We start from the raw sequence: 226,253 nt of genomic DNA, 5'->3' as shown, positions 1-226,253 counted from the left end.
GCGGCGCACGGGCCGGCCTTCGGCGAGCTTCATCCGGTCAGCGATCGGCATGGTCTGGTCGTGCCATGGCGCTTCACCATCGTCGCCGTCACCAGCTCCGCCCATTACGGCGGCGCCCTGCTCCGCCGACAACGGCGCCGCCACATCGGGCGACAGCAAGCCGGCAAAGAAGCCGTTCAGCCAGGAGCGCTGCGCATCCGAGAACGGCGCGCTGGCGGGAATGATATCGAGCTTCGGCGGAGGCGTGATCTGGTTCATGCGGACACCTGTGCATCGGCAAGCTTGCGCAGCGTTTCGCCGTCATGGCGGCGCGCAAAGGACAGGAAGGTTTCCTCGGGTGACGAACGATGGGCGATATAGGCCTTGAGCAGCCCCTCGACCGTCTTCGGCGCGTCCTCGGCCTTGAGGTCGTGATAGACCTCCTGCCCGACGTCGGCATCGGGACCGAACCCGCCCCCGGTGAAGAGGTGATAACCCTCGACAGTATCGTCTTCGTTGACCGGCACGCGCGCACCGATCAGTCCGATGTCGCTGATGTAATGCTGCGCGCAGGAATGGTGACAGCCGGTCACGTGGATGTTGACCGGCTTGTCCATGGCGACGCGCGGCTCGCACCAGTCGCCGATCTCGGCGGCGTTGCGCTTGGTATTGGATGCGGCGAAGCGGCAGCCGGCATTGCCGGTGCAGGCGATCAGGCCGGCGCGGATATGCGAAACCTCGACCGCGAGCCCGATTTGCTTGATCGCGGCAATCGCCAGCTCGACATTCTCGTCGCGCACGCCGGATATCAGGAGGTTCTGCCAGACCGTCAGGCGGATCTCGCCGTCGCCGAGATCCCGCGCGACCTTGGCCAGGCCGCGCATCTGGTCGCAGCTGATTTTGCCGAGGGTCAGCGAGACACCGATCCAGTTCAGGCCATCCTGCTTCTGCTTGTGGACGCCGATATGCGCCATACGATCTGACGCGGGCCGCGGCGCGAACGCCTCTTCCGGCACGCGCGTGAATGACGTTTTCAGCCGTTCCTCGACAAGCTTGAGAAAGCCGTCATGGCCCATGGCGTCGAGCACGTATTTCAGCCGGGCCTTGTTGCGGTTGGTGCGGTCGCCATGCTCGATGAACACGCGCACGATGGCGTCAGCGACGGCGGTTGCCTGCTCCGGATTGACGATGATGCCGGAATATTTGGCAAAGTCCTTGTGCCCGGTGATGCCGCCGAGGCCGAGGCGGAACCAGATTCCGGGCTCGACGCCAAACCCGTCCTTCACCTCGTATGCGGTGAAGGCGATGTCGTTGGTCTCCTCCAGCACCGCAATCTTGCCTGCGCCGTCGAAGGCAACGTTGAATTTGCGCGGCAGGCCGTAGAGCGAGCGGTCGTTGAGGATGTGGTAGTGCCACTCGCGGGCAAAGGGCCGCGTGTCGATCAGCTCCTGCGGATCGATGCCGGCGGTCGGCGTTCCCGTCACGTTGCGGATGTTGTCGGCCCCGGAGCCGCGCGAGCACAGGCCGAGATCCTGGATGCCCTCGATCAGCAGAATCGCGTTTTTCGGCGGGATCTCGCGCAGCTGGAGGTTGGCGCGCGTCGTGACGTGGCTGTACTGACCGCAGAGATCGTCGGCAAGATCGGCCAGGCCCGACAGCTGCCAGTGCTTCATGATGCCGTTCGGAATCCGCAGGCGGCACATGTAGGAGTCCTGCGTCGGCGCGACGTAGAAGATGCCGTAATAGCGCCAGCGGAAATTGTCGGCCGGGCTCGGCGGCGCGTTATCGAGCGCCTGCTGGCGCAGCCGCTGATAGGCATCGAAGGGATGCTCGTCGCGCTTGAACTTCTCCTGGTCGGCGAGCTTCTTGCCGGACGCGATGACCTTGTCCTGCGCCTTGACGTGCACGGCGTCCGGACCGGTGGGCTCGGCGTTCGCCTTGCCGGTGCCGCCACCCAAGCCGCGACCGACCTTGCTGATCTGGAGACCGGTCGTGAAGCCTTCGAGATAGCGTTTCTGCTCGTCGGTAAAGTCGACTGAAACCGTTTCGATTTTCATGGTCGGTAGCGAAGCTCCTGCGGCCACCTTGGGTGGGATCGAGGGAATGAGATTCGACCCGCGGAGAACTCGGCTGGCTTCTTAAGCCTGCTTCGCTATCCGACGGTCCAATCAGCTTCGTTGCTGTGGGACTTGGCGCAGCAGGCATCTGTGACAGGCTGGCCGCACTGCAACATACAAGTTGCGTGCCAGCTTCGACGCGATCAAAACTGAAGCTATTTCAAGCCAATATGAGCGCGCCTAGGAAAACCGGGGCCCAGACCTCACACGAAATTCGTGCACGCGGCCGAAAATTTAGCCATCGCTCGCTTTCGCCTCAAAACGATGCAGTAAACATTCGTTGCCTGAGAAAGGTCTTGCATGTCTGAATTTCAGACATATAGTAGTTCCGTCGTCACGAAAAAACACATGAGTGTAGGTATGACGGTCCTCCTCGCTACGCCTCTCGGCGTCGCTTTTCCTGCGACTGCGGTCGCGGCGTGCCTCCACGACGAACTGGCTGAAGCCGTGAAAATTGAAGCCAACCTCAAAGGCCTAACTTTGCCATCGTCGCCCGTCGATCTTGTGAAGGCTCAGGTCTCCATCGATTCCCTCGTCGCCGTTTCAATCCTCTCCGCCGTCGAGCCTATCGTGGGGTTCGAGCTTCCGGACCATTTAGTGCGAACCGGTGGATATGGCTCAATCGAAAGTGCGCTCGGACATTTACTGCCCCGCATCGAAGCGCAATGGAAAAAGAAAAATGGAAGCCAACAATGAAGAAGCCAGATCCGCAGGATGAGACCGACGAGCAGGAGCGTCGGCGCCTCGGCGATAAACTGAGAGAAGCTCGGAAATATTTGGGGCTGAAGCAAGAGGAGGTTGCCGCCTACTTGAAGATACCCCGGACCGCATTGACGGACATTGAGAACGGCCAGCGTCGTGTCGAAGCTATCGAGCTCGCTCGTCTCGCAAGGCTGTATCGGCAACCGATGGGATATTTCACCGGCGAGGAAGACGCTGCCGCCGGCCTTCCAGTTGACGTTGCACATTTGGCGCGGCGCGCGGCCAATCTGTCACAACAGGACCGCGACGAATTGAGCCGGTTCGCTGAGTATCTGAGGGCTCGGTCTCTCGCAGGGAGGCAGTAAGGCATGGCAACCAGCTACGCAGGAGCCGTCCGGGCTGGGACTATGGCTGCCGCTAGGGTGCACCGCCAGCTGGGAATCCAGGAGAAAACCACCCAGTTCGGCGGGAACATTGACGTCTTTGCTGCCATTCACGCCCTGGACCTCCCCTTGCTGATACGCCCTCTCGAGGGGCTTCTCGGAGCTTATCTCAGCCAGCCAGCCCCAGGCGTCCTTGTGACGACAGAACGCCCGATGAGCATCCAACGCTTTACGGCCGCTCATGAGCTAGGGCATTTCGCGTTGGGCCATAACCCAAGTCTCGACGACGAAAGCATGCTCAGACGCATGCCGTTAAAGGGTGGCAGAGACGAAAACTTTCAGGAGGTCGAGGCGAATGCGTTTGCTGTCGCCTTCATGCTACCTCGATGGCTGATCGCTTGGCATTCACAGCGCCAGGGATGGACGGTCGAGGCGTTTCGTCGTCCCAGCACGATTTATCAACTGTCGCTTCGGATGGGAGCCAGCTACGAAGCTACGTGCTGGACTTTGGCCCAAAACCAACTGATCAAGCCTAACCAGGTCCAAGAACTACTTCAAACGCAGCCGCGCGAACTGAAGGTCGGCCTGTTGGAGGGCTACAAACCCCAGGACTATCGGGGCGATGTTTGGCTGTTGACTGAACGCGACGCCGGCACTCGGATCGATGGAAGCCGAAATGATCTGTTTGTTCTTCGGCTCGAGGAGCACAGCGGGGGTGGTTACCTTTGGGACATCGATCAGTTGAAGGTGAGCGGTTTCGCAGTAGTTCGCGACGCGCTTGAGTCCCATAACGATGATGGCGTTGGCGGTCACGTCATTAGGCGGGTGACCGCAGCTCCAACCGACAGCCGTCGCGGTAGGATGTCGCTAGAGGAACGCCGACCTTGGGAAACTGATCAACCACTAGCAACACTGAATGTAGACTTCGACTTTACTGGCCCGGAACAGGAAGGGCTGTCGCGAGCCGAAAGAAGAGTTCTACTTGAGGCGGCATGAGCAAGATTGTGCCGGCTAAAGACCTGCGCTTGATGTTTGGTCCCGCGCGAAACCAGTTGGCGCGCCCAACCTGCCTCGCGTTTGCGGCGAGCGATGCGCACGCTGCAATGAGGTCGGGATGGGCTCCGTTGTCTTGCGAGTACATTTTCTTCCATGCTCAGCGCCGTGCAAGCCGCTTACCGAGTGTTGGTGCCATTCTCTCTAAAATGCTGGAAGCGATCCGCCTTGACGGCCAACCCGAAGAAAGTGGGTGGCCATACTTGAGCGCAACGCCAGCTGACCCGAGATCATGGATGCCGCCTACGGAGGTGGGTGCGTTGTACCGACGAAATGCGACATCCCCCGACCTTACCTTCGACGCTATCGTCGACGAGATCACAAACGACCATCCGGTTATCCTTCTCACTATGTTATCTCGCTCTTTCTTTCGACCGTCCTCGGAGGGCATCGTTCATCCTGAGCCAGCAGAGGCCCCCGAGCCAGAACGTCGTCACGCGGTGATCGGAGTCGGCCACGGTATCGTCGACGGGCATCGCGCTATTTTGGTTCGAAACAGTTGGGGCGCTGGCTGGGGTCAGGATGGCTACGCCTGGTTGACGGAAGGCTTCTTAAAGCCACGGTTGTTTGCCGTTGCGACGTTGACGGAGAATTTGAATGTACCTGCCAATTCCCCAACAGCATGATTGCGCAAGCGCCTGGCGCGAGGCGGTTCGTCAGGTCGACGCTCGATCCGGGCACTCAGCACATAACGTCATAATTGACATCGCCGATCCGCTCGCGAGTACCACGCGACAAGATCCCCGGATCGCCGCGGTTGACGATTTCTTGAATGGTTTTGACAAGTCAGTTGAGACTGTTGCGAACACTATTATGCCCGCCGGACTTTACCGCCGGTACGGCGCACCAGCATTTTTCGAAGTATTTCACCAAAGAGTGCTGCCAAAGGTACAGAGAAACAACCGATGGTCAGGATATTATTTCGAGAGGATGACTCGAGTTCCGAATCCACCTGACGAGCCCATTAATCAGCTCTGGGAGATAGTGGAACGCATCCGCGACGACAACGTGCGGGCGCTCAACAAATTCGAACTAACCGTCTTTGACCCTGCGCGTGACGTTGATGATTCTCCCTACGGCGGACAATGCCTCAGCTATATGAGCTTCAAGCTGTTGCCAGGGGCAACAAAAACACTGGCGCTGACGGCAGTGTATCGCAATCATTTCTATATCGAGAAATTGCTTGGCAACCTGATTGGCCTCGGTCGTTTGATGGAGTTCGTGGCGAAGGAAGGCCGAGTCTCCGTAGGAAATCTAACTGTCGTCTCTACGCACGCTGAGATCGATCAGCCCTGCAAATGCAAGCGCCGAGCCATCAACGGGTTACTGACACGCTTCGATCAGGAATGTTTAGCCTTGGGAGCTACACAGTCACCTTCGAACGGCAACTCCAGCACTGTCGGCTCGACGATAGCTGATAACCCATAAATGGCGTTGATGCCGGCGATGAATTCAGCTTGCCCTCCATAACTCGGATGGCGGACTGTTTCGATCGGTATGTTTAGGCTGTTCAGCGCAATGCTTGCATCGCGTCCAATTGCGACGAGACGCCGCGGCTTGAGCATAGAAATGAGCGTAAGCAGGAGCGGCCAAGTCGTCTCTCGTTCTTGGCGAGTGTGGCAGCGATTGGAGAGCGGGTTCGCCCCTTCGTACGGATGGAAGGGGAATACGTTCCACAACATCGCCGGCTGATTAATTCGCGTTAGGACGGTCCAGATGATCGCCGCAGTACGTTCCGCGACGGGAGGTCCTGACGTTGCCCGATCCAGCGATATTCCACCAAGCATCGCGGCAGCTCGGCCAAGATGCACTTCGTCAGTGAGAGGGATGCCTGTTCGACGACCGCCACGGTATCCCAGGTCGCGGGCAATCCAGAGAGTATCAACACGAACGTCTATAGCCGCTTCAAGGAAGCGTATCAGATTCCTCTTTCGAACCTTCGGCCCGTCACGTCGATCATGAAGCTCACAGCATTCGACGTAAGGGTTGAACACTGAAGGAAGACGCACATCAGCCAAGGTTTCAGCGAATAGCTTGGGTGTGTTCAAGGCAATTTCTCTACCGTAAGCGTGTGGCGGTTCATGTCGATCTTGACGAGGCCACGACGGTGTTCTCTCAAGAATCGGAAAGCAGCATACCCCGTTAGGATGGCTTCTTCCCAGACCCACAATGGCCTGCTCTCGACTTCATAGCCGGAAACAAATTGACGGACGTGCTTCAATAGGTCGAATGGTAAGTCACCGGCAGCCATGCCTTCGAAAAGATTGAGGTTTACTGCTTGCCCAAATATCCAGGTTGTCACTCCTTCCTCGATAAGCATAGCCCGCGCGCTGTCTTGAGCATCATCAATTTTGGGATCGCTTTTTCTTTTGAGCCGGAAGAGCCCTCGAATCACCGGTGACCAGCTCAGGACCGCGACATAGCCGTAGTGGAACACGTCATGGAAGCGGTAGTCATCCGGAGTCATTGCGTTATCGGTTAAGCGATCGCCGATGTTGATGCCATTGCACCGTTGAAAGACGTACGTCTTGCCTCCGACTTCTCGCTCAAATACTTCGACCGACAGTGTGCGGGGTAGCTGTTCTTCCTCCACTGCCTCGGCATCGAGAGCTGTGGGATAGACGCGTTCCTTGGGCCATCGGTCGAAGATTTTTGACAGGTTTTTGATAGCTGCAGCTTCCAGTGTAACGCCTGCCTCGGTCGCCGCCTTGATCAAGGTGCGAGTGATCGGAATAAGGCGGCCGGCCAGCGCGGACTGGTTATCTTTCAGCCGACCAGCCTCTTGGTCAATGATCAGCAATCCAACCTCGCCTGCCAGTTGAAGCAAAGTCTGCTCGAACGTTGAGCTGGGTGAACCGGTCTGGGGCATAATCGGAGGCTGTAATGCCGCAAACGACGCAACCTCCTGGCCGAAGCTTTTCGAGATGATTTCCTGGAGAGTGAGCCCACCCCGGGCCGCGACCGCCGTCAAATACCAAAGGACGTCTCCAAGCTCATCGACCACAGCGGCCGCATAACCGATGTAGGAGGCTCGGTCGCGATGCTTCTTTTTCACTTCGCTGAGAAGGCTACCAGTTTCGCCGAAGAGCCCGAGCAGCGGGAATGTCAGCGACCCAGCGTCGCTCCGCTGGTCCGTCGTCAGGGCTTGTTCCGCGTAATCCATGATGCTGAGAGGAGCAAAGTCGTCCTTCACCGCGTACCCCCGTTTTTGCCCGCGCAAAAGCTGTACTACAACAAGGGAACGACTGCTGGTAGTTAGACGATTTGAGGCCTGCCCGGTGGAGTTCGACCACTCAAACAGAAGCAGTAATAAAGTAGCTGCCCTTGCGGGAGGGTACGCAGTAAACTAAAGCAATATCAAACACTTATATCAGAATAGCCAAGCTGGCGTTACCTCAGTCGATGGAAGGGGCTCGACATATCGAAGGCTGCTCGCAGAGGGTCGGTGACCCGACTCAGGTCTTCCAGCGACCGACCGCGAAGGCCTCAAGGTGCCCGCTGATATCGTCGGGATCGAAGGCCGGGCCGGCGAATGCGCCAAACGGGGCAGGCGCCTCAGTGGGCTGCGGGCGCCCCAGGGCGGCGTCACAGAGCTCTGGCCTGAACACGGCCATGGCCGTCTTGACACCATCCGGCGTCAGCGGCGCCTGCCCCCAGCGCACCATCTGTGCATAGAGCCAGGCGGCCTGGACCGGATCGGGGCGCCCTGCCCCTTCACGCCCGACCAGGAGGTAACGACCGCTTTCGCGGAACGTGCCGTCGGGCGAGATCTTCAGACGCCCATCGAGCGTGCGCTGGACAACTTCGGCATCGACGCCGATCCGCTCCGGCTGCGCCAGGATGCGCGCCGCCTCGGTCCGGTTTTCGGGGTGCTCGATGAACACGGCGGCCTTCTCGGCCGCACGCACCAGCGCCGCGACCACGTCCGGATTTTTGTCCGCCCAGGTCTGTCGCACCGCCAAAACCTTCTCCGCCGCGTGCACGAGAATGTCGGAAACGAAATGCAGGATGTGGCCGACGCCGAGATCGACCGCGATCGAATTCCAGGGTGCGCCGACGCAGAACGCATCGACATGGCCGCTCTTGAGGCTATCGACCATGTAGGGCGGCGGCAGCACGACAAGGCGCACGTCCTCGTCCGGATCGACCCCGGCGGCCGCCATCCAGAATCGCAGCTGGTAATTGTGAGTCGAGAACGGGAAGGTCATGCCGAACGTCAGGGGCTCGGCGCCAGCCTTGCGGCGCTTGGCGACCACCCGCGCGAGGGCTTTCGCCGTCGCCATCGGATCGAAACGGTCGCCGTCGATCGCCTCCGTCAGCGCGGCCAGGAGCGCCGGCGACACAGTGATCGCATTGCCGTTGATGCCGAGATTGAAGGGGGCAACGATCGGCACCTTGACGTGGCCGAGCCCGAGCGAGGATGCGATGGCGACAGGCGCGAGCAGATGCGCGGCGTCGAACAGGCCGATATTGAGCTTGTCGCGGACGTTGGACCAGGACACCTCGCGCACCAGCTCGATGTCGAGGCCTTCGGCGGCGGCAAAGCCCTTGTCGACGGCGACGATCAGGGCGGCGGCATCGACCAGCGGAATGAACCCGATGCGAAGCGGAGCGGTCATTTCAGCATCTCCGACGCGGTGATGATCGACTGGGCGATCTCGCCGATTTTCTTCTTCTCGCGCATGGCTGTGGAGCGCAGCAACACATAGGCCTCGTCCTCGTTGAGGCCCTTGACCCGCATCAGGATGCCCTTGGCCTTTTCGATGATCTTGCGGTCTTCGAGCTGCGACTTGGTGCGCTCCAGCTCCTCCTGGAGTTTGGCGAAGGCATTGAAGCGGGACACGCAGAGATCGAGGATCGGCTTGATGCGCTCCTTCTTCAGACCGTCGACGATGTAAGCGGAGACCCCGGCCTCGACCGAGGCCTGGATCGAGGCGGAATCGCTCTGGTCCACGAACATCGCGATCGGCCGCTTCACGGCGCGGCTGACCTGGAACATCGCCTCGAGCACGTCGCGGCTGGGGTTTTCGAGATCGATCAGGATAATGTCGGGATCGACCGCATAAATGCGGGCCAACAGGCTCTGCATCTCGCTGATATGGACGACCTGCGTGAACCCGGCCTCCCGCAGTCCCTCCTGGAGGATCGCGGCCCGGATCGGGCTCTCGTCGACAATCACGATTTTGGGCGACTGTTCGGCGCTCATAGCTCACTCACGACCCGGCGATTCATCCATAGCATGCCGGAGGGCGATGCAAAGGGTTGTAATTATGGGCAATTGGGACTAGCTCAAGCCTGTCAATCAGGCAGATTTGAATATGGCTCAGACGGCTGCGCCCAAGCTCAGCTTGGTGTCGCTCGGGTGTCGCTGAGACAACGAAAGTAAATTTCGGAGCCGTTAAGCCGAGATTTCGGCTTTCGGATGCGAAGCAAAACTCACGTGGTCAATCGGCGCATTGCCGGTGGTAACCCGGAGCGAACATCGGGGCTTTTGCTCTCACGGAACCTTCGCGCCAATGATCATCTTGTCGAGAAGTGGCACGGTAGCCAGCACCGCCGTTTCGTTGCGGCCGGAGACCGCTAGCCGCACGACATAAGAATTGCCGTCCTTGTCGAGATCGGCGTAATGCGCGATCACCTCGATCGGCTGGTCCTTCAGAGACGGATTGTCGTAGCGGTTGATAATGACCTTGGGGTTGACCGAGGGAAGCGTGGTTATCTTGGCATTCTCGCCGGATGTCATCGTCCAATCCCGATCGCTGGCTGCGACCCATTGGACCAATTCGGTCCGATCCTTGTTGTAGCGGGCTTCGGCATAGATGATTGCATCGGCTTTGCCGAATTGCGTCCCCTTCGGCACAAACATGGACGCGCCATACCTGAGGCTGGCGACATCGTCCCTCACCCATCCATCAGGTGTTTTCACCTGTGGCCTGAATTCTGGACACATTCGCTCTTGGCGATCACAGACATGGAGGATTTTAGCAACTTCAGCCTGAGCCGAAAACATCCCGCCCCAGATGGCGCTTACGAAAACCATGCCGCAGATCAAGCGACGCATGCAGCGCATTCTCCTCACTCGGGTGGGCCTGAGACAACGAGTGTGACCCCCAGTATTCTGAATAGGTTCATGGTCAATTGCCAAGTCGGTTGTATAGGCGCCCAAACCTTGGTGAATGTAGTAGATAAATGGATCCCAGCCGCGAACGTATCAATGAGCCGCACCGGTCGCTCTAAAAGCCTCACGGACCCCTGGGACCGGCGAACCGACAGCTACGCGCCGAAACAGCCAAACTTGCAAGCTCAAGGTTGATTTTCGCCATCAGATCAATTACTTGAAGCGCACATCCCGACAATTCAGCTGCAGGCCCCAGGCGAGCACATGGAACGAGCGCCGCGTATATCATTCACATCTCTCGGATGTCCCAAGGCATTGGTGGATTCCGAGCGCATCATCACGCGCCTGCGCGCGGAAGGCTATGAGCTCGCCCGCAGGCATGACGGGGCCGACATCGTCATCGTCAACACCTGCGGCTTCCTCGACAGCGCCAAGCAGGAATCGCTCTCGGCGATCGGCGAGGCCATGGCCGAGAACGGCAAGGTGATCGTCACCGGCTGCATGGGCGCCGAGCCCGAGCAGATCGAGCAGGCCTATCCCGGCGTGCTCTCGATCACCGGCCCGCAGCAATATGAGAGCGTGCTCGATGCCGTGCATCGTGCGCTGCCGCCCGCCCACAATCCGCATCTCGACCTGGTGCCGCCGCAGGGCATCAAGCTGACGCCACGCCACTATGCTTACTTGAAGATTTCCGAAGGCTGCAACAACCGTTGCACCTTCTGCATCATCCCGAAGCTGCGCGGCGATCTGGTCTCGCGTCCGGCCAATGATGTGCTGCGTGAGGCCGAGCAGCTGGTCAGCGCCGGCGTGAAAGAGCTGCTGGTGATCTCGCAGGACACCTCGGCTTACGGCGTCGATCTGAAATATGCCGAGAGCCCGTGGAAGGATCGCCAGGTCCGCGCCAGATTCCTCGACCTCGCGCGCGAGCTCGGCGAGCTCGGCGCCTGGGTCCGGCTGCAATATGTCTACCCCTACCCCCATGTCGACGAGGTCATCGCGCTGATGACGCAAGGCACGGTGCTGCCCTATCTCGACATCCCGTTCCAGCATGCAAGCCCCGAGGTGCTGAAGGCGATGAAGCGCCCGGCCGCGCAGGACAAGACGCTGGCGCGGATCAAGCGCTGGCGCGAGGAATGTCCCGATCTCGCCTTGCGCTCGACCTTCATCGTCGGCTTCCCCGGCGAGACCGATGCCGATTTCGCCTATCTGCTCGACTGGCTCGATGAAGCCGAGATCGATCGCCTCGGCTGCTTCAAATACGAGCCGGTTGCGGGGGCGACATCGAACGCGATCGGGAATCCCGTGCCGGAAGAGGTCAAGCAGGAGCGCTACAACGCGCTGATGGCGCGCCAGCAGAAGATCTCCGCACGCAGGCTGAAGCGCAAGGTCGGCACGCGGCAGCAGATCATCATCGACGAGGTCGGCCCGACTGTCGCAAAGGGCCGCTCGAAGGCCGACGCGCCGGAGATCGACGGCGCGGTGTATCTGACAAGCCGCCGCCCGTTGCGCGTCGGCGAGATCGTCACCGCGAAGATCGAGCGCGCCGATCAATATGACCTGCACGGCAGCGTCGCGGGGTTCTGACGGCATTGTTGTGCACTGAACGCTTCCACAGCGTCGTGGCCGGGCTTGTCCCGGCCATCCACGCCTTGACGCGCGATGCGAAGAACGTGGATGCCCGGGACAAGCCCGGGCATGACGACCTCTTGTGAATGTGAATGTTCGTATGCGGGTAGTCCCACGCCGCTAGCGTCGTTGCGTCACGCCAGCCATTTCGGCACCCAGCGCTCGGGGCGCGGTGCGCGGGCGAGATCGGCTTTTGCTTCAGACAAAAGCGCCGGCTCGCCGTCGATGGTCGGGCGCACATCGTATTCGAAATTCGGCATGACGCGCCCGTCGGCGTAGAGACCAAAGCTCATCGCGTACCACAGCCCGAGCTTAGGCTGCGCCCGCCACATCCCCTCGCGCAGTTCGCGCAACAGGGATTCGATCGCGGCCGCTTCCTCGAAGGCTTGCTGCCCGCGCGTCAGAATGCGCGCCTGGTATTGCTCGCCGACGATCGCGACCTCGAAGCGGGTCTTGTCCCAGGCATTCTTCCCCTTCGGCAGATGCGCGGCGAGCCGCCAGCCGAGCTCGGCCATCATCCGGTGATTGGCCCAATAGTCTTCGCGCTCCCGGCTCCATTTCTCGACGAAGCCACGGAAGTCCGGGAGGTCCGATGCGCCGTCCTCGCACGGCACCGGCTCACAGGGCGGCCGTCGGGCGAGCCATTGCGCGAGCTCGACCGTCTGAGGCTCGACCTCATCGTGCGGCCGCAGATCGTGCCAGGCCTTGTCGAATTGCTCCGACGTCAGTTTTGCCAGCAGCACGTCGAGGGATGGCGCGAGCAGCTCATAATCGCCCTCCGACCCCAGCCCCACGATCGGAGCATCGTCGCGGTCGAGACCGGCGCCGTACCAGCCGCCGACGGCCGAACCATCAGGCAGGCGCATGAACAACGCGAAGCGGTCGCGCAACGGACTGCCGTCGAAGATCGGGGCCTGATCGGAGAACTGGCCTTGCAGGGAGAAGCAGCCGACGCTGCCCCAGGGGCGCCCGTTCAGCCAGCCGGCAAAATCCAGCAGCAAAGGCGGCGCCTCGATGCCCGGCGGAAACGCGCCGCGAATGCTGTCGAGATCGATAGGATAAATATCGGACAAGGCTGAAAACTGTCTGGTTGGTCCCGTTACACTTGGTCGAGCCGGTCTGGCACCCGGTTCGAAACCAATTTCGTTCCCTCGATCACAAACGCGCCAGCCGCACGATTGTTTCCATCGGAAACGCAACTGATCAGACCGCGATTGATATCCGGCGTCGTCGCGGGGAGCTCTGCCGCAACGCTGTTACGCGCGTCGCCACCGCACACGGCAATGTGACACTATAATGCATTCACGCAGAGGTCACCGACTCGCCCTAACTCTCGCGCGCCTTCAACGCGAGCGAGGAACGAGAATGAGCCGCCTCCCGAACATGCTGCGCACGCAGCGCTTCGACGATTACCGCTTCTACCACCAGAGCACCGTCAACCAAACGCTGCATCTGATCAGCGCCATGATTTTCCTCAGCTGCTATGCGTTGCTGTTCAGGGATCCAGCGCTCGCGGGCATCATTGGCTGGCTCGCGATGCTGACGCGGCAGACCGGGCATTTCTTCTTCGAGCCGAACGGCTATGACGCGGTCAATGACGTCAGCAACAACTACAAGGAAGCGGTCAAGGTCGGCTACAACCAGACCCGCAAGATCATTTTACTCCTCGTCTGGGGCGGCGCGCCGATTGCGCTGTACGCGTATCCGACGCTGTTCGGTCTCTTTGCTCCTCCAACCGTTCGTCTCGACTTCATCCGTCACATCGGCGTGCTCTGGCTCGCGATCGGCATCGGCGGTGGGCTGGCACGCATGGTCCAGCTGTTCGCAACGCGCGGCGTCACGACCGGACTGGTGTGGGCGTTCAAGGTGCTGACCGATCCCTTCCACAACATCGCGCTGTACTGGAAATCGCCGCTCAAGCTGATGCGCGGCGAGCTCATCGACACCGCGATTGCGGATGCTGATTGGGGCGAGGACGACGTCGAAGAGGCCGTGCATCTGACCTGACCGGCACACGCCAGGCGTGTTTTGCAAAACGTCCGCTTGACAAGCGCGGCCATTCGGCTGTACGGACGCGGCCCATGATCAATTTCCGGACCCATCTGCGCCAAGCCATGCGTCGTCGCTCCTGCGACGATGATGGGTTGCGCCATGTCCGACGACGCCGCTGAAGCACTGAATTCAGCCAGTTTTCGAGAAGGCCGCACCCGCAAAGTGCGGCCTTCTTGCATTTTGCGTCCATTTCTCATCCGCCCCCAAATCTTCCCTACCCCAAATCTTCCATGCCCCAAGAGGAGTTCGACATGACCACCGCCACCCATCCGTATGACGCGCTGATGGACATCACCGCACGGCCGAAGGCCGTGTTCGTCCGCGGTGCCGGCTCCTACCTCTGGGACGACAGCCGCAAGCGCTATCTCGATTTCGTGCAGGGCTGGGCCGTGAACTGCCTCGGCCACTCCCCGCCCGCGATCGCCGACGCGCTCACAGCGCAAGCCAAGCGGCTGCTGACGCCGAGCCCGGCCTTCTACAACGAGAGGAGCCTGAAACTGGCGCAGGCGCTCGTCGACAACAGCGCCTTCGACCAGGTGTTTTTTGCCAACTCAGGCGCGGAGGCCAATGAGGGCGCGATCAAGCTCGCGCGCAAATATGGCAGCCTTCACAAAGGCGGCGCGTTCGAGATCATCACTTTCGAGGGCGGCTTTCACGGAAGAACGCTGGCGACGATGTCGGCGTCGGGCAAGAAGGCGTTCGAGCCGCTGTTCGAGCCGAAGGTCGCGGGCTTCAAGAAGGCGAAGCTCAACGACATCGCCTCCGTCGAGACTCTGATCAGCACAACCACCGTCGCGGTGATGCTCGAGCCGATCCAGGGTGAGTCCGGTGTGTGGCCGGCGACCGATCAGTTCCTGCGGGAGTTGCGCGCGCTGACGGAGGCGCACGGCCTGCTGCTCATTTTCGACGAGATCCAGACCGGCATGGGCCGGACCGGAAAGCTCTTCCACTACGAGCACTCAGGCATCGCGCCCGACATCATGACGCTCGGCAAGGGTGTCGGCGGCGGCGTGCCGCTCGCAGCCCTGCTTGCGACCGAACGCGCCTCCTGCTTCGAACACGGCGACCAGGGCGGCACGTTCAACGGCAACCCGGTCATGTGTGCGGCCGGCCTTGCGGTGGTCGATGAGGTCAGCAAGCCGGAGTTTCTGAAAGCGGTGGCGGACACCGGCCTGCTGCTGGAAGCCGAGTTGCAGAAGGTCTCGGCCCGGCATGGCCTCGGCGGCGTGCGCGGCCGCGGCTTGTTGCTGGCGCTCGACCTCAAGCTACCGATCGCGCCCGGCATCGTCGCCCAGGCGTTCCAGGCCGGCGTGCTGCTGAACGCGCCGCAACTCGACACGCTGCGCTTCATGCCGGCGCTGAACGTCACGCGGGCAGAGATCGCCGAGATGATCGATTGTCTCGACGGGATCTTGACCAAGGCCGGCGCGGCCCGACGGGTGGCGTAAACACGGGCGGCGGCTGTTGCGGTCCAAGACGACCGCAACAGCCTACGTCCCGAAATAGCGGACCACGAATGTCATGTCACACAATGGTGGTGATGAGGCAGATCGCGAAACAAGCGAAATCGATCCTTGAGGATCTTGTCGCATTCGCACGCGCTCTGCCGCAATCCGTCGATATCGTGAATTCGAATGGCTCCGCGGGAGCCTGCGATGATCCCTTTCGCGTCGAGGTCGGCGAGCGCCATCGAAACGCTCGGGCGCCTGACACCGAGCGCCGATGCAATCAGACCATGTGTCACCGGCACGACGTCGCTCTCGATACGGTCCTGGGCGAGCAACAGCCACCGGGCCACGCGCTCGCCGATTTCATGCCTTGCATTGCAAAGCGCAATCTGCGCGTTGAGCGCCATCAGCACCTGGACATATCTGAGCATGTGATCTCTGGTCACAGGGCTTTGCCGGAGGATATCGCGAAAGATTTGCGCCTCGATGCGAAGCGCCCTCCCCGGTACGCGCACCACGCTGCGCTGCATCGACTGCACGGCTCCCAGAACCAACGACACGCCCAGAAATCCGAACTTGCCGACGACCGCGACTTCGACCGGACCATCCCTGGCGGTGCGCACAACCCGCGACACCACGCCGGATTCAATGAAATAGGCCGCATCGGGATAGCGCAGCGCGTCATGAACGATCTCGTTTCGCTTCAGCGGAACAAGCGTCAGGTGCGGTCGCAACAATGCGAACTCAGCCTCGGGGAGCGTTGCCAATATCGCGTTCTGAACCGCGACCGGGGTCAAATCGGAGTATCGGCCTGGTCTCGATCGAGCTGAGTGAATCATCTTCTCGCGGCTTGGCGCCACCCCCGATTTGCAATTCGGAAACTAGCGCGCACCGGAGACGTGGCGTTGCGACATAGTAGCGCAGCCGCATGCGATGGTCGATGCTCACACTGCGATCCCCGAATCCGATCGGCGTCAGCCGCTTGCCTGCGTGCTCCGGCCACGGCCGTACCAAGCAGTTCGAACGTTCGCCGCGCTTGCTCGTGTCTGCTCGCCCGATTTGGCCAGGTGGAGAATTCGCTCACGCGTCCGGCTTCGCGCGGCATCCACCAACATGGTGCCTGCCCAGCGATATACGTTGTTCTCCTTGACCTGCTGACGCAGCAACTTCATCCGTTCGGACTGTTCGTCCAGGGGCATGGTCATCGCAAGCTCGATCGCTCCGGCCATTTCTTCGGTGTCGTAGGGATTGACGATCAGCGCTTCCGACATCTCGCGCGAAGCGCCCGTGAAGCTCGAGAGCACCAGTACGCCGGCATTGTCCGCGCGCGCGCTCACAAATTCCTTTGCGACGAGATTCATCCCGTCGTGCAGGCTGCTGACGACGCAAACATCCGCCGCGCGAAACAGCCTGAAGACGTCAACGGGCTCATAGTGCCTTGCAACGAGCCGAATCGGAGGCTGCCGATCGCCGTGACGCGCGTTGATATCCGCCGCCAGCGCTTCCGCTTCGCTTTGAAGCCGAGAATAGGCGCTGAGCTTGCTTCGCGTCGGCGCCGCGACCTGGATGAAAACAAGCCGGTCCCGCCAGGCCGGGTTGCGCGTCAACAGAACGTCGACCGCCCGCATGCGATCGAGTATCCCCTTGGTGTAGTCGAAACGCTCGACGCCGACGATCACCTTCGTTCCCGGCGCAAGGTCGAACTGTGCAAAACATTCCGTCTTGCACTTTTCCCGCTCGGGTACGGTCACCAGAGCGCTCGGAGGCCATTCGATCGAGATCGGATAGGCACGAATTCTGGTCTCGTGGCCGGCCAGACTGACGGCTTGCACCTCACGATCGATCCGGCTTTCGACGAAACGATCGACGCATTCGACGAAATTATTGCAATGGAACTGGGTATGAAATCCGAGAATGGTGCTGCCGAGCATGCCCTCGATGATTTCCGTCTTCCAGGGACAGATACTGAACGTCTCGGCATTGGGCCACGGGATGTGCCAGAACGAGATGATCGTCGCCTTCGGAAGGCGCTCGCGGATCATCTTCGGAGCGAGGGCGAAGTGGTAGTCCTGGACGAGCACGATCGGATCTTCGGTCTGCGCTTCGGCCACGACCGCATCCGCGAAGCGTTGATTGATGTCCCGATAGCTGCGCCAGTCGCCCACCCTGAACGTCGGCCGCACGAACACGATGTGGCACAGCGGCCAGAGCCCCTCGTTGGCGAAGCCGTAATAGTAGCCGTCCTGCTCCTCTTCGGTTAACCAGACGCGACGCAGCTTGTACGTTGGCGCGCTTTCCGGGACTCCGATCCTGTCGTACTGGTCGACCGTCTCGCGATCGGCGCTTCCACTCCCGTGCGCGATCCAGGTGCCGCCGCAAGCGCGCATGATCGGCTCGAGGGCAGACACGAGGCCGCTGGCGGGTCTCTGAACGGAAATGCCCTTGTCGGTCCTGTTATGGATGTACGGCTCCCGATTTGAGACGACCAGCACTTCCGCGCCCGGCAGCACACCGTTGAGCAGGTCTTGAAGCGTCTTCGGGCTCCAGTCCGTCTGGTTCGGCAGCGTAAAGTGTTCGGCCTGGCGTAAAAGATTGTGAATCTCGCGGTCGATCGCCGAGCTTCCCGCAGCCCCTCGTGCATGCGAAGTCCCCTGGCGCACCTCCTCCACGGCGCGCCGAAGCGAATTCATCCAGCTTCGCAGCATGAGGATCGCGAATATGATCGTGCCCACCGTCAGGACGAGCACGACGCCGGAAACCGACGCCAGCAGATAGGAAATCACCTGGCTCGACCGCGCGCTCGCGAAGCTCAGGTCGGTCAGGATCACGAGATAGGAACGCCCCCTGGCGACGATCACGGGGAACGCTGCGACCAGAATTCGTCGCCCGCCGCTCGTGATGTTTGCGAAACTCTCGCTCTCGGACCTGGCGATCTTCTCGCAACTGAAGCTCGCCGGCATCTCCGGCGTCGCCGCGATCAATGTTCCCGCATGATCGCAAAAGCCGACCGCCAGAATCTTCTTGTCGAGCGCAACGCGCTTGAAGAGGTCAGACAGCCCTCCCCAGGACTGGTCCTCGACGTCGCGATCGAGAAAGGGCTGGATCGCGTTGAAGACGAGTCTCGATCGGGCTTCGACGTCGCTGCGCGACCATTGCTCGACGATCCCGCCTGTGAACGGAGAGATGCCGAACGCAACGATCAGAGCGACCGCCAATCCGAAGACTCCGAAGCGAAGGATATCCCTGTACCTAAACGGCATGGCGCTGTCCCTCACCAAGATCGTCGTCCCGCCGGACGCCAGTCGGACGCGCCGTCCCGTCCGAGGGTACCGAAGCGCTGCCCCACCATGTCACAGTTGATGCGCGCATCAGCAGACTATTTCGACCGCGACCGATTTTTGGTCATGATCGCCGCGATGATCAAGCCGAACATCGCCAGTCTCAGGCAGTAGAACGCCGGTTCGAGTTCGTTGGAAATGTGCGTCAATCCGACAGCAGCGCGCGAGACTGCGTCGATGGCAAAGGCGAGAGCGAACAGCAGGAAGAAGCTGTCCGAGGTCTGACGCCAGAACTTCAGAAAGAAGAGCGTCGTCGCGAATGAGGCCATTGCGACGGCGCCGGATAAAACGGCGGACACGTTGCTCATCATCCCTCCGCGTCCCAGATCAGCCCGTAGAGAAGGATCATCATCGCCATCAGTGCGATGAGCAGACGCAACGTCGACAAGTCAATGTCGGGCAGTACGACCTTATCCAGCACGAGGACGACATTGTTCAGTGTCAGACCGACGAAACACAGACCGCTCCAGAGCAGCAGCCTGTACTTTTCCTGCCGATAGGCGCCAAGCAGCATGCCGGCGCAGACCGCCGACGTCGCAGCACATAGACCGAAGATGAAAGGGGACATTGTCACGAACCCTTTCGGAACTTAAAGGCATCGGCAAAGGAGCCGATGCGGCGGGGCTTCGAATGGACGATGTTGGTCACCGGAATGAGGTGATGCGAGTACGCCTCCAGCAATTGACCAACGAGCTCCTGGTCCTCGGACGACACTGCATCGAGGCTGTAGATTCCCTCGACGCAACACATCAACCCGGAAGCACAAAGTCGGTTCAAGGCCTCGGTTGCCTGGGATTCGCTGATGTACAGGCGCTCTGCGAGTCCAGAGACGTTCCAGGAGGATCCGGGGCTGGATCGCAGCAGAAGCAGTGCTTCGATCTGGGCAACGGAATCGATCCGCTTCAGAATGAAGCTGCGCAATTCATCGGAGATATATTCATTGGACATTGCGCTTGCACGGGCCACGGAATTCGACGCCGGGAAACGACCAGCGGGACCACTTCGTCTATCGCCCGCGGCCGCGCCTCTAGCTACCCACGCACCCTTTCGGTCTTTCACCGTTGCACGCGAGACAGACAGACCGGACGACGATGCGACCGCCGACCGCCCGGCGCTCGTGCAGATGCGGGGTCGCTGTCGCACAATCGTTACAATATGCCTGCGGACGACGTACCTCCGCCTTTGACGTCTTTGACATTGTGCCCCCAAGGACTCTCGCGTCACAGTCACCCGTCGCCACCTTCGCGACTGAATCGTGGCAACTCTGGGAAGCTCGCGCAGCATCAAAGAACAAACAATGGCCTCGGGTGGCCAGTCGGTCCGGTAGCGTACCAAGAAACCAGCTATCCCTGAACGATCGTCAAAACCGGAATGCGACGCCGCCGTTCGACATGAGGCGGGCCCGTCGCCGTCACGGCCTGCCGAGCCGGCTCCCGTCTACGGCTTCAAGATCGACGCGCCGGTCGTGTTGCGGCTTTCGAGATCGATATGAGCCTTTGCGGCGTCCTTCAGCGCATAGGCGTGATTGATCGGCACGTGCAGCTTGCCATTGATGACTGCGGAAAACAGCGTGTCGGCGCCTTCCAGCAGCTCCGAACGCTTGCCGACATAGTCGTTGAGCTTCGGCCGGGTCGCAAACAGCGAGCCGTGATTGTTCAGCTCGGCGATCGAGAACGGCGGCACGGGACCTGAGGCGTTACCGAAAGACACGAACATGCCGCGCGGCTTCAGGCAGGACAGCGAGCCCGGGAAAGTCGCCTTGCCGACACCGTCATAGACGACGTCGCAGCCCTCGTTGCGGCTGATTTGTTTGACGCGCGCGACGAAGTCCTCCTCGTTGTAGAGGATGACGTGATCGCAGCCATTGGCTTCCGCAAGCTCGGCCTTGGCGCGCGAGCCGACGGTGCCAATGACATGCGCACCGAGTGCCCGCGCCCACTGGCAGGCCAGCAGGCCGATGCCGCCGGCGGCGGCGTGGATCAGCACGCGATGATGCGGCTCGACCTTGAACGTCTTGTGCAGGAGATACCAGACGGTTAGGCCCTTGAGCATCAGCACGGCGCCCTGCTCGTGGGTGATGTGATCGGGCAGCTTGACCAGCTTCTCCCAGGGGATGTTGCGCTCGCTCGTGTACGCGCCGAGATTGTGGTAATAGGCGACTCGGTCGCCGGGATGGAAATTCGTCACGCCCGGCCCGACGGCCACGACCTCGCCCGAGGCCTCGTTGCCGGCGATGAAGGGCAGCCCCGGCGCCTTGTAGAGGCCGGTGCGGTAGTAGACGTCGATGAAGTTCAGGCCAACCGCATGCTGGCGGATGCGCACCTCGCCGGGGCCGGGCGCCGGGACCTCGACGCTCTCATAGACCAGGGCCTCGGGACCTCCGACCTTGTGCACACGGACGGCTTTGGTCATCACCTGACCTCCTCTTCGCGAGCGCTCAGCGAAAGGCATCGCGCCCGCCTTGTCAACTCGACGCCATCTGGAACGCCTAGACCGACCGCTTCCCGGCCTTCTTGCGGTTGCTCTTCGCCAGCACGTTGAAGAATTCCACCGCCGCCGAGAACGCAATTGCGAAATAGATGTAGCCGCGCGGGATGTGGAATTTGAATCCGTCCGCGACCAGCGCGACACCGATCAGCACCAGGAATGCCAGTGCCAGCATTTTGGTCGTCGGATGTTCGGCGACGAATCGCGCCACCGGCCCGGACGAAATGTACATGATCAGGCAGGCTATCACGACGGCGGCGATCATGATCTCGAGGTCCTGCGCCATGCCGATCGCGGTGATGATCGAGTCCAGCGAGAATACGATGTCGATGACGACGATCTGGGCGATCACCCAGAAGAAAGCGTTGCGGGCTGACTTGCCATCACCCTCCTCATCGCCCACATCGACCGCGGCATGGATCTCGTGCGTCGCCTTGGCGATCAGGAACAGGCCGCCGCCAATCAGGATGAGATCGCGCCAGGAGAAGTCGTAGCCTGCGAGCGAGAACACCGGCGCGGTCAGGCCGATCAGCCAGACCAGCAGGCTGAGCAGGATGATGCGGAAGATCAGCGCCAGTGCGAGCCCGACCTGGCGGGCGCGGCGGGCCTGCTTCTCGGGGACGCGCGAGACGATCACCGACAGGAAGATGACGTTGTCGATGCCGAGCACGATCTCGAGCGATGTCAAGGTGAGCAGCGCGGCCCAGGCCTCGGGGCTGGTCAGAAGGTGCATCATGCAAACGATCTTGCCAGCCGGATCAATGCATCGCTGAAGGCGATCCAGATCGCGATCGCGCAGAGCGCAACGGTCACGCCGGTGCCGACGCGAAAGTCCATCTCAAGCGTGTAGAGCCCGAGAAGCGCCCAGACCGCGATCAGCGACATCGTCAGCCAGCGCAGCCGCACGACACGCACCGGATGCAGCACATGGAACGGGACGAAGGTCAGCACCACCAAGGCTGCGACCAGCAGTGTCGACGACAGCGGCGGCCAGTGCAGCAGGAACAGGTAGAATGCCGCCGCATTCCACAGCGCCGGAAAGCCGCGAAAATGATTGTCGTCCGCTTTCATGCGCAGGTCAGCGAAATAGAGTGCGCTGGTGACGATGATGGCGATCCCGAGCAAGGGCGCCGCCACCGGCAGCAACAGGCCGCTCGCCACGATCGCATAGGCCGGCACGAAGACGTAGGTGACGAAGTCGACCACGAGATCGAGCACGTCGCCCGACCAGTTCGGCTGCACGCTCTTGACGTCGAGCCTACGCGCGATCGGCCCGTCGATGGCATCGATGATCAGGGCGACGCCCAGCCATCCGAACATCGCCGCCCAGTGCTCGCGCACGGCCTCCAGCATCGCCAGCAGTGCGATCGCCGCACCGAAGGCGGTGAAGATGTGCACCGAGAACGCCGCGGCGCGGATCGCGGGCCTGGGTTTGAGGGAATCCTCTTCGCTGTCCATCCGGGTTTTCATGGCTTCTGCTACCAGAATGGGACCGGTTTGCACATCCGCCGTCGCGGCATTGCGCCGCGCAATTCGTCATAAAATCAGGCAAAATAGGTGGGCTTGAATTTGTCGCTGAGCATGTCATGTGTCGTTCCATGACAGATGGATCGGCACCCTTTGACGCAACCGTTATTGGCGGCGGACCGGCAGGTCTTGCGGCGGGAATTGCATTGGCACAGGCCGGCGCGCGGACCGCACTGGTGGCACGGCGCCTGCCCTATGCCGACAACCGTACCACCGCGCTGTTGGGTGCCTCTGTCGGTCTTCTGGAGAGCCTCGACGTCTGGCCGCGCTGCAACGACAAGGCGGCGGCTCTGGAAGTCATGCGCCTGGTCGACGACACCGGCCGGCTGTTCCGCGCCCCGGAGGTCCGGTTCTCCTGCCATGAGATCGCGCTCGAGGCGTTCGGCTACAACATCGACAACCGCTCGCTGATGCTGGCGCTCGAAGCGCGCACGGCCGAGCTGCCCAACCTCGTCCGTTTCGACGACGAGGCCGAAAACGTCGTCATCGAAGCCGACGACGTCGCGATCCGCACGGCCTCAGGACAATTCTTGACCACGCGGCTCGTGGTGGGGGCCGACGGACGGCACTCGCTGTGCCGGGAGGCCGCCGGCATTGCGGTCACGCGCCGCGAGCTGACCCAGACGGCGCTGACCTTCAACGTCAGCCACGTGCGGCCGCACCGGAACGTCTCGACCGAGTTCCACACACCACACGGTCCCTGCGTGTTCGTGCCCCTGCCCGGCAACCGCTCCAGCATCGTCTGGGTCTCAGCCCCCGCGGAGGCCGAACGCCTTCGCGGCCTCAGCGACGAGGAGCTGTCCGCCGCGATCGAGAAACAATCGCATTCCATTCTGGGACGCATGACGGTCGAGCCCGGCCGCAGCCTGTTTCCGCTGGCGATCGAACGGCCAAGATCATTCGGCAGCGACCGCATCGCGCTGGTCGGCGAAGCCGCCCACGTGGTTCCCCCGATCGGCGCCCAGGGGCTCAACCTCGGTCTGAGGGATGCCGCGGATATCGCAAGACTGGCCGGCGAGGCCATTGCCGCCGGACAGGATCCCGGCGCGGACGACATGCTCAAGCGCTACGACCGGGCACGGCGGCCGGACATTTTGAGCCGGACTTTTGCGATCGACATCGCCAATCGCTCGCTGCTCAACGACTTCCTGCCGCTCCAGCCGGTCCGCGCCGTCGGCATGCACCTGCTCGGCGCCATCGGTCCGCTCAGGCGTTTTGCGATGCGCGAGGGGCTGACGCCGACCTGGCGCAGGTAATTTGGCGCAAGTAGCTTTCAAGGAAACGCCAGCCGGCCGGTCTGGAGCAACCACATCACGCTGGTCAGCGTGACCACGGACGCAAACGTCCCGAGCAGCACGGCGACGGAGGCGGGTTCGATCCAGGCATCGTTCTGACGGGCGATCACGAACACATTCAGCGCCGGCGGCAGCGAGGCCATCAGGATCGCCGTGGCAGCCCAGGGCTGCGCAAACGGACCGAACGCCAGCATCAGGCCTAGGGCCACGAGGGGATGAATCAGGAGCTTCACCGCGATCACGCCCGGCACCTCCCAGGGCACGCGATCGAACGGCCGCAGCGCCACGGTCACGCCGAGCACGAACAGCGCGGTCGGAGCGGCCGCGTTCTGGAGAAAGGTGATGGTGCGGTCGAGCGCGACCGGCAGCTCGATATGGAGCGCCGCAATGGCCGCGCCAAAACAGGCCGACATGATCAGCGGGTTAAGCACGATCTGCTTCAGCACGACGCCGAAGGCATGCACGATCGAGGGATGGTCGCGGTCGGACAGCTCGATCAGCAGCGGCACGATCGAGAACAGGAAGATGCTGTCGCAGCAGAAGATCAGCGCGGTCGGCGCCGAGGCCTTCGGCCCGAGCACGGCGAGCGCGAGCCCCGGCCCCATATAGCCGATATTGCCGTAACCGCCTGAGAGGCCCGCGAGCGTCGCCTCACGCAGTGTCAGCCGTCCCAGCACCTTGCCGACGACCAGCGCAAGCGTGAACGCGGCGACCGTCGACAGCGTGGTCGCAACCAGGAATGGCGGGTTGTTCAATTCCGAGAACGGCGTCTTCGACATGATCGCGAACAGCAGCGCCGGCAGCGACACGTAGAGCAGGAAGAAGTTCATCCAGGCGAGGCCTGATTCCGGCAGCGACTTGGTCTTGCCGCAGGCGAAACCGACGAAGATCAAACCAAAATAAGGTAGTGCAAGATTGAGGATATCGACCATTGATGAAGTGTTTTCTGAAGGCTTGGGTGTTATCTACTCCCCAAGCAGGCGTTAATTCCAAATGAGGGCACTAGCATCGGCCACAATCCTGGTCTATCGACGGGGAATGATTAAAGCGCGGACCGCCAAATTCCAGATCGGACAGGTCGTTCGCCACCGGATCTTCTCGTTCCGGGGGGTGATCTTCGACATCGATCCGGAATTCAACAACACCGAAGAGTGGTGGCTGTCGATCCCCGAGGATGTGCGGCCCCACAAGGACCAGCCGTTCTACCACCTGCTCGCGGAGAACGCGGAGTCCGAGTACGTCGCCTATGTCTCCGAGCAGAACCTCCTGCCCGACGAGTCCGGCGAGCCGATCCGCCATTCCCAGGTCGCCGAGATCTTCGTCAAGGACAAGACCGGCGGCTACCGTCCGCGCAATCCCTCGTTGAACTAGATTCTGGTTTCGGCGCGTTTTCTTGACGCGAACCGGGATCCACTTCGCGAGAACGCTCTGAAGTTTCACCGCCGCGAGCCAAGTGGCCAGCAAAAAAGGCGCTCGAACCGAGCGCCTTTTTCGTGTTCGGGCTATAAGCCCGATTACTTCTGACCAGCAGCCGGTGCGCCAGGAGGCGTGCCCTGCTGTTGCTGCTTCTTCTGCAGCTCTTCAGCCTTCTTCTGAAGCTCTTCCTGGAGCTTCTTCTGGGTCTCCTCGAACACCTTCGGATCGGTCGGCGGACCGTCATAGGCCTTCTGGAATTCACCGGCGAGCGGCAGCGGCAGCGTCAGCGGCGCGCCGTTGGCGTTGATCGCCTGCACCACGAGGTTCTGGCCCTTCTTCATGTTGGCGATAAGCTCGGGCGTCGCCTCGTAGTCGGACATGCAGCCGTTCTGGAAGCAGATCACGTACGGGCTCTGCAGCGGCGGATTGTTGTCGACGATGATGCGGGTGCCGTGCACGAGCTGCATGCCGAGCGGCAGCGTCACGCGCAGGATCTTCTTCGGCTCGCCTTCCGGCTCGATGATCACGGCCGCGATGACCGGCTGGCCCGATTCGATGCGGCCGTCCTTGCCGGTGAAGCAGACCTGCTTGGCGTTGGCGTCCTGGCCCTTCAGGCAGAACTTGGTCCAGGGCGCATAGATCAGCTGGATCTGCTGATCTGCCGGCTGACCGCCCGGCGCCGCCGGAGCGCCCGGCTGAGCCGGGGCCTGCTGGGCTTGGGGCGCTGGGGCCGGCGCGGGAGCCTTGGGAGCGGCCTTCGCCTTTGGGGCCTTGGGCGCGCCCGGGGCCGGCGCCTGGGCCTCAGCAGCAAACGGGACGACCAATGCCGTCGCCGTCAACAGGGCGAGAACTCGCCCGCGCGGCCGGACGGACGCGGCCAAATAACGGAAATTCATTGCAGAAAACCCTTTCTGAACGGGAAGCACCCGAACCGCTCCGAGGCGCCGAACCGAACCGCCTTGGGCGCGGCTCTCTCCCCGTCAATTGAGGCAGATAAGTGACGGGCTCGGCGCTCTTGCGCGATCGGGTGCCTTCTTAGCGTGGTCGACGGAAAGATCAATGCCGACAAGCGTCTTTGGCCGCATCCAAGCGGGCGCTCAGTGAAATCCCTGTGATAGGATTCGAGGACCGGCCGGTCCTCGAATCAACGTGTCCGAATGTTCATGTTCCAGCGCCTGGTCGAGGACTCGTGTCTCCGCCTCTGCAGTCTCGCCTTGGTCCTCACGATCTCCGCCCTCACCGTCAGCCCGGCCACCGGCGCGCGGGCCGAGGAAGCGCATGCGATCGCCATGCATGGCAAGCCGGCGTTGCCGGCCGATTTCACCCACATGCCCTATGCCAATCCCGATGCGCCGAAGGGCGGCCGGCTGACCTGGGGCATCCTCGGCACCTTCGACAGCCTCAATCCCTTCATCGTCAGGGGACTGGCCGTGCAGCCGATCCGCGGTTACGTGGTCGAGAGCCTGCTGGCCCGCGGCCAGGACGAGCCGTTCACGCTGTACGGCCTGCTCGCCAAGACCGTCGAGACCAACGACGAGCGGAGCTACGTCACGTTCCGCCTCGATCCGCGCGCCCGCTTTTCCGACGGCAAGCCGGTGCGCGCCGAGGACGTGCTGTTCTCCTGGCAGCTTCTGCGCGACCATGGCCGTCCCAACCTCCGGCAATATTACGCCAAGGTCGCCAAGGCCGAGACGCCGGACCCCCTCACAATCCGCTTCGACCTCACCGGAGCCGACGACCGCGAGCTGCCGTTGATCATCGGCCTGATGCCGATCCTGCCGAAGCACGCCGTCGACGTCGCGACCTTCGAGGAGACGACGCTGACGGGGCCGATCGCCTCGGGTCCCTATCGCGTCACCGCGGTGAAACCGGGCGCCAGCGTGACCCTGACCCGCAATCCCGATTATTGGGGCCGCGACCTCCCGGTCAATCGCGGGCTCTACAATTTCGACGAGATCCGGCTCGACTATTTCCGCGAGGCCAACGGCCAATTCGAAGCCTTCAAGCGCGGCCTCTATGATTTCCGCGTCGAGAACGAGCCGTTGCGCTGGCACGACGGCTACGATTTTCCGGCTGCCAGGAGCGGCGACGTGATCCGCGACACCATCAAGCCCGGCGTGCCGCAGCCCTCGGAATTCCTGGTGTTCAACACCCGCCGCCCGATCTTCGCCGACATCCGGGTGCGCCAGGCACTGACGCTGCTGTTCGATTTCGAGCTGGTCAATCGCAACTATTTCTTCTCGCTGTATTCACGCGTCGCCGGCTATTTTGCCGGCTCCGACCTGTCGGCCTATGCGCGGCCCGCGGATGTGCGCGAGCGCGAGCTATTAAAACCCTTCGTCGCGCAGATTCCGCCCGACATCATGGATGGCAGTTACCGCCTCCCCGTCACCAACGGCTCGGGGCGCGACCGCAACACGCTGCGCGCCGCGCTCAAGCTGTTGTCGGAGGCCGGCTACGATCTCGACGGCACCGTGCTGCGCAACCGCGCGACGAAAGCGCCGTTCACCTTCGAGATGCTGGTGACGACCCGCGACCAGGAGCGAATCGCGCTCGCCTTCCAACGCGACCTCAAACGCGCCGGCATCGAGCCGAGCGTGCGATCGGTGGATCCCGTGCAGTTCGACCAGCGCCGGCTCAGTTACGAGTTCGACATGATCCAGAACCGCTGGGACCAGTCGCTTTCGCCCGGCAACGAGCAATATTTCTACTGGGGCAGCGCGGCTGCAGACAATCCGGGCACCCGCAACTACATGGGCGCCAAGGATCCCGCCGTCGACGCCATGATCAAAGCCCTGCTGGAGGCCCGTGATCATACGGATTTCGTTTCGGCAGTGCGGGCGCTCGACCGCGCCCTGATCGCGGGCTTCTACACAATCCCTCTGTTTAACGTATCGGAGCAATGGATCGCGCGCTGGAATCGGATAGAACGACCATCGACCACCGCGCTGTCCGGCTATCTGCCGGAGACCTGGTGGGCGAAGGGTGAGTCTCAAGCCAGTCCAGCAAAGTGACGCCGTGAACCAGCCAGCAATATCGCCGACGCTCGACACGCTGTTCCAGCGCACGCTGTCCCGGCAGCCGCACGGGCCCGCTCTGCTCGATCCCCTCAACAAGTCCCGCATCACCGGGCACCAACCGCGGCGGCTGACCTACGCCGAGGCCGACACCGCCATCGAAGCGCTGTCGGCGCATTTCGTTGAATCGGGTCTGCCGGCCAATTCGGTGATCGCGATCCAGTTGCCTGCTACGGTCGAGTTCGTGCTGACTGTGCTCGCCGCCCATCGCGCCGGCCTCGTGGTGGCGGTGCTGCCGCTGCTGTGGCGGCAGGCCGAGCTGGCGGCCGCGCTTAACCGCACCGCCGCGCGTGCCATCGTCACCATGAGCAAGGTCGACGGCGTCAGCTATTCCGACCTCGCCATGCACGCGGCTGCGGAAGCCTTCTCGATCCGCCACGTCTTCGGCTTCGGTGCCGATCTGCCCGAAGGCATGGCCTCGCTCGACTCGGTGCTGGAGCGCCCGCCCGGCACCACGCGCACCGTGATCCAGGACGGCCGCAAGGCGGCGATGATTTCGTTCGACGTCACGGCGGAGGGCTTTCGTCCGGTGCCGCGTCCGCATTTCAGCCTGATCGCAGGTGGACTTGCGATGTCGCTGGAGGCCGACGTCAAACAGGGCGCGACCGTGATGGCGGCGTTCGCGCCGATGTCGTTCGCAGGCCTCGCCTCCTCGCTCGCGGTCTGGCTGCTCTGCGGCGGCACGCTGGTGCTGCATCATCCGTTCGAGAGCGAGGTGCTGGAGCAGCAGATCAACGAGCATGAATGCGACGTGCTGATCGCACCGGCCCAGCTCGCGTTGCGCCTCGGCGATTCCGATCTCGCGGCACGGATGCCGAGCTTGCGCAACGTCATCGGCCTCTGGCGCGCGCCGGAACAGGTGGCGGCGAGCGAAGCCTGGATCGCGCCGCATGCCTCGCTCACGGACGTCTATCTGTTCGGCGAGGCCGGGCTGTTCGGCGCCCGGCGCGGCGAGGACGGCATGCCGGTGGCGGTGATGCCCGGGCCGCACGGCGCCCCGCGCGAGCAATCCGGCTCCTCGATCGCTGGCGACATTCTGCTGACACCGAAGGGTACGCTCGGCCTGCGCGGCCCGATGGTGCCGATCGCGGCCTACGCGCCGCCGCAGCCGGTCGGCGAGACGCTGACGGCGCAGCCGCCGCGCGACTATGTCGACACCGGCTATGCCGCGCGGATCGACCGTGCCAGCGGCGCCATCTGCATCACCGCGCCGCCTTCGGGCATCATGGCCGTCGGCGGCTATCGCTTCCTCTCCAACGACCTCCAGGAATGGGCGCGCCGGCTCGGCCAGGGCGCGCTCCTGACGGCCCTGCCCGACCGGCTCTCGGGGCACCGGCTGGCGGGACGGGCCCAGGACAATGCCCGCGCCCGCGAGGCGCTCAGCGAGCTCGGCCTTAACCCCCTGATGGTCGAGGCTTTTCGCGACCGCTCCGGGTCGGTCTAGCCGCAGTTTCGCCGGGAACATTGACGCTGCATTAAGGCGGCCGGACTAGATTGCGCAGCATCGATTGCGTGATCAGAGTTTCCCAATGTCCCAGGCGGGCCCGATCCTGTTTGTGTCCAATGCCGAGCGACCCGCCTTCATTGCGGCGCTGGATGAAGCCCGTCTCTTTCCGGTCGTCGAGAGCGATTGGGCGAGCGCCGCGCGCGCCGTCAGTGAGGTGCAGCCGGCCGCCGTCCTCGTCGCGATGTCCGGCGGGCACGAGCCGCATATGGCCCTGCTCGCGAGGAAGATCGCCGATCAGCCGCTTTATCTGCCGATGGTCGCGCTGGATGCGCAAAGCCCGCTGCCTCACAACGCCCTGCCCTTCGCCACGCGCGGAGGCGCCGCCGAACGCCTGATCGCACGCTTACGCGCCGCGATCCGCGTCCGCACGCTGCACGCCACCGTGCTGCGCCGGCTGCCGGAAGTGAAGGTCGCGGCGCCGGAGAGCGATCCGGTGCGCGATGCCATGGTGCTGCTGATCGGCCGCGGCGCCGCCTATCCCGCGCTCTCGGTTGCCTTGGGCGAACGTACCGGCGTCGTCGGCGCGCTCTCGATCGAGGCCGCCGCAAAACATCTCAACACCCGCGACATCGACGGTGTCGTGCTCTCGGACGGGTTCACCCCGCGCGTCACCGATGCCTTCCTCACGGTGCTCGCGGAGGATACACGTTTCCGCAACCTGCCCGTGGTCGTCACTGCGCACCAGCTCACCCAGAGCTACGACCTGCCCAATCTCGAGCTCATCGCGGGCGAACCCGCCAAGGTCGCCGCCAACGCGCTGCCGCTGATCCGCCAGCGCGCGCTGGAGGCGCAATTGAGCCGCACGCTACGCTCGATCGACGCCGGCGGCTGGCTCGATCCGCGCACCGGCCTGCTCACGGTCGAAGCCTTCGCCCGCGATTTCGCCAAGGCGGTCGAGCAGACGCTCGCCCGCGGCGGCGGTCTGTCGGTGGCGCGCTTCGCTTTCGATCCCGGCAATCCCCGGGCGCAGCTGGACGCCGCGCGGATCCTCAGCCGCCTGATGCGGCAGATGGATTTCGGCGCCGCGCAGAAGGACGGCTCCGTGATCGTCGTGTTCGCCGAGACCGACTTCCGCACCGCTCACATGATCGCCCGCCGCCTGTCAGCCGTGATGCGGCACACCTCGAACGGCAAGCACGAGATGCGCAGCGATCCCGTGGTCTCGGTGGATTCGCTGTCGTCCTCTGATACGGCAAGGTCGTTGCTCGCGCGGCTGTCCGCCGACGCGACGCGAGCGGCGTCGTAACCTCTCGTCCTCGCGCCCCCTATTCGCCGGCCGATTTCGGGCTGACCGCTCGAGCGGGAGCAGCCAGCAGAAACCCGACGGAGTCGTTTAGGAGTTCGTGGGCGCGGTCGACAATGTCATCCAGGGATATGGTCTTGGCGAACATGCGCTGCGCTTCGGCCAGCAGTTGGTCGCGAGTCGGCATGCTGGACAGGCGCAGATCGGCGCGGCGCTGCAACAGAGCGAGCGCGTCCCGGACCGACAATTCGGTCTCGTGGATCGATGCCTTGATCGCAAGCGCGATGTGGTCCGGATTGAAGCGGGCTGCAAGCTGCTCGGCCGCATGCTTCACCACACGTGATCCCAACCGATGCTCATTGCGCAGAACCTGCCTGGGCGGAGCCTTCAGATCCCGGACGATCCCGCACCAGGATAGCGCCACCAACACATAATAGGTGAGATCGATCTCGTACCAGTAGAAGCCCTGCCGAGCGCTGGCCTGATAGGCGTGATGGTTGTTGTGCCACCCCTCACCCATCGTCACCAGCGCGAGCAGCCAATTGTTGCGGGAGTCGTCGCCGGTCACATACCGCTTGCGTCCATGAACATGTGCGAGCGAGTTGATGCAGAACGTGGCGTGATACAGCAGCACGGTGCTCCACATGAATCCGACCACGAGCCCCGACCACCCGGCCAGGAGGAAACACAGGCCCGCGAGCACGACCGCCGGCAACAGCTCCAGCCTGTGCAGCCACATCAACTCGGGATACGACGCCAGATCCGACACTTTCACTAGGTCGGTGGCATCGTGCTGCCGGTAGAATATCCAGCCGAGATGACTGTACACGAAGCCTTTGTGCCGGGGCGAATGCACATCGTGCGGCGTATCGGAGTGAAGATGATGGTGGCGGTGTTTGGCAGCCCACCAGAGCACGCTTTTCTGAGCGCTGCTCTGGGCAAGAAAGGCAAGGATGAACTGGAACACCCGGCTCGTCGCGTAGGCTCGATGCGAGAAGTATCGATGATATCCGCCCGTGATCGCAAACATCCGCAACCAATACAGAGCGGCGCAAAGTGCAACGGCCTGCCACGAGACGCCAGACCAGATCGCCGCGGCACATCCCGCGTGGATCAACACGAACGGCAGGACCTGCGGATACATGACGTCGTCGTGTTCCTGCTCTGATTCCTGGCCTGAACCGATATTGATGGACACGCGTGCGACCTCAGCTGTTTTCAATGGCGCGGGGCCAACCCGCGACCGGTATAAAAAACCCGCGGCCGGTAAACCAGTCGCGGGTCGATGGACACTGTACTCAGTTAACGAATTCGAGACCTGGCCGGTGGGTCGTCAATCGAGCACGCGATCAGCGACGAGGCCAAGGCGATCGACTGAACTCGACGAACCGAACATGGCGGTTGTTCGGTCATTCCGCAAGTGGCCATATGTCGCTGTTTTCGGACCGAAATGCGGCGCACCGTTTTGCGCCGCCCCCGGAATACTACGGGCCCTACGCCGCCTTCTTGCTCTGCGCCAGCTGCGCCAACTGCCGCATGATCTCCGTGGTGCCCGCGAGACGCTCCTCCGGCGTCTCCCAGTCCTGGAGGAACACCACCTTCATGTCGGGCCGTACTTTTGCGGCCTGGCCGTGGCTGCGGATGAACGTCACCAGACGGTCGGGATGGGCGAATGAATTGTCGCGAAAGGTGATGACGGCGCCCTTCGGGCCGGCATCGATCTTTTCGACATTGGCCTGACGGCAGAACGCCTTGATCGCGGCGACCTTGAACAGATAGCGCACCTCGTCCGGCAGCACGCCAAAGCGGTCGCGCATCTCGGCGCCGAAATTCTCGATCTCTTCCTCGCTGTCGAGATCGGCGAGACGCCGATAGAGCGACAGCCGCACCGAGAGATCGCTGACATAGTCCTCCGGAATGAGCACGGGCATGCCGATGGTGATCGTCGGCGACCAGCGGTCGGCGGCGGGCTCGGAGACGCCGGCCTTGAGGTTGACGATCGCCTCCTCCAGCATCGATTGATAGAGCTCGAAGCCAACCTCCTTGATGTGACCGGATTGCTCCTCGCCCAGGAGATTGCCGGCGCCGCGGATGTCGAGGTCGTGGGAGGCGAGCTGGAAGCCCGCCCCCAGCGTCTCCAACGATTGCAGCACGGTGAGCCGGCGCTCGGCCTGCGCCGTGATCTTCTGCTGCGCCGGCAGCGTGAACAGCGCATACGCCCGCAGTTTTGAGCGGCCGACGCGGCCGCGGAGCTGATAGAGCTGGGCGAGACCAAACATGTCGGCGCGGTGCACGATCAGCGTATTGGCGTTGGGAATGTCGAGGCCCGATTCGACAATCGTCGTCGACAGCAGGATGTCGAACTTGCCGTCGTAGAACGCGGTCATGATGTCCTCGATCACGGCGGGCGGCATCTGCCCATGCGCGACCGCGACCTTCATCTCCGGTACGTTCTTGTCTAGGAAATCCTTGACCTCGGCGAGGTCGTCGATGCGCGGCACCACGTAGAACGCCTGACCGCCGCGATAGCGCTCGCGCAACAGCGCCTCGCGGATCATCAGGGGATCATGCGGAGCCACGAAGGTGCGCACCGCCAAACGATCGACCGGCGGCGAAGCGATGATCGAGAGCTCGCGGACGCCGGTGAGCGCCAGCTGCAGCGTGCGCGGGATCGGCGTCGCCGAGAGCGTCAGCACGTGCACCTCGGCGCGCAGCGCCTTCAGCCGCTCCTTGTGGGTGACGCCGAAATGCTGCTCCTCATCGACGATGACGAGACCGAGGTCGCGGAATTTTATGGCCTTGCCGAGTAGCGCATGAGTGCCGACCACGATGTCGACGGAGCCGTCGGTCAATCCTTTCTTGACCAGATTGAGCTCCTTGGTCGCGACCAGGCGCGAGGCCTGGGCCACGTTCACCGGAAAGCCCTTGAAGCGCTCGGTGAAGGTCCTGTAGTGCTGGCGTGCGAGCAGCGTGGTCGGCACCACGACGGCGACCTGCTTGCCCTCGAGCGCAACGGCGAAGGTGGCACGCAACGCTACCTCAGTCTTGCCGAAGCCGACGTCGCCGCAGATCAGGCGATCCATCGGACGGCCCCTTTCGAGGTCCTTCAGGGTCGACTCGATCGCGCCAAGCTGGTCCTCGGTCTCGTCATAGGGGAAACGCGCGCAGAACTCGTCATAGAGCCCCGGCTGCACCGGCAATTTTGGCGCCTCGTGCAGCATACGTTCGGCCGCGATCTTGATCAGCTCGCCCGCAATCTCGCGGATGCGGTTCTTCAGCTTGGCCTTGCGCGTCTGCCAACCGCTTCCGCCGAGTCGATCGAGCTCGACCGTGGTCTGGTCGGAACCGTAGCGCGACAGCAGCTCGATGTTCTCGACCGGCAGGAACAGCTTTGCGTCAGCGGCATAATGCAGCTCGAGGCAGTCATGCGGCGCGCCGGCGACGTCGAGCGTCTGCAAACCAATGAAGCGGCCGATGCCGTGGTCGGCATGGACGACGATGTCGCCGGCGGCGAGGCTTGTCACCTCTGAGATGAAATTGTCGAGCTTGCGGCTGGCCTTGCGCGGCCGCACCAGACGGTCGCCCAAAATATCTTGCTCGCTGATGAGCGCGATCTCGTCGGTCTCGAAACCGCTTTCGAGGCCGAGCACGGCGAGCATGGTCTCGTTGCGCGGGGTTGCATTCACCGTCCGCCAGCTGTTGACGCTGGTGGTGTGGGTCAGCTTGTGGTCGCGCAGCATCGAAATCATGCGGTCGCGCGAGCCTTCGCTCCAGAGCGCGATCACGACCTTCTTGCGGCTCGCATGCAGCGCCATGACGTGGCTGACGACGGACTCGAACACGTTGACAGTGGTGTCGTTGCGCTCCGGCGCAAAATCGCGGCCCTTACGCGCGCCGGCGTCGACGACATCAGTGCCATCGGCGGGCACGGAGAACTGGGTCAGCCGCGCCAGCGGGACATCGCCGAGACGCTTGGCCCACTCGCCTTCGGTCAGATAGAGCCGATCCGGCGGCAAGGGCTTGTAGATGGCGCCGCCGCCCGGATGCTCCATCGCATCGCGGCGGGCCTGGTAATAGTCGACGATCTGCTTGAAGCGCTCGCGCACGGCGTCCTCGGCCTGCGGCTCGATCGCAACGGCGGCACCTTGCAGATAGTCGAACAGAGTGTCCATCCGGTCCTGGAACAGCGGCAGCCAGTGCTCCATGCCGGGATGGCGGCGGCCTTCGCTGACCGCCTCGTAGAGCGCATCGTCGCGCTCGGGCGCGCCGAACTCGGCGACATAGCCCATGCGGAAGCGGCGGATGGTGTCGGTGACGAGCTGGAATTCCGAGACCGGCACCAGATCGAGCGAGCGCATGTCAAGCATCGTGCGCTGGGTCTCGGCGTCGAAAGAGCGGATCGATTCCAGGCTGTCGCCGAAAAAATCGAACCGCACCGGCTGGTCGAGGCCAGCCGGAAACAGGTCCAGAATGCCGCCGCGCACGGCATATTCGCCGGGTTCGCGCACGGTCGAGGAGCGATTGTAGCCATTGTGCTCGAGCCAGGCGACGATGGTGTCCATCGGCACGACGTTGCCGGGCGCGACCGACAACGCCTGTGCGGCGACCAGCTCGCGCGATGGCACTCGCTGCACGACGGCGTTCACGGTGGTCAGCACGATCAGCGGCTTGTCGCTGCCGGTGAGCGAGGCAAGCCGCGCCAGCGTGGTCAGACGTTGCGCCAGAATGCCGCCATGCGGCGAGACGCGGTCATAGGGCTGGCAGTCCCAGGCCGGGAAGGTCAGCACCGGCAGATCAGGTGCGAAGAATTGCAGCGCGCGTTCGAGCTGCTGCATCCGCGCCCCGTCGCGACAGACGACCGCGAGGCTGACGGCCGGTTTCTTCGGCCGCGCGGCGATCGCGCGGGCCAAATCGGAGATAACGAGGCCTTCGGCGCCTTCGGCAACGTTGGCAAGCGTCAGCGCGCGGCCGGGCGTGAGCAGCTCGGCCGGAGATTTCATCCCCTGTTTCATACGTCCCGGTCCGCGATCGGATAGGCCTTGATGCGGGCAAACAGCGCCCCGGTGACATCAGCTGGCAGCACCTTGTCACCGGTGATGGCGGCATAGAGATCGGGATCGTTGACCTCGAGCAGGATCTCGAGCTCGGTCAGCTCTGCGTCGGACAGACTGGCGATCTCGGCATCCGCGAAGCGGCCAAGAATCAGGTCCATCTCGCGCGTGCCGCGGTGCCAGCAGCGGAACAGAAGCCGCTTGCGGCGGTCCTCCAGCCCCTCGCTCGATCGTGTCGTTCCCGTCATGTCTCAAATCCAGTCAAACGCCGAAAGCCCGGACGTGCCGGGCCGCCGTGATATAGCCACTCGAACCTGTCGTGTCAGCCCTCGATTTGGCATGGCGTGATGCCCGCGTGCGGACACGAAAAAAGACGTGGATGCTCAGCATAAAGCCGGGCATGACGAGCCGAAACGATCCTAGATTCGCCTGATGCGCCCCAGCCTGCTCAATCCGCTGTTTGCTCCCGTGACCAGCCTACCCGGCGTCGGTCCGAAGCAGGACAAGCTGTTGCAATATCTGCTCGGCCGCAACGAGACGCCGCGGCTGGTGGACCTGTTGCTGCATTTGCCGAGCCAGGTCATCGACCGCCGCGCCCGGCCGAAGATCCGCGACGCCGTCCAGGGAACCATGGTGACGCTGGAGGTCACCGTCGATCGTCATCGCCCGCCCCCGCCGCGCAATTCGCGCGCGCCCTATCTGGTCTATGCCAGCGACGACACCGGCGACGTCGTGCTGACCTTCTTCCGCGCCAAGCCCGGCTATGTCGAGAAGCTCTTGCCGGTCGGCGAGAAGCGCTACGTCTCCGGCACGCTCCAGATGTATGACGGCATCCCGCAGATCGTGCATCCCGACCGCGTCATCGACGAGGAGGGATTCGCAAAACTCTCCGGCATCGATCCCGTCTATCCGCTCACCGAAGGGCTCGCGATCGGCTCGCTGCGCCGCGCCGTCGCGCAGGCGCTGCAAAAGCTGCCGCCCTTGCCGGAATGGATCAGTCCGGAGGTGCTGCGCCGCTGCCACTTCCCGCCAATCGCGGAGGCTTTCCACCGCGTACACCAGCCGGTCGAGCTCACGGATATCCTGCCCGACCAGCCGTTCTGGTCGCGCCTTGCCTTTGACGAACTGCTGGCCGGACAACTGGCGCTGGCGCTGATCCGCGCACAATTGCGCAGGCCGGCCGGCGTGCGCAATGCCGGCGACGGACACTTGCGCAACAAGATCATCGACGCCCTGCCCTATGCGCTAACGTCTTCCCAGCGTGAAGCCGCGGCTGCGATCGCGGATGATCTGAAGCAGCCCGTGCGCATGCTCCGCCTGCTCCAAGGCGACGTCGGCTCGGGCAAGACCGTGGTGGCGCTGCTGGCCGCCGCCGCTGTCACCGAGGTCGGCAAGCAGGCCGCGCTGATGGCGCCGACCGAGATTCTGGCGCGCCAGCACATCAAGACCATCGCGCCGCTCGCCGAGCGCGCCGGCATGCGGGTCGCGATCCTCACCGGCCGCGAAAAGGGCAAGGAGCGGCGCGAGATCATCACGCAACTCGCCGAGGGCGAGATCGACCTGCTGGTCGGCACCCATGCGCTGATCCAGGACGATGTGATCTTCCATGATCTCGCGCTCGCGGTCGTCGACGAGCAGCACCGTTTTGGCGTCCGCGAGCGCCTCGCGCTGACCTCGAAGGGCGACGCCGTCGACGTGCTGGTGCTGAGCGCCACGCCGATCCCGCGCACGCTGGTGCTGACCTATTTCGGCGATATGGACATCAGCGAATTGCGCGAGAAGCCGGCCGGCCGGCAGCCGATCGAGACCCGCACCATATCGATGCGCCGGCTCGTCGAGGTCACCGATAGCATCGGCCGGGCTTTGGAGTCGGGTAAGCTGGTCTACTGGATCTGCCCGCTGGTCGAGGAATCCGAAGCCGAAGGCACCGAACACCTCACCAACGCGACGAAACGTTTCGAGAGCCTGCAAAAACGTTTCGGCGACCGCGTCGGCCTCGTCCACGGCCAGATGAAGGGCGCCGAGAAAGACCGCGTGATGGGCCAGTTCGCCGCCCACGAGATCGGGCTTCTGGTTGCAACCACCGTGGTCGAGGTCGGCGTCGACGTGCCGGCCGCCACCATCATGGTGATCGAGAATGCCGAGCGCTTCGGCCTCGCACAACTCCATCAGTTGCGCGGCCGGGTCGGGCGCGGCTCGGAAGCATCCACCTGTCTCCTGCTCTACTCGGAACCGCTCGGCGAGATGTCGAAGGCGCGGCTGAAGGTGATCCGCGAGACCACCGACGGTTTTCGCATCGCCGAGGAGGATCTAAAACTGCGCGGCGAAGGCGACGTGCTCGGCGTCCGCCAGAGCGGCCTGCCCGGCTACCGCATCGCGCGCCCGGAGGTGCACGGCCAGCTCATCACCCAGGCCCGCGACGAGGCGCTGCGCATCATGAAGGACGATCCGAAGCTGAAAGGCGAGCGCGGCGAGGCGCTGCGGTGCCTGCTGTATCTCTACGAGCGGGACGAGGCGATCCCGCTGATCGGGGCTGGATAGGATGTACCTGCCACCGCATCGGCTGTCCTCTCCCTCCCCGCAAGCGGGGCGAGGTAAACGAAGAGTGCGCGCGGCTCGAGTCTATCCCTTCTTCTTCGCGCTTCTTTCCGCGAATGCCTTCAGCAACGCCGCATCCACCGCTTCGCCGTTCGCATCGCCGGCCAGATGCTCGAACCATCTGGCAAAGCCTTCGTAGATCTGACTCGCCGGATGATCCGGTCCGAGGAAGCCGGAAATCTCCCGCATCTCCGCGACCCAGCGATAGGCCTTCGGGATCATGTCGGGCAGCGCAACCTCGAGCCGCGCCAGGATCGCGGGCTGGCTCAGTGCGAGCTCGTCGCGCAGCGCATCCGCAGCGCCTGCTCTGGTCGCTGCGACCACCATGGCCGAACCGATCCCGGCGAGGCCCTTGACGATGCCGGCATAGGACATCTTGAGCGCAGACGCCGCGCCGACCGGGCCCTCGACGATGCGGACATCGAGCCCGAGATCTTTCAGCACGGCAACGTCCCCAGCGTGCTCGCCGGACAGATAGAACGCCGGGCTCTTGCCGCCCGGCTGCGGCGGGAAGCCGATGATGCCGCCGTCGACGAAGGGCGCGTGCGCCGAGCCGATGATCTCCGCGATCCGGCGCACGGTGTCGATGTTGACGGCGTTGCAGTCGACCACGACCGGCTTCTTCTCACGCCTGGCGATCAACGCGGCGAGCCGCTCGGCCAGCGCCACCGCCTCGCCCGGAGGCACGATCGAAAGGATGATGTCGGCGCCCGCGATGGCGTCGTCCTCGGCGCCGACCATACCGGCATCGGCTGCCCGCTTCAGCGTCGCTTCGCTGCGTCCTTTCAATGATGTCAGCACGCACGCGCCGTTTTCGCTCAGGCGGCGGGCCACGGCGCTGCCCATGGCGCCGGGTGCGAGGATCGCAATGGTTTTGGACATCGGACGCTCCAGGTCGAATTCCGAACGACGCGCTCGGTTCAACCGGAGAATAGCAGAGGTCCGACGTGCTCGCGTGAACGCGGCCATCCCAAACCGGAATGGCCCTACTCCACCTTCGCAGGCTCGGGCTGGAGCATCGAGGCGTTGGCAATGCGCGCGGCGTTGGCCATGCCGGCGAGTGCAGCGGCCTTCTTCGGGTCGGGTGCCGCGCCCGGCTGCACCACGCCGGCCGACATGATCAGAGTCGCGGCATCCTCGGCGCTAAGCTCGACCTCGATGATCTTGCTCTTGGGCACGTAGAAGAAGAAACCGGTGGTCGGGTTCGGCGAGCACGGCAGAAACACCGAGACATGTTCCTCCTGCCCCGGCAGGCTGCGTGCGACCTCCTCGTTCGGCGATTGCGAGATCAGCACGATCGACCACATACCGGGCGATGGAAACTCGACAAGGCCGACTTTTCGGAAGCTCGAGCCCTTGCCGGAAAACAGCGTTTCGAACACCTGCTTCAGGCCACGATAGATGGCGCGAACGGCCGGGATCCGGCCAAGCAGGGTCTCGCCGACATCGACCAGCGTACGGCCGATCAGGTTGGCTGCGAGGAAGCCGACCAGCGTCAGCGTGAAAAATGCGACAATCAGTCCCCAGCCGGGGACGCCATAGGGCAGATAGGTGTCCGGCCGATAGGCCAGCGGCACGAACGGCCGCACCACGCCATCGACCCACGTAACGAACCACCAGATCAGATAAAGGGTGATCGCGATCGGACCCGTGACGATCAACCCGGTCAGGAAATAGTTGCGGAAACGGCCCATCAGCCCGATGTGCGGTTCCGGGGCGGGATCAAGCGGCGTAGGCGCGTCGTCGCGGGCGGTCATTCGGGTTCCAGATCGGTCGCTTCGGTCAAGCTAGGGTCTTCTAGCAGGTTTTGGAAGACCACCTAGCGTTCCGACCTGATCCCTTCTGCCTATTCCACCGTCACCGACTTGGCGAGATTGCGCGGCTGGTCGACGTCGGTGCCCATCACCACCGCCGTATGATAGGCGAGCAGCTGCACGGGAACGGCATAGACCATCGGGGTGAACGCGGCCGCCATGTCCGGCATGACGATGGTGACGAGCGAATCCACCGTCGCCTCCTCCGCGCCCTTGGCGTCGGTCATCAGGATGATGTTGCCGCCGCGGGCGGCGACCTCCTGCATGTTGGAGACGGTCTTCTCGAACACGCGGTCATAGGGCGCGATGACGACGACCGGCATGGTCTCGTCGATCAGCGCGATCGGGCCGTGCTTGAGCTCGCCGGCGGCGTAGCCCTCGGCGTGAATGTAGGAGATTTCCTTCAGCTTCAGCGCGCCTTCGAGCGCCAGGGGAAAGCTGGTGCCGCGGCCGAGATAGAGCACGTCGCGGGATTTTGCGATCCTGTGCGCGAGCTTTTCAATCTGAAGCTCGGCGGTGAGCGCATCCGCCATCAAACGCGGGATCTCGACCAGGCCGTGAACGAGCTTGGTCTCGTCCTCGTCGGACAATTCGCCGCGGGCCTTTCCTGCGGCGATCGCCAGGTTTGCCAGCACCATGAGCTGGCAGGTGAAGGCTTTGGTCGAGGCGACGCCGATCTCGGGGCCGGCCAGCGTTTGCAGCACGGTCTCGCTTTCGCGCGCAATGGTCGAGGTCGGCACGTTGACGACGGCAATCGTGTGCGCGCCCTCGGCCTTGGCGTAGCGCAATGCGGCCAGCGTATCGGCCGTTTCGCCGGACTGCGAGATGAAGATCGCGAGATCGCCCTTGCGCAACGGCGCTTCGCGATAGCGGAATTCAGAGGCGACATCGACCTCGACCGGCAGCCGCGCGAATCGCTCGAACCAGTATTTCGCAACGATGCCGGCGTAACTCGCGGTGCCGCACGCCGTGATGTTGATGCGCTGGATGTCCTTGAAGTCGAAGGGCAGCTTGACCGGCAGCGAGACGCGCTCGGTCGCCATGTCGACATAGCGCGCCAGCGTGTGGCCGACCACTTCCGGCTGCTCGTGGATCTCCTTCGCCATGAAGTGGCGGTAATTGGCCTTGTCGACCAGCGAGGTCGAAGCCGCGTGCTTGATCTTGTCGCGCTGGACGGCGTGGCCATCCTTGTCGAAGATCGCAGCGCTCTTGTGCGTCAGGACGACCCAGTCGCCGTCTTCGAGATAGCTGATCGTGTCGGTGAACGGGCCGAGCGCGATCGCATCCGAGCCGAGATACATTTCGCCATCGCCATAGCCGATCGCCAGCGGTGGTCCGTTGCGGGCACCGATCATCAGGTCGTCGTCGCCGGCGAAGATGAAGCCGAGCGCGAAAGCGCCACGCAGACGTGCCAGCGTCAGCTTCACCGCCTCCACCGGCTTGTTGCCGCGTGTCAGCAGATCGTCGACGAGATGCAGCACGATCTCGGTGTCGGTCTGGGTATGGAAGACCGTGCCCGTCTTCTCGAGCTCCTCGCGCAGCTCGCGGAAATTCTCGATGATGCCGTTATGGACCACAGCGACGCGCTCGGTCGCGTGCGGATGGGCGTTGTTGACGGTCGGCTTGCCGTGGGTGGCCCAGCGGGTGTGGCCGATGCCGGTGGTGCCCTTCAGGGGCTCGGCTTCCAGCCGCTTCTCCAGATTCTTCAGCTTGCCCTCGGCGCGGCGGCGCTCGAGATGCTTGCCTTCGAGCGTAGCGACGCCTGCGGAGTCGTAACCGCGATATTCAAGACGTTTGAGCGAATCCACCAATTGCTCTGCAACCGGCTCGCGCCCGAGAATGCCGACAATCCCGCACATGCGGATCAATATCCCCCAAATCGTCGAAAAATCGCCTAAACGACGCGCGCGGTTTTTAGCGAAGTTCCTAACGAACCAGTTACTCAATAATTATGACGGATTGCGACAGCGACGCGCGATCGTTCCCCGCGTCGAATTGGCCGGCCTTAAACCGCGCGCATTAACCTGCTGTCAACAAGTTTGACTGACGATTTCCCTGCAAGGGAGTAAAGCCATGAAAGGCTCGTCCGACCGCAGAGGCCTGTCGTCGACGTTCGTGCAAGCACGCGAGACCACAGGCACGCATCTCGCGCATTGGCCGCCGCCCCAGCGCGGCCTCGACCGGGGCAAGGAAAGCAAGCCTGTCCTCGTCACACAGGCGGCCGGCGAACCGGTAAAGCGCGCCAGGTCGCGCGGCTGGCGCCTGACGCGCGCGATGTTCTCGGACGTCGCCGACGACGACTAGGGCCGCTCACGTCTCCGGCTTCTTCTCGACCTTCTTCCCACCCGTCTTCATCTCGCGATAGCGCGCCGCGCCGCCTTCCCTGATGGTCTGCTGGTTGCGCTCCAGCGCCATCGCCTCATCAGGCACGTCGCGGGTGATCACCGAGCCCGAGCCGATATAGGCGCCGTTGCCGATCTTCACCGGCGCGACCAGCGAGGAATTGGTGCCGACAAAGGCGCCCTGGCCGATGATCGTCTTGTGCTTCTTGAAGCCGTCGTAGTTGCAGGTGATGGTCCCGGCGCCGATATTGGAATTGGCGCCGACGGTGGCATCGCCGATGTAGGAGAGATGATTGACCTTGACGCCGGCCTCCAGCGTCGCGGCCTTGGTCTCCACGAAATTGCCGATGCGTGCCCCGTCGCCGAGCGAAGTGCCGGGACGGAGCCGCGCATAGGGGCCGATCGAGACGTTCTTGCCGAGCTTTGTCTCGACGATATGCGAGAAGGAGTGGATCACGGCGCCGTCGGCGATCGACACGCCCGGCCCGATCACCACGAACGGCTCGATCGTCACATCCTTGCCGAACACCGTGTCGGCGGCGAGATGGACGGTCTCCGGCGCGATCAGCGTGACGCCGGCCTCCATTGCAGCCTTGCGCAGCCGCTCCTGCATGACGGCTTCCGCTTCTGCGAGCTGGGCCTTGGTGTTGATGCCGCGCACTTCGTCCTCGCTGGTCTCGATCACCACGGACTCCCATCCCTGCTCGCGGACGATGCCGACCGCGTCCGTCAAATAATACTCGCCCTTGGAATTGGCCTTGCCGATCCTGTCGAGGATCGCCAGCGCCCGCCGTCCGTCGATCGCCATCACGCCGGCATTGCACAGATTGATCTTGCGCTCGTCCGCGCTGGCGTCGGCGTGCTCGCGGATCGCGACCAGGCGTTCGCCCTCGACGATGAAGCGGCCATAGCCGGTGGGGTCGGCGGCGCGAAATCCGAGCGCGGCAAGTGCGGCGCCCTTGGCTAGCGGCGCGCGCAGCCGTGCAAAGGTCTCGGCCGAGATCAGCGGCGTATCGCCAAACGCGATCAGGACATCGTCCACGCCGCGCGCAATCGCCTCCCGCGCCGCCAGCACCGCATGCGCGGTGCCGAGCCGCTGACTTTGCACGAAGGTGAGCGCATCGGGACGGATGCGCTTTGCCTCGTCAGCGACCGCCTGATGATCGGGACCGATCACGACCGCGAGCGCGATGCCGGTTCCGGTTTCCTTGGGGGCGGCGGCGAGAACATGGGCGAGCAGCGTCTGGTGGGCGACGGGATGCAGCACTTTCGGCAGGTGTGAGCGCATGCGCGTGCCTTCGCCGGCGGCGAGCACGATCGTGAGGCTTGAGCGGGCGGTCATCGCAATCCTGTCAAATACGGCCGAATCAATCATCACATCGACGGGCAACGAGCCGTTGTCGCCGGAGCTGCCCGCCTTGCTACCCCCGCAAACACCCGGAATTCAAGTGCGAGTGGGTTTTCCTGTTAATGTTCTCTGATTGATTCGGGGAAGCCAGGCAGGGCTGGGCGCTAAACGTTCATGGCAAAGGATTCCGACCCACTGGCGGACGCCTTCGGCGACAAGGAGGCCGGCGGACTGTTCTCCGGACTTTTGGCCGAGGAAGGCGCGTTCGATCGCCGCATGCTGTGGCGGTTGGGCTCGTGGGGGGCGGCCGCCGTCGGCGCCGTCGTGGTGGCCGTTCTCGCCAACCAGGCCCATCTCGGCTGGCGGCGCGACCAGGTCGCTTCAGCCGATCTCACCCGCCAGTCCGACCGGCTCCAGGTGCTGACCAAGGAAAGCCAGCTCGAAGCCCGCCGCCTCGCCTCCGCCATCGAGACGCTGAACGCCGATCGCGACCGGCTCTATTCGCGCGTCACGGTGCTCGAGCAAGGGCTCGATTCCGTCACCGGCGCCATCGCCAAGCAGAACGCGCCATCTCCCCAAATGTCGGCTTCCCAGGTGTCGGCTCCCCAAGCGTCGGCCGCGAAGCCGCAGGATACGCCCGTCGCTGCCGCGCAGCCCGCGGCCCCGGATGTCGCGCCGGTCACCTCGACGGCAGCCTCGCTGGTCGACAGGCCGCACGCCGGAGCCGGCAAGGAGCCCAGGGACAGTTCGAACAAGGACAATTCGAAAGAAGCCGCGAAGGATCAGTCGAGCCCACCGCCGCAGACTGCGGCTGCGGCCTCGCTCATGCCGCAGTCCCCACCCGCGCCTTCAGCGCTGCCGCTCGTCGCCTCCAAGTCGATCATGGCGCCGCCTGATCCCGCGGCGTCGAAACTGGTTCAACCGGAAGCCACCGAGAAGAAGCCTGAGCTGGCGCCCGTTCCGACCGAAGTCGCCGCAGCGTCAGCTAAGCCGCAGGAGACAACCGAGCCTGAGTCCCCCCCAATCGCAGTCCAGCAGACGCGCTTCGCCATCGACCTCGGCGGCGCGAATTCGATCGACGGCCTGCGCGCGCTCTGGCGCGGCCTGACCAAATCCAATCCCGAGATCGCCACACTCCGGCCGATCATCATGATCAAGGAAGGCAACACCGGCCTCGGCATGCAGCTCCGTCTCGGCGCCGGCCCGCTGATCAACGCCGCCGCCGCCGCAAAGCTCTGCGCCGGTTTGAGCGAAAACGACCGCCATTGCGAGACGACGGTGTTCGACGGCCAGCGCCTGTCGATGCGCGGCGGCTCGGACAAGGGCCAAGCCAAGGGATCGGAGAAGAACTCCGAGAAGACGCAGGACTCGGTGCCGCAGGCCGAAGCGACCCCGGCGCCTGCGCCGACCGCCAAGCCCGACAAGCATCGCCGCAGCTACGCGTCCAAGCGCTCATCAAAGCGCGAGGAGCCTGCACCCGCACCGCAGCCTGCGGCGCCCGCAGCCAAGCCGGAGGCGGCGTCTGCGAGCTCGACGATATCGTCGTTCTTCAGGCGGTAGGAATATCAGGACTCTTGATTGAACCGCCGGAGTGTCGCCGGATTGGATTTATATCCGCGCACTGCGCAACTCAAAGAACTGCCATCAACTGGCTGATCTTGATTGCCGCGCAAATGATCATACCCCAAAGCGCAAAATTGACTTGCAACGCCTCAGCCATTGCCTACCCCGCTCGCCTCCTCGCAGTCGCGCTCTTGAACGACGTGATCTGCTCCATCGAATCAGTGATCACACCCGCGCTTCGAGCCGAATGCTAGGCGACGTCGGAACTCTCGCAAATCCGTATCGCTACGGTTCCGACGTAGTTGTGCAAAAGACGGCAACGGGCCGAGCGACGCTCCCGGTATAAAAATCCCCCGCCCCTGTTGCTCCCTCTCCTCTTCCCGACCATATTGCCGCCATGACAAAAAAGCCGTTCCGCCTCACGCCCTATCAGGTGCAATTTCTCATCGTCGTCGGTTTCGTCACCGTCGGCTGGGCGCTCTATGTGCGCTATTTCGCGGTCGAGTTCTCGCAGGTAGCGCTAGCCTGCGATGCCGGTCTGCAGACCATGATCTGCAAGGCGCGCTCGGTGTCGACGTCGCTGTTCAAGAATTCGGTATTCGGCATCGTTGCGCTGGTGATTGCAACGCTGAACCTGATGCGGCCCTCGATCGTGCTGCTCACGCTCGGCGTGGTCGCAGCCGGCCTCGGCATCGTGCTCTACAACATCGTGCTGGCGGGCCTGGCGATCGGCCTGCTCATCCTTGGCTTTGCTCGGCCCGCGCCCGCCACAGCGTAAGCGCGAACAACAGGTAGATCGCGCAGGTCCACATCGCCTGCCAGTTCTCGCGGCCCTCGTTCAGGATCACGTAGACGGCCGACAGCGCCAGCAATCCGGCGAACACCGCCTCCGCGATCGGCCGCACGCCGATCTGTGGCCGGTTCAGCATCAACAGCGCGAACGGCACCACCGCCATCGTCAGCGAGGCGTAGGGGAAGTCGCGATAGCGCGGATCGAACACGAAACCGAGCGCAGTCTCGGCCGCGATCACCGCCGTCACCGCCAGGGTCAGGCCGAGCACGGCGGAGAGTTTCGACCATTTGCGTCCCTCGCGCGGACCGAGCAGGTCGAGGAAGCTCGGCAGGCTGCGGCCGATCACGATCGCCTGCGCGCAGAAGATCGGCGACAGGATGCCGGCCAGCAGCAGCACGCCCCATTGCAGCCAGCCGCCCCAACCGTAGCTCTCGTAGAGCATCTTCTCGGTGGCGATCCCGAGCAGGATGCCCGCCGACGTCGCGGAGATGCCGACAGCGAGCCAGGCCGAGAAGCGCGGCGTCCAGGGACGGCGGCGCAGCGTGATGCCGGCGACCGCGAACACCAGCACGCTCAGGCCCATGCCGGCGCCCATGTACCATTTCCAGAAGGGGAAATTGCTGATCGGTTCGCCCGGCGGATATTTCAGCTGGCGCCGCACGGAATCGATCAGGCCCCAATAGCCGCCGACGGTGCCTTCGAGCCGGCGCTTCCACGGCTGGTCATAAGCCTCGATCAGATTGACGCGAAACTTCTGCGCCTTCGCGAGCCCCAGGATCTCCGAGACCACGCGTGCCTGGTTGGTGCGTGACGGCAGCGCGCCTTCGCGCATGCGGCCTTCGCTCGGCCAGCCAGTCTCGCCGATCAGGATCTCCTTGCCGGGGAACGCCACCGCCATCCGCTCGCGGATCGCCTCGACATGGGAGGCTGCGAATTTCGCCTTGACCGGGACATCCTCCCAATAAGGCAGGATGTGAATCGTGACGAAGTCGACGGCGTCATAGACATCGCGGTTCTTCAGCCAGTATTCCCAGACGTCGGCATAGGTCACGGGCACGCTGACCTGCGCCTTCACCGAACGGATGATCGCGGTGAGGTCCGACGTCGTCATCTCTCCGCGCAGCAACACCTCGTTGCCGACGACGAGCGAGGAGATGATGGTGGGGAATTCCTTGGTGAGGCGGACCGCGGTCGCCACCTGCGCAAAATTCTTGGCGCGGTTGCTGCCGAGCCAGATGCCCTGGATCACCTTCAGCCCGCCGACCTTGGCCGCAACCGCCGGCACCTGGTCGAGCCCGTTCTCGATCGAATAGGTGCGGACGCAGTCGGTGATCTGCTTGAGCTGGCGCAGATCCTGCTCGAGCTGGTCAGCCTCGACATGGGTCCATTCGTTCAGCGGCGTCTGCTCGCCGCGAAACGGCGCATAGGAGACGCATTGGACCTTGTCATTGGGATCGATGGGCGCGCGCGCGAGCGTGATCGGCGTGGCCAGCCACCACCACACGGCAGCAATCGCACCCAGGGAGACGAGCAGGAGCGCCAGTGGCGTACGAAGAGAAATCGGTTCCGTCCTCCGCGAAGGGCCCGTCGATTACCTGCTCGCACGCCATCTGCCAAGGGGGGACGTAGGCGAGGTGCTCGCTCTCCCCGGCGAATTGGGCTGTGGCCGTTCGACCGGACCCTAGGATCGTGACTTTGCTGGACAAAAATTCAAATACAGGCCATGGGATTCTCCGGGAATTTTCCGCCGCATTGGAGACCCATTTGGACGCCATCACATCGGCGTCCGCGAGGTCCTCCCGCGTGGGCGGACGGCTGAGCAATTGGGGAATTCATGCGGCGACGGGTGTTCGAGTTACGAAATGCGGTCCTGCGGCAGTTCGCGGCCACTTTGGCCGTCTCTTCCCTTGTCCTCCTGGCCGGTCTCGGTAGCACCTCCGCCCAGAGCGGAACGCCCGCCCCCGACCAAGCCAAGCAGCCGGCGGCGCAGGCTACCGACTCCGCTAAGGATGCCAACCAGAACCAGAAGCGGATCGACGAGTTCGCTGAAGCTGCCCGCACCATTAATGGTCCGGCCGGCAACCCTGAATGCGTCTGGCTCGGCCGTCGCGCGGTTCAGTTGATGTACAGGGATGACCTCGATACCGCGTTCCGCCACATCGACCTCTACGACCGCTTCGGCTGCCCCGGCGGCCACATCCAGGCCGCGTTCCGCTGCCTGACCCGCTTCCTTACCCAGATCGACGACAAGGTTCCGAACAGCCTGAATAATCTGACCCAAGCCTGCTGGATCAACCCGGCTGCGCAGCCGCAGCAGACATCCGCGGCCGCCTCGTCTTCGCCCGCACCGACCACCGGAGCCCCACAGCCGCAGTCGACAGCGAGCCCTTCGCCCGCGGCCAGCCCGACGCCGGCACCGCCCAAATAGCCGCAGCCCGGCTTCAGCCTCCGTTCAGGAACGATCGGCGATATCTGCTGTTGGCACTGCCACGCTCCCAAAATGGCCATGCCCTCATAAGGACATGAGGCCATGACTGTTGTGAAACCGCGCGGCAGAGGTATGCTCCATTTGCCGCGGACTCGGTCGGATCTTGGGGTCGGATCCGCAGCCCTGCCAACTCAGCCCCTTTTGGTTTAGCCGCGATGCGCGTTGTCGCCGCCGTTCTGTTGCTCGTGTCCGTGCTCCACGCCGGCCTCTGGGGAGTCTTGCGCGACAAGGAGCCCGCACCGGATTTCAAGGGTCTGCTGCCCAGCCTGTCCTATACGCCGTTCGAACCGGGACACGTCGTCGACAACAACGTCGACCCCGAAAAGATTCGCGCGGACATGAAGAAGCTCTCGACCATCACGCGCGCGATCCGGTCCTACTCCGCGACGGAAGGCAACGAGCTGGTGCCGCCGATCGCCGCCGAGTTCGGCCTCAAGGTCACCGTCGGCGCCTGGATCGACAAGGATCCCGACCGCAACGAGCGCGAGATCAAGGCCGCCATCGAGCTCGCCCGCAAGAACAGCAACGTCAACGGCGTCGTCGTCGGCAACGAGGTGATCTACCGCGGCGAGCAGAAGATCGAAGACCTCATCGAGTTGATCAAGCGGGTGAAGAGCGCGGTCCACGTTCCCGTCACCACCGGCGAGATCTGGAACATCTGGCGCGACAACCCCGACCTTGCCTCCAACGTCGATTTTATCGCTGCCCACGTCCTGCCCTATTGGGAAAATTTCCGCTCGGACCAGGCCGTCGACCAGGCCGTCGACCGCTACAATTTGCTGCGCAATCAGTTCCCGGGCAAGCGCATCGTGATCGCCGAGTTTGGCTGGCCGAGCGCCGGCTATAACTTGCGCAATGCTGACCCCGGTGCGTTCCAGCAGGCGCTCACGCTGCGCAATTTCGTCAGCCGCGCCGGAGCGCTCGGCATGGACTACAACATCGTCGAGGCGATCGATCAGCCCTGGAAGTTCTTCGAAGGCGGTGTCGGTCCTTACTGGGGCATCCTCAACGCCAGCCGCGAGCCGAAATTCGCCTGGACCGGCCCGGTCGAAAACCCTGATTATTGGAAGCTGATGACGATCGCGCTCCTGGTCGGCATTCTGCTGTCGCTGCCGATCCTGCGGCTGGAGCAGCCGACCGCGAAACAGGCCTTCCTGCTCTCAGTCACCGCCAACGGCGTCGGCGCCTGGGCCGCGACCGTGTTCGGCTATTGGAATGGACACTACTTCCTGTTCGGATCAGCTTTCGCGCTGACGCTCGGCATGATCCTCCTTGTTCCTCTTGTTCTGATCGCGATGGCGCGCATCGACGAAGTCGCAGCCGTTGCCCTCGGCCGGCCGCCACGGCGGCTGCTCGCCAAGAGCAAGCCGATCGAGAACGTGCCCGAGAATTATTACCCGAAAGTCTCGATCCACATTCCGGCGTATTCCGAGCCGGTCGAGATGCTGAAGCAGACGCTCGATGCGCTGGCGCGGCTCGACTATCCGAACTACGAATGCGTGGTCATCATCAACAACACGCCGGATCCCGCGTTCTGGCAGCCGATCCAGGACCATTGCCGCGCGCTCGGTGAACGCTTCAAGTTCATCAATGCCGAGAAGGTGAAGGGCTTCAAGGCAGGCGCCCTGCGCATCGCCATGGACCGCACCGCCGTGGATGCCGAGATTATCGGCATCCTCGATGCCGACTATGTCGTCGAACCCGACTGGCTGAAGGACCTCGTGCCGGTCTTCGCCGATCCGAGCGTCGGCCTGGTGCAGGCGCCGCAGGAACACCGCGACGGCGATCTGTCGATCATGCACTACATCATGAACGGCGAATATGCCGGCTTCTTCGACATCGGCATGGTCCAGCGCAACGAGCTCAACGCCGTCATCGTCCACGGCACGATGTGCCTGATCCGCCGCGCCGCGATGGACATGGCCGGCGGCTGGTCGAGCGACACGATCTGCGAAGATTCGGATCTCGGACTTGCGATCCAGGAGCTCGGCTGGACCACCCACTACACCAACCATCGCTACGGCAAGGGGCTGCTGCCCGACACCTACGAGGCCTTCAAGAAGCAACGTCATCGCTGGGCCTATGGTGGCCTCCAGATCGTGAAGAAGCACTGGCGGCAGTTCCTGCCCGGGAGAAGCCGGCTGACCTCGGACCAGAAGCGCGAATACGGCCTGGGCTGGCTGAACTGGCTCGGGGCCGAAAGCCTTGGCGTGGTCGTGGCGCTACTCAACCTCATCTGGGTGCCGATCGTCGCCTTCGCCGACATCGCCATCCCCGACAAGATTCTGACGCTGCCGATCATCGGCGCCTTCATCGTCTCGCTCGCGCATTTCCTGTCGATGTACCGCGCGCGCGTCGCGATCAAACCCGGCCAGATGATGGGCGCCATGATCGCCGCGATGAGCGTGCAGTGGACGGTCTCGCGCGCGGTCGCGCAAGGCCTGATTACGGAGCACATCGCGTTCGCGCGCACCTCCAAGGGCGGCCTGTCCAGGATGTCGATCGAGTTCCAGGCGTTCTGGGAGGCCGTGATCGGCGCTCTGCTCCTGATCGGCGCCGGCGTGCTGATTGCCTCCAACAATTTCAGGCAGATCACCGAGATCTACATCTTCGCCGGCGTCCTGGTGCTGCAGAGCTTGCCGTTCCTGGCCGCGGTCGCGATCGCCATCCTCGAGCTCAGCCGCATCAACTCGTTCCAGTTCTGGCGCGACGGCGCGATCCGCACCGCCGAGCTGATCGGCCTGCGCCCGGTTGCCCTGCCGACGCCTGGTAACGCGCAGCCAGTGCCGAGCGAGGTGCGGCGGGAGGCGAACTGACTTCGACGTGGACGACGGCCACCAATCCAGGTGAAAGTCCCCAGTTAAGCAGCGGAAACAGCGGAAGAATCTCCGCCCGCACTACTATCCGCGGCAGCCACTCGCGCTATTGACCTCCGCGCCCCATCCCCCTACACAGCGCGGGCCGAAAGCATGACCCGGAAACGTTCGGTTTTCCCCGCAACGCCAAGTCATGCTTTTCCAGATGACCGAGACGATGGCGATCGACTTCAAAGCCATCAGCGGCCATGGGAGCGCGTAGCTCAGCCGGTAGAGCACGTGACTTTTAATCACGGGGTCCTGGGTTCGAGCCCCAGCGCGCTCACCAACGGTCCGTGCAAAGCAGCTCAGCATCGAAGACGCCTCCGACAATGTTCCTGCGAGACTGAGACCACATGGGCGAGCGTCCTCACTACACAATCATCATTGACTCGCTTCCGGAGGAAGACGGCGGCGGATTTGTCGCGACCGTGCCTGATCTTCCCGGTTGCATGTCCGATGGCGCCACCGAATCCGAAGCGGTGCAAAACGTGCAGGATGCAATCAGCTGTTGGATCGAGGCTGCCGAGGAAGAGCATCGGCCGATCCCCGTTCCCTCACACTTGCGACGAGCGGCAGCCGGTTAAGTTCCGTCGGCGCGACCATTTCACAGAATGTCATTCATCGATGCAGCCTCACACCCAACCGGCGCGCAAGGTTAGCACGGCCGCAATCCCAAGCGATTTTGCATGAGCTTCTTCAGCTTTCCGGAGCTGAAACTGTCGCCGGCACACTCAGCGGCGCTCCTCCAACCGAAACGGGCCCTGCAGATTTCGACTGCCGAGCCATTCGTTTGCGCATCGCTGCGGACAGTCCGTAACGAGCATGCGCTCTTCGAATCGAAGATGTGACGTCCGAAGTCATTGTACTTTGCAGCGAGTCGATCTTCGCGATCAGCGTCGAAAGCTGCGGCGATATCTTCCTCACGTCGCCCCGTTCGTCCGTGATGCTCTGTCGGAGAGACACGAGAACCGTTGAATCCTGCTGCCGCAGAGCCGTATTCTGCTGCAACGAGGAATTGATCTCCCGCAGCGAGGCGGCCTGCTGTTGCTGGGCCGACTGAATGTCCTTCAAGGCAGCGACAATCGGATCCGGTTTTGGCGCGACAGCTTCCCGTCTCGGAAGCAGCGCGGCCAAACTGCTGATGTTCGGCGACGGAAGATCGAACGGCAATGTATAGATGGCCGCCGCGCCATTGATGGCCAAGGCGCACACCGACAGTGCCAGGACCGATTTCCGGCTGGATTGCTTGCCCGATGCCGGAGCTTCCAGGACTTCGTGTTCGGCTTCGGGTCCGAATGCCGCGGCTGCAAGTGCTGCAGCGTCGAGGTGCTCGGCAAAGCCCAGCGTTTCGGATGTCGTGGTCATACGCATTGACCTCATGAGCGAGCAAAAGGAAGCCGTCGCCGGAACGTCCTCGCGACGCCTCCCTTACGCAGCACCCACTTACAACTGCCTAAAATTGTGAGCTTTTCGGATTAATTCCACGTTAGCGACGTGGCCGCCTGGCATGTCCAGCCACCCCGGCCGACTACGGGGGCCGTGCGATGGAGTGCCATCGCAGGCTTCACGTTCCATGAGCCCCGCCAAAAAGCTGGAAGACAACCCGCCGGAAAGGTGTAGGATTCGACAAAACGGGAGGAACGGCATGTTTGAAATCAACGGTTTCGACACGGCAGGCGTCGTCAGCCTCAAGCGGCTGTCACTCGCCGCCGCCCTCAAAAAAGCCAAGGAGCTGATCGAGGACGGGTGCTGGGACGTTCGGATCGTTGATCCAAATGGCCGGGTCTACACCTCGTTCGAGGAGCAGGCCGCTTAGCCGCCCCGCCTCTGGCGCTCGTTCGAAGCACCCGGGCTTCTGGATAAGGACCTCGCGTGCGATCGCGTTATTGGCTTGCCATGCTGATCGGCTCAACGATCGGGGGATTCGTCCCCGCGTTGTGGGGTGGCGGGATGCTGTCCTACTCCGGTGTCCTGCTCAGCGGCCTCGGCGGAGCCGTCGGATTGTGGATCGCCGACCGAACCAGATAGAACCGGGCAACCGGAAAACATCACCCGCGCTGATTTCCGCTAGCCACCCCGCCCGACATTGGACGAGGCGTTGTTCAGCCACCGCTGCGTTGCATCGTCACTCCACCCGGGGACCGCGAAGCGTGCCCGAGACGTCGCATCCGCTCTCGGACGTTCCACCGCCGGATGGCGCGCGCGCGCATGACGCAGCGTTGCGGCATTCGCAAAGGTACACAGGACAATCAAGAGACTCAGGGCCAAAATCAAAATAGAGCGCATCGGATCAGCTCCCATCGCTGCTAGCTCCATCTGATGCGCCGCTTGTTCCAACGCAATCCGCCCCGGCTTCACAGCTGCGAGATGGACGCGCGAAAGCAACGCTGGCGCGGCGCCATCAGCCGGCCCTCAACTCCCGCGCGTGCACCGTTGCCAATCAGCCCGTTTGGGCGCACGCTCCCTCCAGGCGCGCAAGACGCCGCACGGGAGAGACACATGAAGGAACCGGGCCTGGATGGCCGCCACCGGGACAAGGATGGCGAAATCAGCAAGAAACACGGCAACACCCAGCTCAGTACATTGCGGAAGATTTACGGAAAGGGTTTTGCGGCCGGGTATCCGGATACGACAGAACTCAACGAGGTCTTGCGTCAGTTGAACGAGACGTCGCTGAGCCAGTTGCGTCGCGATCACGGCACAGGCCATTTGGGGCACAAGATCGACCACGCCACGAAGTAACGGACGTCAGTTGAGACTTCCGAAACCGGGCGCTAGGATGGGCCTTTCTACGGAGGCTCATTTGAAACAGGTCATTATCATCACAGCCGTCGCGCTCCTTGCGACGGCTCCCGCCCGAGCCCAGGCGCTGGTCGATCCCACCAAGGTTGCGCCCGAATACCGCGAGGCTGCGGAGAAGCGCCGCGCCGAGCAGATCCGTCAGCGCGAATGCGGCCTGAAGGCGGATCTGGAGAAAGTGCTGCCGCGAGACCGGACCGTCTATCTCAATCATTGCCTGGACGCGATGGCGGCGAAACAATAGCGGTTCGCACCTCGTTGCGGGGGTCGGGCGTGAGATCAGGCCGGCCTTCAGGCTTTCTTCAGATATTCGGCTCACCGTGGCCGCCGATTTCCAATAGTCATTGTCATCGGCGTATGAGCTTCGTCCAGGTCCAGTGCACGCGCTGCAAGACGATGTTTCGCGATCGCGCGGGACGGTTGCAGGACGGCTATTCCAGGCAATGTCCCGGTTGCGAAGTCGTGTTGTTCTTCGCCGAGGACTCGCAGCACCCTTTCATCAAGCGCGCCATGCGAAACGCGCGGAAGGCCCGCAAGGAACAGCACGAAGCCGAGGCGGTCAGGCGCGCCGCCCCGCCGGAACCGCGTGCGGCGCCCCGGTCACGGTCGTCCAGCGGACGGACCCGGGTGCAGGAGCGATCAGAGTAGCGCCGGGCCGGCCGTTCACGTCGCGTCGATCCAGATCCCGGCGTCGGAATGCGTGCGGATGTGGTCGACCAGAAAATCGGAAAACACCCTGATCTTCGCCGGCAGCCGGACGCGGTTCTGGTAGGCCACGTTCATCGTCAGCAGCGGCAGCTCCCAATCCATCAGCACCGGCACCAGCTTGCCGGCCGCGATGTCGCCCTGCACGATGTAAAGCGGCTGGATCAGGATGCCGAGGCCGGCAAGCGCGGCCCCACGGATGACCTGGCCGTCATTGCTGTCGAGCGCCGGCGCGATGCGCACCGTCTGCGCGGCGTTCCCCTTGTGGAGCCGCAGCGAATAGGGATCGTTGGCAAGGTTGTAGATCAGCATGTCATGGCGCGCGAGGTCGGCGGGATGCTCGGGCCGGTCGTGCGTCGCGAGATAGGATGGAGCCGCCGCCAGCACCCGGCGCATCTGCCCGATGCGGCGGATGATGATGTTGGAATCCGGCTCCTGCTCCCTGGTGCGGATCGCGACGTCGATCCCCGCCTCGATGAAATCGGGATAACGGTTGGCGGCAATGATCTGAACATCGAGCTTCGGATAGAGCTTGCGAAACGCCGGCAGCATCGGCGCCATGTAGATCATCGCAAAGGACAGCGAACTGGTGACGCGCAGCGTACCCTTCGGCGATAGCGCGCGATCACTGACGGCATCCTCCGCTTCGGCGAGCTCGTTCAGCAGCGTGCTGCAACGCTGCAGCAGCTCCTGGCCTGCCTCGGTCAACCACTGCCGGCGCGTGTTGCGCTCAATCAGCCGGACCGCGAGCCGCTCCTCCAGCGCGCTGAGGTGCCGGCTCGCCGCCGCGTTCGACATGCGCAGGATCTCGGCGGCCTTGGAGAGGCTGCCGAGCTCGGCCGTCCTGGAAAACACCTCAAGCTGGAGAAGCCGGTCCATTCTTCCTCAAATAGGAAAAGAGACTTACGATTTTTGGCCTTTATTTCCGATTTCTGCAAGGCAAAATGCTCCCAACAAGCAAGATCGCAGGCGAGGAAATCCGGGAAATGTCGGGCCCAATCAAGCACATCGTGATGTGGCGGCTGCGCGCGGAGACCCAGGCGGAGCGCAAGGCGGCCCGGACCAAGGTCAAAACCCTGTTCGAAGGCCTCAAGGGCCGGATCGACGGCCTCACCCATATCGAGGTCGGCGCCGACATCAGCGATGTCGATTATGCCTGCGACGTGGTCCTGGTCTCCGAGTTTACCGACAGCGCGGCCCTGACGGCCTACGCCACTCATCCGGAACATCTGCGGGTGCGGGATGAGCTTGGCGACTTGCGGATCGGGCGTTTCCAGGTCGATTATCCCGCCAAAGAGACCGGCGCATGATCGGTTCGTTCACCTTTGAAAATCTGCACTGCCGCGTCGTCTTCGGCAGCGGGACGCTTGGCGCGGCCAAGGCCGAGGTCGAGCGCCTCGGCGGCAAGCGTGCGCTGGTGCTGACGACGCCGCAGCAGGAAGCGCAAGGTGCGGCCCTCGGCGCCGCGCTCGGATCGCTCTATGCCGGACTCTTCGCCGACGCCACGATGCACACTCCGGTCGAGGTGACAGACAAGGCGCTGGTGGCGATGAAGGCCTGCGATGCCGATTGCGTCGTCGCGCTCGGCGGCGGTTCGACGACAGGGCTCGGCAAGGCGCTGGCCTTGCGCACCGGAATCAACCAGCTCTGCATTCCCACCACCTATGCCGGCTCGGAGATGACCCCGATCCTCGGCCAGACCGAAAACGGCCTGAAGACCACGGTACGCGACACCGCCGTGCTGCCGGAGACCGTGATCTATGACGTCGACCTGACGCTGACGCTTCCGGTTGGCCTGACTGCCACCTCGGGCATCAATGCGATCGCGCATGCGGTGGAGGCGCTTTATGCGCGCGACACCAACCCCGTGACCTCGCTGATGGCGGAAGAAGGCATCCGCGCGCTGGCGCGTGCCCTGCCCGCCATTGCCGCCAAGCCCGATGATCGCGGCGCCCGCAGCGACGCCCTCTACGGCGCCTGGCTGTGCGGCGTGTGCCTCGGCACCGTCGGCATGGCGCTGCATCACAAGCTCTGCCACACGCTCGGAGGCACTTTCGACCTGCCGCATGCAGAGACGCACACCATCGTGCTGCCGCATGCGCTGGCCTACAACGCTCCTGCCGCGCCCGAGGCGGTGACGCGAATTGCGCGCGCGATTGATGCGGCCGATGCGACGCAAGGCCTTTACGGTCTCGCCAAGCGATTGGGCGCCAAGCTCGCACTGCGCGACATCGGCATGCCCGAGAGCGGCATCGACAAGGCGGCCGATCTCGCCGTCACCAACGCCTACTGGAATCCGCGCCCGCTCGAGCGCAATGCCATCCGCGAGCTGATCGCGCGCGCCTGGGCCGGCGAGCCGCCGGTCGCGACCAAAGCGGCGACGTGAGCGACATGCGCCGCACCCTGATCCAATCAGCAACGATCATCAGCATGGACGATCGCATCGGCGATCTCCGTAGCGGTGACGTGCTGGTCGAGAACGGGCGGATCGCCGAGGTGCGTCCCAATATCGACCTCGGCAGCGGCGCGGCTGATGCCGAGATCCTCGACGAAAGCGGCCGCATTGTCATTCCCGGGCTCATCAACGCGCATATGCACACCTGGCAGACGGCGTTGCGCGGGTATGCTGCGAACTGGACGCTGCTGGAATATTTCCGTCGCATGCATGCCGGGCTCGCGACCTTGTTTGCCCCGGATGACATCTACATCGCGACGCTTGTCGGCGCGCTGAACCAGATCAATTGCGGCGCCACCACGCTGGTCGACTGGTGCCACAACAACCCGACGCCCGCGCATACCGACGCGGCCGTGCGCGGCCTGATCGAGAGCGGCATCCGCGTCGCCTTCTTCCACGGATCGCCAAAGCCGGAGCCGAAGCCGGGCGAGCCGCATTTCTCGGAGGTGCCGCATCCCCGCCGCGAGGTCGAGCGGCTGCTGGCCGGCCCCCTCGCCGATCGGAATGGCCTGGTCACGCTGGGGCTCGCCGTTCTCGGTCCGCATTATTCGACACTCGACGTCGCAATGCACGATTTTCACCTGGCGCGCGAGCTTGGCCTGATCGCTTCGATGCATCAGGGCGGCGGGCCGGCGAAGACACAAGGCGGTTGGGAAAAGCTGATCGAGGCCGGCCTCGTCGGTGCCCACGTCAATATCGTCCATGGCAACGATCTGCCCGACGAGCTCCTGCAAAAGCTGATCGATCTCGGCGTCACCTTCTCGGTGACGCCCGAGAACGAGATGATCCAGGGCCACGGGTTTCCGATCACCGGACGGCTCTTGAAGCGCGGCGTCCGCCCCACCATCGGCATCGACCTGGAATCCGTGCTGCCCGGCGATCTCTTCTCGGCGGCACGCGTCGCGCTGTCGATGCAGCGCGCGCTCGACAATGCGGAGATGCGCAAGAGCCAGGGCACGATTCCCGCCACGACCACGATCCCGGCGCGCGAGGCGCTGGCCTGGATCACGACCGAAGGCGCACGCATGCTCGGCCGCGAGAGCCAGATCGGCTCGCTGACGCCGGGGAAACTCGCCGATCTCGTGATCATCAATGCCGACGATCTGAATCTTTTCCCGGTCCACGATCCCGTCGCCACCGTGGTGATGCAGACGAGCCTCGCCAATATCGAGGCTGTGATGATCGGAGGCCGCTGGAAGAAACGAAACGGACAATTGCTGGTCGACGGGCTGGCGCAGAAGAAAGAGCTGCTCGCACAATCCGGCCAGCGGCTGGTGCGGGACATCGAACGACAAGGGCACGCCGCCAGATAGCGGCCAACGGACAACAAGAAATGACTGACACGACCAGACACATCGCTTTCATCGGAATCGGCAAGATGGGCCTGCCGATGTCGCAGCTCGTCGCCAAGGCCGGCTATGCCGTCACCGCCTTCGACCAGAGCGCCGCGCAGCTCAACGAGGCGCGTGAGCACGGCATCAGCGCTGCAAGCTCATCCGCCGACGCCGTCAGCGGCCGGCCCGTGGTCATCACCTCGCTGCCCGACGACGCCGCCTTGCGCGCCGTGATGCTCGGCCCGGCCGGCCTGATCGGCGCGATGGCACCGAAAGCAGTGCTGATCGAGACCAGCACGGTCAGCGCAGAAGCCTCGGCGGAGGTCGATGCGGCCGCACAGGTTCGCGGAATTTCCTATCTGCGGGCGCCCGTCTCCGGCAACGCCAGCATCGTCCACACCGGCGCGCTGAGCTGCTTCGTCTCCGGCCCGAAGGACGCCTTTGAGAGCGCCAAGCCGTTGTTTTCGAGTTTTACCCGCGCACAGACCTATCTCGGAGCCAGCGAGGAAGCCCGCTACGCCAAGCTCGCGGTCAATCTCATGATCGCGGTTTCGGCCGCGATGATGGCCGAGAGCCTGGCGCTGGCGCGCAAGGGCGGCATCGGCTGGCAGGACATTTTGAAGGTGCTGGACGAGAGTGCGGTCGCCTCGCCCATGGTGAAGTACAAGACGGCGCCGTTGCGGACCCGCGACTTCGTCTCGAGCTTCTCCTGCAAGCAGATGGCCAAGGACCTCGACCTCATCCTCGGCGCCGGCCATGCCGTCGGCGTGCCGCTGCAGCTCGCAGCCCAGGTGCGCGAGACCTATGGCTCGCTGATCGCGCAAGGCGATGGCGACACCGACTTCATCGCAACCGTCAAGCATCTCGAACGGCTGTCCGGACTCGACGAGCCCAGACTTGACGAGCCCAGACTTGGCGAGCCCAAACTCTGATCGACGGAGGCAGACTTGCGTAATTTCAGCGAGACCAACATCACCGACGCCGTGCTGGAGCGCATCACAGGCGCAAGCGATCCGCGCATCAAGCAGGTCAGCGAAGCGCTGGTGCGCCACCTCCACGCCTTCGTGCGCGAGATCCGGCCGACCCAGAAGGAATGGGAATACGGCATCGACTTCCTGACCCGGACCGGCCACATGTGCGACGACAAGCGGCAGGAGTTCATCCTGCTGTCGGATACGCTCGGCGTCTCCATGTTGGTCGACGCCATCAACCATCCGGTGCCGGAAGGCGCGACCGAGACCACCGTGCTCGGCCCGTTCTTCGTCCAGGACGCGCCGGAGAAGCAGAACGGCGACGACATTTCAGGCCACATGGAAGGCGATCCCATGATCGTCACCGGCTCGGTCTCGACCGTCGACGGAAGGCCGCTCGCGGGCGCCGTGGTCGACGTCTGGCATTCCGACAATGACGGCTATTACGACGTCCAGCAGCTCGACGAGATCGGCGATCTCGCGATGCGTGCGCGCTTCCACACCGATGCCAACGGCCGCTTCCATTTCTGGTCGATCAAGCCCGCCGCCTATCCGATCCCGCATGACGGTCCGGTCGGCGAGATGCTGGAGGCGCAAGGACGCCACCCCTGGCGGCCCGCGCATGTGCACTTCATGATTTCGGCGCCGGGCTTCGAGCAGCTGGTGACGCATGTGTTCGTCGCCGGGGACAAATATCTCGACAGCGACGTGGTGTTCGGCGTCAAGGACAGCTTGATCCACGACTTCGTACGCTGCCCGGCCGGCCGTGCGCCGGATGGTCGCATGGTGGCTAGTGCCTACTTCCATCTCAACTATGATTTCGGCCTGAAGCAGGCCGCCAGCAGCGTACAGGCCGCGTAAGCCGAACGTCGAATCGACGGACTGACAACGGTCTGCGACGAGGACGAAGACGGGGAGAGACGATGGGACCGCGGGTCAGTAGTGCCGCATTGGCTGAACGCTTCACCGGCGTGATCGGTCCGCGTGCGACCATCGCGCGCGGCGTGCTCGACCAGCATGGCCAGAGCGAGTCCTATTATGGCACCCTGCCCCCGGACATCGTCGTCTATCCGGAGACCACGCAGGAGGTCGTCGAGCTGGTCAGGCTCTGCGCCGGCGCGAACATGCCGATCGTGCCGTTCGGCGCGGGCACCTCGCTCGAGGGCAATGCGTCTGCGGTCGCAGGTGGCGTCTGCTTCGACTTCGCGCGCATGAACAAGGTGCTGACAATCCACGACAGCGACATGAATGTCGTGGTCCAGCCCGGCATCACCCGCAAGCGGCTCAATGCGGAGCTGCGCGGCACCGGGCTGTCCTTTCCGATCGATCCCGGCGCCGACGCCTCGATCGGCGGCATGACGTCCACGCGCGCCTCCGGCACCATGGCGGTGCGCTACGGCACCATGAAGGACAATGTCATGGCGCTGGAGGTGGTGCTCGCCGACGGTCGCGTGATCCGCACCGCCCGTCGCGCCCGCAAATCCGCGGCCGGCTACGATTTGACGCGGCTGTTCGTAGGCGCAGAAGGCACACTCGGCGTGATCACCGAGATCACGCTGAAGCTGCATCCGCTGCCGCAGGCGATCTCGGCGGCGGTGTGCAGCTTCGACACCCTGCATAACGCCGTCGATACCGCGATCGGCATCATCCAGGCGGCGATTCCGGTCGCGCGCGTCGAGCTGCTCGACGATGTCATGATGCGCGGCATCAATGCCTACGCAAAGCTCGGCTATCGCGAGGCGCCGACATTGTTCTTTGAATTCCACGGCTCGGAGAGCGCCGTCGCCGAGCAGGCCGAGCTGGCGCAGGCGATCGCCGCCGAGCACGGTGGCCGCGGCTTCGAATGGGCCAAAGCGCCGGAGGACCGCAGCCGGCTCTGGCACGCCCGCGACAACACGCTCTATGCCGGCCTCGGCTTGCGGCCCGGCGCGCGCGCCGTCATCACCGACGTCTGCGTGCCGATCTCGCGGCTTGCGGAATGCGTGACCGAGACGCGCCGGGATGCCGATGACCACGGCTTCACCGCGCCGATCGTCGGCCATGTCGGTGACGGCAATTTCCACATGCTGATCCTGGTCGATCCCACAAAGCCCGAGGAGATCGACGGTGCCAAGGCGCTCCAGGCCCGCATGGTCGCCCGCGCCATCGCCATGGACGGCACCTGCACCGGCGAGCACGGCATCGGGCTCGGCAAGATCGACTATCTCACTGACGAGCTCGGCGACGCCGTCGACGTGATGCGGTCGATCAAGACCGCGCTCGATCCCGACGGCCTGATGAATCCCGGCAAGATTTTTGCGGGAACGCGGTCATGAACGTCCCCGACGAGACCGCAGCGACGCCGCTGCTCGAGCTGCGCGGCATCAGCAAGGCGTTTCCGGGCGTCAAGGCGCTGGACGACGTGTCCTTTGCGCTCTACGCGAGCGAAGTCCACATGCTGCTCGGCGAGAACGGCGCCGGCAAGTCGAGTCTGATGAAGGTTCTGTGCGGCGCCTACCAGGCCGATTCCGGCGAGTTCTTCTTCAAAGGCGAGAAGGTCACGATTGCGTCCACAACTGACGCGCAAAAACTCGGCATTGCCGTGATCTTCCAGGAATTCTCGCTCGTCCCCTATCTCGACATCGCGCAGAACATCTTCCTCGGCCGCGAGCCGAAGGGCCGCATCCCCGGCACCATCGATCGTCGCAAGCTTCTGGCCGACGCCAAACGCCTGCTCGACATGATCGGCTTCGACATCGACCCATCCGTCATCGTCAATACGCTCGGCGTCGCCCAGCAGCAGATGGTCGAGATCGCGAAGGCCATCAGCCAGAACGCGCGCATCCTGGTCATGGACGAGCCGACCGCCGCGCTCTCCGATCGCGAGACCGAGCTGCTGTTCGCGCTGATCGCACGGCTGAAGGCCGACGGCGTCTCGATCGTCTATATCTCGCATCGCATGGCGGAAGTTTTCGCGCTCGGCGACCGCATCACGGTGCTGCGCGACGGCCGCCGCATCGATGGCGTTCGGCCGGCCGACGTCACGCCCGACCAGCTGGTCCGCATGATGGTCGGCCGCACCGTCGACATGACCTATCCGCGCAACTTCGCCGACAAGCCCGGCGAGCTGCTGCTCGAGGTCAAGGGCCTGACCGCACTGAGCGGAATCGCCGACATCAACATCGAGGTGCGCCGCGGCGAGATCGTCGGCCTCTGCGGCCTGGTCGGGTCCGGCCGCACCGAGGTGGCGCGCGCCATCTTCGGCGCCGATCCGGTTGCCTCGGGCGAGATCGTCTTCGACGGCAAGCCGATCTCCGGCGAGCCCGATGTCGCCGCCCGCCGCGGCATCGCGCTGATCCCGGAGAGCCGCAAGAGCGAGGGGCTCGCGCTGCTGCGTTCGGTCGGCGACAACCTCGTGGTCTCGGCGCTGCGAAAACTGTTTCCGAGCGGACTGTTCGATCCGCGCAGCGGCCAGCGCACCGCCGACGGCCTGATCCGGCAGCTCCGCATCGCGACCCCGAGCGCACGCCAGACAGTCGGTCTGCTGTCCGGCGGCAACCAGCAGAAGGTCGTGATCGGCAAATGGTTAGCTGCCGGCGCAAAACTCTTCATCTTCGACGAACCGACGCGCGGCATCGATGTCGGCGCCAAGTCGGAGATCTTCGCACTGATCGACCGGCTGGTCGCCGAAGGCGCGGCAGCCCTGATGATCTCCTCCGAGCAGGTCGAGATCTGCCATGTCTGCGACCGCGCCTATGTGATGTGCGAGGGCCGCGTCGCCGGGCACCTGACACGCAACGAGCTGACCGAGGAGAACATCGTGCGATTGGGGATGAATCATGCGTGAGGCCGCGGTCGTTTCACAATACAATCCGCTCCAGCGCATTCCCGGCGTCGCCATCGTGCTGGTGGTGCTGATCGTGCTGTTCGGCGCCATTGCGCCCGGCTTCCTCTCCGCGCCCAACCTCTCCAACGTGCTGGTGCAGTCGACCATCCTGACCATGCTGGCGCTGCCGATGACGTTGATCATCATGACGGAGGGTCTCGACCTCTCGATGGGCGCGGTGCTGACGCTGACCTCGCTCTGCGTCGCCATCGTCTCGCTCGCGACCCAATCGATGCTGCTCGGCCTCGGCGCCGGCGTGCTGGTCGGTGCGGCCTTCGGCACCATCAATGGCTGGCTGGTCGCCATTCTCGGGATCCCGCCTTTTGTGGCGACCCTCGGCACCCTCGGCATGGCGCAAGGTCTGTCCCTGATCGTCAGTGACGGCCAGAGCGTGGTCGGCATTCCCCACAGTGTCCGCGATATCTATTCGGCTAATTTGCTGGGCATTCCCGTTCCGATCGTGGTGGCGCTCGTGAGCTACGCCGCCTTCCACGGCCTGCTGTATCACACCCGGTTCGGCAGCTACGTGTTCGCACTCGGCGGCAACCGCGAAGCGCTCCGCTATGCCGGCCTCTCGCCCAACAAGCTCCTGATCGCGGTCTACGCGCTCGGCGGCACCATGGCGGGCATCGCTGGCCTCCTGATGACCGCCCGGATGAATTCGGGGCATCCGACCGCGGGCCTCGGGCTCGAATTCGACGCGATCGCCGCGGTCGCGGTCGGCGGCACCTCGTTCGAGCGCGGCAATGGCTGGCTGCTCGGCACTCTCCTTGGCGTCATCGCCGTCGGCGTGCTGCGCAACGGGCTGAATTTGATCTCGCTGCCGTCCTCGGTGCAGGTCGCGAGCGTCGGAATCCTCGTCATCGTCGCGCTGTTCCTCGACGGCCTGCGGAGCCGGTCATGACCGACATCACCAAGGAAGCCCTGTCGCCGCCACGTTCCTTCCTGTCCCAGGACGCAATCCAGCTGTTCTATCGGCTGCTTGCCGTCTTCCTGATTTGCGCCGTGCTGGCGGTGCTGAACGATTCCTTCCTCAGCCTCGGCAACATCCTCAACGTGCTGCGCCAGGCAAGCCTGACTTTCTTCATCGCGTCTGGCCTGACGTTGGTGGTGCTCACCGCCGGCCTCGATCTCTCGGTCGGCGCCAATGTTGCGCTGTCGGCCTGTGTCGCCGGGACCGTGATCCACACCACGGGGTCGCCGGTGCTCGGCATCCTGACCGGACTTGCCTGCGGCGGCATTGTCGGGCTCCTCAACGGCGTCATGGTGACGGCGCTGCGCATCCCCTCCTTCATCGCAACCTACGGCATGCTCTGGGTGCTGAACGGACTGACCTACTGGTACATGGGGGGCGAGACGCTGCACGGCTTCCCGGTAGGCTTCCGCCAGATCGGCAGCGGCTATCTGTTCGGCCTGCCAATCCCGGTCTATCTGCTGCTGGTGTTCCTTGGCATCGGAACGATGTTTGCCCAGCGCACGATCTGGGGCCAGGAGATCTATGCGATCGGCGCCAATCCGGTCGCGGCCCGCCTCTCCGGCATTCCCGTCACGCGACGCCTGCTGCTGGTCTACGCCGTCTCCGGCACCATGGCGGGGCTCGCCTCGATCATCTTCCTGTCGCGGCTGAATTCGGCGGAAGCCGACATCGGCGAAAGCCTGACCTTGCCGGCGATCGCGGCCGTGCTGATCGGCGGCACCTCGCTATTCGGCGGCGTCGGCACGGTGTTCGGCACCTTCATCGGCGCGCTGATCCTGACGCTGGTGCTGAACGGCATGAACCTGCTCTCGGTCAGCGCCAATTGGCAGCCGCTCGTCACCGGCATCATCGTCATCCTCGCGGTCTGGCTCGACATGAAGACCCGCCGCCGGACGTAATGAGTTCTTGAAGTTCCAACAAACCAAAATGAGGGATGGAGACCACATGAAACAGACACTAGGTTACCTCGCACTGCCGCTGCTGATGGCCGCAGCGTTCGCCACAGAGGTGCGCGCGGACGGTGAAACCATCGCCGTCTTCACCAAGAACCAGACCAACCCGTTCTTCCAGACGGTGCGGGTCGGTGCCGACAACATGGCGAAGACGCTGAACGCCAAGACGCTTCAGTATATTCCGACCAAGCCCGACAGCATCCCCGAGCAGCTCAGCCAGATCGAGGACGTCGTGGTCAAGAAGCCGAGCGCGATCGTCTTTACGCCGGTCGACTACAAGGCGATGGTCCCGGGCGTGGAGAAGATCAACGACGCCAAGATCCCCGTCGTCAACATCACCGATCGCTCCGCCGGCGGAAAATTCCTCTCGTTCATCGGTGCGGACGATTACAGCCTCGGGCTCGATACCGCGCGCTTCCTGCTCAAGACCCTGGGCGGCAAGGGCAACATCGTCATCATCGAGGGCGTCAAGGGCTCGCTGACCAATGTCGATCGCGTCCGCGGCTTCAACGACGCACTGAAGGAGAACCCGGGCGCCAAGCTTTTGGCTTCGCAGCCCGGCAACTATCAGCGGCTCCAGGCGCTCCAGGTGATGGAGAATTTGATGCAGTCGAACTCGCAGATCGACGGCGTGCTCGCCGCCAACGACGCCATGGCGGTCGGCGCGATCGAGGCGCTCGACGGCGCCAACCGCAAGGCCCAGGTGATCGGCATCAACGGCACCAAGGAGGCGATCGACGCCATCAAGTCCGGCAAGCTGCTCGCCAGCGGCGATTACAACGGATTTGCCCAAGGCTGCCTCGGCACCATGATGGCGATCCGGGCCTTGCGCGAGCAGCCCGTCATCGCCGAGATCGTGCTGAAGCCGACGGTCATCACCAAGGACAATTACCAGCCCTTCGACACACCGCTGGAGCAGCGCGTCTGCCCGACCTTCGAACAGGCCAGCAAGCTCGGCACGAAATAACCGCAGCCTGTTTCATCAAGCATCGGGACGGCTGAGATGACAGCCGTCCCCAAAAAAATCCCGGAGACATCATGCTGTTTGCCATCCATGCCATCGACCGCACCGGTGCACTGCCGACACGGCTCGCCAATTACGATGCCCACAAGGCGTTCCTCGGCGACACATCGCGTTTCGGCGTCAAGATCGTGATGTCGGGACCGCTGGTCGCCGACGACGGCGCCACGATGATCGGCAGCCTGTTCCTGATCGAGGCCCCCGGCCGCGCCGAGGTCGAGGCCTTCAATCGCGCCGATCCGTTCGCGGCGGCCGGCATCTGGGAGAAGGTCACGATCACCGGGTTTCTGCGGCGGCAAGGCTAACGGACAAGGCTAAGAGGCAAGGCCGACAGATCCGACGCGCCCGCCGCCGGATGCGAAAAACCCCAGTGCTTGGAGACACTGGGGCGTTTCAACGAAAATGAATTGGTAAGGCAATGACGCCTCTCTAGCAGCTCTCTCGGCGGCCGCTTGTGAACTGGTTCACACACGCCGCGCGAAATGAGCGGACGATTTGTCGCACCCGGCGGCTAACTCCGCCGCGGCTTCCTCGGAAACAGGCGATCGCGGATGTAGCGCGAGGTTGCGGTCAGGCGGATCCCGCGCGGCTTCTGCCAGGCGGCGCGGTCGATCTCGTTCTTGTCGCCGATCGCCAGGCGACCCTTGGCGCTCTTGGCGATGAAGATCGCGTCGCTCATCTTGCGCCCTGAACGCTTGTTCTTGGCCGTCACTTCCTTCCAGAGGCTGATCCGGCCGAGCTTCAGCTTCGGCAGTTCCTCCTTGATCTCACGCCGCAGGCAGTCCTTGTCGGTTTCGCGCGCGCGTTTGCGGCCCCCGGGAAACATCCAGAGACCGTCCGACCGTCGCCTGACCAACAGAACCTTGCCGCGCTTGGCGGCCACCAGCTTGGAAGACTTCGCCATACCTGTCGCAAACCGAGAAAAGAATCTGCAGCCATCGTAACTTGTCTATTTCATTAGACAAGTTCGATGGCCGTTCCGGTCGACCCCGCCCCCCGCAGTTGTCCACACCCTGCGAGGTCCGGCCCATCTCGCAGCGACCGTCAGCGTCAGCGCGTGCCGCGCGATCGAACCTCGTCGGCAGCAGGCGCGGTCGCTGTCGGCTTCTCCGCCTCGCTTCCGATCCACGCCGCCGCCATCTCCCACGCCACCGACAGGATAATCGGCCCGATGAACAGGCCGACGATGCCGTGGGCGAGCGTCCCGCCGATCACGCCGACGAAGATCACGATGGTCGGTGTGTTGAGACCGCGTCCCATCACGAGCGGCTTCAGCATGGTGTCGAGGAAGCCGACGAGCACGAGGAACACGGTGAGCACCAGCGCCGTGGTGACATCCTTGGCGGTCCAGATCCAGATGATCACCGGCAGCAGCACGAGGAAAGCGCCGATCTGCACGATCGACAGCAGCAGCACGATGAAGGCGAGCAGGCCGGCGCTCGGCACGGCTGCGAGCTTGAAGCCGATGCCGGCCAGCAACGCCTGAACGATGGCGACGCCGATCACGCCTTGCGCCACGGCGCGGATGGTGGCGCCGCCGAGCGTGAGAAAGTGCTCGCTCTGCTCCGGCACGATCCGCGACAGGAAACCACGGCCGGCCGCGACCAGCCGGGGCCCGTGCGGAAACAGAAAGCCGGCCACGAATACCGAGACCAGGAACTGGAGCGTGCCGAGGCTGGCATCGCCCGCGAGCGACAACAGCGGTCCCGCCAGCGGCTGCAGATAGGGCGCGACCTCGCGCAGCACCGCGCGGATGTTGCTATAGGCCTGGTCCCAGAGCTCGTAGAGCGTCGGGCCGATCATCGGCCATGACTTGATCGCCTCCGGCGCCGACTGGAGCGCGAGGTCGCCGGTGGCGAGCTGATGCGCCAGTTCTCTCACCCCTTCCACGGCGCTCAGGCCCAGCCACGTCGCCGGCCCGAGGACGATGCCGAGCGTGATCAGGGTGAGGATCGCAGCCGCGGTCTTGGGCCGGCCGCCAAGGATCTTGGCGACCCAGCTGAAGGCCGGATAGAAGGCAACTGCGAGCACGCCGCTCCAGGCCAGGATCGGCACGAACGGCCTGATGATGTAGAGCGTCCACAGGATCAGGAGCGCCAACAGGCCGAGCCGGATCACGAGCTGGATGACGTCCTCGCCCGTCAGGAGCTGACGCAGACTTTTCACAGGCACGGCTTTCCTTGCGGCATCAACGCGGGTCCCGGCACTTGCGCGGGTTAGGGTTATTGCCAGCCGTGAGCCGGGCGTCAAGGCGACCGGGATCGCCCGGTCCATGGGGCGTAGCGCGGCTCCAGGAAAAGCCTGCAATATCTGCGACCTGAGCCGGGTTTGCCTAACGGCGATTAACCGGATTTCGGCGAACCGGTTTACGCCGATGCAAAGGCTCGTACCTACGCTTGCGCCAGGTCTCAAAAACACTTGCGGTGCAATGGCCAACAGCATCTGGACGATCGAAGAATTCACCTGCCCCGGTTGCAGCATGAACTACACCGCGACAAGGGAGGAGCACGCCGAGCCGCATTCAGGCCATTTCAAATGCAGCATCTGCAGCGGCGTGGTGCACAGCTGGTCCGGCAAGCATCACTTCTTCGGCTGGGCGGCCGTGAAGACCAAGCCGCAGGTGTTCGGCCGGCGCTGGGCGGCGGTTGGGTGGTAAGACTTACTCCGGGAGCAAATTGAGCTATTTCGCCAATCGGCCTGACGGACACCGCTGTAAAACTGCCGGGTCGATTTGGCATCATGTCCGCTTTGGCCAAAAGCAGACCTGACGCCTTTGATCACTTCGCTCGCTTCCACGTCACATCGACGACGTCTCCGCCGGGAGGACGAACGGTCAGCGTCAATCGATCTCCCGCAATCGACACAAAGCGCTTCTGATCCGTGCCGTTCCAGTTCGGAAAAGAACTACCTTCGACGTGAATTGTGATGCTGTTATCAGCCTCGCTTATCGAATATGGACCGAAGTAGGTGATGGTGCCGTCGGCAGTTTCCTTGTTTTCCTCTGGGGTACCTTGCCACAAGGCATTGCTGGCATATTTGGCGCGATCTGATCGCATCACAGTGATGATATATCGCCCGCCCGTGTCGAAGAACGCGATGCCCTTTGGGTTCATCCCATAGCGCTCGATTCTGCTGCCATCAGTCTTTTTCTGTTCCCACGAGAGCAGCGTCCAAGTACCGAGGAGTTGATCCTTCATCGACTGTTGCTGGCCAAGTACGCTAAATGTGATCATGGGCAATCCAACTATCGCAATGGCACATGCGGCAAAAATTGTGCGAAACTTCATCGGAGCCCCCGTAACGAAGACTGGCAGCGGTCGCAGTCGAGGATGGTACTACGTTTTGCGGGAAATGTCTGCTTTGGGGCCAATAACGAGTGTCGCCGGACCTATTCACCAGCTCCACTATCATGCTGGACAGATCATGGTCGCCAACGGCTTTGGTCGTGCTTGGCAAGGGTACTAGCTCTCGATTGCAAACACGTAGCCGTTGCCATCCCGTGACAGCGTACCGACGTTCGGCATCAGCCAGTGCGTACCTGAAATCGTGAGCCTGTCAGCGACCGCACGGTCGAAGATTTTCTTCCGAGTATCGGCGGCCATTTGCGGGTCTTGGTCGATAGCCAGCTGCCACTCAGGGTTTGCCGAAATGTGGGGTGAAAAATTGACTACATCGGCGCTGATCAAGAATTGTTTGCTTCCTGAAGTGACCAGATGCGCCACCATTCCGGGGCTGTGGCCGGGCACCTGAACCGCGTGCACTCCCGGCAGAAGTTCTGGCTCGCCCTCAAAGGTCCTGACGTTTTTCCAGGTCGCCACCGTCGCCTGAATGCGCAACGCGAGACCTTTACGTGAAGGTCCCAAGTCGAGCGTCTCGACTCCCGGGCGTGTCCACCATTTCAGTTCCGCGGCGGGCACTACGATTTCGGCATCAGGGAATACCTGCGCATTGGTCTCATTATTCATGAGACCATAGATGTGATCGCCGTGGAGATGGGAAACGAGAATTGTTTTGACGGCCTTTGGATCAAGGCCGGCCGCCGCCATGCTCTCGAATAGCCTGCCGTTTCCCTCACCATAAATCGGATGGCCACCCGTACCCGCGTCGATCAGAACGATTTGGTCACGCAGCTTGAGCGCCATGACAATAAACCGCAGGGGCGCTTGACCGTCGGGGAAGCCGGCACTTCGCAACACGGTTTGAACTCTGTCGACGCCGACATTCTTGACCATACCGTCCCGTAGGGGAACGTCACGCATGCCATCAATTAACGAAAAAATTTCGATATCGCCGACCTTGTAATTGCGGAAAGGCGGAGAGGCTAACTGTTGGGCGTGAGCCGCATCAACAAATGTGATCGAATTCTCGTGTCCTAATGCAGCGTAAGCGCCAACTGCGCCAAGTGTAAGGTCGCGACGCGAGATATCCGCCAAAGCTGAACACTCCCACTGACTGAATTGCCCAGCATATTGACGGCAGGGTGGATCGCGCAAGGTCCGCTTTGGGTCCAAAAGCAGACGTCGCTCGCATCGCCACAACAAGGGAACTGCCCGCCCGGCAAAACACCCGTCCAAAATTCCTGCTGGTGTTGTCAAGCGGTCTCGGTCAAAATATTCCTCTTTACCGAAATTCGGATTTATCGTACAAACGAAACACCCAAGCCCGAGAAAAGGGGCGGATCGCGATCGTCACGAACCGCGGGCCTGGGAGCGATGGACGCGACGGCGTCGAGCGCGATGAGCCATGCAGGGCGGGAAACCGTGAGCAAGGACTCTCGCGCGGACGACACGGCGCCGACAGCGTCTTCGCATGGCTTCGGGCGTGAGCACACGCCAGCGCTCGAAGGCCCAGCGAGGACGTACGCGGACGGCCAAGTCGTGTGGTCCTGACGCCCGGAGTCTGTGCGTCAAGTCCTGTGGTGATGTGCACTGCCCGACCGGGCGCGCGCATCAGCCATCCGCAGGGCGACGGGGGCAATAGTGCATCGCTCCCCGGGGAGAGCGCGAAGTACGCCGTAAACCATCGCGCAGGGAAGGCCGAGCATCGGCTGAGCCTGTGGTCCACCCCGTGTGCATTTTTACGCGCACGGATCGCGGGTGCCGCCGGCGCCCGGCCTTCCCTGCGCCCTTGTTTCGACAGGGGCAAAAGACGACGCAAGACTCGGGCGAAACGTGCCGCGAGAATGCGATATCATGTCTGCCATTCGGTCATCAACGCGCGACTTCTGTTACATCGCGGCACCGGATAAAGTCCCCTTCCCCACAATTGAAGTCGATACCCAATGACCGCACCCTTCGTCCCCCAGATCGCCCTCTACCGCAACTGGCTCGCCGCGCAGCGCGGCCTGACGTTCTCGAATTACGAGGACATGCGGCAATGGTCGGTGCGCGATCTCGACGGCTTCTGGCGCAGCATCTGGGACTATTACGATCTGCAATCGCCGACGCCGTTCGCGGCCGTGATCACCGAGCGCAAGATGCCCGGCGCGGTCTGGTTTCCCGGCGCGCAGGTCAACTACGCGCGGCAAGTGTTCCGGCATGTCGACGCCGCGCATGCCGCCGGCCTGCCCGCGATCGTCAGCGGCGGCGAGGACGGCAAGCTCACCGAAACCAGCTGGCCGGAGTTGAAGCGCAAGGCAGCCGCGCTCGCGCTGCATCTGAAGGACAAGGGCGTGAAACCCGGCGACCGCATCGCGGCCTATCTGCCCAACATCGCCGAGACCATCATCGCGTTTCTGGCGAGCGCCAGCATCGGTGCGGTGTGGAGTGTCTGCGCGCCCGACATGGCCGCGCCCGCCGTGATCGACCGTTTCAAGCAGATCGAGCCGAAGGTGCTGATCGCCTGCGACGCCGTCACCTATGCCGGCCGCCGGCATGACCGCAAAGACGTCGTTGCCGCGCTGCGGCGGTCGCTTCCGAGCGTCGAGCACGTCATCCTGCACAGCGAAGCCGCCGCGCCTGCCGCACCGGACGCCCGGCTCTCCGATATCGTCGCCAGCACGAGCGCCGCGATCGACGCCTTCGAGCCGGCCTGGCTGCCGTTCGATCATCCGCTCTGGATCGTCTATTCGAGCGGCACCACCGGCCTGCCGAAGCCGATCGTGCACGGCCATGGCGGCATCGTCATCGTGGTGCTGGCGCTGCTCGGCTTGCACAACGACATCGGCTGCTCCTATCACCAAAATTCGTTCGGCGAGCGCTATCACTGGTACTCTTCGACCGGCTGGATCATGTGGAACAGCCAGGTCGGCGGCCTGCTCAGCGGCACCACCTGCTGCATTTTCGACGGCAGCCCCGGCGGCACCAAGGACAAGCCGGACTGGACCACGCTGTGGCGCTTCGTGGCGCAATCGAAATCGAGCTTCTTCGGCGCCGGCGCGGCGTTCTTCGCCAACTGCGCCAAGGCCGAGATCGATCTCACCGCCGCCGGCGATCTGTCGCGACTGCGCTGCCTCGGCTCGACCGGCTCGCCGCTCAGCGCCGACACGCAAGCCTGGTTCAGCGACCGTTTCGCAGGCCTGTCGAAAACGAACGGCAGCAAGGCACAGACCGACATCTGGTGGGCGAACATCTCCGGCGGCACCGATTTCGCCGGCGCCTTCATCGGGGGCAACCGAGAACTCCCGCAGACGCCCGGCGCGATGCAGTGCCGCCTGCTCGGTGCTGCAGTCGAAGCCTTCAGCGAACAGGGCCGCGCCGTCATCGACGAGGTCGGCGAGCTCGTCTGCACCGAACCGATGCCGTCGATGCCGCTCTACTTCTGGAACGACCAGGGCAATGCGCGCTATCGCTCCAGCTATTTCGAGACCTATCCGGACAATCTTGACGGCAACGGTCGCGGGCCGGTGTGGCGGCACGGCGACTGGCTCAAGGTCAATCCGGACGGCTCCTGCATCATCTACGGCCGCAGCGATGCGACCATCAACCGCCACGGCCTTCGCATGGGCACGAGCGAGCTCTATTCCGCGATCGAAGCGCTGCCGGAGGTGCTCGATAGCCTCGTCGTCGACCTCGAATATCTCGGCCGCGACAGCTACATGCCGCTGTTCGTGGTGTTGCGCGACGGCGTCGCGTTCGACGGCGCGATGCAGGCCAAGATCAACAAGGCGATCGAGGCCGGCCTCTCCCGCAGATTCCTGCCGAACGAGATCTTCGCCGTTGCCGAGATTCCGCGCACGCTGTCGGGCAAGAAGCAGGAGCTGCCGATCAAGAAGCTGCTGCTGGGCCAGCCCGTTGAGAAAGTCATCAACAAGGAAGCGATGGCCAATCCGGCCTGCCTCGACTGGTATCTCGCCTTCGCGCGCGACTATCTGGCGCGAACCGCGGCCTAAATCAGCCGCCGCCGAAATTGGAGGGATCGAGATTCCGGTTCTCCGACGCCGGGATCGGCGGACGGCCAGGAAATTTGTACCAGCCGGGCGGCACGGGCGCGTCCTCGGCCGGCCGGACCACAACGGGACGCGGCCGGTGGGCGTGACGGGCCGGGGCCGCGGCAGCCGCCGTGCACGCGGACATCAAGAGGATCAAGACCAGGACAGACCGCATCGGTTCACGCTCCAAATGTCCACCCGACCTGTGATGTGGTGCGGAACCCGGGCGGCGACCACGCTTCCAGCGCGTCACTTCCGGTCACATCGGCGGCATCATTTCAGGCTAAGCAGTGCGGCAGATCGGCCCAATTGCGCCATCGGCATTTGCACTCCGTTCACCGATCGCCGCTAGACGGGTCAGGATCCCTTGCAACGAACGGCAGCCATGGCCGACCTCAACACCGTCCTCACCAGGCTCAACGACCGCCTGCTCCGCCTCGAGGGCGAGCTGTTCGTGCTGCGCTCGCTGGCGCGCGCGACACTGACGGCGGGCGACGACCACGGAGCGCGCATGCGCAAGCTGGTCGAGGCGGCAAAGATCGCACTCGATGATGAGGCGAAACGCGAGCTCGACAAGCCGACGCGCAAATATGTCGATGCGGCAACTGCGCTGGTGGAAGAGCTGCTGGTGGAGCCGACGCCGGCGCGACCGCTGTTCACCGTCATCGATGGCGGCAGGCGCGACTGAGCGTCTCAGCGGAGCCGCGTTGCACCGAGTTCGGGGGACTCCGTCTTCAACCGGGTCAGTCCGGCCTCGATGATCGCGATCTCCTCATCGATCTTGCCGATCGGCAGGCTAAAATCAAAGCCGGATTTGCTCTTGAGATCGACCGCGAGCCGCTGTCTGTGCATCATCAGCTCGTCGAGGCCACGGCGGTTCTTCAGCCGCACATAGGCGTCCACGATCTGCTCAATTGCGCTCGGCATGATATCGGCCCCGGCAAAAAAGCCCGCGCGACACGACCGCGCCGGCGGGACATTTTTGGTGTCGCGGTACGCAATACAAATCCGCGACGGATTCGTCGATACGACAAGCTGGTTGAGAACGTGTTACCGTTCGATGATTTGGTGATCGCAGGAATAAAAAAGCCGCTGGCGATCACGCCAGCGGCCAAAGCCGGGTTCGAAAACGGATCCGGAATGAAATTTGGCCAGCCCCGGTGAGCACGTTCTAACGGCACACAGCGGATTCCTTCTGTTAAAAACCAAACACAGGAACCGGTGCATTGATCATTTGCGGCCGACCGTGGCGGCGCGGCAACGCCTAGTCCGTGACGCAGAGATAGGTCCGGGGCAGCCTGCGATAGGCGCTGTAGCGGTAGTACGGCCGGTAGGCATAGCCGCGATAGAGCGCCGGCGGCTCCTCGCCGTAATAAGCGCCGTGGTAGAAATTGTAGACTGGCCCTTCCGCGCAGCGATAGGCGTCCCAGGTCGGGCCGATGAAGGGCGCCACCCCGATCTCGGGCGGGATCACCGGGTACGGCCCGCCAGCGCGGGCCGGACCTGCCGCAATCAGTGTCGCGAGAAGGACAAACCACACACTTCGCATGCGTTCGCTCCGAGCCGACGATGCCGGCATGGAAGCACTGGAGTGGGCGGCTGCGCAATCGCGGAATTCACTGCGGCCTGCCTGCTGCGCATTGTTGATAACCGCCGCAAACGCCGGGCGGGTGGTGACAGGGCGGCCTGACGTGTTATCGGGGGATGACGCAGCTGCGAGACGGATCAGACACTCATGCGCATTACCCTCGTCGGCTCCCGCCATTTCGGCGTGACCACCCTGAACATGCTCCGCGAGCACGGCGTCGCGATCGTGCGGGTCGTGGTCGCCGAGGCGGACGACCGCCTGGCCGCGACCGCCAAGGCCGCCGGCATCGAGGTGGTGGTGCAGGCCAATCCGAAGCTCGTGGTTGCTTCGGAGATCGCCCCCGATACCGACCTGATCATCACCGCGCACAGCCACGCCCGCATCGGCAAGGATGCGCTCGACGCCGCCAAGCTCGGCGGGATCGGCTATCACCCCTCGCTGCTGCCGCGCCATCGCGGCAAGGCGGCGGTGGAATGGACCATCAAGGAAGGCGATCCGATCGCCGGCGGCACGATCTATCATCTCGCCGACCGCATGGATGCCGGCGCCATCGCCGCCCAGGACTGGTGCTTCGTCAAGAAGGGCGAGACCGCCCGCGAACTCTGGGAGCGTGCGCTGGCCCCGCTCGGCCTCAAGCTGCTGGCCGACGTGATCGATTATGCCAAGGTCCACAAGGCATTGCCGTCAAAAGCCCAGGACGAACAATTCGCGACCTCGGCGCCAAGTCTTTCGTGAGTCTCTCTTTCGTGAGTCGCTCCCGACGTTAACGATTAACGTGAAGCTGCATTGATTCTGCTTCGAAAATTGAACCCAGGAACGCAAATAAACCATTGTTTCCACAGGAACAATTTTCGATTTGGCATTGCACCAAATTTCCGTCACATTTCGTCCGAATAAGTGTCAGCATATCAGACAAATTCAAGGACGGAATTCATGCGTTTTGGTCGCATCGCGGCGTTCTGTGCCGCTTCAGTTGTTACCGCCACCCTCGTCGCCCCTGTGGTCGCCCAGACCCCGTATGACGGCAATTGGCAGGTCACCATCGTGACCAAGACCGGCTCCTGCGAGCCGAGCGCAAGCTCCATGCTGACGGTTGCCGACGGCAAGATCAGCGCACCCGGCGCTAACGTTTCCGGCACCATCGGCAGCGGGGGTCTTGTGAAAGTTTCGATCAATGGTGCATATGCCAACGGTCAACTCAGCGGCAACGCCGGATCGGGGAAGTGGAATGGAGCATCTGCAGGCATACCATGCAGCGGGCGGTGGGAAGCATCGCGCCAATAAGCAATTCGGGACTGGCGTCCTCAACCGGCGGCTGCTCATGGCGGCCGCCGTTTTGTTTGTGACAGCTGTTGCCAGCTCCGGGAGCAACGCCCAGTCCGGCCCCTTCGCGCCGCTGGCGGGCAGCTGGAGCGGCGGCGGCACGGTCACCCTCGACGACGGTTCGACTGAGCGGATCCGCTGCCGGGCCAAATACGCTCCGATCGGTCCCACCATGGAGATGTCGCTGACCTGTGCCAGCGACGCCTACAAGTTCAACCTCGGCGCCAACGTCAGGGCGGAAGGCAGCGCCATTACCGGCAGCTGGAGCGAGGCAAGCCGGAACATTAGCGGCTCCCTCCAGGGCCGCGGCGGCGGCGGAAATTTCGAGGTGGTCGCCTCCGCCGCCGGCTTCAACGCCAACATTGCGCTGAGGACGAGCGGCAACAGGCAATCCGTCACGATTCGCGCGGATAGTCAGTTCCGCGGCGCCAACATTTCGATGTCGCGCTAAGACATTACCACGACATGACAATCGATCCGGCGACCTCGCCGGATCGTTTTTTTTCATGTGCTCGGAACGAACGCCGTGACCTCGATCTCGACCTTGGCCCGGTCGTCCACGAGGCCGCCGATATAGAGCAGCGTCGAAGGCGGAAAATTGCGGCCGAGCGTCTCCTTCCAGGCCGCACCAATGCCGGCGCCCGCGGCCTCATATTCGCTGCGGCTGGTCAGATACCAGGTCAGGCGCACGATATGCTCGGGTCCGGCGCCGGCCTCTGCGAGCAGCTTGATAATCCGCTTCAGCGCGGTTGCGACCTGGGCCGCCATGTCGGGCTCGTAATTGCCGGCCTCGTCGCCACCGGTCTGCCCGGCCAGCACGATCCAGCGGCCCGGCCCCTCCGCCACCACGCCATGTGAAAAGCCGCGCGGTTTCTTCCATTCGGCCGGCTGCAAGATACGCATGAGCGGAGAACTCCCCATTTTCTTGTTGATCTGCGCTGCCGTAGCACGCCGCCCTGCATCGCTGCACCCGCAGATTTGGCCGTTGCAAACGGCGGCGATGTCGCCGATACCGGCCTCCCCCTCAGGATTCCTGCTTCCCCCATGAGCACGACACCGTCCAAAACCATGGCCGCCTTCTGGATGGCCGGCTGGCTGTCGTTGATGCTGATCATGGCGGTGGCCGGACGCGAAACCACGCGCGAGCTGAACGTCTTCCAAATTATGGAGGTGCGGTCGCTGGCCGGCTTCGTGCTGCTGTTGCCGATCATCTATCGCGCTGGTGGATTCAAGGTCCTGAAGACGCGACGCCTGCCGCAGCATATCGGCCGCAACTCGGTGCACTATGTCGCGCAGCTCGGCTGGTTCTTCGCGCTGACGCTGATTCCGATCGGCCAGGTGGTCGCGATCGAGTTCACCATGCCGATCTGGACGGCGATCCTGGCGGCCAGCTTCCTGTCCGAGCGCATGACGCCGTGGAAGATCGCCGCCATCGTGCTCGGTCTCGTCGGTGTGATCGTCATCGTCCGGCCCGCCACCGGCGAGGTCAATCCAGGCCAGCTGATCGCGCTCGGGGCCGCGATGGGATTTGGCGTTTCGATGGCGCTGGTCAAATCGCTGACCCGCACCGAAAGCGCGCTCTCGATCCTGTTCTGGATGATCGTGGTGCAATCGGTCGCAGGCTTCGTGCCGACGCTGTTCGTCTGGACCTGGCCGTCGGCCTATGTCTGGGCCTGGATGGGCGTCATCGCTGTTTGCGGCACTTTCTCGCACTATTGCCTCGCCAGCGCGATGCGCTATGCGGACGCCACGATTGTCGTTCCCATGGACTTCCTGCGGGTTCCCCTGACCGCAACTGCCGGCTGGCTGCTCTATTCCGAGCGGCTCGATGCCTGGACCGTGCTGGGCGCGGCCCTGATCCTGTGCGGCAATCTCCTGAATTTGAAGCCTGCAACGCCGGTCCCCGTCCCCGCCCGCGTGCAGTGAACCGGCGCGCGGCCTGACGCGACAAAACAGAGTGGTCGAGCGTGATTTGGATCACGTTGGAAAGGCATTCCATCGTCCACGCTCGGTCACAGAGCAGCGGGTTGGTGAGTTGGCTGAAGGGTTGTTTTGCTAGCGCGAAGCCGGGCGCTTTCGTGTAGGTTCGACGCCAATTTGTTGCTGCCAGCCATTCGATTCTGTTGGGGATTTCAGATGCGCACTCTCGCCCTCCTGGTTTCGTTGATGTGCATGGCGCTGTCGGTCAGCGCCGCAAAGGCCGACCGCCGCGTCGCCTTCGTCGTCGGCAATGGCGCCTACAAGAACGTCGCGCAATTGCCGAACCCGCCGATCGACGCCAAGGCGATGGCCTCGACGTTGCGCAATGTCGGCTTCGAGGTGATCGAAGGATCCAACCTCACCCGCGACCAGATGACGGAGAAGCTGCTGGACTTCGGCCGCAAGGCACAGGGCTCCGATGTCGCAGTGTTCTACTACGCCGGTCACGGCATCGCCGTCGGCGGCAGCAACTATCTCCTGCCCGTCGATGCCGACATCAAATCGGAGATGGACGTCAAGCTGGGGGCCGCCATCAATATCGACCTGACGCTCGACCAGACCATGGGCGACGCCAAGGTGAAGCTGGTGTTCCTCGACGCCTGCCGCGACAATCCCTTTGCCGCCAAGATCAAATCGAACTCGGCGACCCGTAGTGTCAACGTGCAGAGCGGCCTCGCTGAGATGAAGTCCGGCGAAGGCACGCTGATCGCGTTCGCGACCGGCCCGGGCCAGACCGCCCTCGATGGCCAGGAGGGCAACAACAGCCCGTTCACCCGCGCGCTGATCGACAACATCACCAAGCCCGGCGTCGAAATCCAGCAGGCGATGACGTCGGTGCGCGCCCAGGTCAACGAGGAGACCCACAAGGGTCAGCTTCCCTGGGGCCACACCAATCTGATCGGCGCCGTCTATCTCAACCCGGCGCAGCAGAGCCAGCAGGTCGCCAACGCCGCACCAACCGCGTCCAGCAGCGTGCCGGCGCCTGCGGCCAGCAACAGCTCCGACGGTGTCGAGCTCGAATACTGGCGCTCCGTGAAGGAAACCAACAAGCCGGAAGAGCTCAACGCCTACCTCTCCACCTATCCGAACGGCCAGTTTAAGGCGCTGGCGCTGGCACGGCTCGCAGCGATTCAGAACGGTCCGTCGACCACCACCCGCAATCTCAATGCCGGCGTCGATCCCGCGACCTTCACCGACGACGCCAGCCAGCTCACCGAGGACCAGATCGGCCTCGACAAGGGCCAGCGCCGCGACGTGCAGCGCCGTCTCAACGGGCTTGGCTTCGACACCAAAGTGACGGGCGTGTTCAACGACGACACGCGGACGGTGCTCAAGCGCTGGCAGGCCGCCCGCGGCTATCCGTCGACGGGCTTTCTCAACAAGTTCCAGCACAAAGCGCTGCTCGCCGAGATTGTTGCCTCGACATCGACCGCAAGCGACGACGGCCCGAAGCCGGCCCGGCGCGCCAGCGCCCCCGCGAGCAGCGGCGGCGGTGGCGGCCATCGCGGCGGTGGCGATGCCGGCGCTGCCTTCATGGGCGGCGTCGTCGGCGGCATGATGGGCGGCATGTTCCGTCACTGAGGCGCAAGCCTAATCCCCGAACAAAAAAGCCCGGCTAGCCGCCGGGCTTTTTTCGTTGGTCGTCCTCAGTGTGAGGAGCCTACTTCCCCGCAGCCTTCCGCAGCGCCTCGTTGATGCGGTCCTGCCAGCCGGGGCCGCCCGCCTGGAAATGCTCCAGCACGTCCTGGTCGATCCGTAGGGTCACCTGTTCCTTGATCCCCGGCGCCACGTTCTGCTTCGGCGGCGCTACGGCGACCTTGGCGGTCACTTTCTTGAACGCCGCCTCGGCTTCGCTCCGCGCGTCGCCCAATGTCCGCGGCCGCCTCGGTTGATCCGCCATGTCCTAGATTCCTTCAAACAGAGCCGTCGAAAGATACCGCTCCGAGAACGACGGCACTATAGCCAGAATGGTTTTTCCCATGGCTTCCGGCCGTTTGCCGATCTCGATCGCGGCGGCGATCGCGGCGCCGGAGGAGATGCCGCCCGGAATGCCCTCATGCCGGGCCAACGCCCGCGACGTCTCGATTGCCGTCGTCGAGTTGATCTTCACGATCTCGTCGATCACCGAGCGGTCGAGAATGTCGGGCACGAAGCCCGCACCGATACCTTGGATCTTGTGCGGCGAGTGCTGGCCGCCCGACAGGACCGGGCTCTCCTCGGGCTCGACGGCGACCACTCGCAGGGAAGCCTGGCGCGGCTTCAGAACCTGACCGACACCGGTAATGGTGCCGCCGGTGCCGACGCCAGCGACGAAGAAATCGATGTTACCTCCGGTGTCGTTCCAGATCTCCTCCGCCGTGGTGCGGCGGTGCACCTCGGGATTGGCGAGGTTCTTGAACTGCTGCGGCATCACAGAATTCGGCGTCGTCTTCAACAACTCCTCGGCCGCCGCAATCGCGCCCTTCATGCCTTGCGCGGCCGGGGTCAGCACCAGTTCGGCGCCGAGAAAGGCAAGCATCTTGCGCCGCTCGATCGACATGGATTCCGGCATCACCAGCTTCAATCGATAACCGCGCGAGGCAGCGACGAAGGCGAGCGCGATGCCGGTGTTGCCTGAGGTCGGCTCGATCAGCACCGTGTCCGGCTTGATGATGCCCGTCTTCTCCATGGCGATGATCATCGCCGCGCCGATGCGATCCTTCACGCTTGCGGCCGGATTGTAATATTCGAGTTTTGCCAAAATGGTCGCGTTCACGCCGTGCATGCCCGGCAAGCGGCGCAAGCGCACGATCGGCGTATCGCCGAATGCATCGACGATTGAGTCATAGATCCGACCGCGGCCGGGTTGGTGCGCTGCACCCGTCTTTGAGGATGCGTCCATGATGAACTCCCTGTGGCGATAATTTGCCTCTGATCGCAGCTTTTGCGCAGTTGAGAGACAGCCTGCGGCGACACGCAAGCGACAATGCGGCACATGTTAAATACGCTGCATCGCAAAATCGCGTGAGCTGTCATTGTAAGAAAACCAACGCATTTGTGTTGCGACCTCGTCAACTGATTCTGCTTATGATAGACTTCGGTCTCAAAGCAGGGAGGTCACCACGATGTCAGCAGTCGCTGAAGTGTTGCCGACCGTCGCGTCAAGGCGTGATCCGCGTTGCAGCGAGTTGCCCACCTGTCCTGTGTGCGCCGATTCCATGGTCGCCGCCGAAGCCTCGGCCTATGTCTCGGACCACGTGATCAGCTATCTCTGGACCTGCGACACCTGCGGTTATGGCTTCGTGACCAAGCACGCCGTCAAGCAGCGTTTCACGTGCAACTGACCGTGTGCATTTGACCTAGCGCGGGGGGATGTCGCCCCTTGCCCAGCCCTCGCGCGTACGCTGATAGAACTCATCGAACATTCCGTCTGCGATCGCATTCCTGATGCCCTGCATCAGGAACTGGTAATAAGCGATATTGATTTCGGACAGCAGCATCGCCCCCAGCGTCTCGCCCGCCTTGACGAGATGGTGCAGATAGGCGCGCGCATAGTTGCGCGTCGACGGCCATGAGCTCTCTTCGTCGAGCGGGCGCGGGTCGTCGGCGTGGCGCGCGTTACGCAAATTGACCTGGCCGAAACGCGTGAAGGCCACACCGTGGCGGCCATTGCGCGTCGGCATCACGCAATCGAACATGTCGATGCCGCGCTTCACCGCCTCGAGGATGTCGTCGGGCGTGCCGACACCCATCAGATAGCGCGACCGATCGGACGGCAGCGCCGGCGCGGTCTCGCCGATCATGGCCAGCATCACCGCCTGCGGCTCGCCGACGGCCAGTCCCCCAATCGCATAGCCGTGGAAGCCGATCTCGACGAGGCCTCTAGCGCTGGCGTGACGCAGCTGCGGTACGTCGCCGCCCTGCACGATGCCGAACAGCATGTAGCCGTCGGGCGCGTTCTCGAAGGCGCGCTTGCTGCGCTCGGCCCAGCGTAGCGACAGCCGCATCGCGCGGTCGATATCGTCGCGCTCGGCCGGCAGCCGCACGCACTCGTCCATCTGCATCGCGATGTCGGAGCCGAGCAGGCGCTGCACCTGGATCGAGCGTTCCGGCGACAGCTCGACCTTGGCGCCGTCGATATGCGAGCGAAAGGTGACGGCCTGCTCGCTGACTTTGCGCAAATCCGCCAGCGACATCACCTGGAAGCCGCCGGAATCCGTCAACATCGGCCCGTTCCAGCCGGTAAACCGCTGTAAGCCGCCGAGCGCGCTGATGCGCTCCGCGCCCGGACGCAGCATCAGGTGATAGGTGTTGCCGAGCACGATATCGGCGCCGGCGTCGCGCACCTCCCGCCAGTGCATCCCCTTCATGGCGCCGGCCGTGCCGACCGGCATGAAGGCCGGCGTGCGCACCACACCATGCGGCGTGGTCAGGCGGCCGGTCCGCGCCGCACCGTCGGTGGCGAGCAGCTCGAAATGATTGGGAAGACTGGTATCGGGATGATTGTTGTTGGGATTCATGGCGGTGCTTATTGCGTGTCGGGAGGGGCCGATCAACCGTGCAGTTCGCAGATCCTGCGGGGCGGCCGGCGTCCCCGGGCCGGCCACAATTGGGCCGCGCCGCCGACGCTTGTTAAACAAAACGATACCGTATAGTTCTATCAGACCACAGGGGCTTGGATGGATGCCGGCGCGCGGGCGACAATGCCTGCGACGCGCCGTGTAGCGTATGCGGTGATTGACGGCCAATGCCTGCCCCTGTTGTCCCGACGAACCTTGCCCGCAGCCGGCAGGCAGGCCTTCGCCTGCTCGGATTGGCCGCCCTGGCATTGAGCCTCGCGCTCGGCGCCTGCACGTCGCTGCCGCGGACGCCCTATACCGCGGCCGATGCCGCCAGCTCGCGCGTGCTCGATATCGAGGGTCTGCGCCGCTACACCGACGAGCCGGTCACAAAATTCAGCTTCGACAAGGACACCAGCACCGCAAGCAGGAGCTACCTCGCCCTCTCCGGCGGCGGCGCCGATGGTGCCTACGGCGTCGGCGTGCTGAACGGCTGGAGCGCGGCCGGCACCCGCCCCGCCTTCTCGGTCGTCTCGGGCGTGAGCACCGGCGGACTGATCGCGCCGTTCGCGTTCCTCGGCTCGCGATATGACGACACGCTCAGGGAGCTCTATACCAGCGGCATCGCGGAAAGCCTGCTGAGCGACCCCAGCATCATGCGTGTCCTGTTCAGCTCCGGCCTGTTCGGCAATACGCGGCTGCGCGAGCTGGTGGCCCGCTATGTCGGGCCGGAGATCCTGGCGCAGGTCGCCCGCGAAAACGCCAAGGGCCGGCGGCTACTCATCGTCACGACCGATCTCGACACCCAGCGGACGGCGATCTGGGACATGGGCAAGATCGCCGCGGTCGGTACGCCCGAGGCGCTGAAACTGTTTCGCGACGTGATGGCGGCATCCGCTAGCATACCCCTGGTGTTTCCGCCGATCCTGATCGAAGCCGAAGGCCAGGGGCACAAGTTTCAGGAGATGCACGTCGATGGCGGCGTGACAGCTCCGGTGCTCACCTTGCCGGAAGCCCTGCTCTCCCAGGACCGCCTGCCCGGCAATGCGAAGATGGACATCTACATCCTCGTCAACAAGAAGATCGAGCGCAACTTCGAGCTCGTCGCCAACAGCACGATCGATGTCGCCTCACGCAGCCTGTCCTCGATCACCCAGTCGCAGACGCGCTCGATCATCTTCTCGACCTACGATTTCGCCAAACGCAACCATCTCGGCTTCCATCTCTCCTACATTGAACGCGATTATCCGGCGCCGCAGTCCGAAGGCTTCGACACGGCCTATATGCGGGCGCTGTACCAATACGGATACGAGAAAGCGGCAAGTGGCCAGGCCTGGACCTCGCGGATGCCTTGAGACCCGCTGCGGAACGACGATGGACCGAGACCGTTGACGATGCGGCCAATTCAGCCAGATTCGCGATGACGTCCCTGTTGCCGCGCGTTATAGAGCAATGACCATTGTGACGACCGCGCAGGAATCATTGGGCATGGGATTGACTGCGACCAAGGCGAAGACAGCAGCGCCACGGCGCGAGGTGTCGAAATCGCGCGGCGGCCGGCCGACGAAAAGCGCAGCGATCGAGCGCGATCAGCGCCTGATCGAGGTCGCCACCCGCCTGTTCCTCGATCGCGGTTTTGACGCGACCTCGCTCGATGCGGTCGCGGAAGCGGCTCGCGTCAGCAAGCCAACCGTCTATGCCCGCTACGGCGACAAGCGCGGGCTGTTCACGGCGGTGCTGAGGCGCGAGATCGCGCGCTGGCTTGCGCCGTTGTCGGCTGCGGCCGAGACGCAGCTCGGCAGTTCGTCCGACATTTCGGTTGAGCAGCGGCTCGTGGAGATCGGGCGCGAAATGCTCAATTTCACCTGCGGGCCCGACGCCATGGCCTTCAGCCGTATGATGACGTCGCAGGCCATCAACTTTCCCGACATTGCCAAGCTCGGCAAGGAAGAAGGCTGGCTGAAGGCCGTCGCCACGACCGCGCGCTTCTTCGACCATCTGGTGGCGCAAGGCGCGCTTGGCGTCGATGACACCACGATCGCCGCGGAAGTGTTCCTCGACGTCGTCGTCGGCCACACCCACCGCATGGCGACGTTCGGCACGCCGATGGAATTCAAAGCTGCCGAAAAGCGGATGCGTGCGGCGATCAAGCTGTTCCTGGCCGGCGCGCTCGGACCTGCCGATCGGGTCCGGGAAACCAAAGCCCCGCAGCGGCGCCGCCCTTCTCGCTGACATTTCCGTGAGATTGGCCATCTGTCCCCAGCGGACGATGGTCTTCTCGTTGACCAAAATAAAACGATACGGTATGGTTTAGTTATAGCGATACGGACCGCTTTTTTCACCAGCCCCAAAGGGGGTCCGTATCGCTCCGATCGCCGGGACGGGTGCAGCCCGTTTCGACAATCAGCGGCCGGCCATTGCCCGTGGTCGGCCGCGACTTCTTTACGATTATCCGGCACACTCGCCGTGCGAGGGTTTCGAGCATGAAAGCAGCACCACGATACACTTGGCAGTTGCTGGCGGTCGCCCTGTCGGGGCTGCTCATCGCAGCGCCGGCGCACGCAATCGTCTCGGCGGGCAATACACCCACCGCCCTCCACGGCGAGACAGATGGTGACGCCGCGGCGGACCGCCAGGCCGTCAGCCGCGAGATCGAGCGCTTCCGCACCTCGTCGATCTCGATCAGCCAGGCGATGGCGATTGCGGAAGCCCGTCATGCCGGCGCGACCACTGCGGATGTCAGCTTCGACGGCGGCTCGGGCGTACCGGTGTACCGGGTGAAAACCCTGCACAACGACCGGATCTGGAAGCAGACCATCAACGCCGCGACTGGTGAACTGATGGGCGGCGAAGCCGCCCTCCCCCTGGCCGAGTTGGACCTCGAGGATCGCAGCAACCTCGCAGCGCTCGGCACCATCAGGCACCGCCTTGCGGATGCGGTCCGCGTCGCCGAGCGCGCAGCGTCCGGCAAGGCCATCAGCGGCGGGCTGGTGCGCGAGGGCGGCCGGCTCAATTTCGCGATCGTCGTCATCAGCGGCGACGACCTCAAGGAAGTCATCCTCGAGCCACCGGGCGCCCGGGGCAAATAACGCCGGCCACAATCCCGCCGAAAAGCCATTGACGGCCGCAAGACTCTCCCGCATAAGTCGCCGCCATGTTCACGACCACCAAACGCACGACCAAAACCACCGCGGCCTTCGGGGCCCGGGGAGGCGTGCGCTTGTAGTCGTCGACTAAAACGCAATCAGCTCTACCGAAGCCCCGCCCATGATGGTCCGGGGCTTTTTTGTTGTCTTAATCGATCTCAATGGAGGACACAGTGAGTAACGATCCCGTCGTCGCGATTGTCGGCGTCACCGGCGCGGTGGGCGCCGAATTCATCGCCACCATGGACAAGCGCGGCTTTCGCGTCGGTAGGCTCAAGGCGCTCGCCAGCGCCCGCTCGGCCGGCAAGACGGTGTCGTTCCGCGGCAAGGATGTCGTCATTGAGGAATTGACCGAGCGCGCCTTCGAGGGCGTCGACATCGCGCTGTTCTCCGCCGGCGGCAGCATCTCGAAGAAGTACGCGCCGCTCGCGGTCAAGGCCGGCGCTGTCGTCGTCGACAACTCCTCCGCGTTCCGGATGGATCCGAATGTGCCGCTGGTGATCCCCGAGGTCAACGGCAACCGCATCAGGGATCACAAGGGCATCATTGCCAACCCGAATTGCGCGGCGATCACCGCGCTGGTGCCGCTGTGGCCAATCCACCAGAAGAACCGCATCAAGCGCGTCATCATCTCGACTTACCAGGCCGCGAGCGGCGCCGGCGCGGCAGCGATGGAGGAGCTCGTCGAATCCACCCGCGCCAATCTCAACGGGCAGGTCTATACGCCGAAGGTGATGCCTCACCCCTACGCCTTCAACCTTTTCAACCACAACACCGCCGTCGATCCCGAGACCGGCTACAACGATGAAGAGACCAAGGTCATCAAGGAGACCCGCAAGATCTTCGAGGACGAGACCATCGCCATCGGCGTCACCTGCGTCCGCGTCCCGGTGCTGCGCGCCCATTGCGAGGCCATCACCTTCGAATGCGAGAAGGAGATCACCGAGGACCAGGTCCGCGCCATCATGGCGCAGGCCCCTGGCGTGAAGGTCGTCGATGATCGCGTGAAGAACTATTTCCCGATGCCGATCGACGCCTCCGGCCAGGACGACGTCCTGGTCGGCCGCATCCGCAAGGATCTCAGCGATCCCAGTGGGCATTCGATCTCGATGTTCGTGGCGGCCGATCAGTTGCTCAAAGGCGCGGCGCTGAACGCCGTGCAAATCGCGGAGCTGTTGCCACAGCGGGTGATGGCGTAACGGAAGCTGCGTAGGGTGGGTTAGCCCTGCGGACTGCGCAAAGCGCAGACCGCTCGGCGTAACCCACCGCGGTCTCCATCCGCAGAAACAGAAGTGGTGGGTTACGCCTTGTGGCTAACCCACCCTACGGCTCTGTCCGAAACAGCAAGCAGGCGTCGCCGTACGAATAGAACCGGTAGCCCTGCGCGATCGCATGCGCATACGCGCGCTGCATCGTCTCCAGCCCCGAAAACGCCGACACCAGCATGAACAATGTCGACTTCGGCAAATGGAAGTTCGTCATCAGGACATCGACGGCGCGGAAGCGATATCCGGGGGTGATGAAGATCGAGGTCTCTGCCGCGAACGGCTGAACGCTGCCATCCTCAGCTGCCGCGCTCTCCAGCAGCCGCAACGACGTCGTGCCGACGGCGACGATGCGACCGCCATTTTTTCGCGCGACGTTGAGCCGTTCCGCGGTCTCGGCCGGGATCGTGCCCCACTCGGCATGCATCTTGTGACCTTCAGTGTCATCCACCTTGACCGGCAGGAAGGTCCCTGCCCCGACATGCAGCGTGATGCGGTTGATGCCGATTCCGCGCACGCGCAGCGCCTGCTCCAGCGCAGGGGTGAAATGGAGCCCGGCGGTAGGAGCCGCGACGGCGCCTTCATTGGCCGCGAACATGGTCTGGTAGTCGGCGAGGTCCTGCTCATCAGGCGTGCGTTTTGAGGCGATATAGGGCGGTAGCGGCGGGCTGCCGAGATCGGCGATGGCCTGGTCGAGCGCGGGGCCATGGAACGAGAATGACAGCGTCACCTCGCCCTCCTCACCCTTGGCCTCGACCTCGGCATCGAGATGGCCGAGCAGACAGACCTTGCCTTCATTGCCGAAGCGGATGCGGTCGCCGGCGACGAGCTTCTTCGCCGGCTTCACCAGCGCCTGCCAGCGCGAGCCGTCGAGGCGCTTGATCAGGGTGGCCTCGATCTTGGGCTCGGTCTCGCGGCCGATGCGACGGCCCCTCAGTTGCGCCGAGATCACCTTGGTGTCGTTGACGACGAGCTGATCGCCCGGTCTCAGCCATTGCGGCAGATCGGCAATGGTCTGGTCGCGCAGTGCGCCGTTCTCGACGACCAGCATCTTCGCGGAGTCGCGCGGGTGCGCGGGGCGCAACGCGATGCGCTCGGGCGGCAGATCGAAATCGAAGAGGTCGGTGCGCACGTGAGGTACCTTGCCATGCCCCGCAGAAGCGCGAGGCATGGCGGCAGTCGTTACTCCGCGTCAGCGGCCATCCGCGCCTTGACGATCTTGTCCGGATTCTGCACCGGCTCGCCGCGCTTGATCTTGTCGACGTTCTCCATGCCCTCGGTGACCTTGCCCCACACGGTGTACTGGTTGTCGAGGAAGCGGGCGTCGTCGAAGACGATGAAGAACTGGCTGTCAGCGGAGTCGGGGCTCGCCGCACGGGCCATCGAGGTGACGCCGCGCACATGCGGCTCCTTGTTGAACTCGGCCTTCAGCTTCTGACCCGAGCCGCCGGTGCCGGTGCCATGCGGGCAGCCGGTCTGCGCCATGAAGCCGTCGATCACGCGGTGGAATACGATTCCATCGTAGAAGCCTTCACGGACCAGCTCCTTGATGCGGGCGACATGGCCCGGCGCGAGGTCGGGACGCATCTCGATGGTGACGGGGCCCTGGGTGGTCTCGAGGATCAAGGTGTTTTCAGTGGCGCTCATGCTCGTCTCTCTTGCGTTGGGGGTGAAGTCTTGTCAGGTGAAGTTTTGCGGCTACGGAACTCGATCGCGAATGGACGTCCCGCAGCGGCGCCGGCCATTGCATCGGTAAATGGCATTGGCGTGCAGCGTTGCAACGCCTCCATCACCGCGATCCGGTATTGCAGCCGGTCATTGTCGGAGGCCTCCGCGGATTCATAGGTAATCCTCGGATGGCCCAGAATGTTTCCGGACCGGTTAAAGCTCACGACGACGGTGATATCGATGGGGCGAGCCTTGCTGGACGATGGCGGCTTCCAGCAGGTCCGCAGATGCTGGAAGATGTCGTGGATGGTGTTGACCGGCGCATCCTCTGCGGCCGCGGCCGAGACGCCGAACAGCAGCACTGCTGCAGCGAGCAGAAGCCTGTCGCCACGGCGTGCCATGCGTTTCCTTATTTGATGTCGGAGGCGACCTGCACCTTCACCATCTTGTCGGGATCGGTGACGGTGCCGCTCGGCGAGCCGGCCGGCGCCTTCTTCAGCTTGTCGACCACGTCCATGCCCTGCACGACTTCGCCGACCACGGTGTACTGGTTATCGAGGCTGCCGCCGTCGGCGAACATGATGAAGAACTGCGAGTTCGCGGTATCGACGCTGTCGCCGCGACGGGCCATGCCTACGATGCCGCGGGCGAAATGAACCTTGGAGAATTCCTGCTTCAGGTTCGGATATTTCGAGCCGCCGGTGCCGTTGAAGTTCTGGCCGTCGCCGGTCTGGGCCATGAAGCCGTCCATCACGCGGTGGAACGGCACATTGTTGTAGAAGCCCTCGCGCGCGAGCTGCTTGAGGCGCTCGGCGTGATGTGGCGCAAGATCGGTCCTGAGCTTGATGACGATGCGGCCCTTGGTGGTGTCGATGACGAGCGCGTTGGCCTTGTCGAGATTGGCCGGCAGCTGCTGCGCCATTGCCGGAACGGCGCCAATCAGCGCGACGAACATCGTGGCAAGAATTGCGAGACGACGGATCATGGAAACTCCGGATCAGGTGAGATGAAGAAGCGCGCCGTTATCCGGCGAATTTGGCCTTGAGCAGGGATGCGACGAGCGGCGGCACGAAGGTCGAAACATCGCCGCCCATGGCCGCGATCTGACGTACCAGTGTGGCGGCGATCGGGCGAACCATCGGCGAGGCCGGCAGGAACACCGTGTGCACCTCCGGCGCCATGGCCTCGTTCATGCCGGCGAGCCGCATTTCGTAATCGAGGTCGGTGCCGTCTCGCAAACCACGAATCATGATCGTTGCGCCATGCTTGCGGGCGGCGGTCACGGAGAGATCGTCGAAAGTAGCGGCCTCGAGGATGCAGCCCGCCTGGGCCGCCACCGGGCCGCAGACGTCGTAGAGCATCTTGAGCCGCTCTTCAGTCGAGAACAGCGGCTTCTTCCCGGGATGGACGCCGATTGCGACAACCAGCCGGTCGCACAGGGGGACGGCATGCCGGACCACGTCCAGATGGCCGTTGGTGATCGGGTCGAAGGAACCAGGGTAGAAGGCAATGCGCGGCATGGCCTCCTCCTACTCCGCCCGGGCCGGCCCGGCAAGCCGGGCGGGTTCCTTGTCAGTTTCCTGCCGGTTTTTCCGCCGGCCCATGTCGGAAGGTCCCGGATTGTTTCGTCCTCGGGGCGGCCACGAAACAAAGCGAGGCGCGCACGAAACCATTTCCCGTATCGGCGAAGACGTCCGGAAACTGGTCATGGTTACTAATCCACCCAACGAACGACGGGCCGCGCACTGGGCGTAGCGGCCGCATCACAGGGGACCGTCAATGATCAAGGCTCTTTCAGCGATCGCTATTGCTGCGTGTGTTGCTACCGCCCTCACCCTCCTGCCCGGTTTTGCTCCGACCGTCGAAGCGAGCGTGCCGCAGCCGCTCGCCAAGGGCGACCGGCTCGACATCAAGATCATCGGCCCTGACTGCTCGCAGCAGGCCTGGCCGAATTTCGAGGCATCCTGCCTGCGTCGCGCCGGCACCAAAACCGACGTCCGCGTGGCGCGCCTCGTGACCGCCGATCGTACGCCGTAGTCGCCGTGTAAGCTTGGCGTCATCAACGCCGGGACAATCCCAAGATAATCCCGATGGATATTTGCGACGTCCCGTCGCAGACTGGCCTGACGCTCGCGCCCCGCGGAATGGCCCGTCGGGCGCGATCCCATCGGGGGTCGCCTTTGTCCAGTACGCCTGCAATCGCTTCCGGCCATCATCCTGACCCGTTGCCGATTGCCATGACCATGGGCGCCCTGGGGGTGGTCTATGGCGATATCGGCACCAGCCCCCTCTATGCCCTGAAGGAAGCTGCCAAGGCGGTCGCCCAAGGTGCGACGGTGACCCCCGAAGCTGTCCTGGGGGTTGCCTCGCTGATCCTCTGGGCGCTGCTGCTGATCATCTCGTTGAAGTATGCGTTGCTGATCCTGCGCGCGGACAACCGCGGCGAAGGCGGCATCGTCGCGCTGCTGGCGCTGCTGCATGCCCGCCATGCCCAACCCGGGACCTGGCGTGCCCATCTTCTCGTCGTCGGCCTCGTCGGCGCCGCCCTGCTCTATGGCGACGGCGCCATCACACCGGCAATCTCGGTTCTATCAGCCATCGAAGGCCTCAAGGTGGATGCGCCTTCGCTCGCGCCCGTGGTCGTGCCCGTGACCATCGCCATTCTGGTCGGCCTGTTCATGATGCAAAAGCAGGGCACCGGCTTCATCGGCCGCATCTTCGGCCCGGTGATGCTGGCCTGGTTCATCGTGCTGGCCGCGCTCGGCATCCACGGCATCGTCAAGGCGCCGGCCGTGCTGGCGGCGCTGAGCCCGCTCTATGCCTTCGACTTCCTGATCCACCAGGATTTTCACGTCTCCTTTGCGATCCTCGGTGCGGCCTTCCTGGCGGTGACCGGCGGCGAGGCCATGTATGCCGACATGGGGCATTTCGGCCGCTTCCCGATCCGGCTCGCCTGGTTCGCCATCTGCCTGCCCGCGCTGGTGCTGAATTATTTCGGCCAGGCCGCGCTGTTGATCACCGATCCCAGCATGATCGAGAACCCGTTCTTCCAGCTTTGCCCTGATTTCCTGCACTATCCGCTGGTCGCCTTCTCGGCAGTCGCCACCGTGATCGCTTCGCAGGCGATCATCTCCGGCGTGTTCTCGCTGACGCAGCAGTCGATCCAGCTCGGCTTCCTGCCGCGCATGCAGATCCGCCACACCACCAGCGACGCAATCGGCCAGATCTACGTGCCGCTGGTGAACTGGCTGCTCGCCGCTGCAACGCTCGGCGCGGTCCTGAGCTTCGGCACCTCGGATGCGCTGGCCGGCGCTTACGGCATCGCAGTGTCACTCCTGATGGCGATCACCACGCTGCTCGCCGCCCTGGTTGCAATCCAGTGGGGCTATTCGCCGTGGCTCGTGGTGGCCGTGAACGGCTTCTTCTTCGTGATCGACGTGATCTTCTTCTCGGCCAACTCGATCAAGCTGTTCGAAGGCGGCTGGTTTCCGCTGCTGCTCGCCGCCATCGTCGCCTTCCTGATGATGACCTGGCGCAGCGGCGTGAAGCTGGTTGAGGCCGCGCGCGGCAAGCTGCGCCAGCCCGAGGAAGACCTGATCGAGACAGCCGTCAACAAATGCAGCGCGCGCCTGCCCGGCACTGCCGTATTCCTGGCGTCCGCACCGAATGGCGTGCCGCTCGCGCTGACGCAATTCGTCAAGCACAACCACGTGCTGCACGAACGCGTCATTCTCGTCACCGTGCTGATCGAGGAGTTGCCTCACGTTGCCGACCAGGACCGCGCCGAGTTGATCGAGATCATTCCCGGCATCACCCGCGTGATCCTGCATTACGGCTTCATGCAGAATCCGACGATCTATGAGGGACTAACGCTCGCCTGCCGCCAGGGCCAGTTGCCCGGCATCGACCTCTCCGACATCACCTATTATGTCGGCCGCGAGACCATCATCCCGAGCGAGGACATTCCGGGCATGTGGGTCTGGCGCGAAGGCCTGTTCGCCTTCCTCCAGCGCAACGCCGAGCGCTCGGCCGCGTTCTTCGGTGTGCCGACCAAGCAGGTGGTGGAGTTCGGGACGGAGCTGGAGATCTAGACTAGCGCAAATCGGTAGCCCGGATGGAGCGAAGCGCAATCCGGATTTCATAGCCAAGTCAGCACGTCCCGGATTTCGCTTCGCTCGATCCGGGCTACGGGGAGTGACTACACGTCACTCTCCGTTTGACTCCCCATTCTCGCCGTTGCCGCTCTCGGCCTCTTCCGTGATGTGCTCGACCGAGACGACATGTTCGTCCTCCGCGGTATCGAACACGATCACGCCCTGGGTCGAGCGGCCGGCGATGCGGATGCCCTCGACCGGGCAGCGGATCAGCTGGCCCTTGTCGGTGACGAGCATGATCTGGTCGGCGTCCTCCACCGGGAAGGATGCTACGAGGTTGCCGTTGCGGTTGTTGACGCTCATGGCGACGATGCCTTTGCCGCCGCGGCCGGTGGTGCGGTACTCGTAGGACGAGGTCCGCTTGCCGAAGCCGTTGACGGAAACGGTCAGCACCACCTGCTCGGCCGCCGACATCTCGATATAGCGCTCCTGCGAGAGCTGGAAGCTGCCGGACGTCTCCTCGGCCTCGGCATCCACTGCCGGCTCCTCGGCCGCAGCCTCGCCGGCGACCGCGCGGCGCATCTTCAGATAAGCCGAGCGTTCGTCCGAAGACGTCTCGACATGGCGCAGGATCGCCAGCGAGATCACCTTGTCGCCGTCGCCAAGCGCAATGCCGCGCACGCCCATCGAGGTGCGCCCGGTGAACACGCGCACGTCGGTGACGGGGAAACGGATGCACTGGCCGCCCGCACCGGTCAGCAACACGTCGTCACGCTCGGTGCAGATCTGCACGTCGACGATCGCTTCATTGTCGTCGAGCTTCATGGCGATGATGCCGGAGCGGCGGACATCGACGAAGTCGGACAGCTTGTTGCGGCGGACATTGCCGCCGGTGGTGGCGAACATCACGTCGAGGTTGCCCCAGGTCGATTCGTCCTCGGGCAGCGGCATGATGGTGGTGATGCGCTCGCCCTGCTCCAGCGGCAGGATGTTGATCAACGCCTTGCCGCGCGCGTTGGGAGCTGCCATCGGCAGCCGCCAGACCTTCTCCTTGTAGACCTGGCCGCGGGACGAGAAGAACAGCACCGGCGTATGCGTGGAGGCCACGAACAGGCGGCTGACGAAATCCTCGTCGCGGGTCTGCATGCCGGCGCGGCCCTTGCCGCCGCGGCGCTGCGCCCGATAGGCCGACAGCGGCACGCGCTTGACGTAGCCGGCGTGCGAGACGGTGACGACCATGTCCTCGCGCTGGATCAGGTCCTCGTCCTCGACCTCGCCTTCCTGCTCCATGATGACGGTCTTGCGCGGCGTGGCGAACTCCGCCCTCACCTCGGCGAGCTCGGTCTTGACGATGTCCAGGACGCGGGCGCGCGAGCGCAGAATGTCGAGATAGTCGCTGATCTCCACGGCGAGCTTGGAGAGTTCATCGCCGATCTCGTCACGGCCGAGCGCGGTGAGGCGCTGAAGGCGCAGGTCGAGAATGGCCCTCGCCTGTTCCATCGACAGCCGGATCGTGCCGTCCTCGCTGATGCGGTGGCGCGGATCGTCGATCAGCGTCAGCATGTCCTCGACGTCCCGGGCCGGCCAGTCGCGCGACATCAAGGTGTCGCGGGCGGTGGTCGGGTCGGGTGAGGTGCGGATGACGCGGATCATCTCGTCGATATTGGCGACCGCGATCGCCAGACCGACTAGGATATGAGCGCGATCGCGGGCCTTGGCGAGCAGGTACTTGGTGCGCCGTGTGACGACCCGCTCACGGAAGTCGACGAAGATGGCCAGCAGGTCCTTCAGATGCATGATCCGCGGACGGCCACTGTCGAGCGCCACCATGTTGACGCCGAAGCTCGTCTGCAGCGGCGTGAATCTGTACAGCTGGTTCAGCACCACGTCCGGCACGGCGTCGCGTTTCAACTCGATGACGACGCGATAGCCGTCGCGGTCCGATTCATCGCGCAGGTCGCCGATGCCCTCGATCTTCTTTTCCTTGACCAGCTCGGCGATGCGCTCGACCATCGTCGCCTTGTTCACCTGGTAGGGGATCTCGGTGATGATGAGCGCCTCGCGCTCCTTGCGGATGGTCTCGATCGCAACCTTGCCACGCATGACGATCGAGCCGCGGCCGAGGTGATAGGCAGCGCGGATGCCCGCCCGTCCGAGAATGATGCCGCCGGTCGGAAAATCCGGTCCCGGAACGATGTTGGTCAGTTCGTCGATGGTGAGCGCGGGATTGTCGATCAGCGCCACGCAGGCATCGATGACCTCGCCGAGATTGTGCGGCGGAATGTTCGTGGCCATGCCGACCGCGATGCCGCCGGCGCCGTTGACCAGAAGGTTCGGGAACTTGGCCGGAAGGACCGACGGCTCAGTTTCGTTGTTGTCGTAGTTCGGCTGAAAGTCGACGGTGTCCTTGTCGATGTCGGCCAGCAGGGCCAGCGCCGACTTGGTCAGTCGCGCTTCGGTATAACGATAGGCGGCAGGCGGATCGCCGTCGACCGAGCCGAAATTGCCCTGGCCGTCGATCAGCGGCACGCGCATCGAGAAGTCCTGCGCCATGCGGACCATCGCATCGTAAATCGACTGGTCGCCGTGCGGATGATACTTACCGATGACGTCGCCGACCACGCGGGCGGACTTCACGTACTTCTTGTCGGGCGTGTGGCCCTGCTCGTGCATCGAGTACAGGATGCGGCGATGCACCGGCTTCAGACCGTCGCGGGCATCAGGCAACGCACGCGCCACGATCACGCTCATGGCGTAATCGAGGTAGGACTTCTTCATCTCCTCGAAGATGGAGACGGGGCGAATATCCGAGCGCTCCGGCTCGTCGCCGGGCTTCTTGTTGTCGTCGTCGGCCAAAGGGGAATCCGGTGAAATTTTATCTGGGAATCATATAGCGCATCGAGGCCCTGATAACCACCCTTGCAAGCTCTTGGGAAGCGGTTTTTCCGTTTGTTTTTCCAGAGACTTACGCGATTCTCACCGCCGCCCTCGGCGGCCCCGGAATGAACCGCCTCGAAGCATCCGTCACGCCCCGAAAATCACCCGGTGCATGATGCGTCCGGGCACCAGCGTGAACAGCCCCGCCACCACCAACGCGCCAGTGAACAGCAGGATCATGATGCGCCGGTGATCGGTGACGCGATGGGTGTGCGCCCGCCACACCGCGAGCGGCAGCATCACCAGCGTGAAGATCGACAACAGATGGATCGGGCTGAACGGCCCGACCAAGCGGATCTGGTGGATCCAGAACGACGAGGCAGCCACCGTCGTCATCAGCGCCACCCAGATCCAGCCGAGCGTCCGGTGCGGCAGCCTGCCCTTGGGGGCTGCGAACTGGACGAGGCCGAGCACGAACGCCGCCATCGCCGCGAAGGCGTGCAGCGGGATCGCCGGAGCGGCGTCAAGCAGCGGCGCGAGGCTCATGCAGAACTGTCCTCCAAATCGGCGGGAACCGACCATGTGAATAGGATTAACATAAAGTTAATACCATTCACATAGGGCGCTGTCAAAGGCTTGAGGCAGCACATGAGGTCCGCCCGGAAAACCCGAGCTTTGCCCGTAAATTGGTTGGAAGTCCTTCCGCCTTACGCGAGCAGGCAACGTCCAACGCCCGCGCGCGCTCCGTCTCAGAACGGGATGTCGTCGTCCATGTCGTTGCGACCGCCGCCGCCGCCGGCGGCCACGGGACGGCGCGGTGCGCTGCTGACCGGACCCGACGAGCCGAAATCGCCGCCCGGCTCATCGGCGAAGTTACCGCCTCCTCCGCCGCTGCGGCCATCGAGCATCGTCAGCGTCGAGTTGAAGCCCTGGAGCACGACTTCGGTGGAGTACTTCTCGACACCGCTCTGGTCGGTCCATTTGCGGGTTTGGAGCGCGCCCTCGATATAAACCTTGGCGCCCTTCTTCAAGTACTGCTCGACGATCTTGCAGAGCGGTTCGCTGAAGATCACGACCCGATGCCACTCGGTCTTTTCCTTGCGCTCGCCACTATTCTTGTCGCGCCAGGTCTCCGAGGTGGCGATGCTCAAATTTGCGATCGGCCGCCCGTCCTGGGTGCGGCGGATTTCCGGATCCTTGCCGAGATTTCCAACCAGAATGACCTTGTTGACGCTTCCCGCCATCGCCGCTCTCCACTCCAAATCCACTGAATCGATAAAGGCGCGCCCGCGCTGCCGCCTGTTGGGCCGACCCTATACGCTACGAGCGCGGATCGACCCGCCACGCCCTCGGTTATCCCCACATATAGCATCGACCGAACATTTGTTCCAGATTTGTTCCTGTCGAAATTGACGCGAAATGAGCGCACGCCTCTCACTCTGTGCCACTCTTCACGTCGCGATGAATTGGAACCCTGCCGAGTTCCCCAGATCGAGCAAAAGCACTTAACATTCATCAAGTTAGGTGCACACCAATTGACCCGTAACTGTTGCATTCCGGCGACGGACTCTCCCTCCAGATCGCACTACGGTTGCCTCGGAATTGGTTCTTGTGGGCGTCGCGCCTGATTGACCGCTTCGGGGACCTCTGGAGCGGCGAAACTGGGGAGACTGCAATGAAGAAAATTCTGTTCGCTACAATCGGTATCGTTGCGTTGGGCCTGTCTGCACCTGCGAGTGCAGCGGATCTCGCAACACGTCCTTACACCAAGGCGCCGGCGCCGATGGTCGCCACCATCTATGACTGGAGTGGCTTCTACATCGGCATCAATGGCGGTGGCGGATCGAGCCACAAATGCTGGGACAATGTTGTGCTCGGCGGCGGTGCGTTCGTAGGCGGCGAAGGCTGCCACAACGCCACCGGCGGCACGGTCGGTGGCCAGGTCGGCTACCGCTGGCAGTCCGCCAACTGGGTGTTCGGCCTTGAGGGCCAGGGCAACTGGGCCGACTTCTCCGGCGACAATGTCAGCGTTCTCTTTCCGGCCCAGCGCAACCGCACGAAGATCGACGCCTTCGGCTTGATCACGGGTCAGGTCGGCTATGCCTGGAACAACGTGCTGTTCTACGTGAAGGGCGGCGGCGCCGTGGTCGCCGACAAGTACAACATCTACACCGCGCCCGGCTTCGCCGGTGCCGGCACCCTGCTCGCTTCCGCCAAGGACAACCGCTGGGGTGGCACGGTCGGAGCCGGCCTCGAGTTCGGCTTTGCGCCGAACTGGACAGTCGGCGTCGAGTACGACCACATCTTCCTGGGCGGTCGGACCCTCACACTCAACGCGCCGGGCGGGGGGGCATTCCAGAGCGATCACATCAGCCAGAACGTCGACATGGGCCTCGTCCGCCTCAACTATCGCTTTGGCGGCCCGGTGATCGCCAGGTACTAATCAAGTACTAATCAGGCACTGATCCACCTGATATCATTCGAGAATTCGAAGGCCGGCCTCGCGCCGGCCTTTTCATTGCTTGTTCCCTGCGGGAACTATAGGTCAGCGGCAGTTACATTTTGCGCCCGTTGTGACTTTTGGGAGACACAACTTACGGCTTCAATGGTGTACGACGACGTCAGTTGGACCACAGCGTCCGCTGCCCTTCCGACGCACGGAAGGCAACAACAGAAACTGGGACTGGGATTACGTTGAAAATGAAAAAGGTTTTGTTGGCTTCGGCCTGTTTGTTCGCACTCGCCGCTCCGGCTTCGGCCGCCGATCTCGCGGCGCGCCCCTACACCAAGGCTCCGGTCGCTATGGCCTCGGTCTACAACTGGACCGGTTTCTACCTCGGTCTCGTTGGCGGCGGCGCCTGGGAAGATTCGAGCAGCCCCCGGATGCAGGGCGGCTTCGTCGGCGGCACCGCCGGCTACAACTGGCAGACCGGCAACGTCGTGTTCGGCCTCGAGGCCGACGGCGCCTGGGCTGACGTCAACGCTTCGGCCACCGCGCTCGGCATCACCGTGTCCTCCAAGACCGACGCGATGGGCACCGTGCGCGGCCGCATTGGCTACGCCGTCAACCAGATCCTGTTCTACGGCACCGGCGGCTACGCCTGGATCGACAACAAAATCAGCCTCTCCGCGCTCGGCGTGACCGCGTCGGACAGCAAGTGGCACTCGGGCTGGACCGTCGGCGCGGGCGTCGAAGCGTTCATTGCTCCGCAGTGGTCGATCAAGGGCGAGTACCTCTATCGCAGCCTCGGCGGCGAGACTTACTTCAGCGGCGCCCTGCCGACCGGCACGCTCAACTTCCACACCGTGCAGTTCGGCGTGAACTATCACTTCAACGGCCCGATCGTCGCCAAGTACTGAGCGCTGCAGTACTGAGCTTCGCTTCCAACGCTATCGCGTTACGAAAGGCCGGCCTTGCGCCGGCCTTTTTGTTTTCGCGGCCCGTTCCAGCGCCATCCCGCACCCGGTTCCTCCTGCCACATGCCGCCAGCGCGCCAACAATCCGTTGACGATTCGCAAGTCCTACTGGAAATCCGTCTCCGTTCTTCCTACGTTCGCTGACAACCCCATCGGCGCCGATCCCGGTTCCGGGCGAAGCGCGCCTTTTCGTTGGCGCGATCGCGCGCCTTTGGGATTCCTCGAGGGCAACGCGGATGGATGAAGTGATCAAGGCGAAGCGCCAACAGCAGAACGCGGGCTCCAGCCTGCGCGCAATTACGATCCGTGGCGCGCGCGAGCACAATCTCAAGAACATCGACGTCGAGATTCCCCGCGACAAGCTCGTGGTGTTCACCGGCCTGTCCGGCTCCGGCAAATCCTCGCTCGCCTTCGACACCATCTACGCCGAGGGCCAGCGCCGCTATGTCGAGTCGCTCTCGGCCTATGCCCGCCAGTTCCTGGAGATGATGCAGAAGCCGGACGTCGACCAGATCGACGGCCTGTCGCCGGCGATCTCGATCGAGCAAAAGACGACATCGAAGAATCCGCGCTCCACCGTCGGCACCGTGACCGAGATCTACGACTATATGCGCCTGCTCTGGGCGCGCGTCGGCGTGCCCTATTCGCCGGCCACGGGCCTGCCGATCGAAAGCCAGACCGTCTCGCAGATGGTCGACCGCGTGCTGGCGCTGCCCGAGGGCACCCGCCTCTATCTGCTGGCCCCCGTCGTGCGCGGCCGCAAGGGCGAGTACCGGAAAGAGCTCGCCGAATGGCTCAAGAAGGGTTTTCAGCGCGTCAAGATCGACGGCACCTTCCATGAGCTTGCGGAAGCGCCGGCGCTGGACAAGAAATTCCCGCACGACATCGACGTCGTTGTCGACCGCATCGTGGTGCGCGCCGACATCGGCCAGCGGCTCGCCGAAAGCTTCGAGACTGCGCTGAAGCTCGCCGAAGGTCTTGCCGTCATCGAGTACGCCGATGCGCCGGCAGCAGCTGCGCCCGCCGAAGAGAAAAAGAAAACCGCGAAGATCCACGACAAGAGCGGGCCCGAGCGCATGCTGTTCTCGGAAAAATTCGCCTGCCCGGTGTCCGGCTTCACCATCCCCGAGATCGAGCCCAGACTCTTTTCCTTCAACAATCCCTATGGCGCGTGTCCTGCCTGCGGCGGCCTCGGCGTCGAGCAGCATGTCGACGAAGACCTCGTCATCCCCGACAAGGAACTGGCGATCGGCAAGGGCGCGATCGCGCCGTGGGCCAAATCCTCGTCACCCTATTACGTGCAGACGCTGACGGCGCTCGGCAAGCACTACAAATTCACGTTGACCACCAAATGGAAGGATCTGCCGAAGAAGACGCGAGACGCGATCCTCCATGGCTCCGGCGAGGACGAGATCAAGTTCTCTTATGAGGACGGCGTCCGCTCCTACGACACCAAGAAGCCGTTCGAAGGCGTCATCACCAACATCAACCGCCGCTACCGCGAAACGGAAAGCGAGTGGGCGCGCGAAGAGCTGGCAAAATATTTCCACGACGTGCCCTGCGGCGCCTGCAACGGCTTCCGGCTGAAGCCCGAAGCGCTCTGCGTCAAAATCGGCGGCAAGCATATCGGCGAGATCTCCGAGCTGTCCGTGAAGGGCGCCGGCGCGTGGTTCGAGACCGTGCCGGAGGCGCTGAACACGCAACAGAACGAGATTGCGGGGCGCATCCTTAAGGAGATCCGCGAGCGCCTGACCTTCCTGCTCGACGTCGGCCTCAACTATCTGACCCTGTCCCGCTCCTCCGGCACGCTGTCGGGCGGCGAGAGCCAGCGCATCCGGTTGGCCTCGCAGATCGGCTCGGGCCTGACCGGCGTGCTCTACGTACTGGACGAGCCCTCGATCGGCCTGCACCAGCGCGACAATGCGCGCCTGCTCGACACGCTCAAGCGGCTCCGCGACCTCGGCAACACCGTGATCGTGGTCGAGCATGACGAGGACGCCATTCTCCTCGCCGACTACGTCCTCGACATCGGCCCCGGCGCCGGCATGCATGGCGGCAACATCATCGCCGAAGGCACGCCCGCCGAGATCATGCGCAATCCGAAATCGCTCACCGGCAAATATCTCACCGGCGAGCTCGAGGTCGAGGTGCCGGAGCGGCGTCCGCCGAACCACCGCCGCACCATCAAGGTGGTGAATGCGCGTGGCAATAACCTCAAGAACGTCACGGCGGAGATTCCGCTCGGCCTGTTCACCGCCGTCACCGGCGTCTCCGGCGGCGGCAAGTCGACGCTTCTCATCGACACGCTCTACAAGGCCATCGCGCGCAAGCTGAACAATGCCAGCGAAGGCGCAGCGCCGCACGACCGCATCGAGGGCCTCGAGCATATCGACAAGATCATCGACATCGACCAATCGCCGATCGGCCGCACGCCACGCTCGAACCCCGCGACCTACACTGGCGCTTTCACGCCGATCCGCGAATGGTTCGCGGGCCTGCCCGAATCCAAGGCGCGCGGCTACGAACCCGGCCGCTTCTCCTTCAACGTCAAGGGCGGCCGCTGCGAAGCGTGCCAGGGCGATGGCGTCATCAAGATCGAGATGCACTTTTTGCCTGACGTCTACGTCACCTGTGACGTCTGCAAAGGAAAACGCTACAATCGCGAGACGCTGGAGGTCCTGTTCAAGGGCAAGAGCATTGCCGACGTCCTCGACATGACCGTCGAGGAAGCCGCCGAGTTCTTCAAGGCGGTGCCGCGCGTGCGCGAGACCTTCCAGACGCTGCACCGCGTCGGCCTCGACTACATCCATGTCGGCCAGCAGGCCACGACGCTCTCGGGCGGCGAAGCCCAGCGCGTCAAGCTGGCAAAAGAACTGTCAAAGCGCGCCACCGGCCGCACGCTCTACATCCTGGATGAGCCCACGACCGGTCTGCACTTCCACGACGTCAAGAAGCTGCTGGAAGTGCTGCACGAGCTGGTCGCGCAGGGCAACACGGTCGTCGTCATCGAGCACAATCTCGAAGTCATCAAGACCGCCGACTGGGTCATCGATCTCGGTCCCGAAGGCGGCGACGGCGGCGGCGAGATCGTCGCCTGGGGCCCGCCGGAAGACATCGTGAAAGCGCAGCGGAGCTATACGGGCAAGTTTTTGGCGCCAGTGCTGAAGAAGGCGGGGAAGCCGAAGCGAAGGAGCACGAGCGAGGCGGCGGAGTAGCTGCAGGAGGAAGAATCCGCCAACCGTTGATCAAGGGGCGCGCCTGAAAAATGAGCGCGCGCGTCACAGGTAGTTCGATGGCCGCAGATTGGTTTCGCAGGCAATGCTGGTCGGAAGAAGATCAAACGGATTTTTGGCAACGGCTCGCCAAAGCGCGCGATCACAATAGAGCTCAGTACGTCTTCATTCAGGGCCTCACCCTAATGGGGGCAGGTCCGCAGTATCGGATCGATGCAATTTCTCTCTTCGATCATGTGATTGATCGCTACTCGGATTCGCTGAACTTTGTTCAGGCCTTATCCGCAAAGGCGGACTGTCTGTTAGACTCTGGAGATATCGACGCCGCACTGACTTACTACGATCTCGCGATCCAGCAGATGCGCCTGGAGCCGCGTGTCCAGACTTGGGCTTGGCTTGATTTTGCTTGGCTCGTCGCAACGAAAGGACTGTCAAACAGATACGAGACAGCCCTTGGTCTGCTCGACGAATTCGGGAATGAACAACAACTGTTTCCAATTGTTGTATTCCGCCTCTATGGAAGCCGCGCCCTCATTCAAAGTGCCATCGGGCTAACTGACGCCGCCGCGGCCGCGCAGACGGCTCTTAATGCCGCGGACAAAGAGATATCTGGGCTTCGACATCATCCAAAGATTGGCTTGGTCGGCGAGCGATACAGCGATCTATGCACGCGACTGACGACTATTGCACAAGCACGATAAGTGGCTAGAGCTTAGCGACCGGAATGCCCCACTCCCTCGCTATCTTCGATCTCGACGGCACGCTCGTCGACAGCTTCCCCTGGTTCTTGCGCACCATCAACGACGTCGCCGATCGCTTCGGCTTTCGGGGCGTGAGGGATGAGGATGTCGAGGGGCTGCGGCATGCGTCGACGCGTGAGATCCTCAGCCGGCTCGAGGTGCCCGTGTGGAAGCTGCCGGCGATCGCGCGGCATGCGCGGCGGCTGAAGGGGGAAGCGGCGGCGGAGATTTCGCTGTTCGCGGGCGCCGAGGCGATGTTGCGGACGCTGACTGAGGGCGGCGTGCAGCTCGCGCTGGTGACGTCGGACAGCGAAGCCAACGCGCGCGAGAAACTTGGCGACGCCGCCGCCCTGTTCGCGCATTTCGACTGCGCGGCCTCGGTGTTCGGCAAGCCCGCGAAATTCCGCCGTGTCGTCCGCCGCGCCGGGGTGGACCGAAGCCGCGTGATTTCGATCGGCGATGAGGTCCGCGACATTGAGGCGGCGCGGGCTGTTGGCATTGCCTGCGGCGCCGTGTGCTGGGGCTATGCGGCGCCGGCGGCGCTGCGGGCGCGCGGACCCGATCTCGTCTTCGAGCGCATCGACGACATCGCGCCGGCCTTGCTCACCCGCGCCGCGGACGTGCGGGGTCCGACGCCGGCCTAGCTGCCACGCGGCGGCTCGTGTTTCTCCAGCGACAGTGCGACCCGCTCCAGATAGCCGTTCATCCGCCGGGTCTCGGCGACCTGCTGCTCGTAGAGTTCGATCATGCTCGCTCCGGACGATCCGCGCGCCTGCATTCCGTGCCGCCGCGAAAACCAGAACCACAGCGCGATCACACCAGGAACGTCAGCCACGAAACCGCAAGCCCAACCCACTTGTCCATTGCAACAATCTCCCGGCCGCGCGCATGTCTGACCCAATCGATCCCGGAGAACATCTGTCGATCCAGCGTAACTACCGGGTCGATGACGGCCTCCCCTGGTCCGCTCCGCAAGGCGGACTGCTTGCGCAACCCACAACCTCTTGCGTTCCCTGTCGGCAAAACACCCAAACCGTCGGTCAATGGGCGGTCCCAAAAATATTCCACTTTACCGAAATTCGGAAATGGCGTATGTGTCGCCTCACTCCGGCCCAAGGAAGAGGGGCGTATCGCGATCGTCACGAACGCGGGCCGGACGGCGGTGGGCGTGGGTCACATCGGCGCGAAGGGTTTTGCAGGGCGGGCAACCGTGAGCGAGAGTCTACGCGCGCACGACCGGTGTGATCCGCGTACGGCAAAATCGTGTGGTCCTGGCGCCCGGAGCCTGTGCGCCAAGTCTTGCGGTGATGGGTGTCGCCCAACCGGGTGCACACATCAGCCATCCGCAAGGCGACGGGGGCAATAGTGCATCGCTCCCCGGGGAGATCACGACATAAGCCGTCAAACCACTGCGCAGGGAAGGCCGGATGTTTTGGCTTCACCTGTATGCCGCTGTGCAGCCTCTTGTAGCGCAACCTTCGCACAGTGGACCGCGGGTGCCAGCCGGCACCCGGTCTTCCCTGCGCCCTCGGCATTTCTGAGGGCGATGACTGCAGCAAAGCTCGGGCACGATGTGCCGCGAGAGCGTGAAAGCGTGTCCGCGATTTCAAACGTCAATCGAAAGACGAGGCATGTGGCTGCGACTTGTCAGCTGCGCTCGCAATGATGATGGAGACGGCGAGCATCGATGGCTCCCCTCGCCTAATCCGCCAACGTCGCCTCCACGAACCCGCGCGGGTCAGCGCAAAACTCCCGCATCACCCGGTAATGATCGGTCTGCTCCACCGTTGTCGGCTCCAGGCCGTACTTCCCGAGCCGAAGCAGCTGCGCGCTGGGATAGGCCATCAGCAGGGGCGCGTGGGTCGCCATGATGACTTGGCAGATGCGCGACTCCTCCATGCGCCGCAGCAGCTTCAAGAATTCGATCTGGCGCGCCGGCGAAAGCGCCGATTCAGGTTCGTCGAAGATAAAGATGCCCTGGCGCTGGCAGCGCTCTTCGAAGAAGCGCAGGAAGCCCTCACCATGCGAATGCGACAAGAAATCAGGGCCGACCTGACCGGCATCACGTGCGGCCTTGTCGAGATATCTCGCCACCGAGAAAAAACTCTCGGCGCGAAAAAACCAGCCGTTGGTGATCTTCGGCAACCAGCTTGCGCGCAACGCCTTGGAAAGCTGGCCGCCCATCTTTTCCCGCGCTTCGGAGTGGTCGACGGGCATGTAGCCCTTCCCGCCACCGGCATCGTCGTAGCCAGCGAGCGCTGCGATCCCCTCAAGGATCGTCGACTTCCCGGTGCCGTTCTCTCCCACGATGATGGTGATGGCTGCATCGAAGTTGAGCTCGAAATCATCAGGAAAGATGGGCAAACAAAAAGGATAGGCCTCGCGATCGTGAACGTGCGAGGGATCGAGCCAAACCCGCTTCAGATACGGCGCAGGCAGATTAATCGTGCGATTGCCTCTCCGGCTCATTGCCGCCGCCCCGCCCGGTTTGCCTCGATTGATACCAATAGGAACGTAACGGGAACGCGATTGGAGCGCAAGTGGCGCGGACGGGCCGGCACAAGCTCCGGTCGCTCATCAATCCAGCGCCTCCAGCACCAGCTCCATCGTCATCAGCACAGGATTATCGCCGCGGACCAGGCGGCCCTCGGCAATGCCGCCGGTGTAGTCGATCAGGGCGACGTCGAGCGCGGCCTCCAGCGCGCCGGACGCACCAGGCGCGATCGTCCCGGCGGTTATCGCAAGCTCCGTGGCGAACGGCTCGGTCACGCCGCCATGGGTGAAGCGCGCGCCGATGGTCGAGCCAACGCCGCCGTGGATCTTCGCGCGCGTAATGCCGCGATCGCGGCAGAAGGCTTCGAGGCAGAAGGCGAAATCCTGATTGGGCCGCAGCCGCAGCGCGAAGACACGACTGGTCGTGCGCGCCCCACTGCTCGCGGCGCGAACCGGGCCGAACAGCTTGAAATTGGTCTCAGGGTCCGGCTCAGCGGTGAACACCGCGCCATCAATCCCAAAAGCCTCGACCTCGAACGGCTCGGCGACGATGGTCTCGTCCGGCAGCATGTGACCGCCGCTCGTCTTGCCGCCCGCCTCGATCCACAGCCCGTGGCAATGAAAGAACAGCGCGCCGTCGCGCGTGCCGATCGTCATGCTGCCGAGCCTGGTGCGCGTCACGCCCGCCGGCCGATACGTGTCGCTGTAAAACGCGGCATTCTCACCGGTCTTCGACAACGCCGGCATGACATAGCCGAACGGTCCGAGCGCGCCCTGGCCGAAATTCAGCACGCCGCCGGTAAATCCCTCCGCCGCAAAACCGCGGCATGCGGCTTCGAGCAGCGGCAGACCTGCTTCAAGCGTGAACGAAAAGGCGCGCCCTCTCGCCTCCACCCATTGGAGACGTTCGGCGACGGGCGTGCCCGGCTGCTTGATAGTCCGCATGACTCGCGCTCAGCCCGTCTTGATCTTGTCGAGATCGAGCAGGCCGCGTGCCTCGAGCTCATCGCGCACCATGCGCTTCGGCACCTTGCCGTAGCCGGATTTCGGCAGCGCCTCCCAGAAGAAGAACCGCTTCGGCATCTTGTAGCGCGGCACCTTTGGCGAGAGGAATGCCGCCATCTCGGCTTCGCTCACTGGCTTCTCGCCGTCGCGCGCGACGCAGACGGCGACACCGACCTCGCCCCAGGTCGCATCGGGTACGCCGAGCACGGCGACCTCGCCGACCCCTGGATGCGTCAGAATCTTCTCCTCGATCTCGCGCGGATAGATATTGGAGCCGCCGGAGATGTACATGTCGGAGGCACGCCCCGTGATGTAGACAAACCCCTCCTCGTCCATGTGGCCGAGATCGCCGGTGCGGAACCAGCCGTTGCGGAACGCCTTCGCATTGGCCTCGGGATTGTCGTAATAGCCGGCGAGCACCGCGGGCCCGATCACGCAGATCTCGCCGCTCTGGTTGGCCTTGAGCTCGCGGCCCTCGTCATCCTGGATCGAGACCTGCATGCCGGTCCGTTCGAAGCCGCAGGTGCCGATCTTGGCATGCGGCCCGTCCTCGGGATCGTGCAACGCCGCCGGCAGCACGGTGATGTTGCCGGTGACTTCGCCCAGTCCAAAATACTGCACGATGACCTTGCCGAGCTTCTTCAGCGCGGCCTTCTGGTCCTCGCGATACATCGGCGCGCCGGCATAGATGACGTGACGCAGCGAGGAATGATCGTATTCGTCCGCGGCCGGGTGCTCGACCATCATCTTCAAGATCGTCGGCACCGTGAAGAGATTGCAGACCCGATGCGCCGCGATCAGGCGGAACGCCTCGTCGATGTCGAACCTCTCGGTCGGCAGCAGCACCGTGCAAACGCCGCGCGCCGTCTGCACCAGCTGATGCACCCCGGCGCCGTGCGACAACGGCGCCACCACCAACGAGGCATCGTCTTCGGTGACGCCGGGCGTGAGATCGGCGAGATGATTGGTGACGACAAAGCCCATCTGGCCATGCGTCAGCACCGCAGCCTTGGAGCGTCCGGTGGTGCCGGAGGTGAAGAAGAACCAGCAGGGATCGTCATGCTCGACCGCGATGTTCTCGACCACGGTTCCTGCCTGCGACGCGATGGCATCCGCAACCGATTTCTCGCTGAACGACGCCTTGCCGTCGACGCTCCAGGTGAATTCCAGCGCACCACCATTCACGGCCGCAGCGTGCTCGGGAAAATCGACATGGCACAGAAATGCCTTCGCACCGGAGGCCTGCGCGAGATAGGCGACCTCGTCCGGCATCAGACGGAAATTGGTGGGCACCCAGACCGCGCCGAGCCGGAACGCCGCGAACATCGAAAAGAACATCTCGTCGCCATTCTTGGAATGGACGAGGATGCGGTCGCCCTTGGCGATACCGCGCGCCGCGAGTGCCGCGGCCAGCGCCGAGACCTGCGCATCGATCTCGCGCCAGGTCCAGGATTTGTCCCCCCAGACGAAGCCGGGACGCGATCCATGCCGCCGCGCATTCTGGGTCAGCATATAGGCGAGATTCATGACGCGGCGGGACATGCGGAGCGGCTGCATGGGGCTTCCTCTTCGACAGCGGACGGCACGCACGCGCCCCGCTCTTTGCAGCCCATTTATCGCCATCATCGGCGGCGCCGCAAGGCCGCCAGGCACCGCATCATCCATGCGCTATCCATGCGCTCGTTCAAGGAATTTTAAACATGATCGGGGCAACTTCAGGCCGTATCCGCGTACAGAGTGCTGCATCATGGTCAAAGCGTCCGCCATTCTCCTGTTGTCGCTGGCGCTTGCCGGATGCGCGATGGCCCCGCAAGCCAGATTGTCGCCCGATCCTGCATTCAAGCCCGCGCGTTATGCCTGGGATGGCGCCGGCGAGAACCCTAATCAGCCGCGTTCCAATCCCGGCCCCTCGCGGGCAACGCACGTTGCTGCCCAGTCCGAGCGCGACGGCATCGAGGCCGACCAGGACGCCAAGGTCAACCAGTCACTCGTCATCTGCCAGGGCTGCCTCCGCGCAAAACCTCAGCCGGAAGATTCGCGGCTCGCCAAGGCGGCCGATTGAACCGAACTACCCTCGCGCCGGTCTACTGAGATACCGCGCTGACATCGGCCATTCCGGCCTCTCGTCGCGTGCCATCATCCCAGGGACGATCCATGCTCACCCGCCGTAGCCTCATCGCCACCTCCCTCCTCGCCGCCGCCACGCCAGCCTTTGCTCAAGCGCCAGCCCCCAACGATCCCGCGGCCATCCTGACCGCGATCTACACCCGCGCCGCCAAGGGCAAGGGTGACGGTGGCGGCGCCTTCATCATCGAGAACAAGGCGGCCAAGGCAAAATACCTCTCGAAAGCGCTGGTTGCACTGTGGGCCAAGGCGGACGCGCACACGCCCAAAGGCGATGTCGGGCCGGTCGACTTCGATCCCGTCACCAATTCGCAGGAACCGGACGTGAAATCGTTCAAGGTTGACGCGAAGAAGATGGAGGCCGACAAGGCCGTGATCACGGTGACTATCACTGGCCACCGCAACGACCGCAAACCCGCCGACCAGGTTGTGCGTTACGACTTCGTGCGCGAGGCCAACTGGAAGATTGACGACATCAAGGGCTCCTCCGATGGCGAAGCCTGGTCGATCCGAAAGATGCTGGTGGACGCACTGAAGAACTGACCGGAGACTCACTATGAGCGACGTCATCAACAACAAGGCCCATCATCGCTACGAACTCGAAGTCGAAGGCCATCTCGCAACCGAACATTACAGGCTCGACGGCGACGTCATCACGTTCGAACATACCGATGTCCCGAAAGAACTCGGCGGCAAGGGTGTCGGCTCAAAGCTCGTGCAAGGTGCGCTCGAGCAGGTCCGCGCGAGCGGACTCAAGCTGATCCCGCAATGCCCTTTCGTGAAAGCGTGGATCGAGAAAAACCCGGACTATCAGGACCTGGTAAAGGTCTAAGCGCCTTGGCAAGCGCGGGCGCCTAGATCAGGGAATAGGATGGCTTCGGAAGGATATCTCATGGCGGCATCGATACGCGACAACAAGGACAGGAGCCGCTTCGAGCTCGATGTCGGCGACGAGCTTGCGTTCGCCAATTACCGGCTGACGCCGTCGGCTGTCATCATCACCCACACCGAGACGCCGCGCGAGCTGCGCGGCCGCGGCATAGCGTCCGAGCTGATCAAGGGCGCGCTCGACCTGATCCGCCGCGACGGCAACAAGGTGATCGCGGGTTGCGGTTTCGTCGTCGACTATCTCGACAAGCATCCGGAGGATGCCGATCTCGTTGCCTGAACGTAAAAGGGCCCGCGAGAATCGCGGGCCCTTCGCATCGACCGAACTGTCGGTCAGTGCTTGATTTCCGGCGGTAGCTTGCCGCCATTGGCGGCGAGCTTGGACATCACCTGCTTGTGCAGCCAGACGTTCATGCTCGCCGAGTCGTTCATGTCGCCGGTGTAGCCGAGCTCCTTGGCGAGATCCTTGCGCGCGGCAAGGCTCGAATCGACGTCGAGCGCCTTCATGAGGTCGACGATCGAGGTGCGCCATTCGAGCTTCTCGCCCTTTGCGGCGGCCGCCTTGTCGACGATCGCGGCGACATCGACGGTTGCCGCAGGCGCAGTAGCGGATGCAGACGATGGCGCCGATGCCCCCGGTGCGGCTCCGGCCGGCGCACTGCCCGCGGGCGGGGTGCCGGCGGGCGCGGCGGAAGCCGGATGGCTGCCGAAGATCGCGCCCATGATTTTCCCGAAAATGCTCATGTCTGCTCCCCGAAAAGGTTCCGTTGGTAGGGCCTTGAGTGGCAATTATAGACGAAGTTCTTGCGTTGCGCCCGCCGAGTTCTGCGAACCACAAGCAGCATGAGCTTATCTGCGGCAAAATGACGACCGAATGACATCGTTGGGGTTGCACTGCGGCATCGAATTTCACCCAAGCGTGAGGGACAGGACTCGCAATTGGGAGTAGGCTTCGCGCATCAGTTCGCGATTGCCTCCCAGAATTCGCGTCTAGTTGGAATCGCGATCATCCAAGAAGAGCGGCCGCTTGCGCCGTTGCCGGCGCCAGATTCGGCTGCATGGCAAGGGAGCAAGTCGACCATGGCCACACTCTACCGGGGCAATGTCCCCACGATGGGCCAGACCGCAGACGCGGCTGGACCGGTGATCCGAACCATCCAACTCTCCGACCTGCACGACGCGCTCAAGCTCGGCTGGGAGGATTTCAAGGCGGTTCCGAGCCACGCCATCATCCTCTGCGTGATCTATCCGGTACTCGGTCTCGTCATCGCGCGCGTGGCCATGGGCTACTCGGTGCTGCCGCTGCTGTTTCCACTGGCCGCCGGCTTTGCCCTGATCGGCCCGTTCGCAGCGCTCGGCCTCTATGAACTCTCCAGCCGGCGTGAACGCTATGAAGAAGCCAGCGCCTGGGACGCCATGGAGGTGCTGCGCTCACCCTCCTTCGGCGCCATGCTCGGCCTCGGCACATTGCTGCTCGCGCTGTTCGTGACCTGGGTCGCGACCGCGCAAGCGATCTATGTCGCGGCATTCGGCTATGAAGGCGTGAGCGGAATCTCGGATTTCGTGACGCGCGTGCTGACGACCTCACAGGGCTGGTGGCTGATCGTGATCGGCTGCGGTACGGGCTTCCTGTTCGCCCTCGCCGCGCTCTGCATCAGCGCGGTGTCATTCCCGCTGATGCTCGACCGCCATGCCGGCGCGCTGGAGGCAATGGTCACCTCGCTCCGCGTCGTCGCCAAGAACCCGGTGCCGATGGCGGCCTGGGGCCTGATCGTGGCGGTGCTGCTGGCGCTCGGCACGATCCCCGCGTTCCTCGGGCTTGCCGTCGTCATCCCCCTGCTCGGCCACGCCACCTGGCATCTCTACCGCAAGGTCATCGTTTCCGACCCCGGTGCGCGTCCGGTGCCGCCTCCGCCGCCGCGTCCGCGCAAGCCGGCGGCCGATTTCCCCGCCAATCTTTTCCCTTGGCGAAATAAGACGGACGCCTGACAACCTTGCCACAGGCGATCCCGGACCGGGATCGCCTGCTGTCATACGCCTTGCTTTGGCCGCGGTTACAATCGACATTGCCGCCGCCGGTCATGCCACTTCACGGAATCAATTTACTCGAATGATCCCGACGATTTCTCGTCTCGCTCTCGCAGCCCTCGCCCTCTCAGCCTCAATCGTGTCCGTCGAACCTGTGCTGGCCGCGGTTGCTTGCGGCTCGGGTAATTTCGACGCCTGGCTCGCCGACTTCAAAACCGAGGCCGCGGCCAAGGGCATTTCACAACAGGCCATCGCCGCCGGACTTGCCGGCGTCACGCTCGACCAGGGCGTGCTCAACCGCGACCATTCGCAAAAGGTCTTCAACCAGACCTTCGAACAGTTTTCAGGCCGCATGGTGCCACCGCGGATGACGCGCGGCTCGAACATGATGAAACAGTACGGCTCTGTGCTCTCCCGCATCGAGCAGACCTATGGCGTGCCGGGCGAGGTGCTGGTCGCGATCTGGGGTCTCGAGACCGATTTCGGCGTCAACACCGGCAAGTTCGCGACGATCCGCTCGCTGGCGACGCTCGCCTATGACTGCCGGCGTGCCGAGCAGTTTCGCGGCGAGCTGATGGATGCCCTGCGCATCGTCCAGCGCGGCGATCTTGCGCCAGCCGACATGAAGGGCGCTTGGGCGGGCGAGCTCGGCCAGACCCAGTTCATGCCGTCATCCTGGATGAAATACGCCGTCGATTTCGACGGCAACGGCAAGCGCGACCTCATGCACAACGCACCCGACGTGCTCGCGTCCACGGCCAACTATCTCGCCGGCTATGGCTGGCAGAAGGGTAAGGACTGGCAGCCGGGCAGCCCGAACTTCGCGGTGCTCCAGCAATGGAACAAGAGCGAGGTCTATTCCAAGACAGTCGCCTATTTTGCCACCCAGCTTGCACACGCCCCTTAAAGATCCCCTGAGAAACGCGTAGGGCCGATCGCCCGGCGCCGGGCCTCTCGCGAAGCGTTTCCTTACCCATAGTGGCGTGCATTGCCTTGTTCAGGTGCATGCCGCCCCCTCGAAGCCTCCGCCCGAACGAATCTGCAGGCTTTCCCGATCAGATCGGGGGAATTCTACACTCAAATTTTATGAACTTATATTCATAGCTAAGGATCCCAGCTCATGCGAATCATGCATGCCGGACTTGGGTCTACAAGCTGGCCCGACGCCTTGCGATCACGGGAACGCAACTTATTTCCACAACAAATCGAAGCCGCAGATGAGCGGTAAGTCCGTCGTTTCACGGGCGTTTACCCTGATGTAAGGCCCGTTTCGCCCAGTCGCTGGGCACGACTGCCGAGAGGTTAATCGTCTGTTATTGGTGCCATGCGTTCTTCGCTTAGCTGCATCGCAACATCGGAACTTTCGCAGTGCACCACTCTCACCTATATTCATTTCAACGATGACGCTCCGGCAAGGGCTGAATCGAACTACAGGAGACTACCAATGCTGCTCTCGCTCATCCGCATGATCCAGGCTTTCCGGGACTATCAGCGCAATGTTGCCGAGCTGTCCCAGCTCAGCGATCGCGAACTGGCCGACATCGGCCTTGATCGCTCGGACATCCCGCGCGTTGCCGCCGGTCAGTATCAGGGCTGATATCGTTCAGCCCTTCACCGGACCAACCGATAGCGCCCGCTTCGTGCGGGCGTTGTCGCATCCGGTGGCAGAAAACTCGATCTCAGCGATTCCACTGATCGCCGAAAAGCGCTACCTGTCCGCCCCATGACAGGACCCCTATCCAATATCGTACACGTCATCGGCGCTGGCCTTGCTGGTTCCGAAGCAGCCTGGCAGGTGGCGAAATCGGGCGTGCCCGTGGTGCTGCACGAGATGCGGCCGGACCGCATGACCAAGGCGCACCGCACCGGTGGGCTTGCCGAGCTCGTCTGCTCCAATTCGTTCCGCTCGGACGATGCCGCCAACAATGCGGTCGGCCTTTTGCACGCGGAGATGCGCCGCCTCGACTCGCTGATCATGCGCGCGGCCGATGCCAACCAGGTCCCCGCCGGCGGCGCACTCGCGGTCGATCGCGACGGTTTTTCCGCGGCCGTAACCAAGGCGCTGAACGACCATCCGTTGATCAAGATCGTCCGCGGCGAGATCACAGGCCTGCCGCCAGCCGACTGGAGCAATGTCATCGTTGCGACCGGCCCCCTCACCTCCGCACCGCTCGCCGACGCGATCCGTGAGCTGACCGACGAGAACGCCCTGGCCTTCTTCGATGCCATCGCGCCGATCGTGCATCGCGAATCCATCGACATGTCCGTGGCCTGGTTCCAGTCGCGCTATGACAAGGTTGGCCCCGGCGGCAATGGCGCCGACTACATCAACTGCCCGATGACCAAGGAGCAGTATGACGGCTTCGTCGCGGCGCTGATCGCCGGCGAAAAGACCGAGTTCAAGGAGTGGGAAACCAACACGCCCTATTTCGACGGCTGCCTGCCGATCGAGGTGATGGCGGAGCGCGGCCCCGAGACGCTGCGCTACGGCCCGATGAAGCCGGTCGGCCTCACCAATCCGCACGATCCCGCTACGAAAGCCTATGCCATCGTGCAGCTGCGCCAGGACAACAAGCTCGGCACGCTCTACAACATCGTCGGCTTCCAGACGAAATTGAAATACGGCGAGCAGCAGCGCATCTTCCGCACCATTCCGGGCCTGGAGAAGGCCGAGTTCGCCCGCCTCGGCGGCCTGCATCGCAACACCTTCCTGAATTCGCCAAAGCTGCTTGACGGCCAGTTGCGCCTGCGCGCGCAGCCGCGGCTGCGCTTTGCCGGCCAGATGACGGGCTGCGAGGGCTATGTGGAATCCGCCAGCGTCGGCCTGATCGCCGGCCTCTATGCCGCAGCGGACGCGCGCGAGGAGACGCTGGCGAGCCCGCCCGAAACTACCGCGCTCGGATCCCTGCTCGGCCACATCACCGGCGGCCATATCGAGACTATCGAGCCAGGCACGCGATCGTTCCAGCCGATGAACATCAATTTCGGCCTGTTCCCGCCGCTTGCCAGCGCGCCGACGAAGAAGCCCGACGGCACGCGGCTGCGCGGCAACGAAAAGACAGTGGCCAAGAAGCAGGCGATGAGCGCATTGGCCCTCGCCGATCTCGATCGCTGGATCGCCGATCATCTGCGCATTGCCGCCGCCGCGTGAGTCTTCGATGAACCTCCCCAAAGACGACGCCGCGACACTGTCGGCGCGCTGGACCGAGGGCGTGCTGCTCAAGCGCGACGTGTTCTCGACCGTCGAGCGCGGCCGCTTCCGTGGTGACAATGGCGAAGTCGACGCGGTGCTGCGCCGGCTCGACGAAGTCCCGTGGTGGTCATTGCTCTTGGCGCGTCATCTGTTCGCGCGTGAGAAGCATGCTCTCGTGCTCGCAAAGGGCCTCGACGTCGGGCCCGAACTTCTCTGGGCCGGCCGCCGCGCGCTGGTACGCGGCTTCGTCGACGGCGTCGCGCTGCATCTGGCCAAACCGCATGGCGACCTTGCCTATTTCCAATCGGCCAAGGCGGCGCTGCGCCGACTGCGACGCGCCGGCATCTGCCACAACGATCTTGCCAAAGAACAGAACTGGCTGGTCGGTCGCGACGGGCGCGCCTATGTCACCGACTTTCAGCTCGCGGCCTGCTTCGACCGGCGCGGCCGGCTCTATCGCGTCCTCGCCTATGAGGATCTCCGGCATCTGCTCAAGCACAAGCGCTCCTACGCACCGGAAGCGCTGACGCCGCGCGAGCGAAAAATCCTGGCGAAGAAATCGTTCGCCGCGAGCCTGTGGCTCGCCACCGGCAAGAAGGTCTATCGGGCGATCACCCGCGGCCTATTCAACTTCACCGACCGCGAGGGCGGCGGCCGCCGGCTCGTCAACGATGCACCCGTGCTGGCCGAGCTGATCCGCAAGAACCCGGCCGTGCGCGACACCGCCATCGTCGCCTTTGCCGACCGCCGCTCCGGCGTCGGGCTCTATGCCTTCGTCGAAGCCGATCAGGCCGCACTCGAAGGTCAGCTCCACAACGATCTGTCGGCGGCCAAGGGCCCCAAGCCGCCGGAGCACATCCAGATCGTGCACGCGCTGCCGCGCGACGCCGGCGGCAAGCCGCGCACCGAGATCCTGCAATTGGTCGCCATGAACCAGCTCGATCTGATCGAGCCGATGATGAAGAACGAGCAGGACCGTGCGTTCCTCAAGGACATCCTGGAGCGGCGTAAGAACCTGCGCGATCGCTTTAATTTCGAGGCGGACCTGCCGACGAGCTAGTGTAGGCAGTGCCTTGAAGCGTCCACATTGGCGATAGAGAAGCGATTGGAAAGTTCGGGCTTGGCGGGGTCATGGGCACTCGGGGGACGATGATGCATCGTGTGGTTGGCTGGACCATTGCCGGCCTGCTGTTGCTGGCCACCGTACCCGCAATGGCCGAGTCCCCAGCCGAACAGATCTCCGGCTTCCGCCTCAAGCATGGAGAGGTCCGTGTGGTGCGCGATGCCACGCTCGACCGCATCGCCATGGATCAGGCGCGCGCCATGGCGGCGAAGGACGATCTCAGCCACGAGACGCTCGGCCCGTTCAACAGGCGTATCGCACCGGCCGGCGCGGGCCGTGCCGCTGAAAACATCGCCTACGGTTACGACAATTTCGAGAAAACGCTCGGCCAATGGATCGATTCCTCCGGGCACCGCAAGAACCTGCTGCTGCACAATGCTTCGCGCGTCGGGATCGCGAGCGCCAAAAACGCCAGCGGCAAGCGCACCTACTGGGCCATGGAGATCGCCGGCGATTACGAACCAAAGCGGGGCAAACGCCCGAAGGACACGGAGCCGCTGGTCGCCGTGAAGCGCGGGGCCGCGCCCGCAAGCAAGCCCAAGGCCAGTAACTGCCACATCAAGCTGCTCGGCCTCTGCATCTGAGACCACACCAGGCTTGTTCCTCGCTTTCCCGCGGTCTTGCTCGCGGTGTTCGGCGCGTCTAATCCATGCAGCTGGATCGCAGGAGAGAGAGGCGCGCGTGATCGACATCGACCGAATACGCACCGACACGCCGGCCGCACAATGGCTTGCTTATCTCCACAACGCAGGTGCGGCCCTCATGCCGACGGCTGTTGCGGAGGCGATGAAGCAGCATATCGATCTGGAGAGCGAGATCGGCGGATATGCCGCCGCCGACCGAGAGGCCGATCGGCTTGATGCCGTCTACGGCTCGGTGGCGTGTCTGCTGAATGCCGCGCCCGATGAAATCGCCCTCATGGAGAACGCGACCGTTGCCTGGCAGATGGCGTTCTATGCGCTTCCGCTTCGCGCAGGCGACCGGATCCTGACCGCCGAGGCGGAATACGCCGCCAACTATGTCGCCTTTCTTCAGGTCGCCAAGAGAACGGGCGCGATCATCGAAATCGTGCCGAGCGATACTACCGGCGAGCTCGATATCGGTGCGCTCGAGCGCATGATCGATGAGCGGGTAAAGCTGATCGCCATCACCTGGGTTCCGACCAATGGCGGGCTCGTCAATCCCGCAGCGGCCGTCGGCAAGATCGCCCGAGCGCACGGCATCCCCTTCCTGCTCGACGCCTGCCAGGCGGTCGGCCAGATGGAGGTCGACGTCGAAGCGATCGGCTGTGACATGCTGTCGGCGACCGGCCGCAAGTTCCTGCGCGGCCCTCGCGGCACCGGCTTTCTCTACGTCCGCCGGGCGTTGCTGCGTCAGCTCGAACCGCCGATGATCGACCACTTCGCGGCGCCCTGGGTCTCGCGGGACCGCTATCAGCTCCGCGACGATGCGCGCCGTTTCGAGACCTGGGAGAACAATTACGCGGCTCGGCTCGGGCTCGGCGCCGCTATCGACTATGCGCTCGCGATCGGCCTCGGTCCGATCGAACAGCGCTGCCGCCTGCTTGCGGGCCGCCTTCGCAATGGCCTCGGCGCTATCAGCGGCATCAAAATTCGGGACCTCGGCCGGGCGCCGGGCGCAATCGTCAGCTTCACGATGGAGGGGCGTGAGCCGGATACGATCGTCAGCAGCGCAGCGGCGGCCAATATTACCATCGGCACTTCACATCCGTCGAGCACCCGCATCGACGCGGAAGTCCGTGCGCTGCCGGTGGTCGTGCGCGCCTCGCCGCATTACTACAATACGGAAGCCGAGATTGATCGTCTCATCGCCCACCTCGCCGGTTTGGTCCTGCGATAGCGGCAGAGATGCGCTGCTCAGGTGCAGCGCGCACTCAATCCGGATGCGCCGAGCTTGGCCATGACCTCGTCGAGATGCGCGCTGTCACGGGTCTCGATGACCAGTTGCAGGAGCGTCGCCTTGGCCGGCAGGTCGGAGAAGGTCCGCTGGTGCGAGACCTCGATGATGTTGGCGCCGGCCTCGGCCAGCAACGCCGCGACCGCCGCCAATTGGCCGGGCCGGTCCGGAATATCGAGCGAGAGCTGCGTCAAACGCCCCTCGCGGGCGAGTTCGCGCGTCAGCACCGAGGCGATCAGCCTGGTGTCGATGTTGCCGCCGCTCAGGACGAGACCAACCTTCTCGCCGGCGAAGCGCGTGGGATCGGACATGATCGCCGCGAGGCCTGCAGCGCCAGCGCCCTCGACGACGGTCTTCTCGATCGAGATCAGGGTTGCGACCGCACGCTCGAGCTCAGCTTCGTTGACCAGCGCAATATCGTCGACGAGGTGGCGGATGATTTCGGTGGTGATCTTGCCGGGCGACTTCACGGCGATGCCTTCGGCCAGCGTATCGCCGCGCGCGGGCAGAGTGCCGCCATGGATGGCGTTGTACATCGAAGGATAGAGCCAGGCCTCGACGCCGAGGATCCGCAGCGACGGCTTCAGGGATTTTGCCGCAATGGCGATACCGCTGATCAGTCCACCGCCGCCGATCGGGACGACCAGCGTATCGAGTTCCGGCACCGCCTTGAGCATCTCCAGCCCGACCGTGCCCTGCCCGGCGATGACGAGCGGATCGTCGTAGGGATGGAGGAAGATCATGCCGCGGGCTTCGCCGTGGCTGCGCGCAAACGCAGCCGCCTCTTCCAGCGTCGCGCCCGTGACGACGACCTCGGCACCATGATGTCTGGTGTTCTCGACCTTCACCATGGGCGTGCCGACGGGCATGACGATGGTCGCGGGAATACCGAGCCGCTTGGCGTGATAGGCGACGCCTTGCGCGTGGTTTCCCGCCGACATGGCGACGACGCCGCGTGCGCGCTCCTCTGGCGTCAGCGCCGTGAGCCGGTTGAGCGCACCACGCTCCTTGAACGACGAAGTAAACTGGAGGTTCTCGAATTTGAGCCAGAGCTCGCAGCCGCAGATGTTGCTCAGCGTCCGGCTGTAGCCGCAGGGCGTCTCGACGACCGCGCCGCGGATCGTCTCCGCGGCGGCATGAATGTCGGCGGGCGCGACCGGAAAGCCGCTCAGATCAGGGGACACGGTTTGGGACGGGTCAGCCATAGGACAGCATAGAGCATTTGGCCGGCTCGGGCGATAAGCCAACCGCTATTTGGTAAATTCCCGCGATCGTGAAGCCCGCCACAGCGTCCACAGCGTGCGCAACCGCGACACCGGCTGCGGTGCGAAGGGATTGCGCCCCGGCCGCGACAGTCGATTGAGATCGGCCCGCGCCTGGCTCAGCGGCAGGAATGCAGGCCGCGCCGACGGCGGCAGCTGCGCCAGCAGCGAGAAGGCCGTCGCCAGATGCTGCCGCGCCTCACTCATGAGGTGGTCGAGCACGGCATTGAGATTGGGCGTCTCCTTGCCGGCGAACACCTCCTCGATGCCACAGCCATGGCTGGTCAGGAATTGCTGCGGCAGGAACAGCTGCCGGTGGGCCGAATCTCGTGGCAGATTTGCAATCACCTGCGCGATGCCCTGCGCCAGCCCGGCGTGCCGCGCGAGATGCTCGGCCGCATCGGAAACTTCGCCCATGATCCGCGCCGCGAGCCCGAACAAGGCCGAACAGGTCGCGGCCAAATGGCCTTCGAGCGCCGTCATGGTCGGCATCGGATCGTTGTAGAGATCGAACTGGTGCTCGTCGACGAGCAGCGATAGCGGTTCGACCGGCAGCTCGAAAGCACGGATGGCCCGCAGCAGCTCAGCCGCAACCGGATTGCCCTCGACGCTGCCGTGGGCATGGCCGGACAGCATGTCGGTCCACCATTGCAGACGGATTTCGCCGGGTAAGGGCTGACTCACCTGATCGCGGACGCGGACGATCTCGACATTGAAGGCGTAGAGCGCCAGTAGCGCGCGACGCTCGGCAGCGGGCGCGAGCAGCGTCGCGATATAGCGCGGAAAGTCGTGGGCACGCACGAGGTCGGCGCAGAAGGTCACCGAGTCGGGCGGCGTCTCGGCGCGGCTCATGGCACGGCGATCAGTGCGGCTGCGACACGCCGCCGTTCGCCGATCATGATGTTGTAGGTGCGCACGGCGGGGCCGGTCTGCATGGTGTCCAGCACCACCCTCACAGCCTTCAGGGCCTGTCGTAGCGCCGGCGGCGGCAGCCAGACGCCGGTTCCGGTCCCGATCAGGAGCGTGTCAATGCTATTGGCGGCAGCGAAGACCCGATCCAGCGCATAGCGGTCGATCCTGGTGGGATCGGTGACATCCCAAGCCCAGATCGCGTCGGGCAGGCACAGTAGCGAGCCCCGGTGCGACATGCCGGCGAAGGCGAAGCCGCCCTTGCCGTAAGCCTCGATCGGCGCCGAGTGCGGGAAATGGGGAGCGTTGGGATCGCCGGCCATGAGCTTCGTCCGAATGGGCTGACTACCCTCGCAAACTCATGCGAGGGCATGCGGTTCGGATCATGCCTTGTTTTTCTTCGCCGGCGGAGCCCCTTCTCTCGCATCTTCGCGATGCTCGCCGACGCCGAGATAGATCAGGATCGGCGCTGCGATGAAGATCGAGGTATAGGTGCCGACCAGCACCACGCCGAACATCATCACCGCCGTGAAGCTGTGGATGGCGTGACCGCCGAACACCAGCAGCGCCAGCAGCGCCAAGGTCACCGTGAAGTGCGTGATGATCGAGCGCGACAGCGTCGAGTTGATGGACTCGTTCAGCAGCTGCGGCATCGGCATCTTCTTGTAGCGCCGCAGCATTTCACGGATGCGGTCATAGATGACGACGGTGTCGTTGAGCGAATAGCCGAGAATGGTCAGAAGCGCCGCGATGCTGGTCAGGTCGAAGTCGACCTGGCTGATCGACATGAAGCCGATGGTCAGCACGATGTCGTGCACGTTGGCGATCATGGCGCCGAGCGCGAACTGCCATTCGAACCGGAACCAGAGATAGACCAGGATCGAGACGATCGCGAGCATGAGGCCAAGCATGCCGTAGGCCAGCAATTCGCCGGAGACGCGCGGGCCGACCACCTCGACGCGGCGATAGTCGACGGAATCGCCGAGCGCGGTGCGGATCTTCTGCACGGCCTCCTGTTGCGCGGCGTCACCGCCCGGCTGCTCCGCGACGCGGATCAGCACATCGGCCGGCCCGCCAATTTGCTGCAACTGGACTTCGCCGAGGCGCAAACCATCCAGCGTCGTCCTCATCGCACCGATATCGGCGGTACCGGACTTGGCTCGCACTTCGAGCAGCGTGCCGCCGCGGAAGTCGATGCCGAAATTCAGCCCGTGGGTGAAGAACAGCGTGATAGCGACAATCGACAGCGCCGCCGAGATCGGAAAGCTGATGCGGCGGAAGCGCGTGAAGTCGAAATGCGTGTCGTCCGGGACGATCCGCAGCGAGGGCAGAAGACCGAACACCGAGGCGACGGTGAGGACGGCAATCAGGATGCCCAGCCCGATGAGAACATAGTGAGTCACGATCAGGCTCCTAGATCGGCACGCTCTGCGGCCGTTTCCACCGCACCCATCCGGCCACGATCAGCCGGGTCAGCGTGAAGGCGGTGAACACCGTGGTGACGATGCCGATGCCAAGCGTCACGGCGAAGCCGCGCACCGGTCCGGTACCGATGTAGAACAGCACCGCGGCAGCGATGAAAGTGGTGATGTTGGAATCGAGAATGGTCGCCAGCGCCCGCTTGAAACCGGCGTCGATCGCCGAGATCGCGTTGCGGCCGCCGCGCAGCTCTTCGCGGATGCGCTCGTAGATGAGCACGTTGGAGTCGACCGCGATGCCGACGGTGAGGACGATGCCGGCGATGCCGGGCAGCGTCAGTGTGGCATTGAGCAGCGACAACAGGCCGAAGATCATGGCGACGTTGATGGCCACCGCGATGTTGGCGAACACGCCAAACAACCGGTAGGTCAGCAGCATAAACACGATGACCATGATGGAGCCGACATAGGCAGCCAGCTCGCCCTTCTCGATCGAATCCTGACCGAGGCCCGGACCGACGGTGCGCTCTTCGACGACCGTGAGCGGCGCCGGCAGCGCGCCGGCGCGCATCAGGATCGCAAGATCGTTGGCGGACTGGACCGTGAAGCTGCCCGAGATCTGCCCCTGCCCACCCGTGATGGGCTCGCGAATGACAGGTGCCGAGATCACCTCGTTGTCGAGCACGATCGCGAACGGAAGCCCGACATTCTCCTGCGTGGCCTGCGCGAATTTGCGGGCCCCGGTGGAGTTGAAGCGGAAGGAGACGATCGGCTCGTTGGTACGCTGGTCAAATCCGGGTTGCGCATCGGTGAGCTCGGCGCCCGAGACCAGCACCTGTTTCTTGACGACGTAAGGCACCTTCGGCGAGCTCTGGCTCATCAGCAGCTCGGAGTCCGGCGGCACTCCACTGCGCTGCGCCTGGTCCGGCGGCACCGAGGTGTCGACCATGCGGAATTCCATCTTCGCGGTCTTGCCGAGCAGTTGCTTCAGGTGCGTCGGATCCTGAAGACCCGGGACCTGCACCAAAATGCGGTCGTTTCCCTGGCGCTGGATCACCGGCTCGACGGTGCCGAGCTCGTTGACGCGACGCTCGACGATCTGGATCGACTGCTCGATGGTCTTGCGCATGCGCTCGACCATGGCAGGCTCCGATAGTGCCAGCCGGATCAATCCGCCGCCGGCATCGGATATGTCGAGGTCGCGCTGACTGCTGGACCCGAGCAGGCCGCCGATCGGCTGCGCGAGGTCACGCAGCTTGGCGAGTGCCGTCTGGAGATCTGTGTCCTTGACCCGGACCTCGACAGTATCGCCCCGCGTGACAAGGCCGGTATAGCCGATTTTGGCCTCTCGCAACGTGCGGCGGACGTCGTCGCGGACCTGGTCGAGCTTTTCCTTCTTCACGTAATTGGCATCGACCTCGAGCAGCAGATAGGAACCGCCCTGAAGGTCAAGGCCGAGCACGAGCCGGCGCTGTGCCCAGCCGGGCCAGGTCTTCACCTGCGCTTCGGGGAAGAAGTTCGGGACCGCGCAGAGGCACACGATCAGCGCCGTCAGGATAATCCCGAGCGCCTTCCACCGCGTGAAATACAACATATCGACTGGACCTGTCAGATCAGGAGATTTCTAGAGACTCGCGGAAGCGCTCACTTCGCCGCGGCGTCGTCCTTGGCGCTTTCCTTCGCGCTGTCCTTGGCCGGCTCGCCCTTGGCGCGCACGCCGGATACCATCGACCGCATCTGGCGCACGCGCACGCCGTCGGCAATCTCGAACTCGATCTGGTCGTCATCGACGACCTTGGTGACCTTGCCGACCAGGCCGCCCGTGGTCACTACGGTGTCGCCGCGGCGGATGTTCTTCACGAGCTCGGCATGGTCCTTCACCTTCTTCTGCTGCGGGCGCAGAATCAGAAAGTACATGATCACGAAGATCAGGGCGAACGGCAGCAGCGACATCAACATGCTGTTGGTGTCGCCGGCGCCCGCGGCCTGGGCATACGCAGGGGTAATGAACATTCGGACGATCCTCGTGGAAACGGGGGAAAACCGGTCAGGCCCTGAAGGGCGACCGGTTCGGTCAAATTCGCGCGGACTATAGCGGCCACCGCCCCAATTGCAACGCTGCCAGACCGTCGATTTGGCCACCTTGCGGTGGGCCGTCAGGCCCGATAAGGCTGCATTCTCAGGAACTTCGGACATGCCCAAAAAACCAAGCAAAAGCCCGGCCGGCAAAGGCCCCCGTACCCCTGCCACGAAGCCTGCCCAGGTCGCGGCAAAACGCCTCAAGGCGGTCTTAAAGGCGGCTCCCAAGGTAACCCCGGACGTTTCCCAGGAGCGCATCGTCCGCGCGCTGGAAACCATTGCGGCCCACCTCGCCGCTCAGGGCAAGCCGGCCGTCGAGCGCGAGTCGTTCGAACGGGCGGATGCCTATGTCTGGCATCCGGACGGCCGCCTCGCGGCCGTGTCGCGGGTCAGCCGCGTCGAGCTGTTCCTGCTCAAGGGCGTCGACCGGATGCGCGACATCCTGATGGAGAACACCGAGCGCTTCGCCAACGGCCTGCCCGCCAACAATGCTCTGCTCTGGGGCGCGCGCGGCATGGGCAAGTCGTCGCTGGTGAAGGCGGCGCATGCCAGCATCAACGCGGACCGCAAGCCCGCCGACAGACTGAAGCTGATCGAGATCCACCGCGAAGATATCGAGAGCCTGCCGGCGCTGATGGAGCAGCTGCGCGCCTCGTCCTTCCACTTCATCGTGTTCTGCGACGACCTCTCCTTCGACGGAAATGATGCGTCGTACAAATCGCTCAAGGCCGTGCTTGAAGGCGGCATCGAAGGCCGGCCCGAGAACGTCATTCTCTACGCCACCTCCAACCGCCGCCATCTGCTGGCGCGCGAGATGATCGAGAACGAGCGCTCGACCGCGATCAATCCCGGCGAAGCCGTCGAGGAGAAGGTCTCGCTGTCGGATCGCTTCGGCCTCTGGCTCGGCTTCCACCGCTGCAGCCAGGACGAATATCTCGCTATGGTGCGCGGCTATTGCAGCCATTTCGGCGTCAAGGTCGACGACGAGGCGCTGGAGCGCGAAGCGCTGGAATGGTCGACCACGCGCGGCTCGCGATCGGGCCGTGTCGCCTGGCAGTTCGTGCAGGAGCTGGCAGGACGGCTCGGCGTGAAGCTGACGGCGAAGTAGCGAACAGCATCGCCCCGCCAACAACTGTCATTCCCCGCGCAGGCGGGAATCCAGTACGCCGCGGCCTATCGGCTCAATAACGATTGTCTCTGGATACTGGATCGTCCGCCCCAGTGCGCAATTGCGCACAAGGCGGACGATGATAGCGTGAATGTCGCGGGAGTGTACCCGGCTGAGGCGTAGGCCTCACGCCCCGTTCAGGAATTGAAGCGGGTCAACCGGGCTCGATCCCTTACGGATCTCGAAGTGGAGCTGCGGCGACGCCACCTCCCCGGATTGACCCGACTTGGCAATGACCTGGCCGCGCTTGATAGGATCGCCGCGCTTCACCAACAGCTCACTCGCATGGGCATATGCGGTGACGTAGCCGTTGGAGTGCCGAACCAGGACCAAATTGCCATAGCCCTTCAGCTCGTTACCGGAATAGGCAACGACACCGTCCTCTGCCGCCTTGATCGGCGTACCCTCGGGCACCGCCACATTGATGCCGTCGTTGGACTTGCCGTTGGTCTTGGCGCCATAGCTCGTGATCACCTTGCCGCGCACCGGCCAGCGGAACGTTGGCAGCGAGCTGGTGGTCTCTGCCGCTTTCGCTGGCGTCTCGGCCGTCTTGTCTTCGACATTGGTGGTGGCCTGGGCGAGGCGCGCGCTCTGAACCGGCGTGGCGACAGCGGCCATCCTGGTGGCAGGTGCGGGAGCAACGGGCTGCAGCGCAGCCGCCACGGGAGCCGCTGCAACAGGCGCCGGAGCAAACGGCGCCGCGACCGCCGCCGTCCTGGCGCCCGGCACGGTCAGCTTGGTACCGAGCTTGAGTTTTGCCGACGGCGCGAGACCGTTGGCGCGGGCGAGCTCGGCTGCGGAGATATGGTTCTTGCGGGCAATACTGGCGAGGGTGTCGCCGCGATTGACGAAGTGGGTGCTCGGCGGTGCAGCGACGGCGGCAACCGGCTTTGGCGCCATCGCGGGAGCCGCAGCAACAGGAGCCGGGGCAGCAGCCGTTGCGCCGGGATGCGGGATGACCAGCTGCTGGCCGGGCGAGAGCGCGCGCGGCCCCTTATAGCCGTTGGCGGCCATGATCGCCTGCGGGGTCACGTGATAACGCTTGGCGAGCACGTCGAGCGTATCGCTGGTGCCGACGATAATCTTGGTCCCGCCGGCGGGCTGGGCGGCCGCAACCGAACGCGGCGGCACGGTGCCGGTGGTTTCGAGATGCGGCTGAGCCGGCGGCGAGTAGGAGCCGAGTCCGCGACCACCTCCGGAGACGCCCCCGCCGGATGCAACCGGATAGGATTGCGGTGCGGCGACCGCTGGCGGCAAGGGCTGGGACTGATAATAGCCGGGCTGGGTCTGCGGCCGCGAATACTGCGGCAACTCGCGCTGCGGCGGCGGGGCCTGCTGCACCGAGCCGGTCTGCTCAGAGGCGAAGGGATTCGAGAAATTCGACTGGGACAGCCGCGACTGCATGTCGGCACTGCACCCGGCAAAGCTGAACGAGATCAGCGCCAAGACCGCAACCTGCGGCACGCGGCGCGAGTAAAGCAACTCGGCGACAACAGACATGGTTACTCACTCGTACGCAACAGAACTGATCTTTTAAGTAAACACGCGCCGAGTAAATAACGGCTTAACCCTCCCAATAAGATGTTGGACGCGCAGCCAATCCGGAATTCTACAGCTCTCGCGCCACGCCGGGCAGTGCCGGCACGAAACGGACATCGACGAGTTCCTTGCGCTCGATCCCGGCCTCGCTGCGACTGAGACGGGTCAGAGTCTGCACGCCCTGATGCGGGCCCACCGGCGCAATCAGGATACCGCCTACCTCGAGCCGCTCAACCAGGTTCTCCGGAATCTGCTCCACCGCGGCGGTGACGATGATGCGATCGAACGGGCCGATGTTCGGCGGCAAATCGAGGCCGTCGCCGAGCATCACCTCGACATTGTGACAGCCGAGCTTTTCGAGCCTGGCGCGTGCGGCATCTGCAAGCCTGCGATAGCGCTCGACCGTCAGCACCTCGCGCGCCAACCGCGACAGCACGGCGGCCTGGTAGCCGGAGCCGGCGCCGATCTCGAGCACGCGGTGCTGTTTCTGGAGCTGGAGCTGCTCGGTCATGTAGGCGACGACGAAGGGCTGGCTGATGGTCTGCCCGCACGCGATCGGCAGCGCGCTGTCACGGTAGGCGGCGTCGCGGTCGGCCTCCTCGACGAACAGATCGCGCGGCACCTCCTCCATGGTCCGCAGCACCGCCTGATCGCTGATGCCCCGACGCCTCAGCGAGAGCTGAAACATCATCTTTTCCGGCGGGTGCTGATGGGAGGCCATTGCTGTTTGCGTTCGTCTCGAAGGGGTTGGATCGATGGTCTTTCGTCGCAACGGCCCAGGCGAGAATCTTGTTCCGGCTCAGGAACCTATGATAGCCTTCCGGCGCAACACTTGACCACAATCGGCTTGCGACAGATTAAGCTATTTGCAGGTTTCTGTAGGCCAAAGCGTGCATTGCGTCGCCGGGCGTTATCTGCGAACGTTTTCAGGAATGGGCAAGGACCAGGTTATGGCTTCGACAGGGCTTTCGGGCCGCTCTGTATTCCTCGTCGAGGACGAGGTCATGATCCGAATGATGGTCGCGGATATGCTGGAAGAGCTCGGCTACAAGATCGCCGCCGAGGCGGGCGATATCCCGGAGGCCCTGCGGCTCGCCCAGGCGACCAAGTTCGACATCGCCATCCTCGACGTCAACGTCAACGGCAAGGTCATCTCGCCGGTTGCCGATGTGATCAAGGCCAAGGGCTGCCCCTTCATCTTCGCAACCGGCTACGGCTCATCGGGCTTGCCCGAACAATATCGCGACCGGCCCGCGCTGCAGAAGCCGTTTCAGCTCGACGCGCTTGGCAAGACCATCGAAGCCGCACTTCGCGGCGGCTGACGCTATCTCGAGAGGCGTGGCCCGGATTGCGCTTCGCTCCATCCGGGCTACAGACCCTTTGGCTACTTGAGAGTGGCGCTCAGCTCTGCGGAAAACCCTTCATTGGTGCGGTCGAGCCGCAGCGGCGTGACCGAGACATAGCGCGCACGTAGCGCCGCCAGGTCGGTGCCTTCGGCCGGCGTGTCCATCATCGCCGTGCGTTCGAACCCAATCCAGAAATAGGGATTGTTGCGACCGTCCCTGCGCTCGTCGATCCGCAGGAAACCGAGATTGCGCTTGCCTTGCCGCGTGACGCGAATGCCCTGCACGTCCTCCGGCGCACAGGAAGGGAAATTGACGTTAATGACGGTATCCCTTGGGATGCCGGCCCTGATCACCTTGCGCAGGATGTCGGGGCCGAATTTACGCGCGGTGTCCCATAGCGGCCGCTCGCGCGCCTCGACGCTGAATTCCTGCGACAACGCGAATGACGGAATGCCCAGGATGGTGCCTTCGAGCGCGCCGGCGATGGTGCCGGAATAGACTACGTCCTCGGCAACGTTGCGGCCCTTGTTGACGCCGGAGAGCACGACGTCGGGCAGCTTGGCGCCGAGGATATGGCGCGCGCCCATGATGACGCAGTCGGTCGGCGTGCCGCGCACCGCGAAGTGTCGCGGCCCGACTTCGCGAAGGCGCAGGGGATCGTTCAGCGACAGCGAATGCGACACGCCGGACTGGTCGAGCTCGGGCGCTACCACCCAGACGTCGTCGGACAGCGCACGTGCAATCTCCTCCACGACCTTGAGGCCGGGGGCGTGGATGCCGTCGTCATTGGTGCAGAGAATGCGCATGCCTGAGGTCGATTCCTGAGCTGGAGTCAGGCCGTCTTATCCGGCTACGGCCGATCAAGCAAACCGGCTTCGGCGCGGACCTCATCTCTAATCGCTGCTCATTGTCGCAGCGCAGCAATTGATCCCACTTGCCTTAACGGCGGACGCGCCATTGTGGCAGGAAGCGCGCGAGCTTGCCTTCCGCGCGCAGATGCATCGCCGGCACGACTGGGCTGACGAGGGGTGCCTCAATTACGCCGAGCGCCTTCAGCTGCGCAAGGAACGGGGCCGATGCCGGCGTCTCTGGAAAGCGCTCGCGCGCCATCATCACCGCCTTATCAAAATCCTCGACATTGACGCCGGGCTTGGCACGCCGGCTTTGCACGTGCGCATCGTTCCACAGCCGCGCGATGTCGATGTCCAGCACGCCACGCAAGCGCTGGTCGACGGCCTGAATGCCTGCGCCGGTCACCGCCCATTGTCGGCCGACCCAGAAGATGTCGCTGTGCAAGCCCATGGACGTTCGGTTCGCGTTGACGGATGGCCGGCAGGATAGCCGGCCGCCCGATCTTCGCAACCAAACGTTTCTGGGTTTCCGACCGGCAACGCGCCCTAATCGCGCGCGACGACCTTCAGGCCGCCCATATAGGGCTGGAGCACGCTGGGGACCGCGATTGAGCCGTCCTCCTGCTGATAGGTCTCCATGACCGCGATCAGCGCACGACCGACGGCGGTACCGGAGCCGTTCAGCGTGTGCACGAAACGCGGCTTGCCGTCGGGGCCGCGCGAGCGCGCATCCATGCGGCGCGCCTGGAAATCACCGCACACCGAGCAGCTCGAGATCTCGCGGAACATGCCGCCGTCGCCCTGCCCGGGCATCCACACTTCGATGTCATAGGTTTTTTGCGACGAAAAACCCATATCTCCAGCGCAGAGCGTCATCACGCGATAATGCAGGTCGAGCTTCCGCAACACCTGCTCGGCGCAGGACAGCATCCGCTCCAGCTCGTCCTTGCTGGTCTCCGGCGTCGTGATCGAGACCAGCTCGACCTTGGTGAACTGGTGCTGGCGGATCATGCCGCGCGTGTCGCGCCCGGCGGCCCCCGCCTCGGCGCGGAAGCACGGCGTCAGCGCCGTCAAGCGCATCGGCAGCTGCTTCTCATCGAGAATGGATTCGCGTGCGAGGTTGGTGAGCGACACTTCCGCGGTCGGGATCAGGCCGAGGCGCTCGGTCTTCAGCCGCTCATGATCGGGCGAAGCAAGCAACTCGCCTTTGATGGCCCAGAACTGGTCGTCCTCGAACTTCGGCAACTGCCCGGTGCCGAACATCACCTCGTTGCGCACCAAGAGCGGCGGGTTGATTTCGATGTAGCCGTGCTCGGTCGTGTGCAGGTCGAGCATAAACTGACCGATCGCACGTTCGAGCCGCGCCAATCCCTTCTTCAGCACGACGAAGCGCGCGCCGGAGAGTTTTGCCGCCGCCTCGAAATCCATGTAGCCGAGCGCGGTGCCGAGATCGTCATGCAGCTTCGGCGCAAAGCCGTAATTGCGCTTGTTGCCGAACACGTGGTGCTGCACGTTGCCGTGCTCATCGACGCCATCGGGCACTTCATCGAACGGAATGTTCGGGATCGCGGACAGCTCTTTGATCAGTTCGTCGTCAGCAGCTTTCGCAGCGGCTTCGAGCTCCGGCATCGTGGTCTTGAGCTCGGCAACCTCGGCCATCAGCTTGGCCGCGCGCGCCTCGTCCTTTGTCTTCTTGGCGTCGCCAATTTCCTTGGACGCAGCATTGCGCCGCGCCTGCGCCTGCTCCGAGGCCAGGATCGACGCCCGCCGCCTCTCGTCGATCGCGAGCAGCGACGCCGATAACGGCTTCAGGCCCCGTCGTGCGAGGCCTGCGTCAAAGGCTAGCGGATTGTCGCGAATTGATTTGATGTCGTGCATGGCTGATTTCCCGTCATGGCCGGGTTTATCCCGGCCATCCACGTGTCTGCCGCCTTAGATCAAGTCGTGGATGCCCGGGTCAAGCCCGGGCATGACGAATCATGGGCTGAGCAGCGATATGATAGAGCGAAAAGCGCCCTACTCCGCTGGATTGGCGTCCGACGACGCGTCAGTGCCGCTTGCCTGCGATGAGGCTGCCGCTTTCTTCTCCACCATGGCCACCGCGATGATCGAACCCTCATAGAGCGCGAGCAGAGGGATCGCGAGCGAGCACTGGCTGAGGATATCCGGCGGCGTCAGCACGGCCGCGATGATGAAGGCGACCACGATGAAATAGCGTCGCTTGTCACGCAGCATTTTTGCCGTGACGATGCCGATCCGGCCCAGAAGCGTAAGGATCACCGGGAGCTGGAAGGCGATGCCGAAGGCGAAGATCAACGACATCGTCAGCGACAGATATTCGCCGACCTTGGGCAGCAGCTGGATCTGCGCGGTCTCCTCGCCGCCCAACTGCTGCATGCCGAGCGAAAAGCGAACCAGCATCGGCAGCACGACGAAATAGACCAGCATCGATCCCAGGACGAAGAAGAACGGGGTCGCGACCAGGTAGGGCAGGAACGCCTGCTTCTCGTGCTTGTAGAGGCCCGGCGCGACGAACGCATAGATCTGTGTCGCCACGATCGGGAACGAGATGAAGCCTGCACCGAACAGCGCGAGCTTGAGCTGGGTGATGAAATATTCCAGCAGCGCCGTGTAGATGAATTTCGAGTTGTCGGCGCCTGCGACCCATACGAACGGCCAGACCAGCACGTTGTAGATCTGCTTGGCGAAGAAGAAGCAGAAGATGAAGGCCAGGCCGAAGCCGAGCAGCGCCTTGATCAGCCGCGAGCGCAGCTCGATCAAATGGTCCATCAAGGGGGCTTTGCTGGCTTCGATCTCGGCGTCGCTCATGACGCTTTGGCGTCCTTGATCGCCTCGGATGGCGCGGTATCCTGGCTGACCGGTGCAGGCTCGACCTCGCGGGTGATCGCGAGCGGTTCGTTCACCGCCGCCTCGGCTTTCACGAAGGTCTCCGGCGTCGGAGCTTCCGGCGTCGTCGGGATCGTCACAGTTTCAGTTGAAGTCGTCGGCGCCTCACTTGAGGTCGTCGGCGTTTCAGCTACAGCGGTCGTGGACGTCTCGGTCGGCTTGTCGAGTGCGTCAACGCGGAGCGCGTCGCTGACATCCTTCTGAAGCGAGGTCATCAGATTGCCGCCGGTGAAGCCGGAGGCGGCTTCCTTGACCTCGTCAAAACTCTTCTTGAGGTCGGCCATCTCGGCCTCGCGCATGGCCTCCTGAAACTGGCCCTGGAATTCGGCGGCCATCTTGCGGGCCTTGCCCATCCATTGACCGACCATGCGCAGCACGCCCGGCAGCTCTTTCGGGCCGATGGCGACCAGGGCCACGACCCCGATCAGAACCAGTTCACTCCACCCGATGTCGAACATGACGTCTTCCGTTCACGCGAAACCACAATCGGCCCGATCCCTCAAGCGCAGGATCCAGGCCGCTACCCGCGTCTCGCGTGCTTTCTGGCTCAGACGGCCTTGCTGCCGACGTCGGATCGCGCCGCGGTCGGCGCCGCATTGTGCTCGATGGACTTGGACGGCTCGGGCTTGTCGGCGACCTTGTCGTCGTCCTGCATCCCCTTCTTGAAAGCCTTGATGCCCTGCGCCACGTCACCCATCAAATCCGAAATCTTGCCGCGGCCGAACAGCAGCAGGACCACTGCGATCACCAAGATCCAGTGCCAAATGCTAAGCGAACCCATCCTGCAACCCTCCAAACGCGCATGGCCGGGACCCCGGCCGATCTACGACGAAACGTAGGCTTCGCAGGCGTCAAAAACAAGGACCAAGGCAGCGCCAATTCGCTGTTGGCGCTACGTAATCCTGCTAGTGTTAACCGGTCGCAGGGGGCCGGGAAAAGGCCGGAATCTCAGCCTTCTTCGCCGCCCTCGTTACCACCTTCCGGCGGCGTCTCCGGCTCGACGGCAGGCGCCAGCGCCAGATCCAGGTCCTCGCCCGGTTCCAAGGGATCCTCGTCCTCACGCAACGCCGGGTCGTCCGACGGCGTCGGCACGCTGAAGCCGGTCGGCAGACGCGAATCCAATAGGCCCGTGCCCTTCAGCTCCTCCAGCCCCGGCAGATCGCCAAGCTGTTCCAAGGTGAACTGCGACAGGAAGTCCTCAGTGGTTCCGAAGGTCAGCGGACGGCCGGGCGTCTTGCGGCGGCCGCGTGGCTTGATCCAGCCGGTCTCCAGCAGCACGTCGAGAGTTCCTTTGGAGGTGATCACGCCGCGGATCTCCTCGATCTCGGCGCGCGTCACCGGCTGGTGATAGGCGATGATCGCAAGCACCTCGAGCGCGGCCCGCGACAGGCGCCGGGTCTCCGTGCTCTCGCGGGTCATCAGCCAAGCGAGATCGCCCGCGGTGCGGAACGTCCATTTGTTGGCGACCCGCACCAGGTTCACGCCGCGCAAGGCGTAGTCTGCCTGGAGCTGTTCGAGTGCGGCCTTGACATCGACGCCCTCCGGCATGCGCTTGGCCAGCGTCGCGGTATCCAGCGGTTCGTTCGAAGCAAACAGCAGCGCTTCCAGCAGCCGCAATTCTTCGGGACGTGCCTGGGATTCGTTCTCCATCGGCTCGGCCTCTTCTACCCGCACTTCAGCCAGGCTTGCCATGGCAGCTTCTCCTTCTTGCACTTAAGCGACCGGCGCATCGGGCGCGGGAGCTGCGTCCGGAACCGGTTTCGGGCGCCCCTTCCGGAAATAGATGGGCGCAAACGCCTCTTTCTGGTTCAACTCGAGCTGACCTTCACGCACCAGCTCGAGCGCGGCGGCGAAGCTCGAGGCGAACACCGTCGCGCGCTGCGTCGGATCGGCGACGTGACGGACCAGGAAATCATCGAGGACACCCCAGTCGTCCTGTTCGGTGATGCTGCCGACCAGCCGCTCCAGCGTGGCGCGCGCCTCGGCCAGCGACCACACCGTGCGCTTGGCCAGATGCACGCTCGCCAGCACGCGCGACTGGCGCTGCGAGGCATAGGCCGTGAGCAGATCGTACAGCGTCGCCGTGTATTTCGGATGCCTGATCTCGGCGATCTGCTCGGGCTCGCCGCGCGGGAAAATGTCACGCAGCAATTGCTGCCGGTTCATCAGCCGGTTGGCGGCTTCGCGAATGGCTTCCAGACGGCGCAGACGGTTGGCGAGCGCGGTTGCCATTTCCTCGGCGCTCGGACCGTCCGCGCTCGGCGGCTCCGGCAGCAGCAGGCGCGACTTCAGGAAGGCGAGCCAGGCGGCCATGACGAGATAGTCGGCGGCAAGCTCCAGCCGGATCTTTCGCGCGGCCTCGATGAAGTGGAGGTACTGGTCGGCCAGCGCGAGGATCGAGATCTTGGCGAGGTCGACCTTCTGCTGCCGCGCCAGCGCGAGCAACAGATCGAGCGGGCCTTCATAGCCCTCGACGTCAACCACCAACGCCGGCTCGCCCTCGGCGAGCTCTGCGGGCCGGCCGGTTTCAAACGATAGGATTTCTGCGGTCATGCGGATGCCGTCGTTACCCGTGCAATCGATGCGCCCAATTTCGCATTGTCGTTGCTGTGAAGCGTCGTGTCGCAGCCGGCCGCGAACATGGCGCGAATCCGGTCGCCAACGCTTCCCGCCAGCGCGTTCATCATCGGCACGTCATCACTCATTAATAAACCCTGGAACCCGACTGCACTGCGAATCACCTGAGAGATCATTGTCGCAGAAGTCGTCGACGGATGGGCGGGGTCGGCCACGCCATCCACGGGAATGCTGAGGCCAACGAGATTGGCCCCGATAACCCGCGTCGCCGTCACTTCCTCAGCTATTGCCGTAACTTGGGTCGAAATCTCGACGCTACGCCTGAAGCGATTGAAGTCCCATGGGCGCTCGCTGCGGGCAAACTCCCGCTCAGCGGCGGTCAGCTCCGTTCCGGATACGGTAATGAAGGCCCGCCTGCTCATGGGGCCGATTACCCCTGCCCCGGCAGGGGGTCAAGGAAACCGCCGCTAATTCCTCTGGACGAAGCAGGACGGCAGGCCCGCAGACTTCAGGTTGTTGCAAGCCTGCACAGCCTCTTCGGCCGAGCCGTAGGGACCTGCGAAGGCGCGGTAGACGATTCCCTTGCCCTTGTCGGTCAGATCGACTCGTTTGATGACCGGCGAGCGAGAGCCGAGCACGCTGCCATATTTGCTCTGGAGCACCCGGTACGAGGCGTGCGCGCTATCCTCGCTCTGCTGCGAGGAGACCTGCACGACGAAGCCGCCGCTGCTCACGGGCGCAATCTGCGTCGGATTGGTCGCAGCCATGCGCTGCGGCGGCTCGGCGGGCGCGGCTTGGGGCGCCAGCGAGAGCGGCTGGTTGACACTGGCATTGGCCGAGGTTGGCGGTGTTCGCGGCGCGGCGACCGGCTTCGGCGGCGCGACCGGCCTCGCGGGTGACGGCGCGGCGCCTTGCGGCACGGCGCTGTCGGTCTGATCGCCCCTCACCGCCACGGTCTTGATCGAGCGTGGCGCGCTGTTCGGCATCGTCCCGTTGCTTGGAATCGGACTGGCGCTCGGCGGCAGAACGGCGGACGGTGACACGCTCGCAACAGGCGGCGGGTTCGCATTCGGATTCAGCGGCGGAAACACCACACGCGGGCCGGCCGCCTTGGCGTTGACGTCGACGGGTGCCTCCTCGCGCGGCACGATCTTCTCACTGCCGTCACCGCTCATCATGCGGTCCGGCACCTTGGCCGAGGAGTCCGACGGTGCCGGCACGATCTTGGTCGGCGTATTATCGGCCTTGATGATCGGTGGTTCGCCGCTGCGGGGCGAGCCGACATAGGTCTTGTAGGCGAAGGCGGCGCCGGTCCCGACTACGGCGAGTGCAAGGATCGCAGCGACCGTCATCATGCCGCCGCGCGACTTCCTGGGCTCATCGAGGTCGGCCTCGGGATAGTCGCTCTGGAACGCGTAGGGATCGTCCGGATAGGCCGGCTCACGCTGGAAATCCTGCTCGCCCTCCAGCCGGCCGTAGAGCGCGTCATCGTAGCGTGCCGGATCGGGTTGCTCGTAGGGCGCCTCGTAGCCCTGCTCCTGATGAAAGGCCTGCGGCTGATGAACCCGGTCCTGATACGCGTGATCCGGATAGGGCTGCGGCTGATGAAGATCAGGCTCGGGTGCGGTCGGTTGGGCTGAATAGCGATGCAATGGATGAACAGGGTTTACTGAGACGGGATAGTCAGGCTCGGGAGTGGGCGCCGGCTGCACATTGGCGCGCCGCATCCATGAGGGCGGACCGGGCTGAGGCGGCGGCGCCGGCTCGGCATAGTCCTGCTGGTAGTCGTCCTGCGGATAATCGTCTTCGTGATAGCTCTGCGTGGGCGCAGGCGCTGCCGGCGGACGCGGGCTCGGCCGCCCCTGCGCCGCGAAGGGATCGGTCTGCCCGATCAGGCGGGCGAGTTCGGCCAAGGGATCGCTCTCCACCCTCCCATGCTGGTCGGCACCGCGACCATAGTCATCGGAAGCGAAAGGTCTGTCCTGATATCGATCGGCCATCGTGATGATGCGTCCCTTCGGGAAAGCCGCGCGCCCCTCGACCAAGGCGCGGCTTTCGACCCACAAGGCTTTCAACCAAGTCTAAGCGATCCGGCTTCTGCCGGTACCCCCAAAATTCCCCTTAAGTAGTTCGCCCCAAACTACCGCATCTCGTCCGGGGCATGGACGCCGAGGATGGCGAGGCCCGATGCCAGGACAGAGACGACGCCCTGGACCATGGCCAGTCGCGCCTTCGTTAGATCTGCATCATTATTGATAATGAAGCGTAAATAGGGCAAATCGCGCCCCTTCGTCCAAAGTGCGTGAAATTCGCTCGCTAAGTCATAGAGATAGAAGGCAATTCGGTGCGGCTCATGGGCCGCGGCGGCGGCTTCCAGCATCCTCGGATAAATTGCGAGGCGCTTAAGAAGATCGAGCTCAACGGGGTCCGACAGCCGTTCCACCGCCGACTCACCCAGCCACGCGATCCGCCTGTCCGAATCCCCCGGCAGTTCCGGGAACATTTCGGCCCGCGCGTTGCGGAAGATCGAGTGGCCGCGGGCGTGGCCGTACTGAACATAGAACACCGGATTGTCGCGCGACTGTTCCATGACCTTAGCGAGGTCGAAATCCAGCACCGCATCGTTCTTCCGGTAAAGCATCATAAAGCGGACGGCATCCTGGCCGACTTCATCCACCACCTCACGCAAGGTGACGAAGTCCCCGGAACGCTTGGACATTTTCACCGGCTCGCCATTGCGCAGCAGCTTCACGAGCTGGACGATTTTGACGTCGAGCGCGCCCTTGCCGGAGGTGGTCGCCTTCACCGCCGCCTGCATGCGCTTGATGTAGCCGCTATGATCGGCGCCCCAGACGTCGATCATCTCGGCGAAGCCGCGGTCGAACTTGTTCTTGTGATAGGCAATGTCTGAGGCGAAGTAGGTGTAGGAATTGTCCGACTTGATCAGCGGACGATCGACGTCGTCGCCGTAAGCGGTCGCCTTGAAGAGCAGCTGCTCGCGGTCCTCCCAATCCTCGACCGGTGCGCCCTTCGGTGGCGGCAGGCGGCCTTCGTAGATGTCGCCCTTGGCCTTCAGGAAATCGATGGTCTCGGCGACCTTGTTGTTGCCAGTCTCCATCAGCGAGCGTTCCGAGAAGAACACGTCGTGACGGATGTTGAGGGCGGCGAGATCGTCCTTGATCTCGTCCATCATCATCGCGATCGCCTTGGCTCGCACCGTCGGCAGCCACTGCGCCTCGCTCATCGCAAGCAGCTTGTCGCCGTGCTCCTGCGCCAGCGCCGCACCAACAGGCTTCAGATAATCGCCGGGATAGAGGCCTTCCGGAATGGCACCGATGTCCTCGCCGAGCGCCTCGCGATAGCGGAGAAAGGCGGAGCGCGCGAGCACGTCGACCTGAGCGCCGGCATCGTTGATGTAATATTCACGCGTGACATCGTGGCCGCCAAACTGGAGCAGGCTCGCCAGCGCGTCGCCGAACACGGCGCCGCGGCAATGGCCGACATGCATCGGCCCGGTCGGATTGGCCGAGACGTATTCGACATTGACCTTGGAGCCGCCGCGGACGCGGCCGTAATCGGCGCCCTCGCGCAGCACCGTCCGCAGGGCCTCGGCCCAGGCGGCAGGCTTTAGCGTCAAATTGATGAAGCCGGGACCGGCGACGTCGACCTTCTCGATCAGCGCATCGGCGCGGAGCCGTTCGGCGATCTGCTCGGCGAGGTCGCGGGGCTTGGCCTTTGCCTCTTTCCCAAGCACCATGGCGGCGTTGGTCGCCATGTCGCCATGAGTCGGATCGCGCGGCGGCTCGACCACCACACGCGCGAAATCGATGCCCTCGGGCCATTTGGCCTCCGCGGCGAGCGCGCGGCAGACGGCGTGCACGCGTGCGAGCACGTCGGCGAACAAATGCGGTGCTGAGGATGTGTCGGGCATGGCCGCCGCCTAACGCAAATCCGGGGTCGAGTCAAAGAGCCGCTGGTGCTCGGTCAGGGCGAAACGGTCGGTCATTCCGGCAATGAAATTACCGATCCGGCGGGCCCGGTCGCCGTCGTCGTCCGCCTCCGCCCCCACCAGCCATTCCGGCGGCAGGTCGGCCGGCGATGTCAGGTATTTCGCGAACAGGTCGAACAGGATCTGTTCCGCCTCGCCCATCACCCGCATCACCCGCGTGTGGCGGTACATGTGCTGGTAGAGGAAGCGCTTGATGGCAGCCTCCTCCTCGGCGACCACTGCGGGGAACGCGATCAGCGCCCGGCTCTGCTGGCGCACGTCCTGGGCCGATTGCGGCCTGGCGGCGGCAATGTTCTTCTGCGCCTCCGCGAACACCGCACTGATCAGATGCGAGATCAGCTCGCGCACCAGTTCAGCGCCGCGCCTGACGTCTTCGAGGCCAGGATAATGCGCCGAGGTCTCGGCGATGATCTCCGCCGTGAGCGGCATGACCTTGAGATCATCGAGGTGGAACAGCCCGGCGCGCAGGCCGTCATCGATGTCGTGGGCGTCATAGGCGATGTCGTCGGCGATCGCCGCGACCTGCGCCTCCAGCGAGGCGAAGCTCCAGAGCTCGAGGTCGTAGCTCTTGACATAGTCGGCGATGCCGACGGGAACGCCACGCTCGCGATAGCGCCCGACCGGCGCGCCGCTGCGATCGGTCAGCGGGCCGTTGTGCTTGACGATGCCCTCGAGCGACTCCCAGGTCAGGTTCAGCCCGTCGAACTCGGGATAGCGGTGCTCCAGCGAGCCGACGACGCGGAGCGCCTGGGCGTTGTGGTCGAAGCCGCCGAACTCCTTCAGGCAGGCGTCCAGCGCCCGCTCTCCGGCATGGCCGAACGGTGGATGGCCGAGATCGTGGGCGAGCGCCAGCGTTTCCGTAAGGTCCTCGTCCAGCCCGAGCTGCCGGGCCAGCGCGCGGGCGATCTGCGCCACCTCCAGCGAATGGGTCAGGCGGGTGCGGTAATGGTCGCCCTCGTGGAACACGAACACCTGGGTCTTGTACTTCAGGCGGCGGAACGCGGTGGAATGGATCACCCGGTCGCAATCGCGCCGGAACGGGCTGCGGGTCTGGCTCGGCGGCTCGGTGACCAGTCGGCCGCGGCTGCGATCGGGGTCGCAGGCATAGGGCGCGCGGGGGGCTGCCATTCCGACGGACACGACGAATTTAGTCCCTATCCATTTGATTCTGCGTATCCTTGCACTTAACTATGCCGGACGCGGGATACCAGATGAATTGGGCAGGTGAACCTGACAAGTGAACTTGGTATGACCGCGGGACTATCGGAGACGAGCCATGACGACTGACGTGACCATCAGTGACCGCGCCGCACGCCGGATTGGGGAGATCCTCAAGGGCGAAGGCACAGGCGCGATGCTGCGCATCTCGGTCGAGGGCGGCGGCTGCTCCGGCTTCCAGTACAAGTTCGATATCGACCGCGCGCGCGGCGACGACGATCTCGTGATCGAGCAGGAGAACGCAGTGGTGCTGGTCGATTCCGCCTCCCAGCCATTTTTGGCGGGCTCGCAGGTGGATTTCGTCGATGATCTGATCGGCGCCTCGTTCCGCGTCAACAACCCCAACGCGACGGCCTCCTGCGGCTGCGGCACCAGCTTCTCGATCTAGCCCGACTCAAAATCTGCAAAACAACCCCATGCACAGTAGCCGGGACGAGGCTTTTCGGCTTTTGCGAAAATGATTTGACGCGTCGGGCAAAACAGGGGTAAGGTGTGATCATCGCGAGGTCCCCAAGTCGGGGTTCGACCGGACACACCTCGCGGGTTCGATACAGCCCAACGCCGTAGCGGCTCCTGCCGCAGTCGAGCGTCAGGTGTCAGTCGTGACATGATCCCACGCTTGCTCACCGCATCCGATCAGCCAGTTCAACGCGTGGTGTCTTTCTTGCGTCACGCCAGGATCGAGAGCTGCCGGTACCTGCTGCCCTCTCAGACGGGCGTTTCTAACAGCCCAGTGGTATCTGTAGATCAGATCGGCCTGGTCAAGAATGTCAGTGATCGGACGAAGTTTAGCGTCCTCGATAAATTCAGAGGTCGTCCTTTCGGCCATTGTCCCTGCGGCGAATCCCACATCGCAAATCTGACTTGGCTTGCCTAGTTGGGCCACGAAGCCCAATGCCCAAAGCAGAGCCCACGCGGCTTCGTGCCTCCAGGTGAATTGTATCCGGTCGTGCTGCGAGGGGGACTTTTCCAGTACGAAGGCGAGTTCCTTGGGAGTCAGATGGGGCCGGAGTTCATATGATTCCAGAAGTTGTTCAACTAGCTCTTCCCCAAGTCCCTCGCCCTTTGCAGCAACGAAAAGGACGCAAAGAGTGCGCAGCGCGACTTCTTCTTTTGATCGCTTCAGCGCCTCAGCCGTGGTCTCAATAACGGGTAGTGTGGCAAGGATAGGTACGCCCTCGGCTCGAAGGATGCTTTCTGACCTGAGCCTTCTATCAATAGCTTCCGCTGAGATTCCCCCGTTCTCCACCGACAGCCTCCCACTCATCACGCCAATTCCCCCAGCGCTTGTCAAACGCACAATATCACGAGCCATCTTCGGCCGCGACAAGTCCGAGCATGCCCATCGCAGCCTTGCCGTTTGGAGAGCATGCCAGACTGCGGCATCATAGCGCCACGGCGAAGCAATAGTGCCCGTCTTCATCGGCCGTGGCGCGCCAATAGCGGTAGTCAATTATCCAATGCGCATGATCAATCGTCTGCTCAGTTGCCTCGCCCTGCCCCTTGCCATCGCAGCCGTCCCGGCGCCTCCCGCGCACGCTAGTGAGACCTGCCCCTTCATCAGCGCCCAGGAGCTCGCCGGCGCGATGCCGGCGCTCAAATGGTCGCTGATTTCAAATCAGGACGGCCGCGGCTGCATCTACCAGGCCGGGCGCGGCGACACGATGATGCTGACCGTGTTTCGCAATCCGGACAAGGACCGCGCCAGGGAATTGTATGCGACCTTCGTCAAGACGCTTGGTGAGCGCATGCCGCTGAGCGCGATGTCGGAAATCGCCGATGAAGGTCAGCGCGGGACGACCGCCGCGGATGCGCAGCGCCAGGAGGCCTCAGTGCTTGCCCTGTCCGGCGATTACATTGTCCAGATTGGCGTCTATCCGATCGGCCGGCACGCCGACAACGCACTGCTCGGCCCCCTCACCCAGGTCGCGCGCATTGCCATTGGCAATGTGACCAGGACCAGCGAGCGGTTCGGCGATTGCGAATGGCTTAACGCCGCGGATGCCGACGGCTTCCTCGACACGAGCACGCTGCAGGTCCAGCGCACCGGCGCCGGCAGCTGCATGATGTTCGATCGGGAGGCCAACACCATGGTCGTCGCTGTCATCGCGACCTCGCGCGACACCGCCGTCGGCATGATGAAACGCGCAGGTCCCTGCCAACACGTGGCGATCCCCGAACTCGGCCGTGAGGCGTTCGGCGAGCATTCCTGCACCAAGGGCAACGGCAATGCCGTCAACATCTTCGTCTGGAAGAACGGCAAGCAGGCTTCGATCCTGTTCGCGCCGGTCAAGCCGCATCCGGAGTCCGGCTCGGTCGAGCGCCTGAAGGCGGTCGCCGGGCGGGTCTATGGAAAACTGTAGCGGCGCCGCGTTACGCTGGATCGCGTGGACTGTGGTTCAATCCCCCGCAAGCTTCTGTCCGACGGCGTAAAGACTGCAATCTTCGCCGCGCGAATTGATCTTGCATTTCATTAAGGCAGGCTCGCGCGCCTCGAGAGCTGTGCGGCCAAATCCAGTCCCGCAGTGGCCGCCCGTGCTCACCGCGAAGGCTTTGGCATCGTCGGGATTGGCGAGGTAGGCCGCGAATGATTCCTGGCACACGGCGACAGCCCCCGGCGGGATTGGCAGCTGCGCGAACAACGGCGCCTCTATGACAGTCTTGGCTGGAAGACCTAACTTTTCAAGAAACGGGTCGACGGCCGGAAACCAGGTGTCTGCCGGCGCGAGTATCACGGTGTTGTGGCCGTTCGGTTCGAACGGAGGCAGCACGTGCAACTGCGCGGGCGCACCGCCAGCGCTGTAGGCCGCGAACATGCGCCGTGCCAAGTCTGGACCGTAGAATTGATCGTTCTCGGCATAGAGCCAAAGCATGGGGACACGGGCTGTGCGCCCCAATGCGGCGACTGTATCGACCAGATGATCAGGCGAGCAAGGTTGGTTGGGTGCGGAGAAGCTATTCCGACCGCCATCAAAGTTCACTGCGCCAACGACCCCCGGTATGTTCTGTGCGGCGACGCCCATCACCGTGAGCCCCCCAACCGAATGACCGAGCAAGACAATATGCTCAGCGTCGACCCAGGGCTCATTGCGCAGTGAAGCGACCGCCGCAATGATATCGTCGCTGGCAGCGCGCACAGCCGGAAGATAGTCGCAGGCCTGCCGCGCAGACTCGGAGAACCCTCCCCCGGATCGGCCATAGCCACGACGCATGATCGAGACCACGGCATATCCTCGCTGCGCGAAGGCGACGGCCGCCTTGCTGTAGTCGACCGGAGAGCGGTTGAGGATTTCAGTGAAGAATTCTTCGCCGAAGCCGTGAGGCATTCCGTGAGTGATCACGACGAGAGGAAATTTGCCGGGGCGATCAGGATGAATGACGAAGCTTTCCAGCGACACTTTGTTGCCGGAGATCACGACAGGCAACATCATGTGCGCGCTCATTAGCGGCCCGTCGCCCGCGCGGGCAGAGGCTGTGAACAGGATGAGAAGCAGGGCAACAAGGCGCATGGCGCGGCAAGATAACACGGCGCATCCGAATTGCCTGCGTCCGGCCAACTGGTGCCAAACGCATATTCAGGCACGCGGCTAACGCCTACGCGCCCGTCAACTGCCTTTCCTCGTCCGTCCACTCCACCTCGACTGGCATCAACGCCGGCTGGAGCGGCGCGTCTTCCGTCATCACGTGTCCGTCCAGCGCGCGCAGCAACGCTGTGGCCAGCGCCGGTTTGCGTAGCGGCTTGGCCAGAAAGTCGGTCATGCCGACCTCGCGGCAGATCCTGACGTCTTCGGGGAAGGCGTTCGCGGTCAGGGCGATGATCGGCAAGGTTGCGAAGCGTCCACCTTCCGCGCGGATCGCGCGGGTGGCCGCAAGGCCATCCATCTCGGGCATGCGCACGTCCATCAGCACGATGTCATAATCGCCTTCGGAGGTGGCAGCGACGGCCTCGACGCCGTCGGTGACGACCCGCAGCTCGACGTCGAAGGCACCGAGCATCTTGCTCACGACCATGCGGTTGACCGCATCGTCCTCCGCGACCAGTATCTTCAACGGCCGTTCGAGGGTGGCAATGCGGGCCTTGAGGTCGTCGGCTTCGTCGCGGCCTGCATTCTGATCAGACGTTTGCGCCTGGCTCCACGGCAGCACCAGCGTGAAGCGGAAGGTCGACCCCTCGCCCGGTGTCGAGGTGACGCCGATGGTGCCGCCCATCTGCTCGATGATGCGCCGGGAGATCGCAAGCCCAAGGCCAGTGCCGCCGAAGCGACGGCTGATCGAGGCGTCGGCTTGGGCGAAGTCCGAGAACAGCTGCCCGAGCTTCTCGGGCGCGATGCCGATGCCGCTGTCGGTCACGGTCCATTCGACGGTTGCGAGCAGGTCGCGGCGCGCCTGGCAGGTCGCCTTGATCGTCACCTCGCCTTGGTCGGTGAACTTCACGGCGTTGGAGGCGAGGTTGAGCAGCACCTGCCGGATGCGCGCGACATCGCCGCGTAGCGCGGGCGGCAGGTTCGGATCGAGCTCGATCTTGAGGCTGATACCCTTGCTCTTGGCGCTCGCGCGCACGACGGTCGCGACCGTCTCGACCAGGGTTTGCGGCGCAAAATCGATCGCCTCGAACGCGAAGCGGCCGGCCTCGAGCTTGGACAGATCGAGGATGTCGTTGAGGATGCGCTGGAGGTTGTCGCCGGATTCGCGAATCGAGGTGACGGCCTCGTGCTGCTCTGGATCGAGCTTGGTTTCGAGCAGCATGCTGGCGAGCCCAAGCACGCCGTTCATGGGCGTGCGGATCTCGTGGCTCATCACCGCCAAAAAGTCCGACTTCGCGCGGCTCTCGGCCTCGGCCTTTTCCGCGCGCCAGCGCTCGGTGACGTCGCGGCCGAAGCCGCGATAGCCGAGAAACTGGCCATCGCGGTCATGGGCTGGCTTCGCGGTCAGCGACCACAGCCGCGCCTCGCCGCCGGCGACGACCTTGACGTTCATCTCGTGCAGCGGCTCGGCATGCTCCATCAGGCCGACGATATTGTAGGCGGCCGCCTTGTCCTCGGGACAGAGCATGTCGAGCACGTCGGCGAAATGCGATCCCTTCAGCAGTTGAAGCGGCAGCTGCGCGACGTCGGCGAAGCGTTCGGGAACGTCGACCAGATGCCCTTCAGCGTCGGTCTGCCACAGCCAGTCGCTGGCGTTCTCCTGGAAATCCTTCAGCAGCAGCGAAATGATCTCGGTCTGGCGTTCCAGCTCGAGCCGGGCCTTGAGATTGCCCAGGAACAGATTGCCTTGCGAGACGATGTTGCGCGCCATGAAGAACGCGAACAGCAGCAGGAATACCGCCGTCATCAGGTACGGCCCGGTGCCGCACAGCAACAGCGCGCCGGCGCAGGCAACCGTCATGGTGGCGAGATAGACGAGACCTGCGCGCGGGAAGGTCGACAGCGTGAAAGCGCCGCCCGACATCATGCCGACCATCAGGCAGGCCAGGATGAGCTGGCTGGTCGGCTCGAGGCGGCTGAACAAAGCGAGCGGCAGCGTGCCCCAGACCGCGGCGAGGAAAAATGCCTGCCGCAGCATCTGCCGCGCGGCGCGGCGTGACGCTTCCTGCGGCGGGTTCTGATGCGACCGGCGCCACGCACGAACCGCGAGCGAGCCGGTGGCGGCAAGCGTCAGGCCCCAGATCGCGAGGAAGTCGTTCCAGCCTCTACCCCAGAACAGGATCAGCACGATGGCGACGTTGAGCATGGTGACGGCCATCGTCACGGGGATGGCCCGCGTCACCGCGTCGATCTGCCTGGCGCGAATGCGGCGCAGCTCGCGCTCGCTGAGACCGGCGGTCAGGCCATCCTCGATCTCGAAGCCGCCGAGCCAATACAGGAACGCGCCGATCAGGCCGTCACGCGGCTCAGTCTGTGTCGAGGATTTGTCCGGCCATCCCATCCGCGGAACCTTTTCCGTATCAATGGCCTGCGGTCGGCTTAAGCCGGGTTAATTTTGTGGGAGATTTTGCGGCGTCCTTGACGGGCGCGTTTGCAGTTTGTTCTAACCATGGCCCCTGCCTGGAGCTCCCCGACATGCCCATCAGAGTTGCCACCTGGAACGTAAACTCGGTCCGGCAGCGGATTGATCTTCTCCTGACATGGCTCAGGGAGTGCCAGCCGGACATCGTCTGCCTCCAGGAGATCAAATGTGTCGACGAGGCCTTTCCGCGGCTGGAGATCGAGGCGCTGGGCTACAACGTCATCACCCACGGGCAGAAGACGTTCAACGGCGTCGCCCTGCTCTCGAAGCTCAAATTCGACGAGACCACATCGGGGCTCGCCGGCGATGACGAGGACGCCCATGCCCGCTTCCTCGAGGGCGTGGTGACGCTCAAGCGCGGGGTGCTGCGCATCGCCTGCCTCTATCTGCCCAATGGCAATCCCGTCGGGACGGAGAAATATCCCTATAAGCTCAAATGGATGTCGCGACTTCTCGAGTATTCGAAGGAGCGCCTCAAGACCGAAGAGCCGCTGATCCTCGCAGGCGACTTCAACGTCATTCCGCATGCCCGCGACGTCCACAATCCAGCCGCCTGGACCGAGGACGCCCTGTTCAAACCGGAGACACGGGAGAGTTTTCAGTCCCTGCTCGGCCTCGGCCTGACCGATGCCTTGCGGGCCGTCACCGACGAGCCCGGGCTCTACACCTTCTGGGACTACCAGGCCGGGGCCTGGCAGAAGAATCATGGGCTGCGCATCGACCATCTGCTGCTGTCGCCGCAGGCCAGCGACCGGCTCGCCAATGTCGGCATCGACAGCTATGTGCGGGCCTGGGAGAAGCCGTCGGACCACGTGCCGGTGTGGGTGGATCTGGATCTCGAGGCGGCGTGAGAATGGTGGATTACGCCTTCGGCTAATCCACCCTACGCACCGAGGTCCCCCCCTATTCGCGGCGCCCCTGCACCCACTGTTCCAGCATTTGCAGGCACATGGCGCGGTCGTCGTCGGAAGCCTTGGCCAAGGCGCGGTTGTAGTTTTCCTTGATCCAGATCTCGTCGACGCCGGCGCTGTCACGCGCGAGCGTCAGCCACATCAGGCCGCGCGCGGCCTGCCGCGGCAGGCGGTCGCCGTTGAACAGCATCTGTCCGAGCAGCGCCTGGGCCTCGTGCTGGCCCTTCTGGGCGGCCAGACCGAGCCAGCGCGCGCCATAGCGGAAATCCTCGCGCGAGGCGTCCGGCGTCTTCAGATAGAGCCGGGCGAGATCGTATTGCGCATCGGCGTTGCCGAAATAGGACGCCGCATAGGAGAACATCTCCCGCGCCCGATCCGGATCAGGTTTGATCTTCGAGTTCGGAATGCCACTCAGATAGTAGCGGCCAAGCGCAACGAAGGCGTTAGCCACGATCTGCGCCTGCGGCGCCGACGGGCTGTCATCGGCATGCGCGTTGGCGATCCGGGTGAAATATTCGAAGGCGCGCACGTCGTCCTGGGCCACGCCGTCGCCGTTGGCGTACATGCGGCCGAGCTTCCACTGCGCGATCGGGTGACCGCCCTCGGCGGCGTATTGCAGGGCGCTCAGCGAGGTATCCTGGGTCGCCGCCGGCGGCGCGGACTTGCGCACTACGCCCGCAGCACCGGGCAAGGTGGTCACCACCGGGATGGTCGCATCCTTGGGATTGACCGGCGCCCCGTCGAAGGCGAGCGCCGGCGCGGCCAGCGCGGTAGCCCCCAACACAAACGCAACGATGGTACGCCTAGATATCCGCATAACACTGTTTCTCGTGCGCGCCACCCGGATGGGTCACTGCCCCATCGACCGCCGGCCCAACCTGCTGAGCATATTTCCAGAGCGCGCCCGTCGTGTGGTTAGTCGCGCGAGCGCTCCACTTGGTCTTGCGTTGCGCGAGCTCGGCGTCGCTCAATTTTACGTTAAGGATTCCGGCAACGGCGTCGATCTCGATGATGTCGCCGTCCTGCAACAGTGCGATCGGGCCGCCGATGGCGGCCTCAGGCCCGACATGGCCGATGCAGAAGCCGCGGGTGGCGCCGGAGAAGCGGCCGTCGGTGATGAGCGCGATCTTGCCGCCCATGCCCTGCCCGGTCAGCGCCGCAGTGGTCTGAAGCATTTCCCGCATGCCGGGTCCACCCTTGGGGCCCTCGTAGCGGATCACGATGACTTCGCCTTCGCGGTAGGTGCGGTTCTGGACGGCCTCGAAGGCGTCCTCTTCCCGGTCGAAGCAGCGCGCCGGACCGGTGAACCTCAGATTGGACATTCCCGCGACTTTCACGATCGCACCTTCTGGCGCCAAATTGCCCTTCAGACCAACCACACCGCCGGTGACGGTGATGGGCTTGTCTGCCGGGTGCACCACGTCCTGGTGCGGATTCCACTTCACGCTCTTGAGGTTTTCGGCGATCGTTCGACCGGTGACCGTAATGCAGTCGCCGTGGAGAAATCCATTGTCGAGCAGCGTCTTCATCAGAAGCGGTATGCCACCTACTTCAAACATGTCTTTGGCGACATAACGGCCACCCGGCTTCAAATCCGCGACATACGGTGTCTTTTTGAAGATTTCGGCGACGTCGAACAGGTCGAACTTGATGCCGGCCTCATGCGCGATCGCGGGCAAATGCAGTGCAGCATTGGTCGAGCCGCCGGAGGCGGCGACCACGGCGGCCGCATTCTCCAGCGCCTTGCGGGTGACGATGTCGCGCGGCCGGAGATTGGACGCAATCAGGTCCATCACCTTCTCGCCCGCGGTCATGCAGAAGGCGTCACGGATTTCATACGGTGCCGGAGCACCGGCCGAGTAAGGCAGCGCGAGCCCGATGGCTTCCGAGACGGTCGCCATGGTGTTGGCGGTGAACTGTGCGCCGCACGCGCCCGCCGACGGACATGCCACGCGCTCGATCTCGTCGAGATCCTCATCCGACATGGCGCCGACCGAGTGCTTGCCGACGGCCTCGAACATGTCCTGCACGGTGACCTGCTGGCCGCGGAAATTGCCGGGCAGGATTGAGCCGCCGTAAATGAAGATCGAGGGCACGTTGAGGCGGACCATCGCCATCATCATGCCCGGCAGCGACTTGTCGCAGCCGGCGAGCCCGACGAGGGCGTCGTAGGCATGGCCGCGTACGGTCAGCTCGACGGAATCGGCGATGCATTCGCGCGACGGCAGTGACGAGCGCATGCCGTCATGGCCCATGGCGATGCCGTCGGTGACGGTGATGGTGCAGAACTCGCGGGGCGTGCCGCCGGCCGACGCGACGCCCTTCTTCACCGCCTGCGCCTGGCGCATCAGCGAGATGTTGCAGGGCGCGGCCTCGTTCCAGCAGGAGGCGACGCCGACGAAGGGCTGGTGGATCTGCTCGGTGGTCAGACCCATGGCGTAGAAATAGGAGCGATGGGGCGCGCGCGCAGGGCCTTCCGTCACGTGACGGCTCGGCAGCCTCTGCTTGATGTTGGTCTTGGCGTCCATCGCGACCAGTTTCCTTGGTCTAGTTTCCTTGGTCCAGTTTCCTTGGCGAACCCTTGTCAGACCCGGAACATGAGACCCAAGATTTGAATCGACCTTTTCGATCGACCTTGGGGATTTCCCGCCTGCCATGGGCCAGCCCAGCCCTGAAACGTCAGAGCGATTTTATTCATGTTTGGGTGTGGCCAAAAAGCGGCGCCGATGCGAACGGACTGCGATAACCGTTAAATCGCACGTGGATGTTGCCTGGAGAGCACAATCGTGGCTCAGAGGACACGGAGAATGCCTACAGTGTTACCCTCACGGGAGGGGGCATCCCGCAACTGGAGATGTTGTGGCGTACGCGGCGGGCCCAAAGCGAGGGCGATGGCGGGCGGCCCACGACTGAGTCGGCGATGACGCTGCCGCATCACTGCAAGCCTGGCTCGCGATCAGTAACGACGTACGATCGCGCCTCCAGGTCGCGCCGGGATGGGCGAAGTCGTAAAAATGTGTGGCCCGGCGGTGCAAGCGAAATTTCTCTTTTTTAGAACTTTGATGACCCGCCCTGCTTGGCCAGATGAGGTCGACGCATTTGACAGCTATAGGGTACCCCCCTATCTTATGGACATGTCGCACACCATCAAGCACAAGTCGAAGCTCATCGGCCGCGTCCGTCGCATGAAGGGGCAGCTCGAGGCGGTCGAACGCGCGCTCGAGTCGGAGATCGGTTGCGCCGATGTCCTGATGCTGGTGGCTTCGGTGAAAGGCGCGATCAGCGGCCTCACCACCGAACTGCTCGAGGACCACATCCGCCACCATGTCGTGGATCCCGCGCACGAGAAGGATCCGGAGAAGGCCAGGGGCGCGGCCGACCTCATCGACGTCGTCCGAACCTATTTGAAGTGAACGACATGACCGACCTGTCTCATCTGCTCCAACAGAGCAGCGCGCACGCATGGCTGTTCGTGCCAAGCGCGATCCTGCTCGGCGCCCTGCATGGTCTCGAGCCCGGCCATTCCAAGACCATGATGGCCGCCTTCATCATCGCGGTGAGAGGAACGGTGCTTCAGGCCGCGCTGCTCGGTCTGTCGGCGGCCATCTCCCATACCGCGGTGGTCTGGGCGATCGCGCTCGCGGGACTTTATTTCGGCCGGGAATTGTCCGGCGAACGCAGCGAGGCCTACCTGCAACTGGCGTCCGCCGCCATCATCATCGGCGTTGCCGCCTGGATGGTCTGGCGCACGTGGCGAGAGCAGAACCACGAGCACGACCACGACCATCACGACGAACCGCAATCCGTCTCGCTAGCCGGGTCGTCCCTGCTGCTGGAGGTTTTTGAAGACGGCGTGCCGCCGCGCTGGCGGATCCGGAGCGCGAACGGCGCGCTTCCCGCTGCCGGCGACATCAAGGTGACCACGCTTCGCGAAGACGGTTCGGAGCAGACCTTCGCGTTCGCCTCCCGGGACGATTACCTCGAAAGCGTCGAGGAAATTCCCGAGCCGCATGCATTCAAGGCGCGCGTGACCCTGGGCGCCGCCGCCGCAGAGCTCCTCTTCGAAGAGCACGATCACGGCCACATGAATCTCGGCGACGAGGACGATGCGCACGCCCGCGCCCATGCCGCGGACATCCGCAAGCGCTTTGCGGGAGGCAACGTCACCACCGCACAGATCGTCCTGTTCGGCCTCACCGGTGGACTGATCCCCTGCCCCGCCGCGATCACCGTGCTGCTGCTTTGCATTCAGCTGAAGCAGTTCAGCCTTGGCTTCGTCCTGGTGCTGTCCTTCGGCATCGGGCTCGCTATCACGATGGTGTCGGCAGGCGTGCTGGCGGCGCTCAGCCTGCGGCACGTCGAACGACATTGGGGCGGCTTCAGCCGCTACGCTCACCGTGCGCCCTACGTATCGGCGGCCCTGATCGTCTTCGTCGGCCTCTACACCGGCTGGATCGGCCTGCACGAACTGATGTCATGATCCGCAATTGATCTCTCCTGGCTGCAGGATCACGCAATCCGGCGCGGCGCTGCCGCAGCAGGTTGTCTCGCAGCCGCTCACCAGCGCGGCTACTGTCGTCTCAAGCGCGCGCAACTCCGCGATCTTCTTCCTGATCGATGCGAGGTGCTGCTCCGCAAACGCCTTCGTGTCGCTACAGGGCAAGCGCCGATGCACCGATGCGAGGATGTTGCGGGTCTCGTCAATCGAGAAGTCGAGATCGCGGCAATGCCTGATCAGGCGGAGTGCATTGACGTCTTCGCCGCCATAGATGCGCTGGCCGCCCTGGCGCGCCGGCGGCGTGAGCAGGCCGATGCTCTCGTAATAGCGGATGGTCGGGACCGAGACTCCGGCGGCTTTGGCGAGGACACCAATTCTCATGGAAGCTCTCACTTTTCGCTTGAACCTCAAGTGGCCTGAGGGCGTAGCGATCAGGTTCGAGACGCACAAGCATGAGGAGAATCACATGAGCGTTATTGGACCGTCCTGCGGCCTCCCCTCGGAGACGTCGTCGGGATGCGGCTGCGCTGCGAAGATCGAGCAAGGTGGCGGCAAGGCCGCGGGCACCGCCGTGGCGACGGCTATTGTCGCTGCAGCCTGCACGGCGTGCTGCCTGCTTCCCTTCACCTTGCCCGCTGTGGTGCTCGCCAGCGCGGGAAGCCTGATCGCCGTGCTCGACCATGCGCATGGCCAGATAACGAAGCTGTCGATTGCCGTCGTGCTCTGCGCCTGGGGCTGGATCGTGTGGCGGTCGCGAATGACGGGCTTGAAAATCCGATCGACGGTGCTGGCGGCGATGTGCGCGGCGACCGTGCTGACCGCGACGGCCGCATTGTGGCCGGCAATGGAGTCCGTCGTCTTCCACGAGCTCGGCGTGGCCAAGAAGCCGAAGCCGCCGGCCGGCTGATGGACGGGCTCGCGATCTTCGGACTGCTGTCGGTCGGCGCGATGCTGCTGTTCTACGCGCTCGAGCCGCGCGGACCGCATTATGTGCTGGCCTTCGCGGCGGCGTGCGCGCTCAGTGCGATTTACGGCTTTCTCCAGGGCGCCTGGCCGTTCGGATGTGTCGAGACCGTCTGGACCGCGGTCGCGTTGCTACGGTGGCGCACCGCGACACGGTCGCAACGTTAGCCGCGCTGGTCCGCGCCGCGGTCGAAACGCGCGAATACCATACTCGTCAAACCGCCGAGCAGGGTCCAGAACACCAGGCTCGTCACCGTCACGGCGGTGACGAACTGATGCGTCAGTGACGACGGCACGTTGGTCTCGATGTTGGCGAGTTCGGGTGCGCCGATCAGATGCGGCAGGGTCAGCAGGATCACGCCGGCGATCGCCGCCGGCACCGAGCGGCGGAAGACCATCAAGGCAAGCCCTCCGGCCGTCGCCAGCACGGCGGCCAGCCACCAGATCTGCCGCGACAGCAACGGCGCGGCAGGCACGCCGGGCAGCTCGGGCGGCAGGCCGAGGCCGGGCGCAAGCGTGAAGACGGCAAAGCCCGCCAAGCCCCACAGCAGGCCTTCGTGCCAGGAGACGCTGCCGCCGGTGGCACCGCTGCGCACGGCGAAGAAGCCGGCCAGGAGCAGCGCGAAGCCGATCGCGGTCAGGATGTTGGCAGCGGCGGTGTAGGCGTTGCGTTCGAACCCGTCGCGCGGCTCCCACGCCCCGGCGCCATGGTCGTGGTCGCCGGCGCCATGGTCGTGACCGGCATGATCATGGTCTGCGTGATCATGCCCGGCAGCCGTCGGTTGCGCGGTGGCTGGAACGTCATGCTGATGTGCTTCCGCCGCCTTCTCGAAGACTTCCGCCTTCAGGATCAGGGGGACGGTGCCGAACTGCTGGACGACAGTGACGATGAGACCGACGATGAAACCGGCAATGACCGACGCGAAGACGATCGCGCGAAACGTGCTCATGCCACCCCGGCTAGTGGCAGGGGAACGCGTTCGAATGCCGCACGTCGTGGGCAGCGTTGTGGACGACGTCGATATGCGAGAAGCCGACCACCCCGACGACGAACACGCCGAGCATCATCGCCATCAGAGCCTGCGACAGCCGTCCCACGTGCCCGGCGGCAACCGGAAGCGTGACCTGAGCGTTGGCGAGCTGGGCGTTCGTGAGCTGCGACGGGCTCATAGGCTATTCTCCATTGGCGATTTGCGCGTCTTCTAGCAGCTTCCGGGCGATGTCGCGACTGGTAAGATGCAGGCTTGTCCCGGGCAAAATGCCCTTGCGGGCAATCTTGGCGCCGGCGGCGGCTCGAAAGGCGGCTTCAAACCGCCGGAAATAGCCGAGGCAGGCCGCCGGCGACGGCTCTGTGCCGAGCAAGGTTCGGAAGGCGCCCCGGTGCACGGCACAGATCGCGCCATGGCCGGTGACTGAAAACACCAGCGACGCGATGTCGTCGCGCCAATGGGCCTCACTGATCAAGCTGTCGCGCGTCCCGCAAGACTTGCGAGCGCAGACGACTCGGTCAGCATCGCAAAGCAGACTGGGTGAAGGCGAATGCGGTCGGCATGCAGCGGCAGGATCGTGAGCACCATGGACAATCTCCTGGCGACAACCCTACCACGGCTATCGACGAATTCCGCCAGTACGCAATCAGGCCGTCTCCCGCTCCGCGCGCGTCCTGATCGTGGCCCGCTCGCCGGCATCGACGAGCTGGCCGATGCCGGTCCTACCCGCGAGCGCACAGCGGATGATGTTTTCGGCGACTGACCTGCGGAAGCCATGATCCTCGCCGTCGGGACGATGGCGGCAAACCCGGTCCAGCGCCAGCTTCATGTTGATCCGTGTGCGGGTGTCGAAATGCTCGCTGATCATGCGTTCAGCCTCGATGCATTGGTGTCGAGGCGGAAACGTCCGACGGTTGGCAGGGTTCCAAAACGGGATCGCGCAATGATGTGCGGCTTATGTCCGCCCCCGCGGACGTTGGGCCTGGGCCCAGGCAGCAGTCACGTCCTGCGGCGGAATATCGACGCGCTTGATCGGTAGCAATTGCCCGGATGCGGATACGATCGCGGTCTCCTCGCGGCGGCAGCGCGGGCAGACGAAGCGGACCTCGTGTGGCTGCGCCGACCAGCTCGCACGCTTGACATTGGCGGCCATCGGCCAAGCCTCGCAATGCGAGCACGACACCAGAAACCGGCCGGGATCGAGCATACCCATTCATTCGACTCCGCGTCCTGCCTGCTCCTTCCAATGAGTATCCTATGTCATTCGTTCCGGTGGCGGAGCACCGTCAGCGGTTCAGCTCTCGCGGTTCCCCGATCGCTGCCACATCCGCGCCAGCGTTCCATCGCGCATCACCAACGGCATCCCCAGACGGTCGCCGAGATGTGGAGCGCCACGGCGGCATGGACGACATAGGCCAGCGTCTCCTGCGCGAGCTCGCCGGCATGGGCGATCTGCGGGCTGTCGGTCACCAGACGCGGCCCCGCTCAGTGCGCGCCCCTCAGCGTGCAGGAGGTGGTGCAGGTGACCGTATTGCCGTGGTCGCACGACTTGCAGGCGGCAACGCACTGGTTCATGTCGCGCGGATTGTAGGAGCTGTAGCTGCGTATCGGACAAAGCGGGGTCGAGCCCGTGACGTCCTGCTCCTGGTTGCAGGCTGCCGTCATGAGCGCAAACAAGATGACCGCAAACAGACGCATGGCAAACAGACGCATGGGATGTCATCCACCGGACGAGCAATTTTCGTGGGCAATGTTGCATGGCAACCTTGCCCGGGCATTCCCATCGCCGGGAACCGCGCCGCGCGACTCCCGCTTCCCAGCGAGCATGCGTCTCAATTGTTAAGAACGGATTGCGACCGCGCGACGTCTCGCAAACGCAGGGATGCCCCCGGCGTCGTACCTCGCTCCAACTGGAACCCTTAGGCCATGTCAGGCTGCCGCCCTGGTCGCGATCGCCTGCCGCATGTCGACCGCGAGCTGCCGGTACTGCTCCGACAGCTTTAGGTAAAATTCGCGCTTGTTGCTGTCGGTGGCAAGCTTGGTGATCAACTCGCATTCGGCCGTGAGTGTCTCGAACCGCTCCAGCCTGTCCTCAAGTTCTGTCATCGGCGTATCCCCATCAAACGCCTCAAGGACAACAAACCTAATCCCGGAAAATGCGTCACGGCGAACATCGTTATGAGATAGAATCAATTATTCCCGGAGGCGGAGGGCTATTTGCTGTCCATCCGCCACGCGCCGTCCCAATCGGCGGCAGGCGGATTGGCCGCGAACTCTGCGATGCGGGCGAGCAGCGTGCGCGTAGGGCCATCGCCGGGGGCGCTCTCCAGCGCGGCGTTGAACGCGGTGCGTGCGTCGTCGAAGCGGCACGCGCGATACGCGGCAAGGCCTTCGGCATAGTGCGCGCGCAGGCTCTCCCGGGCGGGGGCAAGCGCACCTGCCCGGCCCATCATTTGGAACACGGGCTGCGGCGCACTCTGGCCGGCAACCGCGAGGCGATCGATCTCGCGCAGTTCGAGCCGTGAGCCGATCGCATCCGCCGTTGCCTGCGAGATCAGGATCCGGGTGCCGTAGAGCTTGTTCACGGCTTCCAGACGCGAGGCAAGGTTCACCGCGTCACCCATCACCGTAAAGCTCATCATCAGATCGGAACCGATGCTGCCGGTCAGGACCTCGCCGGTGGCAATGCCGATGCGCAGATCGCAGAGACCCGGCATGGCGCGGATGCCTAGGAGGTCCGGCAGCTGCTTCTGAAGCGCCGGCACCTGGTCGGTCATCTCGATGGCTGCGATACCGGCGAGCAGCGCCGGCTCGTCCTCCTCGATGAAGGGCGGGCCCCAATAGGCCATGATGGCGTCGCCGATATATTTGTCGATGACGCCGCGATTGCTCCTGATCGGGCCGGACATCATCGTGAAATAATGGTTCATCACCTTGACGAGGCCGCGCGGCGTCATGCCCTCGCTCATCGAGGTGAAGCCGCTCATGTCGCAGAACATGATCGTCATCACCCGGCGCTGGCCGTCGATGGCGACCTCCGGCCGGTCGATCAACCCCTGCACCACCTTGGGATCGATGTAGCGGCCAAAGGTCTCGCGGATGCGCTCGTTCTGGCGCAGCTGCTCGATCATGCGATTGAAGGCTGCGGCGAGTTCGCCGATCTCGTCCTGAGTCGTGATGCTGATGGTCTTGTCGAAGCGGCCCGCCTCGACTTCGCGGGTGCCGGCGAGCAACAGCCGCACCGGACGCGTGATGCCGCTACTGACCAGCAGCGCAAAGGCAAAGCCGACCACAGCGGCGAGGATCGTCACGATGCCCGAGATGATGATCGCCTGGCGCTGACGGTCGATCACCTGCGAGGTGCTGAAGTAGACCTGCTTCAACATGTCGGCACGGACTGCGTCGATCTTCTGGTTGAATTGGTCGCGCAGCGTGTCGATCCGCTCCAGCGTGCCGCGGGCCTCCGTCATCTGGCGCGCATCGACCTGCTTGAGGAGCTTTGCATGCTCCTCGTTCAGATCGCGGCGTAGCTCGGCGACGGCGGTTTCCATGCGCGTCTCAATCCGCGCCAGTGCGGCATTGTCCGAGAAGGTCCTTGGATCGTCGATGATCGCGTTGATGAGCGTGCGTGCGCCCTCGGCTTCTTCCTCGATCTTGCGGTCGATTTCCTCGAACTCGCGCAGGCGCGCCGCATAGGCCTCCTCGTCCGAGGGCGACTGCATTTTGGTCATGACCATGCGCCGCAGCGCCAGCGCCCGCTCCAGCGAGCGGATATTGGCGCGCGCCAGATGCCCGTAGGCCGGGATGTAGCGGTCGGTCAGTTCGTCCAGGAGCAGGCCGACCTGCTCGACATCACCATCGACAGGATCGATGTGACGACCATCAGGACGATCAGTCCGAGGGCGATGCCGACGATTTTGCGCCGGATCGTCTGGTTGAACAGCGGCATGGGGAGCGGGGCAAAGGGTGAAGGACGGCTTGATGGAACTCAATACACCGGATTTCGGCCGGGGAACACGCGCAATCTGGCCGCTGGTGGCGCCGCGAGCCGTCCGCAACCGTCGCGCAGCCTTCATTCGTTAACAAAGGTAAGGAGTCTCGCTCTATCCTCCGTTGCACAAGTTCCCGCGTTCCATCCGTATTTTGCCGCATTGTTGCGGGAGCGTGAGGAATGCGAAACAATGCTGCGTCACCGTTCTTCATGTCGATTTGATTCTCGAGCCGCATGTCGTCGCGGACTTTGGTTTGTACTGGTTTCGCAGGGGGGACCACGGAATGAACCAGTGCCTACGCTCGCTCGCGTGTGTCGTTGCCATGGCCGCACTGGCGCTGCTCCCGACGGAGCTGGCGGCGAAGAGCAAATCATCAGCGCCGAAGAAGACCCTCGAGGCCAAAGCCGGAAAGCAGCGGCACGCTGCGGCGGGCAAGCACGGCAAGCATGCCCAGGCCAAGCGCAAGTCGAAGAAGCAGGACGAATCCGCGGACAAGCCGGCCCCGCCGCCATTGACCGGCGACCTCGTCGCGCTGAAGGATGCGATCGACCTTGCGCGCAAGGGCAAGACCGATGACGCGACGGCCGCGCGCGACCGCATTGCCGATCCCGCCGGACAAAAGCTCGCCGACTGGTTCATGCTGCGCCATTCCGAGAGCACCGCGAATTTCAAGCGCTACGCCGCTTTCCTTGCCGCCAATCCGGATTGGCCGAGCGCCGCGCTGCTGCGCCGCCGCGCCGAGGCTCGGCTGTGGCAGGAGAAAAGCGATGCGGCCACCGTGCACGCCTTCACGATGGACCGGCCGACCAGCGCCAAGGGCAATTTCGCGCTCGCCCGCGTGCTGATCGCCGAAGGCGACAGCGACCGGGCCGCGCGTCTCGTCCGCGAGGCCTGGCGCACGGACGAATTGTCCGAGCGCAGCGAGGAGGATTCCTACGAAGCGTTCCACGACCTCTTGACCGCCGAGGATCATCGCGTCCGCATGGACAAGCGCCTGGGCGCCAAGGACTACGCCGGTGCGAGGCGCGCCGCAAAACGTCTCGGCGAGGATGCGCTCGCGATCGTCAAGGCCTGCGCCGCCGTCAACGGCAAGGAGAACAAGGCCACGGACTATCTCGACGAGGTATCGGCTGACGCGCGCCGCGACCTCGGCTACGTGCTGTGCCGCGCGCAATGGCATCTGCAGAAGGACCGCGTCGACGACGCGGCCGAACTGATCCTGGCTGCGGCGCCCGACGCGATGGCGGCCCAGGACACCGATGCGTGGTGGCGCGAGCGCCGCCTGCTGGCGCGAAAACTGCTCGACCAGGGCAAGTTCAAGACCGCCTACGACGTGGTGCGCGCGGCCGCGATGCCGGCAATGGAGGTCTATCGCGTCGACTACCACTTTATGTGCGGCTGGATCGCGCTACGCTATCTCGACGATCCCAGGACCGCGATGATGCACTTTGCCGCGATAGACGAAGGCTCGGCCAATCCGATCGCGCTGTCGCGTGCCAATTACTGGCGCGGCCGCGCAGCAGAAGCCATGGGGGCCACAGCCGACGCACGCATGAGCTACAAGACTGCCGCGCGCTATCCGACCGCGTATTACGGCCAGCTCGCCCGTGCCAAGCTCGGCCTCGACAATGACAATATCGAGTTGCGCGCGCCCTCGCCGGTGCTGGCTTCAGCAGAAGCAGACACCCCGCCCGCGGACGACCGCGTGCGCGCCGCAGACATGCTCTACCGCATCGGCGAGCGCGACGTGGTGCTCTACTACGCTGAGGATTTTGCCAAGGAGAGCGCCGACGTCGCGGCGCTCGAAGCGCTCGGCGAACTCGCCAGCCGGCGCAACGACGCGCGCGTCATGCTCGAAATCGGCAAGTCGGCGCTGGCGCGCGGGCTGGCGCTCGACCACTACGCCTTCCCGACCATCGGCATTCCCGAGCACAAGCAGATCGCGCCGGCGATCGAGACCAGCGTGATCTATTCGGTGGCCCGCACCGAGAGCTCGTTCGACCAACGCGACAAGTCATCTGCCAATGCCGTTGGCCTGATGCAGGTAACACCGGAAGCCGGACGCGACACCGCAAAGCGCTTTGGTGTCACGTATGACTGGGACAGGATGGTCTCCGATCCCGTCTACAACACCCAGATGGGCGCCGCCGAGCTGAGCGCTTTGCTCTCCGAATATCGCGGCAACCAGATCATGACCTTCGCCGGTTACAACGCCGGCCGCGGCCGGGTGCGCGAATGGGTGCAAGCCCACGGCGATCCGCGCGACCCCAAGATCGACCCGGTCGACTGGGTCGAGCGCATCCCGCTCTCGGAGACGCGCAACTATGTCCAGCGCGTGATGGAGAACGTGCTGGTATATCGCGCGCGGTTCGAGGGCAGCGGCGCAGTCGCGGGCAAGAGCGACCAGCGCATGGTGACGCAGGATGCGACCGCCAAGGCAACGCCGGTCGGATTTATGGGATCGGAGTAAGCACCGCTTCGTAGGGTGGATTAGACCGCGGCTGCGCGAGCGCAGTCCGCTGGCGTAATCCACCTCTTCTGTTGCCGCGGATAGAGGCGTTGGTGGGTTACGCTTCGCTAACCCACCAACAAATCCCCGTCTCACTCCACCTTGATGTTCGCGGCCTTGATGATCGGCCACCATTTTGCGATCTCGGCCTTCTGGCGATTGCCGAGCGCTTCCGGCGTGAGCTGATCCTTCGGCGTCATCTCCAGGCCCTGGCTTTCGAGCTGCTTCTTCACAGCGGGATCGTTCAGCGCTTCCACGGCGGCCGCATTGAGTTTGGTGACGATCTCCTTCGGCGTGCCCTTCGGCACCCACAGGCCCGACCACAGCGTCATGTTGAAGCCCTTCAGCCCAGCCTCTTCCGCGGTCGGGATCTCCGGTGCTGACGCCAGGCGCTTGTTGTCGGTGATGGCATAGGCGCGGATCGTGCCGGCGCGGACCTGGTTGATGGAGTTGGAGGTCTGGTCGACGATGATGTCGATCTGGCCGGCGATGAGATCGTTCAGCGCGGGCGCGGTGCCGCGATACGGCACGAATTGCAGCTTGATGCCGGAGACGCTCTCGAAATAGACGCCGGCGATATGGCTGCCGGAGCCGGCACCGGCCGTGCCGGCCGTCGGCGGCGAGGGGCGCGATTTCAGCCATTCCATAAGCTCTTTCAGCGAGGTCGCCGGCACGGCGTTCTTGCTGACCACGATCATCGGGTTGCTCGGCAACAGCACCACGGGTTCGAGATCGGCGACGAGATCGTAATTGAGCTTGTAGACGGCGCCGTTGGCGACATGGGTGCCGAGATGGCCGAACGAGATGGTGTAGCCATCCGGCGGCGAATGCACGGCGCGGCCGACGCCGATCGAGCCGCCGGCACCCGTAACGTTCTCGATCACCACGGCCTGGCCGAGCGAGACGCGCATCCGCTCGGCGAGCACGCGCGCCATCGCATCCGACGGGCCGCCGGCCGCGAAGGGAACGATGATGGTGATGGGATGCGACGGATAATCGTCGGCGCGCGCGGCGCCGGTGAGCGCGAGAATGCCGATCAGCCCGGCCCAGACGGTCTTCTTCATTGTGCTCTCCCGACGCTTCCTCTTTTTCTTCACCTCGCCCGCTTGCGGGGAGAGGTCGAAATTCCCGCGAAGCGCGGGTTTCGGGTGAGGGGGAGCCTCCGCGAGCCCTTCTGCTAGAGGACTCGCGGAGACTCCCCCTCACCCCGACCCTCTCAGCGCGAGCGAAGCTCGTCGCGCCCCCGCAAGCGGGGCGAGGGAGAGCTTCTAGAACTGTGTGTAGTCGATCGGCTTGTGGCGATCGAGCGTGCGGGTGACCGGCGGCAGCGGGTACTTCAGGCCGGTCGCGCAGTTGAACAGCATCACGCGGTCGGTCTTGCTGACGCGGCCGTCGGCGAGGCTGTCCTTGTAGGCGGCATAGGTCGCGGCGCCCTCGGGGCACAGCAGCAGCCCCTCCTCGCGCGCGACTTCGTTCAGCGCCGACGAGATCTTGTCGTCGTCGACCGCGATGGCAAAACCCTTGCTCTCACGCACGGCGCGCAAAATCAGAAAGTCGCCGATCGCCTGCGGCACGCGGATGCCCGATGCGATGGTGTGGGCGTCCTCCCAACGCGTGGCATGCTCGGAACCGGCCTCATAGGCGCGCACCATCGGCGCGCAGCCCGAGGCCTGCACGGCGACCATGCGCGGACGCTTGCTGCCGATGAAGCCGATCTTCTCGAGCTCGTCGAACGCCTTCCACATGCCGATCAGGCCGGTGCCGCCGCCGGTCGGATAGAAGATCACATCGGGTACGTCCCAGTTGAGCTGCTCGGCGAGCTCCAGGCCCATCGTCTTCTTGCCTTCGATGCGGTACGGCTCCTTCAAGGTCGAGGTGTCGAACCAGCCGACTTTTGCCTTGCCCTCGCCGACGATCTTGCCGCAATCGTCGATATAGCCGTTGACGCGGTAGACGGTCGCGCCCTGGAGCTCGATCTCGCTGACGTTCACCTCGGGCGTATCGGCCGGGCAGAAGATCGTGGTCTTGATGCCGCAAGACGTCGCATAGGCCGCGAGCGCAGCACCAGCATTGCCGTTGGTCGGCATCGCCATGTGCTTGATGCCGAGCGCCTTGCCCATCGACACCGCCATCACGAGGCCGCGCGCCTTGAACGAACCGGTCGGCAGCCGTCCCTCGTCCTTGACGATGATCTCGCCGCCGCCGAGTTTTGCGCCGAGCTTCGGCAGCCGGATCAACGGCGTGGTCACTTCACCGAGCGAGACGATGTCCTGGCATTTGCGCACCGGCAGCAGCTCGCGGTAGCGCCACATGTCGGCGGGCCGTTTGCTAAGCGCATCCTTGGTCAGCGCCTTCTTCACGCCGGCGAGGTCGTAGCGCACGAGCAGCGGCTTGCCGGCTTTGGAGAGATTGTGGACCTGGTCGGCGGCGTAATGATCGCCCTCCATCGCGCATTCGAGATGGGTGACGAAGGTCGGGCGTTCGATGGTGAGGTTGTCGTTGTCTTGCATGGGCTCTCTTCTTTCTTGTTCTGTGAGCGATCCTTTGTCATTGCGAGGAGCTCTTGCGACGAAGCAATCCAGACTATCTCCGCCGATGCCTTCTGGATTGCTTCGCTTCGCTCGCAATGACGGCGGCGGTCAGATATTCAACACCCTTCCATAGGCATCGAGCACGGCTTCCTTCATCATCTCCGACAGCGTCGGATGCGGGAACACCGTGTGCATCAGCTCTTCCTCAGTGGTCTCCAAATTCATGGCGACGACATAGCCCTGGATCAGCTCGGTCACCTCCGCACCGACCATGTGGGCGCCGAGCAGCTGGCCGGTCTTCTTGTCGAAGATGACCTTGACCAGGCCTTGGTCCTCACCGAGCGCGATCGCCTTGCCGTTGCCGACGAAGGGGAAGCGGCCGACGCGGATCTCGCGGCCGTTCTCCTTGGCCTTGGCTTCAGTCAGGCCGACGGAAGCCACTTGCGGGTTGCAATAGGTGCAGCCGGGGATCAGAAGCTTGTCCATGGGGTGCGGATGCAGGCCCTTGATCGCTTCGACGCAGACGACGCCCTCATGCTCGGCCTTGTGTGCCAGCATCGGCGGACCGGCGACGTCACCGATGGCGTAGATGCCGGGAATGTTGGTCTTGCCGTAGCCGTCGATCACGATGCAGCCGCGGTCGGTTTTGACGCCGAGCTTCTCCAGTCCGAGATTCTCGATATTGCCGACGACACCGACCGCCGAGATGACGCGCTCGAACTCGGCCGTCTGCTTGGTCTTGCCGTCATCCAGCGTTGCGACCACGCTGTCGCTCTTCTTCTCCAGCTTGACGACGCCGGTGTTGGTGAGGATCTTGATGCCCTGCTTCTCGAGCCGCTTGCGTGCCAGCCCGGCGATCTCGGCGTCCTCCACCGGCAGGATCTGCGGCAGCACCTCGACCACCGTGACGTCCGATCCCATCGTCTTGAAGAACGATGCGAACTCGATGCCGATGGCGCCCGACCCCATCACCAGCAGCGACTTCGGCATCTTCTCCGGCACCATCGCCTCGAAATAGGTCCAGATCAGCTTCTTGTCGGGCTCGAGCCCGGGCAGCACGCGCGGGCGCGCGCCGGTGGCGACGATGATGTGCTTGGCCTGATAAGCGCCCTCGCCCAGCGCGCCCTTGGGCGCCTCGACATCGGACTTCTTCACGGTGACCTTGCCAGGCGCGTCGATCGAGGCGGCGCCCCAGATCACGCTCACCTTGTTTTTCTTCATCAGGAAGCCGACGCCGTCGTTGAGCCGCTTCGACACGCCGCGCGAGCGCTGGACGACGGCCTTCGGGTCGAACGACACGTTATCGGCCGACAGGCCGTAATCCTTGGCGTGCTGCATGTAATGGTAGATCTCGGCCGAGCGCAGCAGCGCCTTGGTCGGGATGCAGCCCCAGTTCAGGCAGATGCCGCCGAGATACGACTTCTCGACGATCGCGGTCTTGAGGCCGAGCTGGGCGGCGCGGATCGCGGTGACATAGCCGCCGGGGCCGGAGCCGATGATGATGACGTCGAAGGATGTGTCGGCCATGCTTAGCGCTCGTTCCCATTCAACCGGCCTCAATGTTCGAGACCATCATTGCGAGGAGCTCTTGCGACGAAGCAATCCAGTCTGCCGGTCACGTCCTGGATTGCTTCGCTTCGCTCGCAATGACGACGCGAATTCGGTTCTCACACCATCATCATGACGGGGTTTTCGATCAGCTGCTTGAAGGCGCCGATCAGTTCGGCGCCGAGCGCGCCGTCGATGGCGCGGTGATCGCACGACAAGGTCACGCTCATCATCTGCGCGATCTCGATCTTGCCACCGCGCACGACCGGACGCTCCTCGCTGGTGCCGACCGCGAGGATCGTCGCATGCGGCGGGTTGATCACCGCGGTGAAGTGGCTGATGCCGTACATGCCGAGGTTGGAGACAGCCGTTGTGCCGCCCTGGTACTCTTCCGGCTTCAGCTTGCGCGAGCGGGCGCGCGCGGCAAAATCCTTCATCTCGTTGGAGATGGTCGAGAGCGTCTTGGTCTCGGCCTTGCGGATGATCGGCGTGATCAGGCCGCCGGGCATCGCCACGGCAACGCCGACGTCGGAATGGTGGTGCTTGACCATGCCGCTTTCGGTCCAGCTCACATTGCAGTTCGGAATCTTCTGCAGCGCCACCGCCATCGCCTTGATGACGAAATCGTTGACCGAGATCTTGTAGAGCGGCTTCTTGTCCTTGTCCTTGGGAGCAGCCGCGTTGATCTCCTCGCGCGCCGCGAGCAGCTTGCCGATGTCGCAGTCGATGGTGAGATAGAAGTGCGGGACGTTCTGAATCGACGCGGTCAGGCGTTGCGCGATGGTGCGGCGCATGCCGTCATGCGGGACGACCTCGTAGGAGCCCGGCTCGAACAGCGACAGGATCTGCTTGTCCGACATGGTCGGCGCGATCGACGGCGCACCGGACGGCGCCGCGGCGGGTGCCTTGAGGCCTTTGCCTGATTTGGCCTGCTCGACGTCGCGCGCAACCACGCGGCCGTGCGGGCCGGTGCCGGTGACCATCCCGACATCGATGCCGGCGTCCTTGGCGAGACGGCGCGCCAGCGGCGATGAGAACACGCGGCCGCCATGGCCGTTGCCTCGTGCCGCCGGTGCTGCGGCCTGCGGCGCTGCAGCCGCGGCCGGCGGCGGCGCTTTCGGCGCAGCAGGAGCCGGCGCTGCAGCGGGAGTATCGGCAGCCTTCGGAGGTGCAGCCGAAGCGCTGGGCTTCGCGCTACCTGCCGCCTTCACGTCCTCGCCCTCGCCGGCGAGTACCGCGATCACGTCGTTGACCGGCACGTCCTGCGTGCCCTCGGGCACGAGGATCCTGGCGATCGTGCCTTCATCAATGGCCTCGACCTCCATGGTGGCCTTGTCGGTCTCGATCTCGGCGATGACGTCGCCGGATTTGACCTTGTCGCCTTCCTTCTTCAGCCATTTGGCGAGGTTGCCCTTCTCCATCGTTGGCGAAAGAGCGGGCATCAGGATGTTGATGGGCATGCCGACCTCACGAAGAACTTCTCAAAATGTCGCCCCCGGAAGCGAGGACGAACAGACCAGGTTTAGTTGCCGATGTCGCCTTGCCACAGGCGCTCATTGGCGGGAACGGAACGCCAATTCTTCATCATGGTGATGGAGCGGTCGTCGGCAAGATCGATCCAGGGTATCCCGAACTTGTCGAGAATGTCCTTGGATCCCTCGAAGGTGACGGATTCCCCGATCACCACCAGTTTGACCTTGAACAGAGCGAGCGCGCCGGCACACATCGAGCATGGCGACAGCGTGGTGTACATGACGGTGTCGTGGAACGAGATCGCGCCGGCCTCACGCAGGCAGCTCATCTCGCCGTGCAGAATGACGTTGTTCTCCTGCACGCGGTTGTTGTGGCCGCGGGCGATGATCTTGTTGTCGCGCGTCAGCACGGCGCCGATCGGCAGGCCGCCCTGCGCGATCGAATCCTGCGCCTCGCGGATCGCCTCCAGCATGACATCGAAATGGTAGGATTCGATCGCCACGGTCAGTGTCCCTTCCCGCGCGGTGTCGTCGTGCCGGTGTCGGTGGGACGCTCGATCTCGGCCTGGAACATCTCGAGGATCCGGTTCATGGCGTCCTCCTCGGTGTATTCGCTTTCGCGCGAATAGGCGCGCGCGGCGTGGCGGGCGAGATCGACCAGCAGCAGGCCCCACATGTCGGGCTCCTCGAAGGCGCGCTGGAACGCCATCGACAGCCCGCCGTCCAGCACGAACACGCGCAGGATCTCGACCGCATCATCGCGGGCGACGACGTCGGGTGGCAATGGCTGCTCCTTCGGGCCCACCATGGCCTACCTGTAGCAGACGGCTTTGGCTGCCTCGACCACTTCGGCCACGGTCGGCAGCGCGAGCTTCTCGAGGTTCGCGGCATAGGGCATCGGCACGTCCTTGCCGGAGACGCGGGTAACAGGCGCATCCAGATAGTCGAAGGCGTTTTCCATGATGCGCGCGGCGATCTCGGCGCCGACACCGCTCTGGGCCCAACCCTCTTCCACCGTCACCGCACGTCCGGTCTTCTTGACCGAGTTGACGATGGTCTCCGTGTCCATCGGCTTCAGCGTGCGCAGATCGATCACTTCGGCTTCGATGCCGTCCTTGGCGAGCTCGTCGGCGGCCTTCAGCGCATAGCTCATGCCGTTCGACCAGGAGATGATGCTGACATGGCTGCCGGCGCGCACGATGCGCGCCTTGCCGATCGGGATCACGAAATCGTCGAGCTTCGGCACTTCGCCGGTGTGACCGTAGAGCACCTCGTTCTCGAGGAAGATCACCGGATTGGGATCGCGGATCGCGGCCTTGAGCAGGCCCTTGTAGTCGGCGGCCGAGAACGGCGCGACGACCTTGAGGCCCGGGACGCTCGAATACCAGGCCGAGTAATCCTGGCTGTGCTGGGCGGCAACGCGCGCTGCCGCGCCATTCGGCCCGCGGAATACGATCGAGCAACCCATCTGGCCGCCGGACATGTAGAGCGTCTTGGCGGCGGAGTTGATGATCTGGTCGATCGCCTGCATGGCGAAGTTGAAGGTCATGAACTCGACGATCGGCTTCAACCCGGTCATCGCGGCACCGACGCCGACGCCGGCAAAGCCGTGCTCGGTGATCGGCGTGTCGATCACGCGCTTGGCGCCGAACTCCTGGAGCAGGCCCTGGGTGACCTTGTAGGCGCCCTGATATTCGGCGACCTCTTCGCCCATCACGAACACGTCGGCGTCGCGGCGCATCTCTTCGGCCATCGCGTCGCGCAGCGCTTCGCGGATGGTCTGGGTCACCATCTCGGTGCCCGCGGGCACTTCCGGATCGGGCTCGGCGACAGCCTGCGGCGCGGGCGCGGCCTTCGGCGCGGGTGTCTCGGCCTTTGCAGCGGCGGGAGCTGCGGACTCCGCGGCTTTCTCCTGCTTGGCCGGCGTGGACGCCTTGGCAAGATCGGCGGCGCTCTCGCCGTCGGCGAGAATGGTCGCGATCGGCGTGTTGACGGGAACGTCCGCGGTACCCTCGGCGATCAGGATCTTGCCGAGCGTGCCCTCATCGGTCGCCTCGACCTCCATGGTGGCCTTGTCGGTCTCGATCTCGGCGATGACATCGCCGGACTTGATCGTCTCGCCCTCTTTTTTCAGCCATTTGGCGAGATTGCCCTTTTCCATCGTGGGCGACAACGCGGGCATCAGCACTTGAATTGGCATATCGACTCCAAGAGAAAGCTTGCGCGCGTTCAGCGATAAACGTCGGTCCAGAGCTCGGCGGCATCCGGCTCGGGATCATGCTGGGCAAAGTCGGCGGACGCGTTGACGATGTCGCGCACCTCGGCGTCGATTGCCTTGAGGTCGGCCTCGCTCACCTTGGCCTCCAGCAGACGGTTACGCACCTGCTCGATTGGATCCTGGTCGTGGCGGACCTTCTCGACCTCCTCGCGCGTGCGGTATTTTGCAGGGTCGGACATCGAATGGCCGCGATAGCGGTAGGTCTGCATTTCCAGAATCATCGGCCCCTTGCCGGCGCGGCACCAGGCGGCAGCCTCGTCACCGGCGGCCTTGACGGCGCGAACGTCCATGCCGTCGACCTGCAGGCCGGGAATGTTGAAGGATGCGCCGCGCTTGGAGAAATCCTGCTGCGCCGAAGCGCGCGAGACCGAGGTGCCCATGGCGTAACGGTTGTTTTCGATGACGTAAATCACCGGCAGTTTCCAGAGCTCCGCCATGTTGAAGCTCTCATAGACCTGACCCTGGTTGGCCGCGCCATCGCCGAAATAGGTGACGCTGACATTGTCGTTATCGCGATAGTGATTGGCGAAGGCGAGACCGGTGCCTAGCGAGACCTGCGCGCCGACGATGCCGTGACCGCCGTAAAAGTGCTTCTCCTTGCTGAACATGTGCATGGAGCCGCCCTTGCCCTTGGAATAGCCGCCGCGGCGTCCCGTGAGCTCGGCCATCACGCCCTTGGCCTCCATACCGGTCGCGAGCATATGGCCATGATCGCGATAGCCGGTGATGACCTGATCGCCCTGTTTCAGGGCCATCTGCATGCCGACCACCACGGCCTCCTGGCCAATATAGAGGTGGCAGAAACCACCGATCGCGCCCATGCCGTAGAGCTGACCGGCCTTTTCCTCGAATCGCCGGATCAGGAGCATGTCGCGGAGCGCCTTCAGCTCCTGCTCCCTGGTGAATTCCGGGGGCGAACCGCCGTTGGTCTTGTCTTGTGGGCTGCTTGCGGCGGCTTTCTTGGGGGCGGCCATGAGAATTCCGGGTCAGAGAAAACTAAGCCCTCTCTAACCCAACTCAATCGCGTGCGAAAGCACCGCAGCGACATGGCACGACTTTCATTATGCCGCACTGCAACGTGGCCGAAACTTTGCAAAACCTTTAGGCTTGATCAGGCAACATTTGGCTCCCGCGACGCCCGCCTCACCAGCCGAGCTCGCGCAGATACGCCGCACGGGCGGCAACGCCGGTATGCGTGAAGTCGGTGAAGACCCCATCGACGCCGAGACGGAAGAATTTGAGATATTCCAGGCCCGGATCGGCGCGATAGTCGGCAGCCAGATATTTCTTCTCGTTCCGGAACGTGAAGACGTGCACGAACAGGCCGAGCTTGTGGGCGTCGGCAATCAGGCTCGTTGCATCCTGCGTCGAAGCCTCAGGCGTCGCGCCCTTGTAGGGCGTGCCGTCGGCATTGGCGTCCTTCCACGGCGCGATCTTGAGCGGCACGATATAGGCCTTCCACGGCCCAATGCCGTCGGCATAGGTCTTGATCTCGGCAAGGCCGGCAGGGGTCAACATCGCATCGTACAGCCGCGCGTCGCCGGCAACCGTCCAGTCGTACGGACGGGAATTGGTGATGTTGTTGAGCAGGACCTTGCCGGTTTTGAAGTCGATCCCGTTGCCGTCGACGAGCTGGACCTGCCGGGTCTCCAGGCCATGGCTGCGCATATATTTCAGGCTGCCGGGCTCGAAGCTTTGAACGAAGATCGGAGCGTCCTTGGTGTTGAGGCCGTTATCCTTGACGATCTTGATCAGGGCATCCTCGAGCGGATGGCTGCCCGGCGCGCCGCAGCCATTGGCGATGGCCTGGGCGTTATTCCAGGTCGGATTTTTGGTTTCCGGATAGACGGCGATGGAACGCCCCGTCTCCTTGCTCTTGGCCTTGGCGATATCGAGGATGTCCTGGAAGCTGATGACCGGGAATTTGCCGTTGAACACCTTCGGCCGCTCGCTGGCGGCATCATAGGTGGTGCCGCCAATCCAGCCCTTCAGCTCGGCCATGGTGAAGTCGGTGATCGACCAGTCATTGGTGTGATCTTCGCCGTCGACGATCAGTGACTTCAGCACCGATTTGGGATCGGCCGGATCGGTTAGGTCGACGAGGTAGTCGGCTGGACCGTTGGTGGGAGAAGGCGCCTTGACGCGCACACCGGGCACCGTGCGCTTGCGCGCTGCGACCGCCGCATTGGTCTTCGCCACCTCGGCAACGTTGGTGTTGTCGGCGAGCCAGGGGTTGTGCCGCGCGACCAGGACGCAATCCTTGGTGAGGTGCAAATCCTCTTCGAGCGCGTCGGCTCCGAGCGCCGCGGCGAGGTCATACGAGGCCTCGGTCTCTTCGGGCACCAGTCCCGGCACGCCGCGATGTCCGAGGATCAGCGGCGCCTTGCCATCGACGGTCAGGAAGGGTTTTGTGCCTGATGGCACCGGGGCGGTCTGCGCGCACGCCATCGACATCGGCAGCAGCGCCGCGCCGAACAACATCGCTCCAGCACGCAGCGTCCGTCGGGAACGATTGTTCGTCATGGCAAGCCTCCATCTTCACGGCATCGTATCAATGCCGGGCTTGCCGTCTTGTCTTAAAACTCTGACAGGCGGATGACGGTAGGCCGCATAGACAACAGCCCGGAACGGGCGGCGCAGATGAGCGCCGCCCTCTCCTGCCGGATCAGAAGAATCCGAGCTTCTTTGGGCTATAGCTGACCAGGAGGTTCTTGGTCTGCTGGTAGTGATCGAGCATCATCTTGTGGGTTTCGCGCCCGACGCCCGACTGCTTGTAGCCGCCGAACGCCGCATGGGCGGGGTAGGCGTGGTAGCAGTTGGTCCAGACCCGGCCGGCCTGGATCGCGCGGCCGAAGCGATAGCAGCGGTTGGCATCGCGGCTCCAGACGCCGGCCCCGAGGCCGTAGAGCGTGTCGTTGGCGATGGCGAGCGCCTCGTCGTCGTTCCTGAAGGTCGTGACGGAGACGACGGGGCCAAAGATCTCCTCCTGGAAGATTCGCATCTTGTTGTGGCCCTCGAACACCGTCGGTTGGACATAGAAGCCGCTGGCGAGATCGCCGGCGAGGTTTGCGCGTCCGCCGCCAGCGAGCACCTTCGCGCCCTCCTGTTTGCCGATGTCGATGTAGGAGAGGATTTTTTCCAACTGTTCGCCCGAGGCCTGAGCGCCGATCATGGTGTCGGCGTCGCGCGGATCGCCCTGCTTGATGGCGGCGACGCGCGTCAGCGCCCGCTCCATGAAGCGATCGTAGATATCCGCGTGCACCAGTGCCCGGCTCGGACAGGTACAGACCTCGCCTTGGTTCAGCGCGAACATGACGAAACCTTCGATCGCCTTGTCGAAGAAATCGTCATCCTCGGCGGGGACGTCCTTGAAGAAGATGTTCGGCGATTTGCCGCCGAGCTCCAGCGTCACGGGAATGAGGTTCTGGCTGGCATATTGCATGATCAGCCGGCCGGTCGAGGTCTCGCCGGTGAAGGCGATTTTGGCAATCCGTGGACTGGAGGCCAGCGGCTTGCCGGCTTCGAGACCAAAGCCATTGACGATGTTGAGAACGCCGGGCGGGAGCAGATCGCCGACGATCTCGGCCCAGACCATGATCGAGGCTGGCGTCTGCTCGGCCGGCTTCAGCACCACGCAGTTGCCGGCGGCGAGCGCCGGCGCGAGCTTCCAGCACGCCATCAGCAGCGGGAAGTTCCAGGGAATGATCTGGCCGACCACGCCGAGCGGCTCGTGGAAATGATAGGCGATGGTGTCGTGGTCGATCTCGCCGATCGAGCCTTCCTGGCCGCGGACGACCCCGGCGAAATAGCGGAAGTGATCGATCGCGAGCGGAATGTCGGCGGCGCGGGTCTCGCGGATCGGTTTGCCGTTATCCCAGGTCTCGGCGATTGCGAGCCGCTCGAGATTCTCCTCCATGCGGTCGGCGATCCTGTTCAGGATCGCGGCGCGTTCGGCAACGCTGGTGCGCGCCCAGCCGTCCTTGGCGGCATGCGCCGCGTCGAGAGCGGCTTCGACGTCCTGCTGGTCGGAGCGCGCGATCTTGCAGACGATCTGACCCGTCACCGGCGAGGCATTGTCGAAATACCGGCCGGAAGCCGGCGCGACGAACTTGCCGCCGATGAAGTTGTCATAGCGCGCGGCGAAGGGAACTTTGATAACGCTGAGAAATTCGACCTTGTTCATTGATCACTCCCGATGTTGCTGTTGGCGCAATCGTCGTGTGTTCACGACTTGCGCCGACGATGTCGCAGGGGGTGTTTTCTGTCAGCCCGGGCGGGAACGATGGCCGGGCTGACCTGTCGCAGTTCTGCGACAGGTCATGCGGACGGCAGCGATATCGGCGTGATCCCTAGAGCTTTTTCCGTTCCGATAGAATCGGAACGGAAGCTCTAGATTTTTTTGTTTTGACGCGTTTTCTTCACGCGAACCGCTATCCACTTCGCTGGAAAACGCTCTAGTGCTTGAGCTCGAACCGCTTGAGCTTCCTGTGCAGCGTGGCTCGGCTGACGCCGAGGGCCTTGGCGGCTGCCGACACGTTGCCACCCGCGCGCAACAACGCCCGCTGCACCACCACGCGCTGACCGCCGGCGAGGTGGTCATGAGCCGCATCGCCGCCGAACAGATCGGTTGCAGGCACCGGCTGCAGCGGACGGCCGGGCGCGATCCCCAATCCCACCCGGGCGGACCGGGTCGCACCTACCACGAGATCATCCGCATCGACCGCAACGAGGCCGCTGCACTGGCCGTCCGGGCCATGCGTCAATACGATGCGCGCATGGGCGAACGCCCTGCGAAACAGATCGGCCTCGATGCGCTTTGCCGCCTCGCTTGCCGCGAGCGCGATCAGATTGGAGAACGCATCGGTCCGGTCGGCCCGGCAGGAGGAGACGTCGAGGACGCCTGCGAGGGCCGCCTCATGGTCGTAGATCGGAATGGCGGTGCAGCTCAGAAGCGTGTTGCGGGTGAAAAAATGCTGGTCGCGGTCGATCGTCAGCGGCCGCTGCTCGACGAGGCAGGTGCCGATGCCATTGGTGCCCTCGTGCTCCTCGCTCCAGAGCGCTCCGGTCCACAGGCCCCAGGATTGAAAGGTGGTGTCGTCTGCCGGCGTGCCGCGACGATCGACCGGCACGCCCTCGCCGTCGGCAAGCAGCACGCAACAGCCGGCGGCGCCGACCGCGTGATGGAGCCGATCCATCGCGCCCCGCGCAGCAGCAAGCAACGGCGCGATGCGCTCGCGCGCCTCGCGGAGTTCCGCTTCCGTCAGCCGCTCCGGCACGCCGCGGCCGGACGGGTCGAGACGATGCAATCGCGACGAACGGCGCCAAGAGGCCACGAGCGCGGAACGAGCCGCCTGGCCTGATGCAATGGCGGCCTCGACACGGGCCGCGTGATGCTGGGGGGCTTGCCCATTCATCACTGTTTCCTCCGGGTGGCAGTCTAGGCTGAGCCGGTACGGCCCGGTTGATCTGCGTCAACCTTGAAACAGCGATTGAACCCATGGGCCAGCTCCGACACTGCCGTCAAGCCGCCGTCCGGTTCTGTGCCTGCGACTTTCGATGCCGGTTTCGGAAGACGCGGAAAGCGCTAGTTCTGCGGGATCATCCGAACCAGATCGTGCGGATTGACATAGTCGAGCTGAAAGCGCGCCCGCTCGTCGAGCATGTCGGGGTCGATCTTCTCGGTGCGCAGCAGCGACACGCGCTGCTCGCTCCGGGCGCGCTCGCGCTTGAGCTGGGCCAGCTCACTGGTCAGCGCGATGATCTCCTGATCGAGCTCCTGGCGGGCGTTGAGGCCGTATTTGCCGGTATAGGCGTTGACGCCGAAATAGCCGACGATGGCGGCCGCCATCGCATAGAGGGCAAGGCCGGTCAGGATCGATTTGAGGCGCGCGCGGGAGACCATTTTGGCAAGATGGGCCAGCTTGGTTAAGGAAGTGCTAACCTCAGCCCCAACCGTCATACCCGGCCTTGTGCTGGGCATCCACGTTCTTCATGGCCACCGCAAAGACGTGGATGGCCGGGACAAGCCCGGCCATGACGGAGAATGAGGCTCAGCCGTGGTGCTTGGCGACGTGCGCCGCGAAGGCGTCGATGTAGGCTTGGAGCACGGGCTTGAGCGACTCCTTCGTCAGATTCCCCTCGGCATCAAAGGCGTCGCCGACGGCATTCAGGTAGATCTCGGGCTGCTGCATGATCGGGCCGGTGATGCCCGGCAGGATGTTCTGGAGCGTCTTGGCTGCGCTGACGCCACCGAGCGGGCCGGGCGAGTTCGAGACGATGCCGACCGGCTTGCCGTTGAACGAGCTCTTACCATAGGGCCGCGAGCCGACGTCGATGGCGTTCTTCAGCACGCCCGGGATGGCGCGGTTGTATTCCGGCGTGACGAAAATGACGCCGTCGGACTTCTGGACCTTGTCGCGGAAGGCAAGCCAGTCGGCGGGCGGTGCGCCCTCGAGGTCCTGATTGAAGAACGAGATGCCCGCCAGCGTGATGACCTCGAGCTTGAGCGAGGCCGGCGCAAGCTTGGCGAGCGCATGGGCGATCTTCAGCGAAAAGCTCTCCTTGCGCAGGCTGCCGGCGATCGTGAGGATGTTGTAGGCCATCAGATGATCCTTAAAACCTTGAGGGAAAGTGCCGGGCGGCACTTAAGCCATCCGGATCGATGGATGCAAGTGCATGAACCGACCCGATTTGGAAACACTGAGTTTCTCGAAAGCAGATGGTCGCCCAAAACAATCGGGCCGCCAAGCGGCGGCCCGGTCATTCCTGCAAATCTGCAAATCGATCAGATCGTCGGATTCCACGCCGACGGAATCAGGCGGTACTTGGCGCCGTCCTTCTCGACATGTCCGACCGAGGGGAAGGTGAAGTGGAAACCGACCACGGTCGCCTTCTCCGCCGCTGCCATGTCGTAGAATTTGTGGCGCGTTTCCTGCGCCAACGCGGCGTCAGTGTCGTAAATCACATGCCAGTCCGGATTGCGCAGGAAGAATTCCGGAATGTTCGTGACGTCGGACTGGATCAGTATCTTCTTGTCGCCCGATGGGACCGCGAACGAAGTATGCCCCGGCGTGTGGCCCGGCGTTCCGATCGAGGTGATGCCGGGTGCAACCTCCTTGCCCCAATCGTACTTGGTGACCTTGGATTGGAGGCCGGCAAAGGTCTTCTTCACGTTGGCGAAGTAATTCTTCATCATCGGATTGGACTCGGCTTTCGACGCGTTGTCCTCGCTGGTCCAGAACGCCCAATCCTTGGCTGGCACCATGATCTCGGCGTTGGGAAAGGCCATCGCACCATCGGCCAAACGGATGCCATTGGTGTGGTCGGGATGCAGATGCGAGAGCAGCACGACGTCGATGCTATTCGGATCGATGCCGGCTGCTTGAAGGTTTTGCAGTGTACGGCCGACCGCGCCCTTGGTCGCCTCAAAGTTCGCAATGCCGTTGCCGGTGTCGATCAGCACGAGCTTGGAACCGGTGTTGATGAGTTGCGGATTGAACGGCACCGTGACCATGCCCTTCGGCATGTAGGCGGCGTCCGAAGCGGCGAGCGCCTCCTCCTTAGGGATGTTGGTCACGAACGTGTCCGGCATCGGGAAGCTGCGCGCACCGTCGTTGATCGAGGTGCACTCGAAGCTGCCGACCTTCTAGCGGTAGAAGCCCGGCGCCTGCGCGCCGGCTTGCGGCACTGCGGCATTGGTTGCAATTGGTCGCAGTCCGGCCATGGCAACTGCGCCGATCGCGGCGGCGCCTGCAAACAGATGACGGCGATTGAGATCGGTCATGGCGATGTCCCCTTCTGAGCGCGCGTTGCGGTTTTCCGCTTTCAACGCGGCGGAACAATCTCCCGCTTCGCTCAGAAGGCAAGATCTCTTTTGGTTGACCTGCCTTCGCAGATCACGACAATTTATTCGGATCGATGAGGAATTTTTCGCCGGTCGCGCGTTTGGCGTACACCGCGATATTGACCGGATCGAGCGCCTCAGGAAGCGACACGACCTTGGTGTAGTGGCTGGCAAAGGTGGTCTTCAGTTCACTCACGACGCGCTGACGCAGCCGACCGATATCGGCAGGCCCGATCTTCTGCAGGAACGGGGTCAGCAACCAGCCACCGACACCCCAGGCCATGCCGAAGCCGCGCGGCAGTTCGATCGGACGGATATCGAGCGCGCCGTAGACATAGACCTGCTTGTGCACGCTGGAACCGTAGCGGCTGTATTCCTTGGCCGTCTTGTTGATCGCGATCTCCATGCAGTTGAGGATGTCGCCGGCGAGCTTGCCGCCGCCGATGGCATCGAAGGCGATGGTGGCACCGGTCTCGACCAGCGCGGCCGTGAGATCGTCGAGGAAATCAGGCGCGCTGGAATCGACAACGTGCTTGGCGCCGATCTTCTTCAGGATCTCCGCCTGCTCCCTGCTGCGCACGATGTTGACGAGCCCGATGCCGTCCTTGATGCAGATCTTGTTCAGCATCTGGCCGAGATTGGAGGCAGCTGCGGTGTGCACAAGGGCCTTGTGGCCTTCGCGCCGCATCGTCTCGGTCATGCCGAGCGCGGTGAGCGGATTGACGAACCAGGACGCGCCCTCCGCCGCACTCGTGCCCTCGGGCAACGGCTGGCAGTCCCTCGCCTTCAGCGTTCGGTACTGCGCGTACATGGCGCCACCGATCATCGCGACCGTCTTGCCCATCAGCGCCTTCGCAGCATCGGACGAACCGGTCTTGATGACGACGCCGGCGCCCTCATTGCCAACTGGCAAGGATTGGTCGAGCCGCGCCCCCATCGCGCGCATCGCAGCGTCAGGCACCTTTGCGGTGATGATTGGCGCCTCCTTCGTGCCGAACGCCTTGGCCGTGCTCATGTCGGCAGCGCCAACGAGCAGGCCGAGGTCGGACGGGTTGATCGGTGCCGCCTCGATGCGGACGACGACCTCGTCGTCCGCGGGCTCGGGGGTCGGCACGTCCAAAAGCGAGATTTCGAGTTCACCGCTCTTCTTGATCAGCGAACGCAGTTGCAGGCCGGTCTTGCCGTCGCTCATGTCGATCCTCCCGTGTCCTTGTTGAAACGCCGGCTTATGCCAGCGCCTTCAGAGCCGCCTTGCCGCCGTAGAGCGCCTGCTTGCCGAGCTGCTGCTCGATGCGCAGGAGCTGGTTGTATTTGGCGGTGCGATCCGAACGTGCAAGGGAGCCGGTCTTGATCTGACCGCAGTTCGTCGCGACCGCGAGGTCGGCAATGGTGGAATCCTCGGTCTCGCCCGAGCGGTGCGACATCACCGAGGTGTAGCCGGCCTTGTGCGCCATCTCGACGGCGGCGAGCGTCTCGGTCAGCGTGCCGATCTGATTGACCTTGATCAGGATCGAGTTGGCACGTCCCGCTTTGATGCCTTCGGCGAGGCGCTTGACGTTGGTGACGAAGAGATCGTCGCCGACGAGCTGGCACTTCTTGCCGACGAGGTCGGTGAGCTCCTTCCAGCCGTCCATGTCGTCTTCCGACATGCCGTCCTCGATGGTGACGATCGGATAGCGGCCGACGAGGTCGGCGAGATATTTGGCCTGCTCGGAGATCGAGCGGGTCTTGCCCTCGCCTTCATAGACATACTTGCCGTCCTTGAAGAACTCGGTCGAGGCGCAGTCGAGACCAATCACGATGTCGCTGCCCGCCTTGTAGCCGGCCTTGCCGATCGCGTTCATGACGAATTCGAGCGCGGCATCGGCCGACGGCAGGTTCGGCGCAAAACCGCCCTCGTCGCCGACATTGGTGTTGTGGCCGGCCTTCTTCAGTTCCGACTTCAGCGTATGGAAGACCTCCGCACCGTAGCGCAGGCCCTCGGCGAAGGAGGACGCGCCCACGGGCAGGATCATGAACTCCTGGAAGTCGATCGGGTTGTCGGCATGCACGCCGCCGTTGATGATGTTCATCATCGGTACCGGCAGCAGCCGCGCCGAGGTGCCGCCGACGTAACGATAGAGCGGCATGTCGAGCGAGTTCGCGGCCGCCTTGGCGCAGGCCAGCGACACGCCGAGGATGGCGTTGGCGCCCAACCGACTCTTGTTCGGCGTGCCGTCGAGATCGATCATGATCTGGTCGATCTGGGCCTGCTGCTCGACGTCGAGGCCGCTCAGCGCCTCGAAGATCTCGCCGTTGACGGCGCCGACCGCCTTGAGGACGCCCTTGCCGAGATAGCGGGCCTTGTCGCCGTCGCGCAATTCGACCGCCTCGTGGGCGCCGGTGGAGGCGCCGGATGGCACCGCGGCACGACCGAGCGCGCCATCTTCCAGCACGACGTCGACTTCGACGGTAGGATTGCCGCGGCTATCGAGGATTTCGCGTCCGATGATGTCGATGATGGCGGTCATGGGGGCCTCTTTTCGGGGAACAAAGGGGGCAGTTGGCGCTGCTTCTACCGCAATGCATCGAAGCGGAAAAGGCCGGGTGACGTCCGCGCTGCGATTGGCTAAGAGGGCCGCCACGGAGGCGGCCTGATGTCGAAAAAACCCAGCAAATCAAACAACTCACCTTCTTTGCAGCTCGGCCGCGCCGTGGAATGGCCGGATGCGCCCGAAAAGGCAAAGCTCGACCGCGTGCCCAATCCGCAAGGAGGGGCCGACTATCTGGTCCGCTTCACTGTGCCGGAATTCACTTCGCTTTGCCCGGTGACGGGACAGCCCGATTTCGCCCATCTGATGATCGACTACGCGCCTGGCCAATGGCTGCTGGAGTCGAAATCGCTGAAACTCTACATCGCGAGCTTCCGCAACCACGGCGCCTTCCACGAGGACTGCACCGTGATGATCGGCAAGCGCATCGCGAACGAGATCAAGCCAAAGTGGTTGCGCATCGGCGGCTATTGGTATCCGCGTGGCGGCATCCCGATCGACGTGTTCTGGCAGACCGGCCGCGTGCCGAAGGGCGTGTGGGTGCCGGAGCAAGGCGTCGCGCCGTATCGCGGGCGGGGTTAGAACGATATTTCCGCGGCAAGCGCGCTAAGCTGCAACGCCATCACGCGCGCGCGTCGGACGGTGCCCGCGGCTTGAGCAGCTGGGCGCAGACGAAGCCCAGCACCACGATGATCGCGGCGCTCGCAAGGAGCGTCGGCACCTTGCCGCCGTGCTGGAGGCCGAGGCCGTAGGCCAGCGGTCCGACGGTCTGCCCCATGAAGAAAAAGAACGAGTGCAGCGACATCGCGGTCGCCCGCGCCCCGATCGACAGCTCGCTGGCGAACACCTGCAAGCAGCCATGGATCATGTAGAAACCCCAGCCCATCGCCAGCATGCTGGCGAATTGCAGCTTCCAGCCGGGACCGAAGGCGAGCGCGCCGAGTTGCAGCGCCACGAGGCAACCGCCAGCGATCATCATGCCCTTGACGCCGAGCCGCGGCAGCATGCGCGAGACCATGAACGTATAGAGCAACCCGCCGACCGCAAAACCCGCGATCACGATGCCGGCGATCGACAATGATTTTTCGCCGAGATCGAACAGGAATGCCGCGATGAAGGGAAACAAGCCGAACACGCAGCAGCCTTCGACGAACACGGCGGAGTAGCAGTAGCGCGTGTTGGGATTGGCGAAGATGGTGCGGTAGCCTTGTCTCAAGGTTCTCAGGTCGGTCTTCGGCGGCGGCGTCAGCGCGGCGCCGCGAAAACCTGCCGCAACCGCGACGGCGGCAATCAGGCCAAGCGCGCCAAGGATCACGAGCACGCCGCGCCAGCCGGCGAAATCGCCAATGATGCCGCTTGCGGACGCGCCGAGCAGATTGCCGGTCATCGACCCCGCCATGGTGCGTCCGATCGCGACCTGTCGCTTGGCCGGCGCGACGAGATCGGCGGTCAGGCCAAGCGCCACCGGAAACACACCGCCGGAGGCGATACCGGCCAGGATGCGGGTTGCGAACAGGCCCGAAAAACTGGTCGTGAGCGCACCCAGAATGCAGGCGACGCCAAGCAGCGCCAGGCACAGCGTCATCAGCCGCGCCTTGCCGAACAGATCGGCGGCCGCGCCGACCGCAGGCTGCACCAGCGCATAGATCAGCGCAAAGCCGGCCGCGATGCTCGCGGCCGTGGTGATGCTGATGGAAAAATCCTCCGCAACGTGCGGCAGCACGGGATCGAGCGCGCGCGTCGACAAGGCCGCGGAGAATCCGGCGAGCGCGATGATGTTGATCGCCGGCGGAAACTTCTGGTCGGAGGGCGGCCTGGTCACAGGCTGGTGCATCAGCGCGGTGTGCTCTTCGACGTACTCTTGGCAAGCGTATCGAACGCCATCAGCGTGCGGATCAGCCCTTCGAATTCGCGTAGCGGCACCATGTTGGGTCCATCGGACGGCGCGCGATCGGGATCGGGATGGGTCTCGATGAAGACGCCGGCGACGCCGACGGCGACGGCTGCGCGCGCCAGCACCGGCACGAATTCGCGCTCGCCGCCCGAAGACGCGCCCTTCCCGCCCGGCTGCTGCACCGAATGGGTGGCGTCGAAGATCACGGGCGCGCCGGTCGTGCGCGCCATGATCGGCAGCGCGCGCATGTCCGACACCAGGGTGTTGTAGCCGAAGGAAACGCCGCGCTCGGTGACGAGCACGTTGGGATTGTTGGCGCTGGTGATCTTGCTCACGACATTCGTCATGTCCCAGGGCGCGAGAAATTGGCCCTTCTTGACGTTGACGACCTTGCCGGTTGCGGCCGCCGCCAGCAGCAGATCGGTCTGCCGGCACAGGAAGGCCGGAATCTGCAAGACGTCCACGGCCTGCGCGACATCGGCGCATTGCGCGGCATCGTGCACGTCGGTCAGCACGGGCAGACCCAGCGAGGACCGGATCTCGGCGAAGATCGGCAGCGACTGCGCAAGCCCGAGGCCGCGCGCAGCCGAAGCGCTGGTGCGGTTGGCCTTGTCGAACGAGGTCTTGTAGACAAGGCCGACCTTGAGCCGCGCGGCGATCTCCTTCAGCGCGGAGGCCACCTCCAGCGCATGCTGGCGGCTTTCGAGCTGGCACGGCCCGGCAATGATCGCGATCGGCAGATCATTGCCGAATTTGACCGTGCCAACGCTGACGACCGGGGCCGCGGATGGTGAAGAGCTCAAGGCCAATGTCCCTCGTTTCGCCGCGACCATAGCGGTGATGAGGGGCCGATCAACCCCATTCGGCCCGGGCTATCAGAATAACAGGGTTGCGTCGGGGTCTCCCGACGCCCCCCGCGCGGGAAGCCGCTACTTGACCGACGAGAAGGCGGTCGGCGCCAGGATCTGGCTGACGATATTGGCAACGATCTGGCCGTCCGCTTCCGTCTTGGCACGCGCCTCGATCCATTCCGGATCGATCATGAATGCGCCCCACTTCTTCTCGCGGTCGGCGAGCGACTCCCAGGCCAGGAAATAGGTCAGTTCCTGATTGGAGTCCCCGATCAGCGTCGTGAAGAAGCCGGCCTGCTTGATGCCGTGCTTTTCCCAGATTTTCAGCGTGATGGTGTCAAAGCGCTTGAGCAGCGCCGGCAGACGGCCGGGCACGCAGCGATACTGGCGCATTTCGTAGATCATCCATTCCCTCCAATTTTCTCGCGCGGCGGTTATAGCGATTGCCCTAGGAGGTGTCTTGATGCGATCGCGCGCGGCACGCATGACGATTCGAGAGCCCAGCTCCGCAAGCGCGAGCCAGAATCTCCATTTCGTTCCGAAATCAACCAAATTGCTGCGGCGCCGCGAGACTCCTGTACGCCTCATCCCCGGGTGACGTGCGCAGCAACGCAAACCCAGCGGCCAGCACGACGCGCCCAGCTGTCGGTGTATCGCCCGAAGCCGGCCGATCCATCGGCCTTTGTGTACGTCGTCCGCGCATGAATAATCGCCATGTCACCCATGATCCGGATCCGCACGTCCTCATATCCCAGGTTCGATATGGTTACGGGCTTCGCGATCTGTTCAATGAACCCTGCGCGGTCGACCACTGATCCATCAGGGTTGCTGTTGAGGAAATCATCACTCAAATGTTCGCGGAACCAATCAACATCTCTCGTGGCAACCGAGCCCATATAGCCGGCGTTGAGGTGCGTCAGTGCGTTCATATCCCTTGCCGACGGTCCATCCTCCAGATCGGACTTGATCGCAACGCAATCGACTTCCACGTCGAATTCACCGGGCCAGGACGGCACCGTCAGAAAGATGCGCGCAGGCGGCGAGACGGGAAAATAGCGTTGATACACCGCGTTGAATGCTTTGAAGTTCGAGCTTTCAGGTGTGCAGTAGACGTTGCATTTCACGACCTGTTGCAACGATGAGCCGGCGACCTCCAGACAGAGTTTCATCTGGTCGAGCACGATCTCGGCCTGCTGCACGAACGGCAATCGCTTGACTTCGCCGTTGGCTGGATCAAATGGCGGCAAGCCCGATACATAAACCGTCTCGCCGGCGACAATGACCGGACAGACCGGTCCCTTCCGCCGTCGTTCCAGAAAGGTGGAAACAGGCTCAACTCTGATGGGTTCGCGTTTCACGATCGCCTCCTCCGGGTCTGTTGATCGGATGGACCGAACATGCCCCTCCTGTCGCATCCCGCGTGTCGATTGTCTCGCTCTGCGAGTTTGGCGCGCGCCGAACTCTGCTCGCTTGTTGTGCTGGCGTGAACAATGATACGGAAGACCATGTCTGCATCGGCAAACATGGTCGAAGTGGCAGCGCTCGTCGGCGATACCGCGCGCGCGACCATGTTGTCAGCGCTCATGGGCGGCCAATCGCTGACAGGAAGCGAGCTGGCGTTTCTTGCGCGGATTTCGCGACCGACGGCCAGTGAGCACCTGTCCAAGATGGTCGATGCCCGGCTCATCTCGGTGACCAAGAAGCGCAGCTATCGGTACTACCAGATCGCATCGCCGCTGGTCGCAAGCATGCTCGAGGCCATGAAGCTGGTGGCTGCTCTGGAAGTTCCCCAGCGATATCACCCTCGATCGGCGCGCCACAACGCGCTGCGGCTCGGTCGCACGTGCTACGATCACTTGGCGGGCAGGTTAGGCGTTGCGATTGCAGACTCTCTCATCGCCTGCGGCTGCGTCGTGCTCGGCCAGGATGGTGGCGACGTCACTGATGCCGGCGCGAAGGTCTTGAGGAAATTCGGCGTCGAGCTGAGCCGAACGCGCCAGAGCAAGCGCATCTTTTGCAGGCCATGCCTCGACTGGAGCGAACGCCGGTATCACATCGCCGGTCACATCGGAGCTGAAATCCAGCGACGCTGCATGGAGCTCAACTGGCTGATCCGGGTGAATGGCACACGGGCAGTGCAGGTAACGACCGCGGGCGAGATCGGTCTTCGCGATACCTTTGGCCTGGATACGCCAAGTCTTCAAATCGACCCGCCGGCCGTCAGGACCGGAACGTGAGTCACCCGGGTCCATTGAGCGCCGCGCTTTGCGACACTACACCAGCCGGCTCTGCACCATCGCCGCCTGGATGAAGGACGCAAACAACGGATGCGGCTCGAACGGCCGCGACTTCAGTTCGGGGTGGAATTGGACGCCGATGAACCAGGGATGATCCTCGTACTCGACGATCTCCGGCAGCACGCCGTCGGGCGAGAGGCCTGAGAATTTCAGGCCGTGCTGCTCGAGGCGATCCTTGTAGGCGGTGTTGACCTCGTAGCGGTGGCGGTGACGCTCGGAAATCTCGGTCGCGCCGCCATAGACCTGCGAGACACGGCTGCCGCGATTGAGCGCCGCCGGATAGGCGCCGAGCCGCATCGTGCCGCCGAGATCGCCGGCATTCGAGCGCTTCTCGAGCTCGTTGCCGCGCAGCCATTCCGTCATCAGGCCGACCAGCGGCTCCTTGGTCGGGCCGAACTCGGTGGAGTTGGCCTCCTCGATGCCGACGAGGTTCCGCGCCGCTTCGATCACCGCCATCTGCATGCCGAAGCAGATGCCGAAATAGGGCACGTCGCGTTCGCGCGCGAACTGCGCCGCGCGGATCTTGCCTTCGGCGCCGCGCTGGCCGAAGCCGCCGGGCACCAGGATGCCGTTGACGTGTTCGAGGAACGGCGCCGGATCTTCCTTCTCGAAGATCTCGCTCTCGATCCAGTCGAGATTGACCTTCACCTTGTTGGCGATGCCGCCATGCGAGAGCGCCTCGATCAGCGACTTATACGCATCCTTCATGCCGGTGTACTTGCCGACGATGGCGATGGTGACGTCGCCTTCCGGATTGCGGATGCGCTCGTTGATCTGCTGCCAGCTCTTGAGCACCGGCGGGATTCGCGAGCCGATGCCGAAGGCGGCGAGCACTTCGTCGTCGAGGCCCGCATTGTGGTAGGCTTCAGGTACGGCGTAGATGCTGTCGGCATCGCGCGCCTCGATCACGGCGCTTTCACGCACGTTGCAGAACAGGCCGAGCTTGCGCCGCTCTTCCTTCGGAATCTCGCGATCGGTACGGCAGAGCAGGATGTCAGGCTGGATGCCGATCGAACGCAGCTCCTTCACCGAGTGCTGTGTCGGCTTCGTCTTCAATTCGCCGGCGCTCGGAATGTAGGGCAGCAGCGTGAGGTGAATGTAGATGGCGTGATCGCGCGGCAGCTCGTTCTTGAGCTGGCGGATCGCCTCGAAGAACGGCAGGCCCTCGATGTCGCCGACGGTGCCGCCGATCTCGACCAGCACGAAGTCGTAATCGTCATTGCCCGAGAGGACGAATTCCTTGATGGCGTTGGTGACGTGCGGCACCACCTGGATGGTCGCGCCGAGATAATCGCCGCGGCGTTCCTTGGTGATGATGTCCTGGTAGATACGCCCGGTCGTGATGTTGTCGGCCTTGGTCGCAGGCCGCCCGGTGAAGCGCTCGTAGTGACCGAGATCGAGATCGGTCTCCGCGCCGTCATCGGTCACGAATACTTCGCCGTGCTGGTACGGCGACATCGTTCCGGGGTCGAGGTTGAGATAGGGGTCGAGCTTACGGAGGCGGACTTTGTAGCCCCGGGCCTGCAGCAGGGCACCGAGTGCCGCTGAAGCCAGACCCTTGCCGAGCGAAGAAACCACGCCGCCGGTGATGAATATGTACCGCGCCATGGGGCTTAACCTCTAATCCCTCGAATTCGATTCGCCAAAGCGATTCGCATTCCGCCCCAAAGAATCTGCGGGCCTGTGGGTGAGCCAAAACTAAGAGTGGTGACAGAGCGTTGATGGGGACTGTTGATGCAGGACGCTAGCCACCGCCCTGCATGGCCCCCCTGCTTTATTGCGAGCGAGGCACCTGCGGACCGCTTGGCGCTGCCGGGGCCTGCTGCTGCTCGTCCGCCTTCTTCAGCGTATCCAGGATGCCGCCCGAGGTCGGCGGGGTGATCGGCCCGCCGCCGGCCGGCTGGGTCTGCGACGCCGGCGTGCCGATGATCGACGAAGGCGCACGGTTGTAGCCGGCATACCAGGACAGGAACAGGCTGGTCAGGAAGAAGCCCGCGGCGAGGACCGCGGTGGTTCGCGACAACAGATTCGCAGTGCCGCGGCTCGACATGAAGCCCGCGCCTCCGCCCATGCCGAGGCCGCCGCCTTCCGACTTCTGGAGCAGCACGGCGCCGATCATGACGGCGACGATCATGAGGTGGATGACGATGACAACGGTCTGCATAGTGTCCTTCCGTCACAAGCCGACAGCGCCGAGACGGCGGCCGATCGCGCTTCGCGGGTTTTCCTGAAGTTGCGCGGTGTTACACGATCGGAAGGGGCATTTCCACCCCCGATCGGCCGCCTCCGGCGCTTTACGCTTAGCCAGGGGCAGCGCTTTAGCTAGGGGCAGCCTTTGGCAATCGCAAGGAAATCGGCCGCTTTCAGGCTGGCGCCGCCGACCAGCGCGCCGTTGACGTTCTTCACCGCCATCAGCTCGGCCGCATTCGACGGCTTGACCGAGCCGCCATAGAGGATCCGCATCCTGGCCCCATCCGGCTTGAACCGGGAGGTCAGGAGTTCCCGGATAAAGCCATGAATCTGCTCGACATCCTGGGACGTTGGGGTCAGTCCTGTTCCGATGGCCCAGACCGGCTCATAGGCGACGACCAGATTGGCCGCCGTCGAGCCGTCCGGCAGCGAACCGTCGAGCTGGCCGCGCAGGATATCCAGGGTCTGGCCGGCATCGCGCTGGCCTTGCGTTTCGCCGATGCAGACAATCGCGACCACCCCGGCCCGCCAGGCGGCCTCCGCCTTCTGCCGGATCAGTGCATCGCCCTCGCCATGGTCGGCCCGGCGCTCGGAATGGCCAACGATGATGGCGCTCGCGCCCGCGTCAGCCAGCATTTCGGCCGCGATATCGCCTGTATGGGCGCCGGAGGCCTTGGGATGGCAGTCCTGGGCTCCCATCGCGACGGCCTTGCCGCGCGCCTTGTCGGCAAAGGCCGCAATCAGGGTCGCCGGCGGGCAGACCAGCAGATCGGCCTTGCCGGTGACCTCTGCCGCACCATTGAGCATGGCGCCAAATTCGGCGGCTGCGGCCTTCAGGCCGTTCATTTTCCAGTTGCCGGCGATCAAGGGGCGGATGGCGTCGGTCATGTCGATTTCCAGCACAATGAGGTTTCTCCATGCGCTAGCAGAGGAGCTGCGGCAATTCCAGAGACCAGGGGCCTTTAACCGCAGCTTCGCGCGGCCTCGTGACCTGAGGTTGCGGGGGGAAAGCCGCCACTTTATGATGGCATATCAAATTGGTGACGCGCTTCTGCGGAATCTGCATTAAGACGCGCTCCCGTTCCCCTCCTGCCAAACAAGTTGGACCAAATGCTTCGAGGAATGCGCAAGGCCTCATCAAACTGGGTCGGCAAGACCATTATGGCCGTCGTGATGGGCGTATTGATCATCAGTTTCGGCGTTTGGGGCATCGCCGACATCTTCCGGGGCTTCGGTCAGTCAACGGTGGCCAAGGTGGGCCATACCGAGATTTCGCTAAACGAGTTCCGCCAGATCTACACCGACCGCCTCCAGCAGATCGGCCGCCAGTTCGGCCGCCCGCTCACGCCCGAGCAGGCGCGCGCGTTTGGCCTTGATCGCCAGGTGCTCCAGCAGACGATCGCGGAAGCCGCGCTCGACGAGAACGCGCGCCGACTCGGTCTCGGCCAGTCCGACGACCAGATCCGCCAGCTCATCATGAACGATCCGAACTTCAAGGGCGTCGATGGTAAATTCGATGCGAACCGCTTCCAGGGGCTGATCCGTAATTTCGGCTACACCGAGCAGCGTTATGTTGCCGAGCAGCGCAAAGTGGCGCTGCGCCGGCAGATCACCGGCACGATCGGAGCCGGCCTCGAGCCGCCGAAAGCCATGCTCGATGTGGCGACGCGCTTCCAGAACGAGCAGCGCGCGATCGAATTCGTCAGGCTCGACACAGCGCAGGCAGGCCAGATCGAGGCGCCCTCGCCCGATGCGCTGGCCGCTTATTTCGAAGATCACAAGGTCCAGTTCCGCGCGCCCGAATACCGCAAGATCGTCTTCGCCGTGATTTCCCCGGAGGATATCGCCAAGTGGACCGACGTCTCCGATGACGAGGCGAAAAAATTGTTCGACCAGCGCAAGGACCAACTCGGCACGCCGGAGAAGCGCCAGATCCAGCAGATCGTGTTCCCGAACGCCGCCGAAGCGCAGGCCGCACGCGAGCGCCTGGTCGGCGGGCTCTCCTTCGAGGACCTCGGCAAGGAGCGCGGGCTAACCGCCTCCGACGTCGATCTTGGGCTCGTGACCAAATCCTCGCTCGAACCCGCGGTCGGCAATGCTGCCTTCGCGCTTGCCGCAGGAGAGATCAGCCAGCCGATCCAGGGCCCCATTGGCGTCTCGATCGTCAAGGTCGACAAGATCGAGCCGGGTGTCGAGGCGAACTACGCCACCCTCGCCCCCGCCATCAAGCGCGAGATCGCAGCCGGGCGGGCGCGCGTTAAGGTCGGCGAGCTCCGCGACAAGATGGAAGACGAACGAGGCGCCGGCACCAGCGTCGCCGACGCCGCGAAGAAGCTCGGGCTCACCGCCGTGACCATCGATGCCGTCGACCGCTCCGGCCGTGCGCCGAACGGGCAGCCGGTCGACAATATTCCGCAGGGCCTCGATGTGGTGTCACAGGCCTTCAACAGCGACATCGGCGTCGACAACGACCCGATCTCGTTCAAGGGCGGCTATGTCTGGTACGACGTGCTCGCCATCACGCCGTCGCGCGACCGCAATCTCGACGAGGTCCGCGACCAGGTCGAGGTGCGCTGGCGCCAGGACCAGATCGCCACCAAGCTGAAGGCCAAGGCGACCGAGATGGTGCAGAAGCTCGAACAGGGCGGCAAGCTCGCCGACGAGGCAGCTGCGATCAGCGCCAAGGTCGAGACCGCGAGCGGCTTCAAGCGCGACGATTCCCCGGCCGGCGTACCCGCGAACATCGTGGCGGCCGCCTTCCGTACCGCCAAGGACGGCGTCGGACAGGCGCCCGTGACCGGCGGCACCGAGGTCATCGTCTTCCGCGTCACCGACATCGTCGATCCCGCGGCCGATCCCGCTTCCGAGGCCGTCAAGAAGCTGAAGGACAGCATCGACAAGTCGCTGACCGACGAGCAGGTCGCCTCCTACGTCAACAAGCTTGAGGCCGACATCGGGACCACCATTAATCAGGCCGCCTTCGCGCAAGTGACCGGCGCGAACCAGTGAGTTGAAAGCACGCGATGGACGACCTGAAATCGATCATTGGAAAAGTGGCGACCGGCGCCAGCCTGTCGCGTGACGAGGCCGCTTCCGCCTTCGATGCCGTGATGTCCGGCGAGGCCACGCCCTCGCAGATGGGCGGCCTGTTGATGGCACTCAGGGTCCGCGGCGAGACCGTGGACGAGATCACCGGCGCGGTTACGGCGATGCGCTCGAAGATGCTCACCGTCGACGCGCCCGCGGACGCCGTCGACATCGTCGGCACCGGCGGCGACGGCTCCGGCTCGGTCAATGTCTCGACCTGCGCCTCGTTCATCGTCTCGGGCACCGGCCTGCCGGTCGCCAAGCACGGCAACCGCGCGCTATCGTCGCGCTCGGGTGCCGCCGACGTGCTGGCCTCGCTTGGCGTGAAGATCGACCTCAAGCCCGAGCAGGTCGGGCGCTGCGTGAGCGAATGCGGCATCGGCTTCATGTTCGCGCCGGCCCATCATCCGGCCATGAAGAACGTCGGCCCGACCCGGGTCGAGCTCGCCACGCGCACGATTTTCAATCTGCTTGGGCCGCTGTCCAACCCGGCCGGCGTGAAACGGCAGATGGTCGGCGTGTTCTCGCGGCAATGGGTGCAGCCGCTGGCGCAGGTGCTGAAGAATCTCGGCTCCGAATCCGCTTGGGTAGTGCACGGCTCCGACGGTCTGGACGAGATCACCCTCACCGGCCCGACCTTCGTCTCCGCGCTCCACAAAGGCGAGATCAGGAATTTCGAGGTCACGCCCGAGGACGCCGGCTTGCCGCGCTGCGAGCCTGGTGCCCTCAAGGGCGGCGATGCCGACGCCAATGCGATTGCGCTGCAAAGCGTGCTCGACGGCAAGCCGAGCGCCTATCGCGACGTCGCGTTGATAAATGCTGCTGCGGCGCTGGTCGTCGCCGGCCGCGCCAAGGACCTCAGGGACGGCGTCGCGATCGGTGCGAAATCGCTCGACAGCGGCGCGGCGGGCGCACGGTTGAAACATCTGATCGCGGTCTCGAACAGCTGAGCTTTCCATGTCGGACATCCTGACCAAGATCGAAACCTACAAGCGCGAGGAGATCGCGGTGGCCAAGCGCGCGCAGCCGCTCTCGGCCGTCGAAGCGGCGGCCAAAGCGCAAGGCGCGCCACGCGGCTTCCTGCGCGCGATCAGGGCCAAGCACGCCGCTGGCGACTACGCGCTGATCGCGGAGGTGAAGAAGGCCTCGCCGTCCAAGGGGCTGATCCGCGAGGATTTCGATCCGCCTGATCTCGCCAGGGCCTATGAGGCGGGCGGTGCGGCTTGCTTGTCGGTGCTGACTGACACGCCCTCGTTCCAGGGCCATCTCGACTTCATGGTGGCGGCGCGCGCGGCGACCTCGCTGCCGGTGCTGCGCAAGGATTTTCTGTTCGACACCTATCAGGTCGTCGAGGCACGCGCGCATGGGGCCGATTGCATTCTCGTCATCATGGCTGCGCTCGATGACGCCACCGCCAAGGACCTCGAAGACGCAGCGACTGCCTATGGTATGGACGTGCTGATCGAGATCCACGACCGCGCCGAGCTCGACCGCGCGCTGAAGCTGCGTTCGCCGATGATCGGCGTCAACAACCGCAATTTGCGCACCTTCGAGACCACGCTGGCAACAAGCGAGACGCTGGCACCGCTGATCCCCGCGGAGCGGCTGATGGTCGGCGAGAGCGGCATCTTCACGCCTGCCGACCTGGCACGACTCGCGCGCGTCGGCATGTCGACGTTCCTGGTCGGCGAAAGCCTGATGCGGCAGGCCGACGTCACCGCCGCCACGCGCACGCTGCTCGCACGAAAGACCAAAGCCCGCGCCACGGGCACGCGCTAAGATGGCGCGCAAGCCTGCGAAGACCAAGTCATCGAAGAAGGCGAGTCCTGCGCTCACCCATATCGGCGCCTCCGGCGAGGCGCGCATGGTCGACGTCTCGGATAAGGCCGCAACCGAGCGGCTCGCCGTCGCCGAAGGACGTGTCGTCATGGAGAAGGCGACGTTCGACCTGATCGTTTCCGGCAACGCCAAGAAGGGCGACGTGCTCGGCACCGCCCGCATCGCTGGAATCATGGCGGCAAAACGCACCTCCGAGCTGATCCCGCTCTGTCATCCGCTCGCGCTGTCGAAGGTCACGGTCGACATCGAGCCCGACGCGGGGCTGCCGGGCTGCGTGGTGCGCGCGAGCGTGGGGGTAACCGGCCCCACCGGCGTCGAGATGGAAGCGCTGACGGCGGTCTCGGTCACCTGCCTCACCATCTACGACATGATCAAGGCGGTGGAGCGCGGTGTGCGCATCGAAGGCATCCGTCTCATCGAGAAGCTCGGCGGCAAGTCGGGTCACTATCGCGCCTGACCAGGCCGTTATTTCAGCGACGCGCTGATCGATCCGAACTTCGTGTTGAGCTTGCTGCCCAAGCCGTTCACGACGGTGATGATGGCGAGTGCGATGCCGGCGGCGATCAGGCCATATTCGATCGCGGTCGCGCCGGATTCGTCGGCCCAAAAACTCTTCAATGTCTTTTTCATGATCGCGTCCTCTCTGCGTCTCTGCCGAGACCAGTTCGCAAACGCGTGCCAATGCGGCACCGAGGATCGTCAACACGTTAGATCGTTAAACGCTGATTGAGATTGCAATCGCCGGCAAGAACTGACCGACAGCGCGACAATCCCCGGCAATCCTGCACGCCTCTCGTCATGCGCATCGATTGCATTTGCGTGTTGCGGTTCACGTCGCATTAACCGCGCTTCCTAACTCCGCCTCCACGTCGATCCCGTAAACCGACGGATGTTATGGGGGTCGAGAATTGACCCTGACGTGTGCACGGCAACGATCGGCATGATGACGAGATACGGCAGTCGCCTCCTTGACCAGGCCTTCGCGCGCAGCGGACCGATCCGCTGGCTCGTCGTGGGCGGCGCACTCCTGATCGCGACGATCGCCGTCGGCGCGGTGCTGATGGCGCAGAATTTCCGCGAGCGCGCGCTCCGCAACTCGGGCCGCGAGCTGGAAAACACCGTGCTGCTGCTAGCCCACCATTTCGACCAGCAATTGCAGGATTTCGCGGTCATCCAGAAGGATTTCATCGACCATGTGCGCGCGAGCGGAATCACAACTGCCGAGGACTATCGCAAGCGCCTCTCGGGCCAGGACGTGCACAAAATGCTGCGCTCGAAGATCGAGGCGTTGCCCTACATGGGCGGCGTCAACATCATCGACGCCGACGGCAATCTGATCAACTCCTCGACGGCATGGCCGGTCCCGAAGGTCAACATGTCGGATCGCGCCTATTTCCGCACTTTCCGATACGATCCGCAGGCGCCTGACGTGCTGATCGAACCGCTGTACAGCCGCATCTCAGGCGCCTGGACCATCCTGATCGTGCGCAAGATCATGGGACCGCACGGCGAGTTCATGGGCGTCGTCGGGCGCGGCATCGAGCCGGCCGGTTTCGAAAAGTTCTTCGCGACCGTCGTGCTCGGCGACGGTGCCGCGATCTCGATGCTGCATCGGGACGGCACGCTGCTTGCCCGCTTCCCTCATTCCAGCGACGTGATGGGACGCAATTTCAGGAACGGCTCGTTCGAGCAGCAGCGGGTCTTCGCACTCGATCACTTCGCCGGCCGATTCGTGAGCCCGATCGACGGTGACGACCGGCTGATCTCGGCACGCGCCCTGCCCCATTTTCCGATCCTGATGATGGCGACGACCACGCGCGCGGCGGCTCTTGCCGACTGGCGCGAGCAAATCGGAATCCTGATTTCTGTCGCCGGCGCCTCCGCGCTCGCGATCGCCGGCGTGCTGATCGCAATCGTGCGCAAGCTGCTGGAGCAGCACCGCATGTCCCGGGAGCGGCTGATGCTGGAGAAGCAGCGCCTCGACCGCGCCGTCAACAACATGACCCAGGGCCTGCTGCTGTTCGACGCTGAGCGGCGGCTCGTGGTCTGCAACCAGCGCTACATCGAAATGTACGGCTTGTCGGCGGAGATCGTGAAGCCCGGATGCAGTTTTCTCGACATCATCGCCCATCGTAAGGCCATTGGTTCGTTCCCGGGTGATGCGGATCAGTATGTCGTGCGTGTGCTGCGCGACGTCCACCTGCGCAATTCCATGATCGTCGACACCGGCGACGGCCGCTCGATCCAGATCGTCAACGAGCCGCTCGACGATGGCGGCTGGGTGGCGACCCATGAGGACATCACCGAGCGACGTCGCATCGAGGAGCGCATCACCCATCTCGCCCATTACGATGCGCTGACCGACTTGCCGAACCGCGCCATGTTCCACGAACGTCTGCGCGAGGAGCTGGCCGCCATCTCCCACGGCGAAGAGCTCGCGGTGCATTATATCGATATCGACGAATTCAAGGGCGTCAACGATGCGCTCGGTCACCTCGTCGGTGACGAGCTGCTGAAGACGGTGGCGGAGAGGCTGCGCGGCTGCGCCGGCCCGACCGATTTCGTGGCACGGCTCGGTGGCGACGAGTTCGCGATCGTGCAGAGCGCGGTGACCTCGCCAGACCAGGTCAACGAACTCGTGGCGCGGGTCCTCGCGGCAATCCGTACGCCGGTCGACTGCATGGGCCATCACCTCACCACCGACGCCAGCATCGGCATTGCGTTGGCACCGGGACACGGCACCGCGTTGGACCAGATCCTGAAGAACGCGGACATGGCGATGTATGCCGCCAAATCCGCCGGGCGCCGCACCTACCGCTTTTTCGAGCCGGAGATGGACGCCAAGGTGCGCGAGCGGCGCCAATTGGAGATTGATCTGCGCCACGCCATCGCTCAAGGCGGCCTCGAAGTCTATTACCAGCCCTGCCTCAGCCTCAAGGACGACCGCATCACCGGCTGCGAGGCGCTGGTGCGCTGGCGCCACCCCGAGCGCGGCATGGTTTCGCCCGCCGAGTTCATCCCGATTGCCGAGCATACCGGGCTGATCAACGAGATCGGCGAATGGGTGCTGGCGACCGCCTGCCGGGATGCTGCCGCCTGGCCCGACGACATCCGCCTCGCCGTCAACGTCTCACCGGTGCAGTTCAAGAGCGGCACGCTGGCGCTGAAGATCATGGCCGCGCTGGCCGCCTCCAACCTGCCGGCGAGCCGGCTCGAGCTCGAAATCACCGAGGCCGTGCTGATCCGCGACGACGACACCGCACTTGCGATCCTGCACCAGCTTCGCGCCATCGGCGTCCGCATCGCCCTCGACGATTTCGGCACCGGCTACTCGTCGCTGAGTTACCTGCACCGCTTCCCATTCGACAAGATCAAGATCGACCGCTGTTTCGTCAACGACATCGCAGGGCCCGACGGCTCCGCCAGCATCGTGCAGGCCGTGGTCAACCTCGCCAGCGCCCGCCGCATGGCGACCACCGCCGAGGGCGTCGAAACCGAGGAACAGCAGCGGCTGTTGCGCGCGCTCGGCTGCACCGAAATGCAGGGCTATCTGTTCAGCGCCGCGAAACCGGCCGACAAGGTCGTGGAGCTGTTCGCGCTCCATCGCAGCCGCCTCGCCCAGCGTGACGGCAACGAAAGCCGTCGCCGCGAGGCAAGCTAGGGCTGCGTACTCATCGAACGGCCTCGATACGAATTCGCCCGGGAGCGGCCATCCACTCCCGGGCGATCTCTGGAGGTCGCAGGACCGAATGGAGTCTAGTTCGGCACCGTCGTCTTCGGCGCCGGTTTGGCAGCCGCCGCATTTACGGTGACGCCGTGCAGGAAGTCGTAAGCCGCGTGCAGCGCCTTGTCGTCCTTCTCTTCCGGCGGAACATAGGACTGCGACCCGGTCTGCTCTTTGCCGTCGGCAGCCTGGAGATGGCCGCGCATCTGGGACTCCGCCATGGTGTCGACGCGGCCCTTCAGCTCGGGCGGCACGTCCTGGAGGATCTCGATGTCGGGCGCGATGCCCTGGGCCTGGATCGAACGACCCGACGGCGTGTAGTAGCGCGCCGTGGTCAGCGCCAGCGCGCCGTTGCCGGCGCCGAGCGGAATGATCGTCTGCACCGAGCCCTTGCCGAACGACCGCGTGCCAATGATGGTGGCACGCTTGTGATCATGCAGCGCGCCGGCCACAATCTCCGAGGCCGAGGCCGAGCCGCCGTTGACCAGGACCACCAGCGGCTTGCCCTTGGTGAGATCGCCGCCATGCGCGGTGAAGCGCTGGGTCTCTTCCGGATTGCGGCCGCGGGTCGAAACGACCTCGCCGCGCTGGAGGAACGCGCTCGACACCGACACGGCCTGGTCGAGCAAACCGCCCGGATTGTTGCGCAGGTCCATCACGTAGCCGACGAGCTTCTCTTGCGGGACATCCTTGGAGATCGAGGCGATCGCCTTCTTCAGGCCGTCGGTGGTCTGCTCGTTGAACGAGGTGACCCGGATGTAGCCGATGTTGCCGCTCTCCACGTGGAAGCGCACCGGGCGCACATGGATGATCTCGCGCTTGATCGCGACATCGAGCGGGGCGTCGGCGCCCTTGCGCACGATGGTGAGCTTGGTCTGGGTATCGACCGGGCCCTTCATCTTGTTCACGGCCTGCTCGAGCGTCAAGCCCTGCACGGCTTCGCCGTCGATCTTGCTGATCAGGTCGCCGGACATGATGCCGGCCTTTGACGCCGGCGTGTCGTCGATTGGCGAAACGACCTTGACCAGGCCCTCCTCCATCGTGACCTCGATGCCGAGGCCGCCGAACTCGCCGGAGGTGATCTCCTGCATCTCGGTCCAGGCCTTGTCGTTCATGTAGCGCGAATGCGGATCGAGCGAGGTCACCATGCCGGTGATCGCACCTTCGATCAGCTTGGCATTGTCGGGCTTCTCGACATAGCTCGCCTTGACCCGCTCGAAGACCTCTCCGAACAGGTTGAGCTGGGAATACGCATCATCCGCGCCCGCCGCTGCCCGAGCCGCCCATAGCCCGCCCTGCGGACCGGATACGAGGAGAGTCAGGCACACTCCGGTGAGCGCGCCGAGGGGGAACAGCAGAGTTTTCCGCATGGAATGGTTGGCCTTTTCGCTGGGGCTTGGCAGGCGCCATGCAAATGGCGATCCAGCCCGGTTCTCACAATATCATTCTGGTTTCTTCAAGGCCGGCCTGCCACGCCGGCGGGTACATTACAGAAATCCCCTCGTCTTGGCCTAAACTTTTGGCAACGTTCGGAAACCTCCTCGCGCGATGCGGGAATCGGTCGGCCGGCCCACGCCTCGCAGCTATGCGATTTTAGGATGGTTTTGGAGCGCTGGACGCGATAGGCGATGAGATAATGCTTCAAATTCTCGGGAGGATAACAATGAACGAAGCGCTCCGGCCGGAACGGAACGTCGAACTCGGCGCCAGCAACGAGCCGTTCCAGAACCTGCACGAATTCATCCGGAAGGCGCGTTCCAATCTCAACCAGAACGCCTGGGACTACATTGTCGGCGCGGCCGAGACCGAGACCACGATGCGCCGCAACCGCATGGCGCTGGACGAGATCGCGTTCCGCCCGCGTGTGCTGCGCGACGTGCGCAAGGTCGACGGCTCGGTCGAGCAGTTTGGCCGCAAGATGCGCCTGCCGGTCATTCTCGCGCCCGTCGGCGCGCTTGAAATCTTCGACCCGCACGGAGCGGCCAGCGTGGCGCGGGCCTGCGGCACCTTCGGGGCGGCACACATGCTGAGCTCGGTCTCCGAGCCCGGCCTGGAACAGACCGCCGAAGCGGCCCCCGACGCGCTGCGCCTGTACCAGCTCTACGTCCGCGGCGACGACGCCTTCGTCGCCGAAATCGTCAGCCGGGCCGAGAAGAACGCCTATGCCGCCTTCTGCCTGACCGTCGACACCGCCCATTACAGCCGTCGTGAGCGTGACATCGCCAAGCGCTACGTCCGCGAGAGCCGCCTGCGCGCCACCGGCGGCGAGTACCAGAAGGGTCTGGAGTGGCGGACCGTGAAGATGATCAAGGACAAGTTCAAGATCCCGCTGATCCTCAAGGGCATCGCCACCGCCGAGGACGCGCAGATCGCGGTCGATCACGGCGTCGAGTGGATCTATGTCTCCAACCATGGCGGCCGTCAGCTCGACCACGGCCGCGGCGCCATGCATGTGCTGCCCGAGATCGTCGACGCCGTGAAGGGCCGCGCCAAGATCATGGTCGATGGCGGCATCTGCCGCGGCACGGACATCGTCAAGGCGATCGCGGCGGGCGCCGACCTCGTCGGCATCGGCCGGCTGCAATGCTGGGCCTTGGCGGCGGCCGGCGAAGCCGGCGTGGCGCGGATGCTGGAACTGCTTGAGGACGAGGTGCTGCGCTGCCTCGGTCTCTTGGGCGCCACCTCGTTCGCCGGGGTGAACAAGTCCTGCCTGCACCAGGCCACTGCGACGAATGCCCCGAGCGTGTTCAGCGCGTTCCCGCTGTTCGACCACGAGCCGTATCGGTATTGACCTGAAAGGATGCAATGACCTCGCTCTCTCCCGGCAGCGCGGACGCGCTTCTGTTCGACCTCGGGCGCGTGGTGCTCGACATCGATTTCTCCAGGGCGATCGCCTGCTGGGCGGGACATGCAGGCCTCGAGCCCGATGCCATCGTCGCGCGCTATGCGCGTGACAGCGAGGCCTATCGGCTGCATGAAATGGGCAAGATCAGCGACGAGGATTATTTCCAGTCGCTCCGCGCCTCACTCGGGATCGGCATTTCGGATGCGCAGTTCCTCGAGGGCTGGAACGCGATCTTCGCCGGCGAGATGCCCGACATCGCGGAATTGCTGCCGCGCGCGGCGAAGCAGATGCCGCTCTACGCGTTCTCCAACACCAACCGACCGCATGTGGACCATTTCTCGAAGGAATATGCCGACCTGCTCGGCCATTTCCGCGAGCTCTATCTGTCCTCCAGCATCGGCCTGCGCAAACCGGACGCGGAGGCCTTCGACCACGTCGTCGCGGCGATGGGCGTGCCGGCGAACCGCATCGTGTTCTTCGACGACCTTGCCGAGAATATCGAAGGCGCCCGCGCCCGCGGCCTGACTGCAGTGCATGTGACCTCGCCCCGCGACGTCGGCGATGCGCTGAAGGCGCTGGGGATCTGACCGGCAGATTCCGGAACAATTTCACCCGGCGAGGAGGAACCAAAACACTTTGTGCATTTTTGTACAGAGTTCCGGGAACGGAATGCCCGCTTCCGGACTCTAGAGTCCGTTGGGAATTCTACATCGGGTACATCGACGTGTTGGGCAAAACCTACCTCACCAAGCAGGCCTCCCTGCTGATGAAATTCGCCAGAACCACATCGGATTCTGAGCTTTCCGCAAAACTGATCAGCAAGGCCGCCGACCTGAAATCCCAGGCCGATCCGCTGCCGGACAAGGATCAGGGGCCCAGGGCGCCGGACGTCGCGGAAGACGGAGACCCAAAAAGAGGGAGTCCGATAGCGCCGTCGTGAGCCCCGGCCCGGCGCCTCGGCGCAACTCGAAGCCTTGCCCGCGCTACGGCTTCGACCGCGCCGAAGCCGCCTTCGCTCTCGATATCGTCAAGAACTGCGGCCGCAGGGCCGCCGCGGAACGACTCGCTATCACCGACGGAGCCGCACGCAGCCATCTGTCGAAGATTTTTGACGAGACCGGCGTGAGCCGGTAGGCCGATCTGGTGCGCTGTTGTTACAGAAGTAGCTGGATTCAGCACACGCTTATCCATTTTGCCTCAACGCGCGCACTCGGCTAGAACGCTTGCCGCAACCCGATATCTGCGTTGCCCAAGCTGGAGCTTTTACCGTGGCCCTCATGCCGGTTTCTGACGCGCTTGCCGCGGTGCTCGCGGGTGCGGAGCCGCGGCCTGAGGAAACGATCGCCCTCGATGAAGCCTTCCATCGCGTGCTCGCGTGCGACGTCGCGGCGCGGCGGACGCAACCGCCCGAGGCGATGTCGGCGATGGATGGCTATGCCGTCCGCGCGGCCGACGCGGCCAGGGTCGATGCACAGCTCACCGTCATCGGCGAGGTCGCGGCCGGCCGCCCATTTGCAGGAACGGTCGGCGCCGGCGAGGCCGTGCGGATCTTCACCGGTGGCGTCGTTCCCGACGGCGCTGACGCCGTTGTGATCCAGGAGGACACCGTCGCAGACGGCAAGCGCATCACCATCAAGGAAGCCGCCGTCACCGGCCGGCACATCCGTCCCGCCGGCATCGACTTCTCCGAGGGTGACGTGCTCCTGCGCAAGGGCGCCCGGCTGACCGAGCGCGACCTCGCGCTCGCCGCCGGCATGAATTATCCGCAGCTTGCAGTTCGCCGCCGTCCAAAGGTCGCGATTCTCGCGACCGGCGACGAGCTGGTGATGCCGGGCAGTACGCCCGGCCATGGCCAGATCGTCTATTCCAACGGCTACGCCCTGCATGCCCTCGCCCGCAGCGAAGGCGCTGACACCATCGACCTCGGGGTCGCCGCCGACACGCTGTCGGCCACCACCGCCGGCATCCGCCGCGCGCGCGCGACCGGCGCCGACATCCTGATCACGACGGGGGGCGCCTCGGTCGGCGACCACGATCTGGTGCAGCAGGCGCTGAGGGATGAAGGCATCTCGATGGCGTTCTGGAAGATCGCGATGCGGCCGGGCAAGCCGATGATGAACGGGCAACTCGGCGCCATGCGCGTGATCGGCCTGCCCGGCAATCCCGTGTCATCCTACGTTTGCGGTTTCCTGTTCCTGGTGCCGCTGATTCGCGCGCTGTCAGGCCGTTCGGTGGTTCACCATCGTCGCGAACGCGCCGTGCTCGGCCGCGCTGTCGGCGCCAACGACCAGCGCGAGGATTATCTTCGCGCGCGCCTCGATGTGCGCGATGACGGCACGCTCGTCGCCCTTCCCGTCGATCACCAGGATTCCTCGCTGCTTGCGAATCTCGCTGCGGCACAGGCACTTCTCGTCCGCGTGCCGTTCGCACCGAAGGCCGAAGCCGGCACGCCATGCGAGGTGCTGCGACTGCCCGCCTGATCGCCTCGTTCGCATGCGTTCCGCGAACTTTGCCGCGTTCACGGTAAATTAAGCAGTTGCGGAACATGTATCGAACATATAGTGTCCGTTCATGATTTGTTTCGAGCGTGTAGCGGCTTATTGCCGAATTCAGCGTCTCGGAATCGGACGACATCAACCGGGGGATTTTGGTCGAGATGCTAACGCGCAAACAATACGAGCTCCTGCGATTCATCAGCGAACGGCTGAAGGAAAGCGGCGTGCCGCCCTCGTTCGACGAAATGAAGGACGCGCTCGATCTGCGCTCGAAATCGGGCATCCACCGCCTGATCACCGCGCTCGAGGAGCGCGGCTTCATCCGACGCCTGCCTAACCGCGCCCGCGCCATCGAGGTGATCAAGCTGCCGGAGCTCCAGGCCGCCGCCGGCACTCGCCGCGGCTTCACGCCGAGCGTGATCGAAGGTAATCTCGGCAAGGTGCGCACGACCTCCAGCCCGTCTATGGACGACGGCGAGCGTCCCGTCGCGGTGCCCGTGATGGGCCGGATCGCGGCCGGTACGCCGATCGAGGCCTTGCAGACCCGCAGCCACACCATCAGCGTCCCGCCGGACATGCTCGGCTCGGGCGAGCACTACGCGCTCGAAGTGCGCGGCGATTCGATGGTCGAGGCCGGCATCCTCGACGGTGATATGGCGCTGATCCAGCGCAACGAGAGCGCCGACACCGGCGATATCGTGGTCGCCTTGATCGACGACGAGGAGGCAACGCTCAAGCGCTTCCGCCGCCGCGGCGCCTCGATCGCGCTCGAGCCCGCGAACGCCGCCTATGAAGTCCGTATCTTGCCGCCCAACCGGGTGAAGATTCAGGGCAAGCTGATCGGGCTCTACCGCAAATACTGAGCCTCTAAATATTGAGCCTGTCGCGCGCCGCCCGCTGATGGCTGCGCCATAACGATCGGAGCGGACGATTGTCCGCTCCGGCTGGATAGTCTTTCTGATTTTGCACAGATTATCCGGCCACCTCTTCAGCGCTACATCCCCGGTATGCCGCACGGAGCAATTACCGCTTCGCAGGCCTTGAGAGACCGAGGAGACGACCATGCGCAAGATCATTTTGAGCACCGTCACGATGGCGCTGATCGCGTCATCCGCATCGCAAGCCTTCGCCGCGCAGCCGCAGCATCACGCCCGCAAGGCCGCGCAGGCGACGGGCGAGCAATTCCGCAACGCCCGAAACGCGGTCGAGCAGCAGACGCAACCGGCCTGGCAGTATTCGGGCTGGTCGGCACCTGCTGGCCGCTAAGGGAGCAGTTCGCCGAATGCACGGGAGCAGGTTTTGTTCCTCGTGCATTTGAAAAAGATATTGTGATGGCAGCGTGCGGACCTAAGCCGCAGATTTGCCCTCAACATGGCATATCATCGCAAGCTTCCACTCTGATAGAGGCCTGCGCCTCGGAGACAGAGGCGCGGGTTGCTATCCTGATTGAGGAGCACCCGATGTGTGACTACAGCCTGCATGCCGTCGCGACGCGTCCCGCAGAAGTCGGCGAGACGATCGTCACGACAACGTTTCGCGGCACCTCGACGCGCGGCTTCGCTTCCGAAGCCGACATGTCGGTCGCGGTCTGCCTGCTACCGGGAACGGAGCTCGCCTTCGCCGACAACGTCCGCTACGACAATCGCTGGATCTGGACGCGCACGATCAACTCGCGCGTCGGCAAGTTCGGCAAGATCGATCCGCACATTCCCGATCGCCATCACGACGCGATCGAATTCCCCGACGGCAAATACGTGCTGGTGACGCAGCTGGTCGAAGGCCAGCGCGCAACCGTGCTGCAACTGCCGGTCACGCAGCCGCTCAGCGAGCGTGAGAACAAGCCGCAGACCGTCGCCGACAATCGCCCGACCACCACGCGCCGCCTGCCGATCGGCTGACGCGCAGGTCTTGATCAGGCAGGTCTTGATCAGGCAGGTCTTGGTCAGGCAGGTCTTGGTCAGCAGGTCTTAGTCCTCGGCCTGGAGGTCGACCTCCGACGGCGTTGCGTCTTTTGAGCGCGGAGCTGCCGACCGTGGCATGAGGGTCAGCTCGAAATCTCCATCGCCGGCTGCCGCCGGCGACCAGGGGCGGTTTGCGCCTCTCGCTCTTACCGATTGAACCGCAAAACCGTCGCCGCGCCGGGTCAGCGCCAGCGCGCCCTGGCGCACGAGACGCGACCTATCGACCACCATTGCGGCGCAATCCGGCGGCGCCGGCCTTGCCGTCACCACCAGCGCAGCGCGACTGCAATCATCGGCCAGCGCATCGATGCGCAGTGCCAGCGCAATGATGCGACCGTCGGCGAGCGGCGTCACGCAACCGGACTCGTCGCACGACACGCCATCACTGAACGAGGCGCTGCCGGCGTCGCGCGGGTCAGCGTCCGCCGCGAGCCACTCCTTGAGCAGGAAATTGTCCTTGTTCGTCCTGATCAGATGCAGCTGCCCGTCCCGGCCCCGCACCGCGACGTTCTGGCCGTTACCGGCGATGAGAATGTCGGGTTGCCGCACCGACAGGCCCCAGACGATCGCCGCCACGAGCACGCATGCGCCCGACCAGCGCAGCGGCGTGCGCAACAAGCCCATCAGGATCAGGCCGAGGCTCGCTCCAATCAGCGGCGCGATGCCGAAGGCCGTAACATGGCCGACCGCGCCGGGTAGCGCGGCCACCCATCGCGTGACTGCGATCATCCAGTCGATGCCGATCCCCATCAGCCACCAGAACACGCCATCGAGCCCGAACGGCGCTGCGAGCAATCCCAACAGCCCGGCCGGCATCACCAGCGCCGAGACCACCGGCATCGCGCCGAGATTGGCGAGCACGCCGTAGGGCGTGACGCGGTGGAAATGGAAGGCGGCATAAGGCGTGGTCGCAAGCCCCGCGATCGTCGAGGCCATGAACAGCATCGCGATCTCGCGGCCGCCCCACAGCGCGATCCGTGCGGTCGTGGAATGATCGGGAGACGCGAACAGGTTCGGCATGCCGATCTGCACCAGCGCCACCAGCCCGAGCGTCGCGGCGTACGACATCTGGAAGCTCGGATGCACCAACGCTTCCGGCGCAACGGCGAGCACGATCAGCGCCGCCACCGCCAAGGTGCGGAACGTGATCGCCCTGCGATCGACCATCACCGCGATCAGCACCACCGCGGTCATGAAGAACGATCTCTGGGTTGCGACCTCCGCGCCCGAGAGCAGCAAATAGAAAGCGGACGCAAACAGCGCCGCGGCGGCCGACCATTTCTTGATAGGAAAGCCGACCGCCAATCCCGGGATCAACGCAAGCAGCGCGCGGACCACGAAGAAGACGACGCCGGCAACGACCGCCATGTGGTAGCCGGAGATCGACAAGACATGGCCGAGGCCGGAGATGAACATCGCATCGTTGACGGGCGTGGTGATTGCGTCGCGGCGCCCGGTCAGCAGCGCCGTCGCGATCGCGCGGTTGTCACCGTCGAGCCTGGCGCGGATACGCGCGTCGATCGCATCGCGCAGACCCTGCATGACAGCCGCATAGCGCAGCTGTAGCCCTCCGGCATCGGGCGGTGCGGTCGCTTTGATCGCTCCCATCACGAAGCCGGAGGCGCCGATGCCCTGGAAGAACATGTCGCGTGAAAAATCGTAGCTGCCCGGCCGGAGCGGCGCGAGCGGCGGCATCAGCCGCGCCTTCAGCTGCACAAAGCTGCCGACGTCGGGCGCGGTCCCCTTGCGCACCGAGAGGCGCACACGGTCGAGCTTCACGTCGCTGCGCTGCGCCTCCATCGCGGTGACGCGCAGCACGAAACGGTCGGTGCGCTCGCGGATGTCACGGGTCTCGACGAAACCCGACAGCGACACCGAATAAAGCGGCTTTGCCAGCACAATGTGCGCGATCCGTGCCGTCTTCCAGGTCGCCATGGCAAAACCCGCCACGACCGCTGCGATCATGATCGCGGGCGCGAACAGCCGGCTCCGCCGCAACAAGGCCGCGCCAAGCGCAAACACGAGCGCCGTCGCGGCAGCGACCCACAACACCGGCTCATGATCCGCGGCGAAGTAGAGCGCGATGCCGCTACCAAACGCCACGGGCACCCAGGGGAACAGCCGCCCGGCGCCGGCTTCGGCCTTTGCCCATTCGCGCAGCGTTTCGACAAATGCAGGCCAAAAGCCAAGGCCTGCCGGTACAAAGCCGCCGGCCGACGCGGTGCGGCCGCCGGGCCAAGTCCCCGCGATACCGCCTGCGCCCCCTTGGGACCGCACTGGCCGGCCCGGCTCCGCCATTCCCTGCACCTTACGATACGCGACGGGGGTGGAGGCTACCGGAACGTGCAGGAGCCCGAATAGCGGTACGAATCAGGAACGAACGGCTGCGGCCCCTACTTTTCCTCTTCCATCGTCACGGCGACATCCGCCTTGGCCGACAGCCGGACCTTGTTGCCTTCGATATCGGCCACAAGGCCCTTATCGATGAAGTGGTGGTGGCCCTTGTGGCTACCCTCGCCGCTGTCCTTCCTGGTCAGCTTGATGCGGTTGCCCTCGACCGTGTCGACCGTGCCGATATGGACGCCATCGGCACCGATGACTTCCATATGCTCTGCGATGTTCTGCATGGTGGGATCCTTGATTGGGGACCCACACAACGCACCGGAGGCGCGTTCGTTGCTTTCACAGGCATGACGATGCCGTGTGCCGCTCGCCTGTCAGATCAGCGGCGCCTTGGCCGAGGCATGGTGATTGACGATCTTCCAGTCGCCGTCCTCGCGTAGGATGACCCAGCTCATCTTGACGACGAGATCGGGGCGCTCGCCCGCGAGATCGAACGACACGATTGCCCCCATGTTGATGATGTCAGGGCCCGCGTGCGCGATCTGCACCTCGGAAAACACCGCGCTCGGCTTGCGCCAGCGCGGCAGGCCGTTGACATAATCCGCGACGCCGTCTCGGCCCCGGTAAAGCTTTGGATTGGAGCCGAACAAGAAAGCGTTCGTCGCATAGAGCGATGACAGCGCAGCCGCATCGAGCGTCGCAAAGCCGGCGCACCATTTCGCAATGATGGCGGAAACGATGGCGTCGGCTTCATTGCTCATTTTCGTTCCTTAGCCTTTGGCGACTTCCTTCGCAAACGTATCCCGCAGACCAATGGTCCGCGAAAACACCGGCTTGCCGGGCGTCGAGTCCTTGTCGCGCACGAAATAGCCCTGGCGCTCGAACTGCATCGGCTCGGTCGCATTGCTCTCGGCAACCGAAGCCTCGACTCGGGCATCGCTGAGGATCTCCAGCGACTGCGGATTGAGGTCGGCGGCAAAGTTCGAGGCGTCGGGGCTCGGATTTGCGAACAGCTGATTGTAGATGCGGATCTCCGCGGGCTTGGACGTCGCCGCAGGCAGCCAATGCATGGTCGCCTTGACCTTGCGGCCGTCAGGCGCATTGCCGCCCTTGGTCGCGGGGTCATAGGTGCAGCGCAGCTCCACCACCTCGCCGTTATCGTTCTTGATCACGCCGGTGCATTTGACGAAGTACGCATAGCGCAGCCGCACCTCGTTGCCGGGCGACAGGCGGAAGAACTTCTTCGGCGGGTTCTCCATGAAGTCGTCCTGCTCGATATAGAGCTCGCGACCGAACGTGATTTTCCGCGTACCCGCCGACGGATCGTCCGGATGGTTGATCGCCTCGAGCTCCTCGGTCTGCCCTTCTGGATAGTTCTCGATCACCACCTTGAGCGGCCGCAGCACGCCCATGCGCCGCTGCGACGTGCGGTTCAGCTCCTCGCGGATGCAGAATTCCAGCATGCCGATATCGACGACGCTGTTGGCCTTGGCCACGCCGATGCGCTTGACGAATTCGCGGAGTGCTGCCGGCGGCACGCCGCGGCGGCGCATGCCCGCCATGGTCGGCATGCGCGGATCGTCCCAGCCGGCGACGTGACCGTCGCGGACGAGCTGGGTCAGCACGCGCTTTGACAGCAGCGTGTAGGTCAAATTCAGCCGCGCCATTTCGTACTGATGTGGCTTCGACGGCACCGGCAGCTTTTCGATGAACCAGTCGTAGAGCGGACGGTGATCCTCGAACTCCAGCGTGCAGATCGAATGCGTGATGCCTTCGATGGCGTCCGACTGGCCGTGGGCATAATCGTAGCTCGGATAGATGCTCCACTTGGTCCCGGTGCGCGGGTGATGCGCATGCAGAATACGGTACAGTACGGGGTCTCGCAGATTGATGTTGCCCGAGGACATGTCGATCTTGGCCCGCAGCACGCGCGCGCCGTTCGGGAATTCGCCGGCTTTCATACGGCGGAACAGGTCGAGATTTTCGTCCACGCTCCGGTCGCGGAACGGCGAGTTCTTGCCCGGCTCCGTCAGCGTGCCGCGCGACAGCCGGATTTCCTCCTGGCTCTGGTCGTCGACATACGCGAGCCCGTCGCGGATCAGCTTCTCGGCCCATTCGTAGAGGCGGTCGAAATAGTCCGAGGCGAAGAACAGGTTCTTACCCCAGTCGAAGCCGAGCCAGTGCACGTCGGCCTGGATGGAATCGATATATTCCTGCTCTTCCTTGACCGGGTTGGTGTCGTCGAAGCGCAGATGGCAGCGGCCCGGAAACTCCTGGGCGATGCCGAAATTCAGTGCGATCGACTTGGCGTGGCCGATATGAAGGTAGCCGTTCGGCTCCGGCGGGAACCGGGTCACGATCTCCTTGTACTTGGCCTGATCGAGGTCGGCCTGGATGATGTCACGAATGAAATCGCGCCCAACCTCGTTCGCCACCGGTTCTGTCATTACGAAAATCCTGTAGGGAAATCAGCGGCCCTTCTGCCAAATTTGCTTGGCTGAGCCAAGGGCTTAAGCAAGGCCCTGAGCGGTCCGCTGCCGGGCTTTAGTTATGCTCCGGTCCTGTTATATACCACCGCCTCCAATGCATAGGCCCTGCCAAGAATGACCGATTCCGTCGTCACCCGCTTTGCTCCCTCGCCCACCGGCTTCCTCCATATCGGGGGCGCCCGCACGGCGCTGTTCAATTGGCTCTATGCAAAGAAGCACGGCGGCAAGATGCTGCTCCGGATCGAGGACACCGACCGGGAGCGCTCCACCGAGGCTGCGATCGGCGCGATTTTGGACGGGCTGAAATGGCTGGAGCTCGGCTGGGATGGCGACGTCATCTACCAGTTCAGCCGCGCCGCCCGCCACCGCGAAGTCGCCGAACAGCTGCTTGCCGACGGCAAGGCCTATCGTTGCTACGCCACCGCCGAGGAGCTCACCGCCATGCGCGAGAAGGCGCGGGCCGAGGGCCGCACCCGCCTCTATGACGGCCTCTGGCGCGACCGCGATCCCGCAACGGCGCCGTCCGACGTCAAGCCGACCATCCGTCTGCGCGCGCCGCAGACCGGCGAGACCGTGATCGAGGACCAGGTGCAGGGCCGCGTGGTCTGGCAGAACGAGAACCTCGACGACCTCGTCCTGCTGCGCGGCGATGGCAATCCGACCTACATGCTCGCGGTGGTCGTGGACGACCACGACATGGGCGTCACCCACGTCATCCGTGGCGACGACCATTTGATCAACGCCGCGCGCCAGAAGCAGATCTACGATGCGATGGGCTGGGCGTTGCCGAGCATGTCCCACATCCCGCTGATCCACGGTCCGGACGGCTCAAAACTGTCGAAGCGGCACGGCGCGCTCGGCGTCGATGCCTACCGCGCCATGGGGTACCTCCCGGCCGCGCTGCGCAACTATCTCGTCCGGCTCGGCTGGAGCCATGGCGATCAGGAGATCTTCTCGACCGAGGAGATGATTGCGGCGTTCGACCTCGCCAGCGTCGGGCGCGGCGCGGCGCGGTTCGATTTCGCCAAGCTGGAAAACCTCAACGGCCACTACATTCGCCACGCCGACGATCAATCACTCGTGAAGGCGTTCGAGGACGTGCTCGACCACGTCGTGCCCGCCCGCGACGAGATTAAGGCCAAGTTGAACGATGCCACGCGGGCACAGCTGCTGAAGGCCATGCCGGCCCTGAAGGAGCGCGCCAAGACCCTGATCGAACTGATCGACAGCGCCTATTTCATCTTCGCCGACCGGCCGTTGCAGCTCGATCCCAAGGCAGCAGCCCTGCTGACGCCTGAGAACCGCAAGTTGATCGGCCAGCTTCATTCCGCACTGGAGAATGTCGAGACCTGGAGCGCGGCCAATGCCGAGGCCGCGCTGCGCGCATTTGCCGAGGAAAATAGCCTCAAGCTCGGCGCGGTGGCGCAGCCACTGCGGGCCGCGCTGACGGGTCGGTCGACATCGCCTGGTATATTTGAGGTTTTGGACGTGCTGGGACGCGCGGAGAGTTTAGGCCGGCTTAAGGATCAGGCCAAGGACTAGGCTACGACGTAAGTCGAGCATGCGGGGCGCCATCTTGCAGCGCACACAGCAATAATATACCCATCTTGACCGTACCTTCTGGAATATCCGGCCTGCCCCACGATCTCAACGGGGCCTTCCGGGTCCGGCCCGTTTCACCTTACATCGGGGACCTCTGATGGACGCACAATCAAGCAATAAGACCGCCACGCTGACGGTCGGAAACAAGAACTACGATCTCCCGATCCACAGCGGCAGCGTCGGGCCTGACGTCATCGATATCGGCAAGCTGTACGGCCAGTCCGGGCTGTTCACCTACGATCCCGGCTTCACCTCCACCGCGAGTTGCCAGTCCAAGATCACCTATATCGACGGCGACGCGGGCGTGCTGGAATACCGCGGCTATCCGATCGAGCAGCTCGCCGAGAACGGCGACTTCCTCGAGACCTGCTATCTCCTGCTGTTCGGGGAGCTGCCGACCGCCGCGCAGAAGAAGGATTTCGACGACCGCGTGATCCATCACACGATGGTGCACGAGCAGATGGCCCGCTTCTTCCAGGGCTTCCGCCGCGACGCACATCCGATGGCGGTGATGGTGGCGTCCGTTGGCGCGCTTGCCGCGTTCTATCACGACTCCACCGACATCAACGATCCGAAGCAGCGCATGATCGCCTCCATGCGTATGATCGCGAAGATCCCGACGCTGGCGGCGATGGCCTACAAGTACACGGTCGGCCAGCCCTTCGTGTATCCGAAGAACTCGCTCTCCTTCGCCGAGAACTTCCTCAACATGTGCTTCGCCGTGCCGTGCGAGGAGTACAAGATCAACCCGGTGCTCGCTGACGCGCTGGACAAGATCTTCATCCTGCATGCCGACCACGAGCAGAATGCCTCGACCTCGACGGTGCGCATCGCCGGCTCCTCCGGCGCCAACCCGTTCGCCTGCATCGCCGCCGGCATCGCCTGCCTCTGGGGCCCGGCGCATGGCGGCGCCAACGAAGCCGCGCTGGCGATGCTCGCCGAGATCGGCAGCGTGGACAAGATCCCCGAGTTCATCGCCAAGGTGAAGGACAAGAACTCGGAAGTCCGGCTGATGGGCTTCGGTCACCGCGTCTACAAGAACTATGATCCGCGCGCCAAAATCATGCAAAAGATGTGTCACGCCGTGCTCAAGGAGACCGGCCATGGCGACGATCCGATGCTGAAGGTGGCGCTCGAGCTTGAGAAGATCGCGCTCAGCGACCAGTACTTCATCGACCGCAAGCTCTACCCGAACGTCGACTTCTATTCGGGCATCACGCTGAAGGCGATGGGCTTCCCGGTTTCGATGTTCACCGTGCTGTTCGCGGTCGCCCGCACCGTCGGCTGGATCAGCCAGTGGAGCGAGATGATTGAGGACCCGCAGCAGAAGATCGGCCGTCCGCGGCAGCTCTACACCGGCGTCACCAAGCGCGACTACGTGGCGATCAAGGATCGCAAGTAGGCCTTCAGCCATCACGGCCTCTCAAGCGGCGCCATCTCACGATGGCGCCGCTTTTGTTTGCGCGGACGCGTAGGGTGGGTTAGCCGAAGGCGTAACCCACCAACTTCGTTCGGCAAATACGGAAGAGGATGGTGGGTTACGCTTCGCTAAACCACCCTACGAACCGCCCGATCTTGCTGCCGCGCACAACAACAAATCGAGACATCGCGCGCCAAGCGCCTTGACAGTCGAAACGCTCTGCGCGCAAATTCTTACTCTAAGTAAGAATGACGACAGGGATGGAAATGCCGGAGCAGCCGAGAAGTCGGCGGCAGACGCGCGCTGCCATTTTGACTCATTTGCTCCAATCGGGCGGCTCGTTCCGGCCGCCGCTGGCGCGAGCCGTGCGCCTTTCTGAGGCAAGCCTGTCGCGCATCCTGTTCGACCTGAAGGCCGAAGGCCTGATCGAGGAAGTGCGGCGCCCCGCCCCTTACGTCGGCGGCCCGACGGGTCTCGTGTCGCTCGACGGCACGGTGGCGCTTGCGGCCCTCGAGCTGACCGGTCAATGGCTCAGCGTCGGCGTTGGCAGCCTGTCGGGCGAGCTGCATTACACCGAGCGTGTGCCGCTTCCGAAGAAGCCGACCGTCGAATCCGTCGGCCGGGTGTTCGGCGAAGCGCTGGCCTTGCTGCGCGACTGGACGCGGCGGCGACGCATCAGGCTCGCGCAGTTCGGCATCACCATTCCGGGCCTCGGCCGCCTGAGCGAGTTCGGCAACCCGATCATTCCTTGCGACGTCGAACGCATCGGCGGCAAGTTCGGCGAGCTATTCGCTGGCGTCCCCGTCGCCTTCACCAATTCGGTGGTGGCGCATGCCATCTTCCATCGTTGCCGCACGGAAAACTATCCGTTCAGCGATGCGCATCTGTTCGTCTTCGTCGGGCAGGGCGTCGCCGGGGCCTGGATCGACGATCCGATCGAGGATGACGCGCTCCAGCCGGTCGAACTCGGCCACATGGTATTCGGAAGTGACGGCCCCCGTTGCCGCTGCGGCCATCACGGCTGCGTCGAAGCCTATACGTCGCTGCCGGCGCTGGCCGAGCTGCTGTGCGTCACCGAAGCAGAATTGCTTCAGCTCGGCAGCGAATGGGTGACAACGATTTCGCTCAAAGCGCGGGTCCGCCAGGAGCTGCGCCAGCGGCTCTTCAGGCTTGGCCTCGGCATCGGCAACACATTGAACGTCAAGCCATGCCGCGGCGTTGTCGTCAGCGGCTGGCCGTCGCTGCTCGCTGAGGACGATCGAAAGGCCGTCATCGACGGCATCGATGCGTGTCTGTTGGGTGGCCGGACATTGGCGCAGGTGTCGCTCGCCTTCGTCCCGCCCTCGGTGGGCAACGATCCGCAGGCCGCGCTCGCTTTCGCCGCGTTCTGCCTGGCCAGAAGCGGCGGCATGCCGGCCGTATCGACGGAGGCTGCCTGAAATCGCCTGATGCCGCGCGGCTCTCGCGCGAAAGAGTTCACACCCGGGAGGAACTGCCATGCCGATCACCACAACAAGGCGTCGTCTGCTCGCTGGATCCGCTGCCGCGCTTGCGCTACCGGCCTTTGCCCGCGCGCAAGCTGCGGTCAAGCCGCGCCTGACCGTGATCTCGCAATGGTCCGCGGGCAGTGATGGAGCGGCCATCACCGCGCTCGGCAAGAAATTCGAGGAGAAAGGCGGCGTCTGGCAGCACTCGCCCGTTCCCGGCTTCACCACGGAGATGATGAACAAGCTGCGCGCCCAGATCATCGCCGGCGATCCGCCGGCCTGCTCCCAGCTCAAGGGTCCCGAAATTGCAGCGTGGTCGAAGATTGCACCGACCGTCGATCTCGACGCCGTGGTCGCCGCCGCCGGCTACGAAAAGGTGGTCGCGCCAGACCTCGCAAAATTGCACAAGCCGGGCGGCAAGTGGATTGCGCTGCCGTTGCAGATCTACGGCACCAACATGCTGTTTCTCTCCAAACGCGCGATGGACAAGGCCAAGGCCGACAAGATCCCCGTCACTTGGGCCGACTTCAACGCACTTGCCGAAAGGATGAAAGCGAGCGGCATCACCTATCCCATCGCCAATGGCGGCACCCGCCCCGACGATGGACAGAAATTCGAGGCCTCGCTCGCCGGCATCAGTCCGGCTGTATACCGCGCAGCCATTATGAACCTCGACAAGAAGGCCCTGGAGGGCCCTGAGGTCAAGGCGGCCTTCGCGCAGACGCGCAAGATCGCCGACTGGTGTGACCCCAATGTCGGCGCCCAACCCTATGCCACCAATCTGAAGCGCTTCGTCGACGGCGACATGGGCATGCTGATCATGGGCGGCTGGGCCCAGGGCGTTTTGAAAAACGCCGGCTTCAAGTTCGACGACTACACCATCACGCCGGGCCCCAGCGACAATGGCAAGCCGGTTTTCCTGTTGAACGCCGACGCCTTCATCTTCTGGCGGCGCAAGGAGGCCGATCTTCAGGCCGGCCAGATGTTGATGGCGCAGCTCGTGATGGATCCGGCGATCCAGACCATGTACTCGCAGATCACGGGATCGATCCCCGTGCGCACCGACGTCGATCTGTCCGGTGAAGGCTGGTCGGACGGTCAACGGCGCACCGCTGCAGCTCTGAAAGACGCTGTCGCGAGCAACCAGGCGGTGCTTAGCCTCGCGCATAACATGGCCCAGGAAAACGGCCTGACCGCCGCGATGATCGACGTGATCACCGAGTACGTGAAGAACAAGACGATCAAGCCGGAGGAGGCGGTCACCCGCCTCGCCGAGGCCGTCGAGGGCGCACGTTGACCAACGCCGTCTCGACAGCAGCGCGGCCGGCGACCTCTGAAATGGTGCGCCGGCTGCCGGAATATCTGATGATCTGGGTGCCGCTGCTGTTGTCCGCAGCGCACCTCATTTCGTTTTCGATCTGGACGATCTGGATTTCGTTCACGCCATCCACCCTTATTCCGGTCTCGGGCTGGGTGGGCTTTCACAACTACGCCTCGGTCCTGTCGAGCCGGAATTGGCAGATCGCCTTCGACAATCTGCTGCTGTTCGGCATTGCCTTTGTGTTGCTGAGCTTGATCACCGGCCTCGTGCTCGCGATCTTGCTCGATCAACGCATTCGCGGCGAGAACGTGCTGCGGACCATCTTCCTGTACCCACTGGCGGTGTCGTTCGTCGTCACCGGCACGGTCTGGAGCTGGCTGCTCAATCCCGGCATCGGAATCGAGAAGCTCGCCCATGACCTCGGCTGGGCCTCTTTCCACTTCGACTGGCTGGTCAACCGCGACATGGCGATCTGGACGATCGTGATTGCTGCGGTCTGGCAATCCTCAGGCTTTGCCATGGCGCTCTTCCTGGCCGGCCTTCGCTCCGTCGACGGCGACATCATCAGGGCTGCGCAGATCGACGGCGCCGGACCGATCCGAACCTATTGGCGCGTCATTCTGCCGACGCTTTGGCCGATCACCATCACCGTCGTCGTGATCCAGCTGCAATTTGCGATCTCGGCCTTCGACCTCGTCCGCGCGCTCACCAACGGCGGGCCCGGGATCGCGACCCAGCTGCCGGCCCTTGTCGTCTACGATTTGATGTTCCAGCGCAGCCAGCTCGGCCGGGGTGCGGCGGCGGCGGTGCTCATGTTGCTCATCCTGCTCGCGGTGCTGCTGCCCTATGCGGCGTGGCGTTACGTCCAGCGACGGCAGGCCACCCATGCGTGACCGAAGCTTCGCGCCGAGCCGCATTCTGATCTATCTCGTCGTCTCATTGTTCGCGGCAGCCTATCTCGCGCCCCTGATTGTTGTCCTGCTGAACTCGCTCCGTACCAACGAGGAGATCGCGCAGGGGTCGATGATCGGCTGGCCGCAGCATTTGGCCTGGAGCAACTACCTTATGGCCTGGAGCGGCTTCTGCGTCGCCGAGACCTGCGCCGGCATCCGGCCGTACATGCTGAACTCCGCGCTCATCACGATCCCCGCGACGATCTTTTCGACCTTGCTCGGTGCTGTCGCCGGTTACGCTGTGTCGCTCTGGCGCTTTCGCGGCGACAACTGGATCTACGGCATCGTAACCCTCGGCCTCTTCCTTCCCCAGCAGATGCGCCTGCTGCCCTGGACCATCGTGCTGCGGGACATCGGTCTCATTAACACGCTGACGGGGCTCGTGCTGATTCACACGATCCAGGGCCTTTCCTTCACCGTCCTGTTCTGCCGAAATTACTATATCGCCATTCCACATGAACTGATCAGGGCCGCTCGCATCGACGGCGCGGGGTTCTTTCGTATTTTCTGGCGCATCATTCTGCCGATCTCGTCTCCCATCCTGATCGTCACCGTGATCTGGCAATTCACCCATATCTGGAACGAGTTCCTCTATGGCGTGACATTCACGACCGGCCAGCAGCAGCCCGTGACCGCCGCACTCATCGCGCTCTCCGCCGCGATCGCGGATATCCCGCAGCATGGCGTGCAGAGCGCGGCGGTGATCATCGCGGCGCTGCCTACCTTGCTGATCTATCTCCTCGGCGGCAGGTATTTCGTACGCGGCCTCACTGCCGGGGCCGTGAAATGATGGATTTGTCATGGCAGCACTGAGCATTCGCGCCTTGTCGAAGCGCTACGCCAATCTGGAGGTGCTGAAAGGCATCGACCTCGACATCGAGAGCGGCGAATTCACCGTGCTGGTCGGACCGTCCGGGTGCGGCAAGTCCACGCTGCTCAACATCGTCGCCGGGCTCGATCGCGCCAGCGACGGCACGATCGAAATCGGCGGACGCGTCGTCAACGACGTCCCGCCAAAGGATCGCGACATCGCCATGGTGTTCCAGTCCTACGCGCTCTATCCGTCGATGACGGTGCGCCAGAACATCACCTTCGGCATGGAATGCCGGAATGTACCGAAGGCGGAGCAGGAGAAGGCGCTGGCGAACGTGGCCCGGCTGCTCCAGATCGAGCCCCTGCTCGGCCGCAAGCCGTCGCAACTGTCCGGCGGCCAGCGCCAGCGTGTGGCGATGGGCCGCGCGCTGGTGCGCGATCCCCTGCTCTTCCTGTTCGACGAGCCGCTCTCCAATCTCGACGCAAAACTGCGTGTCGAGATGCGAATGGAGATCAAGCGGCTGCATCAGCGCATCGGCGCCACCATCGTCTATGTCACCCACGACCAGATCGAGGCGATGACGATGGCGACCCGCATCGCCGTGATGCATCGCGGCGTGGTGCAGCAGTTCGCCGACCCGGACACGGTCTACCGCTATCCGGCCAATCTGTTCGTAGCCCGCTTCATGGGCTCGCCGCCGATGAACACGATGCCAGCACGGCTCGAGGGCGATGCCGCCGGCGCGGTGGCCGTGATCGGCGCAGGCCGGCCGGACGAGGTCCGCCTCCGCCTGCAGGAATACGACGCGGCCGTGTCCTATGTCGGCCGCGAGGTGGTGCTCGGGATCAGGCCGGAATGCATCGCCGAGGGCGACCGTGTGTTCTCCGGTGCGACCGGCGCGCCCGTCATCGTCACAGCGCCGGTCGAGCTCGTCGAGCCCACTGGCGCCGAGACCATCGTCCTGCTGCGGCTTGGCGGCGAGCCCGCGCAGGCGCGCGTCTCGCCGGACATCCGCCCGACGCCGGGTGCGACCGCCTCCTTCGCGCTGGATACCCGCCGCATTTGCCTGTTCGACCCCGAGACGGAGCGACTGATCGCATGACTAAGACGAGCTATGCCGACCTCGCCGACCGCGTGGTGCTGATCACCGGAGGTGCCAGCGGCATCGGCGCCGCCTTCGTGCGCGCCTTCGCGAGCCAGGGCGCCCGCGTCGCCTTCCTCGACATCGACACGCAGGCGGGCGAAGCGCTGGCGCAGGAGGTGGCGAAGACCGCAGGTACCGCACCGCTGTTCGTGCCCTGTGACCTCCTCGACATCGACGCCTTGCGGGCCGCGATGGCGAAGGTCCATGCCTCGCTCGGCGATGCTGCTGTCCTCATCAACAACGCCGCCAATGACCAGCGACAGGTGCTAGCCGACGTGACCCCGGCCGAATTCGACTGGATGATCGGTGTCAATCTCAAGCACGTCTTCTTTGCCGCGCAAGCCGTGGTGCCGCAGATGCAGGCGCGCGGCGGCGGCTCGATCATCAACATGTCGTCGGTGGCCTGGATGCGCGGCGCACCGGCACTGCCGGTCTATGCCGCGGCCAAGGCTGCGGTCGTCGGCTTCACCAATTCACTGGGCCGCCGGTTCGGCCCCGACCGCATCCGCGTCAACGCAATTGCGCCGGGAATGGTGATTACGGAGCGACAGCGTCGGCTGTGGTTTCCGGACGAGCAGGCCATCACCGAGCTGCGCACGCGTCAGGCCATTCCCGATGCGGTGACGCCCGACGATATCGCCAACATGGCGCTGTACCTCGCCTCCGACGACAGCCAGCGGATCACCTGCCAGTGTTTCCGGGTCGACGGCGGTTTGGCCTAGCTTCGCCGCCCCTTTCGCATGGTCGCAAGCACGATGTCGGCGGCGAGCACGCTCGGCGATTTGTTGCCGGTCGACATGATGGTGTCGAGCTGGGCAAAAGCCTCGACCTGTTGCCGGCGCACCGATGAATCCGTCAGCACCTCGGACAGCGCTGCTGCGAGCTTCTCGGGCGCGCAGTCCTCCTGCAAAAATTCGGGGATCACGTCCTTGCCGATCACGAGATTGGCGAGGATCACAGACGAGACCTGGATCGCCCGGCGCAGGATGAAGGCCTCCATCGCGCCGACGCGATAGGCGGTCACCATCGGAATGCCTGACAGCGCCAGCTCCAGCGTCACCGTGCCCGATTTGGCCAGCGCGGCGCGCGCGATCCGGAACGCGGCGCGCTTCTCGGTTTCGCCGACCACGACCTGCGGCTTGACCGGCCAGCTCGCGACGCCCGCGCGGATGGTGGCTTCGAGATGCGGCATGGTCGGCAGCATCAATTCGAACGCGACGCCTTCAGCCTGCAACCGGCCGAGCGCCGCACCGAACACGTCGAGATGATGCCGGATCTCGCTGCGGCGGCTGCCCGGCAACACCAGCAGCACCGGTGTTTCAGCCTCGCGGCGCCTTTGCTCGTCCGTATCAGGCCGCAGCGACGGCAATTGCTCGATCAGGGGATGGCCGACATAGCTGCATGGCGGCCCGCCGAGCTTGCGGTATTCCTCCGGCTCGAACGGCAGCAGAGCCAGCACGTGATCGACATAGCCGAGCATGGCGCGCGCCCGGCCCGGCCGCCAGGCCCACACTGAGGGTGAGACGTAGTCGACCACCGGGATCGCCGGATTGCGCGCGCGCACACGGCGGGCGACGCGATGGGTGAAATCGGGGCTGTCGATGATGACGAGCGCGTCGGGCGCGGCCTCGGTTACGGCATCCGCGGTCTCACGGATCAGCCGCAGGATCTTCGGCAGCTGCTGCACCACCGCGGCAAGACCGACGATCGACAGCTCCTCGATGGGAAACAGCGTCTCGAGCCCCTCGCGCGCCATGGTGAGGCCGCCGATGCCTTCGAACTGCACGCCGTCGCCCAGGCGCTGGCGCAGCACCTTCATCAGCGCCGAACCGAGCCGGTCACCGGATTCCTCCGTCGCGATCAGGAAAATCTTCCGCTTGGGATCACGCGCCTGCATCACGCGGGCAGACCGACGACGAAAAGATATTTTGCGTCGGCGAGCGCGATCATCGCCTGCGGCTCGGCGGCAATGGTGTGGCCGGCGATCACGGCGACACCGGCAAGGCCAGCCTTGGCAACGCTCTCGATGGTGCGCGGGCCGATCGTCGGCAGGTCGAAGCGCAGATCCTGGCCGCTCTTCGGCGCCTTCACCAGCACGCCGCGTCCGGTGGCGGCGCGGATGCGGCCCTCCTCGCGCAGCCGCGCAACGCGCGCCAGCAGCGCATCGGTGCCCTCGATGTCCTCGACCGCCACTACGTGGCCATCGATCACCACCGCAGCTTGACCGATATCGAAAGGACCGAGCGCGGTCAGCACCGCGCGTCCGCGCTCGATGTCCGTCTTGCCGTTGTCGCTCGGCCAGGCGCGACTGATGCAGCCCTCGGGCATCAGCAGATCGGGCGCGAGATCCTTGATGCCGACCATGCGAAAGCCGCCTTGCTCGAGAATGCGCCCGACGCCGGACAGCAGATGATCGTCGCCGCCGCGGAAGGCCCGGATCACGGTGCCGAGCAACCGCAACGTCGTGAAGTCGAACCGGACCTCCGACAGTGAGGGCCGCACCAGCGTGCCGATGAAGATCAGATCGCGGCAGCCCTCCTCGCGAAACAGCCGCATCGCGCGGCCGAGCTGGCCGACCGAAATCCAGCGATGACGGAATTTCTCCACCTGCGCCGCATCGCAGGCGCCGCGCAGCGGAAACAGCACCGGCGTGATGCCGCGCGCGGCGAGCGACTCGGCGACCGCGAACGGCATCGCACCGCCGCCTGCGACCACGCCGACGGGTGGTGAAATCCCTGACGCCGCCGATGTCATGTCCGCGGCCATCCCGACGTCACTTTGCGATGGCGGGAAGACAGAGCGGACGATGCTTGCCCTTGCCGATGAAGTCGAGGATCTCGGCAATCGCGGGATCCTCGTCCACGAGCGGTTGCACCGCTGCGAGCCGCTCGGCAAACATACCGGGTCCATGGAACAGTTTTTGGTAGAACGCCCGCACCGTGACAAGCCGCTGCTTGGTGAACTGACGTCGCTTCATGCCGATGATATTGAGGCCCTCGAGCACCGCATACTGGCCGTTGACGAGCCCGAACGGGATGATGTCATCGCGCACGCCGCAGACCCCGCCGACCATAACCTGCGGACCGATACGCGTGAACTGATGCACCGCGGAGAGACCGCCGATGAAGACGAAGTCACCGATCTCGCAATGACCGCCGAGCGTCGCGGAGGTCGCGAAGATCACGTCGTTGCCGACATGGCAGTCGTGGCCGACATGGCTGCAGTTCATGAAATAGTTGCGCTCGCCGACCTCCGTGATGCCGCCACCGGCGACGGTGCCGGCGTTCATGGTCACGGATTCGCGAATGGTGCAGCCGGAGCCGATGGTCAGCTTGGTCAGCTCGCCGCGATAGCTGAGCGATTGCGGCGGCGTGCCGAGCGAGGCGAACGGATAGATGGTGCAATCGTCGCCGATCGTGGTTTGCGCCGTGATATGCACGTGTCCGATCAGCTTGCAGTTCTTGCCGATCACAACATGCGGGCCGATGATGCAATAGGGCCCGATCTCGGTGCCCTCGCCGATCACAGCGCCGTCTTCCACCCGCGCGGTGGGGTCGATCTTACTCATCAAGCGATCTTACTTATCAAGAAGGTCTGACTATGTGTTGAACTTGCTAGGCTTTCCGCTGGTTAGCGCGACTGCGCCCGATCTGTCCAGTGACGTATGATCTCGGCGTGTTTCAGATACAGGCTGAGCAAGCCGGGCGCTCGCATCAACGACCTCATCCAACATTTGAACGGACGGCGCGCCGGCCTCAGTCGGTCAGCATGGCCCCGACATCGGCTTCGGCGACGACCTGGCCGTTGACCTTGGCATCGCCGTGAAACCACCACATGCTCTTGCGGCGGCCGACCGAGCGCATGTGATACTCGATGGTATCACCGGGCAGCACGGGCTTGCGGAACTTGCACTTGTCGATGGTGAGGAAATAGACCGCCCGCGGCTTCTCGGTGCCCTCGACCGACTTGATGCCGATCACGCCCGCGGTCTGCGCCATGGCCTCGATCATCATGACGCCCGGATAGACCGGACGTTCGGGGAAATGGCCCTGGAAGGCCGGCTCGTTGAAGGTGACGTTCTTGATGCCGATGCCGCTGTAATCGGCCCGGATGTTGATCACCCGGTCGATCAGCAGCATCGGAAAACGGTGCGGCAGGGTCTGGAGGATCGCATTGATATCCACCAGCTCGAACTTAACAGGTGATTCCGCCGTCATTCCCGTCCCTCGTCCTTCGGATCGGCCCTGCTGTCGCGCACCAGACGCTCCACCGCGATGATCTCCTTGAACCACTGCTTGGTCGGCTTGGCAAAAAAACCGCCCCAGCGACCGCCCGGCGGGATGTCGTCCTTGACCCCGCTCATCGCCGTCACCTGGGCTCCATCACCGATCTTGAGGTGATTGTTGATGCCAACCTTCGCTCCCAGCGCCACGTTGTCGCCGATGGTCAGGCTGCCCGCGAGCCCGATCTGGGCTGCCAGCAGGCAGTGCCGACCGATCGTCACATTGTGGCCGATCTGGACCTGATTGTCGATTTTGGTGCCCTCGCCGATCACGGTGTCACGCAAGGACCCGCGGTCGATGGTGGTGCCGGCGCCGACCTCGACATCGTTCTGGATCAGCACGCGCCCGGTCTGCGGCACCTTCAGATGACCCTCGGGGCCGAAGAAGATGAAGCCGTAGCCGTCCTGGCCGATCGAGCAGCCGGGATGGATCAGGACATTGTTGCCGATCAGCGTGCACTGGATTGCCGTGCGGGCGCCGACATTGCAGTCCCGGCCGATCTTGACGCCGGGGCCGATCACCGCACCGACGCCGACCACCGTGCCGCTGCCGATCTCGACATCCGGCCCGATGACGGCGAGCGGATCGACAATGACGCCGTCCTCGATACGGGCCGAGGGATCGATGATCGCCGACGGCGCGATGCCGTCATTGCCGACCCAGGATTGCGGCCTCAACGCATCGCCGTGCCATTGCCGCGCGATCCCGACGAAGGCTCGAAACGGCTGCGCCGCCCGCAGCACGGCCACATGGGCGGGCACCCGAGCCTCGAAGCGCGGACTCACCAGGCAGGCGCCTGCCTTGGTCGCCTTGAGCTCATCGGCATATTTGAGGTTGTCGAAAAATGCCAAATGCATCGGACCGGCTTCGTCGAGCGAAGCGAGGCCCGTGATGACATGATCGCCCCGGGTGGGATCGACCAATTGTGCCTTGGTCAGCGCGGCAATGTCAGCCAGCGTTGACGCTGGCGGCTTTGTGAAGAAGGTCGGCTGCGCCATTCCACCCCGTCGCGGTCCGGCTTCGGCATGAAGCGATGAGGCCGCATCATGCCTTATCTCACGGATTGAGCACGATCTTTTTCGAGACCGGCCCCACGTGGGGCCGGATCATGCCCTGCTGTTCGAATTAGAACGTCGTGCCGCCGCCGAACCGGAATTCCTGCGTGCGGTCATACTTGCCCTTGGTGAGCGGCACCGCGTAGTCGAAGCGCAGCGGACCGAACGGCGAGGCCCAGATCAGGCCGACACCGACCGACGACCGGATGACCTTGCTGTCGTCGTAGACCAAGCCGGTACAGGTGCCGGGCGAGGCTCCCGGAGAGATCGTCGACGCCGTACAGGACGAGTTCCTGGTCGTCGTCGTTTCACCTGTCAGCGCCCAGGTCGTCGGACCCTGGTAGTCGTAGAGACCACCGGCGTCGGCGTAGACCGCGCCCTTCAGACCCACTTCCTTGGGCAGGAACCAGAACGGCATCTGCAATTCGAGCGAAGCGCCCCAGTACTTGGTGCCGCCGAGCGCATCCTGCGTGCCATAGGGGTTCAAATCGCGCGGGCCGATGCCGTTCGGGGCAAAGCCGCGAACGAGATTCGGACCCATCTGGAAGTGATCGAGCATGCGCAGGTCGCTGCCGACCTTGGTCAGAACACCGCCCTGAAGGTGGACGAGGCCGACGAGATCAGACACCAGCGACTGGTAGTACTTCGCATCAGCGACGGACTTCAGGTAGGAGACGTCGCCGCCGACGCCGGCGAAGTCCTGCTTGAAGTCGATGATCAGGCCGTCGGTCGGGTTCTTGTTGTTGTCGAGCGTATTGTAGGTCAGCGAGTAGCCGAGCGCTGAGGTCAGGGTCTTGCCGCCGGCGAGCTCCTTGCGGACCGGCAGAGACGCTTCGCCGTCGCTGTAGCAGCCGAGGCCGTTGGTCGAGCTCAGGTCGATGCCGTTGAGGTTGGCAAAGGCCGGGCTCGGGTTGAACGCCGACGAACCAATGATGTTGTTACAGTTCGCCAGGTAGTACGGCAGCGTGATTTCCTGCTGGTAGACCGAGTAGCGCAGCTGGAGCGCCAGATCTTCACGCAAGGAGAAGCCGAGGCGCGGTGAGAAGCCCAGCGTCTTGGTGCCGTAGGAGATGTAGCTGTTGGACAGCTGGGTGCGCTGATAGAAGTCGAGACCCAGCGCGATACGGTAGTCGAGCAGATACGGCTCGACGAACGACAGCGAATAGCCGCGCGCATACTGGCCGTAGGTGACCGACGCCTTGGCGAACAGGCCACGGCCGAGCAGGTTGCGCTCGGAGACCGAGACTTCAGCCAGCGCACCGTCGGTCGTCGAGTAACCGCCCGAGACCGAGAAGTCACCGGTCGACTTCTCCTCGAGATCGACGTTCAAGACTACGCGGTCGCTGGAGGAGCCCGGCTCCGTCGTGATCTTCACGGTCTTGAAGTAGTCGAGGTTCTTCAGGCGGCGCTCGGCGCGATCGACCAGCGCACGATTGTAGGCGTCACCCTCGGAGATATCGAACTCGCGACGGATCACGTAGTCACGGGTACGGGTGTTGCCGCGGATGTTGATGCGTTCGATATAGGTGCGCGGACCCTCGTCGATGTTGAACACGACCGAGACGGTGTGCGCATCGAAATTGCGATCGCCGCCCGGACGCACCACCGCGAAGGCGTAACCGCGGCGCGAGGCCTCGATCTGCATGTCCTCGACCGACTTCTCGACCGATTCGACATTGTAGAGCGAGCCGACATTGACGCGCGAAAAGGACCGCAACGTGCTCGCGTCGAAGTTCGCGATACTGGTGCGGAAATCGACGGTACCGACGCGGTACTGCTGGCCTTCCTCGATCTTGAAGGTGACGTTGAAGCCCTTCTTCTCGGGATCGTATTCGGTGAGCGCGGCGACGACCTGAACGTCGGCGAAGCCGTTCTTGAGGTAGAAGCGGCGAATCAGGTCGCGGTCGGCCTCGACGCGGTCCGGATCGTAGATGTCACCGCTGCTGAGGAAGCTCAGCAAATTCGATTCGTGGGTCTTGATGACGTCCCTGAGGCGGTAGGACGAGAACGCGGTGTTGCCGACGAACTCGATCGATTTCACCGCGGTCTTGGCGCCTTCGTTGATCGTGAAGACGAGATCGACGCGGTTGTTCGGCTGCTCGATGATCTCGGGGTTGACGGTCACGTCATAGCGGCCGGAGCGACGATAGATTTCGGCGATTCGCAGCGTGTCCGACTGCACCATGGCGCGGGAGAACGTGCCGCGGGCCTTGGACTGGACTTCGGCGGTGAGCTGCTCGTCCTTGATCTTCTTGTTGCCCTCGAACGCGACGCGGCCGATCACCGGGTTTTCCACCACCGAGACGATGAGCTGGCCGCCGGCGCCGCGGTTGATCTTCACGTCCTGGAACAAACCGGTCTCGATCAGCGCCTTGAGGCCATCATCGATGGCGCCCTGATCAAGGTGACCACCCGGACCCGGCTTGAAATAGGAGCGGATCGTCTCCACTTCGACCCGGCGATTCCCTTCGACGGAAATCGACTGCACGGTCTGGGCAAGCGCAGACGAAGGCACGAAAACAGCCCCAATCGGGGCAACCACCGGCGCGCCGAACATGATCAGGGTCGCTAGCAAGCCACCCCGGAGTCGCAGTCCAAACTTCATTGCGCAACGCGCCCTTATCAACGTACCAGACCCAACCCCAAAGCCGGTCTGGGAGATTCCCCAAGTTCAAGCCGCTTGTAGCCAATTTCACCGACGCAGCAAACGGCCGAGCACGCCGTAATTTCAATTTCATTCCAAGACGTTGCCCAACAGCAACGCCACAAAAAAGCCCCTATCAGGAAGCCGCCATCCGAAGGATGTCGTTGTAGGTCGCAAACACCATCAGCATCAGCACCAGACCGAGCCCGATTCGGAACCCCATCTCCTGGGTCCGCTCGGACAGCGGACGGCCGCGCACGACCTCGGCCGTGTAGAACAGAAGGTGACCGCCATCGAGCAGCGGGATCGGGAACAGATTCAACAGGCCGATCGAGACCGACAACACCGCGCACAGATTGATCACGAACTGGAACCCGGCGCTGGCCGCCTGCCCTGACATCTTGGCAATGCCGAGGACGCCGCTGACCTCGTTCGGATTGCCCTGTCCGATAAACAGCGAGCCCAGGAACTTGAAGGTGCTGGTGATGATGAACCAGACCTGCTCGACCCCGATCTTGAGCGCCTCGCCGACACCAACCGGCGAGGTCGAGGCCTCACCGGCCTGGGACTTGTGTTCGACGCCGAGCACGCCGACGCGGTGGCTGTTGCCGAACGGATCCTTGCGCTCCAGCAGCGCCGGCGTCGCGGTCAACGACACCACCGAACCATCCCGCTTCACCCGGAAGACCAGCGCCGAACCGGCGCTCGTCGCGACGATCCGCTGCATGTCGGCAAAGCTCTCGATCGACTTGCCGTCGATCTGCACGACGACGTCGCCGATCTTGAAGCCGGCGGCGGCCGCAGCGCCGTCCGCGACGACGCCGTCCACACGCGCGATCGTGCTCGGCTTGCCGTAATACAGGGCCATGCCTGCGAAAATCAGTGCGCCGAGGATGAAATTGGCAATCGGTCCGGCCGCGACGACGGCTGCGCGCGGGCCGACCTTCTTGTGATGGAAGCTGCCGGCGCGCTCCTCGTCCGTCATGGCGGCGAGTGTCTGGGCCGACGGCGTGGAGGCCTCGCTCTCGTCGCCGAAGAACTTGACGTAGCCGCCGAGCGGGATCGCCGAGATCTTCCAGCGGGTGCCATGGCGGTCGTTGAAACCAACCAACTCAGGTCCGAAGCCGAGCGAAAAGGTTAACACCCGAACGCCGGCCCAGCGCGCGACCAGGAAATGGCCGAGCTCATGGAAGAACACGACGATGGTCAGGACGAACAGGAAAGGAACTGCGTAACCGAGGAGCCCATGGCTCAACATATTGAAACTATGGACGAAAAAGTCGATCATCGAATTCCCTCATCCAGCGCCGCAAGGCCCTGGCCCCGAACTACCTAGGATGCCTTTAAGGCAATTTGAGGCAATAGGGCGGCAGCTTTATTTCGCGAAACATGGTCAACGGATATGGCATCATCCGCAGAGGTCATGGGGCCCCGGTTCCCGCCCCGGATCCAGTCCTCCAGCGTCGCCTCGACCAGCCGGGCGATGGCGCCAAACCGGATCTTGCCGGCGATGAAGGCCGCGACCGCGACCTCGTTGGCAGCGTTGTAGACGGTGGTCGCCCCCTTGCCGTGCCGGAGCGAATCGAAGGCCAGGCGAAGCCCGGGGAACCGCTCGAAATCCGGCGCCTCGAAGGTGAGCTGGCCGATCTTGGCCAGGTCGAGCTTGGCCGCCGGTCCCTTGATCCGGTCGGGCCAGCCGAGACAATGGGCGATCGGCGTGCGCATGTCGGGCGAGCCGAGCTGGGCCACCACCGAGCGGTCGGAGAACTCGACCATGCCGTGGATGATCGACTGCGGATGCACCAGCACGTCGATCTCGTCGGGCGTCAGCGCGAACAGATAGGATGCCTCGATCACCTCGAGCCCCTTGTTCATCATCGAGGCGGAATCGATCGTGATCTTCTGGCCCATGCTCCAGTTCGGATGCTTCAGGGCTTGCGCGAGGGTCGCCCGCTCGATGTCGGCCGGCTTCCAGGTCCGGAACGGCCCGCCCGAGGCGGTGATGATGACGCGAACCAGTTCGTCGCGATTGCCCGATGCCAGCGCCTGAAACAGCGCATTGTGCTCGGAATCGGCCGGCAAGATACAGGCGCCCGCTTTCGCTGCGCGCTGCATGAAGAAATCGCCGGCGCAAACCAGGCACTCCTTGTTCGCGAGCGCAACATGCGCACCGCGATCGACCGCAGCCAAAGCCGGCTTCAGTCCGGCCGCGCCGCTGACGGCCGCCATCACCCAATCCGCCGGTCGTGCGCCCGCCTCGATCACCGCGCTTTCGCCGGCGCCGCATTCGGTGCTCGTGCCCGCGAGTGCGGCCTTGAGCTCTGCGAACTTAGAGGCGTCGGCGATCGCGACAAAGCGCGCGGAAAATTCCTTCGCCAGCTTGGCGAGCGCCTCGACATTGCTGTTCGCCGTCAAGGCTTCGACGCGATAGCGCTCGGGCGAGGCGCGCAGCAGATCCATCGTGCTGTCGCCGATCGAGCCGGTGGCGCCGAGCACAGTGACGCTTCGGATGTCGGCCGCAGCAAGCTTGTTGTTACGCAAAGGGACTGCGCTCATATCCTCACCAAACCACAAGTCCGCTTCCGGCGCTATGCACACCATGGCGGAGGAAGCCGATAATCCATGCCACCAGGATGGCGGCGACAAAGCCGTCCAGACGGTCCAGAAGCCCGCCATGGCCGGGAATTAAGTGACTGGAATCCTTGACGCCGAAGCGCCTTTTCACCGCGGATTCGAACAGATCGCCCGCTTGCGAGACCACGGTGAGAACGGCACTGAGGACCAAGAGCGGAACGGCCTTGCCGAAGCCGGAGGCCGCAAAACCGGCCGCGACCGCGAGGCTTGCCACGA

Annotated in this window: 219 protein-coding genes, 1 tRNA gene and 4 pseudogenes (2 of these 224 cut by a window edge); 99 read left to right on the top strand and 125 right to left on the bottom strand. The window is 63.9% G+C overall.

The window, feature by feature from the left end; genetic code table 11:
- Both JJE66_RS19140 and JJE66_RS19135 read right to left on the bottom strand, forming a co-directional pair.
- Window positions 1-258 carry the 5' portion of a sulfite reductase subunit alpha gene (locus JJE66_RS19140; RefSeq protein WP_200515939.1) on the bottom strand. The gene continues 1,353 nt to the left of window position 1, outside the view, so 258 of the gene's 1,611 nt are visible here — the first part of the coding sequence; the start codon lies at window positions 256-258; the stop codon falls past the left edge of the window.
- Window positions 255-2,036, bottom strand: coding sequence for a NirA family protein (locus tag JJE66_RS19135; RefSeq protein ID WP_200515938.1), 1,782 nt, complete (start codon window positions 2,034-2,036; stop codon window positions 255-257). The genes JJE66_RS19140 and JJE66_RS19135 overlap by 4 nt, the downstream gene beginning before the upstream one ends.
- A 360-nt stretch (window positions 2,037-2,396) precedes the next feature.
- On the opposite strand from JJE66_RS19135, the gene JJE66_RS19130 reads away from it, so the two are divergent.
- The 5 genes from JJE66_RS19130 to JJE66_RS19110 are packed head-to-tail and all read left to right on the top strand — an operon-like array spanning window position 2,397 to window position 5,662.
- Window positions 2,397-2,792, top strand: a complete 396-nt coding sequence (locus tag JJE66_RS19130; protein ID WP_200515936.1) for a hypothetical protein — start codon at window positions 2,397-2,399, stop codon at window positions 2,790-2,792.
- Window positions 2,762-3,163: a helix-turn-helix domain-containing protein gene (locus JJE66_RS19125; RefSeq protein ID WP_246756464.1), complete on the top strand. Its 402-nt coding sequence runs from the start codon at window positions 2,762-2,764 to the stop codon at window positions 3,161-3,163. Before JJE66_RS19130 ends, JJE66_RS19125 begins: the two co-directional genes overlap by 31 nt.
- A gap of 3 nt (window positions 3,164-3,166) precedes the next feature.
- Window positions 3,167-4,177 carry an ImmA/IrrE family metallo-endopeptidase gene (locus JJE66_RS19120; RefSeq protein ID WP_200515934.1) on the top strand — a complete coding sequence of 337 codons (1,011 nt, stop codon included), beginning with the start codon at window positions 3,167-3,169 and terminating at the stop codon, window positions 4,175-4,177.
- Window positions 4,174-4,860, top strand: a complete 687-nt coding sequence (locus JJE66_RS19115) for a C1 family peptidase (RefSeq protein ID WP_200515933.1) — start codon at window positions 4,174-4,176, stop codon at window positions 4,858-4,860. Before JJE66_RS19120 ends, JJE66_RS19115 begins: the two co-directional genes overlap by 4 nt.
- A complete protein-coding gene (locus JJE66_RS19110; protein WP_200515931.1) occupies window positions 4,832-5,662 on the top strand; it encodes a hypothetical protein in 831 nt (276 codons plus the stop codon). The genes JJE66_RS19115 and JJE66_RS19110 overlap by 29 nt, the downstream gene beginning before the upstream one ends.
- On the opposite strand, the gene JJE66_RS19105 is transcribed toward JJE66_RS19110, so the two are convergent.
- From JJE66_RS19105 to JJE66_RS19085, 5 genes are all read right to left on the bottom strand, one after another.
- The gene (locus tag JJE66_RS19105) at window positions 5,575-6,282 is read right to left on the bottom strand and encodes a uracil-DNA glycosylase (RefSeq protein WP_200515929.1); all 708 of its coding nucleotides are present in this window, start codon (window positions 6,280-6,282) and stop codon (window positions 5,575-5,577) included. The genes JJE66_RS19110 and JJE66_RS19105 overlap by 88 nt on opposite strands.
- A complete protein-coding gene (locus tag JJE66_RS19100; RefSeq protein ID WP_311979931.1) occupies window positions 6,279-7,427 on the bottom strand; it encodes a nucleoside triphosphate pyrophosphohydrolase family protein in 1,149 nt (382 codons plus the stop codon). Before JJE66_RS19100 ends, JJE66_RS19105 begins: the two co-directional genes overlap by 4 nt.
- A 262-nt stretch (window positions 7,428-7,689) precedes the next feature.
- A complete protein-coding gene (locus tag JJE66_RS19095) occupies window positions 7,690-8,853 on the bottom strand; it encodes a CmpA/NrtA family ABC transporter substrate-binding protein (protein WP_200515927.1) in 1,164 nt (387 codons plus the stop codon).
- Window positions 8,850-9,440: an ANTAR domain-containing response regulator gene (locus JJE66_RS19090; protein ID WP_200515925.1), complete on the bottom strand. Its 591-nt coding sequence runs from the start codon at window positions 9,438-9,440 to the stop codon at window positions 8,850-8,852. Before JJE66_RS19090 ends, JJE66_RS19095 begins: the two co-directional genes overlap by 4 nt.
- 291 nt (window positions 9,441-9,731) lie before the next feature.
- A complete protein-coding gene (locus JJE66_RS19085; protein WP_200515924.1) occupies window positions 9,732-10,295 on the bottom strand; it encodes a hypothetical protein in 564 nt (187 codons plus the stop codon).
- Between the two features lie 321 nt (window positions 10,296-10,616).
- Here JJE66_RS19085 and rimO point away from each other — a divergent pair, with 321 nt between their 5' ends.
- On the top strand, window positions 10,617-11,936 hold the full coding sequence (gene rimO / locus JJE66_RS19080; RefSeq protein ID WP_200515922.1) for a 30S ribosomal protein S12 methylthiotransferase RimO: 1,320 nt from the start codon (window positions 10,617-10,619) through the stop codon (window positions 11,934-11,936).
- A 176-nt stretch (window positions 11,937-12,112) separates the two neighbouring features.
- Here rimO and JJE66_RS19075 read toward each other — a convergent pair whose 3' ends face one another.
- Window positions 12,113-13,051: a hypothetical protein gene (locus JJE66_RS19075; RefSeq protein ID WP_200515920.1), complete on the bottom strand. Its 939-nt coding sequence runs from the start codon at window positions 13,049-13,051 to the stop codon at window positions 12,113-12,115.
- A gap of 292 nt (window positions 13,052-13,343) precedes the next feature.
- Here JJE66_RS19075 and JJE66_RS19070 point away from each other — a divergent pair, with 292 nt between their 5' ends.
- Window positions 13,344-13,985: a hypothetical protein gene (locus JJE66_RS19070; RefSeq protein WP_200515919.1), complete on the top strand. Its 642-nt coding sequence runs from the start codon at window positions 13,344-13,346 to the stop codon at window positions 13,983-13,985.
- Window positions 13,986-14,281: 296 nt separating this feature from the next.
- The gene (locus JJE66_RS19065) at window positions 14,282-15,478 is read left to right on the top strand and encodes an acetylornithine transaminase (RefSeq protein WP_200515917.1); all 1,197 of its coding nucleotides are present in this window, start codon (window positions 14,282-14,284) and stop codon (window positions 15,476-15,478) included.
- 71 nt (window positions 15,479-15,549) lie between these two features.
- On the opposite strand, the gene JJE66_RS19060 is transcribed toward JJE66_RS19065, so the two are convergent.
- From JJE66_RS19060 to pcsA, 8 genes are all read right to left on the bottom strand, one after another.
- Window positions 15,550-16,275 carry a Crp/Fnr family transcriptional regulator gene (locus JJE66_RS19060; RefSeq protein WP_200515915.1) on the bottom strand — a complete coding sequence of 242 codons (726 nt, stop codon included), beginning with the start codon at window positions 16,273-16,275 and terminating at the stop codon, window positions 15,550-15,552.
- Window positions 16,276-16,452: 177 nt separating this feature from the next.
- Window positions 16,453-18,738 carry a trehalose-6-phosphate synthase gene (locus JJE66_RS19055; RefSeq protein ID WP_200518576.1) on the bottom strand — a complete coding sequence of 762 codons (2,286 nt, stop codon included), beginning with the start codon at window positions 18,736-18,738 and terminating at the stop codon, window positions 16,453-16,455.
- Window positions 18,739-18,854: 116 nt separating this feature from the next.
- Window positions 18,855-19,124 (bottom strand): DUF5985 family protein, encoded by a 270-nt coding sequence (locus JJE66_RS19050; protein WP_200515913.1) that lies wholly within the window; start codon window positions 19,122-19,124, stop codon window positions 18,855-18,857.
- Entirely contained in the window at window positions 19,124-19,384 is a 261-nt protein-coding gene (locus JJE66_RS19045; protein ID WP_200515911.1) for a DUF5985 family protein, read from the bottom strand. Before JJE66_RS19045 ends, JJE66_RS19050 begins: the two co-directional genes overlap by 1 nt.
- Window positions 19,385-19,386: 2 nt before the next feature.
- Entirely contained in the window at window positions 19,387-19,764 is a 378-nt protein-coding gene (locus JJE66_RS19040; RefSeq protein WP_200515910.1) for a helix-turn-helix domain-containing protein, read from the bottom strand.
- 489 nt (window positions 19,765-20,253) lie between these two features.
- Window positions 20,254-21,228, bottom strand: a complete 975-nt coding sequence (locus tag JJE66_RS19035) for a quinone oxidoreductase (RefSeq protein ID WP_200515908.1) — start codon at window positions 21,226-21,228, stop codon at window positions 20,254-20,256.
- A 76-nt stretch (window positions 21,229-21,304) separates the two neighbouring features.
- Complete coding sequence (locus JJE66_RS19030; RefSeq protein WP_200515906.1) at window positions 21,305-22,039, bottom strand: TerC family protein; 735 nt, start codon at window positions 22,037-22,039, stop codon at window positions 21,305-21,307.
- Window positions 22,036-22,773 (bottom strand): phosphatidylcholine synthase, encoded by a 738-nt coding sequence (pcsA, locus tag JJE66_RS19025; protein ID WP_200515904.1) that lies wholly within the window; start codon window positions 22,771-22,773, stop codon window positions 22,036-22,038. Before pcsA ends, JJE66_RS19030 begins: the two co-directional genes overlap by 4 nt.
- Before the next feature lie 128 nt (window positions 22,774-22,901).
- Between pcsA and JJE66_RS19020 the strand changes: the two genes are divergently transcribed.
- The gene (locus tag JJE66_RS19020; RefSeq protein ID WP_200515902.1) at window positions 22,902-24,086 is read left to right on the top strand and encodes a UbiH/UbiF family hydroxylase; all 1,185 of its coding nucleotides are present in this window, start codon (window positions 22,902-22,904) and stop codon (window positions 24,084-24,086) included.
- Window positions 24,087-24,103: 17 nt separating this feature from the next.
- Here JJE66_RS19020 and JJE66_RS19015 read toward each other — a convergent pair whose 3' ends face one another.
- Window positions 24,104-25,057, bottom strand: coding sequence for an AEC family transporter (locus tag JJE66_RS19015; protein ID WP_200515900.1), 954 nt, complete (start codon window positions 25,055-25,057; stop codon window positions 24,104-24,106).
- 106 nt (window positions 25,058-25,163) lie between these two features.
- On the opposite strand from JJE66_RS19015, the gene hspQ reads away from it, so the two are divergent.
- Window positions 25,164-25,496, top strand: a complete 333-nt coding sequence (gene hspQ, locus JJE66_RS19010; RefSeq protein ID WP_200515899.1) for a heat shock protein HspQ — start codon at window positions 25,164-25,166, stop codon at window positions 25,494-25,496.
- 143 nt (window positions 25,497-25,639) lie between these two features.
- On the opposite strand, the gene JJE66_RS19005 is transcribed toward hspQ, so the two are convergent.
- Complete coding sequence (locus JJE66_RS19005; RefSeq protein ID WP_200515896.1) at window positions 25,640-26,437, bottom strand: invasion associated locus B family protein; 798 nt, start codon at window positions 26,435-26,437, stop codon at window positions 25,640-25,642.
- Between the two features lie 261 nt (window positions 26,438-26,698).
- On the opposite strand from JJE66_RS19005, the gene JJE66_RS19000 reads away from it, so the two are divergent.
- The 3 genes from JJE66_RS19000 to JJE66_RS18990 all read left to right on the top strand — a co-directional run bounded on the left by JJE66_RS19000 (window position 26,699) and on the right by JJE66_RS18990 (window position 31,371).
- Complete coding sequence (locus tag JJE66_RS19000; RefSeq protein WP_200515893.1) at window positions 26,699-28,555, top strand: extracellular solute-binding protein; 1,857 nt, start codon at window positions 26,699-26,701, stop codon at window positions 28,553-28,555.
- Between the two features lie 4 nt (window positions 28,556-28,559).
- Window positions 28,560-30,062 (top strand): class I adenylate-forming enzyme family protein, encoded by a 1,503-nt coding sequence (locus JJE66_RS18995; protein ID WP_200515891.1) that lies wholly within the window; start codon window positions 28,560-28,562, stop codon window positions 30,060-30,062.
- Window positions 30,063-30,147: 85 nt separating this feature from the next.
- On the top strand, window positions 30,148-31,371 hold the full coding sequence (locus JJE66_RS18990) for a GGDEF domain-containing protein (RefSeq protein WP_200515888.1): 1,224 nt from the start codon (window positions 30,148-30,150) through the stop codon (window positions 31,369-31,371).
- A gap of 19 nt (window positions 31,372-31,390) precedes the next feature.
- Here the strand turns inward: JJE66_RS18990 and JJE66_RS18985 are convergent, their stop codons facing one another.
- The 3 genes from JJE66_RS18985 to JJE66_RS18975 form a co-directional block, all read right to left on the bottom strand.
- A complete protein-coding gene (locus tag JJE66_RS18985; protein ID WP_200518574.1) occupies window positions 31,391-32,512 on the bottom strand; it encodes an acyl-CoA desaturase in 1,122 nt (373 codons plus the stop codon).
- A 349-nt stretch (window positions 32,513-32,861) separates the two neighbouring features.
- A complete protein-coding gene (gene mfd / locus JJE66_RS18980; RefSeq protein ID WP_200515886.1) occupies window positions 32,862-36,380 on the bottom strand; it encodes a transcription-repair coupling factor in 3,519 nt (1,172 codons plus the stop codon).
- Complete coding sequence (locus tag JJE66_RS18975) at window positions 36,377-36,667, bottom strand: succinate dehydrogenase assembly factor 2 (protein WP_200515883.1); 291 nt, start codon at window positions 36,665-36,667, stop codon at window positions 36,377-36,379. Before JJE66_RS18975 ends, mfd begins: the two co-directional genes overlap by 4 nt.
- A gap of 184 nt (window positions 36,668-36,851) precedes the next feature.
- Between JJE66_RS18975 and recG the strand changes: the two genes are divergently transcribed.
- Entirely contained in the window at window positions 36,852-38,960 is a 2,109-nt protein-coding gene (recG, locus tag JJE66_RS18970; protein WP_200515880.1) for an ATP-dependent DNA helicase RecG, read from the top strand.
- Window positions 38,961-39,041: 81 nt separating this feature from the next.
- Here recG and JJE66_RS18965 read toward each other — a convergent pair whose 3' ends face one another.
- The 3 genes from JJE66_RS18965 to glmS form a co-directional block, all read right to left on the bottom strand.
- Window positions 39,042-39,899, bottom strand: a complete 858-nt coding sequence (locus JJE66_RS18965; RefSeq protein WP_200515878.1) for an NAD(P)-dependent oxidoreductase — start codon at window positions 39,897-39,899, stop codon at window positions 39,042-39,044.
- A gap of 104 nt (window positions 39,900-40,003) precedes the next feature.
- Window positions 40,004-40,774 (bottom strand): DUF502 domain-containing protein, encoded by a 771-nt coding sequence (locus JJE66_RS18960; protein WP_200515875.1) that lies wholly within the window; start codon window positions 40,772-40,774, stop codon window positions 40,004-40,006.
- An 89-nt stretch (window positions 40,775-40,863) separates the two neighbouring features.
- Window positions 40,864-42,690, bottom strand: a complete 1,827-nt coding sequence (glmS, locus tag JJE66_RS18955) for a glutamine--fructose-6-phosphate transaminase (isomerizing) (protein WP_200515873.1) — start codon at window positions 42,688-42,690, stop codon at window positions 40,864-40,866.
- Window positions 42,691-42,904: 214 nt separating this feature from the next.
- Between glmS and JJE66_RS18950 the strand changes: the two genes are divergently transcribed.
- Window positions 42,905-43,135 (top strand): hypothetical protein, encoded by a 231-nt coding sequence (locus JJE66_RS18950; protein WP_200515870.1) that lies wholly within the window; start codon window positions 42,905-42,907, stop codon window positions 43,133-43,135.
- A 6-nt stretch (window positions 43,136-43,141) separates the two neighbouring features.
- Here the strand turns inward: JJE66_RS18950 and glmU are convergent, their stop codons facing one another.
- Window positions 43,142-44,515 (bottom strand): bifunctional UDP-N-acetylglucosamine diphosphorylase/glucosamine-1-phosphate N-acetyltransferase GlmU, encoded by a 1,374-nt coding sequence (gene glmU / locus JJE66_RS18945; RefSeq protein ID WP_200515868.1) that lies wholly within the window; start codon window positions 44,513-44,515, stop codon window positions 43,142-43,144.
- A gap of 180 nt (window positions 44,516-44,695) precedes the next feature.
- Here glmU and JJE66_RS18940 point away from each other — a divergent pair, with 180 nt between their 5' ends.
- Both JJE66_RS18940 and JJE66_RS18935 read left to right on the top strand, forming a co-directional pair.
- Window positions 44,696-46,081 carry a hypothetical protein gene (locus JJE66_RS18940; protein ID WP_200515866.1) on the top strand — a complete coding sequence of 462 codons (1,386 nt, stop codon included), beginning with the start codon at window positions 44,696-44,698 and terminating at the stop codon, window positions 46,079-46,081.
- 400 nt (window positions 46,082-46,481) lie between these two features.
- Complete coding sequence (locus tag JJE66_RS18935; RefSeq protein ID WP_200515864.1) at window positions 46,482-46,862, top strand: hypothetical protein; 381 nt, start codon at window positions 46,482-46,484, stop codon at window positions 46,860-46,862.
- On the opposite strand, the gene JJE66_RS18930 is transcribed toward JJE66_RS18935, so the two are convergent.
- The gene (locus JJE66_RS18930) at window positions 46,822-48,381 is read right to left on the bottom strand and encodes a beta-(1-6) glucans synthase (protein ID WP_200515862.1); all 1,560 of its coding nucleotides are present in this window, start codon (window positions 48,379-48,381) and stop codon (window positions 46,822-46,824) included. The two genes, JJE66_RS18935 and JJE66_RS18930, sit on opposite strands and share 41 nt — an antisense overlap.
- A 330-nt stretch (window positions 48,382-48,711) precedes the next feature.
- On the opposite strand from JJE66_RS18930, the gene JJE66_RS18925 reads away from it, so the two are divergent.
- The 4 genes from JJE66_RS18925 (at window position 48,712) to JJE66_RS18910 (ending at window position 52,807) form a co-directional block, all read left to right on the top strand.
- Entirely contained in the window at window positions 48,712-49,305 is a 594-nt protein-coding gene (locus tag JJE66_RS18925; protein WP_200515861.1) for a beta-1-3, beta-1-6-glucan biosynthesis protein, read from the top strand.
- A 215-nt stretch (window positions 49,306-49,520) separates the two neighbouring features.
- On the top strand, window positions 49,521-52,181 hold the full coding sequence (locus tag JJE66_RS18920; RefSeq protein ID WP_200515859.1) for a glycosyltransferase: 2,661 nt from the start codon (window positions 49,521-49,523) through the stop codon (window positions 52,179-52,181).
- A gap of 252 nt (window positions 52,182-52,433) precedes the next feature.
- Window positions 52,434-52,509, top strand: a tRNA-Lys gene (locus JJE66_RS18915).
- Window positions 52,510-52,576: 67 nt separating this feature from the next.
- Window positions 52,577-52,807 (top strand): type II toxin-antitoxin system HicB family antitoxin, encoded by a 231-nt coding sequence (locus tag JJE66_RS18910; RefSeq protein WP_200515858.1) that lies wholly within the window; start codon window positions 52,577-52,579, stop codon window positions 52,805-52,807.
- 112 nt (window positions 52,808-52,919) lie between these two features.
- Here JJE66_RS18910 and JJE66_RS18905 read toward each other — a convergent pair whose 3' ends face one another.
- Window positions 52,920-53,594: a hypothetical protein gene (locus tag JJE66_RS18905; RefSeq protein ID WP_200515857.1), complete on the bottom strand. Its 675-nt coding sequence runs from the start codon at window positions 53,592-53,594 to the stop codon at window positions 52,920-52,922.
- A 274-nt stretch (window positions 53,595-53,868) separates the two neighbouring features.
- Here JJE66_RS18905 and JJE66_RS18900 point away from each other — a divergent pair, with 274 nt between their 5' ends.
- The 3 genes from JJE66_RS18900 (at window position 53,869) to JJE66_RS18890 (ending at window position 55,266) form a co-directional block, all read left to right on the top strand.
- Window positions 53,869-54,039: a hypothetical protein gene (locus tag JJE66_RS18900; protein ID WP_200515853.1), complete on the top strand. Its 171-nt coding sequence runs from the start codon at window positions 53,869-53,871 to the stop codon at window positions 54,037-54,039.
- Window positions 54,040-54,722: 683 nt separating this feature from the next.
- A complete protein-coding gene (locus JJE66_RS18895) occupies window positions 54,723-54,965 on the top strand; it encodes a hypothetical protein (protein ID WP_200515850.1) in 243 nt (80 codons plus the stop codon).
- Window positions 54,966-55,026: 61 nt separating this feature from the next.
- The gene (locus JJE66_RS18890) at window positions 55,027-55,266 is read left to right on the top strand and encodes a hypothetical protein (protein WP_200515847.1); all 240 of its coding nucleotides are present in this window, start codon (window positions 55,027-55,029) and stop codon (window positions 55,264-55,266) included.
- A 419-nt stretch (window positions 55,267-55,685) separates the two neighbouring features.
- On the opposite strand, the gene JJE66_RS18885 is transcribed toward JJE66_RS18890, so the two are convergent.
- Window positions 55,686-56,606 (bottom strand): LysR family transcriptional regulator, encoded by a 921-nt coding sequence (locus JJE66_RS18885; protein WP_200515843.1) that lies wholly within the window; start codon window positions 56,604-56,606, stop codon window positions 55,686-55,688.
- 107 nt (window positions 56,607-56,713) lie between these two features.
- Between JJE66_RS18885 and JJE66_RS18880 the strand changes: the two genes are divergently transcribed.
- The 11 genes from JJE66_RS18880 to JJE66_RS18830 all read left to right on the top strand — a co-directional run bounded on the left by JJE66_RS18880 (window position 56,714) and on the right by JJE66_RS18830 (window position 67,607).
- The gene (locus JJE66_RS18880; protein WP_200515842.1) at window positions 56,714-57,037 is read left to right on the top strand and encodes a Dabb family protein; all 324 of its coding nucleotides are present in this window, start codon (window positions 56,714-56,716) and stop codon (window positions 57,035-57,037) included.
- Window positions 57,034-58,113, top strand: a complete 1,080-nt coding sequence (locus JJE66_RS18875; RefSeq protein WP_200515840.1) for a maleylacetate reductase — start codon at window positions 57,034-57,036, stop codon at window positions 58,111-58,113. The genes JJE66_RS18880 and JJE66_RS18875 overlap by 4 nt, the downstream gene beginning before the upstream one ends.
- Before the next feature lie 5 nt (window positions 58,114-58,118).
- Window positions 58,119-59,495 carry an amidohydrolase family protein gene (locus JJE66_RS18870; protein WP_200515838.1) on the top strand — a complete coding sequence of 459 codons (1,377 nt, stop codon included), beginning with the start codon at window positions 58,119-58,121 and terminating at the stop codon, window positions 59,493-59,495.
- A 20-nt stretch (window positions 59,496-59,515) separates the two neighbouring features.
- Window positions 59,516-60,448 carry an NAD(P)-dependent oxidoreductase gene (locus JJE66_RS18865; protein WP_200515836.1) on the top strand — a complete coding sequence of 311 codons (933 nt, stop codon included), beginning with the start codon at window positions 59,516-59,518 and terminating at the stop codon, window positions 60,446-60,448.
- A gap of 15 nt (window positions 60,449-60,463) precedes the next feature.
- Window positions 60,464-61,348 (top strand): intradiol ring-cleavage dioxygenase, encoded by an 885-nt coding sequence (locus tag JJE66_RS18860; protein ID WP_200515834.1) that lies wholly within the window; start codon window positions 60,464-60,466, stop codon window positions 61,346-61,348.
- Between the two features lie 62 nt (window positions 61,349-61,410).
- Window positions 61,411-62,802 carry an FAD-linked oxidase C-terminal domain-containing protein gene (locus JJE66_RS18855; RefSeq protein ID WP_200515832.1) on the top strand — a complete coding sequence of 464 codons (1,392 nt, stop codon included), beginning with the start codon at window positions 61,411-61,413 and terminating at the stop codon, window positions 62,800-62,802.
- Window positions 62,799-64,313 carry a sugar ABC transporter ATP-binding protein gene (locus tag JJE66_RS18850; RefSeq protein ID WP_200515830.1) on the top strand — a complete coding sequence of 505 codons (1,515 nt, stop codon included), beginning with the start codon at window positions 62,799-62,801 and terminating at the stop codon, window positions 64,311-64,313. The genes JJE66_RS18855 and JJE66_RS18850 overlap by 4 nt, the downstream gene beginning before the upstream one ends.
- Window positions 64,306-65,256 carry an ABC transporter permease gene (locus JJE66_RS18845; protein WP_200515827.1) on the top strand — a complete coding sequence of 317 codons (951 nt, stop codon included), beginning with the start codon at window positions 64,306-64,308 and terminating at the stop codon, window positions 65,254-65,256. Before JJE66_RS18850 ends, JJE66_RS18845 begins: the two co-directional genes overlap by 8 nt.
- Complete coding sequence (locus tag JJE66_RS18840; protein ID WP_200515825.1) at window positions 65,253-66,227, top strand: ABC transporter permease; 975 nt, start codon at window positions 65,253-65,255, stop codon at window positions 66,225-66,227. The genes JJE66_RS18845 and JJE66_RS18840 overlap by 4 nt, the downstream gene beginning before the upstream one ends.
- A 46-nt stretch (window positions 66,228-66,273) precedes the next feature.
- A complete protein-coding gene (locus tag JJE66_RS18835) occupies window positions 66,274-67,248 on the top strand; it encodes a sugar ABC transporter substrate-binding protein (RefSeq protein ID WP_200515822.1) in 975 nt (324 codons plus the stop codon).
- 71 nt (window positions 67,249-67,319) lie between these two features.
- Entirely contained in the window at window positions 67,320-67,607 is a 288-nt protein-coding gene (locus JJE66_RS18830; RefSeq protein WP_148749340.1) for a YciI family protein, read from the top strand.
- Between the two features lie 206 nt (window positions 67,608-67,813).
- Here the strand turns inward: JJE66_RS18830 and JJE66_RS18825 are convergent, their stop codons facing one another.
- Window positions 67,814-68,206, bottom strand: coding sequence for an NUDIX hydrolase (locus JJE66_RS18825; protein ID WP_200515821.1), 393 nt, complete (start codon window positions 68,204-68,206; stop codon window positions 67,814-67,816).
- Between the two features lie 146 nt (window positions 68,207-68,352).
- Window positions 68,353-69,474: an AI-2E family transporter gene (locus JJE66_RS18820; RefSeq protein WP_200515819.1), complete on the bottom strand. Its 1,122-nt coding sequence runs from the start codon at window positions 69,472-69,474 to the stop codon at window positions 68,353-68,355.
- Window positions 69,475-69,730: 256 nt separating this feature from the next.
- Between JJE66_RS18820 and JJE66_RS18815 the strand changes: the two genes are divergently transcribed.
- A complete protein-coding gene (locus tag JJE66_RS18815; protein WP_200515816.1) occupies window positions 69,731-69,958 on the top strand; it encodes a hypothetical protein in 228 nt (75 codons plus the stop codon).
- A 121-nt stretch (window positions 69,959-70,079) separates the two neighbouring features.
- Here the strand turns inward: JJE66_RS18815 and JJE66_RS18810 are convergent, their stop codons facing one another.
- Window positions 70,080-70,589 carry a lipocalin-like domain-containing protein gene (locus tag JJE66_RS18810; RefSeq protein WP_200515814.1) on the bottom strand — a complete coding sequence of 170 codons (510 nt, stop codon included), beginning with the start codon at window positions 70,587-70,589 and terminating at the stop codon, window positions 70,080-70,082.
- A 174-nt stretch (window positions 70,590-70,763) separates the two neighbouring features.
- Window positions 70,764-71,735 (bottom strand): MBL fold metallo-hydrolase, encoded by a 972-nt coding sequence (locus JJE66_RS18805; protein WP_200515812.1) that lies wholly within the window; start codon window positions 71,733-71,735, stop codon window positions 70,764-70,766.
- 848 nt (window positions 71,736-72,583) lie between these two features.
- Between JJE66_RS18805 and JJE66_RS18800 the strand changes: the two genes are divergently transcribed.
- On the top strand, window positions 72,584-74,632 hold the full coding sequence (locus JJE66_RS18800; RefSeq protein WP_200515810.1) for an acetoacetate--CoA ligase: 2,049 nt from the start codon (window positions 72,584-72,586) through the stop codon (window positions 74,630-74,632).
- 1 nt (window position 74,633) lies between these two features.
- On the opposite strand, the gene JJE66_RS18795 is transcribed toward JJE66_RS18800, so the two are convergent.
- Entirely contained in the window at window positions 74,634-74,846 is a 213-nt protein-coding gene (locus JJE66_RS18795) for a hypothetical protein (protein WP_200515809.1), read from the bottom strand.
- Between the two features lie 210 nt (window positions 74,847-75,056).
- Between JJE66_RS18795 and JJE66_RS18790 the strand changes: the two genes are divergently transcribed.
- Window positions 75,057-75,359 carry a hypothetical protein gene (locus JJE66_RS18790; protein WP_200515807.1) on the top strand — a complete coding sequence of 101 codons (303 nt, stop codon included), beginning with the start codon at window positions 75,057-75,059 and terminating at the stop codon, window positions 75,357-75,359.
- A gap of 5 nt (window positions 75,360-75,364) precedes the next feature.
- Here JJE66_RS18790 and JJE66_RS18785 read toward each other — a convergent pair whose 3' ends face one another.
- Entirely contained in the window at window positions 75,365-75,598 is a 234-nt protein-coding gene (locus JJE66_RS18785; RefSeq protein WP_200515806.1) for a hypothetical protein, read from the bottom strand.
- Window positions 75,599-75,935: 337 nt separating this feature from the next.
- A complete protein-coding gene (locus JJE66_RS18780; protein WP_200515804.1) occupies window positions 75,936-76,220 on the bottom strand; it encodes a hypothetical protein in 285 nt (94 codons plus the stop codon).
- A 186-nt stretch (window positions 76,221-76,406) separates the two neighbouring features.
- On the opposite strand from JJE66_RS18780, the gene JJE66_RS18775 reads away from it, so the two are divergent.
- The 3 genes from JJE66_RS18775 to JJE66_RS18765 all read left to right on the top strand — a co-directional run bounded on the left by JJE66_RS18775 (window position 76,407) and on the right by JJE66_RS18765 (window position 78,033).
- Entirely contained in the window at window positions 76,407-76,994 is a 588-nt protein-coding gene (locus JJE66_RS18775) for a formyltransferase family protein (RefSeq protein ID WP_200515803.1), read from the top strand.
- Between the two features lie 198 nt (window positions 76,995-77,192).
- Window positions 77,193-77,543, top strand: a complete 351-nt coding sequence (locus JJE66_RS18770) for a hypothetical protein (RefSeq protein WP_200515802.1) — start codon at window positions 77,193-77,195, stop codon at window positions 77,541-77,543.
- Window positions 77,488-78,033, top strand: coding sequence for a hypothetical protein (locus JJE66_RS18765; protein WP_200515801.1), 546 nt, complete (start codon window positions 77,488-77,490; stop codon window positions 78,031-78,033). Before JJE66_RS18770 ends, JJE66_RS18765 begins: the two co-directional genes overlap by 56 nt.
- Window positions 78,034-78,086: 53 nt before the next feature.
- Here JJE66_RS18765 and JJE66_RS18760 read toward each other — a convergent pair whose 3' ends face one another.
- A complete protein-coding gene (locus JJE66_RS18760; protein ID WP_200515800.1) occupies window positions 78,087-78,485 on the bottom strand; it encodes a RidA family protein in 399 nt (132 codons plus the stop codon).
- A gap of 141 nt (window positions 78,486-78,626) precedes the next feature.
- Here JJE66_RS18760 and JJE66_RS18755 point away from each other — a divergent pair, with 141 nt between their 5' ends.
- Both JJE66_RS18755 and JJE66_RS18750 read left to right on the top strand, forming a co-directional pair.
- Entirely contained in the window at window positions 78,627-79,508 is an 882-nt protein-coding gene (locus tag JJE66_RS18755) for a DMT family transporter (RefSeq protein WP_200515799.1), read from the top strand.
- A gap of 210 nt (window positions 79,509-79,718) precedes the next feature.
- Window positions 79,719-81,143, top strand: coding sequence for a caspase family protein (locus JJE66_RS18750; RefSeq protein ID WP_200515798.1), 1,425 nt, complete (start codon window positions 79,719-79,721; stop codon window positions 81,141-81,143).
- Window positions 81,144-81,222: 79 nt separating this feature from the next.
- On the opposite strand, the gene JJE66_RS18745 is transcribed toward JJE66_RS18750, so the two are convergent.
- Both JJE66_RS18745 and cysK read right to left on the bottom strand, forming a co-directional pair.
- Entirely contained in the window at window positions 81,223-81,462 is a 240-nt protein-coding gene (locus JJE66_RS18745; RefSeq protein WP_200515797.1) for a BrnA antitoxin family protein, read from the bottom strand.
- A gap of 3 nt (window positions 81,463-81,465) precedes the next feature.
- A complete protein-coding gene (gene cysK / locus JJE66_RS18740) occupies window positions 81,466-82,443 on the bottom strand; it encodes a cysteine synthase A (protein ID WP_200515795.1) in 978 nt (325 codons plus the stop codon).
- A 223-nt stretch (window positions 82,444-82,666) separates the two neighbouring features.
- On the opposite strand from cysK, the gene JJE66_RS18735 reads away from it, so the two are divergent.
- Window positions 82,667-82,885 carry a hypothetical protein gene (locus JJE66_RS18735; protein WP_200515793.1) on the top strand — a complete coding sequence of 73 codons (219 nt, stop codon included), beginning with the start codon at window positions 82,667-82,669 and terminating at the stop codon, window positions 82,883-82,885.
- A gap of 15 nt (window positions 82,886-82,900) precedes the next feature.
- On the opposite strand, the gene tgt is transcribed toward JJE66_RS18735, so the two are convergent.
- A complete protein-coding gene (tgt, locus tag JJE66_RS18730) occupies window positions 82,901-84,061 on the bottom strand; it encodes a tRNA guanosine(34) transglycosylase Tgt (protein ID WP_200515789.1) in 1,161 nt (386 codons plus the stop codon).
- A 227-nt stretch (window positions 84,062-84,288) separates the two neighbouring features.
- On the opposite strand from tgt, the gene JJE66_RS18725 reads away from it, so the two are divergent.
- The 4 genes from JJE66_RS18725 (at window position 84,289) to JJE66_RS18710 (ending at window position 88,445) form a co-directional block, all read left to right on the top strand.
- Complete coding sequence (locus JJE66_RS18725) at window positions 84,289-85,455, top strand: patatin-like phospholipase family protein (RefSeq protein WP_200515788.1); 1,167 nt, start codon at window positions 84,289-84,291, stop codon at window positions 85,453-85,455.
- A 133-nt stretch (window positions 85,456-85,588) separates the two neighbouring features.
- Window positions 85,589-86,332, top strand: coding sequence for a TetR/AcrR family transcriptional regulator (locus JJE66_RS18720; protein WP_200518572.1), 744 nt, complete (start codon window positions 85,589-85,591; stop codon window positions 86,330-86,332).
- Between the two features lie 251 nt (window positions 86,333-86,583).
- Window positions 86,584-87,189 carry a PepSY domain-containing protein gene (locus tag JJE66_RS18715; RefSeq protein WP_200515787.1) on the top strand — a complete coding sequence of 202 codons (606 nt, stop codon included), beginning with the start codon at window positions 86,584-86,586 and terminating at the stop codon, window positions 87,187-87,189.
- A 218-nt stretch (window positions 87,190-87,407) separates the two neighbouring features.
- Window positions 87,408-88,445, top strand: a complete 1,038-nt coding sequence (locus tag JJE66_RS18710) for an aspartate-semialdehyde dehydrogenase (RefSeq protein ID WP_200515786.1) — start codon at window positions 87,408-87,410, stop codon at window positions 88,443-88,445.
- A 124-nt stretch (window positions 88,446-88,569) separates the two neighbouring features.
- On the opposite strand, the gene queA is transcribed toward JJE66_RS18710, so the two are convergent.
- Genes queA through coaD form a run of 5 tightly spaced genes read right to left on the bottom strand, consistent with a single transcriptional unit; the run spans window position 88,570 to window position 91,699 of the window.
- The gene (gene queA / locus JJE66_RS18705) at window positions 88,570-89,643 is read right to left on the bottom strand and encodes a tRNA preQ1(34) S-adenosylmethionine ribosyltransferase-isomerase QueA (RefSeq protein WP_200515785.1); all 1,074 of its coding nucleotides are present in this window, start codon (window positions 89,641-89,643) and stop codon (window positions 88,570-88,572) included.
- Window positions 89,644-89,693: 50 nt separating this feature from the next.
- Window positions 89,694-90,158 carry a peptidylprolyl isomerase gene (locus tag JJE66_RS18700; protein WP_045007486.1) on the bottom strand — a complete coding sequence of 155 codons (465 nt, stop codon included), beginning with the start codon at window positions 90,156-90,158 and terminating at the stop codon, window positions 89,694-89,696.
- On the bottom strand, window positions 90,155-90,580 hold the full coding sequence (locus JJE66_RS18695) for a hypothetical protein (protein WP_200515784.1): 426 nt from the start codon (window positions 90,578-90,580) through the stop codon (window positions 90,155-90,157). The genes JJE66_RS18700 and JJE66_RS18695 overlap by 4 nt, the downstream gene beginning before the upstream one ends.
- A gap of 8 nt (window positions 90,581-90,588) precedes the next feature.
- The gene (locus JJE66_RS18690) at window positions 90,589-91,164 is read right to left on the bottom strand and encodes a peptidylprolyl isomerase (RefSeq protein WP_200515783.1); all 576 of its coding nucleotides are present in this window, start codon (window positions 91,162-91,164) and stop codon (window positions 90,589-90,591) included.
- A gap of 37 nt (window positions 91,165-91,201) precedes the next feature.
- Window positions 91,202-91,699 carry a pantetheine-phosphate adenylyltransferase gene (gene coaD / locus JJE66_RS18685; protein ID WP_200515782.1) on the bottom strand — a complete coding sequence of 166 codons (498 nt, stop codon included), beginning with the start codon at window positions 91,697-91,699 and terminating at the stop codon, window positions 91,202-91,204.
- A 259-nt stretch (window positions 91,700-91,958) separates the two neighbouring features.
- On the opposite strand from coaD, the gene JJE66_RS18680 reads away from it, so the two are divergent.
- Together JJE66_RS18680 and JJE66_RS18675 are read left to right on the top strand one after the other, a co-directional pair.
- Window positions 91,959-92,216 carry a hypothetical protein gene (locus JJE66_RS18680; protein ID WP_200515781.1) on the top strand — a complete coding sequence of 86 codons (258 nt, stop codon included), beginning with the start codon at window positions 91,959-91,961 and terminating at the stop codon, window positions 92,214-92,216.
- Between the two features lie 200 nt (window positions 92,217-92,416).
- Window positions 92,417-94,270: a potassium transporter Kup gene (locus JJE66_RS18675; protein WP_200515779.1), complete on the top strand. Its 1,854-nt coding sequence runs from the start codon at window positions 92,417-92,419 to the stop codon at window positions 94,268-94,270.
- 114 nt (window positions 94,271-94,384) lie between these two features.
- Here the strand turns inward: JJE66_RS18675 and gyrA are convergent, their stop codons facing one another.
- From gyrA to JJE66_RS18660, 3 genes are all read right to left on the bottom strand, one after another.
- Entirely contained in the window at window positions 94,385-97,129 is a 2,745-nt protein-coding gene (gyrA, locus tag JJE66_RS18670; protein WP_200515778.1) for a DNA gyrase subunit A, read from the bottom strand.
- A gap of 168 nt (window positions 97,130-97,297) precedes the next feature.
- Window positions 97,298-97,696, bottom strand: a complete 399-nt coding sequence (locus tag JJE66_RS18665) for a DUF2306 domain-containing protein (RefSeq protein WP_200515777.1) — start codon at window positions 97,694-97,696, stop codon at window positions 97,298-97,300.
- Between the two features lie 203 nt (window positions 97,697-97,899).
- Entirely contained in the window at window positions 97,900-98,394 is a 495-nt protein-coding gene (locus JJE66_RS18660) for a single-stranded DNA-binding protein (protein ID WP_200515775.1), read from the bottom strand.
- A 431-nt stretch (window positions 98,395-98,825) separates the two neighbouring features.
- Here JJE66_RS18660 and JJE66_RS18655 point away from each other — a divergent pair, with 431 nt between their 5' ends.
- The 5 genes from JJE66_RS18655 (at window position 98,826) to JJE66_RS18635 (ending at window position 105,184) form a co-directional block, all read left to right on the top strand.
- Window positions 98,826-99,593, top strand: coding sequence for an outer membrane protein (locus tag JJE66_RS18655; RefSeq protein ID WP_200515773.1), 768 nt, complete (start codon window positions 98,826-98,828; stop codon window positions 99,591-99,593).
- Window positions 99,594-99,850: 257 nt separating this feature from the next.
- On the top strand, window positions 99,851-100,510 hold the full coding sequence (locus JJE66_RS18650; protein WP_200515771.1) for an outer membrane protein: 660 nt from the start codon (window positions 99,851-99,853) through the stop codon (window positions 100,508-100,510).
- Between the two features lie 293 nt (window positions 100,511-100,803).
- Entirely contained in the window at window positions 100,804-103,782 is a 2,979-nt protein-coding gene (gene uvrA, locus JJE66_RS18645; protein WP_200515770.1) for an excinuclease ABC subunit UvrA, read from the top strand.
- Window positions 103,783-103,832: 50 nt separating this feature from the next.
- On the top strand, window positions 103,833-104,501 hold the full coding sequence (locus tag JJE66_RS18640) for a hypothetical protein (protein WP_200515769.1): 669 nt from the start codon (window positions 103,833-103,835) through the stop codon (window positions 104,499-104,501).
- Between the two features lie 23 nt (window positions 104,502-104,524).
- Window positions 104,525-105,184: an HAD-IA family hydrolase gene (locus tag JJE66_RS18635; RefSeq protein ID WP_200515767.1), complete on the top strand. Its 660-nt coding sequence runs from the start codon at window positions 104,525-104,527 to the stop codon at window positions 105,182-105,184.
- On the opposite strand, the gene JJE66_RS18630 is transcribed toward JJE66_RS18635, so the two are convergent.
- The 4 genes from JJE66_RS18630 to JJE66_RS18615 all read right to left on the bottom strand — a co-directional run bounded on the left by JJE66_RS18630 (window position 105,181) and on the right by JJE66_RS18615 (window position 109,595).
- Window positions 105,181-105,375: a hypothetical protein gene (locus tag JJE66_RS18630; RefSeq protein ID WP_246756458.1), complete on the bottom strand. Its 195-nt coding sequence runs from the start codon at window positions 105,373-105,375 to the stop codon at window positions 105,181-105,183. The two genes, JJE66_RS18635 and JJE66_RS18630, sit on opposite strands and share 4 nt — an antisense overlap.
- An 866-nt stretch (window positions 105,376-106,241) precedes the next feature.
- Window positions 106,242-107,009, bottom strand: coding sequence for an AAA family ATPase (locus JJE66_RS18625; RefSeq protein ID WP_200515765.1), 768 nt, complete (start codon window positions 107,007-107,009; stop codon window positions 106,242-106,244).
- A 108-nt stretch (window positions 107,010-107,117) separates the two neighbouring features.
- A complete protein-coding gene (locus JJE66_RS18620) occupies window positions 107,118-107,978 on the bottom strand; it encodes a PCC domain-containing protein (protein WP_200515764.1) in 861 nt (286 codons plus the stop codon).
- 9 nt (window positions 107,979-107,987) lie between these two features.
- A complete protein-coding gene (locus JJE66_RS18615; RefSeq protein WP_200515762.1) occupies window positions 107,988-109,595 on the bottom strand; it encodes an acyl-CoA synthetase in 1,608 nt (535 codons plus the stop codon).
- Between the two features lie 190 nt (window positions 109,596-109,785).
- Here JJE66_RS18615 and JJE66_RS18610 point away from each other — a divergent pair, with 190 nt between their 5' ends.
- The 4 genes from JJE66_RS18610 to JJE66_RS18595 all read left to right on the top strand — a co-directional run bounded on the left by JJE66_RS18610 (window position 109,786) and on the right by JJE66_RS18595 (window position 111,330).
- Complete coding sequence (locus JJE66_RS18610) at window positions 109,786-110,100, top strand: hypothetical protein (RefSeq protein WP_200515760.1); 315 nt, start codon at window positions 109,786-109,788, stop codon at window positions 110,098-110,100.
- A 92-nt stretch (window positions 110,101-110,192) separates the two neighbouring features.
- A complete protein-coding gene (locus JJE66_RS18605; RefSeq protein ID WP_200515758.1) occupies window positions 110,193-110,705 on the top strand; it encodes a DUF3828 domain-containing protein in 513 nt (170 codons plus the stop codon).
- Window positions 110,706-110,718: 13 nt separating this feature from the next.
- Window positions 110,719-110,994, top strand: a complete 276-nt coding sequence (locus JJE66_RS18600) for a GNAT family N-acetyltransferase (RefSeq protein ID WP_200515756.1) — start codon at window positions 110,719-110,721, stop codon at window positions 110,992-110,994.
- Window positions 110,995-111,054: 60 nt separating this feature from the next.
- Window positions 111,055-111,330, top strand: a complete 276-nt coding sequence (locus JJE66_RS18595; RefSeq protein WP_200515754.1) for a GNAT family N-acetyltransferase — start codon at window positions 111,055-111,057, stop codon at window positions 111,328-111,330.
- Window positions 111,331-111,383: 53 nt separating this feature from the next.
- On the opposite strand, the gene JJE66_RS18590 is transcribed toward JJE66_RS18595, so the two are convergent.
- Window positions 111,384-111,794, bottom strand: a complete 411-nt coding sequence (locus JJE66_RS18590; protein WP_200515753.1) for a DUF3597 domain-containing protein — start codon at window positions 111,792-111,794, stop codon at window positions 111,384-111,386.
- 336 nt (window positions 111,795-112,130) lie between these two features.
- On the opposite strand from JJE66_RS18590, the gene JJE66_RS18585 reads away from it, so the two are divergent.
- The 7 genes from JJE66_RS18585 (at window position 112,131) to JJE66_RS18555 (ending at window position 119,254) form a co-directional block, all read left to right on the top strand.
- The gene (locus JJE66_RS18585) at window positions 112,131-113,039 is read left to right on the top strand and encodes a DUF2189 domain-containing protein (protein WP_200515752.1); all 909 of its coding nucleotides are present in this window, start codon (window positions 112,131-112,133) and stop codon (window positions 113,037-113,039) included.
- Between the two features lie 121 nt (window positions 113,040-113,160).
- The gene (locus tag JJE66_RS18580; RefSeq protein WP_200515751.1) at window positions 113,161-113,985 is read left to right on the top strand and encodes a lytic murein transglycosylase; all 825 of its coding nucleotides are present in this window, start codon (window positions 113,161-113,163) and stop codon (window positions 113,983-113,985) included.
- Between the two features lie 537 nt (window positions 113,986-114,522).
- Window positions 114,523-114,675, top strand: coding sequence for a DUF1127 domain-containing protein (locus JJE66_RS18575; protein ID WP_007590701.1), 153 nt, complete (start codon window positions 114,523-114,525; stop codon window positions 114,673-114,675).
- A 126-nt stretch (window positions 114,676-114,801) separates the two neighbouring features.
- Window positions 114,802-116,229, top strand: coding sequence for a methylenetetrahydrofolate--tRNA-(uracil(54)-C(5))-methyltransferase (FADH(2)-oxidizing) TrmFO (gene trmFO, locus JJE66_RS18570; RefSeq protein ID WP_200515750.1), 1,428 nt, complete (start codon window positions 114,802-114,804; stop codon window positions 116,227-116,229).
- Window positions 116,230-116,236: 7 nt separating this feature from the next.
- Window positions 116,237-117,331, top strand: a complete 1,095-nt coding sequence (locus JJE66_RS18565) for a serine/threonine protein kinase (protein WP_200515749.1) — start codon at window positions 116,237-116,239, stop codon at window positions 117,329-117,331.
- Between the two features lie 92 nt (window positions 117,332-117,423).
- Entirely contained in the window at window positions 117,424-117,978 is a 555-nt protein-coding gene (locus tag JJE66_RS18560) for a CAP domain-containing protein (RefSeq protein ID WP_200515748.1), read from the top strand.
- A 97-nt stretch (window positions 117,979-118,075) separates the two neighbouring features.
- On the top strand, window positions 118,076-119,254 hold the full coding sequence (locus JJE66_RS18555; RefSeq protein WP_200515747.1) for an aminotransferase class V-fold PLP-dependent enzyme: 1,179 nt from the start codon (window positions 118,076-118,078) through the stop codon (window positions 119,252-119,254).
- A gap of 17 nt (window positions 119,255-119,271) precedes the next feature.
- On the opposite strand, the gene JJE66_RS18550 is transcribed toward JJE66_RS18555, so the two are convergent.
- From JJE66_RS18550 to yajC, 6 genes are read right to left on the bottom strand one after another with little or no spacing between them, the layout of a single operon-like run.
- Entirely contained in the window at window positions 119,272-120,516 is a 1,245-nt protein-coding gene (locus JJE66_RS18550) for a threonine ammonia-lyase (RefSeq protein WP_200515746.1), read from the bottom strand.
- A 45-nt stretch (window positions 120,517-120,561) separates the two neighbouring features.
- A complete protein-coding gene (locus JJE66_RS18545) occupies window positions 120,562-121,425 on the bottom strand; it encodes a phytoene/squalene synthase family protein (protein WP_200515745.1) in 864 nt (287 codons plus the stop codon).
- A complete protein-coding gene (locus JJE66_RS18540; RefSeq protein WP_200515744.1) occupies window positions 121,422-121,805 on the bottom strand; it encodes an Mth938-like domain-containing protein in 384 nt (127 codons plus the stop codon). Before JJE66_RS18540 ends, JJE66_RS18545 begins: the two co-directional genes overlap by 4 nt.
- Before the next feature lie 60 nt (window positions 121,806-121,865).
- Window positions 121,866-122,885, bottom strand: coding sequence for a protein translocase subunit SecF (gene secF, locus JJE66_RS18535; RefSeq protein WP_200515743.1), 1,020 nt, complete (start codon window positions 122,883-122,885; stop codon window positions 121,866-121,868).
- A gap of 10 nt (window positions 122,886-122,895) precedes the next feature.
- Complete coding sequence (secD, locus tag JJE66_RS18530) at window positions 122,896-124,494, bottom strand: protein translocase subunit SecD (protein ID WP_200515742.1); 1,599 nt, start codon at window positions 124,492-124,494, stop codon at window positions 122,896-122,898.
- 50 nt (window positions 124,495-124,544) lie between these two features.
- Window positions 124,545-124,913, bottom strand: a complete 369-nt coding sequence (yajC, locus tag JJE66_RS18525; protein ID WP_200515741.1) for a preprotein translocase subunit YajC — start codon at window positions 124,911-124,913, stop codon at window positions 124,545-124,547.
- A gap of 181 nt (window positions 124,914-125,094) precedes the next feature.
- On the opposite strand from yajC, the gene JJE66_RS18520 reads away from it, so the two are divergent.
- Window positions 125,095-126,087 (top strand): ATP-binding protein, encoded by a 993-nt coding sequence (locus tag JJE66_RS18520; protein ID WP_200515740.1) that lies wholly within the window; start codon window positions 125,095-125,097, stop codon window positions 126,085-126,087.
- A gap of 186 nt (window positions 126,088-126,273) precedes the next feature.
- On the opposite strand, the gene JJE66_RS18515 is transcribed toward JJE66_RS18520, so the two are convergent.
- Entirely contained in the window at window positions 126,274-127,647 is a 1,374-nt protein-coding gene (locus JJE66_RS18515; protein WP_200515739.1) for a LysM peptidoglycan-binding domain-containing M23 family metallopeptidase, read from the bottom strand.
- Window positions 127,648-127,756: 109 nt separating this feature from the next.
- The gene (locus JJE66_RS18510) at window positions 127,757-128,407 is read right to left on the bottom strand and encodes a protein-L-isoaspartate(D-aspartate) O-methyltransferase (RefSeq protein WP_200515738.1); all 651 of its coding nucleotides are present in this window, start codon (window positions 128,405-128,407) and stop codon (window positions 127,757-127,759) included.
- Window positions 128,408-128,636: 229 nt separating this feature from the next.
- Here JJE66_RS18510 and JJE66_RS18505 point away from each other — a divergent pair, with 229 nt between their 5' ends.
- Window positions 128,637-129,008, top strand: coding sequence for a response regulator (locus tag JJE66_RS18505; RefSeq protein WP_200515737.1), 372 nt, complete (start codon window positions 128,637-128,639; stop codon window positions 129,006-129,008).
- A 62-nt stretch (window positions 129,009-129,070) separates the two neighbouring features.
- Here the strand turns inward: JJE66_RS18505 and surE are convergent, their stop codons facing one another.
- The 12 genes and pseudogenes from surE to JJE66_RS18445 all read right to left on the bottom strand — a co-directional run bounded on the left by surE (window position 129,071) and on the right by JJE66_RS18445 (window position 140,516).
- Window positions 129,071-129,838, bottom strand: coding sequence for a 5'/3'-nucleotidase SurE (surE, locus tag JJE66_RS18500; protein ID WP_200515736.1), 768 nt, complete (start codon window positions 129,836-129,838; stop codon window positions 129,071-129,073).
- A 133-nt stretch (window positions 129,839-129,971) separates the two neighbouring features.
- On the bottom strand, window positions 129,972-130,334 hold the full coding sequence (locus JJE66_RS18495; RefSeq protein ID WP_200515735.1) for a hypothetical protein: 363 nt from the start codon (window positions 130,332-130,334) through the stop codon (window positions 129,972-129,974).
- Window positions 130,335-130,429: 95 nt separating this feature from the next.
- Entirely contained in the window at window positions 130,430-131,761 is a 1,332-nt protein-coding gene (gene serS, locus JJE66_RS18490; protein WP_200515734.1) for a serine--tRNA ligase, read from the bottom strand.
- A gap of 138 nt (window positions 131,762-131,899) precedes the next feature.
- Window positions 131,900-132,712 carry a twin-arginine translocase subunit TatC gene (gene tatC / locus JJE66_RS18485; RefSeq protein WP_200515733.1) on the bottom strand — a complete coding sequence of 271 codons (813 nt, stop codon included), beginning with the start codon at window positions 132,710-132,712 and terminating at the stop codon, window positions 131,900-131,902.
- Window positions 132,709-133,248, bottom strand: a complete 540-nt coding sequence (tatB, locus tag JJE66_RS18480; RefSeq protein ID WP_200515732.1) for a Sec-independent protein translocase protein TatB — start codon at window positions 133,246-133,248, stop codon at window positions 132,709-132,711. Before tatB ends, tatC begins: the two co-directional genes overlap by 4 nt.
- Window positions 133,249-133,337: 89 nt before the next feature.
- Complete coding sequence (locus JJE66_RS18475) at window positions 133,338-133,571, bottom strand: twin-arginine translocase TatA/TatE family subunit (RefSeq protein ID WP_200515731.1); 234 nt, start codon at window positions 133,569-133,571, stop codon at window positions 133,338-133,340.
- Window positions 133,572-133,738: 167 nt separating this feature from the next.
- The gene (scpB, locus tag JJE66_RS18470; protein WP_200515730.1) at window positions 133,739-134,482 is read right to left on the bottom strand and encodes an SMC-Scp complex subunit ScpB; all 744 of its coding nucleotides are present in this window, start codon (window positions 134,480-134,482) and stop codon (window positions 133,739-133,741) included.
- Window positions 134,483-134,503: 21 nt separating this feature from the next.
- The gene (locus tag JJE66_RS18465; RefSeq protein ID WP_200515729.1) at window positions 134,504-135,343 is read right to left on the bottom strand and encodes a ScpA family protein; all 840 of its coding nucleotides are present in this window, start codon (window positions 135,341-135,343) and stop codon (window positions 134,504-134,506) included.
- A gap of 44 nt (window positions 135,344-135,387) precedes the next feature.
- Window positions 135,388-135,576 (bottom strand): annotated as a pseudogene (locus tag JJE66_RS38970) (glycoside hydrolase family 3 N-terminal domain-containing protein); the annotation flags it as partial.
- A 258-nt stretch (window positions 135,577-135,834) separates the two neighbouring features.
- Window positions 135,835-137,367, bottom strand: a complete 1,533-nt coding sequence (locus tag JJE66_RS18455) for an SPOR domain-containing protein (RefSeq protein ID WP_200518570.1) — start codon at window positions 137,365-137,367, stop codon at window positions 135,835-135,837.
- A gap of 140 nt (window positions 137,368-137,507) precedes the next feature.
- Window positions 137,508-139,298, bottom strand: coding sequence for an arginine--tRNA ligase (gene argS, locus JJE66_RS18450; protein WP_200515727.1), 1,791 nt, complete (start codon window positions 139,296-139,298; stop codon window positions 137,508-137,510).
- Window positions 139,299-139,307: 9 nt separating this feature from the next.
- Window positions 139,308-140,516, bottom strand: a complete 1,209-nt coding sequence (locus JJE66_RS18445) for a deoxyguanosinetriphosphate triphosphohydrolase (protein ID WP_200515726.1) — start codon at window positions 140,514-140,516, stop codon at window positions 139,308-139,310.
- 136 nt (window positions 140,517-140,652) lie between these two features.
- Between JJE66_RS18445 and erpA the strand changes: the two genes are divergently transcribed.
- Window positions 140,653-140,982, top strand: coding sequence for an iron-sulfur cluster insertion protein ErpA (erpA, locus tag JJE66_RS18440; protein WP_200515725.1), 330 nt, complete (start codon window positions 140,653-140,655; stop codon window positions 140,980-140,982).
- 201 nt (window positions 140,983-141,183) lie between these two features.
- Here the strand turns inward: erpA and JJE66_RS18435 are convergent, their stop codons facing one another.
- On the bottom strand, window positions 141,184-141,909 hold the full coding sequence (locus tag JJE66_RS18435; protein ID WP_200515724.1) for a DUF4272 domain-containing protein: 726 nt from the start codon (window positions 141,907-141,909) through the stop codon (window positions 141,184-141,186).
- 145 nt (window positions 141,910-142,054) lie between these two features.
- Between JJE66_RS18435 and JJE66_RS18430 the strand changes: the two genes are divergently transcribed.
- A complete protein-coding gene (locus tag JJE66_RS18430) occupies window positions 142,055-142,957 on the top strand; it encodes a hypothetical protein (RefSeq protein WP_200515723.1) in 903 nt (300 codons plus the stop codon).
- Window positions 142,958-142,993: 36 nt separating this feature from the next.
- Here JJE66_RS18430 and JJE66_RS18425 read toward each other — a convergent pair whose 3' ends face one another.
- Window positions 142,994-144,025, bottom strand: a complete 1,032-nt coding sequence (locus tag JJE66_RS18425; protein WP_246756456.1) for a dienelactone hydrolase family protein — start codon at window positions 144,023-144,025, stop codon at window positions 142,994-142,996.
- 163 nt (window positions 144,026-144,188) lie between these two features.
- Window positions 144,189-146,519, bottom strand: coding sequence for an ATP-binding protein (locus tag JJE66_RS18420; protein ID WP_200515721.1), 2,331 nt, complete (start codon window positions 146,517-146,519; stop codon window positions 144,189-144,191).
- A gap of 134 nt (window positions 146,520-146,653) precedes the next feature.
- On the opposite strand from JJE66_RS18420, the gene xth reads away from it, so the two are divergent.
- A complete protein-coding gene (gene xth / locus JJE66_RS18415) occupies window positions 146,654-147,451 on the top strand; it encodes an exodeoxyribonuclease III (protein ID WP_200515720.1) in 798 nt (265 codons plus the stop codon).
- A gap of 52 nt (window positions 147,452-147,503) precedes the next feature.
- Here the strand turns inward: xth and JJE66_RS18410 are convergent, their stop codons facing one another.
- Window positions 147,504-148,328: a tetratricopeptide repeat protein gene (locus tag JJE66_RS18410; RefSeq protein WP_200515719.1), complete on the bottom strand. Its 825-nt coding sequence runs from the start codon at window positions 148,326-148,328 to the stop codon at window positions 147,504-147,506.
- Entirely contained in the window at window positions 148,315-150,039 is a 1,725-nt protein-coding gene (ilvD, locus tag JJE66_RS18405) for a dihydroxy-acid dehydratase (RefSeq protein ID WP_200515718.1), read from the bottom strand. Before ilvD ends, JJE66_RS18410 begins: the two co-directional genes overlap by 14 nt.
- Window positions 150,040-150,645: 606 nt before the next feature.
- Between ilvD and JJE66_RS18400 the strand changes: the two genes are divergently transcribed.
- Window positions 150,646-150,924 carry a metal/formaldehyde-sensitive transcriptional repressor gene (locus JJE66_RS18400; RefSeq protein WP_200518568.1) on the top strand — a complete coding sequence of 93 codons (279 nt, stop codon included), beginning with the start codon at window positions 150,646-150,648 and terminating at the stop codon, window positions 150,922-150,924.
- 5 nt (window positions 150,925-150,929) lie between these two features.
- On the top strand, window positions 150,930-151,991 hold the full coding sequence (locus JJE66_RS18395; protein WP_200515717.1) for a sulfite exporter TauE/SafE family protein: 1,062 nt from the start codon (window positions 150,930-150,932) through the stop codon (window positions 151,989-151,991).
- Here JJE66_RS18395 and JJE66_RS18390 read toward each other — a convergent pair.
- Entirely contained in the window at window positions 151,986-152,390 is a 405-nt protein-coding gene (locus JJE66_RS18390; RefSeq protein ID WP_200515716.1) for a MerR family transcriptional regulator, read from the bottom strand. The genes JJE66_RS18395 and JJE66_RS18390 overlap by 6 nt on opposite strands.
- An 85-nt stretch (window positions 152,391-152,475) precedes the next feature.
- Here JJE66_RS18390 and JJE66_RS18385 point away from each other — a divergent pair, with 85 nt between their 5' ends.
- Together JJE66_RS18385 and JJE66_RS18380 are read left to right on the top strand one after the other, a co-directional pair.
- The gene (locus JJE66_RS18385; protein WP_200515715.1) at window positions 152,476-152,916 is read left to right on the top strand and encodes a hypothetical protein; all 441 of its coding nucleotides are present in this window, start codon (window positions 152,476-152,478) and stop codon (window positions 152,914-152,916) included.
- Window positions 152,916-153,140 (top strand): hypothetical protein, encoded by a 225-nt coding sequence (locus JJE66_RS18380; RefSeq protein WP_200515714.1) that lies wholly within the window; start codon window positions 152,916-152,918, stop codon window positions 153,138-153,140. The genes JJE66_RS18385 and JJE66_RS18380 overlap by 1 nt, the downstream gene beginning before the upstream one ends.
- Here the strand turns inward: JJE66_RS18380 and JJE66_RS18375 are convergent.
- The 8 genes and pseudogenes from JJE66_RS18375 to JJE66_RS18340 form a co-directional block, all read right to left on the bottom strand.
- Window positions 153,137-153,922, bottom strand: a complete 786-nt coding sequence (locus JJE66_RS18375; protein ID WP_200515713.1) for a CbtA family protein — start codon at window positions 153,920-153,922, stop codon at window positions 153,137-153,139. The two genes, JJE66_RS18380 and JJE66_RS18375, sit on opposite strands and share 4 nt — an antisense overlap.
- Window positions 153,923-153,932: 10 nt before the next feature.
- The gene (locus JJE66_RS18370; RefSeq protein WP_200515712.1) at window positions 153,933-154,142 is read right to left on the bottom strand and encodes a CbtB-domain containing protein; all 210 of its coding nucleotides are present in this window, start codon (window positions 154,140-154,142) and stop codon (window positions 153,933-153,935) included.
- 3 nt (window positions 154,143-154,145) lie between these two features.
- Window positions 154,146-154,436: a hypothetical protein gene (locus tag JJE66_RS18365; RefSeq protein ID WP_200515711.1), complete on the bottom strand. Its 291-nt coding sequence runs from the start codon at window positions 154,434-154,436 to the stop codon at window positions 154,146-154,148.
- A 171-nt stretch (window positions 154,437-154,607) separates the two neighbouring features.
- A complete protein-coding gene (locus tag JJE66_RS18360; protein WP_200515710.1) occupies window positions 154,608-154,829 on the bottom strand; it encodes a hypothetical protein in 222 nt (73 codons plus the stop codon).
- A gap of 87 nt (window positions 154,830-154,916) precedes the next feature.
- On the bottom strand, window positions 154,917-155,174 hold the full coding sequence (locus tag JJE66_RS18355) for a hypothetical protein (protein ID WP_200515709.1): 258 nt from the start codon (window positions 155,172-155,174) through the stop codon (window positions 154,917-154,919).
- Window positions 155,175-155,446: 272 nt separating this feature from the next.
- Window positions 155,447-155,659: a hypothetical protein gene (locus JJE66_RS18350; protein WP_200518566.1), complete on the bottom strand. Its 213-nt coding sequence runs from the start codon at window positions 155,657-155,659 to the stop codon at window positions 155,447-155,449.
- Window positions 155,660-155,890: 231 nt separating this feature from the next.
- A complete protein-coding gene (locus JJE66_RS18345) occupies window positions 155,891-156,067 on the bottom strand; it encodes a hypothetical protein (protein ID WP_200515708.1) in 177 nt (58 codons plus the stop codon).
- Between the two features lie 107 nt (window positions 156,068-156,174).
- A pseudogene (locus JJE66_RS18340) lies at window positions 156,175-157,910 on the bottom strand (adenylate/guanylate cyclase domain-containing protein).
- 326 nt (window positions 157,911-158,236) lie between these two features.
- Here JJE66_RS18340 and JJE66_RS18335 point away from each other — a divergent pair.
- Entirely contained in the window at window positions 158,237-160,423 is a 2,187-nt protein-coding gene (locus JJE66_RS18335; protein ID WP_200515707.1) for a lytic transglycosylase domain-containing protein, read from the top strand.
- A gap of 131 nt (window positions 160,424-160,554) precedes the next feature.
- On the opposite strand, the gene JJE66_RS18330 is transcribed toward JJE66_RS18335, so the two are convergent.
- From JJE66_RS18330 to eno, 16 genes and pseudogenes are all read right to left on the bottom strand, one after another.
- Entirely contained in the window at window positions 160,555-161,526 is a 972-nt protein-coding gene (locus tag JJE66_RS18330) for a tripartite tricarboxylate transporter substrate binding protein BugD (protein WP_200515706.1), read from the bottom strand.
- Window positions 161,527-161,730: 204 nt separating this feature from the next.
- Window positions 161,731-162,972 (bottom strand): threonine synthase, encoded by a 1,242-nt coding sequence (locus JJE66_RS18325; RefSeq protein ID WP_200515705.1) that lies wholly within the window; start codon window positions 162,970-162,972, stop codon window positions 161,731-161,733.
- 129 nt (window positions 162,973-163,101) lie between these two features.
- On the bottom strand, window positions 163,102-164,520 hold the full coding sequence (lpdA, locus tag JJE66_RS18320) for a dihydrolipoyl dehydrogenase (RefSeq protein WP_200515704.1): 1,419 nt from the start codon (window positions 164,518-164,520) through the stop codon (window positions 163,102-163,104).
- Window positions 164,521-164,660: 140 nt separating this feature from the next.
- Entirely contained in the window at window positions 164,661-166,001 is a 1,341-nt protein-coding gene (locus JJE66_RS18315) for a pyruvate dehydrogenase complex dihydrolipoamide acetyltransferase (RefSeq protein WP_200515703.1), read from the bottom strand.
- A 62-nt stretch (window positions 166,002-166,063) separates the two neighbouring features.
- Window positions 166,064-166,516, bottom strand: coding sequence for a nucleoside deaminase (locus JJE66_RS18310; protein ID WP_200515702.1), 453 nt, complete (start codon window positions 166,514-166,516; stop codon window positions 166,064-166,066).
- Window positions 166,517-166,518: 2 nt separating this feature from the next.
- Window positions 166,519-166,821 (bottom strand): DUF5076 domain-containing protein, encoded by a 303-nt coding sequence (locus JJE66_RS18305; protein WP_200515701.1) that lies wholly within the window; start codon window positions 166,819-166,821, stop codon window positions 166,519-166,521.
- A 3-nt stretch (window positions 166,822-166,824) separates the two neighbouring features.
- On the bottom strand, window positions 166,825-168,213 hold the full coding sequence (locus tag JJE66_RS18300) for a pyruvate dehydrogenase complex E1 component subunit beta (RefSeq protein WP_200515700.1): 1,389 nt from the start codon (window positions 168,211-168,213) through the stop codon (window positions 166,825-166,827).
- Between the two features lie 29 nt (window positions 168,214-168,242).
- Complete coding sequence (gene pdhA / locus JJE66_RS18295) at window positions 168,243-169,265, bottom strand: pyruvate dehydrogenase (acetyl-transferring) E1 component subunit alpha (protein WP_200515699.1); 1,023 nt, start codon at window positions 169,263-169,265, stop codon at window positions 168,243-168,245.
- A 169-nt stretch (window positions 169,266-169,434) separates the two neighbouring features.
- Window positions 169,435-170,814 (bottom strand): glycerophosphodiester phosphodiesterase family protein, encoded by a 1,380-nt coding sequence (locus JJE66_RS18290; protein ID WP_246756452.1) that lies wholly within the window; start codon window positions 170,812-170,814, stop codon window positions 169,435-169,437.
- 142 nt (window positions 170,815-170,956) lie between these two features.
- Complete coding sequence (gene adh, locus JJE66_RS18285) at window positions 170,957-172,474, bottom strand: aldehyde dehydrogenase (RefSeq protein WP_200515698.1); 1,518 nt, start codon at window positions 172,472-172,474, stop codon at window positions 170,957-170,959.
- Window positions 172,475-172,745: 271 nt separating this feature from the next.
- Window positions 172,746-173,705 carry a GAF domain-containing protein gene (locus JJE66_RS18280; RefSeq protein ID WP_200515697.1) on the bottom strand — a complete coding sequence of 320 codons (960 nt, stop codon included), beginning with the start codon at window positions 173,703-173,705 and terminating at the stop codon, window positions 172,746-172,748.
- A gap of 170 nt (window positions 173,706-173,875) precedes the next feature.
- Window positions 173,876-174,193: a septum formation initiator family protein gene (locus JJE66_RS18275; protein WP_027529774.1), complete on the bottom strand. Its 318-nt coding sequence runs from the start codon at window positions 174,191-174,193 to the stop codon at window positions 173,876-173,878.
- A 148-nt stretch (window positions 174,194-174,341) separates the two neighbouring features.
- Entirely contained in the window at window positions 174,342-174,893 is a 552-nt protein-coding gene (locus JJE66_RS18270) for an NADPH-dependent FMN reductase (protein ID WP_200515696.1), read from the bottom strand.
- 182 nt (window positions 174,894-175,075) lie between these two features.
- Window positions 175,076-176,074: pseudogene (locus tag JJE66_RS18265) on the bottom strand (MBL fold metallo-hydrolase).
- A 112-nt stretch (window positions 176,075-176,186) separates the two neighbouring features.
- Window positions 176,187-177,326: a zinc-binding dehydrogenase gene (locus tag JJE66_RS18260; RefSeq protein WP_200515695.1), complete on the bottom strand. Its 1,140-nt coding sequence runs from the start codon at window positions 177,324-177,326 to the stop codon at window positions 176,187-176,189.
- A 34-nt stretch (window positions 177,327-177,360) separates the two neighbouring features.
- Window positions 177,361-178,644, bottom strand: coding sequence for a phosphopyruvate hydratase (gene eno / locus JJE66_RS18255; protein ID WP_200515694.1), 1,284 nt, complete (start codon window positions 178,642-178,644; stop codon window positions 177,361-177,363).
- A gap of 126 nt (window positions 178,645-178,770) precedes the next feature.
- On the opposite strand from eno, the gene queF reads away from it, so the two are divergent.
- Window positions 178,771-179,247 carry a preQ(1) synthase gene (gene queF / locus JJE66_RS18250; RefSeq protein WP_200515693.1) on the top strand — a complete coding sequence of 159 codons (477 nt, stop codon included), beginning with the start codon at window positions 178,771-178,773 and terminating at the stop codon, window positions 179,245-179,247.
- A gap of 40 nt (window positions 179,248-179,287) precedes the next feature.
- On the opposite strand, the gene JJE66_RS18245 is transcribed toward queF, so the two are convergent.
- The 5 genes and pseudogenes from JJE66_RS18245 to JJE66_RS18225 all read right to left on the bottom strand — a co-directional run.
- Window positions 179,288-180,499: an MFS transporter gene (locus tag JJE66_RS18245; RefSeq protein ID WP_200515692.1), complete on the bottom strand. Its 1,212-nt coding sequence runs from the start codon at window positions 180,497-180,499 to the stop codon at window positions 179,288-179,290.
- On the bottom strand, window positions 180,499-181,362 hold the full coding sequence (gene kdsA, locus JJE66_RS18240; RefSeq protein WP_200515691.1) for a 3-deoxy-8-phosphooctulonate synthase: 864 nt from the start codon (window positions 181,360-181,362) through the stop codon (window positions 180,499-180,501). The genes JJE66_RS18245 and kdsA overlap by 1 nt, the downstream gene beginning before the upstream one ends.
- Window positions 181,363-181,488: 126 nt before the next feature.
- Window positions 181,489-181,815, bottom strand: coding sequence for an NIPSNAP family protein (locus JJE66_RS18235; RefSeq protein ID WP_200515690.1), 327 nt, complete (start codon window positions 181,813-181,815; stop codon window positions 181,489-181,491).
- Window positions 181,816-181,994: 179 nt separating this feature from the next.
- Window positions 181,995-182,306: a nuclear transport factor 2 family protein gene (locus tag JJE66_RS18230; RefSeq protein WP_311979985.1), complete on the bottom strand. Its 312-nt coding sequence runs from the start codon at window positions 182,304-182,306 to the stop codon at window positions 181,995-181,997.
- Between the two features lie 69 nt (window positions 182,307-182,375).
- Window positions 182,376-182,768 (bottom strand): annotated as a pseudogene (locus JJE66_RS18225) (RidA family protein); the annotation flags it as partial.
- A 165-nt stretch (window positions 182,769-182,933) separates the two neighbouring features.
- On the opposite strand from JJE66_RS18225, the gene JJE66_RS18220 reads away from it, so the two are divergent.
- Entirely contained in the window at window positions 182,934-183,647 is a 714-nt protein-coding gene (locus tag JJE66_RS18220; RefSeq protein WP_246756608.1) for a helix-turn-helix transcriptional regulator, read from the top strand.
- A gap of 36 nt (window positions 183,648-183,683) precedes the next feature.
- On the opposite strand, the gene JJE66_RS18215 is transcribed toward JJE66_RS18220, so the two are convergent.
- The 3 genes from JJE66_RS18215 to tpiA form a co-directional block, all read right to left on the bottom strand.
- Window positions 183,684-185,315, bottom strand: coding sequence for a CTP synthase (locus tag JJE66_RS18215; protein WP_200515688.1), 1,632 nt, complete (start codon window positions 185,313-185,315; stop codon window positions 183,684-183,686).
- 166 nt (window positions 185,316-185,481) lie between these two features.
- Window positions 185,482-185,871: a preprotein translocase subunit SecG gene (gene secG / locus JJE66_RS18210; RefSeq protein WP_200515687.1), complete on the bottom strand. Its 390-nt coding sequence runs from the start codon at window positions 185,869-185,871 to the stop codon at window positions 185,482-185,484.
- A gap of 158 nt (window positions 185,872-186,029) precedes the next feature.
- Window positions 186,030-186,785: a triose-phosphate isomerase gene (gene tpiA / locus JJE66_RS18205; RefSeq protein WP_200515686.1), complete on the bottom strand. Its 756-nt coding sequence runs from the start codon at window positions 186,783-186,785 to the stop codon at window positions 186,030-186,032.
- Between the two features lie 222 nt (window positions 186,786-187,007).
- Between tpiA and JJE66_RS18200 the strand changes: the two genes are divergently transcribed.
- Genes JJE66_RS18200 through moaC form a run of 4 tightly spaced genes read left to right on the top strand, consistent with a single transcriptional unit; the run spans window position 187,008 to window position 191,280 of the window.
- Complete coding sequence (locus JJE66_RS18200) at window positions 187,008-188,906, top strand: SurA N-terminal domain-containing protein (protein ID WP_200515685.1); 1,899 nt, start codon at window positions 187,008-187,010, stop codon at window positions 188,904-188,906.
- Window positions 188,907-188,920: 14 nt separating this feature from the next.
- On the top strand, window positions 188,921-189,934 hold the full coding sequence (gene trpD / locus JJE66_RS18195; RefSeq protein WP_200515684.1) for an anthranilate phosphoribosyltransferase: 1,014 nt from the start codon (window positions 188,921-188,923) through the stop codon (window positions 189,932-189,934).
- Between the two features lie 7 nt (window positions 189,935-189,941).
- On the top strand, window positions 189,942-190,763 hold the full coding sequence (gene trpC, locus JJE66_RS18190) for an indole-3-glycerol phosphate synthase TrpC (RefSeq protein ID WP_200515683.1): 822 nt from the start codon (window positions 189,942-189,944) through the stop codon (window positions 190,761-190,763).
- A 1-nt stretch (window position 190,764) separates the two neighbouring features.
- Window positions 190,765-191,280: a cyclic pyranopterin monophosphate synthase MoaC gene (moaC, locus tag JJE66_RS18185; protein ID WP_200515682.1), complete on the top strand. Its 516-nt coding sequence runs from the start codon at window positions 190,765-190,767 to the stop codon at window positions 191,278-191,280.
- Window positions 191,281-191,288: 8 nt separating this feature from the next.
- Here the strand turns inward: moaC and JJE66_RS18180 are convergent, their stop codons facing one another.
- The gene (locus tag JJE66_RS18180) at window positions 191,289-191,453 is read right to left on the bottom strand and encodes a Flp family type IVb pilin (protein ID WP_200515681.1); all 165 of its coding nucleotides are present in this window, start codon (window positions 191,451-191,453) and stop codon (window positions 191,289-191,291) included.
- A 310-nt stretch (window positions 191,454-191,763) separates the two neighbouring features.
- Between JJE66_RS18180 and JJE66_RS18175 the strand changes: the two genes are divergently transcribed.
- Window positions 191,764-194,484, top strand: coding sequence for an EAL domain-containing protein (locus JJE66_RS18175; RefSeq protein ID WP_200515680.1), 2,721 nt, complete (start codon window positions 191,764-191,766; stop codon window positions 194,482-194,484).
- Window positions 194,485-194,579: 95 nt separating this feature from the next.
- On the opposite strand, the gene JJE66_RS18170 is transcribed toward JJE66_RS18175, so the two are convergent.
- Window positions 194,580-195,917 carry a S41 family peptidase gene (locus JJE66_RS18170; RefSeq protein ID WP_200515679.1) on the bottom strand — a complete coding sequence of 446 codons (1,338 nt, stop codon included), beginning with the start codon at window positions 195,915-195,917 and terminating at the stop codon, window positions 194,580-194,582.
- 293 nt (window positions 195,918-196,210) lie between these two features.
- Here JJE66_RS18170 and JJE66_RS18165 point away from each other — a divergent pair, with 293 nt between their 5' ends.
- The 8 genes from JJE66_RS18165 (at window position 196,211) to JJE66_RS18130 (ending at window position 201,785) form a co-directional block, all read left to right on the top strand.
- Window positions 196,211-197,338: an alpha-hydroxy acid oxidase gene (locus tag JJE66_RS18165; protein WP_200515678.1), complete on the top strand. Its 1,128-nt coding sequence runs from the start codon at window positions 196,211-196,213 to the stop codon at window positions 197,336-197,338.
- Window positions 197,339-197,352: 14 nt separating this feature from the next.
- Window positions 197,353-197,979 carry an HAD family phosphatase gene (locus JJE66_RS18160; protein ID WP_200515677.1) on the top strand — a complete coding sequence of 209 codons (627 nt, stop codon included), beginning with the start codon at window positions 197,353-197,355 and terminating at the stop codon, window positions 197,977-197,979.
- Window positions 197,980-198,116: 137 nt separating this feature from the next.
- Window positions 198,117-198,332: a hypothetical protein gene (locus tag JJE66_RS18155; protein ID WP_200515676.1), complete on the top strand. Its 216-nt coding sequence runs from the start codon at window positions 198,117-198,119 to the stop codon at window positions 198,330-198,332.
- Window positions 198,329-198,526, top strand: a complete 198-nt coding sequence (locus JJE66_RS18150; protein WP_200515675.1) for a hypothetical protein — start codon at window positions 198,329-198,331, stop codon at window positions 198,524-198,526. Before JJE66_RS18155 ends, JJE66_RS18150 begins: the two co-directional genes overlap by 4 nt.
- A 134-nt stretch (window positions 198,527-198,660) precedes the next feature.
- On the top strand, window positions 198,661-199,872 hold the full coding sequence (glp, locus tag JJE66_RS18145) for a gephyrin-like molybdotransferase Glp (protein ID WP_200515674.1): 1,212 nt from the start codon (window positions 198,661-198,663) through the stop codon (window positions 199,870-199,872).
- A gap of 176 nt (window positions 199,873-200,048) precedes the next feature.
- On the top strand, window positions 200,049-200,750 hold the full coding sequence (gene lexA / locus JJE66_RS18140; protein ID WP_200515673.1) for a transcriptional repressor LexA: 702 nt from the start codon (window positions 200,049-200,051) through the stop codon (window positions 200,748-200,750).
- Window positions 200,751-200,949: 199 nt separating this feature from the next.
- A complete protein-coding gene (locus JJE66_RS18135; RefSeq protein ID WP_200515672.1) occupies window positions 200,950-201,153 on the top strand; it encodes a hypothetical protein in 204 nt (67 codons plus the stop codon).
- Between the two features lie 194 nt (window positions 201,154-201,347).
- The gene (locus JJE66_RS18130; protein WP_200515671.1) at window positions 201,348-201,785 is read left to right on the top strand and encodes a hypothetical protein; all 438 of its coding nucleotides are present in this window, start codon (window positions 201,348-201,350) and stop codon (window positions 201,783-201,785) included.
- 69 nt (window positions 201,786-201,854) lie between these two features.
- On the opposite strand, the gene JJE66_RS18125 is transcribed toward JJE66_RS18130, so the two are convergent.
- From JJE66_RS18125 to JJE66_RS18110, 4 genes are all read right to left on the bottom strand, one after another.
- Window positions 201,855-204,146 (bottom strand): ComEC/Rec2 family competence protein, encoded by a 2,292-nt coding sequence (locus JJE66_RS18125; RefSeq protein ID WP_200515670.1) that lies wholly within the window; start codon window positions 204,144-204,146, stop codon window positions 201,855-201,857.
- Window positions 204,147-204,241: 95 nt separating this feature from the next.
- Window positions 204,242-204,475: a DUF2171 domain-containing protein gene (locus JJE66_RS18120; RefSeq protein ID WP_200515669.1), complete on the bottom strand. Its 234-nt coding sequence runs from the start codon at window positions 204,473-204,475 to the stop codon at window positions 204,242-204,244.
- Between the two features lie 90 nt (window positions 204,476-204,565).
- Entirely contained in the window at window positions 204,566-204,952 is a 387-nt protein-coding gene (locus JJE66_RS18115; RefSeq protein ID WP_200515668.1) for a nuclear transport factor 2 family protein, read from the bottom strand.
- A gap of 9 nt (window positions 204,953-204,961) precedes the next feature.
- Window positions 204,962-206,638, bottom strand: coding sequence for a glutamine--tRNA ligase/YqeY domain fusion protein (locus JJE66_RS18110; protein ID WP_200515667.1), 1,677 nt, complete (start codon window positions 206,636-206,638; stop codon window positions 204,962-204,964).
- A 156-nt stretch (window positions 206,639-206,794) separates the two neighbouring features.
- Here JJE66_RS18110 and gltX point away from each other — a divergent pair, with 156 nt between their 5' ends.
- The 8 genes from gltX to JJE66_RS18070 all read left to right on the top strand — a co-directional run bounded on the left by gltX (window position 206,795) and on the right by JJE66_RS18070 (window position 216,143).
- Complete coding sequence (gene gltX / locus JJE66_RS18105) at window positions 206,795-208,222, top strand: glutamate--tRNA ligase (protein ID WP_200515666.1); 1,428 nt, start codon at window positions 206,795-206,797, stop codon at window positions 208,220-208,222.
- 157 nt (window positions 208,223-208,379) lie between these two features.
- Complete coding sequence (gene gltA / locus JJE66_RS18100) at window positions 208,380-209,684, top strand: citrate synthase (protein ID WP_200515665.1); 1,305 nt, start codon at window positions 208,380-208,382, stop codon at window positions 209,682-209,684.
- A gap of 278 nt (window positions 209,685-209,962) precedes the next feature.
- The gene (locus tag JJE66_RS18095) at window positions 209,963-211,141 is read left to right on the top strand and encodes an ROK family transcriptional regulator (protein ID WP_200518560.1); all 1,179 of its coding nucleotides are present in this window, start codon (window positions 209,963-209,965) and stop codon (window positions 211,139-211,141) included.
- A 58-nt stretch (window positions 211,142-211,199) separates the two neighbouring features.
- The gene (locus JJE66_RS18090) at window positions 211,200-212,486 is read left to right on the top strand and encodes an ABC transporter substrate-binding protein (RefSeq protein ID WP_200515664.1); all 1,287 of its coding nucleotides are present in this window, start codon (window positions 211,200-211,202) and stop codon (window positions 212,484-212,486) included.
- Complete coding sequence (locus JJE66_RS18085; protein ID WP_200515663.1) at window positions 212,483-213,403, top strand: carbohydrate ABC transporter permease; 921 nt, start codon at window positions 212,483-212,485, stop codon at window positions 213,401-213,403. The genes JJE66_RS18090 and JJE66_RS18085 overlap by 4 nt, the downstream gene beginning before the upstream one ends.
- Complete coding sequence (locus JJE66_RS18080; RefSeq protein ID WP_200515662.1) at window positions 213,396-214,253, top strand: carbohydrate ABC transporter permease; 858 nt, start codon at window positions 213,396-213,398, stop codon at window positions 214,251-214,253. Before JJE66_RS18085 ends, JJE66_RS18080 begins: the two co-directional genes overlap by 8 nt.
- Before the next feature lie 10 nt (window positions 214,254-214,263).
- Window positions 214,264-215,379, top strand: a complete 1,116-nt coding sequence (locus tag JJE66_RS18075; protein WP_200515661.1) for an ABC transporter ATP-binding protein — start codon at window positions 214,264-214,266, stop codon at window positions 215,377-215,379.
- Complete coding sequence (locus JJE66_RS18070) at window positions 215,376-216,143, top strand: SDR family NAD(P)-dependent oxidoreductase (RefSeq protein WP_200515660.1); 768 nt, start codon at window positions 215,376-215,378, stop codon at window positions 216,141-216,143. The genes JJE66_RS18075 and JJE66_RS18070 overlap by 4 nt, the downstream gene beginning before the upstream one ends.
- Here the strand turns inward: JJE66_RS18070 and lpxB are convergent.
- From lpxB to JJE66_RS18025, 9 genes are all read right to left on the bottom strand, one after another.
- Window positions 216,140-217,321: a lipid-A-disaccharide synthase gene (gene lpxB, locus JJE66_RS18065; RefSeq protein ID WP_200515659.1), complete on the bottom strand. Its 1,182-nt coding sequence runs from the start codon at window positions 217,319-217,321 to the stop codon at window positions 216,140-216,142. The genes JJE66_RS18070 and lpxB overlap by 4 nt on opposite strands.
- Window positions 217,318-218,175: an LpxI family protein gene (locus JJE66_RS18060; RefSeq protein ID WP_200515658.1), complete on the bottom strand. Its 858-nt coding sequence runs from the start codon at window positions 218,173-218,175 to the stop codon at window positions 217,318-217,320. Before JJE66_RS18060 ends, lpxB begins: the two co-directional genes overlap by 4 nt.
- A gap of 19 nt (window positions 218,176-218,194) precedes the next feature.
- On the bottom strand, window positions 218,195-218,989 hold the full coding sequence (lpxA, locus tag JJE66_RS18055) for an acyl-ACP--UDP-N-acetylglucosamine O-acyltransferase (RefSeq protein ID WP_200515657.1): 795 nt from the start codon (window positions 218,987-218,989) through the stop codon (window positions 218,195-218,197).
- A gap of 187 nt (window positions 218,990-219,176) precedes the next feature.
- Window positions 219,177-219,638, bottom strand: a complete 462-nt coding sequence (gene fabZ, locus JJE66_RS18050; RefSeq protein ID WP_200515656.1) for a 3-hydroxyacyl-ACP dehydratase FabZ — start codon at window positions 219,636-219,638, stop codon at window positions 219,177-219,179.
- Complete coding sequence (gene lpxD / locus JJE66_RS18045) at window positions 219,635-220,702, bottom strand: UDP-3-O-(3-hydroxymyristoyl)glucosamine N-acyltransferase (protein WP_200515655.1); 1,068 nt, start codon at window positions 220,700-220,702, stop codon at window positions 219,635-219,637. Before lpxD ends, fabZ begins: the two co-directional genes overlap by 4 nt.
- 127 nt (window positions 220,703-220,829) lie before the next feature.
- Window positions 220,830-223,364 carry an outer membrane protein assembly factor BamA gene (bamA, locus tag JJE66_RS18040; protein ID WP_200515654.1) on the bottom strand — a complete coding sequence of 845 codons (2,535 nt, stop codon included), beginning with the start codon at window positions 223,362-223,364 and terminating at the stop codon, window positions 220,830-220,832.
- Between the two features lie 175 nt (window positions 223,365-223,539).
- On the bottom strand, window positions 223,540-224,691 hold the full coding sequence (gene rseP, locus JJE66_RS18035) for an RIP metalloprotease RseP (protein ID WP_200515653.1): 1,152 nt from the start codon (window positions 224,689-224,691) through the stop codon (window positions 223,540-223,542).
- 44 nt (window positions 224,692-224,735) lie between these two features.
- Window positions 224,736-225,959 (bottom strand): 1-deoxy-D-xylulose-5-phosphate reductoisomerase, encoded by a 1,224-nt coding sequence (dxr, locus tag JJE66_RS18030; RefSeq protein ID WP_200515652.1) that lies wholly within the window; start codon window positions 225,957-225,959, stop codon window positions 224,736-224,738.
- A gap of 4 nt (window positions 225,960-225,963) precedes the next feature.
- A protein-coding gene (locus tag JJE66_RS18025) for a phosphatidate cytidylyltransferase (protein WP_200515651.1) crosses the window boundary here: on the bottom strand, window positions 225,964-226,253 show its end. The gene runs 553 nt beyond the window's last position; only the last 290 of its 843 coding nucleotides appear in the window; its start codon lies off the right edge, out of view; the stop codon is at window positions 225,964-225,966.

This window comes from Bradyrhizobium diazoefficiens (assembly GCF_016612535.1).
In the GTDB taxonomy this organism is placed as follows: domain Bacteria; phylum Pseudomonadota; class Alphaproteobacteria; order Rhizobiales; family Xanthobacteraceae; genus Bradyrhizobium; species Bradyrhizobium diazoefficiens_C.
The sequence above is the reverse complement of the archived record's forward strand: the minus strand, read 5'-3'. Positions and strand labels throughout refer to the sequence as shown.

Bases quoted from the DNA above. Each gene is read 5' to 3' on its own strand.
- JJE66_RS18550 (WP_200515746.1), bottom strand. From the start codon at position 120,516: ATGGCTGACCCGTCCCAAACCGTGTCCCCTGATCTGAGCGGCTTTCCG.
- JJE66_RS18655 (WP_200515773.1), top strand. From the start codon at position 98,826: ATGAAGAAAATTCTGTTCGCTACAATCGGTATCGTTGCGTTGGGCCTG.
- trpD (WP_200515684.1), top strand. From the start codon at position 188,921: ATGGACGACCTGAAATCGATCATTGGAAAAGTGGCGACCGGCGCCAGC.
- moaC (WP_200515682.1), top strand. From the start codon at position 190,765: ATGGCGCGCAAGCCTGCGAAGACCAAGTCATCGAAGAAGGCGAGTCCT.
- JJE66_RS18845 (WP_200515827.1), top strand. From the start codon at position 64,306: ATGCGTGAGGCCGCGGTCGTTTCACAATACAATCCGCTCCAGCGCATT.
- JJE66_RS18790 (WP_200515807.1), top strand. From the start codon at position 75,057: ATGGCCGACCTCAACACCGTCCTCACCAGGCTCAACGACCGCCTGCTC.
- JJE66_RS18725 (WP_200515788.1), top strand. From the start codon at position 84,289: ATGCCTGCCCCTGTTGTCCCGACGAACCTTGCCCGCAGCCGGCAGGCA.
- JJE66_RS19110 (WP_200515931.1), top strand. From the start codon at position 4,832: ATGTACCTGCCAATTCCCCAACAGCATGATTGCGCAAGCGCCTGGCGC.
- JJE66_RS18260 (WP_200515695.1), bottom strand. From the start codon at position 177,326: ATGAGCGACGGCAAGACCGGCCTGCAACTGCGTTCGCTGATCAAGAAG.
- JJE66_RS18505 (WP_200515737.1), top strand. From the start codon at position 128,637: ATGGCTTCGACAGGGCTTTCGGGCCGCTCTGTATTCCTCGTCGAGGAC.
- gltA (WP_200515665.1), top strand. From the start codon at position 208,380: ATGGACGCACAATCAAGCAATAAGACCGCCACGCTGACGGTCGGAAAC.
- JJE66_RS18220 (WP_246756608.1), top strand. From the start codon at position 182,934: ATGGTCGAAGTGGCAGCGCTCGTCGGCGATACCGCGCGCGCGACCATG.
- JJE66_RS18950 (WP_200515870.1), top strand. From the start codon at position 42,905: ATGAAAGGCTCGTCCGACCGCAGAGGCCTGTCGTCGACGTTCGTGCAA.
- JJE66_RS18180 (WP_200515681.1), bottom strand. From the start codon at position 191,453: ATGAAAAAGACATTGAAGAGTTTTTGGGCCGACGAATCCGGCGCGACC.
- mfd (WP_200515886.1), bottom strand. From the start codon at position 36,380: ATGAAACAGGGGATGAAATCTCCGGCCGAGCTGCTCACGCCCGGCCGC.
- JJE66_RS18475 (WP_200515731.1), bottom strand. From the start codon at position 133,571: ATGGGTTCGCTTAGCATTTGGCACTGGATCTTGGTGATCGCAGTGGTC.
- JJE66_RS18060 (WP_200515658.1), bottom strand. From the start codon at position 218,175: ATGACATCGGCGGCGTCAGGGATTTCACCACCCGTCGGCGTGGTCGCA.
- JJE66_RS18735 (WP_200515793.1), top strand. From the start codon at position 82,667: ATGTCAGCAGTCGCTGAAGTGTTGCCGACCGTCGCGTCAAGGCGTGAT.
- JJE66_RS18615 (WP_200515762.1), bottom strand. From the start codon at position 109,595: ATGCAGCCGCTCCGCATGTCCCGCCGCGTCATGAATCTCGCCTATATG.
- JJE66_RS18545 (WP_200515745.1), bottom strand. From the start codon at position 121,425: ATGAGCCGCGCCGAGACGCCGCCCGACTCGGTGACCTTCTGCGCCGAC.
- tatB (WP_200515732.1), bottom strand. From the start codon at position 133,248: ATGTTCGACATCGGGTGGAGTGAACTGGTTCTGATCGGGGTCGTGGCC.
- JJE66_RS18635 (WP_200515767.1), top strand. From the start codon at position 104,525: ATGCCCCACTCCCTCGCTATCTTCGATCTCGACGGCACGCTCGTCGAC.
- JJE66_RS19000 (WP_200515893.1), top strand. From the start codon at position 26,699: ATGTTCATGTTCCAGCGCCTGGTCGAGGACTCGTGTCTCCGCCTCTGC.
- JJE66_RS18990 (WP_200515888.1), top strand. From the start codon at position 30,148: ATGTCCCAGGCGGGCCCGATCCTGTTTGTGTCCAATGCCGAGCGACCC.
- JJE66_RS18280 (WP_200515697.1), bottom strand. From the start codon at position 173,705: ATGAATGGGCAAGCCCCCCAGCATCACGCGGCCCGTGTCGAGGCCGCC.
- JJE66_RS18800 (WP_200515810.1), top strand. From the start codon at position 72,584: ATGACCGCACCCTTCGTCCCCCAGATCGCCCTCTACCGCAACTGGCTC.
- JJE66_RS18700 (WP_045007486.1), bottom strand. From the start codon at position 90,158: ATGAGCGCCACTGAAAACACCTTGATCCTCGAGACCACCCAGGGCCCC.
- tgt (WP_200515789.1), bottom strand. From the start codon at position 84,061: ATGAATCCCAACAACAATCATCCCGATACCAGTCTTCCCAATCATTTC.
- JJE66_RS18975 (WP_200515883.1), bottom strand. From the start codon at position 36,667: ATGACGGGAACGACACGATCGAGCGAGGGGCTGGAGGACCGCCGCAAG.
- JJE66_RS18565 (WP_200515749.1), top strand. From the start codon at position 116,237: ATGAACCTCCCCAAAGACGACGCCGCGACACTGTCGGCGCGCTGGACC.
- ilvD (WP_200515718.1), bottom strand. From the start codon at position 150,039: ATGGACGCCAAGACCAACATCAAGCAGAGGCTGCCGAGCCGTCACGTG.
- JJE66_RS18335 (WP_200515707.1), top strand. From the start codon at position 158,237: ATGAACCAGTGCCTACGCTCGCTCGCGTGTGTCGTTGCCATGGCCGCA.
- JJE66_RS18120 (WP_200515669.1), bottom strand. From the start codon at position 204,475: ATGCAGAACATCGCAGAGCATATGGAAGTCATCGGTGCCGATGGCGTC.
- JJE66_RS18940 (WP_200515866.1), top strand. From the start codon at position 44,696: ATGGCAAAGGATTCCGACCCACTGGCGGACGCCTTCGGCGACAAGGAG.
- JJE66_RS18795 (WP_200515809.1), bottom strand. From the start codon at position 74,846: ATGCGGTCTGTCCTGGTCTTGATCCTCTTGATGTCCGCGTGCACGGCG.
- JJE66_RS18920 (WP_200515859.1), top strand. From the start codon at position 49,521: ATGCGCGTTGTCGCCGCCGTTCTGTTGCTCGTGTCCGTGCTCCACGCC.
- uvrA (WP_200515770.1), top strand. From the start codon at position 100,804: ATGGATGAAGTGATCAAGGCGAAGCGCCAACAGCAGAACGCGGGCTCC.
- JJE66_RS18665 (WP_200515777.1), bottom strand. From the start codon at position 97,696: ATGAGCCTCGCGCCGCTGCTTGACGCCGCTCCGGCGATCCCGCTGCAC.
- JJE66_RS18675 (WP_200515779.1), top strand. From the start codon at position 92,417: ATGACCATGGGCGCCCTGGGGGTGGTCTATGGCGATATCGGCACCAGC.
- JJE66_RS18245 (WP_200515692.1), bottom strand. From the start codon at position 180,499: ATGCACCAGCCTGTGACCAGGCCGCCCTCCGACCAGAAGTTTCCGCCG.
- JJE66_RS18215 (WP_200515688.1), bottom strand. From the start codon at position 185,315: ATGGCGCGGTACATATTCATCACCGGCGGCGTGGTTTCTTCGCTCGGC.
- JJE66_RS18830 (WP_148749340.1), top strand. From the start codon at position 67,320: ATGCTGTTTGCCATCCATGCCATCGACCGCACCGGTGCACTGCCGACA.
- JJE66_RS18495 (WP_200515735.1), bottom strand. From the start codon at position 130,334: ATGGGCTTGCACAGCGACATCTTCTGGGTCGGCCGACAATGGGCGGTG.
- JJE66_RS18395 (WP_200515717.1), top strand. From the start codon at position 150,930: ATGACCGACCTGTCTCATCTGCTCCAACAGAGCAGCGCGCACGCATGG.
- JJE66_RS18345 (WP_200515708.1), bottom strand. From the start codon at position 156,067: ATGACAGAACTTGAGGACAGGCTGGAGCGGTTCGAGACACTCACGGCC.
- lexA (WP_200515673.1), top strand. From the start codon at position 200,049: ATGCTAACGCGCAAACAATACGAGCTCCTGCGATTCATCAGCGAACGG.
- JJE66_RS19050 (WP_200515913.1), bottom strand. From the start codon at position 19,124: ATGAGCAACGTGTCCGCCGTTTTATCCGGCGCCGTCGCAATGGCCTCA.
- glmU (WP_200515868.1), bottom strand. From the start codon at position 44,515: ATGACCGCCCGCTCAAGCCTCACGATCGTGCTCGCCGCCGGCGAAGGC.
- JJE66_RS18290 (WP_246756452.1), bottom strand. From the start codon at position 170,814: ATGACGAACAATCGTTCCCGACGGACGCTGCGTGCTGGAGCGATGTTG.
- JJE66_RS19070 (WP_200515919.1), top strand. From the start codon at position 13,344: ATGAGCCGCCTCCCGAACATGCTGCGCACGCAGCGCTTCGACGATTAC.
- JJE66_RS18710 (WP_200515786.1), top strand. From the start codon at position 87,408: ATGGAGGACACAGTGAGTAACGATCCCGTCGTCGCGATTGTCGGCGTC.
- JJE66_RS18590 (WP_200515753.1), bottom strand. From the start codon at position 111,794: ATGAGCATTTTCGGGAAAATCATGGGCGCGATCTTCGGCAGCCATCCG.
- JJE66_RS18560 (WP_200515748.1), top strand. From the start codon at position 117,424: ATGCATCGTGTGGTTGGCTGGACCATTGCCGGCCTGCTGTTGCTGGCC.
- JJE66_RS18770 (WP_200515802.1), top strand. From the start codon at position 77,193: ATGCGTTTTGGTCGCATCGCGGCGTTCTGTGCCGCTTCAGTTGTTACC.
- JJE66_RS19135 (WP_200515938.1), bottom strand. From the start codon at position 2,036: ATGAAAATCGAAACGGTTTCAGTCGACTTTACCGACGAGCAGAAACGC.
- JJE66_RS18925 (WP_200515861.1), top strand. From the start codon at position 48,712: ATGCGGCGACGGGTGTTCGAGTTACGAAATGCGGTCCTGCGGCAGTTC.
- JJE66_RS18960 (WP_200515875.1), bottom strand. From the start codon at position 40,774: ATGACCGCCCGCGACGACGCGCCTACGCCGCTTGATCCCGCCCCGGAA.
- JJE66_RS18380 (WP_200515714.1), top strand. From the start codon at position 152,916: ATGGACGGGCTCGCGATCTTCGGACTGCTGTCGGTCGGCGCGATGCTG.
- JJE66_RS19065 (WP_200515917.1), top strand. From the start codon at position 14,282: ATGACCACCGCCACCCATCCGTATGACGCGCTGATGGACATCACCGCA.
- fabZ (WP_200515656.1), bottom strand. From the start codon at position 219,638: ATGACGGCGGAATCACCTGTTAAGTTCGAGCTGGTGGATATCAATGCG.
- JJE66_RS18835 (WP_200515822.1), top strand. From the start codon at position 66,274: ATGAAACAGACACTAGGTTACCTCGCACTGCCGCTGCTGATGGCCGCA.
- JJE66_RS18855 (WP_200515832.1), top strand. From the start codon at position 61,411: ATGGGACCGCGGGTCAGTAGTGCCGCATTGGCTGAACGCTTCACCGGC.
- JJE66_RS18765 (WP_200515801.1), top strand. From the start codon at position 77,488: ATGGAGCATCTGCAGGCATACCATGCAGCGGGCGGTGGGAAGCATCGC.
- JJE66_RS18200 (WP_200515685.1), top strand. From the start codon at position 187,008: ATGCTTCGAGGAATGCGCAAGGCCTCATCAAACTGGGTCGGCAAGACC.
- JJE66_RS19130 (WP_200515936.1), top strand. From the start codon at position 2,397: ATGTCTGAATTTCAGACATATAGTAGTTCCGTCGTCACGAAAAAACAC.
- JJE66_RS18270 (WP_200515696.1), bottom strand. From the start codon at position 174,893: ATGGCCTACAACATCCTCACGATCGCCGGCAGCCTGCGCAAGGAGAGC.
- JJE66_RS18895 (WP_200515850.1), top strand. From the start codon at position 54,723: ATGAAGGAACCGGGCCTGGATGGCCGCCACCGGGACAAGGATGGCGAA.
- JJE66_RS18360 (WP_200515710.1), bottom strand. From the start codon at position 154,829: ATGATCAGCGAGCATTTCGACACCCGCACACGGATCAACATGAAGCTG.
- JJE66_RS18385 (WP_200515715.1), top strand. From the start codon at position 152,476: ATGAGCGTTATTGGACCGTCCTGCGGCCTCCCCTCGGAGACGTCGTCG.
- JJE66_RS18745 (WP_200515797.1), bottom strand. From the start codon at position 81,462: ATGGCGGATCAACCGAGGCGGCCGCGGACATTGGGCGACGCGCGGAGC.
- JJE66_RS18300 (WP_200515700.1), bottom strand. From the start codon at position 168,213: ATGCCAATTCAAGTGCTGATGCCCGCGTTGTCGCCCACGATGGAAAAG.
- JJE66_RS18455 (WP_200518570.1), bottom strand. From the start codon at position 137,367: ATGGCCGATCGATATCAGGACAGACCTTTCGCTTCCGATGACTATGGT.
- JJE66_RS18640 (WP_200515769.1), top strand. From the start codon at position 103,833: ATGAGCGCGCGCGTCACAGGTAGTTCGATGGCCGCAGATTGGTTTCGC.
- JJE66_RS18575 (WP_007590701.1), top strand. From the start codon at position 114,523: ATGCTGCTCTCGCTCATCCGCATGATCCAGGCTTTCCGGGACTATCAG.
- JJE66_RS18610 (WP_200515760.1), top strand. From the start codon at position 109,786: ATGGTCAAAGCGTCCGCCATTCTCCTGTTGTCGCTGGCGCTTGCCGGA.
- JJE66_RS18850 (WP_200515830.1), top strand. From the start codon at position 62,799: ATGAACGTCCCCGACGAGACCGCAGCGACGCCGCTGCTCGAGCTGCGC.
- JJE66_RS18620 (WP_200515764.1), bottom strand. From the start codon at position 107,978: ATGCGGACTATCAAGCAGCCGGGCACGCCCGTCGCCGAACGTCTCCAA.
- JJE66_RS18695 (WP_200515784.1), bottom strand. From the start codon at position 90,580: ATGGCACGCCGTGGCGACAGGCTTCTGCTCGCTGCAGCAGTGCTGCTG.
- JJE66_RS18095 (WP_200518560.1), top strand. From the start codon at position 209,963: ATGGAAATGCCGGAGCAGCCGAGAAGTCGGCGGCAGACGCGCGCTGCC.
- JJE66_RS18985 (WP_200518574.1), bottom strand. From the start codon at position 32,512: ATGTATCCGCAGGTCCTGCCGTTCGTGTTGATCCACGCGGGATGTGCC.
- JJE66_RS18230 (WP_311979985.1), bottom strand. From the start codon at position 182,306: ATGGGCTCGGTTGCCACGAGAGATGTTGATTGGTTCCGCGAACATTTG.
- JJE66_RS18110 (WP_200515667.1), bottom strand. From the start codon at position 206,638: ATGACAGAACCGGTGGCGAACGAGGTTGGGCGCGATTTCATTCGTGAC.
- lpdA (WP_200515704.1), bottom strand. From the start codon at position 164,520: ATGGCCGACACATCCTTCGACGTCATCATCATCGGCTCCGGCCCCGGC.
- JJE66_RS19055 (WP_200518576.1), bottom strand. From the start codon at position 18,738: ATGCCGTTTAGGTACAGGGATATCCTTCGCTTCGGAGTCTTCGGATTG.
- serS (WP_200515734.1), bottom strand. From the start codon at position 131,761: ATGCACGACATCAAATCAATTCGCGACAATCCGCTAGCCTTTGACGCA.
- pdhA (WP_200515699.1), bottom strand. From the start codon at position 169,265: ATGGCCGCCCCCAAGAAAGCCGCCGCAAGCAGCCCACAAGACAAGACC.
- JJE66_RS18350 (WP_200518566.1), bottom strand. From the start codon at position 155,659: ATGCGTCTGTTTGCGGTCATCTTGTTTGCGCTCATGACGGCAGCCTGC.
- recG (WP_200515880.1), top strand. From the start codon at position 36,852: ATGCGCCCCAGCCTGCTCAATCCGCTGTTTGCTCCCGTGACCAGCCTA.
- JJE66_RS18315 (WP_200515703.1), bottom strand. From the start codon at position 166,001: ATGCCCATCAACATCCTGATGCCCGCTCTTTCGCCAACGATGGAGAAG.
- tatC (WP_200515733.1), bottom strand. From the start codon at position 132,712: ATGAGCGACGCCGAGATCGAAGCCAGCAAAGCCCCCTTGATGGACCAT.
- JJE66_RS18840 (WP_200515825.1), top strand. From the start codon at position 65,253: ATGACCGACATCACCAAGGAAGCCCTGTCGCCGCCACGTTCCTTCCTG.
- JJE66_RS18910 (WP_200515858.1), top strand. From the start codon at position 52,577: ATGGGCGAGCGTCCTCACTACACAATCATCATTGACTCGCTTCCGGAG.
- rimO (WP_200515922.1), top strand. From the start codon at position 10,617: ATGGAACGAGCGCCGCGTATATCATTCACATCTCTCGGATGTCCCAAG.
- JJE66_RS18515 (WP_200515739.1), bottom strand. From the start codon at position 127,647: ATGTCTGTTGTCGCCGAGTTGCTTTACTCGCGCCGCGTGCCGCAGGTT.
- JJE66_RS18235 (WP_200515690.1), bottom strand. From the start codon at position 181,815: ATGATCTACGAAATGCGCCAGTATCGCTGCGTGCCCGGCCGTCTGCCG.
- JJE66_RS19090 (WP_200515925.1), bottom strand. From the start codon at position 9,440: ATGAGCGCCGAACAGTCGCCCAAAATCGTGATTGTCGACGAGAGCCCG.
- JJE66_RS18370 (WP_200515712.1), bottom strand. From the start codon at position 154,142: ATGAGCCCGTCGCAGCTCACGAACGCCCAGCTCGCCAACGCTCAGGTC.
- JJE66_RS18750 (WP_200515798.1), top strand. From the start codon at position 79,719: ATGCGCACTCTCGCCCTCCTGGTTTCGTTGATGTGCATGGCGCTGTCG.
- JJE66_RS18400 (WP_200518568.1), top strand. From the start codon at position 150,646: ATGTCGCACACCATCAAGCACAAGTCGAAGCTCATCGGCCGCGTCCGT.
- JJE66_RS18690 (WP_200515783.1), bottom strand. From the start codon at position 91,164: ATGATCCGTCGTCTCGCAATTCTTGCCACGATGTTCGTCGCGCTGATT.
- lpxD (WP_200515655.1), bottom strand. From the start codon at position 220,702: ATGGCGCAGCCGACCTTCTTCACAAAGCCGCCAGCGTCAACGCTGGCT.
- JJE66_RS18825 (WP_200515821.1), bottom strand. From the start codon at position 68,206: ATGGCGAAGTCTTCCAAGCTGGTGGCCGCCAAGCGCGGCAAGGTTCTG.
- JJE66_RS18785 (WP_200515806.1), bottom strand. From the start codon at position 75,598: ATGCCGAGCGCAATTGAGCAGATCGTGGACGCCTATGTGCGGCTGAAG.
- JJE66_RS19030 (WP_200515906.1), bottom strand. From the start codon at position 22,039: ATGATGCACCTTCTGACCAGCCCCGAGGCCTGGGCCGCGCTGCTCACC.
- erpA (WP_200515725.1), top strand. From the start codon at position 140,653: ATGACGACTGACGTGACCATCAGTGACCGCGCCGCACGCCGGATTGGG.
- gltX (WP_200515666.1), top strand. From the start codon at position 206,795: ATGACCGATTCCGTCGTCACCCGCTTTGCTCCCTCGCCCACCGGCTTC.
- JJE66_RS18275 (WP_027529774.1), bottom strand. From the start codon at position 174,193: ATGGTCTCCCGCGCGCGCCTCAAATCGATCCTGACCGGCCTTGCCCTC.
- JJE66_RS18935 (WP_200515864.1), top strand. From the start codon at position 46,482: ATGACAAAAAAGCCGTTCCGCCTCACGCCCTATCAGGTGCAATTTCTC.
- JJE66_RS18465 (WP_200515729.1), bottom strand. From the start codon at position 135,343: ATGACCGCAGAAATCCTATCGTTTGAAACCGGCCGGCCCGCAGAGCTC.
- JJE66_RS18965 (WP_200515878.1), bottom strand. From the start codon at position 39,899: ATGTCCAAAACCATTGCGATCCTCGCACCCGGCGCCATGGGCAGCGCC.
- JJE66_RS18650 (WP_200515771.1), top strand. From the start codon at position 99,851: ATGAAAAAGGTTTTGTTGGCTTCGGCCTGTTTGTTCGCACTCGCCGCT.
- JJE66_RS18540 (WP_200515744.1), bottom strand. From the start codon at position 121,805: ATGGCCGGCGATCCCAACGCTCCCCATTTCCCGCACTCGGCGCCGATC.
- cysK (WP_200515795.1), bottom strand. From the start codon at position 82,443: ATGGACGCATCCTCAAAGACGGGTGCAGCGCACCAACCCGGCCGCGGT.
- JJE66_RS18880 (WP_200515842.1), top strand. From the start codon at position 56,714: ATGTCGGGCCCAATCAAGCACATCGTGATGTGGCGGCTGCGCGCGGAG.
- adh (WP_200515698.1), bottom strand. From the start codon at position 172,474: ATGAACAAGGTCGAATTTCTCAGCGTTATCAAAGTTCCCTTCGCCGCG.
- JJE66_RS18075 (WP_200515661.1), top strand. From the start codon at position 214,264: ATGGCAGCACTGAGCATTCGCGCCTTGTCGAAGCGCTACGCCAATCTG.
- JJE66_RS19015 (WP_200515900.1), bottom strand. From the start codon at position 25,057: ATGGTCGATATCCTCAATCTTGCACTACCTTATTTTGGTTTGATCTTC.
- JJE66_RS19020 (WP_200515902.1), top strand. From the start codon at position 22,902: ATGACAGATGGATCGGCACCCTTTGACGCAACCGTTATTGGCGGCGGA.
- JJE66_RS18160 (WP_200515677.1), top strand. From the start codon at position 197,353: ATGACCTCGCTCTCTCCCGGCAGCGCGGACGCGCTTCTGTTCGACCTC.
- bamA (WP_200515654.1), bottom strand. From the start codon at position 223,364: ATGAAGTTTGGACTGCGACTCCGGGGTGGCTTGCTAGCGACCCTGATC.
- argS (WP_200515727.1), bottom strand. From the start codon at position 139,298: ATGCCCGACACATCCTCAGCACCGCATTTGTTCGCCGACGTGCTCGCA.
- JJE66_RS18720 (WP_200518572.1), top strand. From the start codon at position 85,589: ATGGGATTGACTGCGACCAAGGCGAAGACAGCAGCGCCACGGCGCGAG.
- JJE66_RS18420 (WP_200515721.1), bottom strand. From the start codon at position 146,519: ATGGGATGGCCGGACAAATCCTCGACACAGACTGAGCCGCGTGACGGC.
- JJE66_RS18605 (WP_200515758.1), top strand. From the start codon at position 110,193: ATGCTCACCCGCCGTAGCCTCATCGCCACCTCCCTCCTCGCCGCCGCC.
- yajC (WP_200515741.1), bottom strand. From the start codon at position 124,913: ATGTTCATTACCCCTGCGTATGCCCAGGCCGCGGGCGCCGGCGACACC.
- JJE66_RS18305 (WP_200515701.1), bottom strand. From the start codon at position 166,821: ATGGTGGGCCCGAAGGAGCAGCCATTGCCACCCGACGTCGTCGCCCGC.
- JJE66_RS19095 (WP_200515927.1), bottom strand. From the start codon at position 8,853: ATGACCGCTCCGCTTCGCATCGGGTTCATTCCGCTGGTCGATGCCGCC.
- JJE66_RS18815 (WP_200515816.1), top strand. From the start codon at position 69,731: ATGGCCAACAGCATCTGGACGATCGAAGAATTCACCTGCCCCGGTTGC.
- coaD (WP_200515782.1), bottom strand. From the start codon at position 91,699: ATGCCGCGCATTGCCTTCTACCCTGGTTCCTTCGACCCGATCACCAAC.
- JJE66_RS18430 (WP_200515723.1), top strand. From the start codon at position 142,055: ATGCGCATGATCAATCGTCTGCTCAGTTGCCTCGCCCTGCCCCTTGCC.
- JJE66_RS18715 (WP_200515787.1), top strand. From the start codon at position 86,584: ATGAAAGCAGCACCACGATACACTTGGCAGTTGCTGGCGGTCGCCCTG.
- JJE66_RS18900 (WP_200515853.1), top strand. From the start codon at position 53,869: ATGTTTGAAATCAACGGTTTCGACACGGCAGGCGTCGTCAGCCTCAAG.
- JJE66_RS18090 (WP_200515664.1), top strand. From the start codon at position 211,200: ATGCCGATCACCACAACAAGGCGTCGTCTGCTCGCTGGATCCGCTGCC.
- JJE66_RS18410 (WP_200515719.1), bottom strand. From the start codon at position 148,328: ATGCGGATATCTAGGCGTACCATCGTTGCGTTTGTGTTGGGGGCTACC.
- trmFO (WP_200515750.1), top strand. From the start codon at position 114,802: ATGACAGGACCCCTATCCAATATCGTACACGTCATCGGCGCTGGCCTT.
- JJE66_RS18375 (WP_200515713.1), bottom strand. From the start codon at position 153,922: ATGAGCACGTTTCGCGCGATCGTCTTCGCGTCGGTCATTGCCGGTTTC.
- JJE66_RS18175 (WP_200515680.1), top strand. From the start codon at position 191,764: ATGATGACGAGATACGGCAGTCGCCTCCTTGACCAGGCCTTCGCGCGC.
- JJE66_RS18810 (WP_200515814.1), bottom strand. From the start codon at position 70,589: ATGAAGTTTCGCACAATTTTTGCCGCATGTGCCATTGCGATAGTTGGA.
- lpxA (WP_200515657.1), bottom strand. From the start codon at position 218,989: ATGAGTAAGATCGACCCCACCGCGCGGGTGGAAGACGGCGCTGTGATC.
- JJE66_RS19120 (WP_200515934.1), top strand. From the start codon at position 3,167: ATGGCAACCAGCTACGCAGGAGCCGTCCGGGCTGGGACTATGGCTGCC.
- JJE66_RS18325 (WP_200515705.1), bottom strand. From the start codon at position 162,972: ATGCAAGACAACGACAACCTCACCATCGAACGCCCGACCTTCGTCACC.
- JJE66_RS18660 (WP_200515775.1), bottom strand. From the start codon at position 98,394: ATGGCGGGAAGCGTCAACAAGGTCATTCTGGTTGGAAATCTCGGCAAG.
- JJE66_RS18425 (WP_246756456.1), bottom strand. From the start codon at position 144,025: ATGATGTTGCCTGTCGTGATCTCCGGCAACAAAGTGTCGCTGGAAAGC.
- JJE66_RS18680 (WP_200515781.1), top strand. From the start codon at position 91,959: ATGATCAAGGCTCTTTCAGCGATCGCTATTGCTGCGTGTGTTGCTACC.
- JJE66_RS19035 (WP_200515908.1), bottom strand. From the start codon at position 21,228: ATGACCAAAGCCGTCCGTGTGCACAAGGTCGGAGGTCCCGAGGCCCTG.
- JJE66_RS18595 (WP_200515754.1), top strand. From the start codon at position 111,055: ATGGCGGCATCGATACGCGACAACAAGGACAGGAGCCGCTTCGAGCTC.
- JJE66_RS18330 (WP_200515706.1), bottom strand. From the start codon at position 161,526: ATGAAGAAGACCGTCTGGGCCGGGCTGATCGGCATTCTCGCGCTCACC.
- JJE66_RS18390 (WP_200515716.1), bottom strand. From the start codon at position 152,390: ATGAGAATTGGTGTCCTCGCCAAAGCCGCCGGAGTCTCGGTCCCGACC.
- secD (WP_200515742.1), bottom strand. From the start codon at position 124,494: ATGTTGTATTTCACGCGGTGGAAGGCGCTCGGGATTATCCTGACGGCG.
- JJE66_RS18905 (WP_200515857.1), bottom strand. From the start codon at position 53,594: ATGCGTATGACCACGACATCCGAAACGCTGGGCTTTGCCGAGCACCTC.
- JJE66_RS18130 (WP_200515671.1), top strand. From the start codon at position 201,348: ATGTGTGACTACAGCCTGCATGCCGTCGCGACGCGTCCCGCAGAAGTC.
- JJE66_RS18170 (WP_200515679.1), bottom strand. From the start codon at position 195,917: ATGCGGAAAACTCTGCTGTTCCCCCTCGGCGCGCTCACCGGAGTGTGC.
- JJE66_RS19040 (WP_200515910.1), bottom strand. From the start codon at position 19,764: ATGTCCAATGAATATATCTCCGATGAATTGCGCAGCTTCATTCTGAAG.
- JJE66_RS18355 (WP_200515709.1), bottom strand. From the start codon at position 155,174: ATGGGTATGCTCGATCCCGGCCGGTTTCTGGTGTCGTGCTCGCATTGC.
- JJE66_RS19125 (WP_246756464.1), top strand. From the start codon at position 2,762: ATGGAAAAAGAAAAATGGAAGCCAACAATGAAGAAGCCAGATCCGCAG.
- secG (WP_200515687.1), bottom strand. From the start codon at position 185,871: ATGCAGACCGTTGTCATCGTCATCCACCTCATGATCGTCGCCGTCATG.
- rseP (WP_200515653.1), bottom strand. From the start codon at position 224,691: ATGATCGACTTTTTCGTCCATAGTTTCAATATGTTGAGCCATGGGCTC.
- hspQ (WP_200515899.1), top strand. From the start codon at position 25,164: ATGATTAAAGCGCGGACCGCCAAATTCCAGATCGGACAGGTCGTTCGC.
- JJE66_RS18870 (WP_200515838.1), top strand. From the start codon at position 58,119: ATGCGCCGCACCCTGATCCAATCAGCAACGATCATCAGCATGGACGAT.
- JJE66_RS18755 (WP_200515799.1), top strand. From the start codon at position 78,627: ATGAGCACGACACCGTCCAAAACCATGGCCGCCTTCTGGATGGCCGGC.
- JJE66_RS18760 (WP_200515800.1), bottom strand. From the start codon at position 78,485: ATGCGTATCTTGCAGCCGGCCGAATGGAAGAAACCGCGCGGCTTTTCA.
- trpC (WP_200515683.1), top strand. From the start codon at position 189,942: ATGTCGGACATCCTGACCAAGATCGAAACCTACAAGCGCGAGGAGATC.
- JJE66_RS18070 (WP_200515660.1), top strand. From the start codon at position 215,376: ATGACTAAGACGAGCTATGCCGACCTCGCCGACCGCGTGGTGCTGATC.
- JJE66_RS18580 (WP_200515751.1), top strand. From the start codon at position 113,161: ATGATCCCGACGATTTCTCGTCTCGCTCTCGCAGCCCTCGCCCTCTCA.
- JJE66_RS18165 (WP_200515678.1), top strand. From the start codon at position 196,211: ATGAACGAAGCGCTCCGGCCGGAACGGAACGTCGAACTCGGCGCCAGC.
- JJE66_RS18115 (WP_200515668.1), bottom strand. From the start codon at position 204,952: ATGAGCAATGAAGCCGACGCCATCGTTTCCGCCATCATTGCGAAATGG.
- JJE66_RS18600 (WP_200515756.1), top strand. From the start codon at position 110,719: ATGAGCGACGTCATCAACAACAAGGCCCATCATCGCTACGAACTCGAA.
- JJE66_RS18585 (WP_200515752.1), top strand. From the start codon at position 112,131: ATGGCCACACTCTACCGGGGCAATGTCCCCACGATGGGCCAGACCGCA.
- JJE66_RS18865 (WP_200515836.1), top strand. From the start codon at position 59,516: ATGACTGACACGACCAGACACATCGCTTTCATCGGAATCGGCAAGATG.
- JJE66_RS18435 (WP_200515724.1), bottom strand. From the start codon at position 141,909: ATGGCTCGTGATATTGTGCGTTTGACAAGCGCTGGGGGAATTGGCGTG.
- surE (WP_200515736.1), bottom strand. From the start codon at position 129,838: ATGCGCATTCTCTGCACCAATGACGACGGCATCCACGCCCCCGGCCTC.
- dxr (WP_200515652.1), bottom strand. From the start codon at position 225,959: ATGAGCGCAGTCCCTTTGCGTAACAACAAGCTTGCTGCGGCCGACATC.
- tpiA (WP_200515686.1), bottom strand. From the start codon at position 186,785: ATGACCGACGCCATCCGCCCCTTGATCGCCGGCAACTGGAAAATGAAC.
- JJE66_RS18875 (WP_200515840.1), top strand. From the start codon at position 57,034: ATGATCGGTTCGTTCACCTTTGAAAATCTGCACTGCCGCGTCGTCTTC.
- JJE66_RS18510 (WP_200515738.1), bottom strand. From the start codon at position 128,407: ATGGCCTCCCATCAGCACCCGCCGGAAAAGATGATGTTTCAGCTCTCG.
- JJE66_RS19085 (WP_200515924.1), bottom strand. From the start codon at position 10,295: ATGCGTCGCTTGATCTGCGGCATGGTTTTCGTAAGCGCCATCTGGGGC.
- scpB (WP_200515730.1), bottom strand. From the start codon at position 134,482: ATGGCAAGCCTGGCTGAAGTGCGGGTAGAAGAGGCCGAGCCGATGGAG.
- JJE66_RS18520 (WP_200515740.1), top strand. From the start codon at position 125,095: ATGCCCAAAAAACCAAGCAAAAGCCCGGCCGGCAAAGGCCCCCGTACC.
- JJE66_RS18775 (WP_200515803.1), top strand. From the start codon at position 76,407: ATGCGCATTACCCTCGTCGGCTCCCGCCATTTCGGCGTGACCACCCTG.
- pcsA (WP_200515904.1), bottom strand. From the start codon at position 22,773: ATGAAAACCCGGATGGACAGCGAAGAGGATTCCCTCAAACCCAGGCCC.
- JJE66_RS18625 (WP_200515765.1), bottom strand. From the start codon at position 107,009: ATGAGCCGGAGAGGCAATCGCACGATTAATCTGCCTGCGCCGTATCTG.
- JJE66_RS18080 (WP_200515662.1), top strand. From the start codon at position 213,396: ATGCGTGACCGAAGCTTCGCGCCGAGCCGCATTCTGATCTATCTCGTC.
- JJE66_RS19115 (WP_200515933.1), top strand. From the start codon at position 4,174: ATGAGCAAGATTGTGCCGGCTAAAGACCTGCGCTTGATGTTTGGTCCC.
- JJE66_RS18885 (WP_200515843.1), bottom strand. From the start codon at position 56,606: ATGGACCGGCTTCTCCAGCTTGAGGTGTTTTCCAGGACGGCCGAGCTC.
- glmS (WP_200515873.1), bottom strand. From the start codon at position 42,690: ATGTGCGGGATTGTCGGCATTCTCGGGCGCGAGCCGGTTGCAGAGCAA.
- xth (WP_200515720.1), top strand. From the start codon at position 146,654: ATGCCCATCAGAGTTGCCACCTGGAACGTAAACTCGGTCCGGCAGCGG.
- JJE66_RS19045 (WP_200515911.1), bottom strand. From the start codon at position 19,384: ATGTCCCCTTTCATCTTCGGTCTATGTGCTGCGACGTCGGCGGTCTGC.
- JJE66_RS18135 (WP_200515672.1), top strand. From the start codon at position 200,950: ATGCGCAAGATCATTTTGAGCACCGTCACGATGGCGCTGATCGCGTCA.
- queF (WP_200515693.1), top strand. From the start codon at position 178,771: ATGTCGAAAAAACCCAGCAAATCAAACAACTCACCTTCTTTGCAGCTC.
- eno (WP_200515694.1), bottom strand. From the start codon at position 178,644: ATGACCGCCATCATCGACATCATCGGACGCGAAATCCTCGATAGCCGC.
- JJE66_RS18125 (WP_200515670.1), bottom strand. From the start codon at position 204,146: ATGGCGGAGCCGGGCCGGCCAGTGCGGTCCCAAGGGGGCGCAGGCGGT.
- JJE66_RS19005 (WP_200515896.1), bottom strand. From the start codon at position 26,437: ATGAATTTCCGTTATTTGGCCGCGTCCGTCCGGCCGCGCGGGCGAGTT.
- JJE66_RS18780 (WP_200515804.1), bottom strand. From the start codon at position 76,220: ATGCGAAGTGTGTGGTTTGTCCTTCTCGCGACACTGATTGCGGCAGGT.